The following is a 227,519-nucleotide window of genomic DNA, read 5'->3' as shown; positions in this document are numbered from 1 at the left end:
GTGGACGGCGCGGTCGGCATGGTGGAGGCGGCGCTCCAGCGGATCGCCGAGCAGGACATCGTGGAACTCGACGAGGAGCGCAAGGCGGCGATGGTGTCCAACCTGATGGTGGTGCTCTGCGGGGACCGGGCGCCCCAGCCCGTGCTCAACACCGGGACGCTCTACCAGTGACCTCGCCGGAAGAGGGGACACCCCCTCGGCGTCGGCCGCAGCAGCGCAAGCAGGTGCTGCTGCGGCTGGACCCGCTGGTGTACGACGCCCTGGCCCGGTGGGCCGGGGACGAACTGCGGTCCGCCAACGCGCAGATCGAGTTCCTGCTGCGCCGCGCCCTCGCCGAGGCCGGGAGGCTGCCGCGCGACACCGGGCCGATCCCGCGCCGCGGACGGCCGCCCGGGGGCCCGCCCCCCGGCCCTCCACCGACCTGAACGACCCGGGGCGCACCCGCGGCGGCGGCGCTGTAGCAAAACGGTGACAACCCCTTCCCACCTGCGCACTCGCACACCGCGCCACCACCTCCGCACACCGTGTATACATCGCGGGTATACACCGCATGTACAGTCCTGACCATGTCCATCGGTCACACGCTCCTCGGACTCCTGGAGTCCGGGCCCCGCCACGGCTACGACCTGAAGCGGGCCTTCGACGAGAAGTTCGGTCACGACCGGCCGCTGCACTACGGCCAGGTCTACTCGACGATGTCCCGGCTGCTGAAGAACGGCCTCGTGGAGGTCGACGGCATCGAGGCGGGCGGCGGCCCCGAGCGCAAGCGCTACGCCATCACCGACGCCGGCATCACCGACGTGCAGCGGTGGCTGGCGACCCCGGAGAAGCCGGAGGAATACCTCCAGTCGACCCTCTACACCAAGGTCGTCCTGGCCCTGCTCACCCGGCGCGACGCCACCGGGATCCTCGACGCCCAACGCTCCGAGCATCTGCGCAGCATGCGGATCCTCACCGACCGCAAACGCAAGGGCGACCTCGCCGACCAGTTGATCTGCGACCACGCCCTGTTCCACCTGGAAGCCGATCTGCGCTGGCTGGAGCTCACCGCCGCGCGCCTCGACAAGCTCCGAGAGGCGGTGACCGCGTGAACGCTCCCGCGGGCTCCCTGCTGGCCGCGCACGACCTGCGCAAAGCGTACGGGCCGACCCTGGCGCTGGACGGCGCCGAGTTCTCCATCCACCCCGGCGAGGTCGTCGCCGTGATGGGCCCCTCCGGGTCCGGCAAGTCCACCCTGCTGCACTGCCTCGCCGGGATCGTCACGCCCGACTCGGGCTCGATCCTCTACGACGGGCAGGAGCTGGCGACGATGAACGACACCCGGCGCAGCGCCCTCAGGCGCTCGGAGTTCGGGTTCGTGTTCCAGTTCGGCCAGCTGGTGCCGGAGCTGACCTGCGTGGAGAACGTGGCGCTGCCGCTCAGGCTGAACGGCACCTCCCGCAAGCAGGCCGAGCGCGCTGCGCTGGCCTGGATGGAGCGGCTGGAGGTCGACGACCTCGCCGGGAAGCGGCCCGGCGAGGTGTCCGGCGGCCAGGGGCAGCGCGTCGCCGTGGCCCGCTCGCTGGTGACCGGCCCGCGGGTGGTGTTCGCCGACGAGCCGACCGGCGCGCTGGACTCCCTCAACGGCGAACGCGTGATGGAACTGCTCACCGAGGCGGCCCGGTCGACCAACGCCGCCGTGGTGCTGGTGACGCACGAGGCCCGGGTGGCGGCCTACTCCGACCGCGAGATCGTCGTGAGGGACGGGAAGTCGCGGGACATGGAGCGGGCGATATGAGACGTCGCCTGTGGGTGTCGGACCTGGGCATGGGGGCCAGGTTCGCCTTCGCCGGCGGGCGGGAGGGGTGGGCGCGGATGCTGCTCACCGCCGTCGGCGTGGGACTCGGAGTGGCGCTGCTGCTGCTCACCACCGCGATCCCCAACGCTCTGGCCGTACGGCAGGAGCGGGAGGAGGCGCGCACCGACGTCACGTTCAACAACCCGAAGATACCGAGGTCGGACGCCACGCTGCTGGTCGCCGACGTCCCCACGACCTTCCGCGAGAAGGAGGTGCGCGGGCGTGAGGTGCAGCCGGAGGGACCGCGGGCGCCGGTGCCGCCGGGGCTCTCGCGGCTGCCGGGTGTGGGCGAGATGGTGGTCTCCCCGGCGCTGAAGCGGCTGCTGGAGTCGGACGACGGGAAGCTGCTGCGGGAGCGGCTGCCGGACCGGATCGTCGGCACCATCGGCGAGCCCGGACTGATCGGCTCGCAGGAGTTCGCGTACTTCCGGGGCGTGGACCACCTCGTGATCACCGAGGAGACCTACCGGATCGCCCGCATCGACCGGTTCGGCGACCCGGATCCGACCCCGCAGAGCATGGACCCCATCCTGGTCCTGCTGACCCTCGTGGTGTTCCTGGTGCTGCTGATGCCGGTCGCCGTCTTCATCGCCGCTGCCGTGCGGTTCGGCGGCGAGCGCCGCGACCGGCGGCTCGCGGCCCTGCGGCTGGTGGGCTCCGACAGCGGCATGACCCGGCGGGTCGCCGCGGGCGAGGCGATGGCCGGCGCCGTGGTGGGTCTCGTCTTCGGCACGGTGTTCTTCCTGATCGGACGGCAGGCCGCCGGGTCCATGGAACTGCTCGACGTGAGCGTGTTCCCCAGCTATCTGGACCCCTCCCCCATGCTGGCCCTGTTGGTCGCGGTCGCGGTCCCGGCCGCCGCCGTGCTGGTCACCCTGTTCGCGCTGCGGGGCGTGGTGATCGAGCCGCTCGGCGTGGTGCGCACGGCGAAGCCGCCGCGCCGCCGGCTGTGGTGGCGGCTGCTGGTGCCGCTGGCCGGGCTCGGGCTGCTCTACCCGATGATCGGAAAGGGCCGCGACAACGGGGACTTCAACCAGTACCTGGTCTCCGCTGGGGTGCTGCTGCTGCTCGTCGGCGTGACCGCGCTACTGCCGTGGGTCGTGGAGGCGGTCGTCGCCCGGCTCGGCGCGGGCGGCCTCGCCTGGCAACTGGCCATCCGACGGCTTCAGTTGAGCAGCGGGACGGCCGCCCGCATGGTGAACGGCATCGCGGTCGCCGTGGCGGGCGCCATCGCCCTTCAGATGCTGTTCACCGGAGTGGAGGGCCAGTACACCGAGGAGACCGGGAACGACCTCTCCCGGGCGCAGATGCAGGTGTGGCTGCCGAAGGGGACGGCCCTGGCCGGGACGGCGGCCGCGTTCGAGGCGACCGAGGGGGTGCGGAAGGTCCACGTCTTCGGTGAGGCCTACGTCAACGACCGGCGCAAGGACGCCGAGGAACTCACCCAGATCACCGTCGCCGACTGCGCCACCCTGCGCTCGGTGGCCTCGATCCCCTCCTGCCGCGACGGCGACTCCTTCCTCGTCGAGGGCGGCGACTACGGCTCCGTCACGCCCGCGGTGTCGAAGCCCGGCACGCGCCTGTGGTTCGACGACGGCCAGGAGAGCCCGTACCGCTGGACGGTGCCGGCGGGCATCGAGCGGGTGCGTCCGGTCACCGACCCGACGGGGCAGCTGCGCGGCGGCTTCCTGCTGACTCCCGCCGCGCTGCCCGCGGGGTCCGAGCGTGCGGTGTCCGTGCAGGTCTACGTCTCGCTCGACGACCAGGTGGCCGACGCGGCCGAGTACGTGCGGAACACGACCGGGCGGATCGACCCGATCGGCGAGGCCTCGATGTGGACGGCCGAGGAGCGGTCGGAGACCTTCGACAAGATCCGTACCGGCCTCTTGGTGGGCGCCGCCTGTGTGCTGGCGCTGATCGGGGCGAGCCTGCTGGTGTCGCAGCTGGAGCAGTTGCGGGAGCGGCGCAAGCTGCTGTCCTCGCTGGTCGCCTTCGGCACCCGGCGGCGCACGCTGAGCCTGTCGGTGCTGTGGCAGACGGCGATCCCGATCGGGCTGGGCCTGCTGCTGGCCTCGCTGGTGGGGATCACGCTGGGCACGGTGCTGCTGATGATGACGGACACGCCGGTGAGCGTGGACTGGGCGAGCGTGCTGTCCATGACCGGCATCGGCGCGGCCGTCGTGCTGGCGGTGACGCTGCTCAGCCTGCCGCCGCTGGTGCGGCTGATGCGGCCGGAGGGCCTTCGCACGGAGTGAGCGCCGACCCGTGGGCGCCGGCGACGGCCCCTTCCCCGCCCGGGGAGGGGCCGTCGCCCCTCTCAGAGGCTGTACGCCTTCACCACGCGCCGTACCTGGGCGAACAGCATCCCCACGTTGACCGACTTGCGGCAGACGACCACCGCGACGACGTCCTGCTGCTCGTTCATCCTCACGAACAGGTGGGTGAGGTTCTCGCTGTTGACGAGGATCTCCTGGAAGAAGTGGTTGTCGCTGCTGCTCCCGCGGCGCTCCTTGAAGACGTCCTCGATCATCACCACCGTCCGTCCCTGGAACAGGTCGAGGGTCGCGCCCGCGAGCAGGTCGAGGACCTCCGGCGGGTGGTTGTCGACGGTCTCGTAGGACAGCAGCATGCCGGTCGACATGTCGACGACGCCCGAGGCGACGCAGTCGGGGGCATCCGTGCGCAACGACTTGACCAGGCCCATCACCTGGTCGGAGAAACCGGGGGTCATACGCTTAGTCGCCATCCTTTCAGACCCCTTCGGCTGCCTTGCGGGGCTGCGCGAACGGGGTGGGCTCCGGGGCCCGGTCGGTGAGGATCAGGTCGATGCGGCGCAGGGCCGGCTGGGTCGCCCGGTGCAGGCGCTCCACGTCCATGCCCTCGTCGCCGAGGACGACCATGAGCGCGGTCTCGCCGACCGCGTAGAACGCGGCGCAGCCGTGGCTGCCGTAGGCCACCGTGCGGTCGAGGGAGCCGCGGGAGGTGGCCTCGGCGGTGCGGCGGGCGAGGCCGAGGCCGGCCGCGGCGAGGGCGGCGAGGCCGTCGGGGTCGATCGAGTCCGCGGTGTCGGCGGCGATGAGCAGGCCGTCGGCCGCCGCGACCGCGGTGTCGGTGATGCCGCTCACCTGCTCGCGCAGGCCGCGCATCTCCCGCGCGAGGGCTTGGTGGTCCATGGGTGGAACTCCCTTGTGTCTGTTCGCATATGACCGTCTGTCGTCTGTCGCGTACCTGCGGGGGCCTATTTCGTCGTCGGGTTGCGCAGCCGGAAGAACTCCTTCCAGCCCGTCCCGCCGCGTTCGCCGCCGATCGCCTCGGTGATGCCGCTCGCGCCGGGACGGCGGCGGGGCAGCGCGACCGGTTCGGGAGGACGGGCCTGAGCGGGTGCGGGCGGGGGCGGGGCGGGTTCGCGGGGGCGGACGGGCTGTCCGCCGGGTGGGAGCCGGACCGGGATCGGCGCGGGTGTGCGAGGGCACTCAAGGAGTCCCTCCCCGAGCATCCGGGCCACCTCCACGGTGACGGTGTACACCCCGCGCCCGGTGAGGAAGGCCAGGTCACGGGAGGTGCGGCGGCCGTCGGCGTGCAGGAGCAGCTCGCGTTGCAGCGGGCCGAGCCGGGTGGCGTCGTACGACGGCAGGGCGGGCGCGGGCCGTTCCCGCTCGGGGCGTACGGGACACGGGAGCGCGAGCAGCGCGTTGACCTTGCGTGCCGCGTCCTGGAGCAGCCGGGTGGGCGGTTCGCCGACGGCGATGGCGGCGGGCGGGCTGCCGTCGCCGGGGCCGCGCTCGCAGTCGTCGACGATGCCCGCGACGAGCGCGAACACGGCGTCCTGGAGGGCCATCACGCAGACGACGCGGAGCTGGGCGGCGCCGGTGCGGCCCTGGGCGATGAGCTGGGCGGCCGGCCAGCGCGATCCGCCGGACTCGCGGACCAGGTCGGCCCATTCCTCGCCGCCGATGCGGCCGGAGCGCAGCAGCAGGGCGTCCGGTCCCGGAGCGCCCGGCGACTCGACGGCGACGACCAGTCCGCCGCGCAGGTGGACCGTGCCGCCGGGTGAGCCGGACACCCGCACCTCGCCGGTGAAGCCGTCACGCCCGCACGCGGCCAGTTCGCGTGCCAGCAGCTCGTAGCCCGACATCACTCCCCTTGGCATGTCGCACATACGCCTGACGCGTAGCACTGAGGAGGGAAGGTGTATCAGGGCGGGCGGATGATCCAGTGGCGGATTCCCCAGCTGCCCCCAGGGTGAGAGAAGTTGCCCGTTCGTATTCTCGTGGGGCGCTCAATTCACCGGATCGGGTGCTCTGTCGACCGGGTGTGAGCGGTCAGCCGCCGGCCCCGAGAACCCGTACGGGCAGCGGCCGCAACGCCTCGCGCAGGGCGTCGGCCAACTCCGTGTACTCGGCCCGGCGGGCGGCGCCCGCGCGCATGGCGAGGGCGACGCGCCGGGTGGGGGCGGGGTCGGCGAAGCGGCCGGTGCGCAACTGGGTGCTGCGGCTGGTCTCGACGGTGACGGCGGTGCGCGGCAGCAGGGTGCAGCCCAGGCCGCCGGCGACGAGCTGGACGAGCGTGGAGAGCCCGGCGGCGGTGGTGGTGACCGGCGCTCCCTCCTGGCCGGCCTCACGGCAGACCTCCAGGGCCTGGTCCCGCAGGCAGTGCCCCTCGTCCAGGAGCAGCAGGTTCAGCTCCTTGAGCGCCTCGCGGGCGATGCCGTCCCGGCCGCCGAGCGGATGCCCCAGGGGCGTGACGAGCACGAAGTCCTCGTCGAACAGGGGCAGTTCGACCGTGCCGGGAACCCCCAGGGGCACGGCGAGGAGCAGCAGGTCGAGCCGGCCGGTGTGCAGGCCGTCGACGAGGCTCGCGGTCTGCTCCTCGTGGACCTGGAGGTCGAGGCGCGGATAGCGGTCGTGGACCAGGCGCAGGACGGTGGGCAGGAGGTACGGCGCCACGGTGGGGATGACACCGAGGCGCAGCGCCCCGGTGAAGGGCGCCCGTACCGCCTCGGCCTCCTCCATCAGCGCGCCGACCTCCGCCAGCACCGCCCTGGCCCGTACGGCGAGGCGCTCGCCGGCCGGGGAGAGCAGCACCTTGCGCGTCGTACGCTCCAGGAGGGTCACACCGAGCGCCTCCTCCAGCGCGGAGACGGCGCCGGACAGGGCGGGCTGGCTCATGCCGATGGCGGCTGCCGCGTCCCGGAAGTGCAGATGGTCGGCGACGGCCGCGAAGGCGCGCAGCTGGGCGAGGCTGGGGAGCCGCCGCTTGGCTCCGACGCCCACGCCGACGCCGGCGCTCTTGGGGTTCGGGTCACCCACGGTCACTGATAGCCACCTCCGATCAACCCGACCGAGTGTAGCGATTTCTCTAATCAATGCACCCTGTGCCAGAGTCGCACTCGTCCAACCCATGGGAAGCGTCCGCGATCCGGACGCTTCTTCGCTGCAAGGAGAGCGTGTGCTCACTGTTGGTGACAAGTTCCCCGAGTTCGAACTGACGGCCTGTGTCTCGCTGGAGAAGGGCAAGGAGTTCGAGCAGATCCACCACAAGTCCTACGAGGGCAAGTGGCTGGTGGTCTTCGCATGGCCCAAGGACTTCACCTTCGTCTGCCCGACCGAGATCGCCGCGTTCGGCAAGCTGAACGACGAGTTCGCCGACCGCGACGCGCAGATCCTCGGCTTCTCCGGTGACTCCGAGTTCGTCCACCACGCCTGGCGCAAGGACCACCCGGACCTGACGGACCTGCCGTTCCCGATGATGGCCGACTCCAAGCACGAGCTGATGCGGGACCTGGGCATCGAGGGCGAGGACGGCTTCGCGCAGCGCGCCGTGTTCGTCGTGGACCCCAACCGCGAGATCCAGTTCACGATGGTCACCGCGGGCTCCGTCGGCCGTAACCCCAAGGAGGTCCTGCGGGTCCTGGACGCCCTGCAGACCGACGAGCTGTGCCCCTGCAACTGGTCCAAGGGCGAGGACACCCTCGACCCGGTCGCGCTGCTGTCCGGGGAGTGATCTGACATGTCCCTCGACACCCTGAAGTCGCGCGTCCCGGACTACGCCAAGGACCTCAAGCTCAACCTGGGCTCGGTCATCGGCAACTCCGACCTTCCCGCGCAGCAGCTGTGGGGCACGGTGCTGGCGACGGCCATCGCCTCCCGCTCCCCCATCGTCCTGCGCGAGCTGGAGCCGGAGGCCAAGGCGAACCTGTCGCCGGAGGCGTACACGGCCGCCAAGTCCGCCGCCGCGGTGATGGCGATGAACAACGTCTTCTACCGCACCCGGCACCTGCTGTCCGACCACGAGTACGGCAACCTGCGGGCCGGTCTGCGGATGAACGTCATCGGCAACCCCGGGGTCGACAAGGTCGACTTCGAGCTGTGGTCGTTCGCCGTGTCCGCCATCAACGGCTGCGGGATGTGCCTGGACTCGCACGAGCAGGTGCTGCGCAAGGCCGGCGTCGAGCGTGAGGTCATCCAGGAGGCGTTCAAGATCGCCTCGGTGATCCAGGCGGTCGGCGTGACGCTGGACGCGGAGTCGATTCTCTCCGAGTGACCGCGCCACGCGCCTCGGGCCCCGTTCACCTGGTGGTGGGCGGGGCCCGTCGCCGTACCCGGGGGCTCCGCCCCAGACCGAGTCGCCGTTACGACGACGGGTTATCCGAGGAGGGCGGGCTCACCGGCGCCGCGTCCAGCGCCGTCGCCCCCCGTGGCTGCGGAGCCGTCCGCACCGCCGCCTCCCGCGAGTACGCGTGCAGATACGACACCACCGTGTTCGACACGGCCACCAGCGGCACCGCCACCACCGCTCCGCCGATCCCCGCCACCATCCCGCCGGAGGCCACCGCGAGGACCACCGCCAGCGGATGCACCCGCACCGCCCGCCCGAGGATGAACGGCTGCAGGATGTGCCCCTCGATCTGCTGCACCGCCAGCACCACCACCAGCGTCATCACCGCGGTGAACACACCCTGCGTCACCAGCGCCACCACCACCGCCAGCGCGCCGGAGGCGACCGCGCCGACGAGCGGGATGAAGGAGAACAGGAAGATGAAGACGGCGAGCGGGACCGCCATGGGCACGTCGAGGAAGTAGATGCCGAGGCCGATGAAGATGGCGTCGATCAACGCGACGACCACCGTGCCGCGCACGTACGCCGTCAGCGTCGCCCACGCGCGCGGACCCGCGCCGGCCACGCCCGGCCGCGCCGCCGCGGGCACCAGCTTCAGCGTCCACTCCCAGATGCGCTTGCCGTCGTAGAGCAGGAACAGCGTCGAGAAGAACGCCAGCAGGATGCCGGTGAGCGCCTCGACGACGACGGTGACGCCCTCCAGGCCCGCCGAGGTGATCTGCTCGGTGTTGGCGCCGATGGCGTCCCGCAGGTTCTGGGCGATGCCGTTGATCTGCTTGTCGGTGACGTGGAAGGGGCTGTTGAGCAGCCAGCGGCGCAGGTCGTCGATGCCGTCCTGGACCTGGTCGGAGAGGTTGTCGATGTTCTCCATGACCTGCCAGGTCACGAACCAGCCCATCAGGCCGATGATGACGAACCCGAGGATGGCGGTCAGCGCGGTGGCGAGCCCCTGCGGGACGCCCTTCCGCCGCAGCCGGGCGACCGTCGGCTGGAGCAGCGCCGTCAGCAGCAGCGCCACCACGAAGGCCAGCACGACGAGTTGGACGGCGCTGATCACCTTCATCAGCACCCAGACGGTGCCCGCCAGTACCAGCAGCCGCCAGCCGGCCTCGGCCGCGACCCGCACGCCCCACGGCACGACGTGCGCGGGGTCGGGGCGTTGGACGTGCGGCGGCAGTTCCTCGGGGAGCGTCCGGACGATGTCCGGCAGCGGCGGCTCGATGCCGTCGTCCTTACGCTCGGCCTCGGCGCGGCGCTGGTCGAGCCTTTCGCCCATCTCGCTCAGACCCGTGCCCAGTCGGCCAAGCCACCCTGGCAGTCGCGACATGTCCGTCCTCTTCCCCCGTCTCTCCCTCACCGGTTCCCCCCTCCGGGTGACCTGATGTCGCCCTGGAGTCGTCGGCTTCGACCGTACAGGGCGACAGCCCCTCACCCGGGGACGGGGAGGGGCTGTCGAAGGAGTCGCGGCCGGGCGCGGGACGGGCTCAGTAGGAGCCGTTGGCCTGCCAGAACGCCCAGGCGTCACAGGGACTGCCGTAGCGGTCGTTCATGTAGTTCAGGCCCCACTTGATCTGCGTGGCCGGATTGGTCCGCCAGTCGGCGCCCACCGACGACATCTTGGAGCCGGGGTAGGCCTGGACGAGGCCGTAGGCGCCCGAAGAGGGGTTGACGGCCCGGTAGTTCCAGGTGGACTCGTGGTCCACGATGTTGCTGAAGCACTGGAACTGGCCGCTGGGCACGATCTGCCGGGCGATGGCCTGCACTTCGGAGACCGAGTACGACGACTGCTGCGGGAAGCTCGCGCTGCTGCCGCCCGTGACGGCGCTCTCGGTCGTGGCCTGGGCCGACTTGGCCTGGAGCTCCGCGCGCTCCTTGGCCTCCTGCGCGGCCTTGTCGGCCTTCGCCTTGTCCGCGGCGGCCTTCTGCTTGGCCACCGCGTCCTCGGCGGCCTGCTTGCGGGCCGCCTCCTCCGCCGACTTGCGGGCGGTGGAGTCCGCGGCGATGGCCTGGGCGTCCGCCTGCTCGGTCAGCGAGGCGGTCTGCACCTGGGCCTGTGCGCCTACAGGTAAGTCGGCGAGGAGAGCGGACCCGCTCGCCTTGGTCTCGGCCTCGTCGCCGGGCTGTCCGGTGTTGGCCTGGGCCACGCCCATGACCGCGCCGACAGTGGTGACCGCGGTGGCCGACACCACGGCGAATCCTCTGGCCGGTATCCGGCTCACACGTTTTCCTTAACTCTGGGCGTCAGATGGAAGTGGTGCGCGCGGCCGGGGCCGCCGGTGCTCAGTACCAGTGGTTCGCCTGCCAGAACGACCAGGCCTCGCACGGGCTGCCGTAGCGGTCGTTCATGTAGTTCAGGCCCCACTTGATCTGCGTGGCCGGGTTGGTGCGCCAGTCGGCTCCCGCAGACGAGTACTTGGACGCCGGCAGGGCCTGGAACAGGCCGTAGGAGCCGGAGGAGGGGTTGACCGCGTCGATCTTCCAGTCGGACTCGTGGTCCACGATGTTGCTGAAGCACTGGAACTGGCCGCTGGGGACCATCTGCCGTGCCATCGCCTGGATCTGCTCGACGCTGTAGTGGCTGAGGACGGGGAAGTCGGAGGCGCTGCGGCTGGCCGCGGCCTTGAGCTCCGCGCGCTTCTTGGCGTCCTTGGCCGCCTTCTCGGCGGCTTCCTTCTTCGCGACGGCGGTCTTGGCGGCGGCCTTGCGAGCGGCTTCCTCGGCGCCCTTCTTGGCGCTCTCGTCCGCGGCGATCGCCTGGACGCTGGCCTGCTCCGTCAGGGACGTCGTCTGGACGGTGGCCTGGAGGCCGACCGGCACGTCCGCGAGGAGCGTGGCGTCGCTCGCCGTCGCCTCTGCGTCGTTGGCCTGCGCGGTGCTGCCCGAGGCAACGCCGACGACGCTTCCGACAGCGGTGACCGCCGTGGCCGAGGCCACTGCGAATCCCCGGACCGAGATCCGGCTCACACGGTTTTCCTTCCAGCAGCGCCCGCCGCGGTGACCCTGGCGGACGCAATCGTGCCCCTGGCGCTGGCCTCCCAACTGCGGGGTCACGGAGGCGCGGGCCCGGTGGGCGACTCCCTTGCGGGAGAGCCGTGTGATGCTCGGGCGGCATACGACGCGGATATGGAGTTGAAGGTGGTGCTTCGGTGCTGTGGACCGCTGGGGGTACACGTGTGTCGTATGCGGGGCCTGACAGGAATGAGACTTTGCCGTAACCGGACGCCGCGAGGCAATTCCGAGTTGCGTGTGAAAGCTCACACCCCGTTTGGCCCCGGGAATTTCAGGGTTCGGCCACACATGGAGGCGCCGCCCGGCTAGGCTCACGGCCTTTGCCGGACGGCGCCAACTGCCGTACGGGCCCCGCGTAACGGGGCGAGCGGGTCAGATCTGCACGTCCTCCAGCATTTCGGTCACGAGTGCCGCGATCTGGGACCTCTCGGACCGGCTCAGGGTGACGTGCGCGAAGAGCGGATGCCCCTTCAGTTTCTCCACCACGGCGACGACACCGTCGTAGCGCCCGACTCGCAGGTTGTCCCGCTGCGCCACGTCATGGGTCAGAACGACCCGCGAGTTGGCGCCGATCCGCGACAGAACGGTCAACAGCACGTTCCGTTCGAGGGATTGGGCCTCGTCCACGATCACGAACGCGTCGTGGAGCGAGCGGCCGCGAATGTGGGTCAGCGGGAGCACCTCCAGCATGCCGCGGGCGGTGACCTCCTCGATGACCTCGCGGGAGGCGACGGCCGACAGTGTGTCGAACACCGCCTGCGCCCAGGGGCCCATCTTCTCGGCCTCGGTGCCCGGCAGGTAGCCCAGGTCCTGCCCGCCCACCGCGTACAGCGGACGGAAGACCATCACCTTCTGGTGCTGACGGCGCTCCAGCACCGCCTCGAGACCCGCGCACAGCGCCAGCGCCGACTTGCCGGTGCCGGCCCGGCCGCCCATCGACAGGATGCCGACGTCCGGGTCGAGCAGCAGGTCCAGCGCGATCCGCTGTTCGGCGCTGCGGCCCTTGATGCCGAACGCCTCCCGGTCGCCGCGCACGAGGCGGACGTTGCCGTCGGGCGTGACCCGGCCCAGTGCCTTGCCGCGTTCGGACTGGATGGTCAGACCGGTGTGCACGGGCAGGTCGGCGGCCTCCGGGACGTACACGCGGCCTTCCTCGAAGAGGATGTCCACCTGCTCGCCCGACAGGCTCAGTTCGGACATCCCGGTCCAGCCGGAGGCGTCCGTGATGGCGAGTTCGGCGCGGTACTCCTCCGCCAGCAGGCCGACCGAGGACGCCTTGATCCTCAGGGGGAGGTCCTTCGACACGACGGTGACGTCGAACCCCTCGGCCTGCAGGTTGCGCGCGACCGCGAGGATGCGTGAGTCGTTGTCCCCCAGGCGGTAGCCGGTGGGCAGCACGCTGGGGTCCGAGTGGTTGAGCTCGACACGGATGGTCCCGCCCAGGTCCCCGATGGGGATGGGGGCGTCGAGGCGTCCATGCTGCACCCGGTAGTCGTCCAGCAGGCGCAGGGCCTGCCGGGCGAAGTAGCCGAGTTCGGGATGGTGCCGCTTGGCCTCCAGCTCCGTGACCACGACGATGGGGAGCACGACCTCGTGCTCGTCGAATCGGGTCAGGGCGTTCGGGTCGGCCAGCAGGACGCTGGTGTCGAGAACGTAGGTGCGCCGGTCGGGCTTGTGGCGCTTTGTGCTGGTCACCACGGAAGGACGTACCCCCTCGGATGAGGTCGGGGAGCGACGGAGTGGAACTGGGCCGGAAGTCGGCCGTCTGCACGGGCCGAGAACCGGCCCTCCGCTGCGTCCGTGCGGACCGCACGGTCGGGCTGGTGCAAGGGGCCTCCCGGGCGGACGGCCCCGTGCCGTCCGCTGAGATCCGACACCCGTGGTTCGGGCGTCGACCTGCTTGGCTTATTCCCTCGAACACACGCCGCCATGCCACGGCATATGACGGCGCACCGGTGAACTCCGCGTTACTTCTGCCCCGAACGGGGTACTCGAACGGCCCATTGGGCCGCGTGTGACCGCTCCACAGTGCTGAAACGCGCCCCGGCCCGTGGCCGGTTGTCAGCCGCCGTAGCGGCGGTGGCGCGCGGCGTAGTCACGCATGGCGCGCAGGAAGTCGACCTTGCGGAAGGCCGGCCAGAAGACCTCGCAGAAGAAGTACTCCGAGTGGGCCGTCTGCCACAGCATGAACCCGGACAGCCGCTGCTCGCCGCTGGTGCGGATCACCAGGTCGGGGTCGGGCTGGGCCTTGGTGTAGAGGTGGCGGCCGATCATGTCGACGGTGACGGAGTCGGCTAGCTCCTCCATCGGGACGCCCTTGTCGTGGGCGTCGAGGATCATCGAGCGCACGGCGTCGGCGATCTCCTGGCGGCCGCCGTAGCCGATGGCGACGTTGACCAGTATCCCGTCCTTGTCGGCGGTGCTCTCCTCGGCTTCCTTCAGGGTGCGCTGCATGCCGGCCGGGAGGAGGTCCAGGGTGCCCACGTGGTGGACGCGCCAGCGGCCGTCGGCGGCGAGGGTGCGCACGACGTCCTCGATGATGCCGAGGAGCGGTACGAGCTCCTCCTTGGCGCGGTCGAAGTTGTCCGTGGACAGCAGCCAGAGGGTGACCACCTCGACGTCGGTCTCGGAACACCAGCCGAGGAACTCCTCGATCTTCTCGGCGCCCGCCCGGTGGCCGTGCACGGTGGTGGAGCCGGCGGCCTTCGCCCAGCGGCGGTTGCCGTCCATGATGACGCCGATGTGCTTGGGCACCTGAGCGTGGTCCAGGTGACCTTCCACCCGGCGCGCGTACAGCCTCACCAACAGGCCGCGCAGCTTGTCGCGCAGGTTCACGTGATTGTCAGCCCCTCCGTGCGGTGGCGGTCCCCGCGAGGCGCAGCCTACCTCTCCGGGAGCGGTCGGGTGCGAGCGGGGTGGGGTGCTCGGGCGGTTGCTCCGGTCGAGTCACCCGGATGCGGACAGAAAAACGGGCCGGTCCGTGGGGGGGGAGACGGACCGGCCCGAGGGGGGGTTCCCACCATAACCCTTCGTGAGGGATGCCGCGTGCATCGGCGCACCACAATTACTCTCCGAAACCGCGCGGCGACGGGCCGGTGGTCGCCCGGAGGCAGGCATTCGGGTGATTCATGGCCGGAAAACGGCGGATTCGCAGGCGAATCAGGTGGCGCACGGTGGAAGTGGAGGTGTTGAGGCCACTTCACCTCGCGGCGGGTCGCCGCACCCGGGGTCCCTCCGACGGGCTACCCCGGGCACGTGCGTCCCCTTGACGCCGACGGCACCGCGCGGCCCCCTCCTCCGCGCGGTGACGCCCGCGCAGCTTTGCTCACGCGAATTGCCTGAAACTGAACTTACGTGAGGCGGGGAGCAGATGCGAGCCGTTCGCGATAACAATGTGGAAACCGCGTGGAGATGAGGGTCACTCTGCTGCGGAGTGACCTGGAATGTCCGATTCCGTGCCGGGGTGCGGGGCTTGCGGGCCACCCTCTTCGCGGCGTTGCAGCGGCAGGGAGCCTTGAAGGTCGCGGAGGCTGCGGATGGCGCGCGGACAGCCGGGCGGTGGGTGCGCGGCGAGCGGGCAGGCGGTTTCGGCAGCGGTTCCCGGCCGCACCGGCCGGGGCGCGGACACGAACCCGCTTCCCGATCGTGAACCGCCCCGTGGCGATGGACTGTTGACGTCCAGTCAGCCAGGGCCGGGAGGGCGGCGGGCCGCCTGCCCTCCCGGTCAGCGGGACGGCTTGCGCGCCTCGACGAGGTGACGGGTGCTGTGGGCGACGAACGGGCCCTCGGACTCGATCCGTTCGTGCAGCGCGCGCAGCCGGGACTCGTGGCCCGCCACGGTGAAGCCCGGCACCATCCACACCACCTTGCGCAGGAAGTGGACGACGGCGGCGATGTCGTGGAACTCGACACGCAGCCGCTCCGCCCGCAGGTCGACGATCTCCAGGCCGGCGGCCTCGGCGTCGGCGCGCTCGCGGTCGGGGTGGCGGGCGGAGCTGACCTCGTCCGGCAGGGGGCCGAGGAAGTGCTCGACGAGTTCGAAGACGCTGCGCGGGCCCACGTGCTGCGCGAAGTAGGTGCCGCCCGGCTGGAGGACCCGGGTGATCTCCGCCCACGGCGGCCGTACCGGATGTCGGCTGGAGACCAGGTCGAAGGCGTCGTCGGCGAAGGGCAGGGGCGCGTCCTCGGGGACGGCGACGACCGCGACGCCGCGCGGCCGGAGCAGGGCGGTGGCCTTGGTCACGTTCGCCGGCCAGCCCTCGGTGGCGACGGTGAGGACCGGGGCCCTGGGGGCGGCGCGGCCGAGGGCGAAGTCCAGGACCTCCCCTCCGCCCGTGTCCAGGTCGAGCGCCGCGCTCGCGAGGGCCAGCCGTCCCGCCAGCGACACGGCGTACCCCCAGGAAGGCCGCGCCTCGGTGGCCCGCCCCTCGAACCAGGAGAAGTCCCACCCCTCGGTGGGCACGGCGGCGCCCTCGGCGACGAGGTCCTCGAAGGTGCGCCCGGCGGCGCCCCCCTCCTCGTGAGTGTGCGTCATGTCACTTCACCAGCGGTCGTACGGCGTCCCCGGCGAACCGGACGAAACCCTCGGGGTCGGGTTCGTCGGCCGTCGGGAGGAGGACGACGGTGTCGGCGCCGGCGTCGGCGAACCGCTGGACGGTCTCCGCGACCGTGGCCGCGTCACCGGCGACGCCCAGCCCGGGGGTGCCGGTGAGGCCGGTCGCGGCCAGTTCGCGGTCCAGGCGGGCGGCGGCGCCGGGGCCGGTGGCGGTGGTGAGGTAGACGACGATCCGGTGGTGTCCGTCGTCCCGGCCGGCCGCCGACCTGCCCTCCTCGATGATCCGGCGGGCCTCGCGCACGCCGTCCGGCGAGAAGGACTCGTTGAGGACGGTGCCGTCGGCGACCTCGCCGGACAGCCGCAGGGTGTGCGGGCCGATGCCGCCCACCAGCACCTCGGCGCCGCTCTGCGGGGGCCAGTCCAGGGCGACGTCGTCCAGCGTCACGTAACGCCCCCCGCTCGTGAGGCGCTCGCCGTTCAGCAGACCGCGCAGGGCGAGGGTGTACTCGCGCAGCAGCGTCAGCGGGGACGCGGCACGGACGCCGACCTGGCCCATCCAGTCCTGGACGCCGTGGCCGACGCCGAGGACGACGCGGCCCGGGAACATCCGGTGCAGGGTGGCCGCCTCCATCGCGGTGAGCGCGACGTTGCGCAGCGGGGCCGGCAGCAGTCCGACGCCGACGCGGACCCGCTCGGTCCAGGCGAGCGCGGCCGCCGCCGAGGAGATCCCCGCCTCCCGGAAGCAGTCCTCCCACAGCCAGAGTTCGTCCAGCCCGGTACCGTCGGCGAGACGGGCGATCTCGCGCAGCCGTTCAGGCGGCAGTTGGGGTCGGAAGAGGGCGCCGAGTGCGGTCATGATCCTTTCCTATCCGCCGTCCGCCGCGACGACAAGTGCTTTACGGATCAGATCCGGTGAGGGGAGCGCCATGGCGCGCTGGCGTGACGGACGGGGTCATCTGGTCGTGCGGGGGGAGGCGGGGGCGGTCACCGTCCCGCTGGAGATCGCGTCCTCCTACCGCGCCCGCACACGGGGGCTGCTGGGGCGGACGTCCCTGGACGGGGCGCTGCTCCTGTCCCCCGCCAACAGCGTCCACACCTTCCGCATGCGCATCCCCATCGACGTGGCCTACCTGGACCGCGACCTGCGTGTCCTCACGGTACGCACCATGCCCCCGAACCGCCTGGGCCTGCCCCGCCCACGAGCCCGGCACGTCCTGGAGGCGGAGGCCGGTGCGATGGCGGGGTGGGGGATGGGGGCCGGGGTGCGGGTGGAGGTCGTCAGTTCGTCGTGCGGGGGAAGGTGACCTCCACCCGGCGGTTCTTCTTGCGGCCCTCCTCGGTGGAGTTGTCGGAGATGGGGTACTGCTCGCCGTAGCCGCGCACCTCGAAGGTGATGCCCGGGTTGTTCAGGTCGCCGGCGAGTTCCGCCTGTACGGCGTCGGCGCGCTGTTTCGACAGGACGTCGCCGTGGGCGGAGGAGCCCAGGTTGTCGGTGAAGCCGAAGACGCGGACCAGGGTGGTGTTCTGCTTCTTGATCTCGGCGGCGATCGCCGCGACCCGTGCCTTCGCCGCCGCGCCGAGCCGCGCGCTGTCCTTGCCGAACAGGACCTCCGCCTGGAGGGCGAACGTCACGTCCGCGTTGGTGTCCTCGCGCCGCTCGTCACCCGACTCGTCCTCGACGACCTCCTTGATGTCCAGCACCTTGGGCTCGGCGAGGGTGCCGCCCTCGGGCAGCTTGAGGTCCGGGTCGTTGGCGTCGACCTTCACGGGGGCGGCGGCGGTGGGTTCGGTGCCCGGGGGGACGCTGGGCGAGGTGTCGGCGTGCGCGGTGGGGGCCGTGCCGACGATCACCAAGGTGGCCGTGACGACCGCGAGGGTGAGGCGTGGGGTCATGGCGGCCTCACCCGGAGATCTTGACTACCGCGCTGGGGAACAGCGGGAGTTGGAAGGAGACGTCGGTGGTGCCGGCGGGCGGGGCCGGGAACTGGAGGAAGACGTCGATCGATTCGCCGGCCTTGAGGGTGGAGAAGCCTGTGGTGGTGAGGGGGCGCCCTTCGGTGTCGCGGAGGACGTAGTAGCGCTTCTTGCTCTTCGAGTCGACGAGGGTGGCTCCGCCGAGGGACCTGCCGTTGTTCATGATCTCGGTTTCGTTGCCGCTCAACGCCGACGGGATAGTGGCGACCGTCCCACTGTCGTTCTTCAGGGAGCCGTTCACAGTAACGAAGCCACCGGAATCACGTACCGCAGCAGTGATCCGGAGGAGAAGTCCGCTCGGGCCCTTCAACTCGGCGATGGGCGCCTCGGCCTGCCCTTCTTGGGGGTTGGGCTGCGATCCTCCGGTCTTGGAAGCGGGCGACGAGCTCTGAGGCTTCTTTCCGTCGCCGTCACCTCCACCTCCACCGCCACACGCGGCCGAGCCCAGGGTGAGCCCCGCGACGACCGCCAGCGCGACCATCCCCCTTCGGGCCTTCGCCGTGCATCGCATGTTCATCACTCCGCTTTCTTCGTCAGCCGTCGGCCAGGTGGACGTCGAACAGGTCCTCGGGCGCGGGCAGGTCGGTCAGGTCCGCCGGGTCCAGCACCCAGTCGACGTCGTCGTCGCAGTTGAGCGTGGGCAGTCCATTGCCCGGCGGGATCTGGCCGGGAGGGTCGCACAGCGGCTCGATCACCGCGACGGCCTCGGCGTGCGCGAGCCTGCCCGCCGTGCCGGGCACGACCGACTCGCCGATGGGCTTGTTCGTGGCCACCTCGACTCTGTAACTCAGTGGGCCGTCAGGGGAGCATTGGGCCGTCGCGTCGTTCATCGCGGCCAACTCCACCGCCCGCTCGCACCGGTTGCTTCCGCCGTCGCCGTCGAAGATGTCCTGCCACTTCGTCGGGTCGAGAACGGCCAGCACCCACAGGTCGGCGAGCTCGTCCCTGGTCTCCTGGGCCGCCGCCAGCGCCGCGGCGTCCGCGGCGGTCTGCGCCTCGTTGCGCTTCACCGCCGCCTGACCGACCGCGAAGAACGCGAACGCGACAAAGAGCAGGCCCGCCACCACCGTGATGTAGATGGGGAAGACCTGCCCTGCGTCGCTCCGAAGGCGAGGTTGGCTCAGGGAGCTACCTTGCCGATCTGAGTGGTGAGCTTGTCCACGATCGTCTGCCCCAGATTCGTGTTCGCGATCAGCACTACGATCGCCACCACCACCGCGATGATGCCCAGGTACTCGACCGCCGTCTGCCCCCGGTCGCCGCGCCGGCGCATCGCCCGGACCGTCGTGTCGGCCCAGCCGCTCACCCGGGTCCTGGCCGCGACGGTGGTCTTCAGCATCAGGTCGCTCATGGCGTTCCTCTCCGTATGAGGCGTTACCGGCACGAGGAACGTAGGGCGCGAGGCGGGATGAGGGGGAGGGTCCCAGGGCCCAAGCCCGGGCCCAAGTCGTCGGTGTGCGGCGCGTCATGTCGTCACCGCCGTGCCCAGCCACTTGGCCGCCGCTTCGGCGCGGCTGCTGCTGTGCAGCTTGGCGAAGATGCGGTTGATGTGGTTCTTGACCGTCTTCTCGCTGATGAAGCAGGCGGCGGCGATCTGCTGGTTGTTCATGCCCGAGGCGATCAGGTCCATGATCTCCGCCTCCCTCCCGCTGAGCCGGAACCCTGTGCGTGACTGTCCCACAGGCGATTGCAGTTGCGAAAGCGGTTCCGTAAAAGTTCCTGAGAATGGGGGGAGTGAGCCTACGTCAGCATGTGCAGTCGCACCGGCGCGGAGGTGGGCGAGGGCCGCGGTGGCCGCCGTCGGGGTGAAGTGGGCGCGGCCCCGGCGGGCGTCCCGTACGGCGGAGAGCAGCTCGTCCACGGTGAACTCCCCGTGGACCAGGTAGCCGCCGGCCCCCCGCAGCAGGGCCTCCTGGACGATCCTGTGCTCGTCGCTGTAGGTGAGCATCAGCACCGGGGCGATCGGCGCCAGGTGGGGCAGGACGGAGAGGCCGTCCACGCCGGGCATGCGGACGTCGAGGAGGACGACGTCGGGCCGGTGCCGCAGGGCGGCCTCGTAGGCCTGGCGGCCGTCCGCGGCCTCCGCGACGACGTCGATGTCCTCCCGGCAGTGGAGCAGTGCGGTCAGGCCCGCGCGGACCACCGGGTTGTCGTCCGCCACGATCACGCGCACGGGCGTGGGGGCGGGTTCCCGGCCGGGCGGCGGCTGGTTCGGCATCGGGCGGCCTCCTCTCATGAGGTGAGCGGGTGGTCGGTCACGGCGTCGAGCGGGAGTTCCAGGAGGACTTCGGTGCCGCGGGCGTCCGGGCGGGGTCCGATGGTGAGGCGGGCGCCGACGGAGGCTGCCCGCTCGGTCATGCCGACGATCCCGAAGTGCCCTTCTTTCCGCAGCCGTTGCAGGTCGGTGTCGGCCGGCAGGCCGCGGCCGTCGTCGAGGACGCCGACGCGGAGGAGGTGGTCGTCCACACCCGCCCGCACCTGGACCTGGGAGGAGTCCGCGTGGCGGTGGGCGTTCTCCAGGGCTTCCGAGGCGATCGTCAGGAGCTGGCGGGCGACGGCGGGCGGGACGGGGAGGGAGGCGTGGTCGCCCGTGGCGTGGTACGTGGCCGGCAGGTCCGTGCGGGACGCGAAGTCGTATGTGAGGGCGGCGAGTTCGGCGAGGACGTCGACACCGTGGGCCGGGTCGGATTCCCGGCGCAGGTCGGTGAGGAGTTCGCGGGACTCGGCGGCGGCCCGGCGGGCGGCACGGGCGACGAGTTCGGCCTGTCGCCGTACCCGCTCGGGGTCGGGGTGCGGCGATGTCGCGGAGTGGGCCAGGCCGTCCGCCGCGAGGGCGACACCGTGCAGGGTCTTGGCGACGGAGTCGTGCATCTCGCGGGCGAGCCGGGCCCGTTCGGCGGCGACCGCCTCGGTGACGGCGAGCCGGGCCCGGACGGCGGTCAGGGCCTGGGTGGCGGTGCCGAAGCGCAGCATGAGTCCGCGCAGGGTGGACCCCACGGCCCCGGTGATGAGGCAGAAGCCGGGCAGTACGAGTCTCTCGGCGAGGCCCGTGCCCGACTCCCGCTCCAGGGTGGCGTGGACCAGCAGGAGGATCAGTGACTGGAGGGAGGCGAAGCAGGCGGCGCCGCGCCAGCCGTAGACGATGCCGGCGAGCAGCGGGGTGCAGACGCTGACGTAGGCGAGCGTGGTGTCGGGGCCGGCGGAGACCAGCAGCAGGGTGCCGAAGAGGGTGTCGACGGCCAGGAGGCTGGGGTGGCGCAGGAGGAGGGGGCCGAAGCGCTCCCAGTCGCGGAAGAGGGCGTAGGAGCCCATGAAGGTGATGACGACGGCCGCGCCCACCAGGCGGACGCCCAGGCCGGGGGTGGCGTTGAGGAGCGCCGCCGGGGCGGCCAGGGCGATCATGGCGAGGCGGAAGCCGAAGACCTGCCGGCACATCGCCTGGAGGGCGTTGATCTGAAGGGTGAGCGGCGGGCCGGTGACGGGTTCCCGGGGCGCTGTCCGGCGTCCTAACAGCGCTCTGAGTCCTCTGGCTTCCCGGCGCGCCGTCGCCGTCATGGCCATCCCCCTCCCCCCTACTCGCCCGTGATCGAGCTGAAGTCGGTGCCGGAGCCGAGCAGCATGCCCGCGCCGAGGAGGAGCATCGTGGCCGGGACCATGAACGTGGTGATCATCAAGGTGGCCTTGGGGACGGCGCGGGCGGCCTTGCGGCGGGCGTTCTGGGCGTCCGTGCGGCGCATGTCCTTGGCGATGGAGACGAGGGTGTCGACGATCGGCGCGCCCAGTTCCTCGCCCTGCTGGAGCGCGGTGACGAACATGGCGACCTGTTCGGAGTCGTTGCGGCGGCGCAGTTCCTGGAAGGCCTCGCGGCGGCTGACGCCGAGGTCCATCTGACGCAGGGTGATGCGGATCTCGTCCGCCCACGGGCCCTGGTAGCGGGACGCGACGCGGTCCAGGGCCTGGCGGAAGCCGAGGCCCGCGCTGACGACGACGGCCAGCACGTCGAGGAAGTCGGGCAGGGTGCGTTCGATGGCGTCCTTGCGGACGCGGATCGCGGACCAGATGCCGACCTCGGACCAGAACGCGGCGAAGGCGAACATCAGCAGGGCGATGAGGAAGCTGCCCTGGAGGAGCGCGGCGAGGACGCCGAGAGCGCCGATCGCGCCGTAGACCGCGCGGCGGGCCGCGTAGCGGTCGACGGTGAGTCCGCCGGGGTTGCCGGCGAGGTCGATGCGCCGCCGGTAGCGGGCGACCTGCCGGGGGCCCATGAGCCGCAGGACGGCGGGCGCGTACCGCATGCCCAGGCGGTCGACGAGCGAGCCCACCGCTCCGGTGCGGGTGGAGCCGACCTCCAGGGCGAGGGCGAGGTCGCCGGGGAGTTCCACCTCGGCGCGGTACATGCGGATGCCGGTGAAGACGCCCCAGACGGCGACGCCCATGAGGAGTGCGAGCAGGAGATCCATGCCGTGGTTTCCTCCTCAGACGTCGATGCGGGACATGCGGCGGATGAGGACGAAGCCGACGGCGTAGAGGGCGAAGGCGACGATCACGCAGGCCTGGCCGACGGCGGAGCCGGTCATGCGGTCCAGGGTGCCGTCCTCGACGCTGTCCATGAGGAACAGCGCCCCGACGCCCAGCGCCGGCACCGCGTAGGACGTCATGTTCACCTGGGAAAGCTGCGTGCGTACCTCGCGTCGGGTCTCCTTGCGTTCCTCCAGGGTCTCCGTCAGGTTGCGCAGGGCGGCGACGACCTGGCCGCCGGCGCGGTTGGAGAGGACCAGCGTGGTGACGAGCACGACCAGTTCGCGGGAGGGGAGGCGGTCGGCGAGTTCGCCGAGTGCGTCGTCGAGAGAATGGCCGACGGCCAACTGGTTCGCCACTTTGGCGAGTTCCTCTCCAGCGGGAGCTTCGAGTTCTTCCGCCGCCATGCCGATCGCGGTGCGCAGGGCGAGTCCTGCGTTGGTCGCGTTGGCCAGGATGCGCGCGAGTTCGGGGAGTTGGTTGATGAAGCGCTCGATGCGTTTCTGGCGTTGCCAGTTGAGGAACTGCCAGGCCGCCCAGAGGCCAAGGAGTCCGGCCAGTGGGCCGAAGAAGGGGGCCAGGGTGGCCTGGCCGATCAGCCACAGTCCGGCCACCGCCGCCAGCATGCAGACGGCGAACTCCCCGGGTGTGACGTCGAGTCCCGTCGCCGCCAGTTTCCGTTCCAGCCTGCGGCCCGCCGCCGTGCGGCGCAGCCGCCGGTCCAGGGTGCGGAAGCGGCGCCGGCGTCCGCTCGCCGCGGTCTGTCCGGTGTACGACAGCCGCTCCACGAGCGCCGCGCGCTGCGCGCGGCCCCTGGCGTAGACGTGCACGCCGGTGACGGCCAGGGCGCAGGTCAGCAGGGCGGCGCCGGTGGTGAGGCTGATGAGGGTGTCGAGGTCCATGCGGCTACCGGGCTTCCCTGGTCGTCAGTTCGTCGAGGGTGCGGGCCACGCCGAAGGCCTGCGGGACGGGCTGGCTCGCCATGTGGAGGCGGTCGGCGGTGCGGCGCGGGAGGGGGAAGTACTCGAAGACGCCGTGGACGCGGCCGTCGGCGGTCATCGGCCGGGCGTTGAAGCGGGCGATCGTCGCCAGCCGGTACGGCTCTCCGCCGTGGCTCTCCAGCAGGGCGATCTCGGTGATGCGGCGGGCGCCGTCGGCGAAGCGGGTGAGCTGGATGACGACGTCGACGGCGCTGTTGATCTGGTCGTGCAGGGCGACGAAGGGGATCTCGACGTCGCTCATGGAGGCCAGGGTCTGCAACCGCATCAGCGCGTCCTCGGCGCTGTTGGCGTGGACGGTGGCGAGGGAGCCGTCGTGGCCGGTGGACATGGCCTGGAGCATGTCGAGCGACTCCCCGCCGCGGACCTCGCCGACCACGATCCGGTCGGGCCGCATCCGCAGAGAGTTGCGGACCAGGTCGCGGATGGTGATGCGGCCCTTGCCCTCGACGTTCGGCGGGCGGGACTCCAGCCGGATCACGTGGGACTGCTGGAGCTGGAGTTCCGCCGAGTCCTCGATGGTGATGATGCGTTCGCCGTCGGGGATGAGCCCGGACAGGGCGTTCAGCAGGGTGGTCTTGCCGGTGCCGGTGGCGCCGGACACGATCACGTTGAACCTGGCCTGCACCAGGCCGGCCAGCAGATGGACCATGGACTCGTCGAGGGAGCCGAAGCCGATCAGCTCGTTGAGGGTGAAGGAGCGCGGGAAGCGGCGGATGGTGAGGGTCGGGCCGGTCAGCGACAGCGGCGGGATGATGACGTTGACGCGTTCGCCGGACGGCAGCCGGGCGTCGACCATGGGGTTCGTCTCGTCCACGCGCCGGTTGACCGTGGAGACGATGCGTTCGATGGTCTGCATCAGCTGGTCGTCGGAGGCGAAGCGGAGGGGGAGCTGCTCCACCCGGCCGGCCCGCTCGACGAAGATCGCGTCGGGGCCGTTGACCATGATCTCGGTGATGGAGGCGTCCTCCAGGAGCGGTTCCAGGATGCCGAGGCCGAGGGCCTCGTCGACGACGCGGCGGATCAGCTGCGAGCGTTCGACGGTGGACAGCACCGGGCCCTCGCGGCTGATGATGTGCCCGAGGACGCGCTCCAGGCGTGCCCGGCGCTCGGCCGCCGCGAGCGAGCTCATCTCGGCGAGGTCGATCTCCTCCAGCAGTTTCGCCCGGTACGAGGAGATCAGGTGGCCGTCCTCGCCCCGGCCGCCGTTCTCCTCGGGGGAGGTGATGCGGGCCCTCAGGCTCATCTCCGGTTCCTCCTCATGGGCTTCGGTGGTCGACCGGCATGGTGGCCGTCTTGTGGGCCTGGCCGAAGTCGGCGATGCCGGGGATGACGGACGGGATGTCGACGGTGGAGGTGACCTGGACCTCGTCGCCCAGGAACACGGGGCCGCCGCAGCGGGCGTTGAGCCGGCCGCTCACCGCCCGTGCGCAGTCCCCCTGCGCGTCGCCGGCGAGGGACGCGCTTCGGGCGCCCGCGCGGGCCGCGGTGCCGGCCTGCTGGGCGGCGTACGCGATCAGGCCCAACTGGACGGCGGCCAGCGCCACCAAGAGGAGGAGCGGGAGGAAACCCAGGTACTCCAGGGCCACCTGGCCCCGGTCCCGTCCCCGGCGTGCGGGTGCGTGCCGCATGTCAGTCGCCGTCCTCTTCCTCTACGGCGCCGGCGTGGCCGTGCACAGGGAACGGGAAGTCGATCAGGCCCGGGAAGAGGACGGGGACGTGCAGGGTGACCTGGGCCGTCACATAGCCCTCGCCGCCGCACGTCACCTCCGCGTTCCCCTTCCACGCCGGCGGCAGGTTCTTCAGTCCCGCCTGTTCGCACACCGCGGACCGCTCCCCCCGTGGCGCCGCCGTGCCCGCCCGTACCGCCTCGTCGGCGGCGTGCCCCGCGAGCGAGAACGTGTATCCCACCAGTACGAACTGCCAGACCACCGCCAGGGTCACGATGATCAGCGGGGTCATGCCGAGGAACTCGATCGTGACCTGGCCCCGGTCCCGCGCGAGCCGTCCGGCTCTCATCGCCTTCGCGGTCCCCCTCATCCCCCTCACTCCTTCCGCCGCCGCAGGCCGCCCGCGCCCCGCTCCCGGGCGCGTCCCCCGCGGCGCGCCGGCTCGGCCCCGGGCGCCCGGACCAGCCCCAGCTCCCCGGCGAGCGCCCACATCGCCTGCCGTACGGCGCCCTTGGCGTCGAGGTCGTGGACGCGGCCGGCGTCTACGGCCGCCTGGAGTTCCTTGAAGTTCGCGGGGACCGTGGTGGCCGCGACGGCGGTGCCGGTGATGCGCTGGATCAGCGCGGGCTGGATCTCCGTACCGCGGCCGTGGCGGTTGACGACGACGGTGGTCTCCTCCGCCTTGCGGATCTGGAGCCTGTCCCACATGCGGACGGCGCGTTTGGCGCCGCGTACCGCGACCACGTCGGGGGTGGTGACCAGCAGGGCCCGGTCGGCCATCTCCACGGCGGCGGCCCCGGCGCCGGCGAGCTGGGCGCCGCAGTCGACGACGACGACCTCGTAGCGGGAGCGCAGCGCGCCGACGATCTGGCGGGCGGCGCGGTCGGTGACCTCCTCGCCGCGTTCGCCCTCGCCGGGGGCGAGGAGCAGGGCGACGCCGCTGTCGTGGCGGAAGACGGCCTCGGCGAGGATGCGGGGCGAGATGTCGGCGATGGCGGCGAGGTCGACCACGGAGCGGCGGAACTGCACGTCCAGGTAGGAGGCGACGTCGCCGGTCTGGAGGTCCATGTCGACGAGGGCCGTGGGCCGGCCGGAGGCCTGGGCGGCCAGGGCGAGCTGGACGGCGAGCAGGGTCGCGCCGACGCCGCCCTTCGCGCCGCTGACGGTGACGACGGTGCCGCCGACGCCGGTGAAGACGTCGCCGCCGTGGCCGAGATGGCGTCGGACGCCGACCGACCACTGGGCGACGGACTGGACGCGGCTGGCGAGTTCCTCGTAGCTCAGCGGCAGGGTGACCAGGCCGCGGGCCCCGGCGTCCATGGCGGCCTGGAAGAGGCCGGGGCTCGCGTCGGTGGTGACGAGGACGACGCCGACGGCGGGGAAGCGCAGGGCGACCTCGCGCACGAGCTCCAACGCCGGAACGGGGCCGATCCGTTCGTGGACGACGACGACCTCGGGGAGTTCGTCGACGGACTCCGCGGCGAGGCGGGCGAGGGCGTCGACGAACTGGGTGGAGTCGGTGACGGGGGCGAGGGGCTCGGCGTCCGGGAGCTGGCTGAGCAGGGTGGTGAGGGAGCGGACCGCGTCCGCGTCGCCGACGGCCGGGAGGATCCTCGTGGGCATGGCGGCGGCCTCTCACTTGTCCGTGGCGAGTTCGTACGTCCGGTCCTGGTCGGGGACCGTGGTGGGGGTGCCGGGCGCCACCAGGGCGAGCCGGACGCGCTTGGCGAACGACTCGGCGTACGTGATGCGCTGGGCGTCGCGGGTGGACAGCGCGAAGGTGATGGGGACCGCGTCGGTGGGCCGGCGGGTGCGGTCGTCGGCGTCGGGCTTGAGCGCGGTGAGCTCGCCGACGTCGAGGACGCGGGCGTTGGTGACGATGATCTTCGACTGGTCTGGGTCGCTCTGCTTGGCGCCCTCGAAGGTGGCGTAGACGTTGACGGAGGAGCCCGGGGTGATCTTGCCGGCGACGCCGGTGGCCGCGTCGATCATGATGGCGACCTCCTGCTCGCCGGCCTGGAGGGCGGGCTGGTCGACGATCATGTCGGTCTGGAGCAGGGAGCCCTTCTTCAGGGTCGTCACGGCGATCTTGCCGCGGATGGCGGCGAGGTCGGTGACGGCGTTGTCGGACAGCCAGCGCTCGGGCATCTCGATCTTCTCGAACTGGGCCGTGGTGAGCGGCGTGTAGGGCGCGATGTTCGCCCTGAGCCGGTACGCGGCGACCTCCGGGCCGACCTTGGAGCGCACGTCGTCGATGACGGAGAGGACACCGGCGAAGGCGCCGAGGGCGCACAGGACCGACAGGAGCAGGAGGATCACGCCGCGGCGCTGACGGGAGTTCATTTCCGTGCAACCTCGTTGGGGTCGGGTCGAGCGGGACGGACGCGCTGGGTTCCTGGGCTGTTCAGCCGCCCGCGGTGAGCGCGCGGGCGGGGCGGGCGGTGATCTCTGCGGGGGGCGGCGGGGTGGCGCAGCAGAAGACGCAGCGGTCGCCGATGACGTCGATGCCGCACCAGTGGCACACGGTCTGCCGTACGGAGGCGACCAGTTGGTAGAGGACCGGCAGGTCGGGCAGGTAGGCGCAGAACTCGATCACCCGGCCGGTGCCCCACCAGTGGGCGGACTCGGCGGGCAGTCCGGTCTCGCGCAGTCCCTGCGCCTGCCACGCGGGGGCGAGGACGCCGGTGACCCAGTCGGACTGGAGCTGGCCGCGGGCGACCAGCATCCAGGTGGCGAACTCCGGCCCGGGCAGGACGTTTTCGGGGCTCGCCTTGACCAACCGGGGCTGAGGGTGGGCGAGGACGCCGAACTGGCTGCCCGGCATCCAGGAGCGGGCGTGCGACTTCAGGCCGACGGGGACGCGGTCGAGGCGGGCGACGGAGGCGAGGAGGGCGCCGGCGTGGATGTAGTGGGTGAGCAGCCGGCCCGCGGAGGCGAGGACGCCGGGGCCGAGGTCGCAGGAGGCCAACTGGCGTAACTGACGGGCCAGTACGGCGACGGACAGCGGGGGCAGTTCGGGCCGGAACAGTGCGACGCGGTCGCTCTCCAGGAGGGAGCGCACGGTGTGCAGCCGCTGCACGACGGCCGGCGGTGTGGCCCGCGAGTACAGGACGATCACATGGCCGTGCTGGTCGACGAGGGTCTGCACGGCGGCGACGGCCTCGTCGAGGGGGCGGCGGTCCAGGCCGTCGAGGACGGCCGCGGGCAGTGTCCGTTCGTCCTGCGGCGGCAGCGCCAGATCGGCGCCGGTCACGGCAATGGCAGTTGGCACGCGCAGCTCCCCGACTTCCCGCGGTCCGGTGCGCCGGTGTTACTCCGGTGCACCGGGGTGACTTCATTGCGTGACTACAGCAGCACTGTAACCACGTGGTTGTGGGCGGAGAACCGCTTTCGACGGCCTCTCGGAGACTGCCTTCGGCGCAAGTGGCGGCAAACCGGGGCAGGTTGCGCACACCGGCCCCCGGGAGAAAAAGTTTCCACCGGCCCTGAAACATTTCCCCGGGGCCGGCGCATCGGTGAGGTTGAGGACGGTACGGACGGACAGAGCGAAGAGGGAGAGCCGATGAGACAGGCCCGCGCGGACGAGTACGCGGAGTTCGCCGCGGCCCGGACGGGGCAGCTGTACCGGTCCGCCTGTCTGCTCACCGCGGGGGACACGCACCTCGCCGAGGATCTGGTTCAGGAGACCCTCGGCAGGCTGTACGTCCGCTGGGGGCGCGTCGCGCGCGCCGACAACCCCGCCGCGTACGCCCAGACCGTCCTCACCCGAGCCTTCCTCGCGCACCAGCGCCGGCGCAGCAGCGGCGAGCGCGCCGTGGACGTCGTCCCCGAACGCGCCGCCGGCGCGGGAGCCGACGTGACGCTGCGGCTGACGCTGCTGCAGGCCCTCGGCCGGCTGCCCGCCAAGGACCGGGCCGTCCTCGTCCTGCGGTACTGGGAGGACCGGTCCGTGGAGGAGACGGCCGGGGCCATGAACGCCAGTTCCGCCGCCGTGCGCACCCGGTGCGTGCGGGCTCTCGGCCGGCTGCGGGAGCTGCTGGGCGAGGACATCGGCGAGTACGCGCGGCCGTAGGACGCGCTGCCCCGTTCGCCTCGCGCCCGCACACGACCCCCACGACTTCTCTCATCACTTCGAGCCACGGAAACCGGTGGTGTGCCATGTCCGTCGACCAGTTCCCCGACCCCTTCGAGGAGCAGCTCTCCGTCGCCCTGCGCGACGCGGGCGGCTCCTTCGACACCGACCGGGCGGCGCTCGCCGCCGCGGGCCAGGCGCGTGGTCGCCGGCTGCGGCTGCGGCGGCGGGCCGCCGTCGCGGGGGGTGCGGCAGGGCTCGCCCTCGTGGGGGTGGGCGGGGCCCTGCTCGTACCGTCCGGCAGCGACCCCGGGCCGGCCGAGTCCTCCGTCGCGGCGAACGGGAAGGCCAAGCCTGCGGCGGGCGGGTTCTCGGCCCGCGAGGTGGTCAAGACGTTGGAGAAGCTGCTGCCGGGGGGCACGTTCAGCGGCCAGGAGGGCCGGGGGACGGCCGACGAGGCCGGGCCGCTCGCCTACGTCGTGTACGACGACGGCAAGGGCCCGGCGGCCGTTTCCGTGGGGCTGAGCCGGATCTCGACGGGGCGGGGCTTCGACCCGGCCCACGAGGTGCTGCCGTGCCCCGAGACGGGTGAGGGCGCGCCGTCCGGGCTGGACAGCTGCGAGTCGGGCAAGCTGTCCGACGGGTCCGCGATCACCGTGTTCAAGGGGTGGGAGTATCCCGACCGGCGCGCGGACACCAAGGCGTGGGGGGCGGAGCTGATCACGCCGTCCGGGCAGCGGGTGAACGTGTCCGAGTGGAACTCCCCCGCCGAGAAGGGCAAGCCGGTCAGCCGTCCCGAACCGCCGCTGGACACGGCGGAGTTGAAGCGGCTCGCCGCGGCGAAGGAGTGGCGCCGGATCATCGACGCCCTGCCCCAGCCGTCCCCGGCGCCGACCGCTTCGCCGAGCGCAGGACGGAGCGTGGGGCTCCAGCGGATCCTCGGCATCCTCACCGCGAGGCTGCCGAAGGACGTGAAGGTCGTCTCGCGCGGCGGGCAGGAGACGGAGTACGGCTATGTCGTCGTCGACGACGGCAAGGGCCGCGGCTACGTCGAGATCAACGTGCAGCCGAACATGCTGGACGTCGCCGACGCGCTGTACCAGGGGGCCGAGACCCTCCCCGACGGCACCCGGGTGAAGACCCGTCAGCAGCCGGACGAGAAGGGGCGCGCGGGGGTCGTCATGTGGACCGTCGACACCATGCGCAAGGACGGCAAGCGGGTCGTGGTCAGCGCCTACAACGCGGCCGGCCTGAAGACGGGGGCGACCCGGCCGGAACCGGTGCTCAGCATGCGGGAGTTGAGGGACATCGCCCTCGCGCCGCACTGGGAGTCGGTCGGCCGCTGATCAGCCACGTCCCACCGGCCGGCCTCTGCCCTCGGTCGGCCGGCGGGGCGGGGCGCCCCGACTCCCGCGCGCGCCCGCCGGCTCCCCCGGCCCGGCCGGGCAGCAGACCAGGGTGGTGACCTGGTCGCCTGCGCGCAGGGCCAGGTCGAGGAGTGGCGGATCACCAGGGCATTGCACCGTGACGGTCGCGGAAGGTTCCGGTCGGTCCGTCCGCCCCGAGGGTGGCGAGTTCGACGATCGCGTCGGTTCCCTCGGTCACCGTCTGCGGGCCGCTGTGCCCGTTGAAGTCGGTCGCGGTGTAGCCCGGGTCGGCCGCGTTCACCTTCACGTCCGGCCAGGACTTCGCGTACTGCGTGGTCAGCATGGTCACAGCGGCCTTCGACGCCGTGTAGAGCGGCGCGACGGCTCGGCCCTCGGCGCGCCCCGGGTCATGGGTGGCCGCGAACGACCCCATGCCGCTGGACACATTGACGATGACCGGGTTCGCGGACTTGCGCAGCAGAGGCAGGAACGCGTGCGTCACCCGGACGATCCCCACGACGTTGACCTCGAACACCTCGCCGGCGTCTGCGGCCGTGATCTCTTCGGCGGGGCGGTGTGTTCCCGACACGCCGGCGTTGTTGATCAGGACGTCGACGCGGCCCTCGCGAGCCTCGACGTCGGCGGCGGCCGCAGCCACCGACGCCTCGTCCGTCACATCGATCTGCACGAACCGGGCGCCGAGTGCGTCGGCGGCCGCCCGGCCACGCTCCGGATCACGAGCGCCGACGAGGACGGTGTGACCGGCCTCGATCAGGCGGCGGGCAGTCTCGTAGCCGAGGGACTTGTTGGCTCCTGTGATGAATGTCGTCGTCATGCGTTCACTCTCGGCCCGTGACGAGAGGACAACCAGTGCCCCGGGCGACGGTAGGACCGCCAGTACCAGGCACATCGGCTGTCCGGCGGACACAATGGCCGAGTGGACGAAACCCTTGGCACGGCATTGCGCCGCTGGCGCGACCGGCTTTCTCCCCTCGACGTCGGGCGGACTTCGCGGCCCGGACGCCGTGCGGTGGGGTTGCGTCGCGAGGAGTTGGCCGAGCTCGCGGGGCTGTCGGTCGACTACGTGGTGCGGCTGGAGCAGGGGCGCGCCACGAGCCCTTCGTCGCAGGTCGTCGCGAGCCTGGCCAGGGCCCTGCAGCTGCAACCCGTGGAGCGCGATCACGCCTACCGGTTGGCCGGCCTCCTCCCTCCCCAGGAGGGGACGATCTCCACGCATGTGCCGGCGGGGGTCCAACGGATGCTGGCCCGCCTGGGCGAGTTCCCCGTGGGCGTGTTCAGTGCCGACTGGACCTTGCTGTCCTGGACCCCCGCATGGGCAGCGCTGCTGGGTGACCCCAGCACACGGACACACGCCGAGCGCAACCTGGTGCGGGCGGTCTTCGCCACAGGGCCCTCGGGGCTCGCGGCCTGGCCCGTGCTCCCGGACGGCGACGCCCTCGGCCCCGCCCTCGTGGCCGATCTGCGCACGGCGCTCGTCGACTACCCCCGCGACCGTGGGCTGACGGACCTTGTCGAGGAACTGAACTCCACCAGTGCGGAGTTCGCCCGGCTGTGGGACGAGGGTGCGGTCGGTCCGCACGTCTCGGCCCGCAAGACCGTCGTGCACCCCCAGGTCGGCGAGGTGACTTGCGACTGCGACGTGCTCACCGTCCCGGGCTGCGACGTCCGCCTCGTCGTCTACACGGTGCCCGCGGGTTCCGCCGACGCGGAAAAGCTGGAGTTCCTGCGCGTCACGAACGGCGTCCGCGCCGACGGCTCCTCGCCTCCGGGGCCCGGTCTGTTGCACAGGCCGTGACGTGATCGGGCCGACCAGATCTCGTCCGGCGAAGGCGGTGGGCAGCGCCAGCGCCAACCCGTACAGCGTCCCGGTCGGTGCCCTTGCGTTCGTCGAGGGACCGTGTGGGTGCTCGTCCATCTACTTCGGCTGATCGCGAACGTAGGTGTTCCATCGCCGGGTCGGTTGGCAGGGTGACGGCCATGAGGATCACCAAGTTCGGTCACGCATGCGTTCGACTGGAGAGGAACGGCCGGGCGATCGTCATCGACCCGGGCGTCATGACGTCCGATCCTGACGCGTTGACGGGGGCCGAGGCGGTCCTCATCACCCATGAACACTTCGACCACTTCGATCCAGGGCGCCTGCGCGAAGTCCCGTCGGCCATCTACACCTGCGCCGGGGTCGCCCGGCACCTGAACGGGTTCAGCGAGCGCGTGCACGTGGTCCACGGAGGCGACAGCTTCTCCGTCGCAGGCTTCGAGGTGTCGGTGGCGGGCGACAAGCATCACTTCAGCCACCCGGATGCGGCTCCCGTCGACAACGTCGGGTTCCTGATGGACGGAGAGGTGTTCCATCCGGGTGACGCGTTGACCGTGGTCGACGCACCGACGTTGTTGGTGCCCGGCCAGGCGCCATGGCTGACGGTGCCCGACATGATCGGCTACCTGCGCCGGATGTCACCGCGCCGTGCGTACGCCATCCATGACGGGCTCCTGAACGAGTGGGGCCTGAAGGTCCTGGACGACGTCCTCGCCATGGAGGCCGAGCGGGCGGGCGCCGACATCCGGCGGCTCCACCCTGGCGAGAGCGTCGAACTGTAGACGGCGCAGGCCGGCTGTCGGGCAGTACCGGGTGCCGGGCTTCGCTCCAGTCGGCATGCCTCACATCCGAGTTGCGGCTTGTCGCTGGTAACGGCTGGTGTGCGATCGCTGCTGACGGCGGCGGCGCCAGTCGCAAACGGCCCCGGACTGGAAGTCCGAGGCCGGACAGGACCTCTCAGGGGAGAAGCCCCAGGTCAGAGCAGTAACGCAGTGTGCCCCGGCAGGGCTCGAACCTGCGGCACCCGCTTGAGGTGAACGAGGTTCAGAAGAAATCGGCCCACGGCTGGTCCCAGACCTGCTTCACGCACAGCACCAGGAACAGCAGACCCGCCGCCGCGAGCATCACGTTGCTCAGCGGGCCGTTGCGCCATTCCCGGGGCGTGCGGGGCGAGTTGAGCAGCCAGATCAGCGTCACGGCGAGGAACGGCAGGAAGGCCGCGCCCAGCACCCCGTACAGGATGATCAGCCGGAACGGCTGGCCCTGGAAGAGGAGCACGATCGGCGGGAACGTCAGCCACAGCAGGTACAGCCGGAACGGCCACGAGCGCTCCCGCTCCCCGGAGGCGACCTCCGCGCCCGTGGCGCTGTCGCCCCGGCGGTAGCGGGCCACGAAGTCGGCGAACATCAGGCTCACGCCGTGCCAGACGCCGATGAGGGAGGTGAAGGAGGTGGCGAAGAAGCCGATGAGGAAGAACGTGGCGGTGGCCGAACCGTACTCCTCCTCCAGGATGTCGCCGAGCTGGATCAGCCCCTTGTCGCCGCTCGCGATGGCCACGTTCGCCGAGTGCAGCAGCTCCGCCCCGACGAAGAGCATCGCGATGACGAAGACCCCGGTGGTGGCGTACGCGACCCGGTTGTCCAGGCGCATCACCTTCATCCACCCGGTGTCGGTCCAGCCCTTGGCGTTGACCCAGTAGCCGTACGCGGCGAGCGTGATGGTGCCGCCCACGCCGCCGATCAGGCCGAGGGTGTTGAGGACGGAGTCCTTCTCGTCGGGCAGGACCGGCAGCAGGCCGGCGAGGGCGTCCGGGAGGTTGGGCGTGACACGGACGGCCAGGTAGACCGTCACCGCGAACATGACGCCGACCAGGACCGTCATGACCTTCTCGAAGACGGCGTACTTGTTGAACCAGACGAAGACCAGGCCGACCAGTCCGCAGGCGACGGCCCACCATCGCAGGTCCATCACGCCGGGGAACAGCGCCTGCAGCGGCAGCGCGCTGGACGACATCGCCGCCGCCCCGTACACGAAGCCCCAGACGACGACGTAGACGACGAAGAACCACGTCGTCCAGCGGCCGAGGCTCGCCCAGCCGTCGAAGAGGGTGCGCCCGGTTGCGAGGTGCCAGCGGCCGGCCGCCTCCGCGAGGGAGATCTTCACCAGACAGCCGGCGACGGCCGCCCACAGCAGGGTGTAGCCGAAGTTGCTGCCCGCGATGAGGGTGGCGACCAGGTCGCCGGCGCCGACGCCGGTCGCGGCGACGACGATGCCGGGGCCGATGTGGCGCCAACTGGACTTGCGGGGGGAGGTGGTGCGGTCGGTGCCGGATGATGCCTCGGAGTGCGTGGGGTTTCCCGTGGTGTCCGCCATGAGGGTCAAGGAACAGCAAAGCCGGCCCGGTCGCAAGAGGGCACGCTATTGACCTGACCATGACATGCATCGACGATGAGCGACACCCCCGCACGCCCTTCACGGCAAACGCACAGCAAGCGCACAGCAGCAGCACGTCGCACGCAGGACCACCCCCGCTCCACTCCCCACACGTCCGGCGACCCCGGACTCCCGGAGAACCGAGGAGACTTCATGCGACTTCGCACACGCGGCTCAGGCGCACGACACGCGGACGGCCCGCCCGGCGCACCGGGCGGCCGGAGTTCCCGCGGCGGACGGACCGCCGCCCTCGCCGCCCTGCTGGCCCTCGCCCTCGCCGCGCCCCTCTCGGCGACCGCCACCGACGCCGCCGCGCGCAGCGCCCCCAGGACCGCGCCCGCTCCCGACGACGTCCGCCAGTACGAGATCCACGTCCCCCACAGCACCCCGCAGACCCGCACCGCGATCGCCGCCTCCGGCGTGAGCGTGGACGAGGCCGACGAGGAGACCGTCGTCGTATCCGGCCGCGCCGACCAGATCCGCAAGCTGCGCGCCCAGGGCTACGAGGTCGCGCTCCTGGGCTCCGCGCCGGACCGCGCCGCCGGGGGCGGGGCGCGGCTGTACGACTTCCCCTCCGCCGACTCCCGCTACCACAACTACGCCGAGATGAACGCGGAGATCGACCAGCGGATCGCGGCTCACCCGGGCATCATCAGCAAGCGGGTGATCGGGAGGTCGTACCAGGGCCGGGACATCGTCGCCGTCAAGATCAGCGACAACGTCGGCACCGACGAGGCCGAGCCGGAGGTGCTGTTCACCCACCACCAGCACGCCCGTGAGCACCTCACCGTCGAGATGGCGCTCTACCTGATCCGCGAGCTGGGCGCCGGCTACGGCACCGACGCGCGCATCACGAACATGGTGAACAGCCGGGAGATCTGGATCGTCCCGGACGTCAACCCGGACGGCGGCGAGTACGACGTCGCCACCGGCTCCTACCGCTCCTGGCGCAAGAACCGCCAGCCCAACTCCGGCTCCTCGAACGTCGGTACCGACCTCAACCGCAACTGGGCCTTCCGCTGGGGCTGCTGCGGCGGCTCCTCCGGCTCGACGTCCTCCGAGACCTACCGGGGCCCGGCGGCCGAGTCGGCGCCCGAGGTGAAGGTGGTCTCCGACTTCGTGCGCGGCCGGGTAGTCGGCGGCGTGCAGCAGATCAAGGCCGGCATCGACTTCCACACCTACAGCGAACTGGTGCTGTGGCCCTTCGGCTTCACCTACTCGGACACCACCACCGGGATGACGGCGGACGACCGCAACGCCTTCGCCACGGTGGGCCGTTCGATGGCCGCGAGCAACGGCTACACGCCCGAGCAGTCGAGCGACCTGTACATCACGGACGGCTCGATCGACGACTACCTCTGGGGCGCCCACAAGATCTTCGGGTACACCTTCGAGATGTACCCGGGCTCGGCGATCGGCGGCGGCTTCTACCCGCCCGACGAGGTCATCGAGCGGGAGACCGCGCGGAACAGGGACGCGGTGCTGCAACTGCTGGAGAACGCGGACTGCATGTACCGGTCCATCGGCAAGGCGGCGCAGTACTGCGCCTAGCGCCGCGGCGGACGCAGGTGCGCGGGTTCCCGCGCACCTGTCGGCTCACTTGTCGGCGGCTGCCGGCTCTGACGCTTCCGCCGGTTCCGCCGGGTCGTCGGAGGCTGCCGGCTCCGCGGGGGTCTCGTCCTCGAAGTAGGCGTCCAGCACCTCGTCGAGGCGGTCGTCCCACTCCTTGAAGCGGTCCCTGGCCGTCGCCTCGATCTCGATCGGGTACCAGCGGCGGTCAGGGGTGTGGACCGTGACGGTGTACCGCTTGCCGAAGCGGGGCGTCTCCGTCTCCACGGCGCCGATCTCGTCCCAGCGGAACTCGCACTCCTCCTCGTCGAGGCGGAGACGGACGCCCCTGGCGTCGGCGACGATCCGCGCCCGCCGGTCGGAGGCCTCGAAGACGGGGCCGTCGGGCGCGCCCTGCTCCTCGGCGGACTCGTCTCCGGTCTCGTCGGCGCTCTTGCCGGCGTCGGCCTTCTCGGCCTCGGGCGCCTCGGACCTCGCCGCCTTCGCGTCCCCCGGCTTCCGGTCCTCCGGCTCGACGGTCGCGGGCGACGTGAGCCCGGGGATGAATGCCGGGTCGAATCCGGCGCCCTCCAGGGGCTGGCTGCTCGAACCTATGCGCTGCTCCACACCGGGCAGTATGGTCGACGATCCTGTGCCGGACACAGCCCGCCCCGAACTTCGTTATCAGACGCCTACTTCAGACGGTCGGGGCTCCAAGCGGTCAGACGGGGGCGACCCGTCGGCCCGGGGAGGACCTCGCGCGGCCCGGATGCCGGACAGGAGCGGACCACATGAGCGACTAACGTGAGGAAGTCGCGACAAGGCATATCAGGAGGCCCTCGATGAGCAGTGAAGCGCTCGCCCGTCTAGCCGGGGAACGAGTCGACCACCGCTTCAAGGGCCTTCCTCCGGACGCCGACGGACTCACCTTCGGCGAACTCGCAGCCCAGCGCCGCAACCTCTTCACCGACGGCTTCACCACCCCCGTCCTGGTCCTGTCCGCCGAGCGCCTGGAGCACAACCTGCGCCTGATGGAGACCTACGCGACCCGTCACGGCCTCGCCTTCGCCCCGCACGGCAAGACCACGATGGCGCCCCGGCTCTTCCAGCGGCAGCTCGACCACGGGGCCTGGGGCCTCACCCTCGCCCTCCCCCACCAGGTTCGTGTGGCACGGGAGTTCGGCTTCCAGCGGGTGTTCCTCGCCAACGAGGTCGTGGACACGGCGGCGCTGCGCTGGCTCTCCGCCCAGCTCGACGCGGACGACGCCTTCCGCCTCGTCTGCTACGTCGACTCCGTGCGCGGCGTCGAGCTGATGGACGCGGCGCTGCGCGGTGCGCGGCGCCCCCTGGACGTCGTGGTCGAACTGGCCGCCGGGGAAGGCGCCCGCACCGGTGTGCGGACGGAGGCGGAGTGCGCGGCGGTCGCGGACGCGGTCGCGGCCACGACGACCCTGCGGCTGGTCGGTGTCGCCGGCTACGAGGCCTCGGTGCCGGACGCCTCCCCGGAGCGCGTGCGGGCCTGGCTGCGGCGACTGGTCGCCCTCGCCGTGGGTTTCGACGAGGCGGGACGCTTCCCGGGCCTGGACGAGATCGTGATCAGCGCGGGCGGCAGCGAGTGGTTCGACGTGGTCGCCGAGGTCTTCGCGGAGATCCCCCGACTCTCCGCTCCGGTGCTGAAGTTGCTGCGTTCGGGCGCGTACGTCTCGCACGACGACGGTCACTACCGCGAGCTCAGCCCGTTCAACCGGGTCCCCGAGGAGGGCTCGCTGGAACCGGCGTTCCTGCTGTGGACGCAGGTGGTCTCCCGGCCCTCTCCGGAGCAGGCGTTCGTGAACGGCGGCAAGCGGGACGCCGCCCACGACATGGACCTCCCCGTCGCCCGGGTGATCCGCCGGGACGGCGTGGAACGCCCCGCGACCGGCGTCCGTGTCACCGCGCTGTCCGACCAGCACGCCTGGCTGCACACCCGGCCCGAGGCGGACGTCGAGGTCGGCGACTGGGTGGGCCTCGGCCTGTCCCACCCGTGCACGACCTTCGACAAGTGGCCGGTGATCCCGCTGGCCGAGGCTGACGGCACGGTCGTCGACTACGTCCGCACCTTCTTCTGAGGAGCGCCGGGATGCAGGACCTCGTCATCCGGGACGCGGACGTCGTCGACGGCTCCGGCGGACCGTCGTACCGGGCGGACGTGGTGGTCGACGACGGCAGGATCGTCGCGATCGTCCAGGAAGCCGCGGCTGCGGGCTGTCAACGCCCGAACGCGATGCGCGAGTTGGACGCGGAGGGCCTGGTCCTCTCCCCCGGCTTCATCGACATGCACGCCCACAGCGATCTGGCGCTGCTGCGCGACCCCGACCACAGCGCCAAGGCCGCGCAGGGCGTGACCCTGGAAGTCCTGGGCCAGGACGGCCTGTCGTACGCCCCGGTCGACGATCGGACCCTGGCCGGGGTGCGCCGCGCGGTCGCCGGGTGGAACGGCCACGGCGACGACGTCGACTTCGACTGGCGTTCGGTGGGCGAGTACCTGGACCGGCTGGACCGCGGCGTCGACGGCCGGGGCATCGCGGTCAACGCCGCCTACCTGGTCCCGCAGGGGACGGTCCGGGCGCTCGCCGTCGGCTGGGAGGACCGGGCGGCGACGCCCCGGGAGCTGGAGCGGATGCGGCGGCTGGTCGCGGAGGGCATGGAACAGGGCGCCGTCGGCATGTCCTCCGGGCTGACGTACCCGCCCGGCATGTACGCCGGGGACGCCGAACTGACCGAGCTGTGCCGGGTGGTCGCGTCGTACGGCGGCTACTTCTGCCCGCACCACCGCTCCTACGGCGCGGGCGCGCTCGACGCGTACGCGGACATGGTGGAGGTGGCCCGGAACTCCGGCTGCCCACTCCATCTCGCGCACGCCACACTGAACTTCGGCGTGAACGAGGGTTGTGCGCCGCGGCTGCTGTCCCTGCTGGACGGGGCGTCGGCGGCCGGCGTCGACCTCACCCTCGACACCTACCCGTACACCTCCGGCTGCACGACGCTGGCCGCCCTGCTGCCGAGCTGGGCGGCCGACGGCGGCCCCGACGCGCTCCTCGCCCGACTGACGGACGACACGACCGCCGCCCGGATCCGCCACGAGCTGGAGGCCGTGGGCTCCGACGGTTGCCACGGCGTGCCCGTCGACTGGGACGCGGTCGAGATCTCCGGCGTGACGGCCGCGCACCTCGCCGACCACGTCGGCCGCACGGTCCGGGAGTCGGCGGACCTGCGCGGCGAGGCGCCCTGGACGACGGCCCGCCGGCTCCTCGTCGAGGACCGGCTGGCCCCGACGATCCTCCAGCACGTGGGGCACGAGGAGAACGTCCGCGCGATCATGCGGCACCGCGCCCACACCGGCGGATCCGACGGCATCCTGCACGGCGCGAAACCGCACCCCCGCGCGTACGGCACGTTCCCGCACTACCTCGGTCACTACGTGCGGGAGGCGGGCGCGCTGTCGCTGGAGGAGTGCGTCGCCCATCTCACCTCGCGCCCGGCGGCCCGGCTGCGCCTGCCGGACCGCGGCCTGGTCCGCGAGGGACACCGAGCCGACCTGGTCCTCTTCGACCCGCGCACCGTCGCGGCCGGCTCCACCTACGCCGCCCCGCGCACCCTGCCCACCGGCATCCCGCACGTCCTGATCGACGGCCGTTTCGTCATCGAGGACGGCCGTCGCACGGACATCCTCGCGGGCCGGGCGATCCGTCGCAGTCCCGTGTGACGGATCGCCCCCCGGCGTGGCCTACGGATGTGGCTTCGCCTACGGCAACGGCTACGGCTACGGCTTGGGCACGGTGCAGCCGGCCGCGCTCAGGTTGAGCTGGTTGCCGCTGGTGAAGCAGGCGGCGAACAGGTAGGTCTCCTGGGCGTAGTTGATGCCCTTGCGGACGGTCACATTGCCGTTCGCGTCGACCTCACAGGGGTTGTTCTCGGTGCAGCGCCCGCCGTCCTCGTTGCCGGTGTTGTTCACCGCGACGACCTTGCCGGTGGCCTGGTCGATCACCGGGGAGCCGGAGGTGCCGCCGATCGTCTGGCAGGCGGAGGTGTAGCGGACCGAGTCCTTCCAGGTCCAGTCGCCCTCCTTCATCCGGTACACGAACCCGTCGATGTTGCAGCTGTAGAGCCGCTTCCAGTAGCCGGAGGCGACGGTGATGGCGGTGCCGGCCGTCGGGTGGGTGTCCTGGACGGTGAGCGCGCTGATGCCGTACGTGTTGCGGATCGTCGCGTAGGTGCTGGTCAGCTGGTAGATCGCGGCGTCGGTGTCGGTCATCGTGCCGTAGGCGATCTTGCTGGCGCGCAGGGTGGCGACGCGGGTGCCGGCGGAGTTGAGCAGGCCGAAGGAGCGGGTGGACGTCCGGTTGACGAGCACCTCGCCGGGCTCCGGGAAGCCGGTCTCCAGGCAGTGGCCGTTGGTGAGGACCAGCGCGGGGGCCGTGTCCAGGGAGTTGGGGAAGCGCACGACGGAACCGGAGCAGTTGCTGAGCGCGACGGTCCCGGCGAAGTTGACGGCCTTCAGGGTCGGCGAGGCGGCGGCCGGCTTCGCCGCGGTGCTCACCGGGGTCTGCACCGCGCTCGCGGCGGCCGCGGCGGGGGCGGTGGCCGTGGAGGCGGGCGCCGCGGTCGCGGGCGCCGCGCCGGCCCCGGCGATCGCCAGGGCGAAGAACGCGGCGACGAGAGGCTTTCTCATGTGGGGGGTCCCCTCTGCATGACAGAGCGACCGGAGATCTTCCGGCCGCCCACTGGTTTGTCATGCGCATTGTCAACGTGAGGGAGGGAGAGAACAAGCAGTGGCTTTCAGCCACGGGGGCCCCGGTCGGTCGGCCCGTGCCCCTGTCCGGCCCAGGGCGTGCCCGAAAGTCCCGCCCGGTTCCCGGCGGACGACTCCGCTTTCGGACCACGCCCTACCGGTGACCCTTGGTCGCCCCCTGGCCGCGCCCTTTCCCCTTCGTCCGCTCGGAGGGCGTCACCGACGCGGACGCCGAGGCGACGGGCGCCGGGCTCGTGGCGGTCGCGGCCGAGGACGCGACCGCGGAGGCCTCCGGGACGGCGGCCGAGACAGAGGGAGTGTCCCGGGAAACAGGAGCCTGCGCACCGGGAGCGCCGGGAGCGCTCACCGCCGTGAAAGGGGAAGCGGGCTTCACCGGACCGGCGGAGCCGTCCGTCGCCGAGCGGGTGCCCTCCGGGCCCGTCCGCCGCCCGTCCTCAGAGCTTGAGGACAAGCCCAGCGCCGCGACCACGGCCCCCGCGGACACCAGCCCCGCGGCGCCGGCCGCGAGCGCCACTCGGCGCGAGCGCCCCCCTCCGGCCCGGCGGGCCTCGCGCCGCCGGCCGGCCCGTCCGCCCGGCGGGCGGACGACACCGGCCGGCGGGCCGACGCGGGGCAGCTCGGCCGTCTCGTCGTACGCGTTCTGCCAGCCGTGGGCGGCGGCCGGATCCGCGTACGCGTCGTACGCCGGCGCGTCCGCCCCGCTCGGGAGGTACACGTTCGGCGGAACCCGGGTTCCTTTTTCACCACGCCTGGACATGGCCGCGCATTCTAGAGACCAGTGGGGCCCTTGGGACAGCCGACGGCGATACCCGCCCAAAACACTCGTCCCACGTGGCGGAAAACACCCCCCGAGAGCCGTTACCGAGCCGTAAGCTCCCAGACATGCAGGTGATCCAGTCGACCAAACTCGCCAACGTCTGTTACGAGATCCGGGGGCCGGTTCTCGAAGAGGCGATGCGCCTGGAAGCGGCCGGGCACCGCATCCTGAAGCTGAACACCGGCAACCCGGCCGCCTTCGGCTTCGACTGCCCGCCGGAGATCCTGGAGGACATCCTCCGCAACGTCTCCTCGGCGCACGGCTACGGCGACGCCAAGGGCCTGCTGGCCGCCCGCCGCGCGGTCGTCATGCACAACCAGACCCTCGGCATAGAGACGGACGTCGAGCACGTCTTCATCGGCAACGGCGTCTCCGAGCTGATCGTGATGGCGATGCAGGGCCTGCTGGACGACGGCGACGAGGTGCTCGTCCCCGCGCCGGACTACCCGCTGTGGACCGCCGCCGTCTCCCTCTCGGGCGGCACGGCCGTGCACTACCGCTGCGACGAGCAGTCCGACTGGATGCCGGACCTCGCCGACATCGAGCGCAAGGTGACCGACCGCACCAAGGCGATCGTCATCATCAACCCGAACAACCCCACGGGCGCGGTGTACGACGAGGCGATGATCCGCGGGCTCACGGACATCGCCCGCCGCCACAACCTCCTCGTCTGCTCGGACGAGATCTACGACAAGATCCTCTACGACGGCGCCACGCACACCCCGACCGCCGCGATCGCCCCCGACCTGCTCACCCTCACCTTCAACGGCATGTCGAAGGCGTACCGGGTGGCCGGCTACCGGGTGGGCTGGATGTCGATCTCCGGCCCGCGCGCCCACGCCGACTCCTACATCGAGGGCCTGACGATCCTGGCGAACATGCGGTTGTGCGCGAACATGCCGGGACAGCACGGCGTGGTGGCCGCCCTCAGCGGTCGCCAGACCATCGACGACCTGGTGCTGCCCGGCGGGCGGCTGCGGGAGCAGATGGACACCGCCTACGAGCTGCTGACGCAGATCCCGGGCGTGACGTGCGTGCGCCCGAAGGGCGCGCTGTACCTCTTCCCGCGCCTGGACCCGACGGTGTTCAAGATCAAGGACGACCGGCGGATGGTGCTGGACCTGCTGCGCCGCGAGAAGATCATGGTGGTCCAGGGCACGGGCTTCAACTGGCCCGAACCGGACCACTTCCGGGTGGTGACCCTGCCGACGGTGACGGACCTGCGGGACGCGGTCGGCCGGATCGGCCGCTTCCTGGACGGCTACAGCCAGCACTGACGCCGGACACGGCCGGCGGCGAACCGAACCAATTTCACGCTCGACTCAACTTTAGACGCAATCCAAGCTAGGATGGCTTCCTGGAAACGCTCAGGAGGCCCTCCCATGTACGAACCGATCCGCACCAAGTCGGTCCACAGCACGGCGGACGGGCCCAACCCCAGCTTTCCGCACCGGTCCCGCGAGGAGGAGCTGGACATCCAGCTCGCTGGCCATCTCGCGGCCCTGCTCGCCGTCACCGACGAACTGCGCGCGCTGACGCCGTCCGCCGATCTGGACACGGCGGCGGACCGGCTCGCCCAGCAGGTGACCCGACTGCGCGGCGGCAGGGCTCCGGCCCGCTCCACGACGTCCGGAGCGGGCGCGCCCCAGGCGGCGGCCCTGCACCGGCGGGCGCACACCCTCGCGGGGCGCGCCCTCGTCGTCGCCGCCTCACGGGCCGACACGGCGGCCGCGATCCTCACGGCGGAGCGCATGGACGCCCACTCCGCCGCGCTGGCTGACGGACGACTGGCCACCGCCGGCTGACCGACCCCGCCCAGGGGTCCCCTCATCGGCCCCGGTCCGCGTGCACCCGCAGCGACGCGCGGACCGGGCGCCATCAGCGCACCCGGCCTTCTGCGTACATTCGGGTGGATCGCGCGCCGCAGAGCCCGCCGGACGACGGCGGCGCCTACGCGGCCTCGTAACGTCAGCGGACGAATACGCCGAGCGGTCGCGGCCGGTCCCCCCTGCCGTTCCCAGCACCGGAAGTGCCCGGAATCCCGCTCCGACCGCCTGGCTCCCCCCTGATCGAGACCAGCAGGGAGCATCAGATGACGTCGACCGCGACACCCAGGTTCTCCGTCTTCACCCCCAGCCACCGGCCCCGGTTCCTCGACGAGTGCCTGGCGACCCTGCAGGCGCAGACCTGCCCGGACTGGGAATGGATCGTCCTGCTCAACAACGGGGCCCGCTGGCGGCCGGAACACCCCGACGACAGGGTTCGGGTGGAGATCGCCGACGATGCCCTCGGCGTCGGAGCGGCCAAGCGCAGGGCCTGTGAACTGGCCCGGGGCGAGATCCTCGTGGAACTCGACCACGACGACCTGCTGGCGAAGGCGTGCCTGGCGGAACTCGGCGAGGCCTTCGACGCGCATCCCGACGTCGTTTTCGTCTACAGCAACACCGCGCAGATCACCGAGGACGGCAAGCGGGACGACAGCCGCTTCAACGAGACGCACGGCTGGCACTACGAGGACGTACGCGTCGACGGCCGCAAGCTGCTGCAGGTCCGTTCCATGGCGCCGACCCCGCACAACGTCGCCTACATCTGGTACGCGCCCAACCACGTCCGCGCGTTCCGCAAGGAGGCCTACGACAAGGCCGGCGGCTACGACGCCACCCGCACGGTGCTGGACGACCAGGACCTGATGTGCCGTCTGTTCCATGTGGGGGACTTCCACCACATCCCCCGCTGTCTGTACCTCCAGCGGATGCACCCCGCGAACACCCAGCGCGACCCGGAGATCAACGCGTTCATCCAGCGGGAGACGGTCGCTCTGTACGACAAGTACATCGAGGCCAACGCCCTCGCCTGGACGTACCGCAAGGGGCTCCTCGCGCTGGACCTGGGCGCGGCCCGCCGAAAGCCCCCCGGTTACACGGGAGTCGACAGACATCCGGGCGAGGGGGTCGACATCGTCGCCGCCCTGCCCGACAGGCTGGACCTGCCCGACGACTCCGTCGGTCTGGTGCGGGCGGTGAACTTCCTCGAACACGTGCCCGCGAAGGTGCCGTTGATCAACGAGCTGTACCGTCTGCTGGCCCCCGGCGGCATGCTCCTCACCACGACGCCCAGCTCCGACGGCCGCGGCGCGCACCAGGACCCCAGTCATGTCGCGTACTACAACGAGAACTCGTTCTGGTACTACACGGACGACCAGTACCGCGCCTACGTGCCCGATCTCGAGGCCCGCTTCCAGAGTTCGCGGCTGGCCACCTGCTTCCCGTCCGAGTGGCACTCCGAGAAGAACATCCCGTACGTGATCGCCAACCTCATCGCGGTGAAGGACGGCGCCGAGCGGTGCGGCGGGCCGCTGCTGGTCTAGGATCCTCGCCCCTCGACCCGTTCGGTCGATGCGCGTGTCACCACTCGAACGGCGCCCCCGCGGCCTGAGCCTCGGGGGCGCCGCGCAGAGGGGTTACGGCACCAGGGCACACACCACATAGGTGGTGACGGTGGCTCCCTCTCCGGAGACCGTGCCCTGCCACCCGGTGGGCGGCGTGACGGCGGTACCGCCGGTCGGGACGCTCCCCATGAGGACGCCCGTGGTCGTCAGAGCCCCGCCGCCCGTGGCGACGTCGTTGTCAAGGCAGTCGGCGGTCGCGATACCCGTACCGGTGCCGGTGATCACGTAGGAACTGCCGATCGTGCCCTGAGCACCCTGAGCACCCTGAGCTCCCTGGGCTCCCTGGGCTCCCTGGGCTCCCTGCGCACCCTGGGCTCCCTGAGCACCCTGCGCGCCCTGAGCACCCTGAGCGCCCTGCGCGCCCTGGGCTCCCTGGGCTCCCTGGGCTCCCTGAGCACCCTGAGCGCCGTCGGCACCGGCAGCACCCTGGGCTCCCTGAGCTCCCTGAGCACCCTGCGCTCCCTGGGCTCCTTGCGCGCCCTGAGCACCCTGCGCACCCTGAGCTCCCTGAGCACCCTGAGCACCCTGCGCTCCCTGGGCTCCTTGCGCGCCCTGAGCACCCTGGGCTCCCTGCGCACCCTGCGGGCCCTGGGGGCCCGGCTTTCCGGGCTTGCCCTGGGGGCCGCGCGGGCCCTGGGGACCACGGTCGTGACCGCCGTGTCCACGGCCGTCGTTGCCGTAGTCCAGGGCGCGCACCGGGGCCTTGCCGGCCGCGCCGGCCCGGCGGATCGCGTCGGCGATGGCGCCGGTGGGGGCGTTGTTCGCGCGCAGGTGGGTCGCGGCTCGGCCGCCACCGGACCCGTGCATCGCGTCGGCGACGGCCACCGTGCTCGGGACGACGCTGAGGGCCACGGCGACCGCGCCCACCGACACCATCGTGGCGGACCTCAGGCGCGCGATTCGAATCGTTCTACGGTTCAAGAGAACCTTCCTCACGGAAGAGGGATCAGACCGCCGGCGCGCGTTTCGCGCACTTCGTCTCACTTGCGTGCCTCATCCCCTTGCGGACACAGACAAGGCAGCTCTTCCCTTTTCCATTAAGAATGATTATGTGTTCGCCCTCCTCGTGGACAAGGATCACCCGAGCGGCGCGGACACCTTTGGCGACCGCCCGCCACACCCCCAAAAGGATGGAATCGGACACCCTGAGCCGACTCCCGCGAAGGCCCGGCGCCGGCAAGGGCGCCGACACACGGACGAGGTCCCGCACGCCGTTGTGCGGGACCTCGTTCACTTGGTGCTCTCACCGCGGCCGACCGTGACGATGTTGCTGGTCAGGGCACGATCGGAGCCGGCCGCGGCGTCTTGGGGGGCTTGGCTCAGCCCAGGCGCTCCACCAGCGCGCGGTATTCGTCCCACAGCTCCTTGGGCGTGTGGTCGCCGAAGGTGTTGAGGTGCTCGGGGACCAGGGCGGCCTCCTCGCGCCAGACCTCCTTGTCGACGGTGAGCAGGAAGTCGAGGTCGGACTCGGCCAGTTCGAGGCCGTCGGTGTCCAGCGCGCCCTTGGCCGGCAGCACGCCGATGGGGGTCTCGACGCCCTCGGCCTTGCCGTCGAGGCGCTCGACGATCCACTTCAGCACGCGGCTGTTCTCACCGAAGCCGGGCCAGACGAACTTGCCCGCGTCGTTCTTGCGGAACCAGTTGACGTAGTAGATCTTCGGCAGCTTGGCCTGGTCCTTGCCCTTGGCGACGTCGATCCAGTGGCCCATGTAGTCGCCCATGTTGTAGCCGCAGAACGGCAGCATCGCGAAGGGGTCGCGGCGCAGCTCGCCGACCTTGCCCTCGGCCGCGGCGGTCTTCTCGGAGGCCACGTTGGCGCCGAGGAAGACGCCGTGGTTCCAGTCGAAGGACTCCGTGACCAGAGGTACGGCGGTGGCGCGCCGACCGCCGAAGAGGATCGCGGAGATCGGCACGCCCTTGGGGTCCTCCCACTCGGGCGCGATGATCGGGCACTGGGCGGCGGGGACGGTGAAGCGGGCGTTGGGGTGGGCGGCCGGGACGCCCGACTGCGGCGTCCAGTCGTTGCCCTTCCAGTCGGTGAGGTGGGCCGGGGTCTCCTCCGTCATGCCCTCCCACCAGATGTCGTCGTCGTCCGTGAGCGCCACGTTGGTGAAGACCGCGTTGCCCCAGAGCGTCTTCATCGCGTTGGCGTTGGTGTGCTCACCGGTGCCGGGGGCGACGCCGAAGAAGCCGGCCTCGGGGTTGATGGCGTACAGGCGGCCGTCCTCGCCGAAGCGCATCCAGGCGATGTCGTCGCCGATGGTCTCCACGGTCCAGCCGGAGATGGTGGGCTCCAGCATGGCGAGGTTGGTCTTGCCGCAGGCGCTCGGGAAGGCGGCGGCGACGTACTTGGCCTCGCCCTGCGGCGGGGTCAGCTTGAGCACGAGCATGTGCTCGGCGAGCCATCCCTCGTCGCGGGCCATGACGGAGGCGATGCGCAGGGCGTAGCACTTCTTGCCGAGCAGGGCGTTGCCGCCGTAGCCGGAGCCGTAGGACCAGATCTCGCGGCTCTCGGGGAAGTGCGAGATGTACTTGGTGCTGTTGCACGGCCAGGGCACGTCCTGCTCGCCCTCCGCGAGCGGCGCTCCGAGCGTGTGCACGGCACGCACGAAGAAGCCGTCGGAGCCGAGCTCGTCGAGGACGGGCTGTCCCATGCGGGTCATGGTGCGCATGGAGACGGCGACGTAGGCGGAGTCGGTGATCTCGACGCCGATGGCGGAGAGGTCCGAGCCGAGAGGGCCCATGCAGAACGGGACGACGTACATCGTCCGGCCGCGCATCGAGCCGCGGAATATGCCCTTCTCGCCGCTGAAGATCTCCCGCATCTCGGCGGGGGCCTTCCAGTGGTTGGTCGGGCCCGCGTCCTCCTCCTTCTCGGAGCAGATGTAGGTACGGTCCTCCACACGCGCGACGTCGGTCGGGTCGGAGGCCGCGTAGTAGGAATGCGGGCGCTTGACCGGGTCGAGTTTCTTGAAGGTGCCCTTCGCGACCAGCTCCTCGCAGAGCCGCTCGTACTCGGCCTCGGATCCGTCACACCAGACCACGTTGTCCGGCTGCGTCAGTTCGGCGATCTCGTTGACCCACGAGATCAGTTCCTGGTGCTGGGTGGGGATGACGGGGGGAGTCGCGATGTCGCGCGCCACGATCGCTCCTAGGTGAGGGATTTTGTCCTTGTCTGCCCCGTGGGGGCCGCGGCCCGGATGCTTCGCAGCTGCCTGCTGAGCGCTCATCCGGTGCCGACTGCACTCATTTGATCATCCGCCGTATGAGCGCATCTGTCCAGGGGACGTCACAGATGAGCAGCGTGAGGCTCGCCACGTGTACCGGCCGATCCCCTCCCCCACCTGCGATTAGGCGTGAGATGACGGCCTCAGGCGGCCCCCCTCTCGTCGCGCGGATCCGCAACTTACGGCTCCGTAGATACGATGCCGGGTATGACTGCGTCCGCCCCCGACGCGCCCACGGACCAGCCGGCCGCCGGCCGCGGTCCCGTGGCGCTCTCCCTGCCGCACCCGGTCAAGCCCAAGCTGCGCGGCTGGCTGCACCTCGGCATGTTCCCGGCCGTGCTCATCGCCGGGCTCGTGCTCACCGCCCTGGCCGACTCCACCAGAGGCCGCATCTCCTGCGGCATCTACGCACTGACCGCCTGCCTGCTGTTCGGCGTGAGCGCCCTGTACCACCGGGGCGACTGGTCTCCGCGCATGGACGGCATCCTGCGCCGCCTCGACCACGCGAACATCTTCCTGATCATCGCGGGCACCTACACCCCGCTGACGATGCTGCTCCTGCCCGGCGCCAAGGGGCAGTGGCTGCTGTGGGGCATCTGGGCCGCCGCCGCCGCGGGAATCGTGTTCAGGGTGTTCTGGGTCGGCGCCCCGCGCTGGCTCTACACCCCCTGCTACATCGCGATGGGCTGGGCGGCCGTGTTCTTCCTCCCGGACTTCATGCGCACCGGCGGCATCGCCGTCCTGGTCCTGGTGGTCGTCGGCGGCCTGCTCTACAGCGCCGGCGGCGTGATCTACGGCATCAAGCGCCCCAACCCGTCACCCCGCTGGTTCGGGTTCCACGAGGTCTTCCACTCCCTGACACTGGCCGCGTTCGTCGTCCACTACGTGGGCATCTCCCTGGTGGCGTACAAGCACACGTAGAACACGGGAAGAGCACTCCAACCCCGGAACGAAGAGGGCCACGGCTTGCGGAGCCGTGGCCCTTCCGCGTTGCCCGACCCGACACCGACACACTCGCTATTGACAGCCCCTACATTTTGAAAGCTACTCTCATTTCATGGATGCTGTCACATTACCGGCCGGGCCTGCCCGCCCGGACCCCCGACGCTGGTGGGCCCTCGGGGCCCTGGTCGCGAGCATGCTCACGCTCGGCTTCGACATCACGATCCTCAACGTGGCGCTGCCGACCATGGCCGCCGACCTGGGCGCGAGCACCGGGGAACAGCAGTGGACGGCGGACGCCTACGTCGTCGTCTTCGCGGCGCTGATGCTCCCCGCCGGGCTGCTCGGCGACCGGTTCGGCCGGCGGCGGATGCTGATCACCGGACTCGGCGTCTTCCTGGCCGGCTCGCTGGCGGGAGCGCTCACCGAGAACGTGAGCGCGGTCATCGCCGCCCGCGCGGTGATGGGCGTCGGGGCGGCGCTGGTCACCCCGCTCGCCCTGTCGGTCCTGCCCTCGCTGTTCGCACCCGAGGAGCGCGCCAAGGCCGTCGGCATCGTCTCCGCCGGTTCGACGCTCGGCCTGCCGCTCGGCCCGATCGTCGGCGGCTGGCTGCTCGACCACTTCTGGTGGGGCTCGGTCTTCCTCGTCAACGTCCCGATGGCCGCGCTCGGCATCGCCTCATGCCTCCTGCTGCTGCCGGAGACCCGCGACCCGTCCTCCCCCAAGGTCGACGCCGTCTCCACCGCGCTCACCGCCGCCGGGCTCGGTGCGCTCGTCTACGCCATCATCGAGGCGCCCGGCCGCGGCTGGGCCGATCCGCTCGTCCTCGCCATGTCGGGCGCGGCCGTCGCCCTGATCGCCGCCCTGGTGCTGCGCGAGCGCCGGATGCCCCGGCCCCTGCTCGACCTGACACTGCTCGCCCGCCGCGGGTTCCTGTTCAACACGCTCGCGGCGACCCTGGTGGTCTTCGTTCTGTCCGGGCTGCTGTTCGTGCTGCCGCCCTACCTCCAGTCAGTTCTTGGCCACGACGCCCTCGGCACCGGGGTGCGTCTGCTGCCGATGATGGGCGGGCTGGTCGTGGCCGCCCGGGCCGCGCAGCCGTTCGTCGCCCGCTTCGGGGCGCGGACCGTGGTGAGCGCCGGTCTGGCGGTGCTGGCCTTCGCCGCGCTCTTGGGCAGCCGTACGACGGTGGAATCCGGCTACGGCTTCACCGCGCTGTGGCTGTCGGTCGCCGGGTTCGGCTTCGGCTTCTCCCTCGTGCCCGCGATGTCGGGCGCCCTCGGCACCCTGCCGTCGGATCGGGCCGGCAGCGGCTCCGGGCTGCTGATGACGCTGCGCCAGGTGGGCGGCGCGATCGGCATCGCCCTGCTCGGCAGCCTCCTGGCGAGCGCCTACCGCGGCCGCCTCGACGTCACCGGACTGCCCACGGAGGCCGCCGACGCCGCCGGGGGATCCGTGGTCGCCGCCCACCTGCTCGCCGAGCGCACGGGCCTCGATGAGCTGACCGCCTCCGCGAACAGCGCCTACGTCCACGGCATGGACGTCGCCCTCGCGGTGTGCGGGATCGCGGCGATCGTCGCCGCCCTGCTCGCCGCCGTGCTGCTGCCGAGCGCGCCCCGCCCCGCGGCGCGGGATGCCGACGAGTCGTCCGGGCCCTCGGGCGTGGTCCTGGCGCCGGGTGATGTTCGACAATGACCTGCATGACGGCCGTACAGACCACCTCCCCCGGCGACCGGCCCCGGCCGGGGCTCCGTGAGCGTAAGAAGATCAAGACCCGTGAGGCGATCCGCGCCGCGACCTACGCCCTCGTCGAGGAGCAGGGGTACGACGCCACCACGATCGAGCAGATCGCCGAGCGGGCGGAGGTGTCGCCGTCGACCGTCTTCCGCTACTTCCCGGCCAAGGAGGACATCGTCCTCACCGACGAGTACGACGCCGTCCTGCTGGAGGAGCTCCGCGGCCGGCCCGCCGACGAGCCGTGGGCGGACAGCATCCGGCACATGCTGCGGGAGGCCGTCCGCACCGGCGTCGTGGAGGACCCCGAGGTGGCACGGCTGCGCACCCGGCTGATGGTCGAGGTCCCCGCCGTGCGCTCCCGGATGATGGAGAGCATGTCGGCCACCGGCCGCCTGCTCTGCACCGCGATCGCCGAACGCACCGGCCGCGCCCCCGACAGCCTGGAGGTGCGGGTCTACGCGATGTCCCTCCTCGGCGGCCTGATGGAGACCTCGCTGTACTGGGCGGAGAACGGTCACCGGGACGACTTCGCCGACCTCGTCGACCGCTCCCTGCGGGTCCTCCAGCAGGGCCTGCCCCGGGAGAGCCCCTGAGAAAGGCCTCCGGGAGGGGGCCGGGGCAAGGCCCGGGAAAACCCCGGCGAGCCCCGGCCCTCCCCGTGCCATCCTGACCGGGTGAGCACATCCGAGATCCACGTCGAAGTCGCCCCCGAACTGGCCCTGTTCGTCCCGCACGCCCGGCGGACCGGCGTCCACCCCCTCGCCGTCGACGGCGTCTCCACCCTCGGCCACGTCGTGGAGTCCCTCGGCGTCCCGCTGACCGAGGTCGGCGCCCTCGTCGTCGACGGCCGTGAGGCGCCGTTCTCGCACATCCCGGCGCACGGCGAGTCGGTGAGCGTCCGCCCCGTCGCCCGGCCCCAGCGGGTGCCCGGCGCGCCCCTGCGCTTCCTCCTCGACGTCCACCTCGGCACCCTCGCCCGCCGGATGCGCCTGCTCGGCGTGGACACCGCGTACGAGTCGACGGACATCGGCGACCCGGCGCTCGCCGCCCGCTCCGCCGCCGAGCGCCGGGTCATGCTCAGCCGCGACCGGGGCCTGCTGCGCCGCCGCGAACTGTGGGCCGGCGGATACGTCTACAGCACCCGCCCCGACGACCAGCTCCGGGACGTCCTGGCCCGGTTCGCCCCCGAGCTGCGCCCCTGGACGCGCTGCACCGCCTGCAACGGTCTGCTGAGACAGGCCACCAAGGACGAGGTCGCCGACCAGCTGGAGCACGGCACGCACCGCTCCTACGACGTGTTCGCCCAGTGCCGTGAATGCGGCCGCGCCTACTGGAAGGGCGCCCACCACGAACAGCTGGAGACCATCGTGGAACGAGCGATGGCGGAGTTCGCCTCCACCGACTGAGCGCGGACGCCGGTCACGACACCGCTCACGGCGTGAGCCTGTCCCGCAGGGCGTCCGCGTCCGTCGTCGGCAGCTCGCACACGAACCCCCGGCAGACGTACGCCGTCGCCGCGCCCTCGACGAGCACCCGGTCCGCGAGCAGCGGGAACTCCTCGCTGTCCAGCGCGCCCCGGGCGACCACCGCGCCGGGCGCGGTGCCGAGCAGCGCGGTCCGGTGCAGCTCGTCGGCGGCGGGATCGCTCCCGGCCCGGCCGACCACGGCCACCTCACGCGGCCCGTCGAGCAGCGCCTCCGCCACGGCCAGCCCCCACCCGATGAACCGCGGCACCCGCGGCCCGAGCGCCTTCACGACCCCCAACGCCCGCTCGGCGGCGGTGCGATGGGGCTCGGAGCCGGTGTGCGCCGCGTACGACAGCAGCGCGCCCGCGGCCGCCGACCAGCCGGAGGGCACCGCGTTGTCGGTCGGGTCCTGCGGCCGCCGGATGAGCCGCTCGGCGTCCGCGGCGGTGTCGTACAGCGCCCCCGACTCGGGGTCCACGAAACGGACCAGTACCTGGTCGAGCAGGAAGCCCGCGAACTCCAGCCACACGCCCTCCCCCGTCACGGAGGCCAGTGCGAGGAAGCCCTCCGCCACGTCGGCGTAGTCCTCCAGCACGCCCGCGTTCGCGCCGACGTGCCCGTCCTTGCTGGTGCGGGCCAGCCGGGCCCGGTCGTCGAGGTGCAGCCGTACGAGGAGGTCGGCGGCGGAGACGGCCGCGTCGACGAGGTCGGGGCGGTCGAAGTACGCGCCGGTCTCGGCCAGCGCGGCGATCGCGAGCCCGTTCCAGGCGGCGACGACCTTGTCGTCCCGGCCGGGAGCGGTCCGCGCCGCCCGCGCGGCCGCCAGCCGCTCCTTGACAGAGGCGATCTTCTCGGCGTCGAACACACCGTCCTGCTGCGGGAGTTGCAGGACGGAGGCGCCCTCCTCGAAGGTGCCCGCCTCGGTGACGCCGAAGTACTGTGCGGCCGTCTGCGCGTCCTCGGCGCCGAGGACCTCCGTGAGCTGCTCGGGCGTCCAGACGTAGTACGCGCCCTCGACGTGCCGGCCGGTCCCGTCGTCGCTGTCGGCGTCCAGCGCGGAGGCGAACCCGCCCTCGGCGGTGCGCAGTTCGCGCACCATGAAGTCGGCGGTCTCCAGCGCGACCCGGCGCGCGAGCTCCGAGCCGGTGGCCCGCCACAGGTGCGCGTACACCCGGCACAGCAGCGCGTTGTCGTACAGCATCTTCTCGAAGTGCGGCACGGTCCAGTCCCGGTCGACGGAGTAGCGGGCGAAACCGCCGCCGAGCTGGTCGTAGATCCCGCCGCGGGCCATGCGTTCGCAGGTGTCCCGGGCCATCTGGAGCGCGCCCTCGGCGCCGGTGCGGGCGTGGTGGCGCAGCAGGAACTCGATCACCATGGACGGCGGGAACTTGGGCGCCCCGCCGAACCCGCCGCGCTGCGGGTCGTACTCACGGGTCAGGCCGAGCAGCGCCTGCGACAGCTCCTGTTCACCCGGGGCGACGTCGTCGCCGTAGGCGATCTCCCGGCCCGCCAGGTCCCGCACGATCTTCCCGGCGACCTCGGCGACCTCCTCGCGCCGGTCGGTCCAGGCGTGCCGCACCCCTTCCAGCACCTGCCGGAAGGACGGCATCCCGTGCCGGGGCGCGGGCGGGAAGTAGGTGCCGAAGTAGAAGGGCTCGGCGTCCGGCGTGAGGAACACGGTCATCGGCCAGCCGCCCTGCCCGGTGGCGGCCTGCACGGCCTCCATGTACACGGCGTCGACGTCGGGGCGCTCCTCGCGGTCGACCTTGACGCTGATGAAGTGCTCGTTGAGGTAGTCGGCGGTCGCCTGGTCCTCGAACGACTCGTGCGCCATCACATGGCACCAGTGGCAGCTGGAGTACCCCACGCTGAGCAGCACCGGCACACCCCGCCTGCGCGCCTCCTCGAACGCCTCCGCCGACCAGGGCCACCAGTGGACCGGGTTGTCGGCGTGCTGGAGGAGATAGGGGGAGGTCTCGTGGGCCAGTCGGTTCGCCATGACGTCCATCCTGCCGCAGTACCCCGCCCCCCGTGCGTCAGGCGTTCGTCCGGGGCGGCCGTGGCACGGCGCGGGGGCGTGCCGGGGGCCGCCCCATGGGGCACGGTGTGCGGTGGGGCGGCTCTCAGGGGTCCTCGCGCCCTTGCGGGCGGGTCAGCTGTTCGCCGGGGACGCCTTGCCCTGGGGGCCGTCGCCGGAGGAGGCCGCCCGGCTCGTCCGGGTCGGACTTCTCCTCGAAGGCGCTGTCCAGCCTTTCCCGGCGTTCCCCTGGGCCGGGCGGCTCGACACCTCGAAACAGTAGGCTGGACGCAGCGCTGGACCTGCCGAGGCTCCTCGAAGGAGGTACACCATGACCGCCGAGATGGTGGCGCCCGCGTGGATGCATTCACAGATCAGCGCCGAACAGTACGACTCCTGGTCCGAGGAGCAGTGTGCCGGTATCGAGATCGTGGACGGGATGGTCGTGGTGAGCCCGAGCGCCCCCAAACGGCACAACCGGCTGGCTCGGATCCTGGCCAATGCCCTGGACGCCGCCGCGGGCCCGGACTGGAACGCTGACACGGACTTCGACGTGCGTCTGCAGGACGTTCCGCTCACCAACCGCCGTCCCGACGTCATCGTCTACCGGGCGGAGACCATCGACCTCACGCCTACCCGCCCCGAGCACGTGCTCTTGGTCGTCGAGGTCGTGTCGCCCGGTTCGGAGACCACTGACCGGATCGTGAAGGTGGACCAGTACGCCAAGGTCGGCATCCCCTTCTACTGGCGGGTCGAGCAGGCCGCCACCGGTGTCCCGATCGTCTACACCTACGTCCTCGATCCCGCCACCAAGGCTTACAGGGACGGCGAGATGTTCACAGGCACGGTGAAGGCCACCGCACCTTTCTCCATCACGGTCGATCTTGGGGTCCTGTAAGGACGAAGAGGTCTCGCTCGCGCCATCCGACCGGTAGCGCTCGGACAATCGTTGTTCGCGGGCGGTCGGAACACTCCCCACATACTCCAGCTGCCACCTGTGCCGGCGTCAGGCGTCCGTCGGGGCGGCCGTGGCACGGCGCGGGGGCGTGCCGGGGGCCGCCCCACGGGGCACGGTGTGCGTGTGGGGCGGCTGTCAGGGGTCCTCGCGCCCTTGCGGGCGGGTCAGCTGTTCGCCGGGGACGCCTTGCCCTTGGGGCCGTCGCCGGAGGAGGCCGACGTCCGGTCCTCGGTCTTCTCCTCGAAGTCGACCTTGCCCATGTGCTTGCTCATGGACTTCATCAGGCCCCACACGGCCACGGCCATCACCGCGAAGACGATGAAACCGAGGACGCCGGGGGTGACCTTGTCCTTGTCCACCTCCTTGGCGAGGGTGGCGAACTGCGTCACTGCCAGGCTCACGCTTGCGCTCATGTCAGGCATTGTCGCGGATGCCCGCAAACAGGTCGTCCTCGGGGAGGGAGGTGTCCACCCGCGACTTCGCGAGCTCGTACTCCTCCGTGGGCCAGACCTCCCTCTGGATCTCCATCGGCACCCGGAACCAGCCGCCGTCGGGGTCGATCTGCGTGGCGTGCGCGATCAGCGCCTTGTCGCGGATCTCAAAGAAGTCGGCGCACGGGACATGCGTGGTGAGGGTGCGCTCCTTCCGCCCGAACTCGTCCCAGCGCTTGAGCCACTCCCCGTAGGGGGACTCCAGCCCGCGGTCGAGCATCGCGTGGTGCAGCGCCTCGGTGCGCGGGCGGTTGAAGCCCTGGTTGTAGTAGAGCTTCAGCGGGCGGTACGCCGGGCCGTACTCGTCCTCCGGGTACTTCACGGTGTCCTCGGCGCCCTCGAAGGCGACCATCGAGATCTTGTGGGTCATGATGTGGTCGGGGTGCGGGTAGCCGCCGTTCTCGTCGTAGGTGGTGATCACCTGCGGACGGAAGGAGCGGATCTGCCGCACCAGCTCGCCGGCCGCCCGGTCCACGTCCTCCAGGGCGAAGCAGCCCTCGGGCAGCGGGGGCAGCGGGTCGCCCTCGGGCAGGCCGGAGTCGACGAAGCCGAGCCACTCCTGCTTGACCCCGAGGATCTCGCGGGCCTCGTCCATCTCCTTCTTGCGCACCTCGTGGATGTGCTCCTCGATGTACGTGTCGCCCTGGAGCTTGGGGTTGAGGATGGAGCCGCGCTCCCCTCCCGTGCAGGTCACGACCAGCACGTCCACCCCCTCGGACACGTACTTCGCCATGGTGGCCGCGCCCTTGCTCGACTCGTCGTCGGGGTGCGCGTGGACGGCCATCAGTCGCAGCTGGTCAGTCAAGACTCAATCCTCGAAAAGTCGGCGCCCCCATGGGCCGGGGTGCGGTCAGCGGCTTCTATAGTGACCGAATCGGGAGCTCGATAATTCCGGAGCGGGGCTCCGGTGCCGTTTTCGGGACGTTCGTCCCGCCCCGGCGGAGAGGACGATCATGAGTACGGCGACCACGCGACCGCCCCAGGGTCGTTACGGCCGCTCCTCCGACGAGCGCGCCGACCGCACCCTCAAGCTCGTCGGCGCCGTCCTGGGCGCGGCGCTGCTCGCCCTGCTCGGCTACTTCGCCTACCACTACGTGGGCCAGAACAAGATCAGCGCCGAGGTAATCAGCTTCAAGGCCACCGCGAACTCGGTGCAGGCGCATCTGGAGGTCCGCAAGGACGCGGGCACGAGCGGCTACTGCACGGTCCGCTCGCAGGCCGAGAACGGCGCCGAGGTGGGCCGCGCGGACTTCCGGTTCTCCGGCTCGGACACCCGTATCGACCGCGTGGTCACGCTGCGTACGACGGCGCAGGGCACGACGGCGGAGCTGCTCGGCTGTCACGCGGACTGACCTCACGGTCCCGGCGGCGGCCCTCCGCCCGCCGGGGCGCATGTCTTTCCTCCGCAATACGTACACGGTGACCTGCGCCGACGTAATTCTGGTGGCTTATGTCCTCCCCCTTCGGCCCCTGAATTGTTAGGCTCGTGGTTTCGCCCATCCCTGGAGGAACATGCTTCCGGGCAGGGCGAGCTTTGTATTTCCCAGTACCGACGAGGAGCACCCTGTGACCCAGACCAGCGAGAACGTCACCTGGCTGACCCAGGAGGCGTACAACAAGCTCAAGGACGAGCTTGAGTACCTTACTGGTCCTGCGCGCACGGAGATCGCCGCCAAGATCGCCGCCGCGCGCGAGGAGGGCGACCTGCGCGAGAACGGCGGGTACCACGCGGCCAAGGAGGAGCAGGGCAAGCAGGAGCTCCGAGTGCGCCAGCTGACCCAGCTCCTGGAGAACGCGAAGGTCGGCGAGGCTCCGGCGTCCGCGGACGGCGCGGTGGCCCCCGGCATGGTCGTGACGATCGCCTTCGACGGTGACGAGGACGACACCCTGGACTTCCTGCTGGCCTCGCGCGAGTACGCGAGCGCCGACATCGAGACCTACTCGCCGCAGTCCCCGCTGGGGGCCGGCGTCATCGGTCACAAGGTCGGCGAGGACGCGGAGTACGAGCTGCCGAACGGCAAGACCGCCTCCGTGCGCATCCTCAAGGCCGTGCCCTACAACGGCTGACACATCCCTGATCTCTGCCCGATGCCCCCCGGCGCCCCTGTGGCGCCGGGGGGCATCGCTCATGCGGTGGCCGAGCGGTACTTGCGCACCGCCAGTGTGCGGAACACGAGGACGATCAGGACCGAGTAGATCAGCGAGGCCCAGACCGGGTGCTGCATGGGCCAGGCGTCGGACGGTGACTGGCCAGGGTTGGCGAAGAGGACCCGGCAGGCCTGGACGGTGGCGCTGAAGGGGTTCCACTCGGCGATATGGCGCAGCCAGGGCGTCATGTTGCTGGTGTCCACGAACGCGTTGGAGATGAAGGTGACCGGGAAGAGCCAGATCAGCCCTCCGGAGGTGGCCGCCTCGGGGGTGCGCACACTGAGGCCGATCAGGGCGCCGATCCAGGTGAACGCGTAACCGAGCAGGAGCAGCAGCCCGAAGGCGGCCAGGATCCGGCCGGCGTTCGTGCTGCCGTCGGAGCCGGGGCGCCAGCCGACCAGGAGGGCGACGACGGCGAGGACGAGCAGGGTGAGCGCCGTCTGCACCAGGTCGGCGAGGGTGCGGCCGGTGAGGACCGCGCCGCGCGCCATGGGCAGGGAGCGGAAGCGGTCGATGAGGCCCTTGTGCATGTCGTCGGCGATGCCCGCGCCGGCTCCGGCGGTGGCGAAGGTGACGGTCTGGGCGAAGATCCCCGCCATGAGGAAGTTCTTGTAGTCGGTGGCGCTGGTGCTGCCGCCGATCTGCATGGACCCGCCGAAGACGTAAGTGAACAGCACCACGAACATGATGGGCTGAATGAGCCCGAAAATGACCATCTCCGGAATTCTGGACATTCTGATCAAGTTGCGTTTTGCAACGACCAGCGAGTCCCGGACGGCCTGCCCTCGCGGGCGGTTCGGCGCCGCGGCGGGGGCGGCCTGGACGGCGGCGCTCATTTCGCTTCCTCCTTGGCGTGGTGGCCCGTCTCGCCGTTCTTCGACTCGGCGACATGTCCGGTCAGGGACAGGAACACGTCGTCGAGGGTGGGGCGGCGCAGGCCGACGTCGTCCATCTCGATGCCGCGGGCGTCCAGTTCGCGGATCACCTCGGCGAGGAGCTTCGCGCCGCCGGTGACGGGCACGGTGAGCTTGCGGGTGTGCTCCTCGACGGCGGTCTCGCCCTTGCCGAAGCCGGCCAGCACCTCGGCGGCGGCGGGGATGTGCTCGCGGTCGTGGACCACGACCTCCACGCGCTCGCCCCCGGTGCGGGCCTTGAGCTCGTCGGAGGTGCCGCGGGCGATCACCTTGCCGTGGTCGACGACCGCGATGTCGTGCGCGAGGTGGTCGGCCTCCTCCAGGTACTGCGTGGTCAGCAGCAGTGTGGTGCCGTCGGAGACGAGACGCTTGATCACGTCCCACAGGAGCTGGCGGTTGCGCGGGTCCAGGCCGGTCGTCGGCTCGTCCATGAACATCACGGGCGGTGAGACGACCAGCGCGGCGGCCAGGTCGAGGCGGCGGCGCATGCCTCCGGAGTAGGTCTTGGTGGTGCGGTCGGCGGCGTCGGCCAGGTCGAACTGGTCGAGCAGCTCCGCGGCCCGGGCCTTCGCGTCCGCGGTCCGCATCTGGTAGAGCTGGCCGACCATCTGGAGGTTCTCGCGGCCGGTGAGGTATTCGTCGACCGCGGCGAACTGGCCGGACAGGCCGATCGAGCGCCGGACCGCGTCGGGGTGCTTCAGCACGTCCAGCCCGGCGACCACGGCGCGGCCGCTGTCCGGGCGCAGGAGTGTGGTCAGGCAGCGGACCGTGGTGGTCTTTCCCGCACCGTTCGGCCCGAGCAGGCCGAGGACCGTGCCCTCCGGGACGTCGAGATCGACGCCGTCCAGAGCCTTGACGTCACCGAAGGTCTTCACCAGTCCTTCGGCATGGATGGCGCCTGGCATATGAGTCTCCTGAGTCTCCGCGTCGTCGGGGATCGTCGTAGGGATGTCGTCGGGGGCGATCGGTCGGTCGGGCCATGTGACACACACCATAACGCGATGTATCGCGTCTCTCAATGGACTTACCCGAACGAGTGAAGGAGCGGTGATCAACTCGTCGGCGACCGGTCAGTCGATGACCGTGTAGCCGGCTTCGCGCAAAGCCCGGCCGACCTCGACGCAGTGCGCCGGCCCCTTCGTCTCCAGATGCAGCTCGACCTCCGCCTCCGAGAGCCCGAGCCGGGGATCGGTCCGCACATGGCTCACATCCAGGACGTTAGCGTCCACCACTGACAACGCCCCCAGCAGTGTGGCCAGAGCCCCCGGCCGGTCCGTCAGACGCAGGCGAACGGCCAGGTAGCGGCCCTGCGCGGCCATGCCGTGCCGCAGGACGCGCTGCATCAGCACCGGGTCGACGTTGCCCCCGGACAGCACCGCGACGACCGGGCCCTCGAACGCGCCGGGCTCGCTCAGCAGCGCCGCGACCGGGCTCGCCCCGGCCGGTTCGACGACCAGCTTCGCCCGCTCCAGACAGAGCAGCAGCGCCGTGGACAGCTCGCCCTCCGAGACGGTGCGCACCTCGTCCACGAGATCGCCGACGATCCCGAACGGCACGTCACCGGGGCGGCCCACCTTGATGCCGTCGGCCATCGTCGCCGGATTGCTCAGCGACACCGGACGCCCGGCCGCCAGCGAGGGCGGATACGCCGCCGCGCCCTCCGCCTGCACGCCCACCAGCCGCACGTCCGGCCGCATCGCCTTCACCGCGACCGCGATGCCCGCCGCCAGCCCCCCGCCGCCGATCCCGACGACGATCGTGCGGACCTGCGGGCACTGCTCCAGGATCTCCAGGCCGACCGTGCCCTGACCGGCGATGACGTCCGCGTGGTCGAAGGGGTGGATGAACACCGCGCCGGTCTCGGCCGCGTACTCCTGCGCCGCCGCCAGCGTCTCGTCGACGACCTGGCCGTGCAGCCGCACCTCGGCGCCGTACTCCCGCGTCGCGCTGACCTTCGGCAGCGGGGCGCCCTGCGGCATGAACACCGTCGACCGCACGCCCAGCAGCGACGACGCCAGGGCCACACCCTGCGCGTGGTTGCCGGCGCTCGCGGCGACCACCCCGGCCGCGCGCTCCTCCGGCAGCAGACCCGCTATGCGCACATACGCGCCGCGCAGCTTGAACGACCCCGTCCGCTGGAGGTTCTCGCACTTCAGGTGCACCGGCGCACCGACGAGCTGGGACAGGTGCCGGCTGCCCTCCATCGCGGTCGTCCGCGCCACGCCCGAGAGCATCTTCTGCGCGCCGCGCACATCGTCGAGGGTGACGGGCCGCGAGGAGTCAGCCGTGCCGTAGCTCATGACTCCAGCATCGCAGTTCACAAGCGGGAACAACCGCTGTGACCAACCACCGAGACCGGTTTCCTCAGCGCCGGTACGGCCCCCCTTCCGGCCGCGTACCCTGTCCCCCAACCCAGCACCCCTTTTCATGAAGCGAGCCCCCGGCCATGCCCACAACACCTGAAATGTCGATGGACATGACGACCGTCGGTGACACCGGTCTTCTCGACACGCTGCAGCACGAGGTCGCGGTGTTCGCGCGCCGTGCCGAACAGACCCGGCTCGGCGGCGCGGGGCAGGTGCGCAACTCCATGGACCGCGCCGCGTACCTGCTGCTGAACCGTCTCGACAACGAAGGCCCGATGGGCGTCAAGGCGCTCGCGGCGAGCATGGGCATCGACTCCTCGACCGTCACCCGGCAGGTGGCTCCCCTCGTCGACACCGGGCTGGTCAAGCGGACCTCGCACCCGGAGGACGGCCGGGCCGTGGTGCTGCAGCTGTCCCCGCGCGGGATGTCGCGGCTGGAGGAAGTGCGCTCCTCCAGACGCAGGTTGATGGCGGAACTGACCCAGGACTGGGAGCCGGAGGAGCGCGAGTCCTTCTGCACGCTCCTGACGCGCTTCAACGGCGCGCTCTCCGCGCGCATGGCCGCTCAGGGGCTCCCCGGCGCGGAGCCGGCGCCCGCCTCCTGAGCCTCCTGCGAGGTCCCCTCGAGGGGATCCCGCGCGTGCGTGGCTCTTGACCGAAACCCCGCCCCTGGCCCTATATGAGACCGGGTCCCCGTACGCACACCGCCGGGGCCCGTTCCCAGGGGGTCGCCGACGGGCCGGAGGGCGCGGTGAGAGCACGTGACGAGGCGCGGGCGGCCCGCCGGGCCAGTGAGTTCCAGGCGTTCGTCGCCGGCGCGGGCGGACGGCTGCTGCACACCGCCACCCTGCTCACGGCGGAGGCGCCGGACGACAACCCGCGCGCGCGGCGTCTGCTGACGCTGGCCCTCGCGCACACGTACGCGTGCTGGGACCGGCTGCGCGGCGAGGACCCGTACGACCGGGCCCGCCAGTACCTGGCCACCCGCTTCGCCCGCAGCGCCTGGCATCGCCACGGCGGCCCGCCCCCCACCGGAGCGCTGGCCCTGCTCACGCCCCAGGAGCGCCTGATCCTGGTGCTGCGGCTGTACGAGGGCGTCGGGGAGGAGCAGGTCGCGGCTCTCCTCGGCCTTCCCCAGGAGCGCGTCCACGCCCTGTGCGACCGGGCGACGGCGACCCTGCTGCACCCCCCGCGCCCGCCCGCCGCGAACCCGGCGGCGTCCGGCACGGCGGCCAGGACGGCGACGCCGTGAGGACGCCGGACGCGGACGCCGACGGGCCGGGGAGGCTCGTGTGAACCGGCCGGAACGGGAGGCCGCCGTACGGCGGATCATGGAGCGGACGGTGACGCGCGTGCCCCCGGGACTCCACGAGGACGTCGTACGCCGCGGCGACCGCCTGCTGCGCCGCCGTGCGCTCGCCCGGCGGCTGCTGTGGCTGACGCTGCTGGCCGTGGCCCTGGCGTTCACCGTCTGGGCGGTCACGGTCCAGCCCTGGGTGGAGCCGCCGTCGGAGACGACCCCACCCCTGACGGACTGGTAAGGCTGCGGCAGCCCTTAGGGCGTGTTGCGAAAGTATCGCCTGCCCTGCGACGCCTGGCACGCGCGCTCGCTGCGTCGTCGGGGTCGCCCTCGTACACCCAGTACGAGGGCGACCCTCCGCCTTGCGATCGCACGCACCAGACGCCGCTGGGCCCGCCCTCCGGGCGGACGACGCTACTTTCGCAACACGCCCTAGCCGAGGGCCTGCTGGAGGTCGTCCAGGAGGTCGTCGACGTTCTCGATGCCCACGGACAGGCGCACCAGGTCGGCCGGGACCTCCAGGGCCGAGCCGGCCGCGGACGCGTGCGTCATGCGCCCGGGGTGCTCGATCAGGGACTCCACGCCGCCGAGGGACTCGCCGAGCGTGAACACCTTGGCGCGGTTGCAGACCTCGACGGCCGCCTCCTCGCCGCCCTCGACCTGGAACGACACCATGCCGCCGAAGGCCCGCATCTGCTTGGCGGCGACCTCGTGGCCCGGGTGGTCCGGCAGGCCCGGATAGAGGACGCGCGTCACGCGCGCGTGCCGGGTCAGCATGTCGGCGATCTTGGTGGCGTTCTCGCTGTGCCGGTCCATGCGCACCGACAGCGTCTTGGTGCCGCGCAGCACCAGCCAGGAGTCGAAGGGCCCGGCGACCGCGCCCATCGCGTTCTGGTGGAACGCCAGTTCCTCGCCGAGCTCCCGGTCGCTCACGATCAGCGCGCCGCCCACCACGTCGGAGTGCCCGCCCATGTACTTGGTGAGCGAGTGCACGACGACGTCCGCGCCGAGCGCCAGCGGCTGCTGGAGGTAGGGGGTGGCGAAGGTGTTGTCGACGACGAGCCGCGCGCCCGCGTCCCGCGCGACCTGCGCGAGGGCGGCGATGTCGGTGATGCCGAGCAGCGGGTTGGAGGGGGTCTCCACCCACACGGCCTTCGTCTTCGGGGTGATCGCGGCGCGCACGGCGGCCGGGTCGCTGGTGTCGGCCACCGACCACTCCACGCCCCACCGGGAGACGACCTTCGCGAACAGCCGGAACGTGCCGCCGTATGCGTCGTTGGGGATGACCACGTGGTCGCCGGGCCGCAGCAGCGTACGCAACAGGCAGTCCTCGGCCGCCAGTCCGGAAGCGAACGCGAGACCCCGGACGCCGCCCTCCAGGGCGGCGAGGTTCTCCTCGAGGGCGGTCCTGGTCGGGTTGGCGCTGCGGCTGTACTCGTAGCCGCCGCGCAGACCGCCGACGCCGTCCTGCTTGTAGGTCGAGACCTGGTAGATCGGCGGGACGACCGCGCCGGTCAGGGGATCGGCGGTGTTGCCCGCGTGGATCGCGAGGGTCTCGAAATGCTGACTGATGTGCCTGTCGCTCATGGGTCCCGAGAGTAATGCGCCGAAGCGGCGGGCGCTCGACCCGACCGGGTTGGCCAATTGTCAGAGGCTTCTGGAACCCTTGAGCCATGGAGATTCTCTGGGTCCTGATGGCGCTGGTCGTGCTCGGCTTCGTCCTGCTCCCGTTCCTGCGGCGCCGGCGGGGCGGGATAGAGCTGGTCCCGGCGGGCCACCCGGACGCCGCGGACCCGGCGAACTACGGCTTCGTCCGCGAGGAGGAGCTCGACATCCGCATGCCCGGCCCCGACCAGGACCTGCTGGACGTCCTGGCCGTGGTGCAGCGCACGCAGGACTACCGGGCGGCACAGCAGTTGCTGGCGGGGACCGAGACGGAGGGCGAGCTGCGCTGGCAGCGCGTGCAGGCCTTCGCGGGCGCCGCGGCGCTGGAGCTGCAGCAGCGGCCGGGCGGCGTCTCGGAGACCCCGGGCGGGCAGTGGCTGCGGGTGTGGCGGACCGAGGAGCCCAAGGACGCGGGCGGCGCGGCGGTGCACGCCGAGTTCCTGGTGCAGCAGGCGTGGCGGACGTCGACGCCGGGCACGGACGACTTCCGGATCATCATGGAGGAGGCCCATGACGCCTGCGGTCAGGCGGCGTTGCTGGCCCCCGGAGACCCGATCCCGTACATCGTCGAGCTGTCGGTGGCGCGCGGGCTGGACTACTCGCAGCCGGAGTTCGAGCGGCTCTGGCTGAAGATCCTGGACCGCGCGCCCGCGCACATGGGGGCGCATCTGGCGGCCCTGCACTACTGGTGCGAGAAGTGGCACGGTTCGCGCGAGGAGGCGACGTCCTTCGCGGAGGCGGCCGCGGCCCGCGCGCCCGGGGGTTCGCTGCTCGCCGCGATGCCCTTGTTCGCGGTGTTCGAGCACCTGCCCGAGGTGAACCTGGTGAGCGGCTTCTACCAGAGCGAGGTGGTGCGCAAGGCGGTCCACGGCGCGCTGTTCGCCGTCCAGTCGGCCCGCCCCGACGATCCGATGGCGGCGCATGTGCGCCATCTGCTGGTGTTCTTCCTGGTGCGTTCCGAGCGCTGGTCGGAGGCCATGAACCAGCTGATACACGTCGACGGCCATGTGGGCGCGCTGCCGTGGACGCTGTCCGCGGACCCGGCGGCGGAGTTCGCCGTGTACCGGGCCCTGGCGGTGGCGGGTTACGAGGCGAACGGCGGCAGCCCGGCGTCGCTGCCGCACTGAGCGGGCGCCGGCCGGGCGGCCCCGCGGTCGCGCCTCACGGTCGCGCCTCGCGGCCGGACCCGGCGGTCCGGCCCCGGGGTCAGCCCTCCGTGCGGGCGGGGAGCCGCCATCCCGGGCGCGGGAAGTGGCAGGTGTACCCGTCGGGGTAGCGCTGGAGGTAGTCCTGGTGCTCGGGTTCGGCCTCCCAGAACGGGCCGACCGGCTCCACCTCGGTGACGACCTTGCCGGGCCACAGTCCAGAGGCGTCGACGTCCGCGATGGTGTCCTCGGCGATCCGCTTCTGCTCGTCGTCGACGTAGTAGATCGCCGAGCGGTAGCTGAGGCCGATGTCGTTGCCCTGGCGGTTCTTCGTGCTCGGGTCGTGGATCTGGAAGAAGAACTCCAGGAGCGCCCGGTAGTCGGTCTTCTCGGGGTCGAAGAGGATCTCGATGGCCTCCGCGTGCGTGCCGTGATTGCGGTACGTCGCGTTCGGCACGTCGCCTCCGGTGTAGCCGACCCGCGTGGCCGTCACCCCCGGGAGCCGGCGGATCAGTTCCTCCATGCCCCAGAAGCATCCGCCCGCAAGCACGGCCCTCTGCGTCTGCACAGCCATCACGGCTCCTCCCACGTCGGTCGGCCCGGTTCTCCGGGCTCACCGTGGACAACACACGCGGCCTCCCGGCGATTCCGTGGTCCGGGCGCACACGCCGAGCCCCGGCGCGGGGCCGGGGCTCGGTGCGGTTCGCGGGCGGGGCCGGATCAGATGGTGGCCGTGTCGATGACGAAGCGGTAGCGGACGTCGCTGGCGAGGACGCGCTCGTAGGCGTCGTTGATCTCGGAGGCGCTGATCAGCTCGATCTCCGCGCCGAAGCCGTGCTCGGCGCAGAAGTCGAGCATCTCCTGGGTCTCCTGGATGCCGCCGATGCCCGATCCGGCGAGGGTCTTGCGACCGCCGATCACCGAGAACAGGTTGAGCGCGACGGGCTCCTCGGGGGCGCCGACGTTCACGAAGGCGCCGTCGGTCCGCAGCAGGGACAGGTAGGCGTCCAGGTTCAGCGGGGCGGAGACGGTGGAGAGGATGACGTCGAAGGTGCCGGCCAGCTTCTTGAAGGTCTCCGGGTCGCTGGTGGCGTAGTAGTGGTCGGCGCCGAGCCGCAGGCCGTCGTCCTTCTTGCGCAGCGACTGGGAGAGCACCGTCACCTCGGCGCCGAGCGCGTGCGCGATCTTGACGCCCATGTGGCCGAGGCCGCCCATGCCGAGCACGGCGACCTTCTTGCCTGGTCCGGCGTTCCAGTGCTTGAGCGGCGAGTACGTGGTGATGCCGGCGCAGAGCAGCGGGGCGGCCACGTCGAGCGCGAGGCCGTCGGGGACGCGGACGACGTAGTTCTCGTCGACGACGATCTTCTGCGAGTAGCCGCCGTAGGTGGGCTCGCCGTCCTTGCCGACGGCGTTGTACGTGCCGACCATGCCGCCGCCGGTGCAGTACTGCTCCAGGCCGGCCTTGCAGTTCTCGCACTCGCGGCAGGAGTCGACCATGCAGCCCACGCCCACCCGGTCGCCGACGGCGAACTTCGTCACGCCGGGGCCGACCTCGGAGACCACGCCGGCTATCTCGTGGCCGGGGACCATCGGGAAGATGGCCTCGCCCCAGCCTTCCCGGGCCTGGTGGATGTCGGAGTGGCAGATGCCGGCGAACTTGATGTCGATCAGGACGTCGAACTCGCCGACCTCGCGGCGCTCGATCGTCGTGCGCTCCAGCGGAGCCTTGGCGGAGGGGGCCGCGTAGGCGGCGACGGTGGTCATGCCGGGGATCTCCTAGCAGTGGTTCGGGACACGGCGTCCGGCCTGTCGTTCGGGCCGGGCACGGCGTCCAGCCTGCCCGAAGGCGCGCGGCTCACCCAGGCCTCACCTGTGCCTACGTTCGGTGTGCGTACCACTGGCGGGGTCAGGATCGGGGGCGTACGACCGTGAATACTGGGTGTATGGACGAACAGAGCGAAGCCGCCGCACAGGAGTCCGGCGGGCGGCTGGACCGGCGGGCCGAGCTCAGCGAGTTCCTGCGCACCCGGCGCGCCCGGCTGAAGCCCGAGGACGTCGGGCTGCCCGACTTCGGACGCCGCCGGGTGCCGGGGTTGCGGCGCGAGGAGCTGGCGCAGCTGGCCGGGATGTCGGTGGCGTACTACACGCGGCTGGAGCAGGGCAACGGGCGGAACGTGTCCGCGGAGGTGCTGGGCTCCATCGCCCGCGCGCTGCGGCTGTCCGACGCTGAGCACGCCCACCTCACGCATCTCGCCAAGCCCAAGCAGCACAAGAAGAAGCCGGCGGCGCGCAGCCAGCAGGTGCGGGCGTCGCTGTGGCAGTTGCTGGACCGGATGGACGGGGTGCCCGCGTACGTGGTGGGGCGGAACACGCAGATCCTCGCGTGGAACCGGATGGCGGCGGCCGTCTTCGGCGACTGGGGTGAACTCCCGGCCGGGGAGCGGAACTGGGCCCGGCTGGTGTTCCTGCGGCCCGCCTACCGGGAGCTGTTCGTCGACTGGGAGCAGAAGGCGATCGACATCGTGTGCGCCTTGCGCATGGACGCCGGGTGCCACCCGGACGATCCCCGACTGTCGGCGCTGGTGGGCGAGTTGTCGGTGAAGAGCGAGGACTTCCGGCGGCTGTGGGCGACGCACGACGTGAAGGACAAGAGCTTCGGCGTGAAGCGGTTCCGGCATCCGCTGGTGGGCGAACTGTCCCTGAACTTCGAGGGGTTCCGGCTGATGGGGGACGGGGAGCAGTCGCTGGTGACGTATCACGCGGAGCCCGGCTCGCCCTCGGCGGACGGGCTGCGGCTGCTGGCCAGCTGGGGCGCTGACGCGGCTGCTCCGCGGGCCGGGACCGGGGCCTGAGGGGCCGCCCTGAGCGAGGCGCCCCGCGCCGGCGGGGTCCCGGGCCCAGGCGCGTCAGCCCTGGTACGGCGGGGCCGCGCCCCAGCCCCACTTCGGCACCGGCTGCTCGGCCGGCGGTTTGGCGTCCGGCCCCGAGAAGTACACGGCCAGGCGCGTGCCCCACTCGACGTACGCCAGGAACGCCGAGCGGAACTCCGCGTCCGTGGGGAGGCCCGCCTCGTCCGCCGCGTCCTGGATCAGGTTCACCCAGCGGCGCCGCTGGGGCTCGGTGATGTCACGGCCGAAGTGCTTGGCGACCATGTGGCTGTGGCCGCCCTGCGTCGCGGAGTAGGTCTGCGGGCCGCCGAAGACCTCCGCCAGCCAGAGGGCGACGTGCTCGGCGTGCTCGGGGGCCAGGCCCGCGAAGACGGGGGCGAGGAGGTCGTCGTCGAGCACCTTGGCGTAGAAGGCCTCCGTCAGGCGGGTGAAGGCCTCCGCGCCGCCCGCCCACGCGTACAGGGTGGGTTCGGCGGAGCCCCGGCCGCGCACCGAGGTGGGCTTGTAGTGCCGCATCTCCTCGATGTGCCCGACGTACGGGCGGATCTCGGCGAGGAAGGCGGGGAACAGATCCGAGGTGCGGAAGCCTTCGAGGTGGTCCGCCGTGGACGTCCAGGTGATGCGCAGCACGAAGTGAGCGAAGTCCTCCTCGCAGCGCGCGAGTTCGTAGTCGACGCAGTGGGGGGAGGCAGCGAGGAGGGGGGCGGCGCGGTGGTAGGCGGCGAGGAAGTCGGCGGAGCGTTCCTCGGGAATGCGGTACCGGATGTACTCGATGACCTTGCTGGCTGTCTCTGCTGCCGTCATGGGCCTACGCAAGCACGAACGGCCGCTGGAGGCTCGTCTTCCGGCGGGGCGTTCGCTCAGCGCTCAGCGAACGCGGCGGGCGGAGCGCTCGGGGGCTGCGGAGGCGGCCGCGCATACACCGATGCCGCCCCCGGGAAGGGGGCGGCATCGGGGGAGGCGTGGCTCAGCGCGGGCGGCTCAGGCGGCCGAACCCGCCTTCCACTGGGCCCAGTCCATGTTCCAGCCGTTGAGGCCGTTGTCCGGGGAGACCGTCTTGTCGCCGGTGTTCTGGACCACGACGACGTCGCCGACCATGGAGTTGTTGTAGAACCAGGCGCCGGGCGTGCTGCTGTCGTTGGCGCCCTTGGCGTCGGAGAGGCCGACGCAGCCGTGGCTCGTGTTCACCGAGCCGAAGATGGACTTCGCGCCCCAGTAGTTGCCGTGCACGAAGGTGCCCGAGGTGGTCAGGCGCATGGCGTGCGGCACGTCCTTGATGTCGTACTCGCCCTTGCCGTCGTCGTCGGTGAAGCCGACCGACGCGCCGTTCATCCGGGTCTCCTTGAACTTCTCGGAGATCACCATCTGGCCCTCGTACGTCTTGTTCTCGGGCGAGCCGGCGGAGATCGGGATGGTGCGCACGGTCTTGCCGTTCCGCGTGACCTTCATCTGCTTGGTCTTCGCGTCGACGTAGGTGACCTGGTTGCGGCCGATCTTGAAGGTGACCGTCTTCTGCTGGACGCCGTAGACGCCCTTGGCGCCCTGGACGCCGTCGAGCGCGAGCTTCAGCGTGACGGTGGAGTTCTCCTTCCAGTACTCGTCCGGCCGGCAGTCCATGCGGGTGGTGCTGAACCAGTGGCAGGCGATCTCCTGGCCGCCGGTGGAGTTGACCGTGATGCCCTTCTGGACGGCGGCCTTGTCGGTGATCTCCTTGTTGAAGTTGATCGACACCGGCATGCCCACGCCGACGGTGGAGCCGTCCTCCGGCGTGAAGTTGGCTATGAAGCTGTTGGCCGGGGAGACCGTGGTGAAGGACGCGTTCTCGTGGGCCTCGCGGCCGTCGGAGTCCTTCGCGGTCGCCGCGAGCTTGTACGTGGTCGAACGCTCCAGCTGCCCGCTCGGCTTCCAGCTGGTCTTGTCGGCGGACAGTTCGCCCTTCACGGCGGTGCCGTCGGCGGCGGTCATCGTCACCGTGGTGAGCGTGCCCTTGCTCACCGTGACGGTCGCCGACTTGTTGATGGAGGCGTTGTTGGAGCCGTCCGCAGGCGTGATCTTGATCTGGGCCTCGGATGCCTTCTCGGCCGCCGCCTCGTCGGCTTTCGCCTGCGAGGAACTGCCCTTGTCGTCCGAGGCGCTGCTGTCGCCGCTCGAACACGCAGAGAGCACCAGAACACCGCCGAGCAGTGCGGACGCGGTCGCCAGACCCCTGCGCCGCCTACTGTTCGTCATCACACGCTTCTCCATCGTTGCCGATTCCCGTTAACCCCGTGAGTCCCCGTCGAGAGTCCTCGTCAAGGGCTTCAACGCTACGACCGGTTCCCCCCGTTCCACTTCCGTGGAATGTGTGGGCCACACCACGTCCACTCGGTGGTGCGGGCCGCCTCGCGGCGGAAGGTCCGCCGGCATTCGTGGTGCGGATGTCGGTCAGCGCGCCCCTTGAGACGAGGAAACCCCGGGCGGCGGTTGCCGCCCGGGGCCACGAGTTTCCCAAGACGCTCAGCCGATGCGCGAATCGCCGCCGCCATCGCCGCCGTCGCCCTCGCCGTCGGGGCCGTCGCCGAACTCGTCGTCGAGGTCCCAGTCGGGCGCGTCGGGGTCGTGGGCGACGGGTTCGCTGGACCAGGAGGCCTGTTGGAGTTCCACTCCGGGGACGTCGCCGACCAGGTCGAAGGGGTCGACGAGGTAGGCGAGGGCCTCGGCGGTGTCCTCCCGCACGGTGCTCTCGGCGTGCGCGCGCTCGCTCTGCGGCATCTCGGGATCCTCGGCGACCCGTCGCAGTGCGGCCTCCGTCACCGCGTCCGCATCGTCGATTTCCAGCACAAGTTCCACACGAAGCCGGACATATCGTGACGTCTCTTCAGTGTTCATGCACCGGAGCGTACGGCTCCGCCCTCCCGCAACTTTCCCGCGACCCGCGCCTTTCACTAGCATCGGCCCACACGGCCAATTCGCCAGCGCCACAAGGGGATCGATATTCCGTGTCATCCGCTCGCCGTCCGTTGCTGACCGCCACCGCCGCGGGGACCCTGTTGGGCGCCCTGTGGTTCGTCCCGAACGCCAACGCGACGCCGGACGACCAGGCGAGAACGGCAGTGACGACACACGCCATCACGCAGGCACGGGCCGTCTCGGCGACGTCCCACACGTCGGCCGCGTCTCACGCCTCCAACGCGTCCGACACGACCGCCGGCAACGCCGCCGCCGCATCCGACACGACCTCGGACGTCGCCACGACCGCCGACGGCGCCCGCCTCGCCGACACCGGCAGCTTCGACACCACGCCCTACGTGATCGGCGGGACCGCCCTGCTCGCCCTGGGGGCGGCTTTCGTGGCGTACTCGGTGCGGCGGGAGCGGCTCGGCTTCTGAGTCGCTTTTGGATCGACTTGACGCTTACATGACCCAACGTTCATAGTCCGCCCATGAAGAGATCATCGGGGGCGCGGCTGTGCGCCGTGACCGTCGCGGGCGCGCTGTCGCTCGCCCTCATCACGGGCTGTTCTGACGACGGTTCGAAGAAGGACGACGCGAAGGGGGCCGCGGGGTCCGCCGCGAGCACTCCCGCGTCGTCGGCGCCGGCCGCGAAGGGCCTGGCCAAGGCCGAGCTGGAGAAGCTGCTGCTGACGCAGGGTGAGGTCAAGGGCTACAAGGTGGATTCGGGGGACGCCACCCTGCCCAAGTCCAAGAGCGTCGTGAAGGTCGACAAGGCGGAGTGCGCGCCGCTGGCCTATGCCATGGCCGCGCTGCCGCCGGGTGAGACGAACGCCGGTGCGAGCAACACGGTGGCAGAGGACAAGGCGCAGAGCCCCTCCGCCTCGAAGGACGCTCTCAGCAGCCTCGAGGACGCGTTCGACATCGCCACGACCTTCGTGGGTCTCTCCTCCTACGACGGCGACGGCGCGCAGAAGGCGTTCAGGGCGGTGTCCGACGGCATCGCCGCCTGCTCCGGCGGGTTCGGCATCACCGCCGACGGCGAGAAGCAGAAGATCACCAAGGTCACCGTCGGGAAGGCGTCCGCCACCGCCGACGAGTCCACGGCGTTCACCGCCGTGGCCGACATGGACGGTGAGGGCACGGCGAAGTTCAACGTGGAGGTGGCGCGCAAGGGCGGCGTCGTCGCCACGTTCTACGCGATCAACTTCAGCGCGATGTCGAAGGGCGGGGAGTCCAAGGTCCCGGCCCCGGTGATCCAGGCGCAGGTCGCCAAGCTGAAGTAGTTCCTCTCACGCATCGGGGCCCTGCCGGCGGACGCACCCGGCAGGGCCCCAGTCGTTTCCGCGCCGGCTACCGCAGCGGCCCCGTGACCGTCTCCACCGCCGCGACGAGCCGTCCGCCGCGCACGAAGGCGTCCGCAGCCGCGAGGTCGGGGGCGAGGAACCGGTCCGGGCCCGGGCCCTGGACGCCCGCCGCGCGCACCGCGTCGACGACCGCCCGCGTGGCCGGCGCGGGGGTGAGTCCCTCGCGCAGTTCGACGGCGCGGGTGGCGGCGTAGAGCTCGACGGCGATGACGCGCGCGAGGTTGTCGACGGCCGTGCGCAGTTTGCGGGCGGCCGACCAGCCCATGGAGACGTGGTCCTCCTGCATCGCGGAGGACGGGATGGAGTCGGCGGACGCCGGTACGGCGAGCCGCTTCATCTCGCTGACCAGGGCGGCCTGCGTGTACTGGGCGATCATCAGCCCGGAGTCGACGCCTGCGTCGTCGGCGAGGAACGGCGGCAGGCCGTGGCTGCGGTTCTTGTCCAGCAGCCGGTCGGTACGGCGCTCGGCGATGGAGGCGAGGTCGGCGGCGGCGATGGCGAGGAAGTCGAGGACGTAGGCCACGGGCGCGCCGTGGAAGTTGCCGTTGGACTCCACGCGCCCGTCCGGGAGCACGACGGGGTTGTCGACGGCCGAGGCGAGTTCCCGCTCGGCGACCAGGCGGGCGTGCGCCATGGTGTCGCGTCCGGCGCCGGCGACCTGGGGCGCGCAGCGCACCGAGTAGGCGTCCTGGACGCGGGGCGCGTCGTCCTGGTGGTGCCCGGTGAGCTCCGAACCCTTCAGGACGGCCAGCATGTTGGCGGCGCTGGCGCCCTGGCCCGGGTGCGGGCGGATGGCGTGCAGCTCGGGCGCGAGGACCTTGTCGGTGCCGAGCAGGGCCTCGAGGCTGAGCGCGGCGGTGACGTCGGCGGACTTGTAGAGGGTGTCCAGGTCGTCCAGGGCCATGATCAGCATGCCGAGCATGCCGTCGGTGCCGTTGAGGAGGGCGAGCCCCTCCTTCTCGCGCAGTTCGACGGGGGCGATGCCGTGCGCGGCGAGGAGTTCGCCGGCGGGGCGGACGACGCCGTCCGCGTCCTCGGCGTCGCCCTCGCCCATGAGCGTCAGGGCGCAGTGCGAGAGCGGGGCGAGGTCGCCGGAGCAGCCGAGGGAGCCGTACTCGTGGACGACGGGGGTGATGCCGGCGTTCAGCAGGTCGGCCATGGCCTGCGCGACCTCGGGCCGTACGCCGGTGTGCCCGGAGCAGACGGTCTTGAGTCGCAGGAACATCAGGGCCCGCACCACCTCGCGCTCCACGCGCGGCCCCATGCCGGCGGCGTGCGAGCGGACGATGTTGCGCTGGAGCTGTGCGCGCAGCTCCTGGCTGATGTGCCGGGTGGCGAGGGCGCCGAAACCGGTGGAGACGCCGTAGACGGGCTCGGGCTTGGCCGCCAGGGCGTCCACGATCCCGCGTGCCGCGGCGAGGGCGGCGACCGCCTCCTCGGACAGCTCGACCCGCGCGCCGCCCCGCGCCACGGCGAGCACGTCGGACGCGGTGACGCCGGACGTCCCCACCACCACAGTATGCATATCCATATTCAGGAGCGTACGCAGTGAAGACGAGGATGTCACCAGGCGGTCGCCGTGCTCCTCGCCGCCGGTCGCAGCGACCGGCGGCGGCGACCGACCGCGTCACGGCCGCCCGCGGAAGCTGCGGCGTTCGGCGGCCGGGCCGCGCGGCGGCTCGTCGGCGAGGCGTACGACGGGATCGTCGGGCCCCTCCCGGCCCGCGACGACCGGGCGGGAGGCACGGACGGCCTTCGCCCGGTACTGGGCGGCGTCCGCGAGCCGGAACAGGCGGCGGGCGGAGCGCACGGGGCCGATCGGGTCGCCGGTGGAGGCGACGCCGCAGGCCACGCCCTCCCCCAGCTCCAGTTCGGCGGCCCGCCGGCACAGCTCGCCCGCGACCTTCACCACGTCGTCGGCGGACGGACCGACCGCCAGCAGGCAGAACTCGTCCCCGCCGAGCCGTGCGGCGATCGCCCCGGGCAGCATCGCCCCGCACAGCGACAGCACCGAGCCGAACCGCTCCAGCAGTCGGTCGCCGGCGGCGTGCCCGAGGGTGTCGTTGACCCGCTTGAGCCCGTTGAGGTCGCAGACCGCGAGGCTGACGACGTCCCCGCCGGCCCGGTGCCGCTCGACGGCCTCCTCCAGCCGTACGTCGACCGCGCGGCGGTTGGCCAGGCCGGTGAGGGCGTCGGTGAAGGCGAGCCGGCGGGCCTCCTCCAGCCGCTCGGTCTGCGCGATCCCGGCGGCGACCACGGCGGCCAGGACGGTGGCGAAGTCGGCGTCCGCACGCTCGAAGGCGGGAGCCCCGGCAGGCCGGGCCACGTACAGCTCGCCCCAGGCGAGGCCGTGCAGCACGATCGGCGCGACGACGCACGAGCCCCGGCCCCGGCGGCGCAGGGCGGCGACCCGCTGGTGGCAGTACCCGGGCCGGCCGGCGGCGGCGCCCTCGGCCGTCTCCACCCAGGCGTTGGGCTCGCCGCCGGACACCCAGCGTTCGTGCAGGAACTCGGTGATCTCCGGGAACTGGTGCACCGGGTAGGCCTCGCCCTCCGGGAACTCCTCCTCGTCCGGGGCCAGCTCCCCCACGTTCACGAGGACGCGCAGCCGTCCGAGGTCCCGCTCCCACACCGACAGGGCGGCGAACCCGCCGGACAGCGCCCGGCACGCGCCGAGCGCCGCCGCCCGCCACGACTGCCTGGGCGACCGTGCGGCGGCCATCCCCTGAGCGAGCGCCACCACAGCCGCGAGCCGTCCGTCATCACCCATCACCCCAGGCTAGGGACATTCCCCACCAAACGCCGCACCCAGCCCCGGCGGCCAGGGCCTGCCCGGCGGATCGTGCCGCCGACGCGGGGCTCGGCACCGGCAGCGGCCCCCGCTTCCCTGTGGCCTGCCGGTGCCGGACAGGCCCTACTCCCCCGGCCACCGCGGCGTGCGCTTCTCGTTGAACGCCGCCACCCCCTCCGCGCGGTCACCGGAGAACGCCACCGCGCGCCACGCCGCGTCCTCCACCTCCAGCCCAGCCCGCAGATCCAGCCCCTGCCCCAGCCGCAACGCCCGCTTGGCCGCCCGCAGCCCCACCGGCGAGTTCGCCCCGATCCGGGCCGCCAGCGCCAGCGCCTCCTCGCGGTCCCGCCCCGCCTCCACCAGGACGTCCACCAGCCCGAGCTCACTCGCCTCGGCCGCCTCCACCCGCCGCGCCGTGAAGATCAGCTCGGCCGCCCGGGCCGCCCCCACCCGCCGGGGCAGCAACTGCGTCCCCCCGCCTCCCGGGATCACCCCGACCGACACCTCCGGCAGCCCCACCACGGCCGTACGGTCGGCCACGATCACGTCGCACGCCAACGCCAGCTCGAACCCGCCCCCCAGCGCGAACCCGTGCACCGCCGCCACCGTCGGCACGGGCAGCTCCAGCACTCCGGTGTACGCGCCCCGCGCCACCGGCCGCTGCCGGACCAGCTCCGCGTCGGTCAGCGAGTTCCGCTCCTTCAGGTCGGCCCCGACGCAGAAGGCCCGCTCGTGCGTCGAGGTCACCACGACCACCCGTACGTCCCGGTCCCCGCCCAGCGCCGCGCAGGCCGCGCCGATGGAGCGGGCCATCTCGCTCGACACTGCGTTCATGGCCTTCGGCCGGTCGAGGGCCAGCTCCGCGACGTGCCCGTCCTCGTGCCGCCGCACCAGCACGAACTCCCCGAACCGTTCCTCGCTCATGACACCCTCCGGTTAACGCGGGTTAACAACTCCAGCTCGCCCGATCATCGCAGCCGCGCCCCGCCGGGGAAAGGGCCGGCCGCGTCCGACGCCGCCCGTCACCCCGCTCTCGTCGACGGCCGGTTACCCGTTCGGGTGACATCCCGCCCGACTCTCCCCACACCGCCCACGGGAGCGCATAACGTGCGTGCGCCACGGCGCATCGGGGGCGCACAGACGGGGGAGGCAACGCGATGGCGACGACACCGGTGAAGACGCACACCGGAACGTACGGAAGACCGTACGAACGGCGGACGGCGACCGGGACCGGCACCGGCACCGGCACCGGCACCACAACCGGAACGGCGGAGAGGACGGCTGAGCCGGTGGAGCACGTCCGCCTCTGGCCCCCGCGGGGCCGGGGCCGGCACCGCCGCCCCAGGCCCCGCAAGGTCCTGCTCGTCGCCGGCGGTCTCGCTCTCGCCGCCGGCGCGCTGAGCCTCGTCCGGCTGACGCCCGACTCGCCCGTGCCCGGCATCGGCACGGCGGAGGCCGAACCGCGCCTGGAGCCCACCGCGGAGTCGACGGACGCGCCGCCCACGGCGACCCCCTCCGTCCCGCAGGCGCACCCGACGGCCCCGGCGCCCATGGGCGGCGGACCCTCCGCGACCCCGGCCCCCGGCACGAGCCCCGCCGCCACCGGGTCCGCCGCCCCGGCCCTCACCCGGGGCGCCCCCTACGCGTCCTCGCTTCCGACGACGGCCCCGATGCGCCCCGGACCGACCGGGGCCGCAGCGGACACCGCCCCGGAGACGCCGGAGACACCCGAAGCGCCAGAGGCGCAGGAGCCCGCGGAACGGCCGGAGCCACCCCGGTCGACGGCCGACCCGGAGCCGCCCACGCCCGCACCCGCGCCCGGCACGGCGGCCCCCGTGCCGCAGCGGCCGGACCGCCACGGGCTGTGCGTACCGGTCATCGGCCTCTGCGTGGACCCGCTCCAGGGCCGGTAGCCGCGTTCACTCCCCGAGGGCGCGCCGGGTGAGCAGCCAGGGCTCGACCACGCCGAGCCCTCGCACCGGCCGCTGCCACATCGGCTGGAGGGCGAACCGGTAGACGGGCGGCTCCTCGCCCTCCTTCTCGGCGGTCGCCGCCTCCTCGGCCGCCTGCGCCTCGGAGGCGGGCGCGTCCCCGGTGCGGATCAGCTCCTCGGCGAAGGCGCTGTCGACCAGTACGGCGTCCCGCGGCGCTATCGAGGTCAGCCGCGAGGCCAGGTTGACGGTCGTCCCGAACACATCGCCCATCCGGGTGGTCACCGTGCCGAACGCCATGCCGACCCGCAGCTCGGGCATCGTCTCGTCGTTGCTCATGGTCTCCACCAGCAGCAACGCGATGTCGGCGGCGGTGCCCGCGTCGTCGGCGGCGTACAGGACCTCGTCGCCGAGGGTCTTGATGAGCCGGCCGCCGCGAGCGGCCACCAGGTCGGCGGCGGTCGTCTCGAAGGCCTCGACGAGCTCGCCGAGCTCCTCCTCCTCCATGCGCCGCGTCAGCCGCGTGAACCCGACGAGGTCGGCGAAGCCGACGGCGAGCCGCCGGTCGACCATCTCATCGTCGTCGGCGGCCTGCACGACCCGGCCCGCCGAGGCGGCGAGCTGGCGGCGCCAGACGTAGACGAGGAACTCCTCCAGCTCGGGCAGGAGCAGCTCGACGATGGGATACGTGACCTCGGTGCGGGTCATCCCCGGCTCGGGCGGCTCGGTGAGCCCCTCCAGGAAGGAGTCGATCTGCCACTCCGCCAGACGGGCGGTGGTCTGGCCCGTGGACCGCGCGACCTGCACCGCCATGGCCTCGCTCAGCAGGCCCGCCTCCACGAGACCGGCGAGGCGGCGCAGGGCCAGGACGTCGGCCTCGGTGAGCGCCTTGGCCTGCCCTATGTCGGCGAAGCCCATCGCCCGCCAGAAACGGGACGCCAGCTCCATGGAGACGCCGGCGCTGCGGGCCGCCTGGAACGGGGTGTAGCGGCGCTCCGCGCCCAGGATGAGCTGCTCCAGGCGCAGGGCGAGCGGGTCGTCGCCCGGCTCGGGGGCCAGGGGGTCCCCCCGCTCGGACGAATCCGAGAGTGGAGGAGGGTCAACCCGGCCGTCCACGCCCTCGCCCTCGCCGGAGCCCGTGTCGTCGACGGTCACGCGCGCTGCCCTTCCGATCTACCGCGGTCAGGTATCGACCGGCCTCAACTCTACGGCAGCTGTGCGCTGGGTCACTCCGTTGGGTTGCGCCGGGGTTCAGGTGAGGTGCCTTTCCTTGGTGTACGGAGTTGGTGTGGTCCTTGTTCGGCCACTGGGGTGGGGGGGGTCTCTTGGTTGCCGGGTGCGGGTTGTGGGGGTTGATCGCGCAGTTCCCCGCGCCCCTTGGTGGGCGCAGTCACCCTGCGACCGATCGCGCCCACGCGGCGGAGCCGCACATGTCACAGCCCCGCGCCCCTTGATGGGTGCAGTCACCCCGGGACCGATCGCGCCCACGCGGCGGAGCCGCACATGTCACAGCCCCGCGCCCCTTGATGGGTGCAGTCACCCTGCGACCCATCGCGCCCACGCGGCGGAGCCGCACATGCCACAGCCCCGCGCCCCTTGGTGGGCGCAGTCACCCTGCGACCCGCCGCGCCCACGCGGCGGAGGCGCCCCGCGGGCCTTGGGTGGGGGTGGTCAGCCCGGTGCCATGTGGGGTGGGCTGCTCTCACGCCGGCCTCAGGTGGACGATGTCTCCTGCTCCTACCGGTTCGCGGGTGCCTGTGTTCGTGGTGATCACCAGTCTGCCGTCGGCGTCGATCGCCGTCGCCTCGCCGGTGAGCGCGCGGTCGCCGGGGAGTTCCGCGCGGACCGTGCGGCCCAGCGTGGCGCAGCCCGCCGCGTACGCCTCCTGGAGGCCGCTGACGGCCGGGTCGCCGTCGGCCGCGCGCCAGCGGGTGTACCAGTCCTCCAGGGTGCGCAGCACGGACCGCAGCAGGGTGTCACGGTCGGTGCTCACCGCGTCGGCGAGGACCAGGGAGCCCGCCTGCGGCACGGGCAGTTCGCCGGCCCGGAGCGTGACGTTGATGCCCACACCGACGACGACGCCGTCCTCACCCGCGCGCTCGGCGAGGATGCCGCCGGCCTTGCGTTCCTCGCCGCCGACCGTCACCAACAGGTCGTTCGGCCACTTGAGTGCCGTGTCCACGCCGGCCGCGCGGGACAGTCCGGTGGCGACCGCGACGCCCGTCAGCAAGGGCAGCCAGCCCCAGCGGCCGACCGGGATCCGCGCCGGGCGCAGCAGCACGGAGAAGAACAGGCCCGAGCGGGGCGGCGCGGACCACTGGCGGTCCAGGCGGCCGCGGCCGGCGGTCTGCTCCTCGGCGAGGAGCACGCTCCCCTCGTCCGCCTTCCCGGCGGCCGCGAGCGCGACGAGGTCGGAGTTGGTGGAGCCGGTGCGCGGCACGACGTCCACGGCGGTCCACAGGCCCCCCTCCCGGACGAGCCCGCGCCGCAGCGCGGCGGCGTTGAGCGGCGGGCGGTCGAGGTCGGACCAGCGGCTGGCGTCTGCTGCATCTCGCGGCGTCATGCAAGCCACCCTAGGTGTGTGAAACGCCGCACTGCCGATCGGTTGACCCAGCACTACTCTACGGATGAGTAACCGTCCCCCCTTTTGAGCAGGCAGGGAGCCGCATCCCGATGTCCGAGCCGGAAGAGCGCCAAGAGATCCACGGGAACCCGGGGATCGACATCCACACGACCGCGGGCAAGCTCGCCGACCTGCAGCGCCGCGTCCAGGAAGCGACGCACGCCGGCTCCGAGCGCGCCGTCGAGAAGCAGCACGCCAAGGGCAAGCTGACGGCCCGTGAGCGCATCGAACTCCTCCTGGACGAGGGGTCGTTCATCGAGCTGGACGAGTTCGCCCGGCACCGCTCCACCAACTTCGGGCTGGATCAGAACCGCCCCTACGGGGACGGCGTCGTCACCGGTTACGGCACCGTCGACGGCCGCCCGGTGGCCGTGTTCTCCCAGGACTTCACCGTCTTCGGCGGCGCCCTGGGCGAGGTCTACGGCCAGAAGATCGTCAAGGTCATGGACTTCGCGCTGAAGACCGGCTGCCCGGTCATCGGCATCAACGACTCCGGCGGCGCCCGCATCCAGGAGGGCGTGGCCTCGCTCGGCGCGTACGGCGAGATCTTCCGCCGCAACACCCACGCGAGCGGCGTCATCCCGCAGATCAGCCTGGTGGTCGGGCCGTGCGCGGGCGGCGCGGTGTACTCGCCCGCGATCACCGACTTCACGGTGATGGTCGACCAGACCTCGCACATGTTCATCACCGGGCCGGACGTCATCAAGACGGTCACCGGCGAGGACGTCGGCTTCGAGGAGCTGGGCGGCGCCCGCACCCACAACTCCACGTCGGGCGTGGCCCACCACATGGCGGGCGACGAGAAGGACGCCGTCGAGTACGTCAAGCAGCTGCTGTCGTACCTGCCGTCGAACAACCTGAGTGAGGCCCCGGCGTTCCCGGAGGAGGCGGACCTCTCCGTCAACGACGAGGACCTGGAGCTGGATTCGCTGGTCCCGGACAGCGCCAACCAGCCGTACGACATGCACACGGTGATCGAACACGTCCTGGACGACGCCGAGTTCTTCGAGACGCAGCCGCTGTTCGCGCCGAACATCCTCACCGGTTTCGGGCGGGTGGAGGGCCACCCGGTCGGCATCGTCGCCAACCAGCCGATGCAGTTCGCGGGTTGCCTGGACATCAAGGCGAGCGAGAAGGCCGCGCGTTTCGTGCGCACCTGCGACGCCTTCAACATCCCGGTGCTCACCTTCGTCGACGTGCCGGGCTTCCTGCCGGGCGTCGACCAGGAGCACGACGGCATCATCCGCCGCGGCGCCAAGCTGATCTACGCGTACGCGGAGGCGACCGTCCCGCTGATCACCGTCATCACCCGCAAGGCCTTCGGCGGGGCGTACGACGTCATGGGCTCCAAGCACCTCGGCGCCGACCTCAACCTGGCCTGGCCGACCGCCCAGATCGCCGTGATGGGCGCGCAGGGCGCGGTCAACATCCTGCACCGCCGCACCATCGCGGAGGCGGAGACCGCCGGGGACGGCGACGCGACGCGGGCCCGGCTGATCCAGGAGTACGAGGACGCCCTCCTCAACCCCTACGTCGCGGCCGAACGCGGTTACGTCGACGCGGTGATCATGCCGTCGGACACCCGCCGGCACGTCGTGCGCGGGCTGCGTCAACTGCGTACCAAGCGGGAATCCCTGCCTCCGAAGAAGCACGGCAACATCCCCCTGTAAGGAGCCGCTGTGATCAAGGTCGTTCGAGGCAATCCGACCCCGGAGGAGCTGGCCGCCGCCCTGGCGGTGGTCCGTGCCCGCGCCGCGGCGGCAGCGGCCGAGCCGTCCGGCGCGGACCTCGCCCCCAGGGACGCGTGGTCCGACCCGTCCCGGATAGCGGCCCGTCGGGTGCCACAACCGGGCCAGGCGTCCTGGGCCCGCACCTACTGGCCGAGCTGAGAGCAGATTTTTCAGGGGCGTGGGGGACCGCGCACGGGAGGGTCCCCGGGGCGCCGATTTGAGTACCCGTACTCAGGCACCCTCCACTGGCCAAGCCCCACGCTAATGGAATGCTGTGGTCCGATCCGAAGAACGAGCCGCCCGACGAGCTCCGCGCCATGCAGGAGACGCTGAGGCGGCTCGGTCTCTTCCTCGCGGTGGCCATGCTGGTGGCGCTGCTGGTGCTCGCCCTCGGGTGAGGCGGCCGGGGGCCCGACGCCGGCCGATACGCTTGACCGCATGACCGATCAGCCGCGCCGCCGCCTCGTCCTCGCCTCCCAGTCCCCCGCCCGGCTGGGCCTGTTGCGGCAGGCGGGACTCGCTCCCGAGGTGATCGTGAGCGGGGTGGACGAGGACGCCGTCACCGCCCCCACCCCGGCCGAGCTGGCGCTCGCCCTGGCCGAGGCGAAGGCCTCCGTGGTGGCGGCGAAGCCCGAGGTCAAGGGCGCGCTGGTGATCGGCTGCGACTCGGTCCTCGACCTGGACGGCCAGGCGCTGGGCAAGCCCGCGGACGCCGAGGAGGCCACCGCCCGCTGGAAGGCGATGCGCGGCCGTGCGGGCACGCTCCAGACCGGTCACTGCGTCTACGACACCGCCGCCGGGCGGTACACCTCGGCTGTGGCCTCCACGGTGGTCCACTTCGGCGAGCCGACGGACGAGGAGGTCGCCGCCTACGTCGCCTCGGGCGAGCCGCTGCACGTCGCCGGCGCCTTCACCCTCGACGGCCGCTCGGCGCCCTTCATCAACGGCATCGACGGCGACCACGGCAATGTGATCGGCATCAGCCTGCCCCTCGTCCGGCGGCTGCTGGCCGAACTGGGCGTGGGCATCACGGAGCTGTGGTCACCAGCGCGGTGACCGCGGGGCCGCCGCCGGAGGGCCCGGTACCCGAGGAACCTTGCGCCGGGTGACCGGCGCCCTTGGGTCCGTCATCCGGCGAACCGGCGTTCGACGGACCGCGCCCCGACGGAGGGACGTCCGTCGGGCCGTCCCCCGGCGGGCCGCCGTCCGAGGGCGCGGTGGGCGCCGGTTCGGCGGCGGACGGGCCCTCCTGGCGGTCGTAGCCCATCAGGAGCAGGACGATCAGCCCGAGCACGACCATCATGAAGGCGAACGCCGACCGGCCCACCAGGCCCCAGCTGAAGGCGCCCAGCAGGCCGTGCACCACGGCGGCGCTGATCAGCAGGACGCGGCCGAGGCCGGCCGGCGGGCGGTCGCGGACCAGCACCAGCAGGGCGACCACCCCGCACAGCACGAAGTACAGACCGAAGACGATCCCGCCGATCTTCGACGAGGTCGACATCACGTCAGGGTCCAGCCCCGCGAGGGACATCTGCTGACGGTCGACGACGATGCCGAGGAACCAGTTCAGGGCCGCCACGCCGAACGCCTCGGCGAACAGCACCAGCGTCACCACCGCAGCCACCGGCCTGCGCACCACCGGCCCCACCCACTTTCGCCCCGGCCCCGAGCGGGGCCCTCGTTACTCCAAGTACGTGCGTTCGTGACATCGCGAACGCTACTAACGGGTAAACCGCGGGACAAGGGTTCCGCGGGCGGCAAAGAATCGTTGGGCCATTCGTAGGGACTCCACAAAGAAACGGAGTGGGCCGCAGCACGTGCTCACAGAGACCTTGGCCACAATGGAGGGCTAGGGTTTCCGGGAGGAGTGCTGCGTACGGCGGTACTACAAGGGATTTCGCGGTCGAGTGAGCCTCGCATCACGCTCCGTGTGGGCAAGCTCACCTCTGGGGACGGGTCGAAGAGGCGTGTCGGCTGTCCCTAAACTCGGCTTGTTTCAAGGAGGGAGCCTCAATCGTGCGCAAGGTGCTCATCGCCAACCGTGGCGAAATCGCTGTCCGCGTGGCCCGGGCGTGCCGGGATGCCGGTATCGCGAGCGTGGCCGTCTACGCGGACCCGGACCGGGACGCTCTGCATGTCCGCGCCGCGGATGAGGCGTTCGCCCTGGGCGGTGACACACCGGCGGGTAGCTATCTGGACATCGGCAAGGTGTTGAACGCCGCCCGGGAGTCCGGTGCGGACGCCGTCCATCCGGGGTACGGCTTCCTCTCGGAGAACGCCGACTTCGCGCAGGCGGTCCTGGACGCGGGTCTGATCTGGATCGGTCCGCCGCCGCAGGCCATCCGGGATCTGGGGGACAAGGTGGCCGCCCGGCACATCGCGCAGCGGGCCGGGGCGCCGCTGGTGGCCGGCACGCCGGATCCGGTCTCCGGCGCCGACGAGGTCGTCGCGTTCGCCGAGGAGCACGGCCTGCCGATCGCGATCAAGGCCGCTTTCGGCGGCGGCGGGCGGGGTCTGAAGGTCGCCCGGACGCTGGAGGAAGTCCCCGAGCTGTATGAGTCGGCGGTGCGTGAGGCGGTCGCCGCGTTCGGCCGGGGCGAGTGCTTCGTCGAGCGCTACCTCGACAAGCCGCGGCACGTGGAGACGCAGTGCCTGGCCGACCGGCACGGCAACGTGGTCGTGGTGTCCACCCGGGACTGCTCGCTGCAGCGCCGCCACCAGAAGCTGGTCGAGGAGGCGCCGGCGCCGTTCTTGTCCGAGGCGCAGCTCGCCGAGCTGTACTCCTCCTCCAAGGCCATCTTGAAGGAGGCCGGCTACGTCGGCGCCGGCACGGTGGAGTTCCTCGTCGGCCTGGACGGCACGATCTCCTTCCTGGAGGTCAACACCCGTCTGCAGGTGGAGCACCCGGTCACCGAGGAGGTCGCCGGCATCGACCTGGTGCGGGAGATGTTCCGGATCGCCGACGGCGAGGAGCTCGGCTACGGCGACCCGGTGCTGCGCGGTCACTCCTTCGAGTTCCGTATCAACGGTGAGGACCCGGGCCGGGGCTTTCTGCCGGCTCCGGGCACGGTCACCCTCTTCGACGCGCCGTCGGGTCCGGGGGTGCGGCTGGACGCGGGCGTGGAGTCGGGCAGTGTGATCGGCCCGGCGTGGGACTCGCTGCTGGCGAAGCTGATCGTGACCGGCCGCACCCGCAAGGAGGCGCTGGAGCGGGCCTCGCGTGCGCTGGAGGAGTTCCGCGTCGAGGGCATGGCGACGGCGATCCCCTTCCACCGCGCGGTGGTCCAGGACCCGGCGTTCGCGCCGGAGCTGACCGGCTCGACCGGCCCGTTCACGGTCCACACCCGGTGGATCGAGACGGAGTTCGTCAACGACATCAAGCCCTTCACCGCACCCGCGGACGCGGAGACGGACGAGGAGCCCGGCCGCGAGACGGTCGTCGTCGAGGTCGGCGGCAAGCGTCTGGAGGTCTCGCTGCCCTCCTCGCTGGGCATGTCCCTGGCCCGCACCGGCCTGGCCGCCGGCGCCAAGCCCAAACGGCGCGCGGCCAAGAAGTCCGGCCCCGTCGCCTCCGGCGACACCCTCGCCTCCCCGATGCAGGGCACCATCGTCAAGATCGCCGTCGAGGAAGGCCAGGAAGTCCAGGAAGGCGACCTGATCGTCGTCCTCGAAGCCATGAAGATGGAGCAGCCGCTGAACGCGCACCGCTCCGGCACGGTCAAGGGCCTGACCGCGGAGGTGGGCGCGTCGATCACCTCGGGCGCCGCGATCTGCGAGATCAAGGACTGACGCAGAGGCACACGCGCCGAGGCGCCCGCGGGATCCAAGGGATCCGGCGGGCGCCTCGCCGTACATCGGGAGCGGACTCCCGGCCCGGCGGCCCCTTCGAGAGGTCCTCGCGGGGACGGCTCAGCGGCGGCGGAGATCCGCGACGCGGGCCGCCCGCTCACCCCCCGGGGCCTGCTCCCCGCCCAGCACCGCGGCCGTGCGCAGGCCGTTCGCGCCGGCCGCGCCGGGGACCTGGCCCCGGCGGGGGGCCGGCAGGGGGACGTCCCGGCGCTGCTGCTGGCGGCGCGCCGGGACCGCGTCACCCCCCGGGCTTCCCGACGCCCCGGCCACGGCGATCTGCACCCCCTGGTCGGCGAGGGCCTGGAGTTCGGTGGCGGCGCGGTCGTCATGGGCGGGCGGTTCGTCGGTCACCAGGCGGGTGATGACGTCCGTCGGCACGGTCTGGAACATGGTGTCGGTGCCGAGCTTGGTGTGGTCGGCGAGGACGACGACCTCGGCGGCGGCCTGCACCAGCGCCCGGTCCACGGACGCGGACAGCATGTTGGACGTGGACAGTCCGCGCTCGGCGGTGAGGCCGCTCCCGGAGAGGAAGGCCCGCGAGACCCGCAGCCCCTGGAGGGACTGCTCGGCCCCGCTGCCGACGAGGGCGTAGTTGGACCCTCTGAGCGTGCCGCCGGTCATCACGACCTCCACCCGGTTCGCGTGGGCCAACGCCTGTGCCACCAGCAGGGAGTTGGTGACGACGGTCAGGCCTGGCACCCGGGCGAGGCGGCGCGCGAGCTCCTGGGTGGTGGTACCCGCCCCGACCACGATGGCCTCGCCCTCTTCCACGAAGTTGGCGGCGAGGTCGGCGATGGCGGTCTTCTCGGCGGTCGCGAGATGGGACTTCTGCGGAAAGCCGGACTCCCGCGTGAAACCGCCCGGCAATACCGCACCGCCGTGCCGGCGGTCGAGGAGTCCTTCTGCCTCCAGTGCGCGCACGTCCCGCCGTACGGTCACTTCGGAGGTCTGGACGACGCGGGCGAGCTCACGGAGCGACACGGCTCCGTTGGCTCGCACCATTTCGAGGATCAATTGGCGACGTTCTGCAGCGAACACGAAACTGACAGTAACGCGGGCGACCGTCTGCTTTCAGCTCTTTGCGCCGAATAACAGAAGTTGTTCGCACAGTAGGGACAGAGGTGGTATAGGGGTCTAGTTGCCCCGCCTATGCCATCCGCACGGGCCACAACTCCCCGTGGCCAGCGGGGAATCGGTTCCGGCCGCGCCCCTCATGCCCCGGTGGGCGCCGTCGCGCGCCCCGGTCAGCCCTCGCCGCCCGCCTTGCTCGTCTGCAACTGCCGCGCCACCTCGGCGATCGACCCCGACAGCGACGGGTACACCGTGAAGGCGTTCGCGATCTGTTCGACCGTCAGATTGTTGTCGACGGCGATCGAGATGGGGTGGATCAGCTCCGAGGCGCGCGGCGCCACGACCACACCGCCGACGACGATCCCCGTGCCCGGCCGGCAGAAGATCTTGACGAAGCCGTCCCGGATGCCCTGCATCTTCGCGCGCGGGTTGCGCAGCAGCGGCAGCTTGACGACCCGGGCGTCGATCTTGCCCGAGTCCACGTCCGCCTGCGTGTAGCCGACGGTGGCGATCTCGGGGTCGGTGAAGACGTTGGAGGAGACCGTCTTGAGGTTGAGCGGGGCCACCGCGTCGCCGAGGAAGTGGTACATGGCGATGCGGCCCTGCATGGCGGCGACGGAGGCGAGCGCGAAGACGCCGGTCACGTCACCGGCGGCGTACACGCCGGGGGCGGTCGTACGGGAGACCTTGTCGGTCCAGATGTGCCCGGAGTCGCGGACCCTGACGCCCGCCTCCTCGAGGCCCAGCCCCTCGCTGTTGGGGATCGCGCCGACGGCCATCAGACAGTGCGAGCCGGTGATGACCCGGCCGTCGGCGAGCGTCACCTCGACCCGGTCGCCGACGCGCTTGGCGGACTGCGCACGGGAGCGGGCCATCACGTTCATGCCGCGGCGGCGGAAGACGTCCTCCAGGACGGCGGCGGCGTCCGGGTCCTCACCCGGCAGCACCCGGTCCCGGGACGACACCAGCGTCACCTTGGAGCCCAGGGCCTGGTAGGCGCCGGCGAACTCGGCGCCGGTCACGCCGGAGCCGACCACGATGAGCTCCTCGGGCAGCTCCCGCAGGTCGTAGACCTGGGTCCAGTTGAGGATGCGCTCGCCGTCGGGCTGGGCGTCGGGCAGCTCGCGCGGATGACCGCCGGTGGCGATGAGGACGGCGTCGGCGGTGAGGGTCTCCTCGGTGCCGTCGGCGGCGGTGACCACGACCTTGCGGGAGCCGTCGAGGGACTGCATCCCCTCCAGCCGGCCGCGCCCGCGCAGCACACGCGCGCCGGCGCGGGTCACGGAGGCGGTGATGTCGTGCGACTGCGCGAGCGCGAGCCGCTTCACACGCCGGTTGACCTTGTGCAGGTCCACCCCGACCACCCGGGCCGCCTGCTCCAGCGGCGGGGTGTCGTCGGCGACGATGATGCCCAGCTCCTCGTAGGAGGAGTCGAAGGTGGTCATCACCTCCGCCGTGGCGATGAGCGTCTTCGACGGCACGCAGTCGGTCAGCACCGACGCCCCGCCCAGACCGTCGGCGTCGACGACGGTCACCTCCGCGCCGAGCTGCGCGGCCACCAGGGCCGCTTCGTAGCCGCCGGGTCCGCCACCGATGATCACGATCCGAGTCACGTACCCCATTGTCCCGCACACGTCGACGGGGCACTTCCCCGGGGGGCGGGCGGTGCCCGAGTGGCGGCGGACACCTCGGTGACCTCGCCCTGGCTGCCGTACTCTCGACCCATGTCGCTCTACGCCGCGTACGCCGGCAACCTCGACGCGCGGCTGATGACCCGCCGCGCCCCGCACTCCCCGCTGCGCGCGACGGGCTGGCTGAACGGCTGGCGGCTGACCTTCGGCGGCGAGCACATGGGCTGGGAGGGCGCGCTCGCGACGATCGTGGAGGACCCCTTCTCACAGGTCTTCGTCGCGCTGTACGACATCGCCCCCATGGACGAGGAGTCCCTGGACCGCTGGGAGGGCGTCGGCAGCCTCGACGTCTACCGGCGCACCCGGATCCGCGTCCACACCCTCGACGGCGAGGAGCAGGGCTGGACGTACGTCCTCAACGGCTACGAGGGCGGCCTGCCGTCGGCCCGCTACCTCGGCGAGATCGCCGACGCGGCCGAGTCCGCGGGGGCGCCCCACGACTATGTGATGGAGCTGCGCAAGCGGCCCTGCTGAGGCGGCCGCCCACCGACCGTGAGCGGTCGTCCGGGCCGCTGGTTGGAAACGACAAGGCAACGATCGGCATCCCGTCGGGTTCCTCATCTACGCGCGTAGGCCGATCCGGGCTACCCTCATCGCGTGAACGCATCTCTTCTCCCGGACGACATCCAGGGCGACCCCTACGGGGCCGCCGACGCCGCCGCGGCGCGGCTGCGCGAACTCACCGGCGCCGACACCCACGACGTCGCCCTCGTGATGGGCTCCGGCTGGGCGCCGGCCGTGGACGCGCTGGGCGCGCCGGACGCCGAGTTCCCGGTCACCGAGCTGCCCGGCTTCCCGCCGCCGGCGGTCGAGGGCCACGGCGGCAAGATCCGCTCGTACCGGATCGGCGAGAAGCGCGCCCTGGTCTTCCTGGGCCGCACCCACTACTACGAGGGCCGCGGCGTGGCCGCCGTCGCCCACGGTGTGCGGACCGCGGTGGCGGCCGGCAGCAAGACGATCGTCCTGACCAACGGCTGTGGCGGCCTGCGCGAGGGCATGCGCCCCGGCCAGCCGGTCCTGATCAGCGACCACCTGAACCTGACGGCGACCTCCCCGATCGTCGGCGCGAACTTCGTCGACCTCACTGACCTGTACTCGCCGCGGCTGCGGACGCTGTGCAAGGAGATCGACTCCTCGCTGGAGGAGGGCGTCTACGCCCAGTTCCCCGGCCCGCACTACGAGACGCCGGCGGAGATCCGGATGGCGCGCACGATCGGCGCCGACCTGGTGGGCATGTCCACGGTCCTCGAGGCCATCGCCGCGCGGGAGGCGGGCGCGGAGGTGCTGGGCATCTCCCTCGTCACCAACCTCGCCGCCGGCATGACGGGCGAGCCGCTGAACCACGAGGAGGTCCTGCAGGCGGGGCGGGACAGCGCGACGCGGATGGGCGCGCTGCTGGCGCAGGTGCTGGGCCGGCTGTAGGACCAGCGCGGCACTCAGGGGCGCTGCCCCTGATCCACCGGGGGCTCCGCCCCCGGGCTCGCCCGCTCCCCATCAGGGTGAGGCCGTCCAGCCCGTCCGGCGTTTGAGGACGAGGCCCGTTCAGGGCCTTAGCGGGGGCCCGGGGGCGGCAGCCCCCGAGAACGGGAAGGGAAGGGGCGGCGGGGGCGAGGAAACCCACGACCACACGAGAGGCTGACCCAACCGTGCATGACGACCTGACCGCCCGCGCCCAGGCGTGGCTCGCCGAGGACCCCGACCCGGAGACCCGGGAGGAACTCGCGAAGCTCCTCGACGCGGGAGACGTCACCGAGCTGGCCGCCCGTTTCTCCGGCACCCTCCAGTTCGGCACCGCCGGCCTGCGGGGCGAACTCGGCGCCGGCCCGATGCGCATGAACCGCGCCGTCGTCATCCGCGCCGCCGCCGGCCTGGCCGCGTACCTCAAGGCCAAGGGCCAGGGCGACGGCCTCGTCGTCATCGGCTACGACGCCCGCCACAAGTCGGCCGACTTCGCCCGCGACACGGCGGCCGTCATGACCGGCGCCGGCCTGCGCGCGGCCGTCCTCCCCCGCCCCCTCCCCACCCCCGTCCTGGCATACGCCATCAGGCACCTGGGCGCGGTCGCCGGCGTCGAGGTCACCGCCAGCCACAACCCGCCCCGGGACAACGGCTACAAGGTCTACCTGGGCGACGGCTCCCAGATCGTCCCGCCGGCCGACGCGGAGATCGCCGCCGAGATCGCCGCCGTCCGCTCGCTGGACGACGTACCTCGCCCGGAGTCCGGCTGGGAGACCCTGGACGACTCCGTCCTGGACGCGTACCTGGCCCGTACGGACGCGGTCCTCGACCCCGCCTCCCCGCGTACGGCCCGCACGGTCTACACGGCGATGCACGGCGTCGGCAAGGACGTCCTCCTCGCCGCGTTCGCCCGCGCCGGCTTCCCCGAGCCGGTCCTCGTCGCCGAACAGGCCGAACCCGACCCGGACTTCCCGACGGTCGCCTTCCCCAACCCGGAGGAGCCCGGCGCGATGGACCTCGCCTTCGCGAAGGCCCGTGAGAGCGACCCGGACCTGGTCATCGCCAACGACCCCGACGCCGACCGTTGCGCGGTGGCGGTCAAGGACGGCGGCGACTGGCGCATGCTGCGCGGCGACGAGGTCGGCGCGCTGCTCGCGGCCCACCTGGTCTCGCGCGGCGCGCGGGGCACGTTCGCCGAGTCGATCGTCTCCTCGTCGCTGCTGGGCCGTATCGCCGAGAAGGCGGGTCTGCCCTACGAGGAGACCCTCACCGGCTTCAAGTGGATCGCCCGCGTCGACGGTCTGCGCTACGGCTACGAGGAGGCGCTCGGCTACTGCGTCGACCCCGAGGGCGTTCGCGACAAGGACGGCATCACGGCGGCCCTGCTCATCACGGAGCTGGCGTCACAGCTCAAGTCGGAGAACCGCACGCTGCTGGGCCTCCTGGACGACCTGGCCGTCGAGCACGGCCTGCACGCGACCGACCAGCTGTCGGTCCGTGTGGAGGACCTGACGATCATCGTGAACGCGATGAGCCGCCTGCGCGAGCACCCGCCGACCACGCTCGCCGGTCTCCGGGTCACCCGAGCCGAGGACCTCACCCGGGGCACGGACACCCTCCCCCCGACCGACGGCCTGCGCTACACCCTCGACGGCGCCCGAGTGATCGTCCGCCCGAGCGGCACGGAACCGAAGCTGAAGTGCTACCTGGAGGTAGTGGTCCCGGCCGCGACCCACGCGGACCTCCCGACGGCGCGCGCGAAGGCGACGGCCCTCCTGACAGCGATCAAGCACGACCTGTCGACGGCAGCCGGCATCTGAGCTGACCCCAGGCAGTCTCCGGCACACAGCAAATGACAGGCGCCCTGCGAAACCGCAGGGCGCCTGTCACGGGTAGGAACGCGTTCCTACCGAGCGCTGTCGTGGAGCCATGACCCACGGAAGCTGTCGGTCTCGGTGCCGCCCGAGGTCGAGGAGACGATCAAGGTAGCGGCAGCCGAAGAGGGCAAGCCGGTCTCCGCATGGCTGGCCGAGGCTGCCATCGAGAAGGCCCGCGTCGCCGCTCTGCACGCGGCTGGCCGTGCCGCCGCCCGCGAGCTGGTGGCCGAGTACGAGAGCGGGCACGGAAAGCTGCCCGAGGAGTCCCGGCAGCGCGCCCGCGAGTTCCTGCTGGAAGCCGGGCTGCTCGACGACGAACCGTGGCGGGCGGCCGGTTAGTGCGCGCGATCGTCTACGACACCGGCGCCCTGCTGGCCGCCGAACGGCGCAACCCGGACTTCCTCGCTCTGCACGACGAGTCGACCGCTGCCCGCATTCGGCGACCGTTCCGGTGGTCGTTCTCGCTCAGGCATGGCGCGGCGGAACGCAGCACCAGATCTCGCGCGTGCTCAAGGGCTGCGACATCCGCCCCGACGACGAGCGGACCGGTCGCGCCGCCGGTATCACCTGCACCGCCTCCGGGACCGCGGACGTCGTCGACGCGATCGTCGTCGCCACCGCCGTCCAGTACCAGGCCGCAGTGGTCACCAGCGATCCCGACGACCTGAACCACCTCGCCGAGTCCATCGGCGTCAAACTGCGGCGCTTCGCAATCTGACAGCCCACACCTCGGCGAGCACTCCCCGATCCAGCTCACCGGCCCCCTCATCCAATGCTTTCGACACAGGCGAAATCCGGTATTCCGGAACGGATCGTAGACCTATCTCATTCCAGAGGAGAAGGTCACGATGGGGCCATCCTCGGAATCAACGATTCGAACATCGAAAGCCCGACCAGGAAATTCGGCACACAGAGCAGCGCTCCAAGCTTTCGCAATGCATTCTGCAGAAAATTCCAGCGCCTGCCGATCCTCGTCCACGTCTTCCGATTCGACGACCTCCCAAACCCTCAGCTGATTCAGCATCGCCTCGATCTTCCGGGTGTCGCCAGCGAGTTTTTCGCGCCAGGCTTCAAAAGTTGACTCCTCATATGCCCGGTCCCAGAGCACACAGTTCCCCACCTCGACAAAACGAGGCCAGAAGATCCGAGAGAACGCCACCAAAGTTGCCAGATCGGCACTATGTTTCACGTAATCCACATAGTCGACGGCACCTCCCCAGTCATCCACCCAGGACTTGATTTTGGGATACTCCATCGGATCACCCATAGACTAATTCCTTTCACTGCTCGCTCAGCGGCCTGGCCTCCCGGCAACCCGCGCAGATACGGAATCTGCGCGGGTTGAATACTTTAGGCATCCGCCATGGTGGTGTCGGCGCCCGGTTCGGGCTCAGCCAATATTCGATCACCCCAGGACCACTCGACGGTCCCGTTCACGTCAAATTCTGCGCCTACCGGCAGCCGCATAGTTCCTCTTCCGGACGCAGGGGCCGCGGCAGCTTTGCCCAGTTACGGAAAGCCTGCCCTGTCTTCGGATTGACATGCTTCAACATGTCGAGAATGTGTGGAGCCGGTATGCCGGCATGCGGGGCAGAGTCGGGGTCGATATCCGCACGTTGAGCAATCGCACCCTCGTCGTCATATCTTGCGTAAGCGGTGACCGTCCCATCCTCCTTCTGACGGTAAAGAACTTCACCGGGTTTGGCGGTCTTGGGGAAGCGTCCGCTCACGTGCCGCGCGCCCGAGAGGCTCAGCCCACCGGTATCACAATTGTGAACAAGTACGGGGGTGGCGCCTGCGAGCACATGGTACGTGTGCAGGCTCTCGACACTCAGGTCGTACGTGACCCTCTGCGCCGTGTACGACTTGATCTCGACGATCGGGGTCGCCGCCCCGTCGGCGTTCTGGAGGGTCTGGCCCGCCTTGAGGTCGCCCGCCTGGGTCCAGCTGTTGCGGCTCACCTCGTAGAACTGGTGGTGCTTGGTGGTCTGGATCGTCTTCTTGCCGGCCTTGGTGGCTACGACGACGTCGACGTAGTCACGGTCGGTCTTGGTGACGATGACCGCCTTGACCCGGTGCTTCTCCTTCTTCTTCTTGCCGGGTTCCGCCGTGAGGACGTAGTCGCCGGCCTTGACCTGCGAGATCTGCTTGACCGTGCCGTCGGCCATCAGCACACCGGTCAGACCGGTGAAGCTGTGCTTCGCGGGGACGCGGCAGCTTGCCCCCGGCGTCTCGTCGTCGGCCTTGGACGACTTGCCCTTGCCGCCGTACTTGCTCGCCGCCGCTCCGAAGATGCCGCCGACGACCGCGCCCGTCGCCGTCGCCTTGGCCGCGCCGCTCGCACTGCAGCCTTCCTCGCTCGCCGCGCAGCTGATGCCGTAGCCGACCGCGCCCTCGGCGGCGCCGCCCGCGGAGCCCATGGCCGCGCCCTGCGCCACCTTGCCGCCGACGCCCGCCAGCAGGCGACCGACCGCGCCAGAGGCCGCGCCGCCCACAGCGCCGCCGACGGCCCCGGTCAGGCCGCCGATCGCCATCGAACCGAGGAGCCCGCCGACCGACTTGGGGCCGTCGCTCATCATGTAGCCGACGCCGTTGGCCGCCGCGCCCGCCAGGGCCGCGCAGGCCAGGGCGCCACCGCCCAGAGTGGCTCCCGTGCAGCCGGCGAAGACCACCACACCCACAGCAACCGAGACGATGGTCGCCGCGTGCTGCTTGACGTAGTTCGCTGAGGCCTTCGCTGCCTTCTTCAGGCCCCGGCCGATCTTCTTGGCCGCCTTCTTTCCGGCCGCGACCGCCTTCTTGGCGACGTGTTTGACGGTTTTGGCGACCGCTCGAACTGTCCGCTTGGCCTTCTGGACCACGCGGTGGACCTGGCGTTTGGCGTACTTGTAGGTCCGCTTGGCGTATCTCTTGACCTTCTTGACGCTGTCCTGGACGTACCGCACCGCCTTGCGCACCGCACGGTGCGCCTTGCGTGCCACCTTCTTGACCGCGCGCTTGACGGCCTTCGCGACCTTGCGGACCTTCTTCGCGGCCTTCTTGACCGCTGCCTTGCCCTTCTTCCACGTCGACTTGACGGCCGACTTGGCCTTCTTCGTGGCCTTCTTGACGGTCTTCTTGAAGCTCTTCACCAGGCCGCCGATGGACCAGTGGCCCGTCGGGTCCATCTCCGTCATCGGGTTCTGGTTGGCGAAGGAGTAGCGGTTGGCGTTCACCGACGCCGGCAGCGGGCTGTTGGACACCGTGTCCCGGCTGTTGAACTGCCCGGTCTCCGGCGAGTACCAGCGCGCGGCCATGTTGACCTTGGCCGTCTGCGGGTCGGTCCAGCCCGACTGGTAACCGAGGTTGCCCAGCATGCCGGTGGTGGCGGTGACCTTGCCGAACGGCGCGTACGTCGTCGAGCCGGACAGCGTCTCGGCGGCGTCGGTGAACTGGGCCACCACGTCGTCGTGGAGGTCGGTCCACACCAGCACCGACGACAGCGCCGTCTTCACACCCGCGAGCGAACCGTCCGCCCCGCGGCTGTAGACGGCGTGACCGTCGGAGGCCACGTCGTTGCCGAGACCGCTGTAGCGGAAGGAGAAGGCCTCGGCGCCGGTCCCGTCCTTGGCGCTGAGCACCCGGTCGAGGCCGTCGTAGGCGTACGTGCGGTCGCCCTCGCTGATCACGCGGTTGAAGGCGTCCGCCTTGACCGACGTCTGCACGCCGCCCTCGTCCGTCGTGGTCTTCATCGTGCCGCGCGCGGTGTACGCGTACGTGGAGTGCCCGTCCGATGTGAGGCGGTTGCGGGCGTCGTAGGTGTAGGTGTCGCCGCCGACGCGGGTGCGGTTGCCCGAGGCGTCGTAGCCGTAGACCTCCGTTGACGTCCCGTTGTTCCACGACGTCAGGCGGTTCGCCCAGTCGTAGGTGTAGGTGTTCGTGGACGCGCCGGCGACTCCCGTCGTCGTCTTCGACGTCAGGTTGTCGTTCTCGTCCCAGCCGTACGCGAGGGACGCCACCGTCTTGCCGGTGGGCGAGGTCAGCTTCTCCGACGTCGGCCGTTGCAGCGCGTCGTAGGAGAACTCCCGCTTGGCCTTTCCGTCGCCCAGGTCGATCTGCTTGACCTTGTTGTCGACGTCGTAGACGTACGTCATCGTCGAGCCGGTGGCGCCGTCGACCTGCGTCCTGAGGCGGCCGGCCGTGTCGTAGGCGTACGTCGAGGTGCCCGAGGCGTCCGTCCGGGACGTCATCGCGCCGTCGCCGTCATAGGCGAAGGACGAGGAGCCGGACGGCCCCGACGTCGACAGGAGCAGGCCCCGGTCGTCGTACGTGAACGTGTCCCTGCCGGTGTCGGAGTCCGTGCCCGTCACCGAGGTGACGCGGTCGTCGGCGTCGTAGGCGTAGGTGTGGTCGACCGTCTCGGCCTCCGCACCCGTGCCCGACTGCTTCACCAGCCGGCTCTTGGCGTCGTACTCCTGGGTGACGACCACTCCGCCCGGGGAGCGCTGCTCCCTGGCCCGGCCGGCCGCGTCGTACACCGTGGTGAAGGTGCGGTCGGCGAGGTCGGGGTGGGCCGGGGTGGACGGTTCGATCACCGACTCGGGCAGCCCCCACGTGTTGTAGGTCGTGATGAACGGGTTGCCGCGGCCGTCGGTGAAGCGCGTGGGGTTGCCCGCCACGTCGTAGCCGTAGGTCGTGGTGATGGAGTCGGTGGCCGAGACGGGTTCGACCGCCTTGGTGACCAGGCCCGTCGGGTCGTAGGTGTACGTGGTGCTGTGCCCGCGGGGATCGGTCACCGACACCGCGTTGCCCGCACGGTCGTAGGCGGTGCTGCTGGTGCGCAGGACCGCGCCCGCGGTGTCCAGGTCGCTGGTCGCGGTCAACTGACCGTAGCCGTTGTAGGTGTTGCGGGTGCTGGTGCCGTCGGGGTTCGTCGCGGTGAGGACGTCGCCGTCCATGGTGTAGGTGAACTTGGAGGTGTTGCCGGCGCCGTCGGTCACCTCCGTGACCTCGCCGAGCGCGTTGTACTTGTAGGACTCGGCAACCCCTGCCGCGCTCACGGTCCGGGACAGGTCGCCGCCCGGCGCGTCGTACTCGTTGATCGACGTGTACGCCCGCTGCGTCGGCTGCCGCACGACGTCCGTGCTGGTCAGCTCACGGCCGAGGTAGTCCCACGTCGACTCCTCGCGCGCCCCGCCGGGCCGGGTGGCCGACAGCAGGTCGCCGTTGGTGGAGTAGACGAACGTGGACTTGCCGCCGCCGGGTTCGGTGACCGAGGCCACGTCGCCGAGCTGGGTGTAGGTGTACGTCGTGCGGTTGCCCAGCGGGTCGACCTCCGCGGTGACCTGGCCGAGCTTGTTGTACTCGTTCCAGGAGGTCGCGGTGACCGGGGCGCCGGCCCCCGGCGCGGTGTAGCCCGGGGACGTGGTGGAGGTCTCCTGACCCTCCGCGTCGTAGGCGACGGTCGTGACGTTGCCGAGCGGGTCGGAGGTCTCCGTCGTCTCGCCGAAGGTGTTGTAGCCCGTCATCGAGATGGGGCGGACGGAGGTGGCCGCGCCGCCTCCGGTCTCCGCGTCGACGGCGGGTTCGGTGACCGTGGTCTGCTGGGCCGCCTCGTCGTAGCCGTAGTCGGTGGTGTTGCCGGCCGGGTCGGTCATCGACGTGGGCAGGCCGCGCTGGTCCAGCTTCCACGTCGTGGTGCGGACCGAACTGCCCGCCGCGGGAAGCGTGCCGCCGTACACCGCGGACACCTGGGAGGCGGTCAGCGCCTCGCCGTAGACCTGGACGTCGGCGATGGCGGCCTGCGTGTTCTCGGCGTAGACGCCGTTGTACAGACGCCGTCCGAGCTGGAGCGGCCCGGTTGCCTCCCAGGGGGTGGTGAAGGCGGTCGTCGTCCCGGACTGGGCGCCGTTGACGTACAGCTTCAGCGACGCGGAGGCCTGGTCGTACACACCGGTGAGGTGGGTCCAGACGCCCGACGTCACCGCCGAGGTGCCCGAGGCGGCGCGAATGGTCGCCGCGTCGGTCGCGTCGGCCGCGTGCCGGTTGAAGGTCCAGCCGTACGCCGTGGAGTAGTACAGCTGGAAGCCGCTGGCGGTCTTGCCGTCCTGGGCGACGACGTCGCTGTTGGCGCTGGTCGAGTTGAGCTTGACCCACGCCGACACGGTGAAGCTGCCACCGGTGTTGACGGCCGGGCCGCTCGACTGGGCGTAGGAGCCCGCGCCCTTGATGACGACCGCTCCGCCCTTCTCGGTGGAGCGGCTCACGGCGCTCGTCAGCGTCAGCTTGTTGTTGCCGCCCGAGGAGTCCTGGGCGGTGAGGCCGCTGGTCTCGGACAGCTTCCAGCGGGCCACCGGGGCGGTGGTGCCGTCGTGGACGGTGGTGCCGGTGATGTTGCCGAGGTTGTCGTAGCGGGTGTCGACGCGGTCGGTGTCGCCGGTCGCCGGGTCGGTCTCGGACTCGGTCACGGCGTTGTCGTCCGGGTCGTAGGAGACCTTCGTGGTGCGGTTGACGCCGGTCGGGTCGAGCACCGACGAGGTGACGCGGTCGGCGGCGTCCACCGCGAACGTGGTGGTGGTGCGGCCGTCGTTGGTGACCTGCTTGATCAGGTTGCCGGCCAGGTCGTAGGTGTTGTCCTGCTCGACGAACTGCTTGCCGGTCGCCGGATCCTTGCGCACGACGGACGCCGCGAGGCCGTCGTCGGTGTAGGTGTACGCCGTCACCCAGCCCATGGCGTCGGTCAGGGAGGCGAGGCGTCCCGCCGGGTCGTAGGCCCGGGACTCCTGGACCAGGGTGCTCGGCGACTTCGGGTCGTTCGGGTCGCCGGTGTGGTTCAGCAGGCTGGTGGTCAGCGGCCGGCTCTCGGCGTCGAAGGTGTAGACGTTGACGTTGCCCTCGGGGTCGGTCTCCTTCACCTTGTTGCCGTAGACGTCGTACTCGAAGGACGTGGTGTCGCCGCCCGGGTCGGTCCGCGAGGCGAGCCGGTTGTAGGCGTCGTACGTCATCGACGTGGTGCGCGAGGCGTCTCCGCCGGTCAGGTCGGCGACGGTCTGCGACAGGATGTTGCCGTCGTCGTCGAAGACCGTGGTCGACTTCGCCTGGTGCCTGGCGCCGGTGACGCGGTTGGTGACCTGGGGGCTGGTCTCGGTGACGACCTGGTCGTTCTTGTCGTACGTCCAGGAGGTGGTGAGGCCGCTCGGCTGGGCGTCGGAGATCTCCGTCTTGCTGCTCTGCCTGCCGATGTCGTCGTAGGTGTACCTGACCTTCGCGCCGTTGGCGTCGACGGCCTCGGCGAGGTCTCCGTTGGCGAAGTAGACGTACTTGGTCCGCTTGCCGCCGGGAGTGGTCACCGTGTCCATCAGGCCGGCCGGCGCGAGGGCCGTGCCGCCCTCGGCGGCCGGCGTCGACGACGTGGTGTAGGTCGTGGACGCCGTACGGCCGCCCGGGTGACCGGGCACGGGCGGGCCGGTGACGGTGAGCAGGTTGCCGCCGGCGTCGTAGGTGTAGCTGGTCAGGTACGTGTTGTCGGCGGCGGACGCGGAGCGCGCGTCCCGCTCGGTGAGGAGCAGGTCGTTGCGCGGGTCCATCGCCGGGAAGGCGGTGGTGGCGTCGGGGTAGTACGTGTAGTACTCGGTGGCGCACTTGCCGGCGGCCGTGTCCTGGCAGTCGGTCTGCGAGACCGTGTTGCCGCGGACGTCGTGACCGGTGATGCTCCGGTTGCCGTTGGCGTCGGTCACCGTGTGCAGGAAGCCGGAGGTGTCGTAACCGTACGTGGTCCGCTTGCCGTTGGTGTCGATCGCGGCCAGCGGACGGTTGCCCATCTCCGCGTCGTACACGTAGGTCAGGGTCTTGTCGGTCGGGTCGGTGAGCGTGACCGTGCGCACCGGTGCGACGCCGGACGACGCCTTGTAGGCGGACCAGTGCTGCTCGACCTGGTCCTCGGTGAGGGCGTGGTCGTAGGCCGCGACCTCGGCGATGGAGCCGTTGAAGAAGCTCACGTCGCCGGGCGAGCTGAACCACCTGTTGAAGCCCGCGCCGACGAACGTGCGGGTGTTGGACTGGTCGTTCACCCCGCTCGCGAGTTCGCCCTGCTTGACGCCGTCGACGTACAGGGTCTGCTTGGCGCCGTCGGCGGTCAGGACCGCGTGGTGCCAGACGTTGTCGGTGACCGCCTTCGTGGACCCGAAGTCGGCGTTCGCGGTGCCCGAACTCCACCAGTGGCCGCGCAGCTTGCCGTCCGCGCCGACGTACAGCGTGGGGGTCCAGGTGCCCGACGGGGCCGACAGGGTCGGCGGCTGCGACTGGTCGGACAGGAGTGTGCCGGGCTTGGCGGTCTTGAACCACAGCTCGACGGCGCGGGCCGAGGAGCCGTGCCAGGGGGTGTACGGGATCTCGGCGTAGGAGGAGGTGCCGTTGAAGGAGGCTGCGGTCACGTCACCGGCGCCGAACGGGCCGGCCACGCCCTGCGTGACGGTGCTGTTGGTGCCGAAGCCCGTGTGCACCTCGTTCGCGGCCTGCGGCGCGCCGAGGGTGTCGGCGAGGCGCCAGTACCCGGTCGGCGCGGAGCCCATGACCGCGGAGCGGTACACCTGCGAGGAGCCGGTGACGGTGGACGGGTTGAGCTTCCAGACGCCGCCGTCGCCGTCCGTGACCTGCTGGACGAGGTCGTCGGTCGTCCCGTACGCGACCTTCGCCCGGACCTTGCCGCCGGGCGTGGTGATCTTGTCGAGCAGTCCGGTGGACCGCTTGGCGGCCTGGTACTGCGCGGTGATCGCCGACGGGTCGAGGGGCTCCGAGTAGATCGCCGCCTCGGCCATCTGGCCGGTGTAGTGCCCGAGCTTGTCGTCCGGGTTCATCGCCGGCCAGCCGTGGGTGTTCACACCCGCGCCGAGCGAGATCCAGGGCTGCTCCCAGTCGTTGATCGTGCCGGTCAGCGAGCCCTGGGAGACGCCGTCCAGGTACAGGGTCTGGCTGCTGGCCTGACCCGTGAGGACCGCGTTGTGCCACTGGCCGTCGGTGACCGTGGCGGTGGAGACGGCGGTGGGGCTGCAGCTCGGCGACATGGCGAGGCAGCCGCGCAGCTTGCCGTCGGTGCCGACGTAGACCGCCGGGGTGTTCTTGGTCGTGTTGGCGACCGGGTCCGAGTCGCTGAGCGGCTTGTCGCCGTAGTAGAAGAGGACGCCTCCGGGCGTGGTGGTCTTGAACCACAGGGAGACCGTCATGTACGACGGCGTCGCGCCGGGCGCGGACGGCATCTCGACGTAGGACGTGGTGCCGTTGAAGGTGGCCGTCTTCTGGGTCGAGCCCGCCAGCAGGGAGGATCCGCCCAGGGTCACGTCGTGGTAAGTGCCGTTGTAGCGGCCCTGGTTGGTGTCTACCGTGTCCTTGGCGACGGTCGTGCCGCTCGTCTCGCCGAGCCGCCAGTAGGCGTAGGGGTCGGCGTCGAGGACGGTGGTGCGGTAGTGGTTGCCGGTGGCGTAGCCGTACGTGGTGCACCTGGCCGGGCTCGCGGGCGGGCAGACCGAGGTGAGCTGGTCGCCGGAGTAGCCGTACTTCCACGTCTGGACGGTGGTCGCGTCGCTCTTGACCGAGGGGTCGGTGGCGACCGAGTCGACGTGCGCGGCGCTCGCGCCGGCGGGGGTCGTCCAGGTCAGCGTCAGGGACCGCTTGGCCGTGCTGTTGGTGATCTTCGTCAGCTGCTTGGAGGCGTTGTAGGTGAACGTCTCGGCGCGGCCGGCGTAGTCCTTGATGCCGGAGATGGCGTACGTGCCCGCCTTGGCCGTGGCCTGCTTGAAGGCGTACTCGGTGAACTCCTTGTCCGTCAGCGTGTATCCGCCGGTCACCGCGAGCAGCCGGGCGTAGCGGCCGAGCGGGGGCTGGAACGTGCCGTCGGTGTTGCGGCCGAAGGCGACCTGCTCACCGCCGGGGTAGGTGACGGTCACGCTGGTGACGGTGCCGGAGGGGTCCTTGACCTCGGCGGCCTTCATGTCGGCGACCGTCGACCAGCCGGCGCCGAAGGCCTGGTCGGTGCGCGGGTCGAGGCTGTTGTAGGAGCGGTCGATCTGGAGCGAGGGGCCGACGACCTCGACGTCCGCGTCGGTGTCGTCGGTGGTGTAGTTGCCGTCCGAGGGGTCGAAGTCGTGCCCGTCGGTGTTCTGGGCGAGGCCCGAGGTGACCGGCGGCTGCGGCACGGCGGTGGTGAAGCGGCTGGAGTAGGTCACTTCCTGGTAGCCGTCGGTCACGCCGACGTACCAGGCGTAGTTCTTGGACCACTTGAGCTTGCCTGCGGGGATCTTCCAGCTGCCCTTGGCCAGGGCGCCGGACGTGACGACGGGGGTGGTGCTGCCGGAGTCGGCGTCGTACACCTCGAAGGTGTAGGTCAGCGTGGGGTTGGGCCACTTGTCGGCGTCGCTGGCGTAGACCAGCAGTTCCGGCTGGAGGGTGTTGGCCTGGAAGTTCTCCGGGGGGTACTGGGCGTTGACCTGCGGCTGGGTGTTGGCCGCGTAGGTCAGGTCGAGCGAGGGGCGCATGGCGGCGTTCGCCGAGTCGTCGGAGTGGAACCGCTTCCAGTGCAGTCCGTCGGACGTCGGCGCGGCCAGCGCCAGGCCGTAGTTGGCGCCGCCGGTGGCGACCTGCGTGAACCAGGGCGTCGACAGCGTGACGGGCATCTTCACACCGACGTCGGTGCTGCCGTCGCTGTTGCTGCACGAGGCGCCGGGGGCGACGGTCGCCGTGCCGATGGCGGCGGCGTAGGCGGGGCCGGGGTAGGCGGTGGTCGTCGAAGGCGACCAGGACTGCGTCACCGGGTACACCGAGAACGGCTTCGCGGTGCACGACGAGGACCACAGCGCGTACACGTTGAGGGTCGCGGCGGAGACCTTCTGTCCGGCGATCTTGGAGCTCAGCGTGGAGAACTGCAGGAACGAGTTGGCCTTGTTGGCGCCCGAGTCGTACGAACCGACCTTGATCTGGGACTCGTTGGAGCGGTTGATGCTCGCGTCGGACTGCACGTACGTCGCCTCGCTGGAGGCGACGACCGTCGTGGGGTCGACGGTGACGGGGTAGACCCGCTCGGGGTCGTCCAGCCAGGCCCGGTCGGCGGTCATCCGCAGCGCCGGCTCGCCGTCCACGGTGGTGAGTTCGTAGGAGACCTGCTGCGAACGCGTGCCCTCGCCCGAGCGGGGGTCGACACGGGAGTCGACCATGAAGGCGTGCGGGATGCTCGCGGTCACCTTGCCGTCGGCGCCGGTGAACTCCACGTCACCGTTGGCGGCGAGGCGCGGGGTCAGTCCCTTGGCGTCCAGCCGGAACACCCAGGAGTCGGCCGCGTCCTTGGAGTGCAGGACGACGTTCTCCTTGAACCCGTCGGCGGTGGGGACGAGTTCCACGTCGGTGCCGGGCAGGACGCCGGCGTAGACGAGGGTGCCGTCGCGCTTCTCGGCCGCCGTGACCTCGCGGGCGCCCTGGAGGGTGTACGACAGCGCGCGGCCGTCGCCGAGTTCGACGGAGGCCAGTTGCTCGTCGCCTGTGTCCGGGGCGAACTCGACGTCGAGGGAGTTGGCTTCCTGCGAGAACCGCCCGTCCGCGTCCTTGACCAGGGCGGTGTCGATGGGCTGCCAGGTGCCGTCGGTGTCCTTGAAGTTGGCCCGGCCGGTGTAGTGGCGGACCGTGGTGGAGCCGTCGGCGTTGACGAAGTAGTCCGAGGTGGCAGTGGACTTGGCCGCGTCGCGCTCGCTGGTGGCGGGGTCGAAGCTCTTCGCCGTGGCGGTCGCGGAGCCGGTCGTGACCTTGTCGGTCTGATCCACGGGCCGTTCGTACGCGTCGAGTTCCCCCTTGCCCTCGCCGGGCGCGTGGCCCACCCCGTCGTCGGCGCTGGTGGCGGCGGTGGAGGCGGTGTGGCTCTTGCCCTCGGCGGTGCCGCCCTGCTGGTCGGGCGTGTCGAGCGGCGACTCGCCGGCCCACTCCCACAGACCGGACAACGACAGCTTCGGCATGCTCACTGCGGGCAGCGTGGCACCGGTCGCCGCCGCCGTCTCGGTGGTGAGCGTGAAGGAGAAGAACACGAGAACAGATAGCGCCGTGGTCCTCATCCTGCCCCTGCCGGTACGACCCGGCGGAAACAGGCGAGCACCACGCCCCCGTTGCTTGCGCATGGACAGCCTTTACGTGGTCCTTACAGAACCTCGCAAGGTTTGCCTATTCGCGAACAAAATTTCTACACAGGATCCCCATGTTTATATGATCTTTACTGACTGGTGATCAGTTTGCGGCTGTTCACGGCCTCTTGTCCGACGCGGCGTCACGGATCTCCCGCACCACCGCGGCCTCGAGCCCGTCACCCGGCGGTACGGCGGTGACGTTGCTCTTCGCCGTCGCCACTGCCTCGCCGACCACGACGAAGGGCAGCGAAGGATGCTGTCCCGCGACGGCTCGGACGGCCTGCGCCTGCGGTACGCCGACCGTCAGGACGATCTCGCACTGCCGCTGCACGAGCCCGTTGAGGAACGGCCGGGCGTTGGCCGCCGACTGCTCCCCCGTGACCGGCACATAGCTCACCCTGGCCCGGGTCTCCTCGGACGCCTGCTGCATCCCCTCCCACACCGAGGCGGCGACCGTCCCCTGGGCTATGCCGTCCGCACCGGTCAACAGGCAGGCGTCGACGTCCCGGTACTGCCGCGCCCTCGGATCGGGGGGCCGGTTCGCGCCGTCGTCCCCGCCGAAGAGCAGCCACAGGCCACCCGCCAGGGCGAGCAGCGCGACGGCCACACCGCCCACCAGCCGGCCGCGGCGGCCCCGCACCAGGCCGGCCACCCGGTTCACCAGGGCCGGGGCCCACGCCCCGGGCGCGGAGTTCTGCTTGCTGTTGCTGCGCCAATTGCGCCGGGTCTTCATAGGAAGGCCCCCTCGATTCTCAAAACGGTGCGCCTGAGCACCGGTGACTGACTGGACGGCGGGCCTCGCGAGCCCGATCGGGCGGCGCGGGGTCCGCGCCGGCGATAGCACCCGCAACGGCGCGCCCGCGGCAGGCTCACCCCGGACGGGCACGTTCGCGGGCGCACAGCCCACGCGGCAAGCTGACGCGTACGGATCACGCGGCACGCCGACCGCGGGGCCGGGCGCGGCAGACGTCAGCCGATCGCGCCAGGGCGTCGCCCCCAGGGCCCTCGCCGGGCGCGGGGGTGTCGCGTCGCGGACCCTCGGCGGTGGGAGGCGTGTCGCGTCGTGGTTCAGCCCAGGCCGAACAGGATGCCCAGGAGCACCGCGCCCGCCGCCGCGGGGCCCATGATCTCCCAAGCCCAGCGGATCGTCACCTCGCCCTGCGCGCCGGCCGCCTTCTCGCGCACCTCGCGCAGGAGCCGCAGCTCGTGGATGATCTTGTCGCCCTCGGCTCTCACCGGGCCCTCGGGAACGCCCGTACCGGTGCGCGCGTTCGCGCCGCGCGCTGTCGGTTCGCCGGCGCCGAACCCGCCAAGGCCGCCGGTTCGACGGCCGCCGCCGCGTCCCTCGCGGTCCGCCTCCGCCTTGGCCTCCTGCCGGTGCGCCTTCTTGCGGGCGCGCAGGGAGACCGGGATCGCCCACAGCTGGAACTTCGCCCCGGCGTGGGTGACGACCTCGTTGGAGTAGCCGGACCGGAGGGAGTCGACCTCGCCCCAGGGCAGTGCGATCACCCGGAACGGGTTGCGCACGCGCAGCCGGTCGTCGTTGGCGTACACCGCGGGGCGGAGCGTGAACGCGACGATCAGGGGCACCAGAAGGAGCAGCGTCGCCAGTGCCAGCCACGGCGTGCGGCCCTTGCCGACGAGGATCGCGTCGAGGCCGAGCCAGCCGACGAGCCCGAGCAGCAGCACTCCGGCCGCGATGCCGGCGGGGGACCGGTAGATGCGGTCCTTGGACTCGGGCGCCGGGGGCCGCGGTGCTGGTGACTGGTCTTCCGGGGTCGTCATGCTCCCGATTCTGCCGCAGGGCCCCTCGGCGGGCCGACCCGCCCGGACGGCGGGCGCCGGAGCGGCGGCTGAGCGGCCGAAACCGTCCGTGAGCGGGAACGCCGGTTTCCTCGACCTCGCGGCCCGGCTCCCTCGCACCCTCCGGCTCGTCCCACTCTCCGACGGGCCCCCTCTTCCACATCCGCGCGGGGATGAAACTCCCGCCCCGCCGTGAACAAGGGCGCACACGGGCGCATCGGAAGGCCATTACGGGCCGTACGGCGTCGGCGCAGGTCGCACGCCCCGCCATACGGGTGATGTTCCGTCAGCTCTCTTGTCACTCCCTCACCCGCATGGATCAATGGACATACCGGTGGGCGGCCCATCCCATTCGGGGTAGCGCGTATCCCTGATGCCCGCGACCTGTCTCATGTGCGTCCGTCGCACATGCATCTGCGCCGCAGCCCATGCCCGAGAGCTGGACGACAGGTCTTCGGCGGCTCGTCGAAGGCCGTCACAGCGCCCAGATCGTGGCCTCTGACCCCGGCACCCTGATCGTCCGACGTCCCGACTCGGGCCGTCCCCCCTGCCCGTGCAGCCGTGCCGACCCGGCCCGGAACCACGCCGGCACCCGCGGGGCGCGAGCGACGCACCTCGCACACACCACAACCTCGTCCAGGAGGACAGCCATGTCTGCATCCCTGCTCCCCATCGTGTCGACGCCGACGCTGATCGCCGCCGTGCCCGGCTTCGGGCCGACCGCCGGCGGCAACAGCGTCCTGCTCATCGGCACCAACCTCGGCGGCGCCACCTCGGTCACCTTCGGGGGCACGCCCGCGACCATCGTCTCCCAGGACCTCTTCGGCTTCCTGATCACCGTGGTCGCGCCGCCGCACGCCGCCGGCAACGTGCCCGTCGTGGTGACCACCCCGGCCGGCGCCAGCACGCCCGCGAACTACACCTACGTGGGACCGGTCGTGCCGTCGCCCCCGACGGTCCTCGTCTTCACCCCGCCGACCGGCCCGACGACCGGCGGCACGCCGTTCACGATCGTGGGGACGAACCTCACCGGCGCGAGCGTCACCTTCGGCGGCGTCCCCGCCGTCGGAGTGAACGTCATCGCGGGCGTCCTGCTCACCGGCGTCACCCCGCCGCACGCCGCCGGGAACGTCCCCGTCGTCGTGACCACGCCCGCGGGCAGCACCACCGTCGCCGGCGGGTTCACCTACGTCGGTCTGCCGCTGCCCACGGCGGTCTCCATCACCCCGTCGGTGGGCGCCACCGTCGGCGGCACGCCGATCGCCATCATCGGCACCAACCTCGCCGGGGCCAGCGTGACCATCGGCGGCGTCCCGGCGACCAACGTGGTCGTCGACGTCACCGGCACGGTGCTGGCGGCCATCACGCCGGCCGGAGTGGCCGGTAACGCGGCGGTCGTCGTGACGACCCCGGCCGGGAGTGTGACCGTCTCCGGCGGGTTCACCTACGTGTGACAGACGCGCGTGCGGGCCGGACGGCGATCGACGTCCGGCCCGCACGCGTGCGTGGGGCCCGACACGGTGACCGACGGACCGCCGAACGGATTCCGCTGCTGCAAAATCGATCCTTCCCGGGAGCGTCAAGCTCGGCGGGGCCACCTTCTCCATTAGCGATCGATGACGCGTACACCGGACAATATTGCCGGTAATGGATTAGTGAACCATGCCCGCCCATGGAATGCGCTCCTGAATACGCCCCTCCGATCGGGTGACGGGGACACATATCCCTTGCGGCATATTCCGCATTCTGCGTCACTGGAGGCATCCAACCGGTGGGCAGCCCAACCTCTCCGGGGGGCGCGGTGTCCGGTCCGGCCGCTGTCTGCCTTGCGCGTAGGGCAGCCCAGCATCGGGCTCGACGCCGCGATGGGCACCCCCCGAGAGGAATGGATCCCCCAGCCGGCGTCATTTCCTTGGCGCCGGCTGGGCGGTTGGTCGTCCGTACCGCGAAAGTCCGCGAAACGGCCCCCGGCGGCAGTGAGGGCAATTACCCTCGGTCAAGGCGCGGTAATTCAGGATATCCGCCGGCGTTCGAAACTTCGGCGATGACCTCACCCCTGGTGGCGCTCCCCCTTTATCCGCCATTCCGGCCGGTTCTCGACGGAAGGCCACCGCAGCGCCGGTTCGGCGACGGAAGGACACCGCGGCGCCGGTTCTCAGCGGAAGGACACCGCGGCACCCGTTCCCGACGGGAGGCCACCGCGGTGCCGGTTCTCCGTGACGGCCGCCGCAGCGCCGATTCTTGACGGGAGGCGGCCACCCCGGCACCGGTTCTCAGCGGGAGCCCGCCGAGGCGCCGATCCGACGGGAGGTCGCCGCGGCACCCGATCCCGACGGGAGGTCGCCGCGGCACCCGTTCCCGACGGGAGGTCGCTGCGCACCCGTTCCCACGGAGGCCGCCGCGACACCGACCCTCCACCGGACCCGCCGCACGCCACCCGGGAACCGCCCCGGATCCCCCGCCGGGGTGTACACCCGCTACGCGCGTAGATATGCTCGTCTGGTGACCATGCCCACCAACGCACCCACCGCAGCTCACGCACTCGCGGACGTCACGACGTCCGACAGCTCGCTGCGCCGCTTCCTCCACGGGCTGCCCGGCGTCGACGCGGTCGGCCTGGAGGCGCGCGCCGCATCCCTCGGCACCCGATCCATCAAGACGACCGCGAAGGCGTACGCCATCGACCTGGCCATTTCCATGGTCGACCTGACGACGCTGGAAGGCGCGGACACCCCGGGCAAGGTCCGGGCGCTCGGCGCGAAGGCGGTCCACCCCGACCCCACCGACCGCACCACGCCCGCCACGGCCGCGGTCTGCGTGTATCCGGACATGGTGGCCGCCGCCAAGGCCGCCGTCGCCGGCTCCGGTGTGAAGGTGGCCTCCGTAGCCACCGCCTTCCCGGCCGGCCGCGCCGCGCTCGACGTCAAGCTGGCCGACGTCCGGGACGCCGTCGCCGCGGGCGCCGACGAGATCGACATGGTCATCGACCGCGGGGCGTTCCTCGCGGGCAAGTTCGGCAAGGTGTACGACGAGATCGTCGCCGTCAAGGAGGCCTGCGGCGACTCCGCCCGGCTCAAGGTCATCTTCGAGACGGGCGAGCTGTCGACGTACGACAACATCCGCCGCGCCAGCTGGATCGGCATGCTCGCCGGCGCCGACTTCATCAAGACGTCCACCGGCAAGGTGGCCGTCAACGCGACGCCCGCGAACACCCTCCTCATGCTGGAGGCCGTCCGCGACTTCCGCGACCGGACCGGCGTCCAGGTCGGCGTGAAGCCCGCCGGCGGCATCCGCACCACCAAGGACGCGGTCAAGTTCCTCGTCCTGGTCAACGAGACCGTGGGCGAGGACTGGCTGGACAACCACTGGTTCCGCTTCGGCGCCTCCTCGCTGCTGAACGACCTGCTGATGCAGCGTCAGAAGCTGGCCACCGGCCGCTACTCCGGCCCCGACTACGTGACGGTGGACTGATCACCATGGCATCCGCATTCGAGTACGCCCCGGCTCCCGAGTCCCGCTCGGTCGTCGACATCGCGCCGTCCTACGGCCTGTTCATCGACGGCGAGTTCGCCGACGCGGCGGACGGCAAGGTCTTCAAGACCGTCTCCCCGTCCACCGAGGAGGTCCTCTCCGAGGTGGCCCAGGCCGGCGCCGAGGACGTGGACCGGGCTGTACGGGCCGCCCGCAAGGCGTTCGGGAAGTGGTCGGCACTGCCGGGCTCCGAGCGCGCGAAGTACCTGTTCCGCATCGCCCGCATCATCCAGGAGCGCAGCCGTGAGCTCGCCGTCCTGGAGACGCTGGACAACGGCAAGCCGATCAAGGAGACCCGCGACGCCGACCTGCCGCTGGTCGCCGCGCACTTCTTCTACTACGCCGGCTGGGCCGACAAGCTCGACCACGCCGGTTTCGGGCCCTCGCCCCGGCCGCTGGGCGTCGCCGGCCAGGTCATCCCCTGGAACTTCCCGCTGCTGATGCTGGCCTGGAAGATCGCCCCGGCGCTCGCCACCGGCAACACGGTCGTCCTCAAGCCGGCCGAGACCACTCCCCTGTCCGCGCTGTTCTTCGCGGACATCTGCCGCCAGGCGGGTCTGCCCCGGGGCGTCGTCAACATCCTGCCCGGCTACGGCGACGCGGGCGCCGCGCTCGTCGCCCACCCGGACGTGGACAAGGTCGCCTTCACCGGCTCCACCGCCGTCGGCAAGGAGATCGCCCGCACGGTCGCCGGCAGCCACAAGAAGCTCACGCTGGAACTGGGCGGCAAGGGCGCCAACATCGTCTTCGACGACGCGCCGATCGACCAGGCCGTCGAGGGCATCGTCAGCGGCATCTTCTTCAACCAGGGCCAGGTCTGCTGCGCCGGCTCGCGGCTGCTCGTCCAGGAGTCGATCCACGACGAACTGCTGGAGTCGCTGAAGCGGCGGCTGTCCACCCTGCGCCTCGGCGACCCGCTGGACAAGAACACCGACATCGGCGCGATCAACTCCGCCGAGCAGCTGGCCCGGATCACCGCACTCGCCGACCAGGGCGAGGCCGAGGGCGCCGAGCGCTGGTCGCCGGCCTGTGAACTGCCCACGTCCGGCTTCTGGTTCGCGCCGACGCTGTTCACCAACGTCACCCAGGCGCACACCGTCGCCCGCGACGAGATCTTCGGCCCGGTCCTGTCCGTCCTCACCTTCCGCACGCCGGACGAGGCCGTCGCCAAGGCCAACAACACGCCGTACGGCCTGTCGGCGGGCATCTGGACGGAGAAGGGCTCGCGCATCCTCGCGGTGGCGGGCAAGCTGCGGGCCGGCGTCGTCTGGTCCAACACGTTCAACAAGTTCGACCCCACCTCGCCGTTCGGCGGTTACAAGGAGTCGGGCTTCGGCCGCGAGGGCGGCCGGCACGGCCTGGAGGCGTACCTCGCCCCGTCGAGCCCGGAGGGCGAGCGATAAATGAGCACAGTCGATAAGTCCGAGCAGCAGCGTCTCAGCGTCTTCAAGACCTACAAGCTGTACGTCGGCGGGAAGTTCCCGCGTTCCGAGAGCGGCCGGGTGTACGAGGTGAGCGACTCGAAGGGCAAGTGGCTGGCGAACGCGCCCCTGTCCTCCCGCAAGGACGCCCGGGACGCGGTCGTGGCCGCGCGCAAGGCGTTCGGCGGCTGGGCGGGCGCGACGGCGTACAACCGGGGCCAGGTCCTCTACCGGGTCGCCGAGATGCTCGAGGGCCGCAAGGGCCAGTTCACGCACGAGGTCGCCGACGCGGAGGGCCTGTCGAAGTCGAAGGCCGCCGAGCAGGTGGAGGCGACGATCGACCGCTGGGTCTGGTACGCGGGCTGGACCGACAAGATCGCCCAGGTGCTGGGCGGCGGCAACCCGGTCGCGGGGCCGTACTTCAACCTGTCCTCCCCCGAGCCGACGGGCGTGGTGGCCGTCCTGGCCCCGCAGCAGTCGTCGTTCCTGGGCCTGGTGAGCGTGCTGGCCCCGGTGATCGCGACGGGCAGCACGGCGGTCGTGGTCGCCTCCGAGAAGGCGCCGCTGCCCGCCCTCTCCCTCGGCGAGGTCCTGGCCACCTCCGACGTCCCCGGCGGAGTGGTCAACGTCCTCTCCGGCCGTACGGCGGAGCTCGCGGCGCCCCTCGCCGCACACCAGGACGTCAACGCGATCGACCTCGCGGGCGCGGACGAGGCGCTGGCGAAGGAGCTGGAGATCGCCGCCGCGGACAACCTGAAGCGCGTCCTGCGTCCACAGCCTGTGGACGACTGGTCCGCCACCCCGGGCATCGATCGCATGACGGCGTTCCTGGAGACGAAGACGGTCTGGCACCCGACGGGATCGCTGGGCGCGTCGGGCTCGTCGTACTGACACCCGCGTCGCACGCCGTACAGCGCAGGCCGGGTCTCTCCGCGGAGAGACCCGGCCTGTTCGGGCTGTGTGCCCCGCGGGAGGCGGTCAGGCGCCCAGCAGGCCCGCCGCCTGGCCGACCACCGGCATGCTCCCGAACGACTCCGCCTGGGCCACCGGGCCCGTCAGCATCTGGGACGTCAGGGGCTGGAAGTCGGCGACCTGGGTGCCCACGCCGTTGTCGAGGGGGTCCACCCCGGTGCCGGCGAGGGGGTTGGGCTTGAGGTCCGTGACGGGGCCGGTGGCGTAGCCGACCGCGCCGGTCAGGGCCGCCAGGGCCGCCTGCGGGTCGACCTCGCCCAGGGAGGTGGGGCGGGTCTGCGCCAGGTCCAGGACCGGTGCGGTGTCGGCGGCGGCGGTTCCCGCGCCCACGCCCAGCGCCGCCCCCGCCGTGGCGAGGGCGACCAGGGTGCGCCGGCCGGCGGGGTTCTTGGGGGAAGCGTGTCGTGCCATCGGGGCGCCCGCTTTCTGGTGCGTTCGGTGATCGGGTCGACACGAAGGGTAGTTGGGGTGTGACGCGCGCTGCAAAGCCGACCCGCGGGGTCGTGGCGGGGCCGGTCGATGCCTCACACTGGTGTCCCGTGAGTTCCCATCCGCCCATACCCGCGCGCGTCGTGCTGCTCTGCGGCCCTTCCGGCTCCGGCAAGTCCCTTCTCGCGGCCCGCTCCGGCCTTCCGGTGCTGCGGCTCGACGACTTCTACAAGGAGGGTGACGACCCGACCCTGCCGCTGGTGGCGGGGAGCTCCGACATCGACTGGGACGATCCCGGCTCCTGGGACGCGGACACCGCGATCGCCGCGATCACCGAGCTGTGCCGCACGGGCCGTACGGGCGTCCCCGTCTACGACATCTCCCTCAGCGCCCGCACCGGCGTGGAGTCGGTCGACATCGGGCGGACCCCGCTGTTCATCGCGGAGGGCATCTTCGCCGCCGAGATCATCGGCCGCTGCCGTGAACTGGGCGTCCTGGCCGACGCGTTGTGCCTGAGCCGCGGTCCGGTGACGACGTTCAGGCGGCGCTTCCTGCGGGACTTGAAGGAGGGCCGCAAGTCGGTTCCCTTCCTGCTGCGGCGCGGCTGGCGTCTGATGCGTACCGAACGCTCCATCGTGGCCCGGCAGTCGGCGCTCGGCGCGTACGCCTGCGACCGTGACGAGGCCATGGGCCGCCTGGCCTCGGCGGCGGCGGGCCGGCGCGCGCCGACGACGCGTACGGCGGCCTAGCGGGCGTACGGCGGCCCGCTCCCGACAGCACGGAAGCGGGGCTGGACGGACCCCCCGGCCCTCCAGCCCCGCTTCTTCGTGCTCCCCCGTGTTCCCCCGGTGTTTCCCCCTGTTCCCCCGTGTTTCCCCCGTCCCTGCGCCCGCGTGTCCCCCCGCGGGCGTTGACGGCGTGGTGCGCGGTACCGCTCTCCCGAGCTTCCCCCGTCGGGTCCCCCCGGTACCGCTCCCCCGTGATTCCCTCGTGTTCCCCCGTGCACCGGCTTCCCTGAACGGAGCCGGCTCCCCCGTTCACCTCAGGCGACGAGCTCGCCGAAGGCGTCCTCCTCGTCACGGCCGAAGCTGAGGACCTCGTCCTCGCGCAGCCGGCGGAGCGACCGCCAGATGCTGGACTTCACCGTGCCGACACTGATGCCGAGGATCTCCGCGATCTCCGGGTCGGTGCGGCCCTCGTAGTACCGCAGGACCAGCATCGTGCGCTGGAGTTCGGGCAGCCGGGCCAGCGCCTGCCACAGGACCGCGCGCAGTTCGGTGCCGCGCATCGCGTCCGTGTCGCCGACCGTCTCCGGCAGCTCCTCGGTCGGGTACTCGTTCAGCTTGCGGCGGCGCCACGCGCTGATGTGCAGGTTGGTCATGGTCCGGCGGAGGTAGCCGCCGACCGCGGCCTTGTCGCTGATCCGGTCCCACGCCCGGTAGGTCGAGAACAGCGCGCTCTGCAGCAGGTCCTCGGCCTCGAACCGGTCCCCGGTGAGGTGGAACGCGGTCGCGTACAGGGAGGCGCGGCGCTCCTGGACGTAGGCGGTGAACGCCGCTTCGGCGTCCGCTGCCTCCGCCAGGGAGCGGCGCTCCCCCTGGTCCTCCCCGTACGCGACTCCCCCGTCGGCCGCCCCGGCGCTCTCCCCCGAGCGCCCGTCGACCACGGACATGAAGGTCGTGTGCTGACGTCCGGTGTTGCGAGCGCACCCCCGCACGCTCGTCACACCGGTCTTCTCGGAAACCCGGTGCACGTCGTGCAGACGCGTGACCACTGCGCTGTTGCTCAGCCCGTGCAGCGTGTTCATCTCGCGCCCCCCGTCGTGGACTTCCGGTGTTTCGGTCTCTTGTTCCGTGCGGTTCGCCGCCGGCGTTCCGCTCCCGGTCTCTCGCCTTCCGGCTCGCTTCCGGTCCTGCTTCCTTGCCTGTGCCGAAAAGCTTGCCGGGGTCACTTCATCGCCGTGTCCGCCGACTGTCACAGACCTGTCACAGGGGTCGCTCACGGCGACACCACAGATCGTTCACACGAGCCGGTGCCACAACCGTCGTGCCCCACAGGTCGAACGACGGGCCGCCATGGGCCAGAATGAGCCCGTGCCTTCCCTGTTGCTGATCGAGGACGACGACGCCATCCGTACGGCCCTGGAGCTCTCACTGACGCGCCAGGGACACCGGGTGGCGACCGCTGCGAGCGGTGAGGACGGTCTGAAGCTGCTGCGCGAGCAGCGGCCGGATCTGATCGTGCTGGACGTCATGCTGCCCGGCATCGACGGCTTCGAGGTGTGCCGCCGCATCCGGCGCACCGACCAGCTGCCGATCATCCTGCTGACCGCGCGCAGCGACGACATCGACGTGGTGGTCGGGCTGGAGTCCGGCGCCGACGACTACGTGGTCAAGCCCGTCCAGGGGCGGGTGCTCGACGCCCGGATCCGGGCCGTGCTGCGCCGCGGGGAGCGGGAGTCGAACGACTCGGCGGCCTTCGGCAGCCTCGTCATCGACCGCGCGGCGATGACGGTGACGAAGAACGGCGAGGACCTCCAGCTGACCCCCACCGAACTGCGGCTGCTCCTCGAACTGAGCCGGCGGCCCGGCCAGGCGCTGTCGAGGCAGCAGTTGCTGCGGCTGGTGTGGGAGCACGACTACCTCGGCGACTCCCGGCTGGTGGACGCCTGCGTCCAGCGGCTGCGCGCCAAGGTCGAGGACGTGCCGTCCTCCCCGACCCTGATCCGTACCGTGCGCGGAGTCGGCTACCGCCTGGACAACCCTCAGTGATCCGACGGCAAGGGGGGATCCGCGGCTGGTCCGCGGCGCGCAAGGGACACATCGCACGGTTGCGTTTCACGAGCCTGCGGCTGCGGCTCGTGGTGGTCTTCGGTCTGGTGGCGCTGACCGCCGCCGTGTCCGCGTCCGGCATCGCGTACTGGCTCAACCGCGAGGCGGTGCTGACGCGTACGCAGGGCGCGGTGCTGCGGGACTTCGAGCAGGAGATGCAGAACCGGGCGGGCGCGCTGCCCACCGATCCCTCGCGGGACGAACTGCAGCAGACGGCCGGGCAGATGGCCAACAGCAGCCAGCGTTTCAGCGTGCTGCTCGTCGCCGAGGACGCGGACGGCAGGGCGATGTACGGCAGCTCCGGGGGCCTGAACGGCTTCTCGCTGCAGGACGTGCCCGAGTCGCTGCGCGCCGCTGTGAACCGCGAGCAGGACACCGGCGCGGGCAACAAGTCGCCGTACCACCTGTACTGGCAGCGGGTCGTCGACCACGGGACGCCGTATCTGGTGGCGGGGACGAAGGTGCTCGGCGGGGGACCGACCGGATACATGCGCAAGTCCCTCGAACCGGAGGCCAAGGACCTCAACTCGCTGGCCTGGTCGCTGGGGATCGCCACCGGGCTGGCGCTGGTCGGCGCCGCGCTGCTGGCGCAGGCGGCCGCGACGACCGTGCTGAAGCCGGTGCACCGGCTGGGCGTCGCCGCGCGCCGGCTGGGCGAGGGCCAGCTGGACACCCGGCTGAGGGTCTCCGGGACGGACGAACTGGCCGATCTGTCGCGGACGTTCAACCGGACGGCGGAGGCGCTGGAGAAGCGGGTCGCCGACATGGCCGCCCGGGACGAGGCCTCGCGCCGCTTCGTGGCGGACATGAGCCATGAGCTGCGCACGCCGCTCACCGCGATCACCGCCGTCACGGAGGTGCTGGAGGAGGAGCTGGACGCCGAGTCCGGCGGCATCGACCCGATGATCGAGCCGGCGGTGCGGCTCGTGGTGTCCGAGACGCGACGGCTCAACGACCTGGTGGAGAACCTGATGGAGGTGACCCGCTTCGACGCCGGCACGGCACGGCTCGTGCTGGACGACGTGGACGTCGCCGACCAGATCACGCACTGCATCGACGCGCGGGCCTGGCTGGACGCGGTCGAACTGGACGCCGAGCGCGGCCTCCACGCGCGGATCGATCCCCGCCGCCTGGACGTGATCCTCGCCAACCTCATCGGCAACGCGCTCAAGCACGGCGGTTCGCCGGTGCGGGTGTCGGTGACGGCGGCGGACGACGAGATGGTCATCGCGGTGCGCGACCACGGCCCCGGCATCCCCGAGGACGTCCTGCCGCACGTGTTCGACCGGTTCTACAAGGCCAGCGCCTCCCGGCCGCGCTCCGAGGGCAGCGGTCTGGGGCTGTCCATCGCCCTGGAGAACGCCCATATCCACGGCGGCGGGATCACGGCCGCCAACTCCCCCGACGGGGGCGCGGTGTTCACGCTGCGGCTGCCGAGGGGCGTCTCGGAGCCGGCGGAGGAGCCGGACGGGGACGACGAGGACCGGCAGAAGGACGTGCGGGGCGACGCGCGCGCGGAGGCGCAGCGGGACATGCGGGGGGACGCAGGATGAACGTACGCGGGAACGCTCGCCGGCTGCTCGCCCTGCCGCTGCTCGCGGGGCTGTCGGGCGTGCTGCTCGCCGGCTGTGGGATCCGGGCGACCGAGGTGCCGACCGACTTCGGCCCCGCGCCCTCCAGGGTGCGCTGCTCCCTCACCGGGCCGGATGCGGCGGCGCAGAGCGCGCGGGGCGTGCCGGTGCGGGTGTTCCTGCTGTGCGGCTCTTCGCTGGTCGCGGTGGACCGGAGCCTGCCGGTGCCGGACGGCGCGGTGGACTCCGCGCGGCGCGTCCTGGTCGCCCAGGGCCTGCTGGACGAGCTGGCCGGGTCGCCGTCGGCGGCCGAGAAGGGGGCCGGCTACACGACGGACGTGAGCGGCGGCATAAGGGTGGCGGGGCCGCGCCCCGGGGATCCCGACGACGCGCTGCGGCTGAGCGTCTCCCCCGGCGACCTGACCTCGTACGCCCTCGCCCAACTGGTGTGCACGTTCTCCGACTCGGCGGCGGCCGAGGGGGACGGCTCGGTGGTGCTGGGCGGTCCGGGCGCCGAGCGGCCGCGCCGGTACGCGTGCACGGACGAGGTGCGTTCACGGCCGGGCGCCAGGAAGCCGCCGTCCACGGCGATCGCCTGAGGACCCTCAAGACTCTTCGCGCGTCCCCTAAGGGTCTGCCGTGATGCCCGGCGGGTGCGCGTCGGGGGCCGTCCCGGGCGGGCCGGGGAGTGACAGGGGGCACACCTGTCCCGGGCCGGAACCGATCGTGCCGGGGGGCGCGTCTAGGGGTTCGTGCAGCGTCAAGGCTCCATCGGCGGCAGCGCCGTGATCCGCATCCGTGCGACCGGGATCGTCCTCCTGGCCGCACATCTTCTGTTCGTCGCCTGGTGCACGCTGCGCCCGCTCGACGTCCCGTGGGTGATGCCCACCAACCTGCGTCCCTTCGCCGGGATCCGCGCCGATCTGCGGCTGGGCTGGCCGGAGGCGGCGCGTCGCATCGGCGAGGGCCTCGCGCTGTTCGCCCCGCTGGGCGTGCTGCTGCCGCTGGCCCACGGCCGGCTGCGGGTCTCCCCGGTCGCCTCCTTCGTCCGTACGGTCGCCGCCGGCGCCCTGATGTCGCTGGCCGTCGAGCTGTTGCAGACGGGGGTGCCCGGTCGCGTCGTGGACGTCGACTCGCTGCTGCTGAACACCACGGGTGTGGCGCTGGCGCACGTCGCGGTGGTGCCGGCGGCCCGTGGCCGGCTGCGGCGTCACAGTGAGCGCCTGAGGCGGCGGGCGGCCTGGGCGGACGAGGCGGCTCAGGGGCGGACCCCGACGATTCCCAGGGTCGGGATCGCCCCGTAGAGCGACGCTTCGTCCGGTTCGTCTCCTTAGCGTGGAAGGCAGTCGGGGCAGCCGCACAGGGCCGCCCCGGACCGACGCTCGCCAAGGAGCCGCAGATGTCCAGCCTCGCCCGCCCCACGAACGACCGCGTGATCGCCGGAGTGTGCGCCGCGCTGGCTCGCCGGTTCGGCACCTCCTCGACCACGATGCGCGTGCTGTTCCTGCTGTCCTGTCTGCTGCCGGGCCCGCAGTTCCTGCTCTACATCGCCCTGTGGATCTTCCTGCCCGCGGAGGGCAAGGGCCGGCCGGCCTGGTGAGGCCGCGGAATCCGTCGGCGACGCCGGTCGCCGGTACGCCGTCGGGGCGCGCCCGGGGTTCCGGGTGCGCCCCGACGACGGGTGAGTCCGGTCAGCCCAGGGGGATGCCGTTCACCGGGAGGCCGTGGGTCGGCAGACCCTGCACCGGCAGCCCGCCCAGGAGCCCCGCGACGGGCGCGGTGGGGCCCTGCGCGAGCACGTTCTCGGCGACCGGCTGCACGGCGGCCAGTCCCGCGCCGAGGGACGGCTGGGCCTGCTCCAGCGCCCCGTCGGCGCCCGGCAGCGCCTGGGCGACGTTCTCCGCCGGCAGCGTCCTGGTGACGCCGTCCAGCGCCTGGGCGGCGTCCGGGACGGCCGGGGCGGCGTTGGCGGCGCCCGCGCCGGCGGCGGCGAAGGCGGCGCCGAGGGCGGCGACGCCGAGGGTCTTGGCAGCAGACTGCTTCATGATGAATGCGTCCTCGAAGACAGGGGAACTGAGCGGTCCAAGACCGTAAACACGGAAAGGCGCCCACCGCAAACACCGAAATGCGGACGGACCGTGAAGGCCCGCCCGCATTCCGCGCCCCAAATTTTCGGGGTTCAGCTCTCCGAGGCCACGGAACCGCTGGTGGAAGCGGCCTGCTGGAACAGCCATTCGGACTTCAGCTCGGCATATCCGGGCTTGATCACGTCATTGATCATGGCCAGCCGTTCATCGAAAGGAATGAAAGCTGACTTCATAGCATTGACAGAGAACCATGCGAGGTCGTCGAGCGTATAACCGAATGCGTCGACAAGGTGCTCGAATTCCCGGCTCATGCTGGTACCGGACATCAGACGGTTGTCCGTGTTGACCGTGGCGCGGAAGTGGAGCCGGCGCAGCAGCCCGATCGGGTGCTCGGCGTAGGAGTCGGCGGCCCCGGTCTGGAGGTTGGAGCTGGGGCACAGTTCCAGCGGGATCCGCTTGTCGCGCACGTAGGAGGCGAGCCGGCCGAGCTTCACCGAGCCGTCGTCGGCGACCTCGATGTCGTCGATGATGCGCACCCCGTGCCCGAGCCGGTCGGCGCCGCACCACTGGAGGGCCTGCCAGATGGACGGCAGCCCGAAGGCCTCGCCGGCGTGGATGGTGAAGTGGTTGTTCTCGCGCTTGAGGTACTCGAAGGCGTCGAGGTGCCGGGTGGGCGGGTAGCCCGCCTCGGCGCCGGCGATGTCGAAGCCGACGACGCCCAGGTCCCGGTAGCGGTTGGCGAGTTCGGCGATCTCCAGGGCGCGGGCCGCGTGCCGCATCGCGGTGAGGAGGGCGCCGACGCGGATGCGGCGGCCGTTGTCGCGGGCGAGCCGTTCGCCCTGCCGAAAGCCCTCGTTGACGGCTTCGACGACCTGCTCCAGGCTCAGTCCGCCTTCGAGGTGCTGTTCGGGGGCGTAGCGCACCTCGGCGTAGACGACGCCGTCCTCGGCGAGGTCCTCGGCGCACTCGCGGGCGACCCGGACGAGCGCGTCCCGGGTCTGCATCACGCCGACGGTGTGCGAGAAGGTCTCCAGGTACCGTTCGAGGGAACCGGAGTCGGCGGCCTCACGGAACCAGACGCCGAGCTTGTCGGGATCGCTCTCGGGGAGACGGTCGTAGGCCGCCTCGCGGGCCAGGTCGACGACGGTGCCGGGGCGCAGCCCGCCGTCGAGGTGGTCGTGCAGCAGAACCTTGGGCGCGCGGCGGATCTGGTCCGAACTCGGTGCGGCGCCCCTCTGGATGCTCTGGCTCGTCATCTGTGAACTCTAACTCCTACGCGCGTAGACGGCGCGGTGCGCACTCCGGCCGATATGCAACGGTGACCGCGAGGACAGGTCGCGTACGCCCGCGCTTCTGACACTGTTCTGCCATGGGACAGCAAGCGACGCCGGTGCGAACGGCCGGGCTGGGGAAGGCGATCGGGCCGGAGCCGGAGGCGGTGAGCGGTGTGGTTCTGCTGCTCCCCGACGGGACGGAGGTCTCCGAGCGCGGACCCTCGGCGCTGTCCTGGGCGGCCCGGGCGACCTCGCCGGTCCGTGCCCTCGGCCGCAGGCTCGCCCGCGCGGGGCGGCGCGACGGGCTGGCCGTGCACCCGGTGCAGTACCGCTACCGCGGCTGGAACGGCAGCGAGGCCCGGCTCGTCGCCGACGCCTCGTGGGCCGCCGACGAGGCGGTACGACGCTACGGAGACGTCCCCGTGTGCCTGGCCGGCGTCGGGATGGGCGGGCGGGCCGCCCTGCACGCGGGCGGGCACGACGCCGTCAACTCGGTGCTGGCGATCGCTCCTTGGCTGCCGGAAGAAGACGTGGCGGCCGCGCCCGAACCGGTGAAGCAGCTGGTGGGCCGGCGGGTGCTGATCGTGCACGGCACGCACGACGAACGCACCGACCCCGAGCTGTCGTTCCGGCTGGCGGCCCGGGCGAAGAAGGTGAACCGGGAGGTGTGCCGGTTCGAAGTCCACGCCGACGGGCACCGGTTGCACCAGTACCGGAGCGAAGTGCTGTCCCTGGGTGAGGACTTCGTGATGGGGGTGCTGTTCGGGCGGGGCTTCTCCCGGCCGGTCGAGGACGCGATGCTCGCTCCGCCGCCGCTGGGGTTGCGGATGCCGTTGGCCGCGGGGTTCGGCAAGTCGCTGCGACGGTAGCGGGCTCGCCTCGTCAGGGCAGCAGATGCCCCCTTCTCGACAGCAGGAACTTCTTGAAGGCGGCCACCGGGGGTGTGTCCGGGTGGCCGTCCAGCCAGGCGACGCCGATCTCCCGGACCGCCCTCGGCGCCGTGACCGTCAGTTCCACCACGCCGGGCCGGGGGACGGCCGGGGGCGGGAGGAGGGCGACGCCCAGGCCCGCCGCCACCAGACCCCTCAGGGTTTCCGCCTCCTCGCCCTCGAAGGCGACCTTCGGGCGGAAGCCGGCCTCCGAGCAGAGGGCGTCGGTGATGCGGCGCAGACCGTAGCCGGGTTCCAGCGTCACGAAGCTCTCGTCGGCGGCCTCCGCGAGGCGGACGCGCCGGCGGGCGGCGAGGCGGTGGTCGGCGGGGACGACCAGGCGGAGCTTCTGCTCGTCCAGCCGGCGGGCGACCAGGTCGGGGGCGTCGGGGATCGGCGAGGTCAGACAGAGGTCGAGTTCGCCGGCCCGCAGGCCTTCGAGCATCGCCTCGCCGTAGTTCTGGACGAGGCTGAAGCGGACGCGGGGGTGGTCCGCGCGGAAGGCGTGGATCAGGGCGGGGACGGTCTCGGCGCCCATGGTGTGCAGGAAGCCGAAGGCGACCTTGCCGGTCGCGGCGTCGGCGTCCGCCCGCACCTCGTCGGCGGCCCGCTCGATCTCGGCGAGGGCCCGTTCGACGGAGGTGAGGAAGGTGCGGCCGGCGGGGGTGAGGGAGACCGTGCGGCCGTGGCGGGCGAACAGGTCGACGCCGAGGTCCTGTTCCAGGCGGGCCATGGCCCGGGACAGGGTGGACTGCGGGACCTGCATCTCGTGCGCCGCCCGGGTGACGTGCTCGGTGCGCGCTACGCCCGCGAAGTACGCGAGCCGCGGGGCGAGGAGCGTGACGATGTCGTCATTCATGTCTGTTGTGTCACTGTACGGTGACAGGCGGCTCTGTGACCTCTTCTGATGCACCATGGGAACGATTATGGGGATTCCGTGCATTGGACGGATGAGCGGGGTCGTCCGTAGTTTCGAGGCATGTCTCCCGCCAGTACCGGGGCGTCCACCGCTGTGGGCGCCGTCGCGACCGTTCCCTCCTCCGCCTCCGCCGTCCCCGGTGTGTCCCGGGCGGATTCCGACTCCCGTATGGCCCCGGGCGGCCCCGGCTACCGCCGGATGAGCTTCGCCCTCTTCCTCGCCGGTGTGGCGACCTTCGCCCTGCTGTACTCCACGCAGGCGCTGCTGCCGTTGATCTCCGGCGAGTTCGGGGTCGCGGCGAGCGAGGCGAGCTGGACGGTGGCGGCGGCGACCGGCGGTCTGGCGCTGTTCGTCCTGCCGATGAGCGCCCTGTCGGAGCGCTACGGCCGCCGCGCGGTGATGACGGCCTCGCTGGCCGTCGCCGTGGGCGTCGCACTGCTGGTGCCCTTCGCCCCCTCGCTGGGCTGGCTGGTCGTGCTGCGGGGCGTGCAGGGCGCGGCCCTGGCCGGACTGCCCGCCTCGGCCACCGCCTACCTCGCGGAGGAGGTCCGACCGCGCGCTCTGGTCACCGCGATCGGCCTGTTCGTCGCGGGCAACAGCGTCGGCGGGATGAGCGGCCGGGTCATCACCGGCTGGGTCGCCCAGGAGTGGGGCTGGCGGGTCGCCGTCGGCGCGATCGGCGTGCTCGCGGTGGCCTGCGCCGTCGCCTTCCGGCTGCTGCTGCCGACGCCGCGGCACTTCACCCCGGGCTCGCTGCGCCCGCGCGTCCTGGCCCGTACGGTCCGCGACCACCTGTCGAACCCGCTGCTGTGCCGGCTGTACGCGATCGGCGCGCTGTTCATGACCGTCTTCGGCGGCGTGTACACGGTCATCGGCTACCGCCTCACCGAGGCGCCGTTCTCGCTGCCGCAGGGCATCGTCGGCTCGATCTTCCTGGTGTACCTGGTGGGAACGGTGTCGGCGTCGACGGCGGGTCGACTGGTCGGCACGCTCGGCCGGCGCGGGGCGCTGTACCTGGCGGGCGGCACCACGGCGACGGGCCTGCTGTTCTCCCTGGCGGACACGCTGCCTCTGGTGCTGCTGGGCCTGGTCCTGATCACGGCGGGCTTCTTCGCGGGCCACGCGGTGGCCTCCTCGGCGGTCAGCAAGACGGCGACGACGGGCCGCGCCCAGGCCTCGGCGCTCTACCAGTCGGCGTACTACATCGGCTCCAGCGCGGGCAGCACGGTCGGCGCGATCGCCTTCCACGCGGGCGGCTGGGCCGGCACGGTCGGCGTGGGCGTCCTCGCGGTGCTCGGCGTCGTGACGATCACCGTGTTCGGCACCCGGGCGGCCCGCCGTCAGACGCTGCTCGCCGCCGGCTGACAGACCCGTCGGGCACCACCACCGACTTCTGACGAACGGCCCCCCACCTGCGGTTTCCGCTGCTCGGGGGGCCGTTGTCAGTGGCGTGCGATAGCTTCCGGAGTACTGGGCGCACTGGCGCGTGACAGACGGGCCACAGGGGTGGGTGGACGACGATGAGTGACGGTACGGCGGGCACGGCGACGGCCGACGATCTCGACGCGAGGCTGGAGAAGCACCGGGTCGAGCTGACCGGCTACTGCTACCGGATGCTCGGTTCCTCCTTCGAGGCCGAGGACGCGGTGCAGGACACCCTGGTGCGGGCATGGCGGAGCTACGACAGGTTCGAGGGCCGCTCCAGCCTGCGGTCGTGGCTGTACCGGATCGCGACGAACGTGTGCCTCGACATGCTCTCGGCCGGCAACAAGCGGGCCCGCCCGATGGACCTCACCGAGTCCACGCCGCTCGCCCAGGCGGCCCTGTCGCCCAGCCCCGACAACACCTGGCTGGAGCCGATGCCCGACGGGCGGGTGCTGCCGGCGGTGCAGGACCCGGCGGAGGCGGCCGTGGCCAAGGAGTCGGTGCGGCTGGCGTTCATGGCGGCGTTGCAGCAACTGCCGCCCAAGCAGCGGGCGGTGCTGATCCTGCGCGAGGTGCTGGCGTGGCGGGCGAGCGAGGTCGCCGAGCTGCTCGGCACGTCGGTGGCCTCGGTGAACAGCGCCCTGCAGCGGGCCCGCGCGACGCTCGCAGAGCGGGCGGACTCCGGCGCGGACGCGGCGGTCTCCGACCCTCTGGACGAGGGGCAGCGCGAACTCCTGGAGCGCTACGTGGCCGCGTTCGAGGGGTACGACATGACGGCGCTGACGGCCCTGCTGCACGAGGACGCCGTGATGTCGATGCCGCCGTTCGACCTGTGGCTGACCGGTCACGACGACATCGCGGGCTTCATGACGACGTTCGGCGCGGCCTGCGCGGGCTCACGGCTGCTGCCCGTCGAGGTCAACGGCCTGCCGGGGTTCGCGCAGTACAAGCCCGACCCCGAGGCGGGCGGGTTCGCGCCGTGGGCGATCCAGGTGCTGGAGATCTCAGAAGGCCGCCTCACCGGGTTCCACTTCTTCCTCGACACCGAGCGCTGGTTCCCCCTCTTCGGTCTCCCCCTCCACCTCGAAGCGGAGCCCGACCAGGTCCAGCAGGGCGCGTAGCGAGGGATCGGGGTCGCGCAGCCGGACGCCCCCGCCGGCCCGGCGGGCGGCCAGTTGCAGCCGGGCCAGCAGGTCCACGGTCTGCAGCCCCGGCGGTCCGAGGCGTGTGACGTCGCAGACGACGGCACGGGCACCGGTGCGTTCCAGCAGTCTGCCCACGTCGTCGCAGAGTTCGGGCACCCGGGCGCGGGGTATGGGTCCGGGCAGGGTGAGTACGGGCGGTGTCGTCGCGTCCACGTGCGGTAGACCGGGCGTGGGCTCGTAACTCATCGTCAGTTCGCTCCTAAGAGGTGCCGAGTCTCCGGCAGGGAGCATCTTGTTTGCCTAACACCTTTAGGCAATTGCATAATCGGCCTCATGGTGCGTGCAGGTCTCACCCCGGAACGCCTCGCCCGAGCCGGCGCGGAACTGGCCGACGAGGTCGGCTTCGACCAGGTGACCGTCTCGGCGCTGGCCAGGCGCTTCGACGTCAAGGTCGCGAGCCTCTACTCGCATGTGCGCAACTCCCAGGACCTCCGCACGCGGATCGCCCTGGTCGCCCTTGAGGAGCTGGCCGACCGGGGTGCGGCCGCGCTGGCCGGGCGGGCCGGCAAGGACGCGCTGGCCGCCCTGGGAGGCGTGTACCGCGACTACGCCCGCGAACACCCCGGCCGGTGGGCCGCCGCCCAGCTCCGGCTCGACGCGGCCACGGCCGCCGCGAGCGCCGGCGTCCGGCACGCCGGGATGACCCGGGCGATCCTGCGCGGCTACGACCTGGCCGAGCCGGACCAGACCCATGCCGTGCGGCTGCTGGGCAGCGTCTTCAACGGGTACGTGGGCCTGGAGCTGGGCGGCGGCTTCGATCACAGCGCCCCCGACAGTCAGGAGAGCTGGAACCGGATCGTGGACGCCCTCGACGCGCTGCTGCGGAACTGGCCTGCGTCTTCCGAACGACAAGGATGAGGTCATGCCCACCGACGACCGCTCCAGCGACCGCTGGACCACCACGCCCGTCACCGCCGCGCTGCTGCGCGGCGCCCTGGACGTCGAGCGGACCGAGCACGGCGTGCTGCCGCACCGGCTGCCCGCCCGGGCCCGCGCCCAGTGCGCCGACGAGCAGCTCGCCATGGCCGAGTCCCAGCCGTCGGGCGTGCGGCTGGCGTTCCGCACCCGGGCCACTGTCGTCGAGCTCGACGCGCTGCCCACCAAGCGTCTCTACATCGGCGCGCCGCCCCGTCCCGACGGCGTCTACGAGCTGCTCGTCGACGGTCGTCCCGCCGGCCGGGGCAGCATCTCCGGCGGCAACACGGTGACCATGGACATGCGGGACGGAAGCGTCGAGCGCCGGGCCGGCCGGCCCGGGACCGTCCGCTTCTCCGGTCTGCCCGAGGGCGGCAAGGACGTCGAGATCTGGCTGCCGCACAACGAGACCACCGAGCTCGTCGCCCTGCGGACGGACGCGGCGGTCGAGCCGGCGCGCCCGTCCGGGCGGAGGGTGTGGCTGCATCACGGCAGTTCGATCAGCCACGGTTCCGACGGGGCGGGGCCCACCGGTATCTGGCCCGCGGTCGCCGCGTCGATCGGCGGGGTGGAGCTGGTCAATCTCGGGTTGGGCGGGAGCGCGCTGCTCGATCCGTTCACCGCGCGGGCGATACGGGACGCGGAGGCCGATCTGATCAGCCTCAAGATCGGGATCAATCTGGTCAACATGGACCTGATGCGGCTGCGGGCGTTCGGGCCCGCGGTGCACGGGTTCCTCGACACCGTGCGGGAGGGGCATCCGCGGACGCCGCTGCTGGTCGTGTCTCCGATTCTGTGCCCGATGCACGAGGAGACGCCCGGGCCCACCGCGCCGGACTTCGGCGGGCTGGGGGAAGGGCGGTTGACGTTCGTGCCGATGGGAGAGGCGGCGGAGGTGGCGGGGGGCAAGTTGACGTTGCGGGTGATTCGGGAGGAGTTGGCGCGGATCGTTTCCGAGCGGGCGGGGGAGGATCCGTTGCTGTGGTATCTCGACGGGCGCGAGCTGTACGGGGAGCGGGATTCCGAGGAGCTGTCGTTGCCAGATCAGCTGCATCCTGATGCCGCCACGCATCGGCGGATCGGGGAGCGGTTCGGCGCGCTGGTCTTCGGGGAGGGGGGCGTGTTCGCCTGACGGCGATTCTCGCCCCCGCCGCCCCTGCCCTCCCCCACCGTTCCCGGGGGCTGCCGCCCCCGGACGGGCTGGTTCAGGCGATGCGCTCCAACACCACCGGGGTCGCCTCGTGTCGCGTTCCCGGGGTGGCGATGTCGTAGGAGCCCTCGATCGACTGGAGTGCGTAGTCGAAGCGTTCCGGGGTGTCCGTGTGAAGAGTGAGGAGGGGCTGGCCCTCGGTCACGGTGTCGCCGGGCTTGGCGTGGAGTTCCACGCCGGCGCCCGCCTGCACCGGGTCCTCCTTGCGGGCGCGGCCCGCGCCGAGGCGCCAGGCGGCGACGCCGATGTCGTAGGCGTCCAGGCGGGTGAGGACACCGGAGGAGGGGGCCTTGATCACGTGCTGCTCGCGGGCCACCGGCAGCTTCGCGTCGGGGTCGCCGCCCTGGGCCGCGATCATGCGACGCCAGACGTCCATCGCCGAGCCGTCGGCCAGGGCCTTCGCCGGGTCGGCGTCCTTCACGCCGGCCGCGTCGAGCATCTCGCGGGCCAGGGCGACGGTGAGTTCCACGACGTCGGAGGGGCCGCCGCCGGCGAGGACCTCGACGGACTCGCGGACCTCCAGGGCGTTGCCGGCGGTGAGACCGAGCGGGGTGGACATGTCCGTGAGGAGGGCGACGGTCTTCACGCCGTGGTCGGTGCCGAGGCCCACCATCGTGGAGGCGAGTTCGCGGGCGTCCTCGATCGTCTTCATGAAGGCGCCGGTGCCGACCTTGACGTCCAGGACCAGCGAGCCGGTGCCCTCGGCGATCTTCTTGGACATGATCGAGGAGGCGATCAGCGGGATCGCCTCGACGGTGCCGGTGACGTCCCGCAGGGCGTAGAGCTTCTTGTCGGCGGGGGCGAGGCCGTCGCCGGCCGCGCAGATCACCGCGCCCGTGCCGTCCAGGACCGACAGCATCTCCTCGTTGGAGAGCAGCGCGCGCCAGCCGGGGATCGACTCCAGCTTGTCGAGGGTGCCGCCGGTGTGGCCGAGGCCCCGGCCGGAGAGCTGGGGGACCGCCGCCCCGCAGGCCGCGACGAGGGGGGCGAGGGGAAGCGTGATCTTGTCGCCGACGCCGCCCGTCGAGTGCTTGTCGGCGGTCGGGCGGGACAGGGACGAGAAGTCCATGCGCTCGCCCGAGGCGATCATCGCGGCCGTCCAGCGGGCGATCTCACGGCGGTTCATGCCGTTGAGGAGGATCGCCATGGCGAGCGACGACATCTGCTCGTCGGCGACCTCGCCGCGGGTGTACGCGTCGATGACCCAGTCGATCTGCTCGTCGCTGAGCTCACCGCGGTCCCGCTTGGTGCGGATGACGGAGATGGCGTCCATGGCCATGGCGTTCCTTTCGGGAAATCAGAACCGTGCGGCCCCTGTGCTCGAGGCGAGCGGGCTCAGGGGCCGCACGGGGGTTACTCGGTGTGGCCCGGCTGCCTGAGGTGGTCGGGGCCGAAGGCCTGCGGGAGCATGTCGGCCAGCGGGAGGATGCCGGCCGGGGTCTCCAGCAGCAGCTCCGGACCGCCGAACTCGAACAGCAGCTGGCGGCAGCGGCCGCACGGGACGAGGATCTCGCCCCGCCCGTCCACGCAGGTGAAGTGGGTGAGCCGGCCGCCGCCGGTCCGCTGCAGCTCGGAGACGAGCCCGCACTCGGCGCACAGGCCGAGCCCGTAGGAGGCGTTCTCCACGTTGCAGCCGGTGACGGTGCGGCCGTCGTCGACGAGGGCCGCGACCCCGACCGGGTAGCCGGAGTAGGGGGCGTACGCGTGGCTCATGGCCTCCCGGGCCAGCTCCCGCAGCGCGTCCCAGTCGACGGCGGCCGGGGTCACTTGCCCTGTCCCTTCCGGTACGGCAGACCGTCCGCCTTGGGCATGCGCAGGCGTTGGGCGGACAGCGACAGCACCAGCAGGGTGACGATGTACGGGGCGGCGGAGACGACCTGGCGCGGGACCTCGTCCACGCTGACGTACCAGACGAACATCAGGGCCGAGACCAGCAGGGTGCTCAGCGCGCTGACGTACTTCTTCTGCCAGGCCAGGTAGGCCGCGCCGATCACCAGCAGGATGGCCAGCAGCAGGATCAGCGCGTGCACGTTGGTCGTGCCGCCGCGCAGGTTGAGGCTGTCGGTGTAGCCGAACAGGCCCGCGCCGAGGGCGAGGCCGCCCGGCATCCAGTTGCCGAAGATCATCGCGGCGAGGCCGATGTAGCCGCGGCCCGCGGTCTGGCCGTCCAGGTAGACGTTCGAGGCCACGATGGACAGGAACGCGCCGCCGAGGCCGGCGAAACCGCCGGAGATGATCACGGCGATGTACTTGTACTTGTAGACGTTGACGCCGAGGGACTCGGCGGCGACCGGGTTCTCGCCGCAGGAGCGCAGACGCAGGCCGAAGGCGGTGCGCCACAGCACCCACCAGGTGGCCGGGACGAGCGCGACGGCGACGACGGTGAGCGGCGACAGGTTGGTGACCAGACCGCCGATCAGACCGGCGAGGTCGGAGACCAGGAACCAGTGCTTGCCGTTCAGCGTCTGCAGCCAGTCCGAGAGCCCCGGGATGTCGAAGGTGCCGAGCGAGTCGATCGGCGGGGACTGCTTGGAGGAGCCCTGCGGGGCCTCCTCGAAGGTGAACTTCGACAGGTAGCGGGTGGTGCCGAGGGCCAGGATGTTCAGCGCCACACCGGAGACGATGTGGTTGACGTTGAAGGTGACGGTGGCGACGGCGTGCAGCACGGCGCCGAGCGCGCCGCCGATGATGCCGAAGGCCACGCCGGTCCACGGGCCCCACTGGTAGCCGGCCCAGGCGCCGAACCAGGTGCCGAGGATCATCATGCCCTCGAGGCCGATGTTGACGACGCCCGCGCGCTCGGCCCACAGGCCGCCGAGGCCGGCCAGGCCGATCGGGACGGCCAGCCGCAGCGCGGTGGACATCTGCCCGGTCGAGGTGATGCCGTCCGCGCCGCTGATCAGGCGGACGATCGAGGTGAGGACCAGCACGCCCGCGATGACCAGCAGGAGTACCGGGAGAGACATGCGGCGGCCGCCCTTGCCGGGCTTCTTCGCCTGCGGCTCGGCGATGGTCGCGGTGGACATCAGGCCGCCACCTCCTTCTTGGCGTTGTTGTTGGCGGCCTGGGCGGCGAGCTCGGCGCCGACCCGCTTCTGCTGGCGGCGCAGACCCCACTGGCGGACGAACTCGTAGGAGATGACGACCGCGAAGACGATGAGGCCCTGCATGATCGTGGCGATCTCCTTCTCGTACGCGACCGGGGTGGCGTAGTCGAGAGCGGGAGAGGTCTTCTCCAGGAAGGCCCACAGCAGCGCGGCGAGCGCGATGCCGCCGGGGTTGTTGCGGCCGAGGAGGGCGATGCCGATGGCGGTGAAGCCGAGGCCGGTCGGGAAGCTCAGGCTGTAGGTGTGGGCGTCGCCGAGGAGCAGCGGCAGGCCGGACAGGCCGGCGACCGCGCCGGAGATCAGCATGGCGGTGAGGACCATGCGCTTGGCGTTGACGCCGGAGGCCGCGGCGGCGGTCTCCGACTCGCCGGTGGCGCGCAGGTCGAAGCCGAAGCGGGTGCGGTTGAGCACCACCCAGTAGCCGATGCCGAGCGCCGCGGCGAGGAAGACCAGGCCGTAGATCTCGCCGACGTCCGCGCCGAGGTTGATGCCGGGGACCCAGCCGGACTCCTTCATCTCACCCGTGGTGACGTTGTCGCCGACCAGGACGCCGAAGTTCTCGCGGAGGGTGAGGTAGCCGATGACGCTGGTGGCGATCGCGTTCAGCATGATCGTCGCGACGACCTCGCTGACGCCGCGGGTGACCTTCAGGACACCCGCGATGCCCGCCCAGAACGCGCCGGTGAGCGAGCCGACCAGCAGCAGCAGCGGGATCTGGAGGAAGGACGGCAGCGCCACGTGCGCGCCGACCACCGCGACCATCATGGCGGCGAGGCGGTACTGGCCGTCGACACCGATGTTGAACAGGTTCATGCGGAAGCCGAGGGCGACCGCGAGGGCGGCGATGTAGTACAGCGACGCCTGGTTGAGGATCAGGACCTGGACGTCGGAGAACGGGATCTGCTCCAGCATCAGCCCGTACGGCTCGAACGGGTTCTTGCCGGAGGCGATCAGCACGACCGAGGTCAGCAGGATCGCCGCGACGAGCGCCATGACCGGGCCGGCCACCGCGAGGAGCAGGCGCTCCTTGTCGAACTTCTTCATCGGGCCTCGTCCTCCGGGCCGGCAGCTTCGTCGTCTGCCATGGGCGTCTCAACGTGTTCCAGATGACCGGACGCGGCGCCCGTCATGGCCGAGCCCAGCTCCTCGGGGGTGATGGTGGCGGGATCGGCGTCGGCGACCAGCCTGCCGTCGTAGATCACCCGCAGGGTGTCCGACAGGCCGATCAGCTCGTCCAGGTCGGCGGAGATCAGCAGCACGGCCAGGCCCTCGCGGCGGGCCTCGCGGATGCGGTCCCAGATCTGGGCCTGCGCGCCGACGTCCACACCACGGGTGGGGTGGGCGGCGATCAGGAACTTGGGGTTGTGGCTCATCTCACGGCCGACGATCAGCTTCTGCTGGTTGCCGCCGGAGAGGGAGGCGGCGGTGACGTCGATGCCGGGGGTGCGGACGTCGTACTCCTCGACGATCCGGCGGGTGTCGGCCTGGGCGCCCTTGGGGTTCAGCCAGAAGCCCTTGGCGTTGGGGGCCTCGGTGACATGGCCGAGGATGCGGTTCTCCCAGAGGGGGGCCTCCAGAAGCAGGCCCTGGCGGTGGCGGTCCTCGGGGATGTAGCCGACGCCGGACTCGCGGCGCTTGCGGGTCGGCCAGGGGGTGATGTCCTCGCCGAGGAAGCGGATGACGCCGGAGTGGGCGTGCTTGGTGCCGATCAGCGCGTCGATCAGCTCGGTCTGGCCGTTGCCCTCGACACCGGCGATGCCCATGACCTCGCCGGCGTGGATGGTGAAGGTGACGTCGTCGAGGACCTTCTTGACCTCGCCGCCCTCCGGGGCGAGGGTCGTGCCGCCGCTGGGCTCCGCCTCGATGCCGAGGGAGGTGCCGCCGCTGGCGTAGACGGTGAGGGCGCTGACCTCGATGACGGGCTTGTCGGTGACCGTGGACTCCGCGGTCTCCGGCGTGGGCAGCTCGCTGCCGACCATCATCTCGGCGAGCTGGCGCGGGGTCGTCTCGGCGGGGACGGCCGTGCCGACGGTGGTGCCGCGCCGGATGACGGTGATGTCGTCGGCGACGGACAGCACCTCGCCCAGCTTGTGGGAGATGAAGATGACGGAGAGGCCCTCGGACTTCAGTTCGCGCAGGTTGTCGAAGAGCGCGTCGACCTCCTGCGGGACGAGGACGGCGGTCGGCTCGTCGAGGATGAGGGTGCGGGCGCCGCGGAAGAGGACCTTGAGGATCTCCACGCGCTGCCGTTCGGCGACGCCGAGGTCCTCGACCAGAGCGTCGGGGCGCACCCCGAGGCCGTAGCGGTCGGAGATCTCCTTGATCTTCTTGCGGGCGCCGCCGCCGATTCCGTACAGCTTCTCGCTGCCGAGGACGACGTTCTCCAGGACGGTCAGGTTGTCCGCGAGCATGAAGTGCTGGTGGACCATGCCGATGCCGCGGGCGATGGCGTCGGCGGGGCTGGAGAAGCTCACCTGGTCGCCGTCGATCTCGATGGTGCCCTCGTCCGGCTTCTGCATGCCGTAGAGGATCTTCATCAGGGTCGACTTGCCGGCGCCGTTCTCGCCGACCAGGGCGTGCACGGTGCCCTTGCGGACGGTCAGGTGGATGTCGTGGTTGGCGACGACACCGGGGAATCGCTTGGTGATGCCCGCGAGCTCTACCGCGACTGTCGACCGGGCGGTGAGCGGAGGGCTGCTGGACGCGTCGATGGCGCACTCTCCTCGGGAAAGGGGCCACTCTACGCGCGTAGCGCCCCTGCTTTAAATAGTGCTCGGACTTGACCGGCTTGATCAACTTGATCGACTTCTACGATCGAGTCCCGATCCGTTCCGAGCATTCTGCCGCGCGAACGGGGCGCGGGCCGAGCCTTCGTCCCGTGCCCCGTCGCGTGGGCGTAACGCTGTCATCACAGCGCCCGTTCGGCCATGTCCTGGACCGGCCTATGAGAGACCTTCAGCAGGCCTCGACACTGCGGTCAGGAGGTCTTCACCTTGATCGTGCCGGCCTTGATCGCCTCGGCGGCCTTGTTGACCGCGTCCTGGATCTCCTTGTTCGACGCGAAGGCCGGGTTGGAGGCCGACAGGCTCACGCCGCCGTTGGAGAGGCTGCCGCGGATGACGCCGGTCTGCGGCTTGCCGTCCTTGACGGACTTGGCCAGCTCGTAGACCGCGCCCTCGACGTTCTTCATGGCCGAGGTCAGGATCGAGGCCTTGTACGCCTTCAGCGCGTCCTGCTTGTACTGGTCGGAGTCGACGCCGATCGCCCAGACCTTGGCGGCCGCGGCGGCCTTGATGACGCCCTGGCCGGACAGACCGGCGGCGGCGTAGACCACGTCGGCCTTCGCGTCGATCTGGCCCTCGGCGGCGCTCTCACCCTTGTCGGGGCTGGAGAAGCCGCCCTCGGCGGGGGTCTCGGTCAGGTACTGCTCCTTGACCGTGACGCCCTTCTTGGTGTCCTGGACGCCCTGCTTGAAGCCGGCGCCGAACTTGTGGATCAGCGGGATGTCGACACCGCCGATGAAGCCGACCACGTTGGTCTTGGTGGCCTTGGCGGCGGCGACACCGGCCAGGTAGGAGGCCTGCTCCTCGTGGAAGACCAGGTCGGCGACGTTCGCGGCCTTGATGGTCTCGTCGTCGACTATGCCGAAGGTGGTCTTCGGGAACTTGGCGGAGACCTCCTTGACGGCCGGCGCGTAGGCGAAGCCGACGCCGATCACCGGGTTGTAGCCCTGCTTGGCGAGGCTCTCCAGGCGCTGCACCTTGTCGGCCTCGGACTCGCCGTCCTGCGGCTCCACGGCGGAGGACTTGTAACCGAACTCCGTGTTGGCCTTCTCCATGCCCGCGGTGGCGGCATCATTGAAGGACTGGTCGCCCTTGCCGCCGATGTCGTACGCGAGCGCGAGGCCCAGGTTCTTGTCTTCGCCGGCAGAGGAGGACGACGACTTGGACGAGCTTCCGCAAGCGGAAACGGTGACGGCGAGGGCAGCGGTCGCAACACCCGCAACCGCGATACGGGACACCCGGCGCATGGAACGTGACTCCTTTGTGCAAGCGCCCAAACCAGGCGCTGGTTCCGCCGCAGCGTAACGCGCGTAGACCTGGCGGAAAAAGGCTTCTGTCCGGTCCGTTATCGAGCTGTGGCCGCAGTCGGTTCGAGCGCTACGGACAGCACAGCGCCCCTCGCGCAAGGCGAGGGGCGCTGTGGTCTGCGGGGATGCCGGTGCGGGTTCGGCTTCGGTTCGGGGACGGGCGGGCCGCGGCCGTTCCCGGGTGTGCCGAAGCGTTACTTCGTGTCGACCTTGACCTTGCCGTCGACGATGTCCTTCTTGGCCTTGTCGACCGCGGCGACCACGTCGGTCAGGGCCTTGTACTTGGGGTTGGTGTCGGCGAAGCCCACGCCGTCGTTGGAGAGGCTGCCGCGGACCACGCCGGACAGGGGCTTGCCCTCGTACACCGACTTGGCGAGGTCGTAGACCGCGCCGCCGACGTTCTTCAGGGCCGAGCCGAGGATGTGGTCCTTGTAGGCGGCCAGCGAGCTCTGGTTGTACTGGTCGGAGTCGACGCCGATGGCCCACACCTTCTTGGCGGCGGCCTCGGAGATCACGCCCTGACCGGAGAGACCGGCCGCGTGGTAGATGACGTCGGCGCCGGCCTCGATCTGGCCGCTCGCGCCCGCCTTGCCCTTGTCGGGGCTGGAGAAGCCGCCCTCCTGGGGGGTCTCCGTCAGGTACTGCGACTCGATCTTGATGTTGGGGTTGACCGACTTGGCGCCCTGGACGTAACCGGCCTCGAACTTGTGGATCAGCGGGATGTCCACGCCGCCGATGAAGCCGATGTGGGCCTTTTTGGTCGCCTTGGCGGCGGCGACGCCGGCGAGGTAGGAGGCCTGCTCCTCGTGGAAGACCAGGTCGGCGACGTTCTTGGCCTGCACGGTCTCGTCGTCGATGATCCCGAAGGTGGTGTTCGGGAACTTCGCGGAGACCTCCTTGACGGCCGGCGCGTAGATGTAGCCGACGCCGATGACCGGGTTGTAGCCCTCCTTGGCCAGCTGGGTCAGACGCTGGACCTTGTCCGCCTCGGACTCGCCGTCCTGGGGCTCGACGTCCCGGCCGCCGATGCCGAACTCCTTGTCGGCCTTCTGGAAGCCGGCGAAGGCGGCGTCGTTGAACGACTGGTCGCCCTTGCCGCCGATGTCGTACGCGAGGCCGACGCCCTTGCCCGAGTACTTGCCGGACGACTGCTTGTCACCGTCGCTCTTCGCGCCGGTGCTGGACTCGCCGCAGCCGGAGGCCGCGAGTGCGACGACCGCGACGGCCACCGCGGCCTGGGAGATTCTGGTCTTCCGAGAGATCGAACGCACAGCAAGCACCCTTCATCCCCACGGCGCCGCCGAACGGCCCGCGTGTCCCCATGTGGCGCCTCCGGCGCGGCTCCCCCAACTGTCCGATCCGGCTGGCGATTTCGGCGCACAGTAACGCGCGTAGAAGGCGAGCGGAACGGGATTCCCACCGGCCGTTACCGATTCGTGCCGCCACCGCGCCCCAGGCGGCCCCGCCCGGTTACACCCACATGACCCCACCGAACAAAGCCCGCCATTCCGGACACTCCACGGCACCGACCACTGCGGCAGAGGGGCGGTGGGGGGCTGCTCCCGGGCAGGCCGCCCGGGTGTCCGCCGCCCAGACTGTCCGCTCGCGTCAGATCACGCTGTTCGGGTTTTCGCGTCCAGGAGAGCTGCCGCTGTGAAGAGTTCCACTCCTACCTTGATCGCGGACTCGTCGGCGTCGAAGTCGCCCTGGTGGAGGTCCCGGACGGTGCGCTCGCCGGGGTGGCGGACTCCGAGGCGGGCCATGGCGCCGGGGACGCGCTCCAGGTACCAGGAGAAGTCCTCGCCGCCGAGGCTCTGCTCGGTGCTCTCCACGGTGCCCTCGCCATGGCGGGCGATCATCGCGTCGTTGAGCAGGGTGGCGACGTCGGCGTCGTTGACGACCGGCGGGACGCCTCGGACGTAGTTGATCTCCGACTTGGCGCGGTGCAGGTTGGCGACCTCGTCGATCGCGGCGACCACCAGGTCGGGGGCCTGCCGCCAGGCGTCGATGTCGAGGCAGCGCACGGTGCCGGAGAGCTCGGCGTGCTGCGGGATGACGTTCGGCGCGTGACCGCAGTCGATCCGGCCCCAGGTCACCGCGAGGCCGGCGCGGGTGTCGACGCGGCGGCCGACGAGCGCGGGCACGTCGGTGACGACGCGGGCGGCGGCGGTGACGAGGTCGGTGGTCAGGTGCGGGCGGGCGGTGTGTCCGCCGGGGCCTTCGAGGGCGATCTCCAGGCGGTCGCAGGCGGAGGTGATGGGGCCCGCGCGCAGCCCGATCAGCCCCGCGTCCACGCGCGGGTCGCAGTGCACGGCGATGATCCGGCCGACGCCCTCCAGCACGCCGTCCTGGATGGCGTCGGCGGCGCCGCCGGGCAGCACCTCCTCGGCGGGCTGGAACACCAGCCGCACCGGGCGCGGCAGCAGGCCCTGCCTGTGCAGGTCGGCGAGGACGAGGCCGGCGCCGAGGACGACGGTGGTGTGCACGTCGTGGCCGCAGGCGTGGGCGCGGTCGGGCACCGTCGAGCGGTAGGAGCACTCGGTCTTGGTGTCCGGGATGGGCAGCGCGTCGATGTCGGCGCGCATGGCGAGGACCGGCGTGCCGTCGCTCGCGTCGCCGATGTCACACACGAGGCCGGTCCCCGCGGCGAGGACGCGCGGCTTGAGGCCGGCCCGCTCCAGGCGCTCCTTGATGGCGGCGGTCGTGCGGAACTCCTGGTTGCCGAGCTCTGGGTGCATGTGCATGTCGCGGCGGAAGGCGACGAGCTCTGCGCGCAGGACCTCCGGCAGGACGCCGGGGAGCAGCGCGTCCCCTGAAGGATCGGCCTCGGACTCTCGGGACATCAGTTGCTTCACCCTCTGAAGGGTAGGACGCCGGGGCGGTCGACTGACCCACGATCAACAAAAATTCAGCCCGTAGAGGCAGAAAAGCCGGTCGCACGGCGCATGGCTGTCTTTCGGGATGGGTACACTCGGCCGACTTCGCCCGAGTGGATCATGAATCCTGATCCATCCCGTTTTTTGCTCTCTCACTTCCACGCATACCACGCCCCGAGCGGATCACGCCGGGCCTGTCCACGTACCGGAACGTCCGAGGGCGCCGATCCGGGCCCGAGGGCGCCGATTCCGGGCCCGCGCGCCCGGGACCAGCGGGCGGATCCGCCGGTTCGGCCTCCCGGCGGGGGCCGCGTCGGTAGAGTCCGGCCCGTGAGCGCACCGAACACACGCTCCTGTCCGGTGATCGCGGAGCCCGGTTTCGTGCGGGACGCACGGACCTCGTACGACGCGATCGCCGAGGAGTACGCCCGGCAGATCCCCGACTGGCTGGAGCGCCGGCCCCTGGACCGGGCGCTGCTGTGCGCCTTCGCGGAGCTGGTCAGATCCAGGGGGCGCGAGCCGGTCGCGGACGTGGGCAGCGGGCCGGGGCACGTCACGGCGCGGCTCGCCCGGCTCGGCGTCCCGGTGTTCGGCGTCGACGTCTCACCGAGGATGACGGCGCTGGCCCGGCGGACCCATCCCGGGGTGCGGTTCCACGTGGGGTCGATGGAGTCCCTGGACCTGCCCGACGGGACGCTGGGCGGAGTGCTCGCCCTGTTCTCGCTCATCCATGTGCCGGACGCCCATCTGCCGGGCGTGCTCGCGGAGTTCCGGCGGGTCCTCGCCCCGGGCGGTTACGTCCTGCTGTGCTTCCAGACCGGCGGCGGGGAGGAGCAGCGGCTCACCGAGCGGTTCGGGCGGGAGGTCGCCCTCTCGTACCACTGGCGCTCGCCGTCAGCGGTCACCGCCCACCTCGAACAGGCCGGCCTCTCCCTGCTGGCCAGCACCGTCCTGGAGCCCGAGGCCGAGACCAGTCGCCCGGTGTCCTTCCTGCTGGCCCACAAGCGGGACAGCTGAGGGATCTCGCGGTGTCGCCTCGGCGAGGTCGTGGGCGGCACGGGCCGTGGCGGTCACCGCGGTGAGGAAGCCCTGGGCGCGGGGGGAGGCGTGGCCGGTCAGCCAGTCGGGATCGATGTCGCAGACGGCCACGCGGACCCCGGTGCCGGTCAGGGCCAGGGGCAGGGTGTGGACGACGGTGGAGGGGAAGCTGAGCACGGTGCGGCCGACGGGGCCGCGGCGGGCGATCAGTTCGAGGGGCAGGTCGGGGCGGACGATCTCCAGGCCGGTCTCGGCGGCGAGGCGGCGGAGTTTGTCGGTGCTCTCCCGGCGGTGCGCGAAGTAGCGGGCCGCGCCATGGGTCCGGGCGAGGAGGCCGACGGCGTGGAGGTAGCGGTCGCCGTCGACGACGCCCGTCTCGACGAGGGACGTGCCGACCAGGTCGGCGCCCTTCGTCACACGGGGCGGGCCGAAGCGGGCCCGGGTCCAGGCGAAGGCGTTGGCGGTGACCGTCACGCCGGCCGGGGTCTGCGGCACCGGCATGGCGGAGAAGACCTCCACCCGCCGGTCCTGGCCGGGCGTCAGACGGCGGCGGGCGGCGGCCGACACCGGCGCGAGGAGCAGATCGCGGGGGCCGGGCCGGCCGCCCGTGCGGTGCCAGCGCACGAGCCTCTCACCGCGCGCCAGTTGGCCGACGAACTCCATGGTGGCCGTGCCGTCGTCGACGACGACGAGGTCGGCGGGGCGGGCGATCGTCAGCAGGAGCTGGACGTAGCGGGAGAACGGGTCGCCGACGACGATCCGGCTCGCCGCGCGCAGCAGCGGGGTCAGACCGCGGAGGGTGTGCAGGGGCGCGCCCGCGCCGTCGCGGGCGTCCTCCCAGCGGACCGTGTGGCCTTCGTCGCGGGCCAGTTCGGCCATGCGGCGCAGCTGGCCGCGGGTCATCGGGTCGACCGGGGACAGGACGACGACGGTGAGCCCCGCGCCGGAGCGCTCCTCGCCGCCGAGGCCTCGGGCGTGCGCCCATTCCAGGACGTTCAGCAGCTGCACGGGGCTCTCGACGAAGGCGAGGGTGTGGGGGGTGGTGCCGGCGGTACCGGCGCGAAGGCTCATCGGTGTCGTCAGACCGCGACGGGCTCGCCCGCCGCCGCGGCGATCTCCGCCTCGGCGACGACGCCGGTGACGCGGCGCAGCTTCCTCATCGGGCCGAGTTCGGAGTCGTAGACCTTCTTGACGCCGTCGCCGAGGGACGCCTCGATGGTGCGGATGTCGCGGACGAGACGCTGAAGGCCCTGCGGCTCGACGGAGGCGGCCTGGTCGGAGCCCCACATCGCGCGGTCGAGGGTGATGTGACGCTCGACGAACGCGGCGCCGAGGGCGACGGCGGCCAGGGTGGTCTGCAGGCCGGTCTCGTGGCCGGAGTAGCCGATCGGGACGTTCGGGTACTCGGCCTGGAGGCTGTTGATGACGCGGAGGTTGAGCTCCTCGGCCTTCGCCGGGTAGGTCGAGGTCGCGTGGCAGAGCAGGATGTTCTCGCTGCCGAGGACCTCGACCGCGTGCCGGATCTGCTTCGGGGTGGACATGCCGGTGGAGAGGATGACGGTGCGGCCGGTGGCGCGCAGGGCGCGCAGCAGTTCGTCGTCGGTGAGGGAGGCGGAGGCGACCTTGTGGGCGGGGACGTCGAACTTCTCCAGGAAGGCGACGGCCTCGGTGTCCCACGGGGAGGCGAACCAGGCGATGCCCTTGGTCCTGCAGTAGTCGTCGATGGCGCGGTACTCGTCCTCGCCGAACTCGACGCGGTGCCGGTAGTCGATGTAGGTCATGCGGCCCCAGGGCGTGTCGCGCTCGATGTCCCACTGGTCGCGCGGGGTGCAGATCTCCGGGGTGCGCTTCTGGAACTTCACGGCGTCGCAGCCGGCCTCGGCGGCCACGTCGATCAGCTTGAGGGCGTTCTCCAGCTCGCCGTTGTGGTTGATGCCGATCTCGCCGCAGACGTAGACGGGGCGGCCGGGTCCGGCGGTGCGCGAACCGAAGCGGCGGAGGCGGGAGTTGGTGCTCATCTGTGGGTTCCTTACCGGGAGAGGGGGGTGAGGGGAGGGAGAGGGTCGAGGGGGGTGAGCGGGTCGAGGCAGGGGCCGAGGAGCCAGCCGGCGATCTCGCGGATCGCGCCGTCGCCGCCGGGGAGGGCGGTGACCGCGCGCGCGGCGCCGCGTACGACGTCGTGGGCGCTCGCGACCGCCACGGGCCAGCCGACGAGGGCGAAGCAGGGGAGGTCGTTGACGTCGTTGCCGACGTAGAGCACGCGCTCCGGCGCGACGCCCTGTTCGTCGCACCACTGCTTGAGCGCGAGGTCCTTGCGGTCGACGCCGTGCAGCACCGGCAGTTGAAGCTTGCGGGCGCGGGCGGCGACGACCGGGTTGCGTTCCGTGGACAGGATCAGCATCTTCAGCCCGCTGCGGCGCAGGGCGGCGATGCCGAGTCCGTCACCGCGGTGGACGGAGACGAACTCCCGGCCTTCGGAGTCGATCAGCACCCGGTCGTCGGTCTGGGTGCCGTCGAAGTCGAGGACGACGGCGTCGACGTCGCCGGCGGCCGGGAGGGCGCCGGGGCTGTTCGCGTCGAGGAGGGGGGCCAGTGCCCGGGCGCGGGCGAGGTCGTGCGGGTCGTCGATCTCCAGGACGCGGGCGGGGTCGGTCCGTACGAGTTCGGTGTGCCCGAAGAAGCGGTGGCGGTGCTCGCGGAAGCCGGCCGCGTCCATGGCGTAGGCGGCGCCGGTCTCCAGCAGGTCCTGGGGGCGGTCCTGGCGGCGGGGGCGGAAGGACTTGTCGTGGTTGACGCCGTGGCCGCCGGCGGTCCGGGCGTCGCCGGTCCCGGTGTGCGCGGCGGGGTCGTCGGCCGCGTCGCGCCAGACGAACCCGTGGAAGGGCGCGACGGTCAGGGCGGTGTCCGCGCCGCCCTCCACCACCGCGGCCGCCACCGCGTCGATGTCCTGCCGGACGAGGAACGGGCTGGTGCACTGGACCAGGAGCACCACGTCGGCGGGTGTGCCGCTCAGGGCCGCGTGGGCGTCCATGGCGTGCAGGACCGCGGCCTCCGAGGTCGCGGTGTCGCCGGCGATGGCGGCGGGCCGCGGCACGACCTGCGCGCCGGCCTGCCGGGCCGCGGCGGCGATGGCCTCGTCGTCGGTGGAGACCACGACGTCCGTCACCAGGCGGGTGGCGCGGCACTCGCGGACCGCCCGCGCCACCAGCGGCACTCCGCCGACGGGTGCGAGGTTCTTCGCGGGCACTCCCTTGGAGCCGCCGCGCGCGGGGATGACGGCGAGGACGCGGTGCGCGCCGGGCCGGGGGTCGGTCATGGGTGTCTCTCCTTGACGGGTCACAGCTCCCCCATCCGCCGGATGACGGGCGCCACCCGCTGCACTCCGTGCCGGTAGGCGCCGCGCGCCGCCCGGCGGACGATCCTCCGGACGGCTCCGGGCTCCTCGTCGGCGGCGGGCGCGCCGGGCAGCGGACTGCCGTCCGGTCCCAGGTGGTGGCGGGCGAGGATGCCGGGCAGGTAGCCGGGCGCGGTCGCGGGTGTGTAGTACGGGGTCAGCGGCGGCAGGCCGCCGGGCCGGTCGAGCAGCGCGCCGATCCGCTCGCGCGCCGCGTCGAAGGCGGTGGCGTAGGAGCCTCCAGCCGGGGCGGCTCCACCGGAGGCGCCGGCGGCCACGCCCTGCCGGGCGACCCACCGCGGGTCGGGCTCAGGCCGGTGTCCGGCGTCGAGCTGGTCCCAGGAGGCGAGGCAGCCGGAGCCGATGAAGTGGTGGTTGCCGAGCGTCTCCCGGACGCCGAGGTCGGTGAGGACGACGGTGGGGACGCGGCGGTGCAGGGACTCCAGGGCGGCCGTGGAGCTGACCGTGACCATGAGGTCGGCACGGTCGAGGATCTCGCCCATGTTGCCGTAGACCAGGCGTAGGTTGGGCGGCGCGTCGAGGTCGCGCACCAGCTTCTGGTAGGGCAACTCCTCGACGTGGGTGGTGTGTTCGCCGGGCCGGGAGCGGAGCTTGAGCAGCACCTCCCGGTCGGGGTGCAGCCGCGCGTGCCTCACCAGCCTTTCCAGCAGGTAGGTGCGGTCCGCCCGGTTGTCCGGCACGGAGGGCTGCGCCGCGAACACCACGGTGTAGGGGCTGTGTTCGCCCTGGTAGGGGTCGCCGCCGAGGAACGGCAGGGCCACCTCCGTCACCGCAGAGGCGTCGGCGCCCACCCCTTCGTACACCGCGCGGAAACGCTCCGCGTCCTGACGGGAGTTGGCGAGGACGAGGTCCGCGCCGTGCCGCAGCAGCAGACCGTCGGCCAGCTTCTCGTAGACGACGCCGACATAGCCGGTGACGACGACGGGCCGCTCGCTCCGCCCTTCCCAGGCCCGCCCGAGGCCGTGCAGCACGGCCTGGACGCCGCCGCCCACGAGGGCGAGGACCAGCACGTCGTACGACTCACGCGCCATGACGCGCAGGAACTCCACGGCCGTCACCTCGCGCAGCGAGTCGGCGCGGACGCCGACCTCGCTCAGCTGGCGGGGGGTGGGGGTGGCCCGGCCGCGCAGCAGGAAACCGTCCAGCACCGGGGCGGGGCCGGCGGGCAGGACGCGTCCCGCGGTCAGGGCGCCCCATTTCCAGCGGGTGTCGGAGTCGGCGAGGACGGCGACCCGCAGGGGCTTCGGAGTACGAAGTGGCACGGCTCGAACCTAGGAAGCGAAATCCAGGACGGGCCGAACCGTGATTCAACGAATGGTTAACGGAGTAAGGCCGAAGTAATAACCGGCAGGCCGACGGCCGTTGCGTATCCTCGATGCACCGTTCCGACACATCGAGTTCACCAGCCATATTCCGGGCGTCAAGAGGAGCCGCAATAAGGCCTCTTAGGGTTTCGGCGTGCCCAAGCTCTCGGTGATCGTGCCGTTCTACAACGTGCAGCAATTCGCGTCCGACACTCTGAAGAGTTTGCGTGCGAATGCGCGCGCTGACTTCGAGTTCATTCTGGTCGACGACTGTTCGACCGACGCGACCCCCGGCATCCTCGCCCGCGGGACACGCGAACTGCCGGGCGCGGTGCTGGTCTCGCACGAGCGGAACGCGGGGCTGGCGAGCGCGAGGAACTCCGGCATCGACAGGGCGCGCGGCGAGTATCTGACCTTCCTGGACGGCGACGACTGGCTCGCGCCCGGGTACCTTGCCCGACTCCTCGACGCGATCGAGGAGCTGGGCTGCGACTTCGTGCGCACCGACCATGTGCAGTGCACCGGGCGGGCCCGCGCCGTCCACCGCGTCCCGCACGGACGCCGTTCGACGGTGCTGGACCCGCGGGCGGCGATCCTGCCCGCGGACCGGTCCACCCCCGTGGACTACGCCTACGCGTGGGCGGGCGTCTACCACCGCCGGCTGGTCGACCGCGGGCTGCTGCACTTCACCGACGGGCTGCGCACCGCCGAGGACCGGCCGTGGATCTGGAAGCTGCACCGGGAGGCGGAGACCTTCGCGGTCGTGGGGCTGCTGGGCGTCTTCTACCGGCGCGGGGTGGCCTCTTCGCTCACCCAGATCGCGGACGTGCGGCAACTGGACTTCGTGCGCGCCTTCGACCAGGTCGTCGAGGAGACGGCACGCGACCCCGAGGCGGGGGCGCTGCTGCCGAAGGCGGTGCGCACGTACTGCGCGGTCATGGCCCACCATCTCGGCTCCATCGAGCGGTTCGAGCCGGCCGTGGCCCGCAGGCTGCGCTCGCTGTGCGCCGCAGCGCTGCGCAGGATGCCGCAGGACGTGCTCGCGGAGGTCATGGAGTCGATGGACGCCCGGCGGGCGGGCACGCTGCGCAGGGTACGGCGCCGGCCGGTGACGGCGGGGGCGGTGGCCCTCTGATGCCGCGCACCGCCCGGATCTTCTGCGTCTCCACCGCGCGCGGTGCGGCGATGCTGGCCGCCGCTCTCGACGCCGGCCTGTTCGAGCCGTCCGACCGCCGGCTGCTGCTGATCGCCGACACCGCGGCCAACCCGGAGACCGCCCCTTCCGTCGCCGCCGTGCCGGGCTTCGCCCGTGTCCGGGAGCGCTTCGACGAGGTGCGCTCCTGGAACGAGACCGTCTCCCCCTTCCACCCGGCCGGCTGGACGCCGCGCCCGGACGACGTCCCGCTGTGGGAGCGGCACCTGCGGCTGCTGTGGGAGCTCGGCGACGACGAGGTCCACCTCGTCGTGGAGTCCGTCCACACCGACCCGTCGTCGGCGCTGTGCCAGGTGTTCACCGGGGCTCCCGTGGACGTCTACGCCGACGGTCTGCTGAGCTACGGCCCCAGCCCCGACAAGCTCGACCCGCTGATCGGCACCCGTGTCGGCCGGCTGCTGCACCTGGACCTGGTGCCGGGTCTCACCCCGCTGCTGCTTTCCGAGTTCGGCGTGCCGGCGGTGCCGGTGCCGTCCGGGGCGTTCCTCAAGGTGATCGGCGAACTCGCCGACGCGGAGCAGGAGTTGCCGGAGCCGTCCGAGCGGCCCGTGCTGCTGCTCGGGCAGTGCGGCTCCGACGCGGAACAGGAGCCGCATCTGCGCATGGTGCGCGGCGCGGTGGCGCTCGGGCACCGGACCCTCGTCCTCGCACCGCACCCGGCCGCGTCCGCACGCCGGTTCGGGGCCCTGGAGGACGAGGCGAGCCGGCTGGGCGCCGAACTCACCGTCCTGGAACGGCCCGTGCTCGCGGAGGTCGCCGTCCGGCGGCTGCGGCCCGCCCTGGTCGTCGGCTGCTCCTCCCCCGCGCTGCTGACCGCCGCCGTGCCGTACGGCCTGCCGGTCGCGCGGGCCGGGACGGGTGACGCGCTGGCCGGGCTCACGCCGTACGGGAACGCCGAGCGGGTGCCGCTCACCGTCGTCGACGTGCTGCTGCCGGACCTGGAGGACCCCGCGGAGGTGGCCGGGTGGACACCTCCGTCGCGGGAGCGGGTGCGGGAACTGGCCGCGCTCCTGCGGGCGGTGGGCTTCGCCATGCGGCCCCGGGTCCATCCGGAGCTGCGGGGCGAGGCGGAGCGGTACCTGTCCGCGCACGCCGGCCGGCACACCTCGCGCTACTTCACCCGCCGCCGGCTGGCGTCACTGGCCCTGCCGGGGGGCCTCCCGACGGGACTGGCGTTCCTCCCCCGCAACCGGGCCGTACGCAGGCTGGCGCGCCGGGCCAGGGCGCTGCGCGGTCGACCCGTCTCCCGCATCCGCACACGAACCCGAATGCCCCTCCAAGGAAGGCCTCCAGGATGAGCGCGACCGACCAGGCCCCGGGGCCGGCGACGAGACCGGCTCCCCGGCTGACCCTCTCCCTCCCCGACCGCTCGACCGTGCGGCCCCGGGCGGAAGGCCGGCTGCGCGCCCTGGACGGCCTGCGCCTGCTGGCGGCCCTGATGGTGTGCTTCTACCACTACGCCGGCAAGAACGGCGAGGTCGCGCAGTCCTGGCGCCAGTCCCCCGGCGTGAAGTTCCCGACGCTGTCGCAGTTCGCCACGTACGGCAGCCTGGGCGTGCAGTTCTTCTTCGTGATCAGCGGCTTCGTGATCTGCATGAGCATCTGGGGCCGGACCCCGGGCGACTTCTTCCGCTCCCGGGTGGCCCGGCTGTACCCCGCGTACTGGGCGGCGATCGTGCTGGTCACCGCCGCGGGACTGATCCTTCCGGTGGTTTCCGCGCCGCTGCGCTCGGACGAGCTCCTCGTCAATCTCACCATGCTGCAGCAGCCGATGGGCGCCCACCGGGTGCTGGGCGTGGACTGGACGCTCTGGGTGGAGGTCCGCTTCTACGCCCTGTTCGCGCTGTGCGTGGTCTGGCGGGGTGTCACCTACCGGCGGGTGGTGGTGTTCTGCGTCCTGTGGACGCTGGCCGGGGTGTTCGCCCGGGTCGCCGACCATCCGCTGACCGACGAGCTGGTGATGCGCGACCACGCGCCCTACTTCATCGGCGGTCTCGCCCTGTACCTGATCCACCGTTTCGGCGGCGACCTGCTGCTGTGGGGGATCGTCGGCGTGAGCTTCCTGCTCGGCCAGCGCTACTCGGTGACCGCCCTGTGGCACCCGGGCATGCACGGCGACTTCCACCGCAACCCCTACGTCGTCCAGGCGATCGCCTTCCTCGCCTTCGCCGCCGTCGCCGCGGTGGCGGTGGGCTGGACGAGCCGGGCGAACTGGCGCTGGCTGACCGTGGCGGGCGCGCTGACCTACCCGTTCTACCTGGTCCACGAGCACCTGGGCTGGTTCTTCATCCGCGTGCTGTACCGCGGCCTGCACCTGGACCCGTACGCCACGCTCGCCGCGACGGTCCTGTCGATGCTGGCCATCGCCTGGCTGCTGCACCGCTTCGTGGAGAAACCGTTCGGCCCCCGCCTGAAGAAGTCACTGAAAGTCCGCCGGGACTAGGGCGGCAGGGGCGGAGGCGCGCAGCGCCCCGCCCCTGCCAGGGCACGCGGCGCCCCCTAACGCGCCGCTGTGGCCCGCAGCCTGCGTACCGCCCGCCGCACGGCGGGATGCCGCCGCAGCGCGGCTCCCCGCACGGGGGCCCCACCGGGCAACCGCAGGTTGGTCAACCGCCGCCGCTTGAAGTACCGCTCGTGGTCGGCGAGACGGACGGCGAGCCAGGCGACCACCTCGGGCCGCAGAGCGTGATGCCTGCGGGACTGCATGCAGTAGGCCACCGCCCGCACCAGGGGCGTCAACTCGTCCGCGAGACCCGCGAGTTCGACCGGTTCGCCCAGCGGGGCGCGTTCCGCGTCGGGCAGGGCCGCGTCGATGATCGTGAGCGGGATCCGGTTGCTGTTCTCGTACGGTGTGATGCGCTCCAGGAGCAGTTCGGTGCCGACGCGGGCGACGGGGACGCCGTAGAACGCGGCGGCGGTCGTCAGCGCCGTGGAGAAGCAGCCGACGACGAGCTTCGGCTTCAGGTACGCGAAGACGGTCTCGGCGAGGACGGGTTCGGTCAGGACGGTGAGCCGTACGCCGAGTTCGGCGGCGGCCGTCCGAAGGGCGTCGCCGTAGCCGGCGGGCGCGCTCGGATGCGGCTTGAACAGCACGTCCTCGTGGCCCGCTCGGGCGGCGGCCCGCAGCATGCGGACGTGCAGCCGCTCCTCCTCGTCCTGGCTGATCAGGTCGATCGCGGAGAGGTACTGGCCGAGGAGCACGGCGGTGGGCGGGCGGTCGGCGGGGAGCCGCTCGGCGAGGAGGCGGGCGTTCGACTCCCCGAGCCGGGCGAGGACGTCGACGATCGCCGCGTCTGGCACGGCCACGGAGGGGACGCCGTACTCGGACAGCAGCATGGGCCGCAGCCCGGGGACGAGGTCGAGGTGGAGCACGCGCGCGATGCGGCTGCTCACGCCGTGCGGGATGCGGTTGCGGGTGGGGCCGTAGCTCATCAGGCCGTCCGCGTACACGTGGAGGGCGCTGTCCGCGAAGATGTCGGCGATCGCGCGGGAGGGGTTGGCCTGAAGGGACTCGCAGGCGATCTCGACGGGTTCGTCGCCGAGGTCCCAGGCGAGGCGTACGGCCTTCTCCCAGAGCCGGGCGTCCTGGGCGCGCGGCGACCAGCCGGCCGGGTGGTGCGGGGAGACGAACGCGTTCCAGGAGCGCACCTCGTCGAACTCGCCGCGCAGCGCGTCGAAGCCGGGCATCCGGTCCAGCGGGGTGCCGACCTCCGGCACGGCGGAGGTGTCGCTGACGACGAGGACGCGGCGCACGCCCTCGCGCGGGCCGAACAGGCCGGCGCGGATCGCGGCGGTGACCGTCGCGGCCGCGTACTGGGTGGCGGAGCAGAAGATCTGGATCACGCGGCCACTCCCTTCATGCCGCCGCGCACCCGGCGCAGCACCCGGACGCGTTCCTCGCCCATCCCCACCACGGCCTCCCCCAGTTCCTCCTCGCTCATCGCGCCGAGCGCCTCGGCGGCCAGCCGCCTCAGCCGCGCGGCCACGCCGCGTTCGAAGCGTCGCCGGTCGAGGAGCTGGTGGGCGATGACGACGCAGTAGTCGCGCAGCGCCTTGCGGCGCAGCCGGCCGGCCTCGGGGTCGTCGGCGAGTTCGGCGAGGACGAGGTCGAAGGCGCGGAAGAAGTCCAGCTGGCGCACATCGCCGATCTGGGTGAGCGAACCGGTGAGCCCTCGGCGGTAGAAGACGCCGTGCAGACTCGCGACGACGTAGGAGTCCGCCCTGCGGTGCAGGTCCCAGATCCACGGCCGGTCCTCGGCGGTGCGCAGCCCGTCGTGGAAGCGGAGCAGGCCCCTGTCGAGGAGGCGGCGGTGGTAGACGCCGGCCCAGGCGTAGGGGTAGTCGACCATGGTGGTGTCGTCGACGGGGAGGATGGAGTCGCGCGGGTCGAGTGGGGTGTGGCGGCGGCCCTCGGGCGCGCGGTGGACGGCCCGTTCGACGCCGGTGACCTGGACGTGGTCGGTGCGGACGAAGTCGACGTCGAACCGTTCGGCGACGTCGACGACCCGGGCGAGGTGGCCCGGGGCCAGCCAGTCGTCGCCGTCGAGGAAGGTGAGGTAGCGGCCTTCGGCCGCGTCGACGCCGGTGTTGCGCGCGGTCGCCAGTCCGCCGTTGCGCTCGTGCCGGATCACCCTGCTGCGGGGGAGCTTCCCGGTCAGGTCGAGGAGGGCCTCGTAGGTCCTGTCCTTGGTGGAGCGGTCCTCGACGAAGAGGAACTCGAAGTCGTCCCGGGCGTTGTTGACCAGGCTGGTCACGGTCTCGGCGACGTACGGCTCGATGTTGTAGCAGGGGACGACGACGGACAGGGTGATTCTGTTGGCCACGTGTGCGCACCTGAATTCTGAGCGGGAGGTCGCACGATCGTAGGAAGGGCAGGCTTGAGCGGCGGGTAACTGCGCGCCTGGGCGAGGGGAAACCCGGATGAAGAGCCGGTGAACCGGCCACGCGGGGCCCTCGGGTTCAGTCGTCCGGGCCGTGCGGGCGCGCATACCGCGCCTCGATGCCCGCCAGGAGGAGTTCGAGTCCTTCCGCGAAGCCCCGGTCGTAGTGGCCGAAGATCTCCGCGCCGGCCGCGGCCGACAGCGGGAAGTCGGCCATCAGCCGGGCGCGTTCGTCGACGTCGAAGCCCTCGCGCCGTTCGCCGGGCAGGGGCTGGACGCCCTGTTCCTCGGTGACGAAGCCGAGCGTGTAGAGGTACGTGGTCGTGATCGCGCGGACGGCCTGGGCGAGGGTGAAGCCGGCGGCCGTGAAGAGGCGCAGGTTGTCCTCCATCTGCCCGGCGTGCTCGATGCCGGTGAAGCGGGAGCCGCTGAACACCTTCGCGCCGTCGCGGTAGCCGAGCAGCGCCGTGCGCAGGCCGTGGTTGGCCTTGAGCATCCGTTCGCGCCAGGTGTCGTCCGGACCGAGGGGGGCGGCGGCGACCATCCGGCGGTACATCTCGGTCGCCATCTCGTCGAGCAGGGCCTGCTTGTCCTTGAAGTGCCAGTACAGGGCGGGCGCTTTGACGTCCAGCTCCTTGGCGATGGCCCGCAGGGTGAGGCCGTCGAGGCCGACCTCGTTGAGGAGCCGCAGCGCTGTGTCGGCCACCCGTTTCCGGTCGAGGGGCGCACGTCGTTCCGTGTTCACGCTTGACAGCTTAACGGCGTTAAGGCCAGTCTTCGTGACAGGCAGGACTTAACAGCGTTAAGGAGACTGGGAATGATCACGACGGACGTACTGGTCGTCGGCGCGGGCCCCTGCGGGCTGACCCTGGGCGTCGACCTCGCCCGGCGCGGGGTGGACGCGCTCGTGGCGGAACGGGGCGACGCGCTGTTCCCGGGTTCGCGCGGCAAGGGCCTCCAGCCCCGCACGCTGGAGGTCTTCGACGACCTCGGCGTACTGGACGCTATCCGCGCGGCCGGGGGCGGCTACCCGGCCGGGATGATCTGGCAGGACGGACGGCGGACGGGCGAGCACCGGATGTTCGACCCGGCGGAGGCGACCGAGGACTCGCCGTACGCCGAGCCGCTGCTGGTGCCGCAGTGGCGGACGCAGGAGATCCTGCGGGCGCGGCTGGAGGAACTGGGCGGGACGGTCGCCTTCGGGCGGGAGGTCATCGGGATCGCCGAGGACGAGGAGGGCGTGACGGCGCACTTCACGTCCGGGCCCAACGTCCGCGCGCGGTACCTCGTCGCGGCGGACGGCGGCCGCTCCGGCGTGCGCCGTGCGCTCGGCGTCGGGATGACCGGGGAGAGCGTCGACCCGCGGCCGACGCTGGTGGCTGACCTGCGGATCACCGGGCTGGACCGCGACAACTGGCACATCTTCCCCGCACGCGGGGAGGACGACGGCTTCCTGGTCATCTGCCCGCTCACGGGCACGGAGGACTTCCAGGCGGTGGCGCAGTTCCCCGAGGGGGCCGAGGTGGACCTCTCCCTCGACGGCGTCCGCAAGCTCGTCGCCGCCCGCTCGCACCTCGCGCCCGAGGACGTGACCGAAGTGCGCTGGGCGTCCGACTTCCGCCCGCGGGCGGCCCTCGCGGACCGGTTCCGCTCCGGCCGGGTGTTCCTGGCCGGGGACGCGGCGCACGTCCACTCGCCGGCCGGCGGCCAGGGCCTCAACACCAGCGTGCAGGACGCCTACAACCTGGGCTGGAAGCTGGGCGCGGTGCTGCGGGACGGGGCGGACGCCACCCTGCTCGACACCTACGAGGAGGAACGGCGGCCCGTCGCGGCCGAGATGCTGGGCCTGTCGACGCGCGTGCACCGCGGGGAGGCCCGGCGGGGAGCGGCGACCCGTCAACTGGGCATCGGCTACCGGGAGTCCAGCCTGACGGAGGAGACGCGCGAGACGCCGGGAGCGGTACGGGCCGGGGACCGCGCGCCGGACGGCACGGTCGGCGGCGTCCGTCTCTTCGACGCCTTCCGGGGACCGCACTGGACTCTGGTCGCGGTGGGCGCGCAGGCGCCGGACGCGGTTCCGGCCGCCGTGCGGGTGGTCCAAGGCGAGGGCGTGCGGGGGACGTACGGCTCCGGGCTGTTCCTCGTCCGGCCGGACGGCCATGTCGGCTGGGCCGGGGACCGGGCGGCCGGGGTCGTGGACTACCTCAGCCGGTTCGGGCAGCGCTAGTGCCGGGGCGCCAGTCGTCGCCGTCGAGGAGGGCACCCTCTGCGCGCCTGACCGGGAATGCGCCTCTTCCGCCCTGGATCACCCGTTCGGCGGAATCCCCCGGTTCAGAACGCCTCCGCCGGCACATGGCTCCCCCAGACCCCCCGGAGGGCGCCGCACACCTCGCCCACCGTCGCCCGCGCCCTGAGCGCCTCCTTCATCGGGTACAGGACGTTGTCCTCACCCTCGGCGGCCTTGCGCAGGGCCGCCAGCGCCACGTCCACCGCCGGCCGGTCGCGCTCCGCGCGCAGCCGGGCCAGCCGCTCCTTCTGCCGGGCCTCGATGGCCGGGTCCACGCGGAGCGGCTCGTACGGCTCCTCCTCGTCGAGGCGGAAGCGGTTGACGCCGACGACGACCCGCTCCCCCGAGTCGGTCTCCTGGGCGATGCGGTAGGCGTTGCGCTCGATCTCCCGCTTCTGGAAGCCGCGCTCGATGGCCGCCACCGCCCCTCCCAGGTCCTCGACCTTCCGCATCAGCTCCAGCGCCGCCGCCTCCACGTCGTCGGTCATCCGCTCCACGGCGTACGACCCGGCGAAGGGGTCGACCGTCGCGGTCACGTCCGTCTCGTGGGCGAGCACCTGCTGCGTACGCAGGGCCAGGCGCGCGCTCTTGTCGGTGGGCAGCGCGATCGCCTCGTCGAAGGAGTTGGTGTGCAGGGACTGGGTGCCGCCGAGGACCGCCCCGAGCGCCTGGACGGCCACCCGGACGAGGTTCACCTCGGGCTGCTGGGCCGTCAGCTGCACGCCGGCCGTCTGCGTGTGGAAGCGCAGCATCAGCGACCTGGGGTCGCGCGCGCCGAACTCGTCCCGCATCAGCCGCGCCCACATGCGGCGCGCGGCACGGAACTTGGCGACCTCCTCCAGCAGCGTCGTACGGGCCACGAAGAAGAAGGAGAGCCTGGGCGCGAAGTCGTCGACGTCCATGCCGGCCGCGACCGCCGTGCGGACGTACTCGACGCCGTCGGCGAGGGTGAAGGCGATCTCCTGCGCGGGCGAGGCCCCCGCCTCGGCCATGTGGTAGCCGGAGATGGAGATGGTGTTCCACCGGGGGATCTCGGCCCGGCAGTACCTGAACGTGTCGGCGACCAAGCGCAGCGAGGGCCCCGGCGGGAAGATGTACGTGCCGCGCGCGATGTACTCCTTGAGCACGTCGTTCTGGATCGTGCCGGTGAGCCGGTCGCCGCCCACGCCCTGTTCCTCGGCGACCAGTTGGTAGAGCAGGAGCAGCAGGGCGGCCGGGGCGTTGATCGTCATCGACGTGGAGACCCGGTCCAGCGGGATCCCGTCGAACAGCACCCGCATGTCGTCGAGGGAGTCGACGGCGACCCCGACCTTGCCGACCTCGCCGTGCGCGAGCGGGGCGTCGGAGTCGTGGCCCATCTGGGTGGGCAGGTCGAAGGCGACGGACAGGCCGGTCGTGCCGTGCGCGATGAGCTGCTTGTAGCGGGCGTTGGACTCGGCGGCCGTGCCGAAGCCGGCGTACTGGCGCATCGTCCAGGGCCGCCCGGTGTACATCGTCGGGTACACACCCCGCGTGTAGGGGTACGAGCCCGGCTCGCCCAGTCTCTCCGCCGGGTCCCAGCCGCTCGTGAGGCCGTCCGGTCCGTACACCGGCTCGATGGGAAGCCCTGATTCCGACTCGCGTGCCATGGGGTGACACCTTCCGCCGCACCGTCACGCCTTCGGTCCCAACAATGCCGGGCCGTTCGCGCGTCGTCATCCGCGGGGAACAACTCCGTGGACCATTCAGGGACCGAGGACGTACGACGGTGAGACGACGGGGGTCGCGAGTGCGTAGTACGGGCATGACGGCAATGACGGACGCCGCGGGCTCCAGGGGCTTCACGGGCAGGCGCGGCAGGGTGAGAGCGGTCGTCGCCGCGGTGGGTGCGGCGGCTCTGGTGACCGTGTGCGGCTGCACGGTGCAGCCCGCCCCCGGCGACCCCAAGGGACGGGCGCCGGTCCACGTGCGCGTCAGCCCGGAGGCGGGCGACCTCTCGGGCGCTCCCGGTCCGACGGCTTCCGCGGCCGACGAGGGCCCCGGGACGTCGTCGCCCACGCAGAGCCCCACGCCCTCGGCCTCGGCGGCGGCCACGCCCCCCGCCGTCCTGTGGTCGCGCGGGGCCTACGGGCGGGACGTGCGCGAACTCCAGGCGCGGCTGCGGCAGGTCGACTGGCTGCACGACGGGCCGACGGGCACGTACGACGGCGCGACCGCGGAGGCGGTGAAGGGGTTCCAGGGCAAGCGCGGGCTGCCGCGCACGGGGCAGACGGACACCGTGACCTGGCAGCGGCTGCTGGCCATGACCCACGAGCCGGGCCGCTGGGAGCTGTATCTGCTGGGCGGCCAGCCCGCCGCCGCGCCCGACCCCCGGTGCCTGACCGGGCGGGTGATCTGCGTGGACAAGACCAGCCGGACGCTGCGCTGGATGATCGACGGGCGGACCGTGTCGACGATGTCGGTGCGGTTCGGCTCGCAGTACACGCCCACCCGTGAAGGTGTGTTCCAGGTCTACTGGAAGTCCCGCCACCATGTGTCCACGCTCTACGACTCGCCGATGCCGTACGCGATGTTCTTCAGCGGCGGCCAGGCGGTGCACTACTCGTCCGACTTTGCGATGCGGGGGTACGCGGGCGCGTCGCACGGCTGTGTGAACGTCCGGGACGAGGGGGCGATCGCGAAGCTGTTCGCGCAGGTGAGGAACGGCGACAAGGTCGTCGTCTCGTGGTGAGGCGAGGGTGAGACGTCCGGGGCCGAAAGGGGGGCGCGGGCGGGACCGGGGGAACGTGTCCCACCCGCGCCGGGTGCACGAAGCCGTAGGTACGGGGGGAACCCCGGCTCCATGCGAGGGCCGATGACCAGTCGGCTCACTTCTAACTGCGCCGGGCCCGGCAAAAACGTCACACCTGCGCCGGAGAAATTTCGACGGCGGGAGAAACCCCAGGTCAGAGGGGGTTGCTAGTCGCCGTCGCCGCTCGTGCCGCCGTCGCCGTCCTCGTCGCCGCGGCCGTCGTCCGCGCCCTTGTCGCCCTTCTGGCCCCAGCCCCGGTCGTGGCCGTGGCCGTGATCAGGGCCGTGGCCGTGGCCGTCGCCCAGGCCGGGCTTGCCGCCGCCCCAGCCTGTTCCCTCGCCGCCCCCGGGGCCGCCGTACTGCCCGCCCCAGCCGTTCTGGCCGTGGCCGCCCGTCCAGCCCTGGCCGCCGGGCTTCCCCGTGCCGGCGCCCGCGCCGGTTCCCGTGCCGGACGGGCCGTCGGGCGCGGTGAGCACGCGGGCGCAGTACACCGGAACGCGCCGGACGCCGCCCGCGGCGCTCTCCAGGGAACGGCGGCGCTGCTGGTTCAGGGTCTTGCCGTCGCGCAGGTCCCGGCAGGCCGCGGGCACGCCGCTCGGCCAGGCGCGGCGGTTCCCGACGTCGGGGCCGCCGCCGTCGTCGTCCTTGGCCTTGCCGCCGGCGTTCGGGGAGGCCGGGCCGCCGCTCGCCGTGCCGCCCGGGGTGCCCGCGCCGGCCTGGCCGCCGTGGCCCGCGCCCGGCGCGGGTGAGGGGGACGACGGACGCGACGGGGAGGCGAGCGGGCTGGGAGGTCCGGGGGTGGCGGCGGCGGAGACGGAGGTGACGGGGGCGGGCCCGGAGGCGTCGAAGGGGGCGGGGAACCCGCCGACACCGGTCGCGGCCGCCACCCCGCCCGCCATGCCGACGGCCAGGGCGGCCGCCGCGCCCAGGCGCACGGACCGGCCCCGGCGCGACGGCGTCCGCTCGGGCCGCCCCGCGCCGATCCGCACCACTTGGGCGTCCGCCCCGTCGTCAGGCGCGGGCGCGCCCTGCGCCACGGAGGCGTCGCCCCGGTCGGCCCGGGCCGCGCGGAACGCGAGCACCGCCGGGTCGGCGGCGGGGTCACGGGAGTCGACGTAGGCGGTGGTGGGTGTCGTGCGGTCCGCGTGGATCTTCCGGAAGGCCGCCAGGGCCGACGCCTCGCCGGGGAGTTCCTCGTCCGGCGGGACCGGCGGGTCGGCGAGGGCGGCCAGGGCGTTCAGGGTGCGGGCGAGGCGTTCGGCCTTGTCACGGTGGGCGGGGGCGACAGCGTTGTCCGGCGCGTCCCCGTCCAGCAGCCGTTCCGCCGTACGGCCGTCCAGCCACCGGCCGGGACGCCGGCCTGCGGCGGGGTCGCCGGAGGGCTCGTCGTCCCCCGGGTGGGCACAGCGCTCGTCGGCCATCACATGTCCTTCTGCGTCCGTGCGTACGCATGCGTCACACCGGCGGACGTCGTCATCGCGCGGGAGCGCGTCGCGCGTTGGGGCGGCAGCGCGTCGAGGACCCCGGCCGTCTCGGGGTCGTCGCCGAGCAGCTCGGCGAGCTTCTTCAGCCCCCGGTGGGCGGCGGTGCGCACCGCGCCGGGCCGTTTGCCCAGGGTCTCGGCGGCGGTCTTGGCGTCGAGACCCACGACGACCCGCAGGACGACGGCCTCGGCCTGGTCCTGCGGCAGCCTGGCGATGAGGTCGAGCGTGCGGCCGGTGGCGAGGGCCTCGATGGCCTCGCCGGCGGTGTCGGACTCGGCGGGCCGGCCGGTGAGCTCCGCCTCGTCGCCGCCGACGGCGGGCCGCCGGCCGCGCATGCGGATGTGGTCGAGGGCGCGGTTGCGGGCTATCCGGGCGGCCCAGCCGCGGAACCGGTCGGCGTCCCCGCTGAAGCGTTCGAGGTCGCGGGCGATCTGGAGCCAGGCCTCGGAGGTGACGTCCTCCGCTTCGAGGTCGCCGACGAGTGTGCGGACATAGCCGAGGAGCCGAGGGTGCACCGCGCGGTACACAGCACGGAACCCGGTCTCGTCCCCGCGCTGTGCCGCGAGCACCGCGGCGGTCAGCTCCGCGTCGTCCCCCACGTCGTGGTTCCTCGATTGATGATGGCGGTCTCACCGATCCACGGATGGTCCGCGACTGGTCCGCGGGTGATCGCGGTGTTCCGGCCGCTCCGCCGTCCGGCGCGAAAGGCACGTTACGACCTGAAACCGCCGGTCGTCCATGTCAGTACAAAATGCAACCGAGTCGTGACGCGGGGGCTCGCCTGGCGGTGTGACAAAAAACGCACTCCCGGCGCTGAGGAGAATACGGGCCGCCGCGCGGCCCGTGCCGCGCGACGGTCGGGGCCTCTCCTGTGGGGGGTGGCGGCCCCGGCCGTCGTCGCTTCTTCAGGAGCTCATTCGGCTCTGATGTCGTCCACGTGGACGACTCCCCTGGTCGCCGCGTCCTCTCCGTGGCCGAGGTACAGGTTGAACGCGGTCACCTTGGCGAGACGGGCCGCGTCGAGCACCGCGCCGGCGTGCTCGGTGTCCCAGGGGGCGGGCTCGAACGCGCTGAACGGCACCCTGACCTGCTTCCCGCTCGTGTCGCTCAGCGAGACCCTGTACTCGAAGCAGGCGCCGCCGGCGACGATCTGGAGCGCGGCCCCGTTCCCGGAACCGTCCCCCTGCAGCCACAGGGCCATGGTGGTGAAGGCCGACCAGTCGGCGTCGACCGGCTTGCCGATGCCGGTGTACTCGGCGCCGGTGAAGTCGTAGGCGTAGGCCAGCCCGTGGGAGCCCGAGGACTTGTGGTCGGTTGTCAGGGTGGTGGTGTTGGCGTTGACATGGCTGTACGCCTCGCTCAGGCTGACGTCGTCACCGGCGTACCCCTCGAAGTCGTCGACCCATCCGGCCGGCAGGGGCACGGCCTCGCCGAGGAAGACCAGGGACGAGTCGGTGAACGTCCTGCCTCCCACCCGCGCGCTCACTTTCACGGTCACCGAGCGGTCGGCCGGCCACGCCGGGGAGATCGGCCAGACGCCCGACCAGAAGCCGTCGGCGTCGAGGCGCAGCGGCCGGGCGGGGCCGTCGTTCACGGAGTAGGTGACCCGGCTCGCCTTCCCGGAGGTGACCCGCACCCGGACGGTCGTCCGGGGAACCGTCACGCGCTGCCGGTCCGTGGGGGTCACGAGGTGCAGGACCGGGGCGTTCCTGGTGGCCGTGGTCCGCAGGGAGAACACAGCGCCCAGGTCGGCGGCGAACACCGTGTACGGGTCCTTGTGGTACTCGACGAAGTCGGGCAGCAGGGGCCGGCCCGGGTAGGGGACGTAAGCGCGGTTGGCGCCGCCGAAGTTGGCCCAGGTGAGCATGAAGGTCGCCTGCCGGGCGTGCGGGTCCGCCTTGACGGCCGCCAGGAGCCGGGTGAACCAGTCCGGGTCGCGGTTCTCGGTGCCGCTCTCCCCGAACTCGGAGTAGGCGGGCACCTTGCCCCGTTCGCCGGCCAGCCGGACCACCGTCGCCAGGTCCCTCACCAGACCGTCGAGCCAGGCAGTCGAGCCCGCTGATTCGTCGTAGGCGTCGTAGCCGAGGACGTCGACGAACGCGTCGCCAGGGTAGGTCTTGAGGTAGCCCGCCGGGTCGCCTCCGAAGCCGGAGTTGGGCGAGTAGGCGTAGAGCAGGTTGCGGACGCACCGGGTGTCGCGCAGGTACTCGACGGTGTAGCGGTACACCTCGATGAACTCGGCGGACGAGGTGTGGCCCGCCCCCCACCAGAACCAGCCGCCGTTGTTCTCGTGGAAGGGACGGAAGATCACCGGGATCAGGGTGCCGTCCGGCCGCCGCGCGCCCTTGACCGCCGCCGCGACGCGGTCGAGGAAGGCGTTGAACTCGGCGTGCTTCGCACCCCCGGGGAGGATCTGGGCGACCACCCGGCCCGAGGTGTCGTAGAAGTCCCCGCCGGTGACGAAGTTCGGCATGTGGGCGCTGAGGGTGTTGATCCCGCCCCGTGCGTCGCCCTGCTGGATGCACCGGCTGAGCGCGGCGACGTTCTCGGCCTCGGTCGCGTCCTCGCTGCCGGGGCGTTCGCGGCCGTCGAGGATGAGGGTGTCCCAGCCGAAGACCGCGGGGTGGTCGCCCACCGCCGCCAGGGTGTCGGACGCCTTGCCGTCGGGGGTGGTGAAGGTGAAGCCGTAGGTGAGGTCGTGCTGGTGACCGAACAGGATGCCCTTGCCCTGCTGCCTCTTCAGGTACGCGAAGAGTGAACGGGTGGCGGGGGTCGCCTTGTCGTCGACGATCCGGACCGGCGTCGCGGTGCGGGCAGGCGCCGCCGAGGGGGCGGCGGCCGCCGGCGACCGGGTGCCGGCCGTCATGGCGACCGCGGTGCCGATGACGAGGAACGTGCGGCGGTTCAGCGGCGAGTCGGTCATGTACGTCTCCTTCGACGGGGCGATTCCTCGTGCGGGAAGGGCGGCGTGCGGGAAGGGCGGCTCGTTTCGAGCCGTGAGCCGGCCGAGCGGGGTCACGCGGGCAAGTGGCCGGTCGCCGGCCTCACTTGCCGGCGCCGCGTGCGAACCCGTTGTAGATGTAGCGCTGGAGGAAGAGGAAGACGACGAGCGTCGGCACGATGACGAGGATCGCGCCGGCCGAGATGGCCTCCCAGTGGGCGCCGAAGGGGCCCTTGAAGCGGAACAGGGCGGTGGACATCGTGCCGAGGTCCTCGGAGGGCATGTAGAGGAACGGGATGTAGAAGTCGTTGTAGACCGTGATGCCCTTGATGATGACGACGGTGGCGATCGCCGGCTTGAGCAGCGGGAAGATGATCCGCCAGTAGACGGTGAGCGCGTTGGCGCCGTCGAGCCGGGCGGCCTCGTCGAGGGAGACGGGGATGGAGCGGATGAACTGCAGGAAGATGTAGATGGACACGATGTCGGTGCCCATGTACAGCAGGATCGGCGCCCACCGGGTGTCGAAGAGGCCGAAGCTGTTGACCACCTGGAAGGTGGCCACCTGCGTGGTCACACCCGGTACCAGGGTGGCGACCAGGAACAGCCCCATGACCGGCTTCCTGCCCCGGAAGCGGAAGCGGTCGACGGCGTACGCGGTCATCGAGCCGATGATCACGGTGCCGGTGATGGAGAACAGCAGGATGAAGGCGGTGTTCCCGAACGCCGACAGCATCTGGCCGTCCCGGAAGGCCGTGGCGTAGTTGGAGAAGTTCAGCCAGTCGCCCGGCGGCTGGAAGGCGCCGCCGCCGTCCGTCGCCTCCTTCTCCGTCTTCAGCGAGGTGAGGAAGACGACGGCCAGGGGGACCAGGACCACCAGTGAGGCCAGGACCAGGGACAGATGGATGAGGACCGAGGCGATGCCCCGGGGACGGCGGCCGTCCACGGCGTCGGTGGTCATACGAGGTCGACCCTCTCGTCGGGCACGAGGCGGCGCTGGATCCAGGTGATCAGCAGGACGATCAGGAGCAGGACGACGGCGGCGGCGGAGGCCAGGCCCGTCTTGTTGAACTGGAACGCGAGCTTCACCGTCTGCATGACGAAGGTCATGGTGCCGGTGGCGCCGCCGGTCATGATGTAGGGGATCTCGAACACCGACAGCGAGCCGGACACGGCGAGGATCACGCTCAGGCTGACCACGGGCCGGATGCTCGGCAGGATCAGGTACCTGAACTGGTGCCACCGGGTGGCGCCGTCGAGCTGGGCCGCCTCGTACAGCTCACCCGGGACGGACTGGATCGCCCCCAGGAAGAGCACGAAGTTCAGGCCGGTGAAACGCCAGACGGACACACCCGCCAGGGAGACGTTCGCGGACGTCGGTGTGCCGAGCCAGGCGCGGTCGGCGCCCACGCCGAACCAGGACAGCACCGAGTCGAGGGTGCCGCCGTCCTGGAAGAAGTACAGGAAGACGAACCCGATGGCGACGCCGTTGATGAGGTACGGGAAGAACAGGATGCCCTTGAAGAGGTTGCGCAGGCGCACGTCGAAGCTGAGGACGGTCGCGAAGTACAGGGCGACGACGATCTGCACGGCGGACGCTGCCAGGTAGTACAGGCTGACGAGGAACACCCGGAACAGCTCGGGCCGGGTGAACAGCTCGACGTAGTTGTCGGTCCCGGTGAGGTGGATCTCGGGGCTGACGCCGTCCCAGTCGGTGAAGCTGTAGTAGACCATGTTCGCCACGGGCACGTAGGTGAACGTGATCAGCAGGGCCAGCGGCGCCAGCAGGAACAGCCACGGGGTCGCCCGGCGCAGCACTCCCCGGCCGGAGGGGGAACCGCTCGCCGCCGTACGGGCGCCGGCGCCCTCCTTGTCCACGCGCGCGGTGGACGTGTGAACGGTGTGGGTCATGTCGGCCTTTCGGTCGTCCACTGGACGCGGTCGGCGGCCGGGGCCGGCCGGAAGGCACACGGCCCCGGACCCGGGTGTCTCCCCGTCAGCTGCCCGCGGACTTCGCTGCCCGGCTCCACTTCTCGTCGAGGCCGGCGAAGTAGTCCTTCAGGCTTCCGCCCTGGACGCCTCGTGCCATGTCGACGAGCTTCTGCCGGTAGTCGGGCTTGGCCAGACCGATCTCGGCCGCGTTGTCGATGGCGTTGACCTGGCTGCTCCTGGCCTCGGAGCGCTCCAGCATGCTGACACCGTTGTCCTGGAACGGCTTCAGGGTGGCCGGCAGGGCACCGGACCTGAGCGTCGGGATCGAGCCCTCGTTCTGCGCGAAGCCGGACTTGTCGGTGAACCAGTCGACCCACGCCCGGGCCGCGGGCTTGTTCTTCGAGTGGATGCTCACCGCGTCCTGGTAGTCGGAGGAGAGCATGCTGCAGAACTTGCCGTTCGTCTGCGCGGGGAACGGCATGAAGCCGATGTCGTCGGGGTTCGTCCCGGCCGTCCTCGCCGCGTTCTGCATCTGGCTGATGGCCCAGGAGCCGAGCTGCATGGTGGCGATCTCACCGCGGGCGATCATGCCCTTGGAGTTCTCCCAGTTGGTGGTGGTGGGGTCCTTCTCGATGAGCTTCTCGTGGACGACGTCGTAGAGCAGGGTGTCGATGACGTTGAGGTCGCCGCCCGCGGCCCAGGGGGCGGTGGAGGTCGCCAGCTTGTCGTTGGCTTGCGCGTCGCAGGTGACCGAGCCGATGCTCGCGGTGCCGGCGGTCACCGGCCACTGGTCCTTGAAGTTCGTGTAGTACGGCACCGCGCCGGTCTTGGCCTTGACGGCCCTGAGGCCGGCCAGGAACTGCTCGGGGCTGGTGGGCCAGGAGGTGATGCCGGCCTTCTTCCAGACGGCCTTGTTGTAGACGAAGCCGTCGGAGTTGCCCACGGTGGCGAGGCCGTAGACCTTGCCGTCGACGTTCGCCTTGTCGGTGAAGCGGTACTTCCTGCTCAGCTCGGTGGCGCTGCCGAGGGAGGCGAAGAACGAGGGGTAGTCCTTCTTCGCTATCGCGTTGGGGATCATCAGCACGTCACCGTAGTTGGCGGTGTTCATGCGGATCTTGACTTCGCCCTCGTAGTCGGTGAGGGCGTCGAACTTCACCGTCACCTCGGGATAGACCTTGTTGAACTCGGCGGCGTACTTCTTCAGGGTCCCGTTCTGCACCAGGTCCGTACGGTGCGTCAGGACGGTGATGGCGCCGGACACGCTGCCCGGGTCCGAGGCCGCGGCGGCCGACTCGCCCTTCGGCGCCGCCGCTCCCGTGCATCCCGTCGCGGTGACCGCCGTGACGGCGATCAGCGCGGCGACGGTTAACGCTTTCCTCCCCATACGCCCAGCTCCCTCCAGTGTGCGGCTCTGACCCTCCTTCGGGCTGTCGGCACTATGACACCGCTGAATTGAACCGGTAAAGCTCCAGGGACGAATTCGTTACCCCTCCTCCTGGGGTCGACGATTACGCGGGGCTATATCAAGGTAAAACTCGCCATAAGCCGCACACAGGGCGGAGCTATACCGGTTTATGGACATCGCTTGCCCGGACGGTTAGGTTGGCCTGCGCCGCGACCGAGACCGACCTCCGTGAGGGGAGCCGCACATGAAGGACGTCACCCTGCTCAGCGACGGGTGGGGGCTGTGTCACGGGGACGAGGTGTTGCCCGCCCGGGTGCCGGGCTGCGTGCACGCCGATCTCCTGGACGCGGGGCTCATCCCGGACCCCTTCATCGGCGCCGACGAGCACGAGGTGGCCTGGGTCGGCGACCGCGCCTGGACCTACACCGCCCGGCTCACCGCCGAGAGCGCCCACGAGCGGACGGACCTGGTCTTCGACGGCCTCGACACCGCGGCCGAGATCACCCTGGACGGCGAGGTGCTCGGCCGGACCCGCAACATGCACCGCTCGTACCGGTTCGACGTCACCGGCCGCGGCGGCGAGCTCCGGGTGCTCTTCGCCCCGGCCCGCGAGGAGGCGGAGGCGGTGCGCAAGGCGGTCGGCGACCGGCCCAACGTCTATCCCGAACCGTCCCAGTACATCCGCAAGATGGCCTGCGCCTTCGGCTGGGACTGGGGCCCCACCGTCGTCACCGCCGGAATGTGGCGGCCGGTCCGCCTGGAGCACTGGTCGACCGCGCGGATCTCCCAGGTCCGGCCCGCGGTCACGGTCGCCGGGACAAGCGGACGGGTGGAGGTCCACCTCACCGTGGAGCGCACCGCCACCGGAGCCGGGCGCCCGCTGACCGCGCGGGCCTCGGTGGCCGGCGTCGACACCGAAGTCACCGTCGAGGGCACGGATGCGACCCTCGTCCTGGACGTTCCCGAGCCGGAGCTGTGGTGGCCGCGCGGCCAGGGCGAACAGCCGCTCCACGACCTGACGGTCACGCTCGCCGACGGCGACAGCACGCTGGACACCTGGCGGCGCCGGATCGGCTTCCGCACGATCGAACTCGATCGCACCGCCGACGAGCACGGCACCGGCTTCACCCTCGTCGTCAACGGCGTGCGCCTCTTCACCCGCGGCGTGAACTGGATCCCCGACGACGTCCTGCCCTCCCGCGTCACCCCCGAGCGCTACCTCCACCGCCTCACCCAGGCCGCTGACGCGAACGTCGACCTCGTCCGCGTCTGGGGCGGCGGCATCTACGAGGACGAGGCCTTCTACGACGCCTGCGACGAACTCGGCCTGATGGTGTGGCAGGACTTCCTGTTCGCCTGCTCGGCCTACCCCGAGGAGCAGCCGCTGCGCGGCGAGGTGGAGGCCGAGGCGCGGGAGAACGTCGTGCGTCTCATGCCGCACCCCTCGCTGGTGGTGTGGAACGGCAACAACGAGAACCTGTGGGGCTTCCGGGACTGGGGGTGGGAGCCCGAACTCGCCGGGGACTCCTGGGGCGAGGGGTACTACCTGGGCCTGCTGCCGCGGGTCGTGGCCGAGCTCGACCCGACCCGGCCGTACACGGCGGGCAGCCCCTGGTCCGGCTCCTGGGACCACCACCCCAACGACCCGGCGCACGGCACCCACCACTCCTGGGAGGTGTGGAACCGCCGCGACTTCGCCGAGTACCGCGACAGCGTCCCCCGGTTCGTCGCCGAGTTCGGCTGGCAGGCGCCGCCCGCCCTGGCCACCCTGCGCCGCGCCCTGCCGGGCGAGGACCTGGCGCCCGACTCGCCCGGCATGCTGCACCACCAGAAGGCCGAGGACGGCAACGGCAAGCTGAACCGCGGGGTGGCACGCCACTTCGCGCTCCCCGAGGGCGACTTCGACCGCTGGCACTACCTGACCCAGGTGGTCCAGGCACGGGCGATCGCCGCGGGCGTCGAGCACTGGCGCTCCCACTGGCCCCGCTGCGCGGGCACGATCGTGTGGCAGCTCAACGACTGCTGGCCGGTCAGTTCCTGGTCCGCCGTCGACGGGGACGGCCGGCTCAAGCCGCTCCACCACGAGTTGCGGCGCCTGTACGCCGACCGGCTGCTCACCCTCCAGCCCGCCCCGGAGGGGGTCGTGCTCGGGCTGGTCAACCAGTCGGCCGCCCCGTGGCGGGCGGAGGTCACCGTCCGCCGGATCACCGCCGACGGGAGCGTGCCGGCCCGGGTGCCGCTCACCGTGGAGGTGGCCGCGCGTGACGCCGTCCGGACACCGCTGCCCGTGGCCGCGCCGGGCGTCACCGGGGAGGGAGAGTTCCTGGTCGCGGACGTGGACGGGCTGCGCGCCGTGCACTTCCCCGTGCCGGACCGCGCGTTCCCCTACCCGCGCCCCCGGTTCGACGTGCGCGTGGAACCGGTCGCCGGCGCTGCGGATACAGTCGACGTCGTGGTCACAGCGCACACCCTCGTACGGGACCTCCTCCTGCAACCCGACCGCCTCGCCCCCGACGCGACGGCCGACACAGGTCTCGTCACCCTGCTTCCCGGCGAGCGGGCCAGGATCCGGGTGGGCGGCTGGCCCGAGCCCGACGCCTCGGCGGCCCGGGCGGCCCTCTTCTGCGTGGAACCGACGTGAGCGCGGCACCTCCCCGGCGCGTCACCATCAAGGACGTGGCGGCCCGGGCCGGCGTGTCGAAGGGAGCGGTGTCGCTCGCCTTCAACGACAGGCCCGGCGTGTCCGACGCCACCCGTGACCGCATCTTCCAGGCGGCCCGGGACCTGGGCTGGGCCCCCAACGTCCGGGCCCGCGGCCTGTCCTCCGGGACCAGGGTCGACACCGTCGGCCTCGCCATCTGCCGGCCGGCCCGGCTGCTCGGCCTCGAGCCGTTCTACATGGAGTTCATCTCCGGGGTGGAGAGCGTGCTGGCCGAGCGGTCCTGCTCGCTCCTGCTGCACCTGGTGCGGGACGTGGAAGAGGAGATCGCGCTCCAGCAGAGGTGGTGGCAGGGCCGGCAGGTGGGCGGGTCGATCCTGGTCGACTTCCGTGAGAACGACCCCCGCGTGCCCGCGCTGCGGGCCATCGGGCTCCCCGCGGTGGCGGTCGGCCACCCGTCGCTGACGGGCGGCTTCACCTCGGTGTGGACGGACGACGCCACCGCCGCCACGGAGGCCGTGCGCTATCTCGCGGCGCTCGGCCATCGCCGTATCGCCCGGGTCGGCGGGCCCGCCGGACTCGGGCACAGCGCCATCCGCGCGAAGGCGTTCACCGAGGCCACGCGCGAACTGGGCCTCGCCGACGACCTTCAGATCGCCACCGGCTACGAGGGCGAGGAGGGGGCCCGCGCCACCCGTTCCCTGCTGCTCATGGCCGAGCGGCCCACGGCCGTCCTCTACGACAACGACATCATGGCGGTCGCCGGGACCGCCGTCGCCGCGGAACTGGGCCTGTCGGTGCCGCGTGACCTCTCCCTGCTCGCCTGGGACGACTCCCAGCTGTGCCGGCTGACCCACCCGCCGCTGTCCGCGATGAGCCACGACGTGCACGGGTTCGGCGCGGACGTCGCCCGGACCCTGTTCGCGGTCATCGACGACGGGGAAGCCCGGTCCCACCAGGTCGCCACCCCTTCGCTCACCCCCCGCGGCTCGACGGCGCCGCCACAGGGCCAGGGCGTGTCCCGAAAGTAGCGCCGCCCGAGTCCGACCCGGCCCCGGGCGGCCTGGAAGCACTCCTCGACGCTCCAGCGGACAACACGTACGACCGCTGGCCATAGCAGCGGTCGGCCCACCCCGTCCATGGGGCCGGCTCCCGGCTCGCCGCTCGGGCCGGCGGCACCTCGCAAGCACCTGCCTGCCGGAGTGATCATGCGGCGGCCCATGCCTACCGTGAGGTGGCATGCCAACCTTCTCACCGATCACGAAGACCGGCCGGCGTGCCGGTCTCGCGGCACTCGTGGCCGCCGTCGTCCTGGCCACCGGCCCGACGGCGACCGCGCAGGCGCCGGACTCACGCCCCGCCCGGAACTGCGGCACGCACGACGGGACCCGGCAGGCACTGCGTGTCCTCACCGACCACGACGGCATCACCGGGGCAGCGGTCCTGGTGACCGACCCCGACGCCCGCGGATCCTGCGGGCGTTGGAGCGAGGCCGCCGGAACCGCCGATGTGCGCACCGGGCGCCCGATGAACGCCGCCGACCGGCTGCGGGCCGGCAGTGTGACCAAGACGTTCACCGCGGCCGTCGTCCTGCAACTCGTCGCCGAACACCGCCTCGCCCTGGACGCCCCCGTCGACCGCTATCTGCCCGGCCTGCTCCCGGTCGGCGGCCCCGACGGCCGGCCGATCACCGTGCGGCAACTCCTCAGGCACACCAGCGGATTGCCCGACTTCCTCGACGCCCCCGAGTGGGAGCGTCTCGAACAGCGGCGGTACCGGCACTTCGAGCCGCGCGACCTCGTCGCCCGTGCGCTCGAACTGCCCCGCCCCCAGGGCACGTGGCACTACGCCACCACCAACTACCTGGTCCTCGGCATGATCGTCCGCGAGGTCACCGGCCGTTCCGCCGAGACGGAGATCACTCGCCGGATCATCGAGCCGCTCGGGCTCCGCGACACCCGTTGGCCCGGTGACGACGTCCACCTGCGAGGACCGCACTCCCGCAGCTACTTCACCGACGGCGACGGCCGACGCGTCGACGGCACCGCCTGGAACATGACCTTCGGCGGGGTCGGCGGCGCCCTCGTCTCGTCACCGGGCGACCTGACACGGTTCGCCACCGCCCTGTTCGACGGCCGCCTGCTGCCCGCGGCCCAACTCGCGGAGATGCGGCGGACGGTGGAGGCCGACGCCGACCGGCTCTGGCCGGGCGCCCGCTACGGGCTGGGCCTGATCTCGACGCCGCTGTCCTGCGGCGGGACGTGGTGGGGGCACGCGGGCACGGTGCCCGGCGGTCACCGGGCACTGGTCGCCGTCGGTCCGGGCGGCCGCAGCGCCGCCGTCGCCCTCAACGAGGTGCCCGCCTCGCTCCGCGCCGAGTCCGACTTCCTCGACCTCGTCGACCGGTCCCTCTGCGAGGGCACGCCTTCCGAAAGGACCTACGCATGACCGGCTCCCCCTCTCCCCTGCCCGGCGGCCGACCGGGAGCGGCCGCGTCCGCCACCGGCCCCTCGTCAACCACCGGCCGCGGACGCGGGCTCGCGAGCAGCGGCCAGCGCCGGCTCGTGTCGCGCGCCGCGGCGGGGGCAGCGCTCCTGCTGGCCGGGACCCTCACGTTCGTCACATCGCCCATCGCCGCGTCGCCCGCCGTCGCCTCGCCCGCCGCGGCGGAACCCTCCCGCGCGACCGGCGACCCCCTCGCCCGCTACCACCGCCAGCACCTCGACTGGAGGAGCTGTGTCCTCGGGCCCGACGACGAGACCGGCAGGGAGTTGGCGAAGGCCGGCGCCCGGTGCGCCGACGTCACGGTCCCGTTGAACTACGACAAGCCGAACGGCCGTACGATCACCGTCGCCGTCTCGCGCATCCGGGCCACCGACATGGACCGGCGTGTGGGCGCGCTGCTGCTCAACGGCGGGGGCCCGGGCGGTCAGACGATCGGGGACCCGCCGTGGGTACGCGCCTCGATGAAGCAGGTCGGTGAGCGCTACGACGTGGTGGGCGTCGACCCCCGTTTCGTCGGGCGCAGCACGCCGCTGGACTGCCGGTGGCCCACCGGCTCCTTCATCCGCGGCGCGGGGAAGGACCGTGCCGGGTTCGACCGCACGGTGGCGCTGGCCAAGGACCTCGCCGACCGCTGCCGGGCGTCCCAGGGCGACGTCCTGCCGTACGCCACCACCCGGAACACCGCCCGCGACCTGGACGTCGTCCGCGCCGCGCTCGGCGAACGCCGGATCTCCTACCTCGGCTACTCCTACGGCACCTACCTCGGTCAGGTGTACGCGACGATGTTCCCCGGCCGCACCGACCGGGTCGTCCTGGACGGCGTCGTCGACCCCGACCGCTACAGCCCCCGGTTGCTGCGCGGCACGGAGTCGGCCAACAGGCACGCCCTGGAGGGCTGGGCCACCTGGGCGGCCGCCCGTGACTCGGCGTACGGTCTGGGCCGCACCCGGGACGAGGTGCTGGCGGTCGTGGACGGCGTGCAGGACGCGGCCGGGCGGGCCCCGCTGGTGATCGGCCACCACCGGGTGGACGAGCACGTGCTGCCCGTCGTCGTCTTCAGCGGCCTCTCCCAGGACAACGACGACGCCTACGCCGATCTCGCCGGAGCCGTACGGGACATGCGGCGCGCCGCCGAAGGCCGTCCGGTCACCCCCTCACCGGGATTCGCGGCGACGCTCTCCTTCCTGCTGGACGGATCGGCGTCCGCGTACGGCAGCGTCCAGGCGGCCATCCTGTGCGGGGACGTGCCGGCGCCACGTTCACCGGAGGTGTACTGGCGTGACGTCGAACGCGCCCGCGCCCAGGACCCGTTGTTCGGCCCCGTCACCCACTCCGTCGGGCCGTGCGCCTTCTGGGACCGACCGCGCGAGCGCCCGACCGCGATCCGCGGCGACCTGCCGGCCCTGCTGGTCAGCGCCACGGGCGACCCGCGCACCGTCCACCGGAACGCGCAGGCCGTGCGCCGCATGTGGCCCTCCTCGCGCCTGGTGACCCTCCGCGACGCGGACCAGCACGCCGTGTACGGCGTGTTCGGCAGCGACTGCGTCGACACGACGGTCAACACCTATCTGGCCACCGGCCGCCTGCCGTCCACCGACGTCACCTGCGCCCGGTCCGCCGGCGGAGTGGCGCGGACCCGCGTCGACGGCGAGCACAGGGGTGGGTGAGCCAAGGGCAGCCCCCAGGTGACGTCACCTCGTCGAGGCGGGGCCGCCGGTGGCCGCGTCCCGGCACAGCAGGCGCAGCGAGCCGTGGCCGGCGAAGCAGCGGTGGGCCTCGTCGATCGGGTCCCAGAGGCGGCCGTCGGGCGTGCGGACCCAGTGGTCGCCGCCCGTCGCCCACCACTCCCCGCCGGTCTCACGGGCGAGCACCTCGCCCGCGTACGAGCCGAGGCCGCGCAGCACGCCGTCCACGGCGGCGTACGGCGTGCCCTCGCGCCGCAGGTCCTCGATGAGCCGGTCGACGCGCCACAGGCTCCGCGCCGAGTAGTCGAGCCGCAGCCGCGCGCCCTCGCGCAGGGTGGCCACGGCGTCGGACGCCCACCGCACGGGTTTCGCGGCGGCGTGGGGGCGTCCCTCGGGGGCTTGCGGGGTCTGCGGGAAGGCTGTCGTCGCGCTGGTCATACCAGCGATCATGTGCGGAAGGGGCCGCGTTCGTCACCGGGTCGAGCGCCCGGACGCGGGTGTTTTCCCGGACCGGTGCAGGACCACCCCGCCTCCCCCGCAGCACGCCCACACGACGCCCATAGGCCGCGCGTGCCTCGGGAGACCTCAGCCCGCGGCGCGGGCCCGGCGGGAGACGGCGGCGCGCAGGACGCGGCGGCCCTCCGTGGTGAGGCCCAGGGCCTGCCGCAGGCCGCCCGCGCCGTGTGCGGCGAGGACCTCCAGGACGGTGAGCTGGCGGCGCAGCTCGGCGGCGGCGAGCGGGGGCATGCCCACGGTGTCGCCGGCGCGGCGCGCGTCGAGCGGGGCCGGGTCGTCGGCCGGGTCGAGGAGCCGGTGGACGCCGAGGGAGGCGACCGAGCAGGCCTCGGCCCACTCCCGCAGCTCGGCGGCGGAGCGCCCGGCGGGAGCCGTGTCGAGCATGCGCCGCGCCAGCCGCACGGACTCGTCGCCGGCGTCCGCGTCGGAGCCGGCGTCCAGTTTCGCCCGCGCCTGCTCGACCAGCGCGCCCCAGCCCGCCGGGTCGGAGTCGTCGGTGAGGTTCGCCCACAGCGGGCGCAGGATCTCGTCGTCGCCGCCCAGCAGCGGCACGCACCGATCCAAACAAGCCAGTCCGCTCGCCGCCAGGCCGCGATCGTCCGCCGTGGCGATGAGGTCCACCACGCTCATGCACGCCTCCCTCCCCCGGGCTCATCCTTACGGAGCCCGCAGTTCCCCTCACTGCGTGCGACAGTCAGGGAGGTCAAAGGGTGCACGGCAAAACGGATCAACGCAAGGATTCAGCCACGATCACCCCGCGCCGATCCGTCTGAGGACCCGTCAGCCCAGCCGGTCGGCCAGCGCCTTGAACTGGGTCCAGGGCAGCTTCGGCGCGCCCGGGTCCCACAGCTTCTGGACGGTCGCCCGCAGCGGCATCCGGACGCCGGCCGCGACCTGGTCCTGCGTCTGGGAGTTCGCGAGGTCGCACCAGACGGCGAAGGTCCCGCCGAGTATCTGGCCGTCGTACTTCGCGGGCACCGCCGTGCTGCCGCGCAGCACCCGCGGGGTCCACTGCTCGTAGATCCGCTGCCCCGTGGGGTAGACGAAGGTCTGGGGCTCGCCGAGGACGTAGTACAGGTACTCGTCGTTGTAGTTGATCACCTTGCGGCCGGCGCTCAGGTAGGCGAGCGGCTGCCGGGCGCCGATCTCCTTGCCGGTCCAGTAGGCGGCCTCCAGGTCGCCGGCGGCCTTCACCGTCGTCTGCCGGAAGAAGCCGTCGTTCCACACCCGCATGGTCCGGTCGTGGGCGCGGACGGTGTCGGCGCGGGCGTTCAGCCAGCCGGTGGCGAGGTCGGCGACCCCCGCGCCGGGGCCGTAGGCCTTGCGGGCGGCGGCGGCGAGCTGCGGGTAGGAGGCCTCGGGGTCGGAGACGGTCAGCGCCTGGTACTCGTCGCCGCCGAGGTGCCACTGCGCTCCCGGGAACAGCCCCGCGAACTCGTTCAGCAGGTCGTCCAGGAGGGCGGCGGAGGCGGGCTTGGAGATGTCGATCGCCCCGCGGGTGGCCGTGCCCCGCACGTTGCGCAGTTGCAGCTCGGGGTGGGCGGCCAGGACCGCGCCCAGATGGCCGGGCGAGTCGATCTCGGGGACGACGGTGATGTGCCGGCTCGCCGCGAGGTCGACGATCCGCTTGACCTGCGCCTTGGTGAGGTGCTTGGCGGAGACGATCTCGGGGTGGGTGTCGGACTGGATCCGGAAGGCCTGGTCGTCGGAGAAGTGCAGCCCGATCTCGTTGTACTTCAGGTCGCCCAGCTCGCGTACCCGGTCCTCGATCCAGTCCGGCGTGAAGTTCTTGCGGGCGATGTCGAGCATGAACCCGCGCCGCGGCTTGGCCGGCTCGTCGCGGACGACGCCCTCGGGGGCCGTGCCGCCGCCGTGCACCTCCTGCTTCAGCGTGCGCGTCCCGTAGAACACCCCGGCGTCGGACGGCCCGCTGACGGTCACCTGCCCGCCCCGCACGGTCATGGTGTACGACTCCGGGTTCGCGCCCGCGCCCTTGTTCCGCGTCAGCCGCAGGTCCCCCGCGCGGGTGTCGCCCCGTACGCCCGCGTACGTCATCTTCAGCTCGCCGGCTATCAGCTTCCCCTCGTCGGCGAGGCCCGCGTCGCCCACCACCACCCGGTGTCCCGCGGCCGGACGCCAGCCGGGGCCGCGCTCGGCGGTGTGCGAGCGGACCGCGGGTATGGTCCGCGGCGGCTGCGAGAGCGGGTACGAGCGGCTGGGCGACGGGCTCGCGGCCGCCGCGGGGCCGCCCGCCGACCTGCCGCCGGCCGCCTTGCCGCCGCCCGGGGCCGGACCGCCGCCGCCGGTCTGCCGCGCCGCCGCTCCGGCCGGTGCTCCGCCGTCCCCGTCGCCGGAGGCCCACACGCCCACCCCGGCTCCCAGGACGACGACGAGACCGCCGGCCAGCAGGGCCCGCCGCGTCACTTTCTGCGGGTTCTTCTCCGGCGCCCTGCGCCGGTGCCTGTGCCTGCTCACTCCGCCAACCTACGACCCGAGCGCGAGTCAAGCGCGCCGAAGGGGTCTACTCCCGATTCCGAAACTCTCCCGTGCGGGTGAAATTCGGGCATCTCTCGGACAGGTCATGACCACTCTCGATAACGTGGTCACACCATTCACAAGATCCCCTGACACCTCACATGTGACGCGAGGACCCACGCTGTCTGCGCACCGTATCTCCCGCCTCCCGGGCGGCGTCGCCATACCGGCGCTCCCCGAGCAGACCCGTATGCCCTCGCCCGCCCTGGACAGGTTCAACGGCGCACCGGACGACGAGGCCAGCCGCACCCTCCTGACCTGCCTGCACAGCCCCCGCTGGGCCCGCAGCGTCGCGGACCACCGCCCCTACCCCACGTCGGACGCCCTGCTGGCCGCGTCCGACGAGGCGGCGTACGACCTGACCCCGGCCGACCTGGCGGAAGCCCTGGCCGCGGAGGCCCTCCCCGCCCTCCCGGCCGACGCCTACGGAGCCGCCCACACGGCCCTCAGCGCGGCCCACGCCGCCTACGAGTCCCGCTTCGGCCACGCCTTCGTCCTCTACCTCGGCGACACACCGCCCGAGGAATCCCTGGACCGCACCCTCGAAGCATTCCGGTCACGATTGACGAACGATCCGGAGACGGAGCGGGAGGTGGCGGCCGAGGAACTCCGCCGCCTGGCGAGAAGGCGGTTGATGACCCACCTGAGGGGCGCGGGGCTGTGATCGATGTGCGGCTACCGCCGCGTGCGCGTAACCAGCCGGAACACCCCCGCAGTCGGCGGATAACCGAACAAACCACCCCCGCCGCCGTCGACGGTTCACCCGAACGCGTGCCACTTTGATCACACCGGTAGGCCCCCCGTAAGCCCGGCGACAGCACGTCGCTACGATGCTGGGGGCCGGTGGACCGTACCCGGCCGGGCCCGTCCGACGCCGAAGCCGGCAGGCCCCAGTCCCCGCTCCCGGAGGGTTCTTCCGTGCCGGCTGGAACGCTGTACCGCGGCCGGGAAGGAATGTGGTCCTGGGTGGCTCATCGAGTCACCGGCGTCCTCATCTTCTTCTTCCTGTTCGTACACGTGCTGGACACCGCACTCGTGCGTGTCTCCCCCGAGGACTACGACAAGGTCGTAGCCACGTACAAGACGCCGATCGTGGCCGTGCTGGAGTACGGCCTCGTCGCCGCCATCCTCTTCCACGCGCTGAACGGCCTGCGTGTCATCGCCGTCGACTTCTGGTCGAAGGGCCCGCGCTACCAGAAGCAGATGCTCTGGACCGTCGTGGGCATCTGGGTCGTGCTGATGCTCGGGGCGATCTACCCCGTCCTCGGCCACGCCGCTCGTGAAGTCCTCGGGAGCTGAGACAGATGGCGACCACTGAAACCACCGCTTCCGGTATCGGCCCCGTCGAGGGCGGTTCCGGCTACAGCGTCGACAACCCGGCCCCGCTGATCGAGGCCCCGCGCAAGCGCACCAAGAAGTCCCCGAAGTCGACCCGGGGCAACTTCGAGATGGCCGCATGGCTGTTCATGCGCCTGTCCGGCGTGGTGCTCGTCGTGCTGGTCATCGGCCACCTGCTCATCCAGCTGGTGCTGGACGGCGGCGTCTCGAAGATCGGCTTCGCCTTCGTGGCCGGCCGCTGGGCGTCCCCGTTCTGGCAGGTCTGGGACCTGCTGATGCTGTGGCTGGCCATGCTGCACGGGGCGAACGGTCTGCGCACGGTCATCAACGACTACGCGGAGCGCGCGAACACCCGGCTGTGGCTCAAGGGCCTGCTCTACACCGCCACGGTGTTCACCATCCTGCTGGGCACGCTGGTGATCTTCACCTTCGACCCGAACATCCGCTAGGCACGGGGCTGCGAGAATCATGAAGATCCACAAGTACGACACCGTCATCGTCGGCGCCGGCGGCGCGGGCATGCGCGCGGCCATCGAGTCGACGAAGCGCAGCCGCACCGCGGTCCTGACGAAGCTCTACCCCACCCGCTCCCACACGGGCGCCGCGCAGGGCGGCATGGCCGCCGCGCTGGCCAACGTGGAGGAGGACAACTGGGAGTGGCACACCTTCGACACGGTCAAGGGCGGTGACTACCTGGTCGACCAGGACGCCGCCGAGATCCTGGCGAAGGAGGCCATCGACTCCGTCCTCGACCTGGAGAAGATGGGCCTGCCGTTCAACCGGACCCCGAACGGCACCATCGACCAGCGCCGCTTCGGCGGCCACAGCCGCAACCACGGCGAGGCCCCGGTCCGCCGCTCCTGCTACGCGGCCGACCGCACCGGTCACATGATCCTCCAGACGCTGTACCAGAACTGCGTCAAGGAGGGCGTGGAGTTCTTCAACGAGTTCTACGTCCTGGACCAGCTGATCACCGAGGTCGACGGCGTCAAGAAGTCGGCCGGTGTCGTGGCGTACGAGCTGGCGACCGGCGAGATCCACGTCTTCCAGGCGAAGGCCGTGATCTACGCCTCCGGCGGCACCGGCAAGTTCTTCAAGGTGACGTCGAACGCGCACACCCTGACCGGCGACGGTCAGGCGGCCGTGTACCGGCGCGGGCTGCCGCTGGAGGACATGGAGTTCTTCCAGTTCCACCCGACCGGCATCTGGCGCATGGGCATCCTGCTGACGGAGGGCGCCCGCGGTGAGGGCGGCATCCTGCGCAACAAGGACGGCGAGCGCTTCATGGAGAAGTACGCGCCGGTCATGAAGGACCTCGCGTCCCGTGACGTCGTCTCCCGCTCGATCTACACCGAGATCCGCGAGGGCCGCGGCTGCGGTCCCGAGGGCGACCACGTCTACCTCGACCTCACGCACCTCCCGCCGGAGCAGCTGGACGCCAAGCTGCCGGACATCACCGAGTTCGCGCGGACCTACCTGGGCATCGAGCCGTACACCGACCCGATCCCGATCCAGCCGACCGCGCACTACGCGATGGGCGGCATCCCGACGAACGTCGAGGGCGAGGTGCTGGCGGACAACACCACCGTCGTGCCCGGCCTGTACGCCGCCGGCGAGGTCGCCTGCGTGTCCGTGCACGGCGCCAACCGTCTGGGCACCAACTCGCTGCTGGACATCAACGTCTTCGGGCGCCGCGCCGGCATCGCCGCCGCGGAGTACTCCCAGAAGGCGGAGTTCGTCGAGCTGCCGGAGAACCCGGAGTCCCTGGTCGTCGAGCAGATCGAGCGGCTGCGCAACTCGACCGGCACCGAGCGGGTGGCGGAGCTGCGCCGCGAGCTCCAGGAGACCATGGACGCCAACGTCATGGTGTTCCGCACCGAGCAGACGATCAAGACGGCCGTCGAGAAGATCGGCGAGCTGCGCGAGCGCTACCGGAACGTGGCGATCCAGGACAAGGGCAAGCGGTTCAACACGGACCTGCTGGAGGCCGTCGAGCTGGGCAACCTGCTGGACCTGGCCGAGGTCATGGCGGTGTCGGCGCTGGCCCGCAAGGAGTCCCGCGGCGGTCACTACCGCGAGGACTACCCCAACCGCGACGACGTCAACTTCATGCGTCACACCATGGCGTACCGCGAGGTCGGCGACGACGGCACCGAGACCGTCCGCCTCGACTACAAGCCGGTCGTCCAGACCCGCTACCAGCCGATGGAGCGTAAGTACTGATGGCAACTCCCGTTCTGGACAAGGCCGAGACCCCCGATTCGGCGTCCGCGGCCTCCCCGTACATCACCGTCACCTTCCGGGTCCGCCGGTTCAACCCGGAGGTCTCGGCGGAGGCGACCTGGGAAGACTTCCAGCTGGAGATCGACCCCAAGGAACGCGTCCTCGACGGTCTGCACAAGATCAAGTGGGACGTCGACGGCACGCTGACCTTCCGCCGCTCCTGCGCCCACGGCATCTGCGGCTCGGACGCGATGCGGATCAACGGCAAGAACCGTCTGGCGTGCAAGACGCTGATCAAGGACATCAACCCGGAGAAGCCGATCACGGTCGAGCCCATCAAGGGCCTGACGGTCCTGAAGGACCTCGTGGTCGACATGGAGCCGTTCTTCCAGGCGTACCGCGACGTGATGCCCTTCCTCATCACGAAGGACACCAACGAGCCGACGCGCGAACGCCTTCAGACGGCGGAGGACCGCGAGCGCTTCGACGACACGACGAAGTGCATCCTCTGCGCGGCCTGCACGTCGTCGTGCCCGGTGTTCTGGAACGACGGGCAGTACTTCGGCCCGGCGGCCATCGTCAACGCGCACCGGTTCATCTTCGACTCGCGTGACGAGGCCGGCGAGCAGCGCCTGGAGATCCTCAACGACCGTGACGGCGTGTGGCGTTGCCGCACGACCTTCAACTGCACGGACGCCTGCCCGCGTGGCATCGAGGTCACCAAGGCGATCCAGGAGGTGAAGCGGGCGCTGATCACGCGCCGCTTCTGAGGCTCCCCGCCCCTGGCAACGCCGACGGCCCCGCTCCCGGAACGGAGCGGGGCCGTCGGCGTGTACGGCGGCGGGGCTCAGCCGCGCAGGACGCGACCCTGCTTGTCGGTGCGGTCGTTGCTGGTGAGGAACAGGATGCCGTCGATCAGCGACCAGAGGCCGAGGCCACCGCACGTGAGGAGCTGGGCGACGCCCACGCCGACGGAGCCGACGTAGAAGCGGCCGACGCCGAAACCGCCCAGGAAGATCTGGAGGATGCCCGCGACGATCTTCGACTTGTCGGAGTACGGACGGCCCAGCGGGTCGACACCGTAGGGGGCGTCAGGGGTGGGGACGGTCATGGAGAAGCTGCTCCTGGATTCACTGTGAACGGGGACGCCAGGAGGAATGCGACGCGACGTGCGGTCGCGTCGGCCGCGCAAGACATGCGAGAACGCCCCCCTGTGAAACCTGAGCCTAGAGATGCCTGTGAGGCCGAAGGGAGGGGCGAGGGCCGATCGTTCCTGTTCCGTGATCAAAATCGGCCACGCGCGAGCTGAACCGGTCAGAAAGCGTTGCGTACGACGGTCCAGGTCACGGCCAGGCCGAGCACGACGGCCTGGGCGGGGCGGCCGAGCCGGAGCTGCCGGCGCCGGCCGTGCAGGCCTTCCCACATCCACCGCCCCAGCAGCGCGAGGGCGAACGGCGAGGCGAGCAGCAGGGCCCGGTTGTCCAGCCAGGCCCGGGCGAGGTCGCCGTGCATCAGGTCGTAGACCATGCGGGTGCCGCCGCAGGCCGGGCAGAGCAGCCCGGTGACGAACCGGAAGGGGCACCGGGGCAGCAGGTGCCCGCCTTCGTGCGGGTCGGTGACGTACAGATAGGCGGAACCGGCCGCCCCGGCGGCGAGCACCGCGAGGGGCGCCGCCGCCGGGTGCCGCAGGAGGGAGCCGCGCGCCCGGCCCGCCCGCGCCGCGGCAGGCGACGTTCGCGACGGGGCGGACGTCGTCTGCCGCGGCACTGGGTCAGCCACGCAGGATCCGGCCGTCGGAGTCTGTCTTGTCGTTGCTGGTCAGCAGGATGATGCCGTCGACCAGCGCCCAGATGCCGAGCCCGCCGCAGGTGAACAGCTGGGCGAGGCCGAGGCCGACGTGGCCGATGTAGAACCGGCCGACGCCGAAGCTGCCCAGGAACAGCTGGAGGATGCCGGCGACGATCTTCGACTTGTCGGAGTAGGGCCGCCCGTAGGGGTCGTAGCCGTAGGGGGCGTTGGGGTCGCCGGGGTAGCCGCCTCCGGGGGGCGGGTAGCCGCCCGCGCCGGGGTGTCCGCCGGGCGGGGGGTAGCCGGGCGGCTGCTGGCCCTGCTGCGGGTACCCGTAGGGGCCGCCGCCCTGCGGATAGCCGTACCCGGGCTGCTGGGGCGGCTGCTGGGGGTACTGCGGCTGTTCGGACAAGGTGATGTCTCCCGGGACCAGATGATCGGATGTACGGCGCAACAGGTGAGTGCAGGTCATCTTGCAGCAGAGAGGGCGACGGTGAGAAGCCGGGCCCGGAGCACCCTCGGGCAATGACCGGTTCGTGACCACTGCGACCCTATGGTGACGGTATGTCAGATGATGAGTCGTACGAGCTGCTCGGGTTCGACAACGTACTGCTGCCCGTAGGGGATCTCGGCGAGGCCGTGGACTTCTACGAGCGGGCAGGGTTCGCGGTGACGTACCGGTTCGACGAGGCCGGCATCGCCCTGCTGAGGGTCGGCGGCGAGACGCCCGGCGTCCTGCTGCGCCAGGAGGACGCCCTGGGGCACCGCCCGCCGCCGTGGGCCTGCCCGCGCCTGTGGCTGGAGGTGCCGGACGCCCGCGCGGCCGCCCTGCGGCTGGCGTCCGCCGGCATCACCCCGCTGGAGGGGCCGGCCTCCGCGGCCACCGGCTGGACCGTCGAGATCGCCGATCCATGGGGCAACGTCCTGGGCTTCACGGACTACTCCAAGCGCCCCGAGCTGGGCCGGGCCTGAGCTCCGGGGCGGCGCGTCCGCCCGTTCGCGCGGCGGCGCGCCCGGCATCACCCGCCCTGCGGTTGAACGTGTTCAGAAAGAGGTCTACAGTCACCTCGCGACAGCGTTTTGAACGCGTTCAGAAAAGGTGGGGAACATGGATCGCACAGTCATCGCGTACGTCATCTACCTGGTGGTCAGCATCGGTCTGACCATCTGGGTGGCCCGGACCCTCAGCCGCAACGGACGGATCTTCCTCGCCGACGTGCTGCACGGGAACGAGAAGCTCGCCGACGCCGTCAACCACCTCCTGGTGGTCGGCTTCTACCTCGTCAACCTCGGCTTCGTCGCCCTGTACCTGAGCGGGGACGAGACCATCGAGGACACCCGCGGCATCTTCGAGGCCCTGTCGACCAAGCTCGGCGTGGTGCTGCTGGTGCTCGGCGTCATGCACCTGGGCAACGTGTACGTGCTCAACCGGATCCGGCGGCGCGGGGTCATGGAGCGCGAGCAGGTCCCGCCGGTCGCCCCGCAGGGCTGGGCCCCCTCGGCCGGGGCGTGAGCGCGGTGACGGCCCACCGCGCCGCCGACGACCGGGACGCCGCCCGCGTCCCGGTCCGCCGGCTCACCGTGCTCTACGACGCCCACTGCGCCCTGTGCTCCTTCGTGCGCGACTGGCTGGCCCGGCAGCCGCAACTGGTCCCGCTGGACCTGGTCCCGGCCGCCTCCGCGGAGGCCGGCGCCCGCTTCCCCTGGCTCGACCACCGGGCCACCCTGGAGGAGATCACCGTCGTGGGCGACGGCGGCCAGGTCTACCGGGGTTCCGCCGCCTGGATCGTCACCCTGTGGGCGCTGCGCGAGCACCGTCCGCTCGCCCACCGCCTGAGCACCCCCGCCGGGGCGAAGCTCGCCAAGGGCGCGGTCCTGGCCGCCGCCAAGTGGCGTGGGGCCCGGCGGACGGACACCGGCTGGGGCGGTGGCGTGTACTACTCGGCCGACGGCTGGTCCTTCGACCCCCGCGACGGCTGGTCCTACACCCCGCCCTCCTGTGCCGACGGCGCGTGCGCCACTGACTAGGCTTTCCTTCCGTGTCCGCGAAGAACGAAGGCCCCGCTGAGGGCGCCGCCCCGTCCGAGCCCGCCGAGCCCTCCGAGTCCGCCGAGGGGGCGGAGGGGGCCGAGGGCGCCGCACGGTCCAAGTCCGAGCAGACCCGCGCGCTGATCCTGGAGACCGCGATGCGGCTGTTCCAGGAGCGCGGCTACGACAAGACGACGATGCGGGCCATCGCCCAGGAGGCCGGTGTCTCCGTGGGGAACGCCTACTACTACTTCGCGGGCAAGGAGCACCTGATCCAGGGCTTCTACGACCGGCTCGCCGCCGAGCACCGGGTGGCGATCCAGGACGTGCTGGCCCGGGAGACGAGCCTGGAGGCGCGGCTCGCGGGCGTGCTGCGGGTCTGGCTGGACGTGGCCACGCCGTACCACGAGTTCGCCGTGCAGTTCTTCAAGAACGCCGCCGACCCGGACAGCCCGCTCAGCCCCTTCTCCCCGGAGTCCGAGCACGCGCGCCTGGAAGCGATCTCCGTCCACCGGCAGGTGCTCGCCGGGTCCAAGGCGAAGGTGCCGGAGGAACTGCGGGAGGTGCTGCCCGAGTTGATGTGGCTCTCCCAGATGGGGCTCGTCCTGTACTGGATCTTCGACCGTACGGAGGGGCGTGAGCGCAGCTACCGGCTCGTGGAGCGGGGCGCGCGCCTCACCGCGCGCGGGGTGACGCTGTCCCGGTTCCGGGTGCTGCGGCCGCTCGTCCACGAGGTGCACGAGCTGTTCACGGACTTCCTGCCGGGGATGACGAGGGCCCTGCCGGACCCGGCGAAGAAGCGGGACGAGTCGTAGGCGGCGCGGGCCCGCCGGCGTCGCGGGCTCTCCGTCAGGCCTCGTCGGCGGTGAGCACCAGCGCCCACACCGTCTTGCCGTGCCGGCCCCGGCCCCACACCCCCCAGGCCGCCGCGACGTGCTCCACCAGGCGCAGCCCGCGGCCGTGCTCGTCCCACTCGGAGACCGTGCGGGGGCGCGGCTCGTGACGGCCCTCGTCCGAGACCTCGATGAGGCAGGAGCCGTCGGCGAGGGCCGTCACGGCCACCTCGAACTCCCGCTCCCGCAGCAGCCCGTGGCGTACGACGTTGGTCGCCAGCTCGGACACCAGCAGCAGGGCGTCACCGAGGGCGGGGTCGTCCGGGCCGTGGCCCCACTGGGCCAGATGGTCCCGCACCCGGCGCCGGGCGAGGCCGACGGACGCCGGGTGCCGGGGCAGCCGGAAGGAGTTGCGTCTCAGCACGTCTGCTCCTCACACACCTCCGCCACCGGGACCCGCGTCGGGTGACTGCCCGGTGTGCGGCGGACGCATGCGGACGCACGCTGCCGGAGTCAGATCCAGTTCAGCTTCCACAGCCGGAACACGCCGTCGCCGTCCGCCAGATACTGGCCGCCGCCGACGTCGGCACTGGTCAGGACGTACGCCTTGCGCTGCCACAGCGGGACGACCGGCACGTCCTCGGCGATGAACTTCTGCAGTTCGCGGAAGTCGTCGAGGACACGGCTCCGGTCGGCGTAGCGGCGGCTGTCCTTGATGAAGCCGTCGACCGGCTTGCTGCTGTAGCCCGTGTTCATGGTGGAGCCGGTGCCGACGAGCGGGGCGGCGAAGGTGTCCGGGTCGGGATAGTCGGCGACCCAGCCGACGGCGTACGCGTCGAGCTTGCCGGTCGCCCACCGCTCCTGGAAGTCGGTCCACTCGTAACCCTTGACGGTCACCTTGAACAGGCCGGAGGCCTCCAGCTGCCGCTTGATCTCCCTGGCCTCCTGCTCGGCCGCGCCGCTGCCGAGCCCGTAGCCGTAGGTGAAGGCGACGGGGACGCCGACGCCGGCCTGCTGGAGCAGCTTGCGCGCCTTCTGGGGGTTCTGGTCCGGGTAGGCGTCGAAGAAGGAGGTGGTGTGGCCGGTGATGCCGGTCGGGATCAGTGAGAACAGCGGGTCGACGGTGCCGTGGTACACGGAGTTCGCCAGTTGCTCGCGGTCGATCAGCCAGGCCGCCGCCTTGCGGACGGCCGCCTGGTGCAGGGGGGAGCCGGCGCGGGTGTTGAAGTACAGGTTGCGGGTCTCGGAGCTGCCCGCCTCGGTGACGCGCTGGTCCGGGTCGCTGCTGTTCAGGGCGGCCAGGACGTTCGGCGGCAGCTGGCGGGTGGCGGCGTCGACCTCCTTGGCCTTCCACGCCTGGTCGAGGGCCTCGGGGTCGGCGTAGTACCGCAGGTGCACGGGTCGTCCGGTGCTGACCGCGCCGTGGTAGCGGGAGTTGGGGGTGAGCTCGGCGCGCTTGCCCTTGGTGTAGCCGGTGAGTGTGTACGGTCCGGTGCCGTCGACCTGGTCGCCGGTGCGCAGGGCGTCCGCCGGGTAGCGCTCGCGGTCGACGATCGAGCCGGCGCCGGTGGCCACCTTGAACGGGAACGTGGCGTCCGGGGCGGAGAGGTGGAAGGTGACGGTGTCGCCCTGGGCGTCCACCGACCTCAGGGTGGACAGCAGGCTCGCGGGGCCGACCTCGGCGTCGATCTTCTTCACCCGGTCGAAGGAGTACTTCACGTCCTCGGCGGTCAGCTCGCGGCCGCTGGGGAAGGTGAGGTCGTCGCGGAGGCGGCACCGGTAGGTGGTGAGGCCGCCGGCGCTGAACGCGCAGCTCTCGGCCGCGTCGGGGACCGGTGTCGTGCCGCCCGGTTCGTACGTCAGCAGCGACTGGAAGACGTTGCTGAACAGGGCCCAGGAAGCGGCGTCGTAGGCGCCGGCCGGGTCGAGCGAGGTGACGGTGTCCGTCGTGCCGACCCTGATCGCCTTGCCCGGGCCGCCCCGGGCGGGCAGTAACTGCCAGCCGCCCACCGCGACCACCGCGAGCACCGACGACGTGACCAGGATGCGCATGCGAACCGAGCGCATGGGTGTGCCCTGCCCTCCCCGGGCCGTACGCCCGGCACATGAAAAGTGCCGCTCCCCTTGGCGGCGGGCTCACCTAACCACACGGGTTTCGGCCGGGGGAAGGGGATCGGGCGGAGATGAGAAAGTACTTGCCGACCGGTTGTCTCAGCCGGGTTCCACAGGTCCTCCCTCCCCGAGGGGGCGCGGTCACCCGCGGCTGTCCGCGGCTGGGGAGGCCGGTGGGGCGGGTGGTCAGGCGTCGGGGGACGCCAGTTGGAGGAGGGTGATGTCCGAGGGGGCGCCCACTCGGGTGGGCGGGCCCCAGGCGCCGGCGCCTCGGGAGACGTAGAGCTGGGTGTCGCCGTAGCGTTCCAGGCCCGCCACCGTGGGGTTCGCGGCGGCGGCGATGATGCTGCCGGGCCAGAGCTGGCCGCCGTGGGTGTGGCCGGAGAGCTGGAGGTCGACACCGTGCTCGACGGCGTCGTGGATCTGCACGGGCTGGTGGGCGAGGAGCACGCACGCGCGTGCGGTGTCCCGGTCGCCGAGCGCCTTGCCGAAGTCGGGGCCGTGGCCCTCGCTCTCGCCCGCCACGTCGTTGACGCCGGCCAGGTCGAACCACGGCAGTTCCGTGCGCGCGTTCTCCAGCGGCAGCAGGCCGAGGCGGCGCACCTCCTCCACCCACTGCTCGGCGCCGGAGAAGTACTCGTGGTTGCCGGTGACGAAGAAGCTTCCGTGACGGGCCTTCAGCCCGGCGAGCGGCGCGGCGGCCGGGCCGAGGTCCTTGACGCTGCCGTCGACCAGGTCGCCGACGACGGCGATCAGGTCCGGCTGGGCGCCGTTGATCGTGTCGACGACCTTCCGGGCGAAGTCCCGGCCGAGGACCGGCCCCAGGTGGATGTCGCTGACGACGGCGATCCGGTAACCGTGCGCCGCACGCGGCAGCTTGGCCAGCGGGACGGTGACCCGCTTCACCCTCGGCCCCCGCAGCACGCCGTACGTGCCGTAGCCGACGGTCCCGACGGCGGCTGCCGCCGCGGCCCCGCCGACGACCCGGGAGACGAACAGACGCCTGGAGGGCGCGGGAGGCTCAGGGGACGCGGGCGGCGCGGGAGGGACCGGGTCCTCGGGGGGCGCGAGTGCGGGCGCCGTCACGACCGCAGGGGTTGCGGCGGCGGCCGTCCGCTCGGACGTGCGGTCGCGTCGTTCCAGGTGACGGCGCAGCAGGGGGCGTACCGCCTCGCCGGCGAGGACGCCCAGCAGCAGGTACACGGACAGCGCCAGCCACAGGAAGCCCGGCCAGGCCAGGGCCTGCTGGAGCGGGAAGGGGGCGCCGGTGCGCTCGGCGACGAGAGCGCCGACGGCCATGGCCCAGCCGCCCGCGATGAGGGCCGCGCCGCCGCGGCGGCCCCAGCCGGGAGCACGGGTGGTGTCCCGGAACAGCCGCCGCCACACGTACCAGTTGGCCGTCACGACGACGGCCAGGACGGCCAGGGCGAGCAGCACGAAAAGGATGGCCACGGTGTCTTGGTCCCCGCTGTCTGCTGTGGTCGGTGGTGACTATGACGTTCGACGCAGTGCGCGCAGTCCGCGCAACCCGATGACGCCGATGACCGTCCCCAATACGAAGGAGACGACGGCCAGCAGCAGATGCACCCAGAAGTACGCCGTCGGGTCGCCGTCCTCGAACGCCAGCCCGCTGCCGTCCTTGATGAGGTTCTTGACGAAAGTGATCCAGATGACCCAGCTCCACACCCCGAAGGCGAGCAGGAACCAGGACACGGGGCGGCTGAGCTTCATGCCTTCAGTATCGCCGCCCGGTGTCCGGTTCCGTGCCCGGGGTGGGGAGGGCCGCGGGACTTCGCCCCGTCGGGCAGGTACGTTCTGCGTCGTGCCCGCACCCTTGATGCAGACCGTCAGGCGATCCCTGCTGGTCACCTCAGCGACCCTCGCGTCCCTCGCGCTGACCGCGCCGGTGTCCCTGGCGGCCCCGCCGATCCCGTCGCCGTCCGCGCCCGCCTCCCCGTCCACGGGGGCTTCGCCGTCAGCGGGAGTCTCCCCGTCGGCGGGGGCCTCGCCGTCGAAGAGTGCGACGGCCACTCCCCCGGCGGGCATGTCGACCGTGGGCGGCGTGCGGCTCGGGCAGGCCGGGACGCAGGTCGACCTGGCGGGCGGCGCCCCGGTGCTGCCGAAGGACGTGACCGCACGGTCGTGGATCGTCGCGGACGCCGAGTCCGGCGAGGTGCTCGCCGCGCACAACGCGCACTGGCGGCTGGCCCCGGCGAGCACGCTGAAGATGCTGTTCGCGGACACCGTGCTGCCGCGCTTCCCCGGGACCGCGCGGCACAAGGTCACCCCGAAGGACCTGGAAGGCCTCGGCCCCGGCTCCAGCCTGGTCGGGATAAAGGAGAACGAGACCTACTCGGTCCACGACCTCTGGCTGGGCGTGTTCCTGAAGTCCGGCAACGACGCCGTGCGCGTCCTGTCGGCGATGAACGGCGGCGTCGGCCCGACGGTGGCGGCCATGAACGAGCACGCCGAGGAGCTCCAGGCCCTCGACACGCATGTGGTCTCCCCCGACGGCTACGACGCCTCGGGCCAGGTGTCCTCGGCCTACGACCTGACGCTGATCGCCCGCTCCGGTCTGCAGAAGAAGGACTTCCGGGAGTACTGCTCGACCGTGCGGGCCGCGTTCCCGGGCGAGACGAAGAAGGACAAGACGGGCAAGATCACCCGTCGCACCTTCGAGATCCAGAACACCAACCGGCTGCTGCGCGGCGACTACGACATCTCCCAGTACCCGGGCATCGCCGGCGTCAAGAACGGCAACACCACCAACGCGGGCGCCACCTTCACCGGGGTCGCCGAGCGGGGTGGCCGGGTGCTGCTGGTCACCGTCATGAACCCGGAGAAGAGCGCCCACAACGAGGTCTACAAGGAGACAGCCGCCCTGTTCGACTGGGGTTTCCAGGCGGCCGGCAAGGTGCGGCCGGTCGGCGAGCTGGTCCCGCCGAAGGGCGCCGCGCAGTCCGGCGCCCAGCCCTCGAAGGGGACCGGTGAGGACTCCGCGGCGACCGGAGGGGCCGGCGGCTCGGGCGACGGGTCCGCGAAGCCGGTGGCCGGCGCGGTGACCGGGAAGGGCGCCGGGGGCGTCGGCGTCGCGATGGCGATCACCGGCGGGGTGCTGGTGCTCCTCGCGGGCGCCGCGTACCTGGTCAACCGCCGGTGGCCGCTGCCGGACCTGGTGCGCCGCCGCCGCTGACCCCGCCGCTGCCGGCGCTTGCGTCGTCGTGCGCGCCCTCCTGGCGCTCCCCGTCCGCCTCCTTGGCGGGCGTCGCCGTCCACGAGGCGCTGAACAGGACGAGTTTCGCGGTGAAGTTGATCCACAGCAGCAGGGCGATGGGCACGCCGAACGCGCCGTACATGCTCTTCGTGGCGACGCCCTGCATATAGCCGCTGAGCAGCAGCTTCAGCAGTTCGAAGCCGACCGCGCCGGTCAGCGCGGCCACGAACAGGCGGTGGCGGCTCGGTTCGACGCCGGGCAGCAGGGTGAGGACGTACAGGAGCAGCAGGAAGTCCGCGAGGACGGCGACGAGGAACGCGACGACGTGCAGCAGCACGCCGCCCCAGCCGCCCTCGTCGATGCCGAGCTGCCGGGTGATCCACCCGACCATGCCGGAGGCGACGGTGGAGGCGGCGAGGGTGAGGAGGACCGCGCCGCCGAGGCCGAGGAGGATGCCGAGGTCCTTGGCCTTGCGCAGGACGGGGTTCTCCTCCTCGTCCGGCAGCTCCCAGACGGCGCGCAGGCATTCGCGCGTCGAGCCGGCCCAGCCGACGCCGGTGAACAGCAGCGCGGCGGCGGCGATGAGGCCGACCGTGCCGGCGTTCTGCACCAGGCCGTCGATGTCCAGCTGGTCGGAGATGCCGGGCACCTGCTCGGCGAGCTTGTCCTGGAGCTCGCCCTGCCGCTCGGCGCCCAGTGTGGCGGCGGCGATGGTGGCGGCCAGGGTCAGCAGCGGGAAGAGCGCGACGAAGCTGGTGAACGTCATCGCGGCGGCCAGCCGGGTCCACTTCACCCGGTCGAGCCGTTCGTAGGACCGCCACGCGTGCGTGAGCATCGCGCGCGTGACGAGCGGCCCGATCCCGGGGAGCTTTTTCAGCCAGTCCATACTCCGACTCTGCCCTCGCGGATACGGCCGATGCTCCCCGATCGGCAGCGATACGCCTGGAGTGACCCGCGGGGTCAGGACGCGCCGCACACGGAACGACATCCCACTAATCACCCGTTTCGGGTATCACGGGATGTCTCTCCATGAACCGCCTCGCGGAGGGGCGGTACGGTCGCCGACATGTCCGTCGGCCCTCGACCTCCTGGAGCTGTCGTGAAGGACGCCCCCGGCCTCCCCCGGTCCCTCCTCGTCCTCGGCGGGACGTCGGAGATCGCGCTGGCCACCGCGCGCCGTCTGATCGCCCGCCGCACCCGCACGGTGTGGCTGGCGGGGCGTCCGTCGCCGGCCCTGGAGTCGGCCGCCGCCGGGCTGCGCGCCCTGGGGGCGCTGGTGCACACGGTCGCCTTCGACGCGCTCGACCCCGGGTCCCACGAGAGCGTCCTCGGCAAGGTGTTCGCGGAGGGCGATGTCGACATGGTGCTGCTCGCCTTCGGCGTGCTCGGCGACCAGGCGCACGACGAGCGCGATCCGGCGGCGGCCGTGCGCGTCGCGCAGACCAACTACACGGGCGCGGTGTCGGCGGGCCTGGTCGCCGCGTGCGCGCTCCAGTCTCAGGGCCACGGCTCGCTGGTCGTGCTGTCCTCCGTCGCCGGCGAGCGGGCCCGCCGCGCCGACTTCATCTACGGCTCCAGCAAGGCGGGCCTGGACGCCTTCACCCAGGGGCTGGGCGACGCGCTGTACGGCACGGGCGTGCACGTCATGGTCGTACGCCCGGGTTTCGTGCGGACGAGGAGCACCGCCGGCCTTCCCGAAGGACCCCTGGCCACCACCCCGGAGGCGGTCGCCACGGCGATCGAGCTGGGCCTGCGCCGCCGCTCGGAGACGGTGTGGGCGCCGGGCCTGCTGCGCGTGCGGATGTCGGCGCTGCGGCACCTGCCGCGGGGGCTCTTCCGCAGACTGCCGCTGTAGCTACCGGGTGGGCAGGGTGTCGCGGTCGACGTGAGGGGTCTGCGGGGGCACCGTCGGGCCGCCGAAGGGGTACTCGCGCAGCTTGCGCCAGACGGCGTCGGCGCCCTGTTCGTAGAGCGCGAAGCCGGTGCAGGACCACCGCGCCTCGTAGTCGGCGAGCTCCTCGAAGGCGCGGTCCATGGCCGCCTCGTCGATGCCGTGCGCCACGGTGACGTGCGGGTGGTACGGGAACTGCAGTTCGCGGGCGATGGGGCCGGCGGGGTCGCGGACCTGCTGCTGGAGTCGGGTGCAGTCGGTCCGGCCCTCGGCGATCCGCACGTACACCACCGGCGACAGGGGCCGGAAGGTGCCCGTGCCGGACAGGCGCATCGGGAACGGCCGGCCCGCCGAGGCGACCCGCAGCAGATGCGCCTCGACGGCCGGCAGGCTCGCGGAGTCGACCTCGGTCGGCGGAAGCAGGGTGACGTGCGTGGGGATGCCGTGCGCGGCGGCGTCGCCGAAGCCCGCGCGCCGCTCCTGGAGCAGGCTGCCGTGAGGCTCCGGGACCGCGATCGACACGCCGATCGTTACGGTCCCCACGTCGTCTCCTGTCGTCGTGTCAAACGTGCTGTCGCACGCGTGCTCAGTCGTACGTCTATCGACTGTACGGCCACCGCTGTGCGCTGGGCAGGCGCAGCCGAAGTGATGTGCAGCGCTCTGCCCGGCGGACGGTGTGTGCGGTGGTGCGCCCTCGGCGCGGCCGCGTTCAGTGCTTCGCGGGCAGGAAGCCCACCCTCTCGTACGCCTGGGACAGCGTCTCCGCGGCGACGGCCCGTGCCTTCTCCGCGCCCTTGGCCAGGAGCGAGTCGAGGGTCTCGGGGTCGTCGAGGTACTGCTGGGTGCGCTCCCTGAACGGGGTCACGAAGTCGACGACGACCTCGGCGAGGTCGGTCTTGAGCGCGCCGTACAGCTTGCCCTCGTAGCGCTGCTCCAGCTCGGGGATGCTCACGCCGGTCAGCGTCGAGTAGATGCTGAGCAGGTTGCTGACGCCCGGCTTGTTCTCGGCGTCGTAGCGCACGACCGTGTCGGTGTCGGTGACCGCGCTCTTGACCTTCTTCGCGGTGGCCTTGGGGTCGTCGAGCAGGTTGATGAGGCCCTTCGGCGTGGACGCCGACTTGCTCATCTTGATCGACGGCTCCTGGAGGTCGTAGATCTTCGCCGTCTCCCGCAGGATGTACGGCTTCGGGATCGTGAAGGTCTCCCCGAAGCGGCCGTTGAAGCGGTCGGCGAGGTCACGGGTGAGCTCGATGTGCTGGCGCTGGTCCTCGCCGACGGGGACCTCGTCGGCCTGGTAGAGCAGGATGTCGGCGACCTGGAGGATCGGGTACGTGAACAGGCCGACGGAGGCTCGGTCGGCGCCCTGCTTGGCGGACTTGTCCTTGAACTGAGTCATCCGGGAGGCCTCGCCGAAGCCGGTCAGGCAGTTCATCACCCAGGCGAGCTGCGCGTGCTCGGGGACGTGGCTCTGCACGAACAGCGTGCAGCGGTCCGGGTCGAGGCCCGCCGCGAGGAGCTGAGCGGCGGCCAGCCGCGTGTTGGCGACCAGTTCCTTCGGGTACTGCGGGACCGTGATCGCGTGCAGGTCGACGACCATGTAGAAGGCGTCGTGGGACTCCTGCAGAGCCACCCACTGGCGCACGGCGCCGAGGTAGTTGCCGAGGTGGAACGAGCCGGCGGTGGGCTGGATGCCGGAGAGCACGCGGGGTCGGTCATTGGCCATGTCCACCATTGTCTCAGGTGTCGGGGGCCGCTCCTGAATCCGCCGGAAAACAGATGCGCCGCGGGTGGGAACCGATCGGCGCCGGGCGGTGTAGCAAGGGTGTGAAAGCGCGGGAGGGGGGCCGCATCGCCGATGAGGCCGCGGTGATCGCACGCGTACGCGCCGGGGAGCCGGAGGCGTACGCGGACCTGGTGCGCGCCCATACGGGGATCGCGCTGAGGGCGGCCCGCGCGCTGGGCGCGGGCGCGGACGCGGAGGACGTGGTGCAGCAGGCCTTCTTCAAGGCGTACTGCTCGCTGGGGCGCTTCCGGGACGGCGAGTCCTTCCGGCCGTGGCTGCTGTCGATCGTCGCCAACGAGACGCGGAACACCGTGCGGGCGGCGGGTCGGCGGCTGACGCTGGCGGGCCGGGAGGCGGCGATGGCGGGGGCGGAGCCGCTGATACCGGAATCGGTCGATCCGGCGGTCGCGGCCGTGGCGGGCGAGCGACGCCTCGCACTGCTGTCCGCGCTGGAACGGCTCAGTGAGGAGCACCGGCTGGTCGTCACGTATCGCTACCTGCTGGAGATGGACGAGCCCGAGACGGCCCAGGCGCTGGGCTGGCCGAGGGGGACGGTGAAGTCCCGGCTGAATCGGGCCCTGCGCAAACTGGGGCGGCTGCTGCCGGAGGGCGGGGTGCGGGGAGGAGGTGACGACGATGGGTGAGGACCGGGACGCCGGGCTGCCGGAGGAACTGCGGGCGCGGGAGCGGGACGCCGGGCTGCCGGAGGAACTGCGGGCGCTCGGGCGGGCGCTGGACCGGCCGGGGGACGACGGGGGCGAGACCGTGGTCGAGCAGGTGCTCCGGCGGATACTCGCCGAGCAGGTGCCCGTGCCGGTGGCCGAGCCGCGGGGGCCCGCCGAGTGGCTGAGATCGGCGCGCCGCCGGGCGAGGGCGCGGTGGCGGGCGGTGACGGCCGGGGTGTGCGGGCTGGTCGCCGTCCTCGTGCTCACTCCTCCTGTGCGGGCGTCGGTGGCGGACTGGTTCGGCTTCGGCGGGGTCGAGGTGCGGGTGGATCCGTCCGCGGTGCCGTCGGCGCGGGATTCGGCGCCGGGCTGCGAGGGGTCCGTCACGCTCGGGGAGGCCGCGCGGCGGGCGGGATTCCGGCCCGTGGTGCCGCGTGCGTTCGGTGAGCCGGACGCGGTGACGGTGGTGCCCTTGCCGGGGGGCCGGTCCCTGGTCGGCCTGTGCCGGCGGGAGGGCGGGCGCATGATCCGGGTCGACGAGTTCCGGGCGGGTCTGGACTTCGCGTTCGTCAAGACCGTCGAGGAGCAGCCCGAGTACCTGCCCCTGGGCGAGGGCGGGGAGGGCGCGGAGACCGGCCAGGTCGTGCCGGAGCAGGCCCTGTGGTTCCCGAGGCCGCATGTGCTGACGTTCTGGCTGGTGGGCGCGGACGGCGGGCGTTTCACCCGGTCGGAGCGCACGGCCGGACCGACGCTGCTGTGGACCCACCGGGGCGCCGACGGCGTCGAGTTGACGTTCCGTCTGGAGGGCGTCGGTTCCAGGGAACGGGCTCTGGAGATCGCCCGGTCGGTGACCTGACGCTCGGCCTCGGAGGCGGCCGGGAACGGCCCGGAAAGGCGGGAACCCCGGCGGGCCGAGCGGTGTACCAGAAGTGACACAGCGAGTGCGGGCGGGCCGCACCGGTTCGGACATGGGGGTTTCGGATGCGCTGGTTGCGTGAACTGGTCGCTCTTGCGGGGGCGTTGGCGATGGCCTTCGCGGCTGTGGTGCTCGGCGCCACGGCCTCGGTGGCGGGCGGGCCGACGAGTGTGCTGCTGGCCTCGCCCACGAGCCGGGAGACGGCCTCGCTGTACAGCACCGACAACGACTACAGCCGGTTGGACGGGCTGCTGCACGACTCGGGCGGGGCGCGCGCGGGCGGGGCGGGGCCCACGAAGCTGGAGGAGATGACGGGCCGCCTGATCAACATCACGTGGCTCGCGCATGACGTGCACCCTTGGCGGGTGGACCGGGTGTACTGGCTGACGCCCGACGACCGGGGGATCTGGATATCGACGTCCCTGGAGGCCTCGTCGACGGGGGCCTGGCACCAGCCGAAGGATCCCGCTCGGTTGCGGACGCTCTTCACCGAGCTGGGGCTCATGGACGAGTCGGCGGGCACTGGGTCCGGCGGCCGGTCCGACGCGGCGGAGGGGCCCGCGGCCGGGGCGGCGAAGGCCTCCTCGGAGCCGTCCGCCGCTGCGGGCGAGCCGGTCACGAGGTCGGCCGACACCGTGAGCCCGGCCCTCGGCGCCGGCTGGTGGTGGGCGATACCCGGGCTCGCTCTGGGCCTGGCCCTGGGCTTCGGCCGCACGCTTCTGGCCCGCCGTGCGGCAGCGCCGGAGGGGTCCGGGCCGCCGCACGAGCCGCGTCAGAAGCTCACCGATCTCTGACGGGAGACGGAGCTCTCAGGCTTCGGTCAGCCGAGGTCGATGTCCGGGTACAGGGGGAATCCGGCGACGAGGTCGGTGGCCCGGTGGGAGATCTCGTCCGCGATCTTCTGGTCGAGGACGTGGGAGGCCTTGCTGGGGGCGCCGGACTTCGTCGTGCCGGGCTGCGTCGTGGTGAGGACGCGGTCGATCAGGCCCGCGACCTCGTCCATCTCCGCGGTGCCCAGGCCGCGGGTGGTGAGCGCCGGGGTGCCGACGCGGATGCCGGAGGTGTACCAGGCGCCGTTGGGGTCGGCGGGGATGGCGTTGCGGTTGGTGACGATGCCGGAGTCCAGCAGGGCGGCCTCGGCCTGGCGGCCGGTGAGGCCGTAGGAGGTGGCGACGTCGATCAGGTTGAGGTGGTTGTCGGTGCCGCCGGTGACGAGGGTCGCGCCCCGGCGCTTGAGGCCCTCGGCGAGAGCGCGGGAGTTGTCGACGATGCGCTGGGCGTAGTCCTGGAAGGACGGCTGCCGGGCCTCGGCGAGGGCGACGGCCTTGGCGGCCATCACGTGCGGGAGGGGGCCGCCGAGGACCATCGGGCAGCCGCGGTCCACCTGGTCCTTGAGGGAGTCGTCGCACAGGACCATGCCTCCGCGCGGGCCGCGCAGCGACTTGTGGGTGGTGGTGGTGACGATCTGGGCGTGCGGCACCGGGTCGAAGTCGCCGGTGAGGACCTTGCCGGCGACGAGGCCCGCGAAGTGGGCCATGTCGACCATCAGCGTCGCGCCGACCTCGTCGGCGATCTCGCGCATGATCCGGAAGTTCACCAGGCGGGGGTAGGCCGAGTAGCCGGCGACGATGATCAGCGGCTCGAACTCGCGGGCGGAGGCGCGCAGGGCGTCGTAGTCGATCAGGCCGGTGGCCGGGTCGGTGCCGTAGGAGCGCTGGTCGAACATCTTGCCGGAGATGTTGGGGCGGAAGCCGTGGGTGAGGTGCCCGCCGGCGTCGAGGGACATGCCGAGCATGCGCTGGTTGCCGAAGGCCTGGCGCAGTTCGGCCCAGTCGGCCTCGGAGAGGTCGTTGACCTGGCGGGCGCCGGTCTTCTCCAGGAAGGGCGCCTCGACGCGGTCGGCGAGGACGGCCCAGAAGGCGACGAGGTTGGCGTCGATGCCGGAGTGCGGCTGGACGTAGGCGTGGCGGGCGCCGAAGAGTTCGCGGGCGTGCTCGGCGGCGAGGGACTCGACGGTGTCGACGTTGCGGCAGCCGGCGTAGAAGCGGCGGCCCACGGTGCCCTCGGCGTACTTGTCGCTGAACCAGTTGCCCATCGCGAGGAGCGTGGCCGGGGAGGCGTAGTTCTCCGAGGCGATCAGTTTGAGCATCTCGCGCTGGTCGGTGACTTCCTGGCCGATGGCGTCGGCGACGCGCGGCTCCACGGCGCGGACGACGTCGAGGGCGGCGCGGAAGGCGGTGGACTGGGTGGAGAGGGGCTGCTGCTCTGACATCTCGTCGGCCTCCGGGTGGCGTGGGTGCTGAGAAGCGGTCACGGGTTCACGGCTCGGCCCAGGCGCACGGCACTCGTCTCACTCCGGGCCGCTCCCCGATGGTCCGTCCCATCCCAGCGCGCCAGTCACGGCCCGTCGGCCAGCCTACCGGCCGGGCCTCGACGGCAAGGGCGCGCGTCCACCATGCGAGCGACGCCTCTCTGGGCTCTTTCCCGGCCCTTTTCGTGGGCGCGCGGGGAATGATGCGCTATTCCATCCACTTGCACAAGCGCTTTCCGTAATTCCGTCGAAAGTTACCCCGAGTATCGGCAGACATACTCAAGGAGCCCGCCCCAAAACGTTACAAGTTCGACATTCGCGGCGGCCAAAAAAGTTCATTGAAGCTTGAACACAGCTGTTCTTCCGGCCGTACTCGAAAGCGTGACCAGTAATCCCGTCACCGTCACCGTGGCCTACCACGTGGTGCCGGGCCACGAGTCGGACTTCCACTCCTGGGGCTGGGCCATGCTGGCCGCGAGCGCGCGGCAACCGGGCTTTCTTGGAGGTGGCGTCCTTGTCGACGGAGAGGCGGAATGGCATGTGGTCTACCGCTTCGCCGGCGAGCGCGACCTTGCCGCCTGGGAGGAGTCGAGCGCTCGCCGGCAGTGGGACGTCGAGGCCGTCGGGTTCTCCCGGCAGACGGGCCGCAAGAGTGTTCGCGGCGGCAAGGCCTGGTTCGACTCCCAGGCCCCACAGCCCGCCCCACCGGCTCCGCCGTCGAAATGGAAGCTCTGGTTCGTGAATATGAGCGCCGTTTTTCCACCGGTGCTCATATTCAATGTGGCCGTGCTTCCCTATCTCGGCGCGCTCAATCCGCTCATTCGTACGCTGTTGCTGTGCCTCTGCGTGACGGCACTCGTCACCTGGATTCTCATGCCGCGCCTCCAGCGATTCTTCAAGAAATGGCTGTATCCACCGCTTCAGGCGCTGCGCGGACGGCACAAACGCACCGCGTAGGACGGGAACGACCAGAGGGAGGTGGGCTGGTGAAGACCCTGCTCATCGACAATTACGACTCGTACACGTACAACCTGTTCCAGCTGATCGCCGAGGTCAACGGCGAGGAGCCGGTGGTGGTCCTGAACGACACCCCGGCGGAAGCGGTTCCCGACCTCGCCGAGTTCGACAACGTGGTGGTGTCGCCCGGACCGGGGCACCCGGCGAACGCGCGTGACTTCGGCATCGCGGCCCGCGTGATCGCGGGCTCCCCGCTGCCCCTGCTCGGTGTCTGCCTGGGGCACCAGGGGATCGCGCTCGGGGAGCGCGGCGAGGTGGCGGCCGCGCCGGAGCCCCGGCACGGCTTCCTGACCACGGTGCGGCACGACGGCGGTGACCTGTTCCAGGGCCTGCCGCAGGATTTCACCGCGGTCCGCTACCACTCGCTGGCCGTGCGCGAGCCGTTGCCGGACGCCCTGGAGGCCGCCGCCTGGGCGGAGGACGGCGTGCTGATGGGCCTGCGGCACCGTACGCGGCCGTTGTGGGGCGTGCAGTTCCACCCGGAGTCGGTGCTCACCGAGTACGGCCACCGCATGCTGGTGAACTTCCGCAACCTGACGGCCGAGCGGGCGCGCAAGCTGCGCGCGAAGAACACGGCGGTCCCCCTGACGGCGACCGCCCGCCCCGCGGGCGCCTCCCGGACGGCGGGAGTTCTGCGCACCCCCGCCCCGCCCGGACCGACGCCGGTGACCTCGACGGCGACGGTGCTCCCGCTGGCCACCCTGGCCCACCCGCCGAACCCCGCGCCCACGGAGAATCCCGCGGAGAGCACCACGGCCACGGCGGCGGATCACACCGCCCCCGCGGCGACCGGCGCCGGCACCCCGGCCGCCCCCCTCCTCCCCCGCCCCCGGCGGGCCGAAGGGATCGGGTACCGGGTGCAGTGGCGGCGGGTCGAGGGCGCCGTCGACGCCGAGGCGGCGTTCGGGCGGATGTGCGCGGGCGCCGAGCGGGCGTTCTGGCTGGACAGTTCACTCGTCGAACCGGGGCGGTCGAGGTTCTCCTTCTTCGGGGACGGCAGCGGCCCCCTCTCGGAGTTCGTGCGCTACGACGTCGACGCCGGGCGCTGTGAGATCGAGCGGCCGGGGCGGCCCCCGCGCAAGGTCCGCGCGAGCGTCTTCGACTACCTGAAACGGCAGTTGGCGAGCCGCAAGGTCGATCCCGCCGGGCTGCCGTTCGGCTTCACCGGCGGCTACGTCGGCTACTTCGGTTACGAGACCAAGGCCGACTGCGGCTCCCCCAACCGGCACAGCTCCGACGTCCCCGACGCCTGCTGGCTCTTCGTCGACCGGCTGATCGCCGTGGACCACGAGGAGGGCGTCACGTACGCCGTGTGCTTCGCGGAGGACACCGCGCAGGGCGCGCGGGAGGCCGCCGACTGGCTGGACTCGGCGCAGGCCCGGCTGACCCGCCTGCTCGCGGACCCGGGCCCCGCTGTGCCCGCGCCGGCCGTGCCGACGGCGGAGCCGGACCCCGCCGCGGCCGAACCCTGGCTGGTCCGCGACCGGAAGACGTACCTCGCCGACATCGCCGCCTGCCACCGGGAACTGCAGGCCGGCACCAGCTACGAGGTGTGCCTGACGGACGCCGCCCGGCTGCCCGCGCCGCCCGACGCCTTCGACTTCTACCGCGTGCTGCGCCGCAGCGACCCGGCGCCCTACGGGGCCTTCCTGCGGTTCGGGGACCTCGACGTGGCCGGATCCTCCCCCGAGCGGTTCCTGCGCGTCACCCGGGACGGCGTGGCCGAGGCCAGGCCCATCAAGGGCACCGCGCGCCGCGCCGAGGACCCCGTGGAGGACGCCCGGCTGCGGGACGGGCTCGGCGCGGACGCCAAGACCCGCGCCGAGAACCTGATGATCGTCGACCTGCTGCGCAACGACCTCGGCCGGCTCTGCCGGACCGGGACGGTCCGGGTGACCGGGCTCATGGAGACCGAGACGTACACGACGGTGCACCAGCTCGTCTCCACCGTCGAGGGCCGGCTGCGCGAGGACAGGGACGCGGTGGACTGCGTCCGCGCCTGCTTCCCGGGCGGCTCGATGACCGGCGCGCCCAAGCTCCGCACGATGGAGATCATCGACGGCCTGGAGACCGAGGCCCGCGGGGTCTACTCCGGCGCCCTCGGCTACCTGGGCTGCGGCGGCGACGCCGATCTGAGCATCGTCATCCGCACGGCCGTGATCGCCGACGGGCTGATGCGCGTCGGGGCCGGCGGGGCGATCGTCCTCGACTCCGACCCGGTCGCGGAGTACGACGAGATGCTGCTGAAGACGGCCGGGCAGATGCGGGCGCACGCCGCCGCCCTGGCCCGGGCTCCCCGGCCCGCCGGCCGGCCGTCCCCGAGAGCGGCCGCCCGGTCGGCGGCCCCGCCGTCGGCGCTGCCTCCCGTACGGCAGTCCGCCGAGCGTCCGCCGGCCCGGCAGCGCCGGGAGCCGGTCGCCGCCGCCTCCCGCGGTCCCCAGCTGCGCCCGTCCACGGTTCGCGCCGACCCCCGGGCCGCGCAGACCTCCCAGATCGTCACCCCGGAGCCGGCCCCATGACGTCACCGCAGTCCACGCTGTCCCCGGCCGACCTCCACGTCCCCGGCAACCTCGCGGCGCACCTCGCCGTGCTCGCCGGGCAGCGCGGCTGGCACGGGCGGGCCGCCTTCCACCAGGGGCACCGGACCTGGACCCACGGCGAGGTGCACGCGCTCGCGGCCGGCGCGGCCACCGTGCTCGCCGAGCACGGCGTGCGTCCCGGCGACCGGGTGCTGCTCGCCCTGCCGGACGGCATCGCCTGGATCGTCGCCTTCCTCGGCGCCGCCCGAGCGGGCGCCACCGCGGTCCTGGTGAACCCCGAACTCCCCGCCCGCGAACACGCGTTCATGGCCGAGGACACCGACGCCGTCCTGTGCGTCACCGGCCCGGGCCTGGAGAGCCGGTTCGCCGGCCGGGCCCAGCTCGGCGCCGACCAGCTCCTCGCGCTCGCACCCTTCGCCGAGCCGGCCGCCGCCCACCCCGTCGACGAGCGCAGCGCGCTGTACGTCCAGTACACGTCGGGCACCACGGGCAGCCCGAAAGGGGTCGTGCACCGGCACGGCGACCCGCGTCTCTACCACGAGCTGGTGGGCAGACGGCTGCTGAGAATCACCGAGGACGACGTCACGCTGTCGGTGTCCCGGCTGTACTTCGCCTACGGCTTCGGCAACGCCTTCGTCTTCCCGCTCTTCTCCGGTTCCTCCGCGGTGCTCACCGACCGGCGCCCCACTCCAGCGGCCGTGGACGAGCTGGTCGCCCGGCACCGGGTGACGCTGCTGTACTCCGTGCCGTCCGCGTACGCCTCGCTGGCCGCCGACCGCGGCAACGGGCACGAGGCCTGCTTCGCCTCCGTACGGGCCGCGGTGTCGGCCGGGGAGGGCATGCCGGCCGTACTGGAGAGACAGGTCGCCGCTCTGCTCGGCGCGCCGGTGCTGGAGCAGATCGGCTCGACCGAGGCCGGGCACGCCTTCTGCGCCAACAGCGTGGCTCACAACCGCCCCGGCACCGTAGGCCGTCCCGTGCCCGGCTTCGAGGTGGAGGTCCGCGACCGTGACGGGCGTCCGCTGCCGGAGGGCGCGGAGGGCGAGCTGTGGGTGCGCGGGCCGACGGTGACGTCCGGCTATCTGAACCGTCCCGAGGAGACCGAACGAACCCTGGTCGGCGGCTGGTTGGCCACCCGTGACCGGGCGCGCCGCGAACCGGACGGTACGTACCGGCACCTGGGCCGCGTCGACGACATGGAGATGGTCGGCGGGATCACCGTCTCGCCGTTGGAGGTGGAGGAGGTGCTGCGCGGTCATCCGTCGGTGCGGGAGGTCGCGGTCGTGGCCGTGCGCGACGGCGACGGCGCCAGCCGGCTGCGGGCGTTCGTCGTCCCCCGCACCGCGGCGCCTGCCGGTCTGGAGGACGACCTGATCGCGCTGGCGCGCCGGCGGCTGGCCGCCTTCAAGGTGCCGCGCAGCGTCAGCCTCGTCCCGTCGCTGCCCCGCACCCCCACCGGCAAGCTCCGCCGCCACCTGGTCCGCAAGGGCGCGTGGTGACCCGGCACGGGCCGGACGCGCCTCCCTGGCAGCCGCACGACCGAAGTGAAAGGACCAGCCGCATGTCCCAGCAGTCCCTGCTCGCCGACCGCGGGTTCTATCTCGGCCCGTTGTTCCGTCGGGCGGCCGACCGGCACGGGGCCGTCTTCGTCACCCTGGACCGGCCGCTGGACGTCGACCCGGCCCGCGGGGTGGACCTGAGCTACGCGGTGCTGGCCGATGTCGTCGAGGAGTTGTCGGCCCGGCTGTGGGAGGCGGGGGTGCGGCCCTCGGAACAGGTGGCCGTCCACAAGAGCGACAACGTGGACATCGTGCTGCTGACCTGCGCGATCTCCCGTATCGGCGCGGTGCCCGCACTGCTGTCGCCCGGGCTGTCCGGCCCGGTCGTGGGGCAGTTGCTGGCGCGGCTGCGCCGGCCGTGGCTGATCACCGACCGGGCGAAGCTGGCGGGTCCGCTCGCCGACGTCGACGTGCCCTCCCTGGTGCGGCGGACGCTGACCGTGGACGACATGCCCACCGCCGGGGAACCGGACCGGTCCGGCGCGCCCTCGGAGCGGCCCGCGGCGCTCTCCGCGCCGTACGCCGAGCCCCTCGGGAACCACGCCGGGGCCGAGCCGCCCCCGCCGGTCCGGCTCCACCCGCGGGAGCCCGCGCTGATCACGCACAGCTCGGGCACCACCGGCATCCCCAAGCTGGCCGTGCACTGCGCGAACACCATGTGGAACCGGCTCGTGCCCCAGCAGGCGATGGGCTGGCCCACCCGCGGGGAGACCGCGGCCCTGCACATGTCGTTCGTGCACTCGCGCTTCTACCACCTGCTCGGCGTCCTGCTGCGCTTCGGCAGCCCGCTGGTGCTGATCACCGACCCCGAGCCGACGAGCGTGGGACCGCTGCTGTCGCGGCACCGCCCCGGGATCGTCGAGACCCACCCCAACACCTTCGTGCTGTGGGAGGAGTTGGCCGACGCGCCCGGGGCCCCGCTGTCCCGGGTCCGGTCGTACGGCTCGACGTTCGACGCGATCCATCCGCGCACGGTGCGACGGCTGCTGGGGGCGTCGAAGCGGCGTGCGCCCTGGCTGATCCAGTTGTACGGGCAGAGCGAGACGGGTCCGGTGGCGTTCCAGTGGTTCACCCGGCGCAGCGCCGCCCGCGCCGACGGCCGCCGGGTGGGCAGCGGCATCCCGGGCTTCACCCGGGTCCGTGTGACCGATGACCACGGCAGGCCGATCGCGCCGGGTGTGGCGGGCCGCATCGAGGCGCGCACGCGGGGCCGCATCCTCACCTACCTGGGCGCCCGGGAGACCTACGAACGCCAACTGGACGGCGAGTGGTGGCAGATGGGCGACATGGGCTACCGGAGCCGGTTCGGGGTGCTGCACCTGATCGACCGTGAGGTGGACCGGATCGACTCGGTGCACAGCAACCTGGAGGTGGAGGACGTCCTGATGTCGCGTCTGGAGGAGCTGCGTGAGGTGGTCATCGTGCCCGGTGTGGACCGGGAGCCGGTGCCGGTGGTGTGCGTGCGGGGCGAACGGCCGCTGGACGCGGAGCGCTGGCGGGAGGCGACGGCGGACCTGCCTGCGATGGCGGAGCCCCGGCAGTGGCGGTTCGAGGAGCTGCCGATGACCGCGACGTGGAAGGTGAAGCGGGTGGAGATCACCCGCATGCTGGCCGAGGGCGCGCGCGCATGACGCCGGTCGTGGTGGTCGGCGCCGGCCCGGTCGGGCTGTCGGCGGCGCTCGCGCTGCGCGGGCGCGGACTGCCCGTGGTGCTGCTGGAGGCCGATCCGAAGGACCGTGAACGGCCGGGCAGCCGGGCCCTGTTCGTGCACCGGGAGACGCTGCGGCTGCTGGACGGGATGTGCCCGGGGCTGGCCGCCGAGATCACCGGGTACGGCCGGACCTGGCACACCCGGCGCACCCTGTACCGGGGCCGCGAGGTGTACGCGCGCACGTTCCCGCCCCCGTCGGGGCTGCCGCCGTTCACCAGCCTGCGCCAGGTGGACACCGAGCGCTTCCTGCGCGCCGCGTGCGAGCGGGAGGGCGTGGAGTTCGTCTGGGGCACGCGGGTCGCGGGCGTGGAGGCCGGCGCGGCCGGTGTCTCGCTGACCGCCGAGGACGGCCGGGAGTGGAGCGCCGGGTTCGTGGTCGCGGCGGACGGGGCGCGCTCGGCGGTCCGTGAGGCGCTGGGCATCGCGCTGGAGGGGACGCGGGGCGAGGGCTTCCACGTGGTGGCGGACGTCGCGGACGTGCCGGGCGGCGAGCTGCCGCTGGAGCGGGTGTTCCACTACGAGCATCCGGGCGTCGGCGGCCGCAGTGTGATGCGGGTGCCGTTCACCGGCGGCTTCCAGGTGGATTTGCAGTGCCACGACGACGACGCGGAGGAGGACTGGGGCGGCGAGGGGGCGGTACGGCGCTGGCTCCCGGGTGTGGTGGGCGACGGGTACGCCGAGCGGATCCTGTGGGTGTCGACGTACCGTTTTCTGCGCAAGGTGGCGGCCTCCTTCACCGATCCGCACCGGCGGGTGCTGCTGGCCGGGGAGGCGGCGCATCTGTTCCCGCCGTTCGGCGCGCGAGGCATGAACAGCGGGATCGCGGACGCGGCGGCGGCGGCCGGAGCGGTCGCGGCCGGCACGGCCGATGCCGTGGAGGAGTTCGCGGCCGTACGGCGTGCGGCGGGCCTGTTCAACAGCGAGGCCGCGGGGATCGCCCTGGACCATCTGCGGCCGCGGCGGAGCGTACGGCTCCGCCAGCGGGCGGCGGCGGCTCTCGCGCCGGTGCTGCCGTCGTGCGGGTCGTGGCTGGAGCACGCGCCGTACGGTCCCCGGCACGGGGCGCCGGCGGTGGCGGGCGGTAAGTACTGAGCGGGAGGCAGAGGTGACTGCACGACTGGCCGCGCGAGAGGGGCTGCTGACCTGGACGCCGGACGGGAGCCTGAGGCCGTGGACGGAGACGGCGGCCGAGGGGACGTCGGGCCGGGCGTCGGGGGAGCCTCTGCTGGTCGCGGACTCATGGCTGCTGGCCGAGGGCCGGGTGCGCGGGTTCGGGCGGCACCGGGAGCGGTTCCTGCGGGCGTGCGCGGAGTCAGGGGCGTGCGGGGAGCCCGGCGGGCCGGGGCCGCGCCGGCTGGTGGGGTTCTGGCACGACATGACGGCGGTGCTGCCGCGCATGGGTGAGTGGTTCCCCCGGGTGGAGCTGGCCGCCGGCTCCCTGGAGCTGCGGCTGCGGTTGCGCAAGGCGCCGCCGCTCGGCACGCGGGTGCGGCTGTGGTCGGCCGGACAGCCCGACCCCCGGAGCGTGCCCCGGCACAAGGGCCCGGACCTGGACGCCCTGGCCGGGGTGCGGGCGCGGGCCGTCGCCGAGGGGGCCCAGGAGGCGCTGCTGGTGGACGCGTCGGGGACGGTGCTGGAGTCGGCGACCGCGAGCGTGCTGTGGTGGGAGGGCGACACCCTCTGCCTGCCCCCGGACGGGGCGCCCGTGCTGCCCGGGGTGACGGCCGGCCTGATCCAGGAGCGGGCCGCCCGCTCGGCGGTCCCCGTCGCCCACCGCAGGCGCACGGTGGCCGAGCTGGCGGGCCGGGAGGTGTGGCTCGTGAACGCGCTGCACGGCATCCGCCCGGTGACGAGCTGGACGGACGACACCATGAAGGCGGGCCCCGCGGAAAAGGCGGCGGAATGGCGGCACTGGCTGGAGAACCTCACGGAGCCGCTGCCGGACTGATTGCGGGAAAAACATCGAAGAAATACCGACGGGCATCGACGGAAAGCCGATGCCCGAATTCGTATTGCATTACTTGGCGGCAGGCTGATAACCCCCGGGAACCATCCGGGTCGCGACGGCGATCCGGTTGTAGGCGTTGATGACGGTGGCCGCCCAGATCAGCGCCGCGATCTGTTCCTCGTCGAAGACCTCGGCCGCCTCGGCGTACACGTCGTCCGGCACGTGGCCGTCGTGCACCAGGGTCACCGCCTCGGTCAACGCCAGTGCGGCACGCTCCCGCCCGCTGAAGAACGGGGTCTCGCGCCAGGCGTTCAGGGCGTAGATCCGCTGCTCGGTCTCCCCCTGGGAGCGGGCGTCCTTGGTGTGCATGTCGAGGCAGAACGCGCACCCGTTGATCTGCGAGGCGCGGATCCTGACCAGTTCCAGGATCTCCGGTTCGACCTTCGCGTCCCGGGCGGCGGAAACGGCGGCGCCGTGCAGGGCGCCCATCGCGGCGGACACATCGGGGGTGATTTTCTTGAGGGCCACGCGCGATATGGGGTCACTAGTGCTCATGCGCCGACTCTAACCGACGTTTTCACTTCCGGTGAGAAGAACTTCGACGCCCGCACTTTTCATTCGGCATTACCGGGCACCGGAAGACCCGGCCGGGGGCCGCCCGCGGTGGGGCGGCCCCGTCCGGGTCAGCTCAGCCAGGAGCGCCAGGTCGACTCGTGGGTCTTCACCCACTTCTTCGCCGCGTCCTCGGGGGTGAGCTTCTGGTCGGCGATCATCAGGGAGACCGCGTTCTGGTCCTCGGTGGTCCACTTGAACTTCTTGAGGAAGGCCGCCGCCTTGCCGCCCTTCCTCGCGAAGTCCGCGTTGAGGTACTTCTCCAGCGGGGTGTGCGGGTAGCCGCAGGCCACCTTGTCGGGCACCGCGTCGCAGCCCTCCTTGTACGGGGGCAGCTGGACCTCCGTCATGGGGACCTTCTCGAACAGCCACTGGGGGGCGTACCAGTAGGTCAGGAAGGGCTTCTTCTCCTTGGCGAACTGCCTCATCTGGGTGATCTGGGCTGCCTCGGAGCCGGCGAAGACCACCTGGTAGTCCAGGTTCAGGTTCTTCACCAGCGCCTTGTCGTTGGTGACGTAGGACGGGGAGCCGTCCATCAGCTGGCCCTTGCCGCCGCTCTCGGGCGTGCGGAACTGCTCGGCGTACTTGTCGAGGTTCTTCCAGTTCGTGACGTCGGGGTGCTGCTTGGCGAAGTACGTCGGCACGAACCAGCCGATGTGCCCGGTGACGCCGAGTTCGCCGCCGCGCGCGATGGTCTTCTTGTCGTCGACGTAGCGCTTCTCCTGCTCGGGGTGGCCCCAGTCCTCCAGGATCGCGTCGACGCGGCCCTGGCTGAGGGCGTCCCAGGCGGGGACCTCGTCGACCTGCACGGTGTCGACGCGATACCCGAGCTCGTGCTCCAGGATGTACTGGGCGACGGCGACGTTGGCCTGCGCGCCCACCCAGGACTGCACCGACAGGGTGACGGACTTGGAGCCCTGGGCGTTGGCGAACGGCGAGGCCTGCTTGGTCATGTCGGCGGCGTCGCACCCGGTCAGCAGCGCGAGCGCGCAGGCGCCGCTCACCGCGGCGGTCGTGATACGGAGTCGCATGTCACGCTCCCTTCTGGGCGCGCCGGTCGGCCGGCTGGGTCACCCGGTCGAGCATCAGGCCGAGGCAGACGATCGCGGCGCCGGCCACCAGACCGGTCGCCAGGTCGCCCTGGGCGAGGCCGAAGACGACGTCGTAGCCGAGCGCGCCGCCGCCGACCAGGCCGCCGATGATGACGACGGCGAGGACCAGGACGACGCCCTGGTTCACGGCGAGCAGCAGCGCCGGGCGGGCCAGCGGCAGCTGCACCCCCCGCAGCTGCTGGCTGCCGGTGGCGCCGAGGGAGCGGGCGGACTCCATGGCGGCCGGGTCGACCTGGCGCAGCCCCTGGGCGGTGATGCGGACGACGGCCGGCAGGGCGTAGACGACGGCCGCGGCGACCGCCGGGGCGCGGCCCACGCCGAACAGCGCGACCACCGGGATGAGGTACACGAACTGCGGCATCGTCTGGAAGACGTCCATGACGGGCCGCAGCAGCCGCTCCACGCGGTCGCTGCGGGCGGCGGCGATCGCGGTCCCGAAGCCGAGGACGAGGGTGACGGCGACCGCGGCGAGGACCTGGGACAGCGTGTCAAGGGAGGGTTCCCACACGCCGAGCACGCCGATCGCGGCCATGGCGAGGACGGCGGTGAGCGCGGTGCGCCAGGTGCCGATCACCCAGGCCAGCGCGGCGACCAGGAGCAGCACCGACCACCAGGGCAGCGCCTGCAGGCCGTCCCGGAGCGGGTCGAGGAGCCAGGTGGTGAAGTGGCCCGCCCAGTCGGCGGTGCCGCCGATGACGGGGACGCCGGAGTAGAGGTGCGCCGTCATCCAGTCCACGACGCGGTTGACCGGCTCGGCGATGGAGAACGTCCAGGCGTCGGGCCAGTCGAGGCGGCCGATCAGCCGGCCGCCGACCGCGACCGCCACGGCGACGGCGAGCAGCGCGTAGACGCCCCGGGTGCGGTGGTTCTCGCCGGTGCCCTGCCCGGCGGCGGCCGTCACCCGGTCCAGGACGACGGCGAGCAGCACGATCGGGATGCCGGCCGCGAGGGCCGCGCCCACGTCGACCGAGGCGAGCGCCTGGTAGACGCGGTCACCGAGACCGCCGCCGCCGATCACGGAGGCGATGACGGCCATGGACAGCGCCATCATGATCGTCTGGTTGAGGCCGAGAAGGAGTTCCTTGCGGGCGAGCGGGATCCGCGCGGTCAGCAGCCGCTGGCGGGCGGTCGCGCCGAGCGACTCCACCGCTTCCAGGACGCCCTTGTCGGCGCAGCGCAGGCCGAGCGCGGTGAGCCGGGCCATGGGCGGGGCGGCGTAGACGACGGTGGCCAGGACGGCCGCCGGGACGCCGATGCCGAAGATGAGGACGACGGGCAGCAGGTAGGCGAAGGCGGGGAGCACCTGCATGGTGTCCAGGACCGGCCGCAGGATCCGTTCCATGCGGTCGGAGAGCCCCGCGGCGAGGCCGAGCAGGGCGCCGACGACGACGGAGGCCAGGACGGCGACCACCATGAGCGCGAGCGTCTGCATGGTGGGGACCCACATGCCGAGGGCCCCGCAGGCGAGGAACGCGGCGGCGGTGCCCAGCGCCAGCCGGGCTCCGGCGACCCGCCAGGCGACGAGCGCGCCCAGCGCGGTGACGCCGGCCCAGCCGACGCCCAGCAGCACCAGGTAGACGGCGCGCACGGACAGCACGACGGCATTGCTGATGTGGCCGAAGAAGTACAGGAACAGCGGGTGGCTGTCCCGGTTGTCGATGATCCAGTCGCTGACGCCGGTCAGCGGTTTGGTGAGGTCGACGGTCAGCGCCTGCGGCCAGCTGCCGCTCGCCCAGCGGGCGTCGGCGAGCGGCACGAGGATCGCGGCGGCGACCGCGAGGGCGAGCAGCTTGTGCACGGCCCGGTGCTTGAGGAAGGCGGGGACGCCGGGGCGGAAGACGGGTGCGGTGACCGTCGCCATCACACGGCCTCCTTACGCGGCTCGGGGGCGGCCTCCTTACGAGGCTCCGGCGCGGCGGCGTGCCGCCCCGTGCCGTCGGTGCCGGTCGCGCCGGTCGCGTCAGTCGTGCCTGTCGTGCCTGTCGTGCCTGTCGTGCCGGCGACGACACCGAGCAGCGCCTCGGAGTCGACCACGCCGACGCAGCGCCCGTGGTCGACGACCCGGGCCGGGGCCTTGGCGCGGGCGACCGCCTCGATCGCCTCGGACACGGTGGCGTCGGGGGCGACGGCGGGGCCGCTGCCGGCCTCGTCGGCGGAGGCCCGGCGCATGGCGGAGCGGACGGTGAGGACCTGCTCGCGGGGCACGTCGCGGACGAACTCGCGGACGTACTCGTCGGCGGGCGAGCCGACGATCTCCTCGGGGGTGCCGAGCTGGACGACGCGGCCGTCGCGCATCAGGGCGATGCGGTCGCCGAGCTTGAGCGCCTCGTTGAGGTCGTGGGTGATGAAGACCATCGTGCGGCCCTCCTCGCGGTGGAGGCGGACCACCTCCTCCTGCATGTCCCGCCGGATGAGCGGGTCGAGCGCGCTGAACGGCTCGTCGAACAGCAGGACCTCGGGGTCGACGGCGAGCGCGCGGGCCAGTCCGACGCGCTGCTGCTGGCCGCCGGAGAGCTGGCCGGGCCGGCGCTGTTCCATGCCGTCCAGGCCGACCTTGGCGACGATCTCGCGGGCCCGTTCGCGGCGCTCGGCCTTGCCGACGCCCTGGATCTCCAGGCCGTAGGCCACGTTGTCGAGGACCGTGCGGTGCGGGAGGAGACCGAAGTGCTGGAAGACCATGGCGGCCCGGTGGCGCCGCAGTTCGCGCAGGCGGGCGCGGTCCATGGCGCGGACGTCCTCGCCGTCGACGACGATGCTGCCGGCGGTCGGCTCGATCAGCCGGGTCAGGCAGCGCACCAGGGTGGACTTGCCGGAGCCGGACAGGCCCATGACGACGAAGACCTCGCCCTTGCGCACGTCGAAGGAGACGTCGCGGACGGCGGCCGTGCAGCCGGTGCGCGAGCGCAGCTCGGCGGCCGGGAGGGCGGCGAGCTCGGGGTCCACCGGGACGCGTTCGGGCTTGGGGCCGAAGACCTTCCACAGGCCCTCGACGCGGAACACCGGGGAGTTGGAGACCTCGGTCATCGCACACCACCGCCGATCCGCTCGGCGGTACGCGCTCCGACCTGGCCACCGGCGTCCTCGCCGAGCAGTTCAGCGGCCTTCTCCCCCACCATCAGTACTCCGATCATCGGGTTCACAGCGGTCATCGTCGGGAAGACCGACGCGTCGGCGATACGCAGCCCCTCAAGGCCGCGCACGCGCAACTTCGGGTCGACGACCGCGAGTTCGTCGTCGGCGGCGCCCATGCGGCAGGTGCCCGCCGGGTGGTACACGGTGTGGGCGACCTTGCGGGCGTACTCGCTGAGCTCCTCGTCGCTCGTGACGTGGGGGCCGGGGGCCACCTCGCGCTTGAGCCAGGAGGCCAGCGGCTCGGTCGCGGCGATCTCGCGGGCGATGCGGATGCCGTCGACGAGGGTGCGGGCGTCGTAGTCGTCCTCGTCGGTGAAGTAGCGGAAGTCCAGGGCGGGCTTGACCGACGGGTCGGCGCTGGTCAGGTAGAGCCTGCCGCGGCTCTTGGGCTTGGGGATGTTCGGGGTCATGGAGACGCCGAACTCCGGCCGCTCGTAGCCCAGTCGCTCCGGGTTGTCGGTGAAGGGGATCTGGTAGAAGTGGAACATCAGGTCCGGGCCCGCGTGTTGGGCGTCGCGGCGCACGAAGAGGCCGGCGTCGGAGTCCATCGCGGAGTTCTCCGGGATCGGGCCGTCGGTCTCCCAGACGATCACCGACTCGGGGTGGTCGAGGAGGTTCTCGCCGACGCCGGGCAGGTCGTGGACGACGGGGATGCCGAGCGCGTCCAGGTCGGCCTTGGGGCCGATGCCGGAGTGCATGAGCAGGCGCGGGGAGTCGACGGCGCCGGCGCACAGCAGGACCTCGCCCCGGGCCCGTACGACGAACTCCTCGCCGTCCTTCGCGCGCACGTGGACGCCCCGCACGCGGGTGCCGTCCAGGTCCAGCCGGTAGGCCCAGGTCTCCAGCAGGATCGTCAGGTTGGGGCGCTCGTCCATCACCGGGTGCAGGTAGGCCACCGAGGCGCTGGAGCGCTTGTTGTTCTCGGGGTGGTAGGCGAGGTCGAAGAAGCCGACGCCGTCGTCGAACGGCTTCTTGTTGAAGCCCTCGACACGGGGCACGCCGAGCGCCGACTGCGCCGCGTCGACGAAGTCGCGGGCGATCGCGTTGCGGTCCTTCTCGTCCACCGGGACGATGTTGTTCTTCAGGCGGGCGTAGTAGGCCTCCATCGGCACCGCGCCCCAGCCCTCGGCGCCGGCCTGCTCCCACTCGTCCCAGTCGGAGGGCAGCGGCTTGAAGGCGATGAGGGTGTTGTGGGAGGAACAACCGCCGAGGACGCGGGCCCGGCTGTGCCGGATGTGGGAGTTGCCGCGCGGCTGCTCGGTGGTCGGGTAGTCGTAGTCCAGCTCGCCGCCGAGCAGACCCATCCAGCGGCGCAGGGTCAGCACGTCGTCACGGCCGACGTCACTGGGGCCGCCCTCGATGACGGCGACGGTCACGTCGGGGTTCTCGGTGAGACGGGAGGCGATGACCGACCCGGCCGTGCCGCCGCCTATGACGACATAGTCGTATTCATCGAACGCGTGGGTGTGATCGGACATGAGAGTGGTACTCCAGGGGTGCGATGGGGGAGGAGCTGGAGATCTGGCGGGGTCCTGAGGGGAGGAGGGGTGGGATGGGAGGGGTGAGGGAAGACCAGAGGACGCCCGTGGCGGGCGCGTCGGAGGGGTGCGTCGGCTCAGCCGGCGAACCAGCGGACGGGCTTGGGCGCGAGGTTCTGGTAGACGTGCTTGGTCTCGCGGTACTCGGCGAGTCCGGCGGGGCCGAGTTCGCGGCCGACGCCGCTCTTGCCGAAGCCGCCCCATTCCGCCTGCGGCAGGTAGGGGTGGAAGTCGTTGATCCAGACGGTGCCGTGGCGCAGCCGGGCGGCGACGCGGCGGGCGCGGCCGGCGTCGGCGGTCCACACGCCGCCCGCGAGGCCGTACTCGGTGTCGTTGGCGAGGGCGACGGCCTCGTCCTCGGTGCGGAAGGTCTCCACGGTGACGACGGGTCCGAAGACCTCCTCGCGGACGACCCTCATCTCGCGGTGGCAGTGGTCGAGGACGGTCGGCTCGTAGAAGTAGCCGTTCTCGGGCCGCTCGGGCGCGGGGTCGGGGCGCCGGCCGCCGGAGCGCAGCACCGCGCCCTCCTTGAGGGCGGACTCGACGTAGTCCTCGACCTTGGCGCGCTGCTGCTCGGAGACGAGGGGGCCGCACTCGACGCCGTCCTCGGTGCCGCGGCCGAGGCGGATCTTCCCGGCGCGGCGGGCGAGTTCGTCGACGAAGCGGTCGCGGACGGACTCCTCGACGATGAGCCGGGCGCCGGCCGAGCAGACCTGGCCGCTGTGGATGAAGGCCGCGTTCAGTGCCTGGTCGACGGCCGTGTCGAAGCCCTCCTCCGTGGCGCAGGCGTCGGCGAAGACGACGTTCGGGTTCTTGCCGCCGAGTTCGAGGGCGACCTTCTTGACGGTGGGGGCGGCGGCCTGCGCGACCTTGGTGCCGCTGACCAGACCGCCGGTGAAGGAGACCAGGTCGACGTCGGGGTGTTCGGAGAGCCGGGCGCCGACGGTGTGGCCGGGACCGGTGACGATGTTGGCGACGCCGGCGGGCAGTCCGGCCTCGGCGAGCAGCTCGATGAGCGCGACGGTGGTCAGCGGCGTGATCTCGCTCGGCTTGACCACGAAGGTGTCGCCGGCGGCCAGAGCCGGCGCGATCTTCCAACTGGCCTGCAGCAGCGGGTAGTTCCAGGGAGTGATCAGCGCGCAGACGCCTATCGGCTCGTGGACGACGACGCTGTGGATGTCGGGCGAGCCCGCGTCGACGACCCGTCCGGGGGCCTCGGCGGCGACGAGGTCGGCGAAGTAGCGGAAGGCGTCGGCGACGCAGTCGATGTCGACACGGCCTTCCTCGACGGTCTTGCCCGCGTCACGGCTCTCCATCAGGCCGAGCCGCTCGCGGTCCCGTACGAGGAGGTCGGCGACGCGACGCAGCAGGGCCGCGCGCTCGGCGGCCGGGGTGTGCGGCCAGGGGCCGTGGTCGAAGGCCTTGCGGGCGGCGGCGACCGCGAGATCGGTGTCCTTCTCGTCACCCTCCGCGATCACGGCGAAGGGCAGGGCGTCCGCGGGGTCGAGGATCTCGCGCGTGGCGCCGGAGACGGCTTCACGCCACTCCCCGTCCACGTGGATGGTCTTCCGCGCCTGGAGTTCTGTGTTGTCCGCCATGATCGGGATAGCCTTCCGTTCCTGTTCACTGCCCGTGCGTCACACACGTGTCACTCACTGGGACCGTGACCGCATGCCCCGGCCCTGCGATTGCATGCGCAATCCATGGCCGAAAGTGGGCCGTGTCACTGAAGATGCACAGGAAACGGGACAAATCGTGCACATGAACGCGACGATCCCCGGGTGGAAGGGCTCCACCCGGGGATCGTCGGAACAGTCGAGGCTCAGAAAGCTCAGATGAGGCCGAGGGCGCGGACCGCCTCGCGCTCCTCCTCCAGCTCCTTGACGGAGGCGTCGATGCGGGCGCGGGAGAACTCGTTGATCTCCAGGCCCTGGACGATCTCGTACTTGCCGTCCTTGACGGTGACCGGGAAGGAGGAGATGAGGCCCTGCGGGACGCCGTAGGAGCCGTCCGACGGGATGCCCATGGAGGCCCAGTCGCCGTCCGCGGTGCCGTTGACCCACGTGTACACGTGGTCGATGGCGGCGTTGGCCGCGGAGGCGGCCGACGAGGCGCCACGGGCCTCGATGATGGCGGCGCCGCGCTTGGCGACGGTCGGGATGAAGTCCTCGGCCAGCCACTTCTCGTCGTCCACGACCTCGGCGGCGTTCTTGCCGGCGACCGTGGCGTGGAAGATGTCCGGGTACTGCGTGGCGGAGTGGTTGCCCCAGATGGTCAGGCGCTTGATGTCGGCGACCGTGGAGCCCGTCTTCTTCGCGAGCTGCGTGAGCGCGCGGTTGTGGTCGAGGCGGGTCATCGCGGTGAAGCGCTCGGCCGGTACGTCCGGCGCGGCGGCCTGGGCGATCAGCGCGTTGGTGTTCGCCGGGTTGCCGACGACGAGGACCTTGACGTCGTCCGCGGCGTGGTCGTTGATGGCCTTGCCCTGCGGCTTGAAGATGCCGCCGTTGGCCTCGAGCAGGTCGCCGCGCTCCATGCCCTTGGTGCGGGGGCGGGCGCCGACGAGGAGGGCGACGTTGGCGCCGTCGAAGGCGACGTTCGGGTCGTCCGTGATCTCGATGCCCTGGAGCAGCGGGAACGCGCAGTCGTCCAGCTCCATGGCCGTGCCCTCGGCGGCCTTGAGCGCCGGGGTGATCTCCAGCAGGCGCAGCTTGACCGGCACGTCCGCGCCGAGCAGCTGGCCGGAGGCGATGCGGAAGAGCAGGGCGTAACCGATCTGGCCGGCCGCGCCGGTGACGGTGACGTTCACGGGAGTGCGGGTCATGGCGTTCTCCGTATGACAGCTGGCGGTGGGGCGTCCCTGCCCCGGGTGGGACGTACAGATGATCGATCTCTTGATACCAAGAGATCGACCAGCGGTCAGGCTATCGCGCCTCCAGGATCCCAGGCCGCCGGGGCGGTGTGGCCCAGGCCACAGCTCGGTGGTGGGCGGCCGGATCCGCCCGGGCCGCTTGGGGGTTGGCCGGGACCTGCCCGGGGAGACCGGGCCGGGGCCTGCACCATGGCGGCGCTGACCACGGCCGAACAGGCCGCGAACGCGGGGATCTGCGCGAGGGCGTTTGGGGGCGCGAAGCGGCGGCCGCCGGTTCGGGAGAGGGAACGGGCGGCCGCCGGAGGGGGTGCCGGGGGGCCGGACTCCCGTGGGGGTACGGTTCGCGTGCCCAGCGGCGGGCCGGATATTCCTTCGGCGGGCGGGTTTTTCGCCGGCTTCACTCGGGTGGAGTACGGGGCCGCGGTCACTGCGGCGTGCAGCCCTCGTGGCCCGAGGCGAGTACGGCACACGCACGGCTCTCGGCCGGGTTCCTCACGGCGACCATAGGGGTGTACGCGACGGTCTCGCCGGCCGCCGTGACGCGCCCGGCGTACCGGATCGCGCCGGCGGTCACCCTCACCTCGTCGCCCGCGACCGCCGGTGTGATCCTCCCCCAGGCCGCCCCGCAGGTCCGGCTGTAGCGGACCTCCAGCAGCACGGCGCCCACGGTGACGCTCCTCGCCGTGGCGGCCGACTCCCCGCCGCAGCCCGCCTTCTCCGCGTCCCTGCCCGTGCAGCCGGCTCCGAAGCACAGCACGCCGGGCGGGAGGGGCGCGCCGGGCGCGGGGGACGGCGAAGGGGAGGCGGCGACGGTCCGGCCGTTCGCCGGGGAGTCCGCGTCGGCGTGGGTGAGCAGGAACGCCCCCACCGCGACGCCCACGACGCCGACCGCGCCGGCGAGGAACACGACCGTGCCTGGCCGCCTCTGGGGCGGCGCGGAAGCAGCGGGCGGGCGCTCCGGGACGGGGTGGTGGGTGATCGTGGGGGTCCGCGCCCGGGACAGGCGGACGGCCTCCGAGGCGGCGTCGTCCCGCAGCTCCGCCCGGCTCCAGGCCCGCTCGGCCGACTCCCACAGCGGTATCAGCGCGGCCGGGTCCGCGCCGGTGGCCTCCGCCAGGGCGATGACCGCGCCCTTGGGCGCGAGGAGCCGCCCGTCCAGATACCGCTCCCAGGCCGCCACGCCGTAGCCGGTGCGGTCGGCGAGGGTGGCGACGCCGAGGCCGGCGTGGTCCACGAGCCGCCGTAGCCGACGGGCCAACTCCTCGACCCGCGGATCGAGTTCGTCCGGGAGGTCCCTCCAGCGAGGCATCGGCCCCCCTCCCTCCGCCGTGAACCCTTATCCGCTTATCGACCGTTTCGGCCGTTCGACCACGGTAGCGCTCGGACGGGCTAGTGCCCCGGCACTAGTTGCTCACGGTGAAGTGCAAGGTGTCGCCCAGGAAAGGGATCTGGAGCCACGGGCGCGGCTGCGCCATCAGCGCCAGCAGGACGATCGTCACGCCCAGCACGCCGTACGTCGCGACGTCGGTGAAGCGCGAACGGACGGCCAGCATGCCGACGTTGAGCCTGAGCCAGCGCAGCACCGCGCCGGTGAGCAGCCCCGCGCCGATCAGGATGGTGCCGATCCTGAACACGTCGAACGCGGTGAGCAGCAGGCCGAGTGCGACCAGGCCCAGGACCACGAGCATCGGCCACTGCCGCGCCGGTGCCGGGGCGTCACGGGGCGCGGCCCGGCCGCCGCCCTCGGGGCGCGCGGTGTCCCGGGTGAACAGCGGGAAGCGGCGCGTGCTGCGGCGCGGGACGCCCTCGGCGTCGGGCGCGCTGACGGGGTCGCGGGCGATGGGTTCCTCGAACGCCTCGTCGTGGGAGCTCGGGACGTTCGCCGTGTTCGCCGTGTTCGCCGTGTGTTCCTCGACGTTCCCGGCGGGGTCGGGGGGCTCGGGCTTCCGCGCGCTGTCAGCCGGCACTGCGCTCGGCCGCCTCGACCACGTTGACGAGCAGTTGCGCGCGGGTCATCGGGCCCACCCCTCCCGGGTTGGGGGAGATCCAGCCGGCGACCTCGCGGACGTCCGGGTGGACGTCGCCCACGATCCGCCCCTCGGCGTTTCGGGAGACGCCGACGTCGAGGACGGCCGCGCCCGGCTTGACGTCCTCGGGCCGGACCAGGTGGGCGGAACCGGCGGCGGCGACGATGATGTCCGCGCGCTTGAGGTGCGCCGACAGGTCCCGCGTGCCCGTGTGGCACTGCGTGACCGTGGCGTTCTCGCTGCGCCGGGTCAGCAGCAGCGGCATGGGACGGCCGATGGTGACCCCACGGCCGACGATCACGACCTCGGCGCCCTTGATCTCGACGCCGTGCCGGCGCAGCAGCGTGAGGATGCCGTTGGGCGTGCAGGGCAGCGGGGCGGGCTCGTTGAGGACGAGACGGCCGAGGTTCATCGGGTGCAGGCCGTCGGCGTCCTTGGCCGGGTCCATGAGTTCGAGGATGCGGTTCTCGTCGATGCCCCGGGGCAGCGGAAGCTGCACGATGTAACCGGTGCAGGCGGGGTCCTCGTTCAGCTCGCGGACGACCGCCTCGATCTCCTCCTGCGTGGCCGTGCCGGGCAGCTCACGCTGGATGGAGGCGATGCCGACCTCGGCGCAGTCGCGGTGCTTGCCGGCGACGTACTTCTGGCTGCCGGGGTCGTCCCCGACGAGGATCGTGCCGAGGCCGGGCGTGACGCCCTTGCCCTTCAGCGCCGCCACGCGGGCGGTCAGATCCGACTTGATCTCGGCTGCGGTGGCCTTGCCATCGAGAAGCTGGGCGGTCATACGCCCATCCTCCCGGATGACCGGACCCCGGTTCCAATCAGGGTCGCCAGGGCCGCTCACTCGGCCCCGTCCTGACCACTGAGGTTGCACTTGCACAACAGCCGTATATCCGACTGGACAATCACTCGTCCGGCACATGACGATGAACGGCGCATCACCGCGGTCCGGCAGGGGGACGAACCGCTCAAGCTCACACGTTCCTCCGCGGCATCGCCACGTCCCCGCAAACGCAACGGAGGAACACGGTCATGAGCTTCGGTCAGCCCGGGGGCAACCCCTACGGGGACCAGCCGCCGAGCTTCGGTCAGCCCGGCGCCAACCCTTACGGGGAGCAGCAGCCCCCGCAGCAGCCCGGCTACCCGGCCTACCCCCAGGCCCCCCAGGGCGTCCCGCCGCAGCAGGGCTACGGCTACCCCCAGCAGCCGGGTTATCCGCAGCAGGGCTACAACTACCCGCAGCAGCCGGGCTACGGCTACGGCACCGGGCCCCAACTCGCCCACTGGGGCCTGCGGCTCGGGGCGACGCTGCTCGACGGCCTGATCATCATGGGGCCGATGTACCTGCTGATCGGCATCGGGGGCGCCATGGGCTCCGACTCGGCGGCGGCGGGCATCCTGTCCCTGGTCGGTGCTCTGTACGCCTTGGGCATGGGCATCTACCAGATCTACCAGGAGGGCACGACCGGCCAGACCATCGGCAAGAAGGCCGTCGGCACGCGCCTGCTGCGCGAGGCGGACGGCAACACGGTCGGCTTCGGCATGGCCTTCGTCCGCCGCCTGGCGCACATCCTCGACGGCCTGCCCTGCTACCTCGGCTACCTGTGGCCGCTGTGGGACGACAAGAAGCAGACGTTCGCCGACAAGGTGTGCTCGACCCTGGTGGTCCGCGCCCGGTAGTCGATGCCGGCACTCCTGCCGAGACGCCTGTGAGAGGGCCCGCCGACCGTCACTCCGGTCGGCGGGCCCTCTCATCGCGTCAGCAGCGGCTCAGTGGAAGAAGTGCCGCGTCCCGGTGAAGTACATCGTCACGCCGGCCTTGCGCGCGGCCTCGACGACCTGCTCGTCGCGGACCGAACCGCCGGGCTGCACCACGGCCTTCACCCCGGCCTCGGTGAGGATCTCCAGCCCGTCCGGGAAGGGGAAGAACGCGTCGGAGGCGGCGTACGCCCCCCGCGCGCGCTCCGCGCCGGCCCGCTCGACCGCGAGCTTCGCGGAGTCGACCCGGTTGACCTGGCCCATGCCGACGCCGACGGAGGCGCCGTCCTTGGCGAGCAGGATGGCGTTGGACTTCACGGCCCGGCAGGCCCGCCAGGCGAAGGCGAGCTCCTGGAGCTCCTGCTCGCCGAGCGCCTCGCCGGTCGCCAGCGTCCACCGGGCCGGGTCGTCGCCGTCGGCCTGGAGCCGGTCCGTCACCTGGAGCAGCGCGCCGCCGTCGACGGGCTTGACCTCGACGGGGGCCAAGGGCGCGCCGGGAGCCTTCAGCACCCGGATGTTCTTCTTCTTCGCGAGAGCCTCCAGCGCGCCGTCCTCGTAGTCCGGCGCGACGATGACCTCGGTGAAGATCTCGGCGACCTGCTCCGCCATCTCCTTGCTGACGGGCCGGTTGACGGCGATGACCCCGCCGAAGGCCGACAGCGGGTCGCACGCGTGCGCCTTGCGGTGCGCCTCGGCGACGTCCGCGCCGACCGCGATGCCGCACGGGTTGGCGTGCTTGATGATCGCGACGGCGGGCTCGTCGTGGTCGTACGCGGCACGGCGCGCGGCGTCCGTGTCCGTGTAGTTGTTGTACGACATCTCCTTGCCGTGCAGCTGCTCGGCCTCGGCGAGGCCGCCGCCGGCGCCGTCGACGTAGAGGGCGGCGGGCTGGTGCGGGTTCTCGCCGTAGCGCAGGGTGTTCTTGCGCTCCCAGGTCGCGCCGAGGAAGTCGGGGAATTGCGACTCGTCCACGGGCGCGTACGACGACGCGAACCAGGAGGCGACCGCCACGTCGTAGGCGGCGGTGTGCTGGAAGGCCTCGGCGGCGAGCCGCTTGCGGGTGGCGAGGTCGAAGCCGCCCGAGCCGACCGCGGCGAGGACGTCGCCGTAGCGCTCCGGGCTGGTGACGACGGCCACGGAGGGGTGGTTCTTCGCGGCGGCGCGCACCATGGACGGCCCGCCGATGTCGATCTGCTCCACGCACTCGTCGGGCGAGGCGCCGGAGGCGACGGTCTCGCGGAACGGGTAGAGGTTCACGACGACGAGGTCGAACGGCTCGACGCCGAGCTTCTCCAGCTGCGCCCGGTGCTCGGGGAGCCGCAGGTCGGCGAGGATGCCGGCGTGGACCTTCGGGTGGAGGGTCTTGACGCGGCCGTCGAGGCACTCAGGGAAGCCGGTGAGCTCCTCGACCTTGGTGACGGGCACGCCTGCGGCGGCGATACGGGCGGCGGTGGAGCCGGTGGAGACGAGCGCGACGCCGGCCTCGTGCAGGCCGAGGGCGAGCTCCTCGAGCCCGGTCTTGTCGTAGACGCTGACGAGCGCGCGACGGATGCCCCGCTTGCCGCTCTCGGCCGTGACAGTGCTGTCGGCGGTCACTGGATAACTACCTTTCGTCCCTCAATGCGATAGCCGTTGCGGGCGAGCCGCCCCACGACCTCGACGAGCAGCCTTCGCTCGACTTCCTTGATGCGCTCGTGCAGCGCGCTCTCGTCGTCCTCGTCCCGGACCTCGACCACGCCCTGGGCGATGATCGGGCCGGTGTCGACGCCGTCGTCGACGAAGTGGACGGTGCAGCCGGTGACCCTGGCGCCGTACGCGAGCGCGTCACGGACGCCGTGGGCGCCGGGAAAACTGGGCAGGAGGGCCGGGTGGGTGTTGACGAACCGCCCCCCGAACCGCGCCAGGAACTCCTTGCCCACGATCTTCATGAACCCGGCCGAGACGACGAGGTCGGGCTCGTGTGCGGCGACGGCCTCGGCGAGGGCGGCGTCCCACTCCTCGCGCGTGCCGTAGTCCTTCACCTTCCGCACGAAGGTGGGGATCCCGGCCCGCTCGGCCCGCGCGAGCCCTTCGACGCCCTCACGGTCGGCGCCGACGGCCACGATCTCGGCCCCGTAGGCCTCCGCGCCGGCGGCGGCGATCTCGTCGAGCAGCGCCTGAAGGTTCGTTCCGGATCCGGAGACCAGCACGACGAGGCGCTTGGCCGGCTCGGCCACGGGCTTGGCGGCCACGGCGGGGCCCTTTCTCGGGAGAGCTTTTGTAGGGTCGTACGAATGCTTCGCGCCCCGGTATACGGGGAAGTCTACGAAGCGGCCGACCGCCAGCAACGATACCGGCACCCCGCACGGCCCCCTCGGGACGGGGGCGGGGCCGACAGGTAGCGTCAGGGGCGAGCGGGCTCGGGAACGCGACCGCCGTGCGGCACGTTCTCGAAGTGACCGTGGACAGCGGCGGTCGATCCCACAGACATCCGTACGCATCCGCACACAGTCGAAACACAGTCGAATCCGAGACCGAATGCGAGACCGACTCGATCTCGGTCCTGATCACCTAGGGGAAGACGCTCACTTGATGCCGGACCGCAGTCTGCGACTCCTCACGCTCCCCCCGCAGTCACCGCAGAGAGGGGAGCGCGGCGCCGTGCTGCTGCGAGAGCGCCCCACGACCCCGCCCGACGCGCCGTCCGGCACCGGCGGCGCGCCCCAGGACGACAACCCCTTCGCCCCGCCGCCGGAGGGCGCCCCCGACCGCCCCTGGCAGCCCCGTCACCCCGCCCCGGGCGACGACTCCGACGGCTCCCGCGGTTCGTCGGGCTCCCCCTGGGGCAGCCAGTGGAGCGACCGCCAGCCCGGCCGCGCCCCCGGCGGCTTCGGCGAGCGCCCAGGCGGCGGCGAGGGCGGCCCCGGCGGCCAGCAGCAGCCCGGCCCGCGCTGGGATCCGGCGGATCCCTCCCAGCGCCGCGCGCGGTACGCGCTGCTGTGCGGGATGTGGGCCTTCTTCTTCGCCCTCTTCGGCTGGCCGTACGTCGCCCTGCTGCTCGGCGCGCTCGCCCTGCACTGGGGCATCAGCGCCCTGCGCGCCAAGCCCCGCACCCCCGACCCGACGGCCCCCCAGCCCACCGAGCCCACCGGCCGCCCCCAGCGGACCGCCGCGATCAGCGGCCTGGTCACAGCGGGCCTGGCCCTGTCCCTGGTGGCCGTCACCTTCACCGCGCAACTGGTCTACCGCGACTACTACACCTGCACGAACGACGCCTTGACGAACGAGGCGAAGCAGACATGCAGCAAGCTGCTGCCGGAACAGCTGCGAGAGGTACTGGGGGCGAACGCGTAGCGGGTTATTCAGCGGCCCGTCCGAGGCCGAAGCGGGAGCCGGGGGCGGCGGCTGGTTTTTCAGCCCGTCTGGGGGTGCCCCCTCTGAGGGAGTTTGAGGACGAGGCCCGTCCAGGGCCGAAGCGGGGGTCCGGGGGCGGCAGCCCCCGGGGCCGGGACGGGAAGGGGCGGCGGGGGCGAACCCCCTCGACGGTCACAACCCCACCCCACCCTCCTCCTCCACGAAGTCATAGAGATCGTCATCCGCGACGCTCTCCCCCACCTCCTCCACCACGGCCTCCGCCCCCCGCCGCACGCCCCGCACCAACACCCCCACAGGCACCCCCACCCCCACAACCCAGAGAACCACCGCGCCCCCCACCTGCCACCACACCGGCCCGAACCGAGCCAACGTCCCCACCCCCAACGGCCCCCCGGCCAAACCCGCCAGCAAGGCCAACCCCGCCCCACACACCACCCCGGACCACACCACCACCCCCACAGTCCTCCGGAAACCCCAGCGCTCAGCACCACCGTCGCCCACCTCCCCCCGAGCCGCCCGCCCCACAACCCACCCCACCAATCCCGCAGCCACCCCGGGCACCACCCCGGCAACCCAGTTCACCCAACTCCCCGCCCCCGGCGAGGGCACCGCCGCCAGCAACGGAAACGGCGGCAGCAAGGGCGCCGGCGCCGACCCCAGCGGCCCCACCACGTGCCCCGCCCCCAACACGAACCCGGGCCCCAGCGCATACCCCGCCCCCCACACCGCCGCGTTGGGCACCAGCGCCACACACAGCAACAACACCGCGAACCGCCCGGACCACCCCTCCGTGAGCTGCACGAACGCCCCCCGCGCAGCCCCGAGATGCCACAGCGACGACACCACCACCAACACGGCCCCACCCCCCACCAGCACGGCCGCCCCGAGCCCCGCCGCCCGCAGCGCGACGCGCCCCCCACCGGCCCCGGCCGCCCCGTCCTGGTCCCCGCGGAACAACCACCGCACCCCCACGACCTCCCGCAGCACCCGCTCCACCGGCGCCCACGGCCGGCCGTACCCGGCCCACACCCCCACCCCCGCCGCCCCCGCCACCGACGCCGGCAGGCACACCGCCGTCCACACCCACGACGGCCGCAGCACCCCGCCCGCCGCATACACCACGGCGCACACGCCCACCGCGAGATACCCGGCGACGACCCCCGCCCACGCCGTCCGCGCACTCACCAGCGGCACGCTCCCGGTCAGCCCCGCCCCGCCTCCGCCCCCACCGCCGCCGTCCACCGCGTCCCGCGCCGCCCGGTGCACCAGCCACACCGGCAGCGCCAGCAGCAGCAGCGGCGTGACCCCCATCGGCGCCGGCACCCCGGACAACGTCTCGGTGCGCACCAGCTCGGCCCCGTGGGCCAGCACCCACAGCGAGGCCGCGACGCGCAACGCGCTCCCCGGCCCGCTGTCGGGATACGGCGAACTGATCCACAGCATCGTCACGAGCACGGCCAGCGCGCCGAGCCCAAGCCCGGCGGCCAGAGCTCCGCCCAGCAGCCCGGCGCCGAGGCCCGCGGGCGAACGGTCGAGCAGCCAAGTACGCAGAAGCGACGGCGACGGCAACGGTCGGCGAAGGGGCTTTCGGATCACGCCCGTCATGGTCCCAACGACACGCGCCTTCCCGTCGTAATAGGCGAACTGCCGTTGTGTCGCTCAATATACGTTTATGTACTTTTTTGGACGGAGGGGCGACCGGTGACGACACAGAGCCCTGGCACCCCGCTCCCCCCGCCCAAGGAACGCCGACGCCTGCGCGAGCACGCCTCGCTGACACAGGCTCAGCTCGCCGCCCGACTGGGCGTCAGCCGGGAGACGGTGCGCGCATGGGAGGCCGGCCGTACGACCCCCCAAGGCCGCAGAGGAGAGGCTTACGCGAAACTCCTCGCCACGCTCGCCGACCCGCCGACTCCCACCCCGGAACCCGCCCGTGGACCACGGCCGAACGCACGGACGACGAGACCGCGCCCGGAAGACCGGACGCCCACGAACTCCGCCGCGGCCCGCTCTCCCGGCGTCGGCTCCTCCGCCGACTCGTCCGCCGTGGACTCCCCCGCCGCCGCCCAGACCCCCGCTCAGGCCTTCGACGCCCTCTACGCCCACTGCGCCCCCTCCCTCATCCGGCAGGCCTACCTCCTCACCGGCCGCCGCGAACTCGCCCGCGAGTCGGTCGAACAGGCTTTCCAGATCGCCTGGCACCGCTGGCCCGAGGTGGCCGTCGACCCCGACCCCGCGGGCTGGGTGCGGGCGACGGCCCACGAGTACGCCCTCTCCCCCTGGCACCAGTTCCGCCCCCGGTTCCGCAACCCCGAGCCCCCGCCCGCCGTCCCGGCCGACCGCGCGCTGATGGACGTCCTGTTGTCCCTCCCGCCGTCCTACCGCCGCACCCTGCTGCTGTACGACGGGATCGGCCTCGGGCTGCCGGAGACCGCGGCGGAGACGGAGGCCAGCACGCCCGCCACCGCGAGCCGTCTGCTGCACGCCCGCGAGGCGGTCGTCGCGCGCCTGCCCGACCTGGCGGCCCCCGGACTGCTGCGCCGGCGGCTGGCGGAGGTGGCGTCAGCGGAGCGCCTGCGCGCCGCCAGACCCGCCGTCGTCCGCATGGGCGGCGAACGCCGGGCCCGGCTGTGGACGAGGGCGGCGATCACCTTCACGGTCGCCCTGATCGGCGTGACCGTCCTGGCCCTGTACACGGCCCCGACCCGCTACCAGCCTCCGGTTCCCCCAGGCCGGACGGTTCCCGGAGTCCCCCCGAGAGCGGCGCCCGGCCCGCTGTCCGACACGGAGCTGGCCCTGAGGGCCAAACTCAGAGCACTGCCACACGGCCCCCAGAGACTGACCCCGGAACTGCGGTAGCTTCCCCGGCGCCCGGCGCCCTCCCGAGCGAGCCGCCGGCGCCGAGAACGCCGACGGGCCCGCCCCACAGGGGAACGGGCCCGCTCACGCTGGACTCTCGCGGTTCAGCTCGGCAACCGGTCGCAACCGGTCTCAGCCGGCGAGGATCTCCCGCGCCAGCTTCGCCGTCTCGGTGGGCGTCTTGCCCACCTTGACGCCGGCGGCCTCGAGGGCCTCCTTCTTCGCCTGGGCGGTGCCGGAGGAGCCGGAGACAATGGCGCCGGCGTGGCCCATCGTCTTGCCCTCGGGCGCGGTGAAGCCCGCGACGTAGCCGACGACCGGCTTCTTCACGTTCTCCGCGATGTAGGCCGCGGCACGCTCCTCGGCGTCGCCGCCGATCTCGCCGATCATCACGATCAGGTCGGTGTCGGGGTCGGCCTCGAACGCGGCGAGCGCGTCGATGTGGGTCGTGCCGATGACCGGGTCGCCACCGATGCCGACGGCCGACGAGAAGCCGATGTCCCGCAGCTCGTACATCATCTGGTACGTCAGCGTGCCGGACTTCGACACCAGGCCGATACGGCCCGGCTTGGTGATGTCGCCCGGGATGATGCCGGCGTTCGACTGACCAGGGGTGATCAGACCGGGGCAGTTCGGACCGATGATGCGGGTCTTGTTGCCCTTCTCGACCGCGTAGGCGTAGAACGCGGCGGAGTCGTGCACCGCGATGCCCTCGGTGATGACGACCGCGAGGGGGATCTCCGCGTCGATCGCCTCGACGACGGCGGCCTTGGCGAAGGCCGGCGGGACGAAGAGCACGGACACGTTCGCGCCCGTCTTCTCGATCGCCTCGGCGACCGTGCCGAAGACCGGGATCTCGGTGCCGTCGATGTCGACCGACTGGCCCGCCTTGCGCGGGTTCACGCCACCGACGATGTTGGTGCCGTCGGCCAGCATGAGCTTGGTGTGCTTCATGCCCGTGGCACCGGTCATGCCCTGGACGATGACCTTGCTGTCCTTGTTGAGGAAGATAGCCATGGCTGTGTGTCCTCGTCCCTTACTTCGCAGCCGCGAGCTCGGCGGCCTTGTCGGCCGCGCCGTCCATGGTGTCCACACGCTGAACCAGCGGGTGGTTGGCGTCGGAGAGGATCTTGCGACCCAGCTCGGCGTTGTTGCCGTCGAGACGGACGACCAGCGGCTTGGTGACGTCCTCGCCCTTGTCCTTGAGCAGCTGCAGCGCCTGGACGATGCCGTTGGCGACCTCGTCGCAGGCGGTGATGCCGCCGAAGACGTTGACGAAGACCGACTTGACGTCCGGGTCGCCCAGGATGATCTCCAGGCCGTTCGCCATGACGGCGGCGGAGGCGCCGCCACCGATGTCGAGGAAGTTGGCCGGCTTCACGCCGCCGTGCTTCTCACCGGCGTACGCGACGACGTCCAGGGTGCTCATGACGAGACCCGCGCCGTTGCCGATGATGCCGACCTCGCCGTCGAGCTTGACGTAGTTGAGGTTCTTCTCCTTGGCCGCGGCCTCGAGCGGGTTCGCCGACGCCTTGTCGTGGAGCTCCTCGAAGTCGGGGTGACGGAACTCGGCGTTCTCGTCGAGCGTCACCTTGCCGTCGAGGGCGATGACGTCACCGGAGGCGACCTTGGCCAGCGGGTTGACCTCGACGAGGAGCGCGTCCTCGGCGACGAAGGTCTTCCACAGGGTGACCAGCACGTCGGCGACCTTGTCGGCGACCTCGGCCGGGAAGTTCGCCGCCTCGACGATCTCGCGGGCCTTCGCCTCGGTCACGCCCTCGTTGGCGTCGATCGGCGTCTTGGCGACGGCCTCCGGACGGGTGGCCGCCACCTCCTCGATCTCCATGCCGCCCTCGACGGACGCGATGGAGAGGAAGGTGCGGTTGGCACGGTCGAGGAGGAAGGAGACGTAGTACTCCTCCACGATCTCCGGAGCCGTCTCGGCGATCATCACCTTGTGGACCGTGTGGCCCTTGATGTCCATGCCGAGGATGTCCGTCGCGCGGGCGACGGCCTCGTCCGGGGATGCGGCCAGCTTGACGCCGCCGGCCTTGCCACGACCACCGACCTTCACCTGCGCCTTGACGACGGACTTGCCGCCCAGACGCTCCGTGATCTCGCGCGCCGCCTCAGGCGTGTCGATGACTTCACCGGCCAGCACCGGTACATCGTGCTTGGCGAAGAGGTCCCTCGCCTGGTACTCGAACAGGTCCACGCGCTTCCGTCCCTATCAGTGATCGCGGTTCGTTGGATGCGTGGGCGTGCCGCGAAGGGCAACGTGACGACGTCCGCTGTGTCACAAGGGAAGCGCACACGGTGTCCGAGCGCGCGGCATGTCCGTCTCGCAGGTTATCTCTGCTTCCGGGGGGCCTCTAAATCGCGGGTCACACCTGAGCGGTGATACCTGTCACATGATGCCGGGCTCACTGGCACGCCGTGCCGGAACGGAGGGGCCTCACCGGGCCGGGGCGGCTCCGGTGAGACCCCTCGAGGGCCCCGCGATGCCTCCGAGGCAGGTCAGCCGCGCGGCGCCGCCGTGCCCTCCGGGTCCGGCACCGGCAGCGGGCGTCTCTCGATCGCCGCCGCCATCACCTCGGGGAACAGGTCGGGCGTGCAGGCGAACGCCGGCGCGCCCAGTGCCGCGAGCGCTGCCGCGTGCTCCCGGTCGTAGGCCGGCGCCCCCTCGTCCGACAGCGCGAGCAGCGCGACGACCTGCACGCCCGACGCCTTCATGGCCGCGACCCGCTTCAGCATCTCGTCCCGTATGCCGCCCTCGTACAGGTCGCTGACGAGCACCACCACGGTGTCCGCCGGACGGGTGATCCGGGCCTGGCAGTGGGCGAGCGCGCGGTTGATGTCCGTGCCCCCGCCGAGCCGGGTGCCGAACAGGACGTCCACGGGGTCGGCGAGCTGGTCGGTGAGGTCGACGACCGCCGTGTCGAAGACGACGAGCCGGGTGCTGATCGACCGCATCGACGCCAGCACCGCCCCGAACACCGAGGCGTACACCACCGAGGCCGCCATGGAACCGGACTGGTCGACGCAGAGGATCACCTCCTTCTTCACCGACCGCGACGCCCGCCCGTAACCGACGAGCCGCTCCGGCACGAGCGTGCGCCGCTCGGGCAGGTAGTGCTTCAGGTTGGCGGCGATCGTGCGGTTCCAGTCGATGTCGCGGTGGCGGGGCCGGGCGACCCGCGCGCTGCGGTCGAGAGCGCCGGTGATCGTGGCCCTGGTGCGGGTGGCGAGCCGCCTCTCCAGTTCATCGACCACCTTGCGGACGACGGCCCGCGCCGTCTCCCTCGTCGTCTCCGGCATCGCCTTGTTCAGCGAGAGCAGCGTGCCGACGAGGTGCACGTCCGGCTCCACCGCCTCCAGCATCTCCGGCTCCAGCAGCAGCGCGGACAGTCCGAGCCGGTCGACGGCGTCCCGCTGCATCACCTGGACGACGGAGGAGGGGAAGTATGCGCGGATGTCCCCGAGCCAGCGCGCCACGGCCGGCGCCGACGCCCCGAGCCCCGCCGAACGGTCCCGCCCCGACCGCTGCGACTCCCCCTTCCTCACCTTCCTTTCCTGGTCCCCGTAGAGCGCGTCGAGCGCGCCGTCCATGGCCGCGTCCCGCCCGGACAGCGCGTGACCGGTGCCGTCCGCCTCGTCGCCGCCCAGCACGAGCCGCCAGCGCCGCAGCCGCTCCGCCGTGGCGTCCCGCTCCGCCATGGCGTCCCCCGCCGCCCTCTCCCGATCGGCCCCCGTCGGTTCCGGCGTCCGTGCCGGTCCGATCGTCATACGCCCACCTCCACAAGGTCGTCGTCGCCCAGCAGCAGCCGGACCACCGGCAGCACGGCGTCCGCCCGTACCCTGTCGGCTTCGGAGGCGAAGCCCGGCGTTCCGGACGCCGCCCCCACCACGTCCGCCCGCTGCCCGGGCCCGCGCCGCACCAGCTCCCCGAGCGTTCTGCGCACTCCCGTCCCATACGCCGCGAACGTCCGCCGCAGCAGCGGCAGCACGTCCGTGAACGCCTCGGCGGAGACTCCCGTCAGCCACGCGTCGACCAGCGCGAGCAGCCGTTCGTCGTGCACGAGGAGCAGCCCGCCGCCCGCGCCGCCTCCCACGAAGCCCTCGATCCAGGCGGCCGCGTCCGCAGGCGGCGTGCCCGGCGACAGCGCGAGCCCCATCAGCCGGGCCGCCTCCCCGCCGGCCACCTCACCCTCGTCCAGCAGCAGCCGGACGGCCCGCCCCCGGACCATTCCGGCCACAGCGTCCCGCGCGGACAGTGTGCGCAGTACCCGCAGCCACCGTGGGCGCAGCCCGCCCCGACTGGCGTCGGCGACGTCGCCCCGGCTCTCTCCCGGCCCGGCCGTCTCCGCCAGCAGAGCGACCGCCCCGTGCACCGCGTCGACGTGGCGCCGCATCTCCTCGGCCGCCTCGGCGTCCAGCGCGGCGCACGCGGGGGGCAGGCCGACGAAGACCCGCTCGGCGAGCCCGGCGGCGATGCCGGCCAGCGCACCGGTGTCGGTGCCGCGCACATCGCCGTAGCGCTGGGCACGGACCAGGGCGGGCAGGGCCTGGGCGAGGTGGCCGACGTCGGCGTCGAGCGCTGCGCGGTCGGCGAGGACCCGCATCACGGTCGGCAGTGCGTCCGGCAGGCCGGCCAGGAGGCAGCGCTCGGCGAGCGCGGTCACGTCGGCGAGGCTCCGCGCGGCGACGGCGTCGGCCTGCGCCTTGGCGGTCGCTGCGGCGAGGACGGTCGTCCCCCACACGCCGGCCTCGGCGACCCGCACCGACAGCTCCGGCTCCCAGCGCAGCCGCCACGTCTCCCGGAACGTGCCCGTGCTTCCCCGGGAGGCGGCCGGCCGGCCCCAGGGGACGTGCAGCAGCCCGAGCCGGTGCAGCAGCCTGCTGCGCTCGGCGTCGTTCTCCTTGCGCAGGTCGAGCTCCGCCTCCCGCTCACGCGCCTCAGGTTTCAGCCGCAGCCGCCGCTGCGTCCTCTCCAGGTCGCGCTGCAACGGCACGGCCGGCGCCCCGGCGGGCACCTCCCCCAGCGCGTCCCCGACGACCAGCCGGTGGTGCACCAGCGCCAGCGGCACGTCGGAGCCCTCGCAGAGCACCGCCCGCACGGCGTCCGTCGTCTCGCCCAGGCCCGGCAGGGGACGGCCGCGCAGCGCGGCCAGCGCCTCGGCGAGCCGCACCGCCTCGATGACGTGCGCCGGGGACACGATCCGGTCCTCCTCCCGCAGCAGGCCCGCGACCTTCGTCAGCCACCGCTCCACCGGCCGGTCCGGCGCGGCGAACAGGTGCCCGTACCAGCCCGGCGAGTCGACGCCCGCGCCGTACCCGCCGACCCGCGCCAGTCTGCGGTGCGTCCACGGCACCCAGGTCAGGTCGGCCTTCACCCTGGGCAGCCCCTTCAGCAGCGCCCGGTCGGCCGCGACAGTGGTCCGCCGCCGCAGCGCGGGCACATGCCAGGCCCCGCACACCACGGCCACCCCGCCGGCCCCGTGCTCCCGCAGCGCCGCACGCAACCGGAGCCGCATGTACGCCTCGCGCAGGCCGTCCCTGTCGTCGTCGACGCCGGTGCCGTCGTACGTGTCCCGCAACGCCGTCATGGCCTCCTCCAGCGCGGCGAAGGGCGCGAACGGGTCCCCCTCCCCCGCCGAGCGGTGTTCGACCACGTCCTCCCACCAGCGCTCGGGATCGTCGTGACCGGCGGCGCCGGCGAGCGCCGCGAGGGGGTCTACGCGCAGGCCCCCGGCTCCCCCGTCCTCCGTCTCCTCCTCCTTGTCCCAGGCCAGCGAGTGGGCGGCGGGCAGGTCGATGAACCGGGCCGGCACCCCGTGTTCCAGGGCCCAGCGCAGGGCGACCCACTCCGGGGAGAACTCGGCCATCGGCCAGAACGCCGACCGTCCGGGTTCGTCCACGGCGTGCCCGAGGAGCGCGACCGGCGGGCGCATGTCCTCGTGGGCGGCCAGCTCGATCAACGCGTCGGCCTCCGGCGGACCCTCGATCAGCACCGTCCGGGGCCGGGCCGCCTCCAGGGCGGCCCGCACCCCCCGGGCCGAACCGGGCCCGTGGTGCCGCACACCGAGCAGCAGCGGCCGCTCCGCGACGTCCGTCATCCCGGCCTCCCCCGCCCGCGCGCCCACGCCGGGCCGCCGCCCTCGGACGCACCCCGTCGTCGGTCGCACGCGCGCGTGTGCGGGCCTCGGACGCCGTGGGCGCGGCGGCTCGCGTTCATGCGCTCACCTCCCGGCAGGCGCGGTAGAAGTCGGTCCAGCCGTCCCGCTCGCGGACCACCGCCTCCAGGTACTCCCGCCACACCACCCGGTCGGCGGCCGGGTCGCGGACGACGGCCCCGAGGACGCCCGCGGCGACGTCGGCCGGGCGCAGGACGCCGTCGCCGAAGTGGGCGGCCAGGGCGAGCCCGCCGGTGACGACGGAGATGGCCTCCGCGGTCGACAGCGTGCCGCTCGGCGACTTGACCTTCGTCCGGCCGTCGGCGGTGATCCCGTCGCGCAGTTCACGGAAGACGGTGACGACCCTGCGGATCTCGTCGATGCCGTCGGTCCCGGCGGGCAGGTCGAGGGAGCGGCCGATCTGGTCGACGCGCCGCGTGACGATGTCGACCTCGGCCTCGACGCTCGCGGGCAGCGGCAGCACCACCGTGTTGAAGCGGCGGCGCAGGGCGCTGGAAAGCTCGTTGACCCCGCGGTCGCGGTCGTTGGCGGTCGCGATCAGGTTGAAGCCGGGGACCGCCTGCACCTCCTGTCCCAGCTCCGGTATCGGCAGCGTCTTCTCCGACAGGATCGTGATCAGCGTGTCCTGCACGTCGGCCGGGACGCGGGTGAGCTCCTCGACGCGCGCCGTCCTCCCCTCTGCCATCGCCCGCATGACGGGGCTGGGGACGAGGGCGTCCCGGCTCGGGCCGTGCGCGAGGAGCCGCGCGTAGTTCCAGCCGTAGCGGATGGCCTCCTCCGGCGTCCCCGCCGTGCCCTGCACGAGCAGCGTCGA

The 227,519-nt window shown here is 71.9% G+C and carries 206 protein-coding genes and 1 pseudogene (2 of these 207 running past the window's edge); 91 read left to right on the top strand and 116 right to left on the bottom strand.

From position 1 onward, the window contains the following. The 5 genes from EV567_RS19030 to EV567_RS19010 all read left to right on the top strand — a co-directional run. Positions 1-171: the end of an SPFH domain-containing protein gene (locus EV567_RS19030; RefSeq protein WP_130441562.1), read on the top strand. It extends 795 nt beyond the left edge of the window; the window shows 171 of its 966 coding nt (coding positions 796-966); the start codon falls outside the window, past its left edge; it ends in the stop codon at positions 169-171. After that, complete coding sequence (locus EV567_RS19025) at positions 168-425, top strand: hypothetical protein (protein WP_165430419.1); 258 nt, start codon at positions 168-170, stop codon at positions 423-425. Before EV567_RS19030 ends, EV567_RS19025 begins: the two co-directional genes overlap by 4 nt. 141 nt (positions 426-566) lie before the next feature. Further along, positions 567-1,091 (top strand): PadR family transcriptional regulator, encoded by a 525-nt coding sequence (locus tag EV567_RS19020; protein ID WP_130441558.1) that lies wholly within the window; start codon positions 567-569, stop codon positions 1,089-1,091. Next, positions 1,088-1,777 carry an ABC transporter ATP-binding protein gene (locus EV567_RS19015; protein ID WP_130441556.1) on the top strand — a complete coding sequence of 230 codons (690 nt, stop codon included), beginning with the start codon at positions 1,088-1,090 and terminating at the stop codon, positions 1,775-1,777. Before EV567_RS19020 ends, EV567_RS19015 begins: the two co-directional genes overlap by 4 nt. Further along, entirely contained in the window at positions 1,774-4,092 is a 2,319-nt protein-coding gene (locus EV567_RS19010) for an FtsX-like permease family protein (RefSeq protein ID WP_130441554.1), read from the top strand. The genes EV567_RS19015 and EV567_RS19010 overlap by 4 nt, the downstream gene beginning before the upstream one ends. Positions 4,093-4,154: 62 nt before the next feature. On the opposite strand, the gene EV567_RS19005 is transcribed toward EV567_RS19010, so the two are convergent. The 4 genes from EV567_RS19005 to EV567_RS18990 all read right to left on the bottom strand — a co-directional run bounded on the left by EV567_RS19005 (position 4,155) and on the right by EV567_RS18990 (position 7,152). Continuing rightward, the gene (locus tag EV567_RS19005; RefSeq protein WP_130441552.1) at positions 4,155-4,583 is read right to left on the bottom strand and encodes a hypothetical protein; all 429 of its coding nucleotides are present in this window, start codon (positions 4,581-4,583) and stop codon (positions 4,155-4,157) included. A 4-nt stretch (positions 4,584-4,587) separates the two neighbouring features. After that, a complete protein-coding gene (locus tag EV567_RS19000) occupies positions 4,588-5,010 on the bottom strand; it encodes a roadblock/LC7 domain-containing protein (RefSeq protein ID WP_207228804.1) in 423 nt (140 codons plus the stop codon). A 65-nt stretch (positions 5,011-5,075) separates the two neighbouring features. Beyond that, positions 5,076-5,972 carry a MarR family transcriptional regulator gene (locus EV567_RS18995; protein WP_130441550.1) on the bottom strand — a complete coding sequence of 299 codons (897 nt, stop codon included), beginning with the start codon at positions 5,970-5,972 and terminating at the stop codon, positions 5,076-5,078. 187 nt (positions 5,973-6,159) lie between these two features. Next, positions 6,160-7,152: a LysR substrate-binding domain-containing protein gene (locus tag EV567_RS18990; RefSeq protein WP_242620891.1), complete on the bottom strand. Its 993-nt coding sequence runs from the start codon at positions 7,150-7,152 to the stop codon at positions 6,160-6,162. Between the two features lie 133 nt (positions 7,153-7,285). Between EV567_RS18990 and EV567_RS18985 the strand changes: the two genes are divergently transcribed. Together EV567_RS18985 and EV567_RS18980 are read left to right on the top strand one after the other, a co-directional pair. Next, on the top strand, positions 7,286-7,840 hold the full coding sequence (locus tag EV567_RS18985; protein WP_130441546.1) for a peroxiredoxin: 555 nt from the start codon (positions 7,286-7,288) through the stop codon (positions 7,838-7,840). Positions 7,841-7,846: 6 nt separating this feature from the next. Then, positions 7,847-8,380, top strand: a complete 534-nt coding sequence (locus EV567_RS18980) for an alkyl hydroperoxide reductase (protein ID WP_130441544.1) — start codon at positions 7,847-7,849, stop codon at positions 8,378-8,380. A gap of 88 nt (positions 8,381-8,468) precedes the next feature. On the opposite strand, the gene EV567_RS18975 is transcribed toward EV567_RS18980, so the two are convergent. The 7 genes from EV567_RS18975 to EV567_RS18940 form a co-directional block, all read right to left on the bottom strand. After that, positions 8,469-9,782 carry an AI-2E family transporter gene (locus EV567_RS18975; RefSeq protein ID WP_130441542.1) on the bottom strand — a complete coding sequence of 438 codons (1,314 nt, stop codon included), beginning with the start codon at positions 9,780-9,782 and terminating at the stop codon, positions 8,469-8,471. 157 nt (positions 9,783-9,939) lie between these two features. Beyond that, positions 9,940-10,674, bottom strand: a complete 735-nt coding sequence (locus tag EV567_RS18970) for a transglycosylase SLT domain-containing protein (protein WP_130441540.1) — start codon at positions 10,672-10,674, stop codon at positions 9,940-9,942. Positions 10,675-10,735: 61 nt separating this feature from the next. Beyond that, a complete protein-coding gene (locus tag EV567_RS18965) occupies positions 10,736-11,419 on the bottom strand; it encodes a transglycosylase SLT domain-containing protein (RefSeq protein WP_130441538.1) in 684 nt (227 codons plus the stop codon). 417 nt (positions 11,420-11,836) lie between these two features. After that, on the bottom strand, positions 11,837-13,162 hold the full coding sequence (locus EV567_RS18960) for a PhoH family protein (RefSeq protein WP_130441536.1): 1,326 nt from the start codon (positions 13,160-13,162) through the stop codon (positions 11,837-11,839). A gap of 363 nt (positions 13,163-13,525) precedes the next feature. Beyond that, positions 13,526-14,299 (bottom strand): isoprenyl transferase, encoded by a 774-nt coding sequence (locus EV567_RS18950; RefSeq protein WP_130441532.1) that lies wholly within the window; start codon positions 14,297-14,299, stop codon positions 13,526-13,528. 889 nt (positions 14,300-15,188) lie between these two features. After that, on the bottom strand, positions 15,189-15,998 hold the full coding sequence (locus EV567_RS18945; protein ID WP_130441530.1) for a methyltransferase domain-containing protein: 810 nt from the start codon (positions 15,996-15,998) through the stop codon (positions 15,189-15,191). Position 15,999: 1 nt separating this feature from the next. Then, a complete protein-coding gene (locus EV567_RS18940) occupies positions 16,000-16,875 on the bottom strand; it encodes an LLM class flavin-dependent oxidoreductase (protein WP_130441527.1) in 876 nt (291 codons plus the stop codon). A gap of 70 nt (positions 16,876-16,945) precedes the next feature. Here EV567_RS18940 and EV567_RS18935 point away from each other — a divergent pair, with 70 nt between their 5' ends. Continuing rightward, the gene (locus EV567_RS18935) at positions 16,946-17,323 is read left to right on the top strand and encodes a DUF192 domain-containing protein (RefSeq protein WP_130441525.1); all 378 of its coding nucleotides are present in this window, start codon (positions 16,946-16,948) and stop codon (positions 17,321-17,323) included. Here EV567_RS18935 and EV567_RS18930 read toward each other — a convergent pair. From EV567_RS18930 to EV567_RS18865, 14 genes are all read right to left on the bottom strand, one after another. Beyond that, a complete protein-coding gene (locus EV567_RS18930; RefSeq protein ID WP_130441523.1) occupies positions 17,298-17,912 on the bottom strand; it encodes an OmpA family protein in 615 nt (204 codons plus the stop codon). The two genes, EV567_RS18935 and EV567_RS18930, sit on opposite strands and share 26 nt — an antisense overlap. A gap of 7 nt (positions 17,913-17,919) precedes the next feature. Continuing rightward, complete coding sequence (locus tag EV567_RS18925; RefSeq protein WP_130441521.1) at positions 17,920-18,510, bottom strand: hypothetical protein; 591 nt, start codon at positions 18,508-18,510, stop codon at positions 17,920-17,922. Between the two features lie 16 nt (positions 18,511-18,526). Beyond that, positions 18,527-19,117, bottom strand: coding sequence for a pilus assembly protein TadG-related protein (locus EV567_RS18920; protein ID WP_130441727.1), 591 nt, complete (start codon positions 19,115-19,117; stop codon positions 18,527-18,529). Continuing rightward, entirely contained in the window at positions 19,114-19,344 is a 231-nt protein-coding gene (locus tag EV567_RS18915; protein WP_130441724.1) for a Flp family type IVb pilin, read from the bottom strand. The genes EV567_RS18920 and EV567_RS18915 overlap by 4 nt, the downstream gene beginning before the upstream one ends. Before the next feature lie 114 nt (positions 19,345-19,458). Continuing rightward, entirely contained in the window at positions 19,459-20,211 is a 753-nt protein-coding gene (locus EV567_RS18910; protein ID WP_242620890.1) for a response regulator transcription factor, read from the bottom strand. Between the two features lie 14 nt (positions 20,212-20,225). Then, complete coding sequence (locus tag EV567_RS18905) at positions 20,226-21,554, bottom strand: sensor histidine kinase (protein ID WP_407071601.1); 1,329 nt, start codon at positions 21,552-21,554, stop codon at positions 20,226-20,228. Between the two features lie 11 nt (positions 21,555-21,565). Beyond that, positions 21,566-22,453 (bottom strand): DUF5936 domain-containing protein, encoded by an 888-nt coding sequence (locus EV567_RS18900; RefSeq protein WP_130441517.1) that lies wholly within the window; start codon positions 22,451-22,453, stop codon positions 21,566-21,568. A gap of 15 nt (positions 22,454-22,468) precedes the next feature. Beyond that, complete coding sequence (locus EV567_RS18895) at positions 22,469-23,413, bottom strand: type II secretion system F family protein (protein WP_130441515.1); 945 nt, start codon at positions 23,411-23,413, stop codon at positions 22,469-22,471. 4 nt (positions 23,414-23,417) lie between these two features. Next, positions 23,418-24,755: a CpaF family protein gene (locus EV567_RS18890; protein ID WP_130441513.1), complete on the bottom strand. Its 1,338-nt coding sequence runs from the start codon at positions 24,753-24,755 to the stop codon at positions 23,418-23,420. Between the two features lie 13 nt (positions 24,756-24,768). After that, positions 24,769-25,140, bottom strand: a complete 372-nt coding sequence (locus tag EV567_RS18885; protein ID WP_130441511.1) for a TadE/TadG family type IV pilus assembly protein — start codon at positions 25,138-25,140, stop codon at positions 24,769-24,771. Between the two features lies 1 nt (position 25,141). Then, a complete protein-coding gene (locus EV567_RS18880; protein ID WP_242620889.1) occupies positions 25,142-25,549 on the bottom strand; it encodes a TadE/TadG family type IV pilus assembly protein in 408 nt (135 codons plus the stop codon). Between the two features lie 5 nt (positions 25,550-25,554). After that, entirely contained in the window at positions 25,555-26,802 is a 1,248-nt protein-coding gene (locus EV567_RS18875) for an AAA family ATPase (RefSeq protein WP_130441509.1), read from the bottom strand. A 12-nt stretch (positions 26,803-26,814) separates the two neighbouring features. Beyond that, entirely contained in the window at positions 26,815-27,522 is a 708-nt protein-coding gene (cpaB, locus tag EV567_RS18870; RefSeq protein WP_130441507.1) for a Flp pilus assembly protein CpaB, read from the bottom strand. Positions 27,523-27,583: 61 nt separating this feature from the next. After that, positions 27,584-28,450 carry a hypothetical protein gene (locus EV567_RS18865; RefSeq protein WP_165430418.1) on the bottom strand — a complete coding sequence of 289 codons (867 nt, stop codon included), beginning with the start codon at positions 28,448-28,450 and terminating at the stop codon, positions 27,584-27,586. A 291-nt stretch (positions 28,451-28,741) separates the two neighbouring features. Here EV567_RS18865 and EV567_RS18860 point away from each other — a divergent pair, with 291 nt between their 5' ends. After that, a complete protein-coding gene (locus EV567_RS18860; RefSeq protein WP_130441503.1) occupies positions 28,742-29,251 on the top strand; it encodes a SigE family RNA polymerase sigma factor in 510 nt (169 codons plus the stop codon). An 86-nt stretch (positions 29,252-29,337) separates the two neighbouring features. Then, positions 29,338-30,597, top strand: a complete 1,260-nt coding sequence (locus tag EV567_RS18855; RefSeq protein ID WP_130441501.1) for a hypothetical protein — start codon at positions 29,338-29,340, stop codon at positions 30,595-30,597. 160 nt (positions 30,598-30,757) lie between these two features. Here the strand turns inward: EV567_RS18855 and EV567_RS18850 are convergent, their stop codons facing one another. Further along, positions 30,758-31,453 carry an SDR family NAD(P)-dependent oxidoreductase gene (locus tag EV567_RS18850; protein ID WP_130441499.1) on the bottom strand — a complete coding sequence of 232 codons (696 nt, stop codon included), beginning with the start codon at positions 31,451-31,453 and terminating at the stop codon, positions 30,758-30,760. Positions 31,454-31,555: 102 nt separating this feature from the next. Between EV567_RS18850 and EV567_RS18845 the strand changes: the two genes are divergently transcribed. Together EV567_RS18845 and EV567_RS18840 are read left to right on the top strand one after the other, a co-directional pair. Beyond that, on the top strand, positions 31,556-32,434 hold the full coding sequence (locus EV567_RS18845) for a helix-turn-helix transcriptional regulator (RefSeq protein WP_130441497.1): 879 nt from the start codon (positions 31,556-31,558) through the stop codon (positions 32,432-32,434). A 182-nt stretch (positions 32,435-32,616) separates the two neighbouring features. Continuing rightward, positions 32,617-33,237 (top strand): MBL fold metallo-hydrolase, encoded by a 621-nt coding sequence (locus EV567_RS18840; protein ID WP_130441495.1) that lies wholly within the window; start codon positions 32,617-32,619, stop codon positions 33,235-33,237. 262 nt (positions 33,238-33,499) lie between these two features. Here the strand turns inward: EV567_RS18840 and EV567_RS18835 are convergent, their stop codons facing one another. Further along, positions 33,500-34,828: an Nramp family divalent metal transporter gene (locus EV567_RS18835; RefSeq protein WP_130441493.1), complete on the bottom strand. Its 1,329-nt coding sequence runs from the start codon at positions 34,826-34,828 to the stop codon at positions 33,500-33,502. 213 nt (positions 34,829-35,041) lie between these two features. Here EV567_RS18835 and EV567_RS18830 point away from each other — a divergent pair, with 213 nt between their 5' ends. Continuing rightward, positions 35,042-36,439 carry a M14 family metallopeptidase gene (locus EV567_RS18830; protein WP_130441491.1) on the top strand — a complete coding sequence of 466 codons (1,398 nt, stop codon included), beginning with the start codon at positions 35,042-35,044 and terminating at the stop codon, positions 36,437-36,439. A 45-nt stretch (positions 36,440-36,484) separates the two neighbouring features. Here EV567_RS18830 and EV567_RS18825 read toward each other — a convergent pair whose 3' ends face one another. After that, a complete protein-coding gene (locus EV567_RS18825; protein ID WP_130441489.1) occupies positions 36,485-37,063 on the bottom strand; it encodes a hypothetical protein in 579 nt (192 codons plus the stop codon). A gap of 215 nt (positions 37,064-37,278) precedes the next feature. Between EV567_RS18825 and EV567_RS18820 the strand changes: the two genes are divergently transcribed. Both EV567_RS18820 and EV567_RS18815 read left to right on the top strand, forming a co-directional pair. Then, positions 37,279-38,544 carry an amino acid deaminase gene (locus EV567_RS18820; RefSeq protein ID WP_130441487.1) on the top strand — a complete coding sequence of 422 codons (1,266 nt, stop codon included), beginning with the start codon at positions 37,279-37,281 and terminating at the stop codon, positions 38,542-38,544. A gap of 11 nt (positions 38,545-38,555) precedes the next feature. After that, positions 38,556-40,181 carry an amidohydrolase family protein gene (locus tag EV567_RS18815; protein ID WP_130441485.1) on the top strand — a complete coding sequence of 542 codons (1,626 nt, stop codon included), beginning with the start codon at positions 38,556-38,558 and terminating at the stop codon, positions 40,179-40,181. A gap of 57 nt (positions 40,182-40,238) precedes the next feature. On the opposite strand, the gene EV567_RS18810 is transcribed toward EV567_RS18815, so the two are convergent. Beyond that, positions 40,239-41,147 (bottom strand): serine protease, encoded by a 909-nt coding sequence (locus tag EV567_RS18810; RefSeq protein ID WP_130441483.1) that lies wholly within the window; start codon positions 41,145-41,147, stop codon positions 40,239-40,241. A 214-nt stretch (positions 41,148-41,361) separates the two neighbouring features. Beyond that, on the bottom strand, positions 41,362-41,985 hold the full coding sequence (locus EV567_RS27880; protein ID WP_165430417.1) for a hypothetical protein: 624 nt from the start codon (positions 41,983-41,985) through the stop codon (positions 41,362-41,364). 125 nt (positions 41,986-42,110) lie between these two features. On the opposite strand from EV567_RS27880, the gene EV567_RS18805 reads away from it, so the two are divergent. From EV567_RS18805 to EV567_RS18795, 3 genes are all read left to right on the top strand, one after another. After that, positions 42,111-43,322 (top strand): pyridoxal phosphate-dependent aminotransferase, encoded by a 1,212-nt coding sequence (locus tag EV567_RS18805; RefSeq protein WP_130441481.1) that lies wholly within the window; start codon positions 42,111-42,113, stop codon positions 43,320-43,322. Between the two features lie 105 nt (positions 43,323-43,427). Continuing rightward, positions 43,428-43,850, top strand: a complete 423-nt coding sequence (locus EV567_RS18800; RefSeq protein WP_130441479.1) for a hypothetical protein — start codon at positions 43,428-43,430, stop codon at positions 43,848-43,850. Positions 43,851-44,137: 287 nt separating this feature from the next. Beyond that, entirely contained in the window at positions 44,138-45,412 is a 1,275-nt protein-coding gene (locus tag EV567_RS18795) for a glycosyltransferase (protein WP_130441477.1), read from the top strand. Between the two features lie 93 nt (positions 45,413-45,505). Here EV567_RS18795 and EV567_RS27970 read toward each other — a convergent pair whose 3' ends face one another. Beyond that, positions 45,506-46,414 (bottom strand): hypothetical protein, encoded by a 909-nt coding sequence (locus EV567_RS27970; RefSeq protein ID WP_242620888.1) that lies wholly within the window; start codon positions 46,412-46,414, stop codon positions 45,506-45,508. A gap of 398 nt (positions 46,415-46,812) precedes the next feature. Continuing rightward, entirely contained in the window at positions 46,813-48,636 is a 1,824-nt protein-coding gene (locus EV567_RS18785) for a phosphoenolpyruvate carboxykinase (GTP) (protein ID WP_130441475.1), read from the bottom strand. 291 nt (positions 48,637-48,927) lie between these two features. Here EV567_RS18785 and EV567_RS18780 point away from each other — a divergent pair, with 291 nt between their 5' ends. The 4 genes from EV567_RS18780 (at position 48,928) to EV567_RS18765 (ending at position 52,806) form a co-directional block, all read left to right on the top strand. After that, positions 48,928-49,641 (top strand): hemolysin III family protein, encoded by a 714-nt coding sequence (locus EV567_RS18780; RefSeq protein WP_130441473.1) that lies wholly within the window; start codon positions 48,928-48,930, stop codon positions 49,639-49,641. A gap of 136 nt (positions 49,642-49,777) precedes the next feature. Then, entirely contained in the window at positions 49,778-51,358 is a 1,581-nt protein-coding gene (locus EV567_RS18775) for an MFS transporter (protein ID WP_130441471.1), read from the top strand. Beyond that, complete coding sequence (locus EV567_RS18770; RefSeq protein WP_130441469.1) at positions 51,355-51,993, top strand: TetR/AcrR family transcriptional regulator; 639 nt, start codon at positions 51,355-51,357, stop codon at positions 51,991-51,993. Before EV567_RS18775 ends, EV567_RS18770 begins: the two co-directional genes overlap by 4 nt. 81 nt (positions 51,994-52,074) lie before the next feature. Next, complete coding sequence (locus EV567_RS18765; RefSeq protein ID WP_130441467.1) at positions 52,075-52,806, top strand: Mut7-C RNAse domain-containing protein; 732 nt, start codon at positions 52,075-52,077, stop codon at positions 52,804-52,806. A gap of 25 nt (positions 52,807-52,831) precedes the next feature. Here the strand turns inward: EV567_RS18765 and EV567_RS18760 are convergent, their stop codons facing one another. Further along, on the bottom strand, positions 52,832-54,865 hold the full coding sequence (locus tag EV567_RS18760; RefSeq protein ID WP_130441465.1) for a thioredoxin domain-containing protein: 2,034 nt from the start codon (positions 54,863-54,865) through the stop codon (positions 52,832-52,834). 349 nt (positions 54,866-55,214) lie between these two features. Between EV567_RS18760 and EV567_RS18755 the strand changes: the two genes are divergently transcribed. Beyond that, a complete protein-coding gene (locus EV567_RS18755) occupies positions 55,215-55,781 on the top strand; it encodes a Uma2 family endonuclease (protein WP_130441463.1) in 567 nt (188 codons plus the stop codon). Positions 55,782-56,005: 224 nt separating this feature from the next. On the opposite strand, the gene EV567_RS18750 is transcribed toward EV567_RS18755, so the two are convergent. Both EV567_RS18750 and mca read right to left on the bottom strand, forming a co-directional pair. Further along, the gene (locus EV567_RS18750) at positions 56,006-56,263 is read right to left on the bottom strand and encodes a hypothetical protein (RefSeq protein WP_165430416.1); all 258 of its coding nucleotides are present in this window, start codon (positions 56,261-56,263) and stop codon (positions 56,006-56,008) included. Continuing rightward, complete coding sequence (gene mca / locus EV567_RS18745) at positions 56,256-57,116, bottom strand: mycothiol conjugate amidase Mca (protein ID WP_165430426.1); 861 nt, start codon at positions 57,114-57,116, stop codon at positions 56,256-56,258. Before mca ends, EV567_RS18750 begins: the two co-directional genes overlap by 8 nt. 169 nt (positions 57,117-57,285) lie before the next feature. Here mca and EV567_RS18740 point away from each other — a divergent pair, with 169 nt between their 5' ends. After that, positions 57,286-57,684, top strand: coding sequence for a DUF4307 domain-containing protein (locus tag EV567_RS18740; RefSeq protein ID WP_130441457.1), 399 nt, complete (start codon positions 57,286-57,288; stop codon positions 57,682-57,684). A 214-nt stretch (positions 57,685-57,898) separates the two neighbouring features. Then, positions 57,899-58,399, top strand: a complete 501-nt coding sequence (gene greA, locus EV567_RS18735; protein ID WP_130441455.1) for a transcription elongation factor GreA — start codon at positions 57,899-57,901, stop codon at positions 58,397-58,399. Between the two features lie 59 nt (positions 58,400-58,458). On the opposite strand, the gene EV567_RS18730 is transcribed toward greA, so the two are convergent. The 3 genes from EV567_RS18730 to ilvA all read right to left on the bottom strand — a co-directional run bounded on the left by EV567_RS18730 (position 58,459) and on the right by ilvA (position 61,694). Next, positions 58,459-59,316 (bottom strand): ABC transporter permease, encoded by an 858-nt coding sequence (locus EV567_RS18730; RefSeq protein ID WP_130441453.1) that lies wholly within the window; start codon positions 59,314-59,316, stop codon positions 58,459-58,461. Next, positions 59,313-60,299, bottom strand: coding sequence for an ATP-binding cassette domain-containing protein (locus tag EV567_RS18725; RefSeq protein WP_130441451.1), 987 nt, complete (start codon positions 60,297-60,299; stop codon positions 59,313-59,315). Before EV567_RS18725 ends, EV567_RS18730 begins: the two co-directional genes overlap by 4 nt. Positions 60,300-60,464: 165 nt before the next feature. Next, the gene (gene ilvA, locus EV567_RS18720; RefSeq protein ID WP_130441449.1) at positions 60,465-61,694 is read right to left on the bottom strand and encodes a threonine ammonia-lyase; all 1,230 of its coding nucleotides are present in this window, start codon (positions 61,692-61,694) and stop codon (positions 60,465-60,467) included. A gap of 170 nt (positions 61,695-61,864) precedes the next feature. On the opposite strand from ilvA, the gene EV567_RS18715 reads away from it, so the two are divergent. From EV567_RS18715 to EV567_RS18705, 3 genes are all read left to right on the top strand, one after another. Next, complete coding sequence (locus EV567_RS18715; RefSeq protein WP_130441718.1) at positions 61,865-62,365, top strand: MarR family winged helix-turn-helix transcriptional regulator; 501 nt, start codon at positions 61,865-61,867, stop codon at positions 62,363-62,365. Between the two features lie 146 nt (positions 62,366-62,511). Beyond that, on the top strand, positions 62,512-63,012 hold the full coding sequence (locus EV567_RS18710) for a sigma factor-like helix-turn-helix DNA-binding protein (protein WP_207228803.1): 501 nt from the start codon (positions 62,512-62,514) through the stop codon (positions 63,010-63,012). 40 nt (positions 63,013-63,052) lie between these two features. Continuing rightward, the gene (locus EV567_RS18705) at positions 63,053-63,301 is read left to right on the top strand and encodes a hypothetical protein (RefSeq protein ID WP_130441447.1); all 249 of its coding nucleotides are present in this window, start codon (positions 63,053-63,055) and stop codon (positions 63,299-63,301) included. Positions 63,302-63,492: 191 nt separating this feature from the next. Here EV567_RS18705 and EV567_RS18700 read toward each other — a convergent pair whose 3' ends face one another. Continuing rightward, positions 63,493-64,647 (bottom strand): cystathionine gamma-synthase, encoded by a 1,155-nt coding sequence (locus EV567_RS18700; RefSeq protein WP_130441445.1) that lies wholly within the window; start codon positions 64,645-64,647, stop codon positions 63,493-63,495. An 86-nt stretch (positions 64,648-64,733) separates the two neighbouring features. Between EV567_RS18700 and EV567_RS18695 the strand changes: the two genes are divergently transcribed. Then, positions 64,734-65,852, top strand: coding sequence for a hypothetical protein (locus EV567_RS18695; RefSeq protein WP_130441443.1), 1,119 nt, complete (start codon positions 64,734-64,736; stop codon positions 65,850-65,852). A 79-nt stretch (positions 65,853-65,931) separates the two neighbouring features. On the opposite strand, the gene msrA is transcribed toward EV567_RS18695, so the two are convergent. Together msrA and EV567_RS18685 are read right to left on the bottom strand one after the other, a co-directional pair. Continuing rightward, entirely contained in the window at positions 65,932-66,444 is a 513-nt protein-coding gene (msrA, locus tag EV567_RS18690) for a peptide-methionine (S)-S-oxide reductase MsrA (RefSeq protein ID WP_130441441.1), read from the bottom strand. A gap of 146 nt (positions 66,445-66,590) precedes the next feature. Beyond that, on the bottom strand, positions 66,591-67,634 hold the full coding sequence (locus EV567_RS18685) for an NAD(P)-dependent alcohol dehydrogenase (protein ID WP_130441439.1): 1,044 nt from the start codon (positions 67,632-67,634) through the stop codon (positions 66,591-66,593). Between the two features lie 179 nt (positions 67,635-67,813). Here EV567_RS18685 and EV567_RS18680 point away from each other — a divergent pair, with 179 nt between their 5' ends. Continuing rightward, on the top strand, positions 67,814-68,722 hold the full coding sequence (locus EV567_RS18680; protein WP_130441437.1) for a helix-turn-helix domain-containing protein: 909 nt from the start codon (positions 67,814-67,816) through the stop codon (positions 68,720-68,722). Positions 68,723-68,776: 54 nt separating this feature from the next. On the opposite strand, the gene EV567_RS18675 is transcribed toward EV567_RS18680, so the two are convergent. The 3 genes from EV567_RS18675 to EV567_RS18665 all read right to left on the bottom strand — a co-directional run bounded on the left by EV567_RS18675 (position 68,777) and on the right by EV567_RS18665 (position 71,626). Then, a complete protein-coding gene (locus EV567_RS18675; RefSeq protein WP_130441435.1) occupies positions 68,777-69,562 on the bottom strand; it encodes a group II truncated hemoglobin in 786 nt (261 codons plus the stop codon). A gap of 177 nt (positions 69,563-69,739) precedes the next feature. Continuing rightward, positions 69,740-71,002: an Ig-like domain-containing protein gene (locus EV567_RS18670; protein ID WP_207228802.1), complete on the bottom strand. Its 1,263-nt coding sequence runs from the start codon at positions 71,000-71,002 to the stop codon at positions 69,740-69,742. A 252-nt stretch (positions 71,003-71,254) separates the two neighbouring features. Continuing rightward, complete coding sequence (locus EV567_RS18665) at positions 71,255-71,626, bottom strand: hypothetical protein (protein ID WP_130441432.1); 372 nt, start codon at positions 71,624-71,626, stop codon at positions 71,255-71,257. Between the two features lie 110 nt (positions 71,627-71,736). Between EV567_RS18665 and EV567_RS18660 the strand changes: the two genes are divergently transcribed. Further along, positions 71,737-72,126: an LPXTG cell wall anchor domain-containing protein gene (locus EV567_RS18660; RefSeq protein ID WP_165430415.1), complete on the top strand. Its 390-nt coding sequence runs from the start codon at positions 71,737-71,739 to the stop codon at positions 72,124-72,126. A gap of 53 nt (positions 72,127-72,179) precedes the next feature. Then, complete coding sequence (locus EV567_RS18655; protein ID WP_130441430.1) at positions 72,180-72,974, top strand: sensor domain-containing protein; 795 nt, start codon at positions 72,180-72,182, stop codon at positions 72,972-72,974. Between the two features lie 67 nt (positions 72,975-73,041). On the opposite strand, the gene hutH is transcribed toward EV567_RS18655, so the two are convergent. The 3 genes from hutH to EV567_RS18640 all read right to left on the bottom strand — a co-directional run bounded on the left by hutH (position 73,042) and on the right by EV567_RS18640 (position 76,770). Beyond that, positions 73,042-74,580, bottom strand: coding sequence for a histidine ammonia-lyase (gene hutH / locus EV567_RS18650; protein WP_130441714.1), 1,539 nt, complete (start codon positions 74,578-74,580; stop codon positions 73,042-73,044). A 102-nt stretch (positions 74,581-74,682) separates the two neighbouring features. Further along, a complete protein-coding gene (locus EV567_RS18645) occupies positions 74,683-75,825 on the bottom strand; it encodes a GGDEF domain-containing protein (RefSeq protein ID WP_130441428.1) in 1,143 nt (380 codons plus the stop codon). A 144-nt stretch (positions 75,826-75,969) separates the two neighbouring features. Further along, positions 75,970-76,770, bottom strand: coding sequence for an enoyl-CoA hydratase/isomerase family protein (locus tag EV567_RS18640; RefSeq protein WP_130441426.1), 801 nt, complete (start codon positions 76,768-76,770; stop codon positions 75,970-75,972). Positions 76,771-77,003: 233 nt separating this feature from the next. Between EV567_RS18640 and EV567_RS18635 the strand changes: the two genes are divergently transcribed. Then, on the top strand, positions 77,004-77,759 hold the full coding sequence (locus EV567_RS18635; protein ID WP_242620887.1) for a hypothetical protein: 756 nt from the start codon (positions 77,004-77,006) through the stop codon (positions 77,757-77,759). Between the two features lie 6 nt (positions 77,760-77,765). On the opposite strand, the gene EV567_RS18630 is transcribed toward EV567_RS18635, so the two are convergent. Together EV567_RS18630 and EV567_RS18625 are read right to left on the bottom strand one after the other, a co-directional pair. Next, positions 77,766-78,932, bottom strand: coding sequence for an adenylate/guanylate cyclase domain-containing protein (locus EV567_RS18630; RefSeq protein WP_130441424.1), 1,167 nt, complete (start codon positions 78,930-78,932; stop codon positions 77,766-77,768). Between the two features lie 547 nt (positions 78,933-79,479). Then, entirely contained in the window at positions 79,480-80,340 is an 861-nt protein-coding gene (locus EV567_RS18625; RefSeq protein WP_130441422.1) for a biotin--[acetyl-CoA-carboxylase] ligase, read from the bottom strand. A 110-nt stretch (positions 80,341-80,450) separates the two neighbouring features. Between EV567_RS18625 and EV567_RS18620 the strand changes: the two genes are divergently transcribed. From EV567_RS18620 to EV567_RS18610, 4 genes are all read left to right on the top strand, one after another. Then, a complete protein-coding gene (locus EV567_RS18620) occupies positions 80,451-82,070 on the top strand; it encodes an acyl-CoA carboxylase subunit beta (protein WP_130441420.1) in 1,620 nt (539 codons plus the stop codon). Positions 82,071-82,079: 9 nt separating this feature from the next. After that, complete coding sequence (locus EV567_RS18615; protein WP_130441418.1) at positions 82,080-82,289, top strand: acyl-CoA carboxylase epsilon subunit; 210 nt, start codon at positions 82,080-82,082, stop codon at positions 82,287-82,289. Positions 82,290-82,399: 110 nt separating this feature from the next. Next, complete coding sequence (mmpB, locus tag EV567_RS28405) at positions 82,400-82,528, top strand: morphogenic membrane protein MmpB (protein WP_278044759.1); 129 nt, start codon at positions 82,400-82,402, stop codon at positions 82,526-82,528. 40 nt (positions 82,529-82,568) lie between these two features. Continuing rightward, complete coding sequence (locus EV567_RS18610) at positions 82,569-83,186, top strand: nucleoside triphosphate pyrophosphatase (RefSeq protein WP_130441416.1); 618 nt, start codon at positions 82,569-82,571, stop codon at positions 83,184-83,186. Here EV567_RS18610 and EV567_RS18605 read toward each other — a convergent pair. Further along, on the bottom strand, positions 83,158-83,769 hold the full coding sequence (locus EV567_RS18605) for a hypothetical protein (protein WP_242620886.1): 612 nt from the start codon (positions 83,767-83,769) through the stop codon (positions 83,158-83,160). The two genes, EV567_RS18610 and EV567_RS18605, sit on opposite strands and share 29 nt — an antisense overlap. A gap of 377 nt (positions 83,770-84,146) precedes the next feature. Here EV567_RS18605 and EV567_RS18600 point away from each other — a divergent pair, with 377 nt between their 5' ends. Further along, positions 84,147-85,919 carry a biotin carboxylase N-terminal domain-containing protein gene (locus EV567_RS18600; protein ID WP_130441414.1) on the top strand — a complete coding sequence of 591 codons (1,773 nt, stop codon included), beginning with the start codon at positions 84,147-84,149 and terminating at the stop codon, positions 85,917-85,919. Between the two features lie 120 nt (positions 85,920-86,039). On the opposite strand, the gene EV567_RS18595 is transcribed toward EV567_RS18600, so the two are convergent. After that, a complete protein-coding gene (locus EV567_RS18595) occupies positions 86,040-87,017 on the bottom strand; it encodes a DeoR/GlpR family DNA-binding transcription regulator (protein WP_130441412.1) in 978 nt (325 codons plus the stop codon). A gap of 206 nt (positions 87,018-87,223) precedes the next feature. Next, positions 87,224-88,672, bottom strand: a complete 1,449-nt coding sequence (locus EV567_RS18590; protein WP_130441410.1) for an NAD(P)H-quinone dehydrogenase — start codon at positions 88,670-88,672, stop codon at positions 87,224-87,226. A gap of 102 nt (positions 88,673-88,774) precedes the next feature. Between EV567_RS18590 and EV567_RS18585 the strand changes: the two genes are divergently transcribed. From EV567_RS18585 to EV567_RS18565, 5 genes are all read left to right on the top strand, one after another. Next, positions 88,775-89,215: a gamma-glutamylcyclotransferase gene (locus EV567_RS18585; protein ID WP_130441408.1), complete on the top strand. Its 441-nt coding sequence runs from the start codon at positions 88,775-88,777 to the stop codon at positions 89,213-89,215. A 123-nt stretch (positions 89,216-89,338) separates the two neighbouring features. Further along, the gene (locus EV567_RS18580; protein ID WP_130441406.1) at positions 89,339-90,163 is read left to right on the top strand and encodes a purine-nucleoside phosphorylase; all 825 of its coding nucleotides are present in this window, start codon (positions 89,339-89,341) and stop codon (positions 90,161-90,163) included. Positions 90,164-90,387: 224 nt separating this feature from the next. After that, complete coding sequence (locus EV567_RS18575) at positions 90,388-92,019, top strand: phospho-sugar mutase (RefSeq protein ID WP_130441404.1); 1,632 nt, start codon at positions 90,388-90,390, stop codon at positions 92,017-92,019. A 135-nt stretch (positions 92,020-92,154) separates the two neighbouring features. Further along, complete coding sequence (locus tag EV567_RS18570; RefSeq protein ID WP_207228801.1) at positions 92,155-92,415, top strand: hypothetical protein; 261 nt, start codon at positions 92,155-92,157, stop codon at positions 92,413-92,415. A gap of 112 nt (positions 92,416-92,527) precedes the next feature. Beyond that, positions 92,528-92,794, top strand: coding sequence for a hypothetical protein (locus EV567_RS18565; RefSeq protein ID WP_207228800.1), 267 nt, complete (start codon positions 92,528-92,530; stop codon positions 92,792-92,794). 102 nt (positions 92,795-92,896) lie between these two features. Here EV567_RS18565 and EV567_RS18560 read toward each other — a convergent pair whose 3' ends face one another. The 4 genes from EV567_RS18560 to EV567_RS18545 form a co-directional block, all read right to left on the bottom strand. Then, positions 92,897-93,343, bottom strand: a complete 447-nt coding sequence (locus EV567_RS18560) for a hypothetical protein (protein WP_242620884.1) — start codon at positions 93,341-93,343, stop codon at positions 92,897-92,899. A 184-nt stretch (positions 93,344-93,527) separates the two neighbouring features. After that, the gene (locus tag EV567_RS18555; protein ID WP_242620883.1) at positions 93,528-104,144 is read right to left on the bottom strand and encodes a LamG-like jellyroll fold domain-containing protein; all 10,617 of its coding nucleotides are present in this window, start codon (positions 104,142-104,144) and stop codon (positions 93,528-93,530) included. A 184-nt stretch (positions 104,145-104,328) separates the two neighbouring features. Further along, the gene (locus tag EV567_RS18550) at positions 104,329-104,946 is read right to left on the bottom strand and encodes a BMP family ABC transporter substrate-binding protein (protein ID WP_242620882.1); all 618 of its coding nucleotides are present in this window, start codon (positions 104,944-104,946) and stop codon (positions 104,329-104,331) included. Positions 104,947-105,281: 335 nt separating this feature from the next. Further along, the gene (locus EV567_RS18545; RefSeq protein ID WP_130441400.1) at positions 105,282-105,998 is read right to left on the bottom strand and encodes a PH domain-containing protein; all 717 of its coding nucleotides are present in this window, start codon (positions 105,996-105,998) and stop codon (positions 105,282-105,284) included. A 668-nt stretch (positions 105,999-106,666) separates the two neighbouring features. On the opposite strand from EV567_RS18545, the gene EV567_RS18540 reads away from it, so the two are divergent. The 4 genes from EV567_RS18540 (at position 106,667) to EV567_RS18525 (ending at position 111,859) form a co-directional block, all read left to right on the top strand. Continuing rightward, positions 106,667-107,470: an IPT/TIG domain-containing protein gene (locus EV567_RS18540; protein WP_130441398.1), complete on the top strand. Its 804-nt coding sequence runs from the start codon at positions 106,667-106,669 to the stop codon at positions 107,468-107,470. 1,054 nt (positions 107,471-108,524) lie between these two features. Beyond that, positions 108,525-109,487, top strand: coding sequence for a deoxyribose-phosphate aldolase (deoC, locus tag EV567_RS18535; protein ID WP_130441707.1), 963 nt, complete (start codon positions 108,525-108,527; stop codon positions 109,485-109,487). Between the two features lie 5 nt (positions 109,488-109,492). Next, positions 109,493-110,950 carry an aldehyde dehydrogenase family protein gene (locus EV567_RS18530; RefSeq protein ID WP_130441396.1) on the top strand — a complete coding sequence of 486 codons (1,458 nt, stop codon included), beginning with the start codon at positions 109,493-109,495 and terminating at the stop codon, positions 110,948-110,950. Further along, positions 110,951-111,859, top strand: a complete 909-nt coding sequence (locus EV567_RS18525; RefSeq protein WP_130441394.1) for an aldehyde dehydrogenase family protein — start codon at positions 110,951-110,953, stop codon at positions 111,857-111,859. Between the two features lie 87 nt (positions 111,860-111,946). Here EV567_RS18525 and EV567_RS18520 read toward each other — a convergent pair whose 3' ends face one another. Further along, complete coding sequence (locus EV567_RS18520) at positions 111,947-112,351, bottom strand: hypothetical protein (RefSeq protein WP_130441392.1); 405 nt, start codon at positions 112,349-112,351, stop codon at positions 111,947-111,949. Between the two features lie 59 nt (positions 112,352-112,410). Here EV567_RS18520 and EV567_RS18515 point away from each other — a divergent pair, with 59 nt between their 5' ends. Continuing rightward, complete coding sequence (locus tag EV567_RS18515) at positions 112,411-113,118, top strand: uridine kinase (protein ID WP_130441390.1); 708 nt, start codon at positions 112,411-112,413, stop codon at positions 113,116-113,118. A 293-nt stretch (positions 113,119-113,411) separates the two neighbouring features. Here the strand turns inward: EV567_RS18515 and EV567_RS18510 are convergent, their stop codons facing one another. Beyond that, positions 113,412-114,176, bottom strand: coding sequence for a SigE family RNA polymerase sigma factor (locus EV567_RS18510; RefSeq protein WP_130441388.1), 765 nt, complete (start codon positions 114,174-114,176; stop codon positions 113,412-113,414). Between the two features lie 286 nt (positions 114,177-114,462). Here EV567_RS18510 and afsQ1 point away from each other — a divergent pair, with 286 nt between their 5' ends. The 5 genes from afsQ1 (at position 114,463) to EV567_RS18485 (ending at position 118,371) form a co-directional block, all read left to right on the top strand. Then, complete coding sequence (afsQ1, locus tag EV567_RS18505; protein ID WP_207228799.1) at positions 114,463-115,140, top strand: two-component system response regulator AfsQ1; 678 nt, start codon at positions 114,463-114,465, stop codon at positions 115,138-115,140. Then, the gene (locus EV567_RS18500; protein ID WP_130441384.1) at positions 115,137-116,753 is read left to right on the top strand and encodes a HAMP domain-containing sensor histidine kinase; all 1,617 of its coding nucleotides are present in this window, start codon (positions 115,137-115,139) and stop codon (positions 116,751-116,753) included. The genes afsQ1 and EV567_RS18500 overlap by 4 nt, the downstream gene beginning before the upstream one ends. Continuing rightward, complete coding sequence (locus EV567_RS18495) at positions 116,750-117,370, top strand: hypothetical protein (protein ID WP_130441382.1); 621 nt, start codon at positions 116,750-116,752, stop codon at positions 117,368-117,370. Before EV567_RS18500 ends, EV567_RS18495 begins: the two co-directional genes overlap by 4 nt. A gap of 153 nt (positions 117,371-117,523) precedes the next feature. After that, positions 117,524-118,075 (top strand): VanZ family protein, encoded by a 552-nt coding sequence (locus EV567_RS18490; protein ID WP_130441380.1) that lies wholly within the window; start codon positions 117,524-117,526, stop codon positions 118,073-118,075. A 95-nt stretch (positions 118,076-118,170) separates the two neighbouring features. Then, a complete protein-coding gene (locus EV567_RS18485; protein ID WP_130441378.1) occupies positions 118,171-118,371 on the top strand; it encodes a PspC domain-containing protein in 201 nt (66 codons plus the stop codon). A gap of 91 nt (positions 118,372-118,462) precedes the next feature. On the opposite strand, the gene EV567_RS18480 is transcribed toward EV567_RS18485, so the two are convergent. Together EV567_RS18480 and EV567_RS18475 are read right to left on the bottom strand one after the other, a co-directional pair. Further along, positions 118,463-118,816: an ATP-binding protein gene (locus EV567_RS18480; protein ID WP_130441376.1), complete on the bottom strand. Its 354-nt coding sequence runs from the start codon at positions 118,814-118,816 to the stop codon at positions 118,463-118,465. Between the two features lie 134 nt (positions 118,817-118,950). Next, entirely contained in the window at positions 118,951-120,114 is a 1,164-nt protein-coding gene (locus EV567_RS18475; protein ID WP_130441374.1) for an adenosine deaminase, read from the bottom strand. Between the two features lie 113 nt (positions 120,115-120,227). Between EV567_RS18475 and EV567_RS18470 the strand changes: the two genes are divergently transcribed. Beyond that, positions 120,228-121,001, top strand: a complete 774-nt coding sequence (locus EV567_RS18470) for an alpha/beta hydrolase (RefSeq protein WP_130441372.1) — start codon at positions 120,228-120,230, stop codon at positions 120,999-121,001. A 13-nt stretch (positions 121,002-121,014) separates the two neighbouring features. On the opposite strand, the gene EV567_RS18465 is transcribed toward EV567_RS18470, so the two are convergent. Next, positions 121,015-121,977, bottom strand: coding sequence for a LysR family transcriptional regulator (locus EV567_RS18465; RefSeq protein ID WP_130441370.1), 963 nt, complete (start codon positions 121,975-121,977; stop codon positions 121,015-121,017). 63 nt (positions 121,978-122,040) lie between these two features. Here EV567_RS18465 and EV567_RS18460 point away from each other — a divergent pair, with 63 nt between their 5' ends. After that, positions 122,041-123,345 carry an MFS transporter gene (locus tag EV567_RS18460; protein WP_130441368.1) on the top strand — a complete coding sequence of 435 codons (1,305 nt, stop codon included), beginning with the start codon at positions 122,041-122,043 and terminating at the stop codon, positions 123,343-123,345. Between the two features lie 155 nt (positions 123,346-123,500). Continuing rightward, positions 123,501-124,526 carry a sigma-70 family RNA polymerase sigma factor gene (locus EV567_RS18455; protein ID WP_130441366.1) on the top strand — a complete coding sequence of 342 codons (1,026 nt, stop codon included), beginning with the start codon at positions 123,501-123,503 and terminating at the stop codon, positions 124,524-124,526. Here EV567_RS18455 and EV567_RS18450 read toward each other — a convergent pair. Next, entirely contained in the window at positions 124,410-124,796 is a 387-nt protein-coding gene (locus EV567_RS18450) for an STAS domain-containing protein (RefSeq protein ID WP_130441364.1), read from the bottom strand. The two genes, EV567_RS18455 and EV567_RS18450, sit on opposite strands and share 117 nt — an antisense overlap. A gap of 87 nt (positions 124,797-124,883) precedes the next feature. Between EV567_RS18450 and EV567_RS18445 the strand changes: the two genes are divergently transcribed. Both EV567_RS18445 and EV567_RS18440 read left to right on the top strand, forming a co-directional pair. Then, a complete protein-coding gene (locus EV567_RS18445) occupies positions 124,884-125,468 on the top strand; it encodes a TetR/AcrR family transcriptional regulator (RefSeq protein ID WP_130441362.1) in 585 nt (194 codons plus the stop codon). Between the two features lie 4 nt (positions 125,469-125,472). Beyond that, positions 125,473-126,657, top strand: coding sequence for a GDSL-type esterase/lipase family protein (locus tag EV567_RS18440; protein WP_130441360.1), 1,185 nt, complete (start codon positions 125,473-125,475; stop codon positions 126,655-126,657). A 73-nt stretch (positions 126,658-126,730) separates the two neighbouring features. On the opposite strand, the gene EV567_RS18435 is transcribed toward EV567_RS18440, so the two are convergent. The 8 genes from EV567_RS18435 to EV567_RS18400 form a co-directional block, all read right to left on the bottom strand. Then, positions 126,731-128,008, bottom strand: coding sequence for a thymidine phosphorylase (locus tag EV567_RS18435; protein ID WP_207228798.1), 1,278 nt, complete (start codon positions 128,006-128,008; stop codon positions 126,731-126,733). An 80-nt stretch (positions 128,009-128,088) separates the two neighbouring features. Continuing rightward, positions 128,089-128,502 carry a cytidine deaminase gene (locus tag EV567_RS18430; RefSeq protein WP_130441356.1) on the bottom strand — a complete coding sequence of 138 codons (414 nt, stop codon included), beginning with the start codon at positions 128,500-128,502 and terminating at the stop codon, positions 128,089-128,091. Continuing rightward, positions 128,499-129,761, bottom strand: coding sequence for an ABC transporter permease (locus tag EV567_RS18425; RefSeq protein ID WP_130441354.1), 1,263 nt, complete (start codon positions 129,759-129,761; stop codon positions 128,499-128,501). The genes EV567_RS18430 and EV567_RS18425 overlap by 4 nt, the downstream gene beginning before the upstream one ends. Further along, on the bottom strand, positions 129,761-130,885 hold the full coding sequence (locus EV567_RS18420; RefSeq protein ID WP_130441352.1) for an ABC transporter permease: 1,125 nt from the start codon (positions 130,883-130,885) through the stop codon (positions 129,761-129,763). Before EV567_RS18420 ends, EV567_RS18425 begins: the two co-directional genes overlap by 1 nt. Continuing rightward, entirely contained in the window at positions 130,882-132,552 is a 1,671-nt protein-coding gene (locus EV567_RS18415) for an ABC transporter ATP-binding protein (RefSeq protein WP_130441350.1), read from the bottom strand. Before EV567_RS18415 ends, EV567_RS18420 begins: the two co-directional genes overlap by 4 nt. Positions 132,553-132,818: 266 nt before the next feature. Further along, positions 132,819-133,871, bottom strand: a complete 1,053-nt coding sequence (locus tag EV567_RS18410) for a BMP family protein (protein ID WP_130441348.1) — start codon at positions 133,869-133,871, stop codon at positions 132,819-132,821. Between the two features lie 254 nt (positions 133,872-134,125). Further along, positions 134,126-135,193, bottom strand: a complete 1,068-nt coding sequence (locus tag EV567_RS18405; RefSeq protein WP_130441705.1) for a BMP family protein — start codon at positions 135,191-135,193, stop codon at positions 134,126-134,128. A 351-nt stretch (positions 135,194-135,544) separates the two neighbouring features. Beyond that, positions 135,545-136,774 (bottom strand): amidohydrolase, encoded by a 1,230-nt coding sequence (locus EV567_RS18400; protein WP_130441703.1) that lies wholly within the window; start codon positions 136,772-136,774, stop codon positions 135,545-135,547. A 102-nt stretch (positions 136,775-136,876) separates the two neighbouring features. Between EV567_RS18400 and EV567_RS18395 the strand changes: the two are divergent. Further along, positions 136,877-137,686 (top strand): annotated as a pseudogene (locus EV567_RS18395) (methyltransferase domain-containing protein); the annotation flags it as partial. A gap of 15 nt (positions 137,687-137,701) precedes the next feature. Here the strand turns inward: EV567_RS18395 and EV567_RS18390 are convergent. Genes EV567_RS18390 through EV567_RS18375 form a run of 4 tightly spaced genes read right to left on the bottom strand, consistent with a single transcriptional unit; the run spans position 137,702 to position 142,522 of the window. After that, positions 137,702-138,916, bottom strand: coding sequence for a hypothetical protein (locus tag EV567_RS18390; protein WP_242620881.1), 1,215 nt, complete (start codon positions 138,914-138,916; stop codon positions 137,702-137,704). 8 nt (positions 138,917-138,924) lie between these two features. Then, positions 138,925-139,863, bottom strand: a complete 939-nt coding sequence (locus EV567_RS18385) for an N-acetylneuraminate synthase family protein (RefSeq protein ID WP_130441344.1) — start codon at positions 139,861-139,863, stop codon at positions 138,925-138,927. A gap of 11 nt (positions 139,864-139,874) precedes the next feature. Continuing rightward, a complete protein-coding gene (locus tag EV567_RS18380) occupies positions 139,875-141,161 on the bottom strand; it encodes an acylneuraminate cytidylyltransferase (protein ID WP_130441342.1) in 1,287 nt (428 codons plus the stop codon). Positions 141,162-141,181: 20 nt separating this feature from the next. Then, a complete protein-coding gene (locus tag EV567_RS18375) occupies positions 141,182-142,522 on the bottom strand; it encodes a DUF6716 putative glycosyltransferase (protein ID WP_130441340.1) in 1,341 nt (446 codons plus the stop codon). 196 nt (positions 142,523-142,718) lie between these two features. Between EV567_RS18375 and EV567_RS18370 the strand changes: the two genes are divergently transcribed. From EV567_RS18370 to EV567_RS18360, 3 genes are read left to right on the top strand one after another with little or no spacing between them, the layout of a single operon-like run. Beyond that, positions 142,719-143,699 (top strand): glycosyltransferase family 2 protein, encoded by a 981-nt coding sequence (locus tag EV567_RS18370; RefSeq protein ID WP_130441338.1) that lies wholly within the window; start codon positions 142,719-142,721, stop codon positions 143,697-143,699. Beyond that, positions 143,699-145,075 (top strand): polysialyltransferase family glycosyltransferase, encoded by a 1,377-nt coding sequence (locus tag EV567_RS18365; RefSeq protein ID WP_130441336.1) that lies wholly within the window; start codon positions 143,699-143,701, stop codon positions 145,073-145,075. Before EV567_RS18370 ends, EV567_RS18365 begins: the two co-directional genes overlap by 1 nt. Further along, positions 145,072-146,220, top strand: coding sequence for an acyltransferase (locus EV567_RS18360; protein ID WP_207228797.1), 1,149 nt, complete (start codon positions 145,072-145,074; stop codon positions 146,218-146,220). The genes EV567_RS18365 and EV567_RS18360 overlap by 4 nt, the downstream gene beginning before the upstream one ends. 56 nt (positions 146,221-146,276) lie before the next feature. On the opposite strand, the gene EV567_RS18355 is transcribed toward EV567_RS18360, so the two are convergent. From EV567_RS18355 to EV567_RS18345, 3 genes are all read right to left on the bottom strand, one after another. Then, on the bottom strand, positions 146,277-147,620 hold the full coding sequence (locus tag EV567_RS18355) for a polysialyltransferase family glycosyltransferase (protein WP_130441334.1): 1,344 nt from the start codon (positions 147,618-147,620) through the stop codon (positions 146,277-146,279). After that, the gene (locus EV567_RS18350) at positions 147,617-148,600 is read right to left on the bottom strand and encodes a glycosyltransferase family 2 protein (RefSeq protein ID WP_207228796.1); all 984 of its coding nucleotides are present in this window, start codon (positions 148,598-148,600) and stop codon (positions 147,617-147,619) included. Before EV567_RS18350 ends, EV567_RS18355 begins: the two co-directional genes overlap by 4 nt. A gap of 136 nt (positions 148,601-148,736) precedes the next feature. Beyond that, the gene (locus EV567_RS18345; protein ID WP_130441330.1) at positions 148,737-149,402 is read right to left on the bottom strand and encodes a TetR/AcrR family transcriptional regulator C-terminal domain-containing protein; all 666 of its coding nucleotides are present in this window, start codon (positions 149,400-149,402) and stop codon (positions 148,737-148,739) included. A gap of 72 nt (positions 149,403-149,474) precedes the next feature. Between EV567_RS18345 and EV567_RS18340 the strand changes: the two genes are divergently transcribed. Then, a complete protein-coding gene (locus EV567_RS18340) occupies positions 149,475-150,884 on the top strand; it encodes an FAD-dependent oxidoreductase (protein ID WP_130441328.1) in 1,410 nt (469 codons plus the stop codon). A gap of 104 nt (positions 150,885-150,988) precedes the next feature. Here the strand turns inward: EV567_RS18340 and EV567_RS18335 are convergent, their stop codons facing one another. Continuing rightward, a complete protein-coding gene (locus tag EV567_RS18335; RefSeq protein WP_130441326.1) occupies positions 150,989-152,572 on the bottom strand; it encodes a methylmalonyl-CoA mutase in 1,584 nt (527 codons plus the stop codon). A gap of 164 nt (positions 152,573-152,736) precedes the next feature. On the opposite strand from EV567_RS18335, the gene EV567_RS18330 reads away from it, so the two are divergent. Further along, positions 152,737-153,654 (top strand): L,D-transpeptidase family protein, encoded by a 918-nt coding sequence (locus EV567_RS18330; protein ID WP_242620901.1) that lies wholly within the window; start codon positions 152,737-152,739, stop codon positions 153,652-153,654. A gap of 227 nt (positions 153,655-153,881) precedes the next feature. Here the strand turns inward: EV567_RS18330 and EV567_RS18325 are convergent, their stop codons facing one another. From EV567_RS18325 to EV567_RS18300, 6 genes are all read right to left on the bottom strand, one after another. Beyond that, positions 153,882-155,135 (bottom strand): hypothetical protein, encoded by a 1,254-nt coding sequence (locus tag EV567_RS18325; protein ID WP_130441322.1) that lies wholly within the window; start codon positions 155,133-155,135, stop codon positions 153,882-153,884. Beyond that, on the bottom strand, positions 155,135-155,797 hold the full coding sequence (locus EV567_RS18320) for an RNA polymerase sigma factor (protein ID WP_130441320.1): 663 nt from the start codon (positions 155,795-155,797) through the stop codon (positions 155,135-155,137). Before EV567_RS18320 ends, EV567_RS18325 begins: the two co-directional genes overlap by 1 nt. A 314-nt stretch (positions 155,798-156,111) precedes the next feature. Then, positions 156,112-158,121: a glycosyl hydrolase gene (locus EV567_RS18315; RefSeq protein ID WP_130441318.1), complete on the bottom strand. Its 2,010-nt coding sequence runs from the start codon at positions 158,119-158,121 to the stop codon at positions 156,112-156,114. Between the two features lie 121 nt (positions 158,122-158,242). After that, positions 158,243-159,097 (bottom strand): carbohydrate ABC transporter permease, encoded by an 855-nt coding sequence (locus EV567_RS18310; protein WP_130441316.1) that lies wholly within the window; start codon positions 159,095-159,097, stop codon positions 158,243-158,245. Then, positions 159,094-160,047, bottom strand: a complete 954-nt coding sequence (locus EV567_RS18305; protein ID WP_130441314.1) for a carbohydrate ABC transporter permease — start codon at positions 160,045-160,047, stop codon at positions 159,094-159,096. The genes EV567_RS18310 and EV567_RS18305 overlap by 4 nt, the downstream gene beginning before the upstream one ends. A gap of 85 nt (positions 160,048-160,132) precedes the next feature. Next, a complete protein-coding gene (locus EV567_RS18300; RefSeq protein WP_130441312.1) occupies positions 160,133-161,452 on the bottom strand; it encodes an ABC transporter substrate-binding protein in 1,320 nt (439 codons plus the stop codon). A gap of 265 nt (positions 161,453-161,717) precedes the next feature. On the opposite strand from EV567_RS18300, the gene EV567_RS18295 reads away from it, so the two are divergent. From EV567_RS18295 to EV567_RS18280, 4 genes are all read left to right on the top strand, one after another. Further along, positions 161,718-164,114, top strand: a complete 2,397-nt coding sequence (locus EV567_RS18295; protein ID WP_130441310.1) for a glycoside hydrolase family 2 protein — start codon at positions 161,718-161,720, stop codon at positions 164,112-164,114. Further along, a complete protein-coding gene (locus EV567_RS18290) occupies positions 164,111-165,163 on the top strand; it encodes a LacI family DNA-binding transcriptional regulator (protein ID WP_130441308.1) in 1,053 nt (350 codons plus the stop codon). The genes EV567_RS18295 and EV567_RS18290 overlap by 4 nt, the downstream gene beginning before the upstream one ends. Positions 165,164-165,371: 208 nt before the next feature. Beyond that, entirely contained in the window at positions 165,372-166,580 is a 1,209-nt protein-coding gene (locus EV567_RS18285; protein ID WP_130441306.1) for a serine hydrolase, read from the top strand. Then, on the top strand, positions 166,577-168,304 hold the full coding sequence (locus EV567_RS18280) for an alpha/beta hydrolase (RefSeq protein ID WP_130441304.1): 1,728 nt from the start codon (positions 166,577-166,579) through the stop codon (positions 168,302-168,304). The genes EV567_RS18285 and EV567_RS18280 overlap by 4 nt, the downstream gene beginning before the upstream one ends. Before the next feature lie 24 nt (positions 168,305-168,328). Here the strand turns inward: EV567_RS18280 and EV567_RS18275 are convergent, their stop codons facing one another. The 3 genes from EV567_RS18275 to EV567_RS18265 form a co-directional block, all read right to left on the bottom strand. Next, a complete protein-coding gene (locus EV567_RS18275; protein ID WP_130441302.1) occupies positions 168,329-168,760 on the bottom strand; it encodes a hypothetical protein in 432 nt (143 codons plus the stop codon). 147 nt (positions 168,761-168,907) lie between these two features. After that, entirely contained in the window at positions 168,908-169,468 is a 561-nt protein-coding gene (locus EV567_RS18270) for a hypothetical protein (RefSeq protein WP_130441300.1), read from the bottom strand. A gap of 150 nt (positions 169,469-169,618) precedes the next feature. Beyond that, positions 169,619-171,262, bottom strand: a complete 1,644-nt coding sequence (locus tag EV567_RS18265) for a beta-N-acetylhexosaminidase (RefSeq protein WP_407071603.1) — start codon at positions 171,260-171,262, stop codon at positions 169,619-169,621. 214 nt (positions 171,263-171,476) lie between these two features. Between EV567_RS18265 and EV567_RS18260 the strand changes: the two genes are divergently transcribed. The 5 genes from EV567_RS18260 to EV567_RS18240 all read left to right on the top strand — a co-directional run bounded on the left by EV567_RS18260 (position 171,477) and on the right by EV567_RS18240 (position 175,704). Next, positions 171,477-172,037: a 2-oxo-4-hydroxy-4-carboxy-5-ureidoimidazoline decarboxylase gene (locus EV567_RS18260; RefSeq protein ID WP_130441298.1), complete on the top strand. Its 561-nt coding sequence runs from the start codon at positions 171,477-171,479 to the stop codon at positions 172,035-172,037. A gap of 254 nt (positions 172,038-172,291) precedes the next feature. Continuing rightward, positions 172,292-172,672 (top strand): succinate dehydrogenase, cytochrome b556 subunit, encoded by a 381-nt coding sequence (gene sdhC / locus EV567_RS18255; protein WP_130441295.1) that lies wholly within the window; start codon positions 172,292-172,294, stop codon positions 172,670-172,672. Between the two features lie 5 nt (positions 172,673-172,677). Continuing rightward, the gene (locus EV567_RS18250; RefSeq protein ID WP_130441293.1) at positions 172,678-173,160 is read left to right on the top strand and encodes a succinate dehydrogenase hydrophobic membrane anchor subunit; all 483 of its coding nucleotides are present in this window, start codon (positions 172,678-172,680) and stop codon (positions 173,158-173,160) included. Positions 173,161-173,179: 19 nt separating this feature from the next. Next, positions 173,180-174,934 carry a succinate dehydrogenase flavoprotein subunit gene (sdhA, locus tag EV567_RS18245; protein ID WP_130441291.1) on the top strand — a complete coding sequence of 585 codons (1,755 nt, stop codon included), beginning with the start codon at positions 173,180-173,182 and terminating at the stop codon, positions 174,932-174,934. Next, positions 174,934-175,704, top strand: a complete 771-nt coding sequence (locus EV567_RS18240; RefSeq protein ID WP_130441289.1) for a succinate dehydrogenase iron-sulfur subunit — start codon at positions 174,934-174,936, stop codon at positions 175,702-175,704. Before sdhA ends, EV567_RS18240 begins: the two co-directional genes overlap by 1 nt. Positions 175,705-175,781: 77 nt before the next feature. Here EV567_RS18240 and EV567_RS18235 read toward each other — a convergent pair whose 3' ends face one another. The 3 genes from EV567_RS18235 to EV567_RS18225 all read right to left on the bottom strand — a co-directional run bounded on the left by EV567_RS18235 (position 175,782) and on the right by EV567_RS18225 (position 177,134). Then, positions 175,782-176,045 carry a TM2 domain-containing protein gene (locus EV567_RS18235; RefSeq protein WP_130441287.1) on the bottom strand — a complete coding sequence of 88 codons (264 nt, stop codon included), beginning with the start codon at positions 176,043-176,045 and terminating at the stop codon, positions 175,782-175,784. Positions 176,046-176,248: 203 nt separating this feature from the next. Beyond that, positions 176,249-176,623: a DUF2752 domain-containing protein gene (locus tag EV567_RS18230; protein WP_207228808.1), complete on the bottom strand. Its 375-nt coding sequence runs from the start codon at positions 176,621-176,623 to the stop codon at positions 176,249-176,251. Positions 176,624-176,705: 82 nt separating this feature from the next. Beyond that, complete coding sequence (locus EV567_RS18225; protein WP_130441285.1) at positions 176,706-177,134, bottom strand: TM2 domain-containing protein; 429 nt, start codon at positions 177,132-177,134, stop codon at positions 176,706-176,708. 152 nt (positions 177,135-177,286) lie between these two features. Here EV567_RS18225 and EV567_RS18220 point away from each other — a divergent pair, with 152 nt between their 5' ends. The 4 genes from EV567_RS18220 to EV567_RS18205 all read left to right on the top strand — a co-directional run bounded on the left by EV567_RS18220 (position 177,287) and on the right by EV567_RS18205 (position 179,565). Continuing rightward, positions 177,287-177,694, top strand: a complete 408-nt coding sequence (locus EV567_RS18220; protein ID WP_130441283.1) for a VOC family protein — start codon at positions 177,287-177,289, stop codon at positions 177,692-177,694. A 136-nt stretch (positions 177,695-177,830) separates the two neighbouring features. Beyond that, a complete protein-coding gene (locus EV567_RS18215; RefSeq protein ID WP_130441281.1) occupies positions 177,831-178,235 on the top strand; it encodes a hypothetical protein in 405 nt (134 codons plus the stop codon). Then, the gene (locus tag EV567_RS18210; RefSeq protein ID WP_242620880.1) at positions 178,232-178,750 is read left to right on the top strand and encodes a thiol-disulfide oxidoreductase DCC family protein; all 519 of its coding nucleotides are present in this window, start codon (positions 178,232-178,234) and stop codon (positions 178,748-178,750) included. Before EV567_RS18215 ends, EV567_RS18210 begins: the two co-directional genes overlap by 4 nt. A gap of 11 nt (positions 178,751-178,761) precedes the next feature. Continuing rightward, positions 178,762-179,565: a TetR/AcrR family transcriptional regulator gene (locus EV567_RS18205; RefSeq protein ID WP_130441279.1), complete on the top strand. Its 804-nt coding sequence runs from the start codon at positions 178,762-178,764 to the stop codon at positions 179,563-179,565. 34 nt (positions 179,566-179,599) lie between these two features. Here EV567_RS18205 and EV567_RS18200 read toward each other — a convergent pair whose 3' ends face one another. From EV567_RS18200 to EV567_RS28235, 4 genes are all read right to left on the bottom strand, one after another. Next, entirely contained in the window at positions 179,600-180,007 is a 408-nt protein-coding gene (locus tag EV567_RS18200; RefSeq protein ID WP_130441277.1) for an ATP-binding protein, read from the bottom strand. A gap of 89 nt (positions 180,008-180,096) precedes the next feature. Further along, positions 180,097-181,650: an ABC transporter substrate-binding protein gene (locus EV567_RS18195; RefSeq protein ID WP_130441275.1), complete on the bottom strand. Its 1,554-nt coding sequence runs from the start codon at positions 181,648-181,650 to the stop codon at positions 180,097-180,099. Positions 181,651-181,881: 231 nt separating this feature from the next. Beyond that, positions 181,882-183,147, bottom strand: coding sequence for a metallophosphoesterase (locus EV567_RS18190; protein WP_130441273.1), 1,266 nt, complete (start codon positions 183,145-183,147; stop codon positions 181,882-181,884). A 39-nt stretch (positions 183,148-183,186) separates the two neighbouring features. Then, entirely contained in the window at positions 183,187-183,426 is a 240-nt protein-coding gene (locus tag EV567_RS28235; RefSeq protein WP_130441271.1) for an SCO4848 family membrane protein, read from the bottom strand. Between the two features lie 91 nt (positions 183,427-183,517). On the opposite strand from EV567_RS28235, the gene EV567_RS27875 reads away from it, so the two are divergent. Then, positions 183,518-184,888, top strand: a complete 1,371-nt coding sequence (locus tag EV567_RS27875) for a D-alanyl-D-alanine carboxypeptidase family protein (protein ID WP_242620878.1) — start codon at positions 183,518-183,520, stop codon at positions 184,886-184,888. Here EV567_RS27875 and EV567_RS27870 read toward each other — a convergent pair. Further along, positions 184,842-185,795 (bottom strand): YihY/virulence factor BrkB family protein, encoded by a 954-nt coding sequence (locus EV567_RS27870; RefSeq protein WP_165430411.1) that lies wholly within the window; start codon positions 185,793-185,795, stop codon positions 184,842-184,844. The two genes, EV567_RS27875 and EV567_RS27870, sit on opposite strands and share 47 nt — an antisense overlap. 213 nt (positions 185,796-186,008) lie before the next feature. On the opposite strand from EV567_RS27870, the gene EV567_RS18175 reads away from it, so the two are divergent. Continuing rightward, positions 186,009-186,764: a decaprenylphospho-beta-D-erythro-pentofuranosid-2-ulose 2-reductase gene (locus EV567_RS18175; protein ID WP_130441269.1), complete on the top strand. Its 756-nt coding sequence runs from the start codon at positions 186,009-186,011 to the stop codon at positions 186,762-186,764. On the opposite strand, the gene EV567_RS18170 is transcribed toward EV567_RS18175, so the two are convergent. Together EV567_RS18170 and trpS are read right to left on the bottom strand one after the other, a co-directional pair. After that, complete coding sequence (locus EV567_RS18170; protein WP_130441267.1) at positions 186,765-187,343, bottom strand: 2'-5' RNA ligase family protein; 579 nt, start codon at positions 187,341-187,343, stop codon at positions 186,765-186,767. A 166-nt stretch (positions 187,344-187,509) separates the two neighbouring features. Then, positions 187,510-188,523: a tryptophan--tRNA ligase gene (gene trpS, locus EV567_RS18165; RefSeq protein ID WP_130441265.1), complete on the bottom strand. Its 1,014-nt coding sequence runs from the start codon at positions 188,521-188,523 to the stop codon at positions 187,510-187,512. A gap of 143 nt (positions 188,524-188,666) precedes the next feature. Here trpS and EV567_RS18160 point away from each other — a divergent pair, with 143 nt between their 5' ends. The 3 genes from EV567_RS18160 to EV567_RS18150 all read left to right on the top strand — a co-directional run bounded on the left by EV567_RS18160 (position 188,667) and on the right by EV567_RS18150 (position 190,958). After that, positions 188,667-189,227: an RNA polymerase sigma factor gene (locus tag EV567_RS18160; RefSeq protein ID WP_130441263.1), complete on the top strand. Its 561-nt coding sequence runs from the start codon at positions 188,667-188,669 to the stop codon at positions 189,225-189,227. Beyond that, the gene (locus EV567_RS18155; RefSeq protein WP_130441261.1) at positions 189,220-190,104 is read left to right on the top strand and encodes a hypothetical protein; all 885 of its coding nucleotides are present in this window, start codon (positions 189,220-189,222) and stop codon (positions 190,102-190,104) included. The genes EV567_RS18160 and EV567_RS18155 overlap by 8 nt, the downstream gene beginning before the upstream one ends. 125 nt (positions 190,105-190,229) lie before the next feature. Continuing rightward, positions 190,230-190,958, top strand: coding sequence for a hypothetical protein (locus tag EV567_RS18150; RefSeq protein ID WP_130441259.1), 729 nt, complete (start codon positions 190,230-190,232; stop codon positions 190,956-190,958). A gap of 26 nt (positions 190,959-190,984) precedes the next feature. On the opposite strand, the gene EV567_RS18145 is transcribed toward EV567_RS18150, so the two are convergent. Then, the gene (locus EV567_RS18145; protein WP_130441257.1) at positions 190,985-192,436 is read right to left on the bottom strand and encodes a glycine hydroxymethyltransferase; all 1,452 of its coding nucleotides are present in this window, start codon (positions 192,434-192,436) and stop codon (positions 190,985-190,987) included. 420 nt (positions 192,437-192,856) lie between these two features. Between EV567_RS18145 and EV567_RS18140 the strand changes: the two genes are divergently transcribed. The 6 genes from EV567_RS18140 (at position 192,857) to EV567_RS18110 (ending at position 201,250) form a co-directional block, all read left to right on the top strand. Next, complete coding sequence (locus tag EV567_RS18140) at positions 192,857-193,432, top strand: hypothetical protein (RefSeq protein ID WP_130441255.1); 576 nt, start codon at positions 192,857-192,859, stop codon at positions 193,430-193,432. Between the two features lie 29 nt (positions 193,433-193,461). Further along, on the top strand, positions 193,462-196,011 hold the full coding sequence (pabB, locus tag EV567_RS27965) for an aminodeoxychorismate synthase component I (protein WP_242620877.1): 2,550 nt from the start codon (positions 193,462-193,464) through the stop codon (positions 196,009-196,011). Then, positions 196,008-197,531, top strand: a complete 1,524-nt coding sequence (locus tag EV567_RS18125; RefSeq protein ID WP_130441253.1) for an AMP-binding protein — start codon at positions 196,008-196,010, stop codon at positions 197,529-197,531. The genes pabB and EV567_RS18125 overlap by 4 nt, the downstream gene beginning before the upstream one ends. 62 nt (positions 197,532-197,593) lie before the next feature. Beyond that, positions 197,594-199,222, top strand: coding sequence for a class I adenylate-forming enzyme family protein (locus tag EV567_RS18120; RefSeq protein WP_130441251.1), 1,629 nt, complete (start codon positions 197,594-197,596; stop codon positions 199,220-199,222). Then, complete coding sequence (locus EV567_RS18115; RefSeq protein ID WP_130441249.1) at positions 199,219-200,394, top strand: FAD-dependent monooxygenase; 1,176 nt, start codon at positions 199,219-199,221, stop codon at positions 200,392-200,394. Before EV567_RS18120 ends, EV567_RS18115 begins: the two co-directional genes overlap by 4 nt. 13 nt (positions 200,395-200,407) lie before the next feature. Beyond that, a complete protein-coding gene (locus tag EV567_RS18110) occupies positions 200,408-201,250 on the top strand; it encodes an aminotransferase class IV (protein WP_407071600.1) in 843 nt (280 codons plus the stop codon). A 69-nt stretch (positions 201,251-201,319) separates the two neighbouring features. Here the strand turns inward: EV567_RS18110 and EV567_RS18105 are convergent, their stop codons facing one another. The 10 genes from EV567_RS18105 to EV567_RS18060 all read right to left on the bottom strand — a co-directional run bounded on the left by EV567_RS18105 (position 201,320) and on the right by EV567_RS18060 (position 213,324). After that, positions 201,320-201,805: a carboxymuconolactone decarboxylase family protein gene (locus tag EV567_RS18105; RefSeq protein ID WP_130441247.1), complete on the bottom strand. Its 486-nt coding sequence runs from the start codon at positions 201,803-201,805 to the stop codon at positions 201,320-201,322. A 128-nt stretch (positions 201,806-201,933) separates the two neighbouring features. After that, positions 201,934-202,893, bottom strand: coding sequence for an ABC transporter substrate-binding protein (locus tag EV567_RS18100; protein WP_130441245.1), 960 nt, complete (start codon positions 202,891-202,893; stop codon positions 201,934-201,936). A 1-nt stretch (position 202,894) separates the two neighbouring features. Beyond that, positions 202,895-204,835, bottom strand: a complete 1,941-nt coding sequence (locus EV567_RS18095) for a proline/glycine betaine ABC transporter permease (RefSeq protein WP_130441243.1) — start codon at positions 204,833-204,835, stop codon at positions 202,895-202,897. After that, positions 204,835-205,998, bottom strand: coding sequence for a glycine betaine/L-proline ABC transporter ATP-binding protein (locus tag EV567_RS18090; protein ID WP_130441241.1), 1,164 nt, complete (start codon positions 205,996-205,998; stop codon positions 204,835-204,837). The genes EV567_RS18095 and EV567_RS18090 overlap by 1 nt, the downstream gene beginning before the upstream one ends. Then, the gene (locus EV567_RS18085; protein ID WP_130441239.1) at positions 205,995-207,584 is read right to left on the bottom strand and encodes a GMC family oxidoreductase; all 1,590 of its coding nucleotides are present in this window, start codon (positions 207,582-207,584) and stop codon (positions 205,995-205,997) included. Before EV567_RS18085 ends, EV567_RS18090 begins: the two co-directional genes overlap by 4 nt. A gap of 137 nt (positions 207,585-207,721) precedes the next feature. After that, complete coding sequence (locus EV567_RS18080; protein WP_130441237.1) at positions 207,722-209,242, bottom strand: aldehyde dehydrogenase family protein; 1,521 nt, start codon at positions 209,240-209,242, stop codon at positions 207,722-207,724. A 233-nt stretch (positions 209,243-209,475) separates the two neighbouring features. Then, a complete protein-coding gene (locus EV567_RS18075; protein WP_130441235.1) occupies positions 209,476-210,465 on the bottom strand; it encodes a malate dehydrogenase in 990 nt (329 codons plus the stop codon). Between the two features lie 472 nt (positions 210,466-210,937). Next, complete coding sequence (locus tag EV567_RS18070) at positions 210,938-211,822, bottom strand: XRE family transcriptional regulator (RefSeq protein ID WP_130441233.1); 885 nt, start codon at positions 211,820-211,822, stop codon at positions 210,938-210,940. Positions 211,823-211,916: 94 nt separating this feature from the next. Next, entirely contained in the window at positions 211,917-212,354 is a 438-nt protein-coding gene (locus EV567_RS18065) for a DUF3017 domain-containing protein (RefSeq protein ID WP_130441690.1), read from the bottom strand. A 115-nt stretch (positions 212,355-212,469) separates the two neighbouring features. Beyond that, positions 212,470-213,324 (bottom strand): bifunctional methylenetetrahydrofolate dehydrogenase/methenyltetrahydrofolate cyclohydrolase, encoded by an 855-nt coding sequence (locus EV567_RS18060; RefSeq protein ID WP_130441231.1) that lies wholly within the window; start codon positions 213,322-213,324, stop codon positions 212,470-212,472. Between the two features lie 248 nt (positions 213,325-213,572). Between EV567_RS18060 and EV567_RS18055 the strand changes: the two genes are divergently transcribed. Continuing rightward, complete coding sequence (locus tag EV567_RS18055) at positions 213,573-214,220, top strand: RDD family protein (protein ID WP_130441229.1); 648 nt, start codon at positions 213,573-213,575, stop codon at positions 214,218-214,220. A gap of 90 nt (positions 214,221-214,310) precedes the next feature. On the opposite strand, the gene purH is transcribed toward EV567_RS18055, so the two are convergent. Together purH and purN are read right to left on the bottom strand one after the other, a co-directional pair. Then, positions 214,311-215,894, bottom strand: coding sequence for a bifunctional phosphoribosylaminoimidazolecarboxamide formyltransferase/IMP cyclohydrolase (purH, locus tag EV567_RS18050; protein WP_130441227.1), 1,584 nt, complete (start codon positions 215,892-215,894; stop codon positions 214,311-214,313). Beyond that, positions 215,891-216,529, bottom strand: a complete 639-nt coding sequence (purN, locus tag EV567_RS18045; RefSeq protein WP_130441225.1) for a phosphoribosylglycinamide formyltransferase — start codon at positions 216,527-216,529, stop codon at positions 215,891-215,893. Before purN ends, purH begins: the two co-directional genes overlap by 4 nt. 340 nt (positions 216,530-216,869) lie before the next feature. Here purN and EV567_RS18040 point away from each other — a divergent pair, with 340 nt between their 5' ends. After that, positions 216,870-217,631, top strand: coding sequence for a hypothetical protein (locus EV567_RS18040; RefSeq protein WP_130441223.1), 762 nt, complete (start codon positions 216,870-216,872; stop codon positions 217,629-217,631). Positions 217,632-217,823: 192 nt separating this feature from the next. Here the strand turns inward: EV567_RS18040 and EV567_RS27960 are convergent, their stop codons facing one another. Beyond that, entirely contained in the window at positions 217,824-219,257 is a 1,434-nt protein-coding gene (locus EV567_RS27960) for a DUF6350 family protein (protein ID WP_207228791.1), read from the bottom strand. 96 nt (positions 219,258-219,353) lie between these two features. Between EV567_RS27960 and EV567_RS18030 the strand changes: the two genes are divergently transcribed. Next, positions 219,354-220,511: a helix-turn-helix domain-containing protein gene (locus EV567_RS18030; RefSeq protein WP_242620876.1), complete on the top strand. Its 1,158-nt coding sequence runs from the start codon at positions 219,354-219,356 to the stop codon at positions 220,509-220,511. A gap of 132 nt (positions 220,512-220,643) precedes the next feature. On the opposite strand, the gene sucD is transcribed toward EV567_RS18030, so the two are convergent. The 5 genes from sucD to EV567_RS18005 all read right to left on the bottom strand — a co-directional run. Next, on the bottom strand, positions 220,644-221,528 hold the full coding sequence (gene sucD, locus EV567_RS18025) for a succinate--CoA ligase subunit alpha (RefSeq protein ID WP_130441219.1): 885 nt from the start codon (positions 221,526-221,528) through the stop codon (positions 220,644-220,646). Between the two features lie 19 nt (positions 221,529-221,547). Then, positions 221,548-222,726 carry an ADP-forming succinate--CoA ligase subunit beta gene (gene sucC, locus EV567_RS18020; protein WP_130441217.1) on the bottom strand — a complete coding sequence of 393 codons (1,179 nt, stop codon included), beginning with the start codon at positions 222,724-222,726 and terminating at the stop codon, positions 221,548-221,550. Positions 222,727-223,028: 302 nt separating this feature from the next. Then, complete coding sequence (locus EV567_RS18015; protein WP_130441688.1) at positions 223,029-224,228, bottom strand: VWA domain-containing protein; 1,200 nt, start codon at positions 224,226-224,228, stop codon at positions 223,029-223,031. 65 nt (positions 224,229-224,293) lie between these two features. Further along, positions 224,294-226,627, bottom strand: a complete 2,334-nt coding sequence (locus EV567_RS18010) for a DUF5682 family protein (protein ID WP_130441215.1) — start codon at positions 226,625-226,627, stop codon at positions 224,294-224,296. A gap of 115 nt (positions 226,628-226,742) precedes the next feature. Further along, on the bottom strand, positions 226,743-227,519 hold the 3' portion of the coding sequence (locus EV567_RS18005; protein ID WP_130441213.1) for an AAA family ATPase. The gene runs 333 nt beyond the window's last position; only the last 777 of its 1,110 coding nucleotides appear in the window; its start codon lies beyond the right edge, outside the window; its stop codon occupies positions 226,743-226,745.

Source organism: Streptomyces sp. BK239 (assembly GCF_004217285.1).
Classification (GTDB): domain Bacteria; phylum Actinomycetota; class Actinomycetes; order Streptomycetales; family Streptomycetaceae; genus Streptomyces.
Note: the sequence above shows the minus strand (reverse complement) of the source record. Positions and strands in the feature narration are given on the sequence as shown.

What these genes read in the sequence shown, in the direction of transcription:
- EV567_RS18010 (WP_130441215.1), bottom strand. Translation starts at nt 226,627, where the DNA reads ATGACGGACGTCGCGGAGCGGCCGCTGCTGCTCGGTGTGCGGCACCAC.
- EV567_RS18075 (WP_130441235.1), bottom strand. Translation starts at nt 210,465, where the DNA reads ATGACCCGCACTCCCGTGAACGTCACCGTCACCGGCGCGGCCGGCCAG.
- EV567_RS18215 (WP_130441281.1), top strand. Translation starts at nt 177,831, where the DNA reads ATGGATCGCACAGTCATCGCGTACGTCATCTACCTGGTGGTCAGCATC.
- EV567_RS18900 (WP_130441517.1), bottom strand. Translation starts at nt 22,453, where the DNA reads ATGGATCTCCTGCTCGCACTCCTCATGGGCGTCGCCGTCTGGGGCGTC.
- ilvA (WP_130441449.1), bottom strand. Translation starts at nt 61,694, where the DNA reads ATGAGCTACGGCACGGCTGACTCCTCGCGGCCCGTCACCCTCGACGAT.
- EV567_RS18795 (WP_130441477.1), top strand. Translation starts at nt 44,138, where the DNA reads ATGACGTCGACCGCGACACCCAGGTTCTCCGTCTTCACCCCCAGCCAC.
- EV567_RS18525 (WP_130441394.1), top strand. Translation starts at nt 110,951, where the DNA reads ATGAGCACAGTCGATAAGTCCGAGCAGCAGCGTCTCAGCGTCTTCAAG.
- EV567_RS18095 (WP_130441243.1), bottom strand. Translation starts at nt 204,835, where the DNA reads ATGGCGACGGTCACCGCACCCGTCTTCCGCCCCGGCGTCCCCGCCTTC.
- EV567_RS18195 (WP_130441275.1), bottom strand. Translation starts at nt 181,650, where the DNA reads ATGCGCTCGGTTCGCATGCGCATCCTGGTCACGTCGTCGGTGCTCGCG.
- EV567_RS18145 (WP_130441257.1), bottom strand. Translation starts at nt 192,436, where the DNA reads ATGTCAGAGCAGCAGCCCCTCTCCACCCAGTCCACCGCCTTCCGCGCC.
- EV567_RS18560 (WP_242620884.1), bottom strand. Translation starts at nt 93,343, where the DNA reads ATGGGTGATCCGATGGAGTATCCCAAAATCAAGTCCTGGGTGGATGAC.
- EV567_RS18995 (WP_130441550.1), bottom strand. Translation starts at nt 5,972, where the DNA reads ATGTCGGGCTACGAGCTGCTGGCACGCGAACTGGCCGCGTGCGGGCGT.
- EV567_RS18315 (WP_130441318.1), bottom strand. Translation starts at nt 158,121, where the DNA reads ATGACCGACTCGCCGCTGAACCGCCGCACGTTCCTCGTCATCGGCACC.
- EV567_RS18815 (WP_130441485.1), top strand. Translation starts at nt 38,556, where the DNA reads ATGCAGGACCTCGTCATCCGGGACGCGGACGTCGTCGACGGCTCCGGC.
- EV567_RS18460 (WP_130441368.1), top strand. Translation starts at nt 122,041, where the DNA reads ATGTCTCCCGCCAGTACCGGGGCGTCCACCGCTGTGGGCGCCGTCGCG.
- EV567_RS18625 (WP_130441422.1), bottom strand. Translation starts at nt 80,340, where the DNA reads ATGACGCCGCGAGATGCAGCAGACGCCAGCCGCTGGTCCGACCTCGAC.
- EV567_RS18080 (WP_130441237.1), bottom strand. Translation starts at nt 209,242, where the DNA reads ATGGCGGACAACACAGAACTCCAGGCGCGGAAGACCATCCACGTGGAC.
- EV567_RS18285 (WP_130441306.1), top strand. Translation starts at nt 165,372, where the DNA reads ATGCCAACCTTCTCACCGATCACGAAGACCGGCCGGCGTGCCGGTCTC.
- EV567_RS27960 (WP_207228791.1), bottom strand. Translation starts at nt 219,257, where the DNA reads ATGACGGGCGTGATCCGAAAGCCCCTTCGCCGACCGTTGCCGTCGCCG.
- EV567_RS18835 (WP_130441493.1), bottom strand. Translation starts at nt 34,828, where the DNA reads ATGGCGGACACCACGGGAAACCCCACGCACTCCGAGGCATCATCCGGC.
- EV567_RS18685 (WP_130441439.1), bottom strand. Translation starts at nt 67,634, where the DNA reads ATGACCACCGTCGCCGCCTACGCGGCCCCCTCCGCCAAGGCTCCGCTG.
- EV567_RS28235 (WP_130441271.1), bottom strand. Translation starts at nt 183,426, where the DNA reads ATGAAGCTCAGCCGCCCCGTGTCCTGGTTCCTGCTCGCCTTCGGGGTG.
- EV567_RS18120 (WP_130441251.1), top strand. Translation starts at nt 197,594, where the DNA reads ATGTCCCAGCAGTCCCTGCTCGCCGACCGCGGGTTCTATCTCGGCCCG.
- EV567_RS18365 (WP_130441336.1), top strand. Translation starts at nt 143,699, where the DNA reads ATGCCGCGCACCGCCCGGATCTTCTGCGTCTCCACCGCGCGCGGTGCG.
- EV567_RS18410 (WP_130441348.1), bottom strand. Translation starts at nt 133,871, where the DNA reads ATGCGCCGGGTGTCCCGTATCGCGGTTGCGGGTGTTGCGACCGCTGCC.
- EV567_RS18975 (WP_130441542.1), bottom strand. Translation starts at nt 9,782, where the DNA reads ATGTCGCGACTGCCAGGGTGGCTTGGCCGACTGGGCACGGGTCTGAGC.
- EV567_RS18465 (WP_130441370.1), bottom strand. Translation starts at nt 121,977, where the DNA reads ATGGTGCATCAGAAGAGGTCACAGAGCCGCCTGTCACCGTACAGTGAC.
- EV567_RS18530 (WP_130441396.1), top strand. Translation starts at nt 109,493, where the DNA reads ATGGCATCCGCATTCGAGTACGCCCCGGCTCCCGAGTCCCGCTCGGTC.
- EV567_RS18770 (WP_130441469.1), top strand. Translation starts at nt 51,355, where the DNA reads ATGACCTGCATGACGGCCGTACAGACCACCTCCCCCGGCGACCGGCCC.
- EV567_RS18850 (WP_130441499.1), bottom strand. Translation starts at nt 31,453, where the DNA reads ATGACGACGACATTCATCACAGGAGCCAACAAGTCCCTCGGCTACGAG.
- EV567_RS18800 (WP_130441479.1), top strand. Translation starts at nt 43,428, where the DNA reads ATGTACGAACCGATCCGCACCAAGTCGGTCCACAGCACGGCGGACGGG.
- EV567_RS18750 (WP_165430416.1), bottom strand. Translation starts at nt 56,263, where the DNA reads ATGCCTGACATGAGCGCAAGCGTGAGCCTGGCAGTGACGCAGTTCGCC.
- EV567_RS18635 (WP_242620887.1), top strand. Translation starts at nt 77,004, where the DNA reads ATGGCGACGACACCGGTGAAGACGCACACCGGAACGTACGGAAGACCG.
- EV567_RS18380 (WP_130441342.1), bottom strand. Translation starts at nt 141,161, where the DNA reads ATGACCGACCCCCGGCCCGGCGCGCACCGCGTCCTCGCCGTCATCCCC.
- EV567_RS18910 (WP_242620890.1), bottom strand. Translation starts at nt 20,211, where the DNA reads ATGCCGAACCAGCCGCCGCCCGGCCGGGAACCCGCCCCCACGCCCGTG.
- EV567_RS18915 (WP_130441724.1), bottom strand. Translation starts at nt 19,344, where the DNA reads ATGAGCGACCTGATGCTGAAGACCACCGTCGCGGCCAGGACCCGGGTG.
- EV567_RS18755 (WP_130441463.1), top strand. Translation starts at nt 55,215, where the DNA reads ATGACCGCCGAGATGGTGGCGCCCGCGTGGATGCATTCACAGATCAGC.
- EV567_RS18400 (WP_130441703.1), bottom strand. Translation starts at nt 136,774, where the DNA reads ATGTCCCGAGAGTCCGAGGCCGATCCTTCAGGGGACGCGCTGCTCCCC.
- EV567_RS18070 (WP_130441233.1), bottom strand. Translation starts at nt 211,822, where the DNA reads ATGCCTCGCTGGAGGGACCTCCCGGACGAACTCGATCCGCGGGTCGAG.
- EV567_RS18090 (WP_130441241.1), bottom strand. Translation starts at nt 205,998, where the DNA reads ATGACCGAGGTCTCCAACTCCCCGGTGTTCCGCGTCGAGGGCCTGTGG.
- EV567_RS18520 (WP_130441392.1), bottom strand. Translation starts at nt 112,351, where the DNA reads ATGGCACGACACGCTTCCCCCAAGAACCCCGCCGGCCGGCGCACCCTG.
- EV567_RS19010 (WP_130441554.1), top strand. Translation starts at nt 1,774, where the DNA reads ATGAGACGTCGCCTGTGGGTGTCGGACCTGGGCATGGGGGCCAGGTTC.
- EV567_RS27870 (WP_165430411.1), bottom strand. Translation starts at nt 185,795, where the DNA reads ATGGACTGGCTGAAAAAGCTCCCCGGGATCGGGCCGCTCGTCACGCGC.
- trpS (WP_130441265.1), bottom strand. Translation starts at nt 188,523, where the DNA reads ATGGCCAATGACCGACCCCGCGTGCTCTCCGGCATCCAGCCCACCGCC.
- EV567_RS18740 (WP_130441457.1), top strand. Translation starts at nt 57,286, where the DNA reads ATGAGTACGGCGACCACGCGACCGCCCCAGGGTCGTTACGGCCGCTCC.
- EV567_RS19020 (WP_130441558.1), top strand. Translation starts at nt 567, where the DNA reads ATGTCCATCGGTCACACGCTCCTCGGACTCCTGGAGTCCGGGCCCCGC.
- EV567_RS18980 (WP_130441544.1), top strand. Translation starts at nt 7,847, where the DNA reads ATGTCCCTCGACACCCTGAAGTCGCGCGTCCCGGACTACGCCAAGGAC.
- EV567_RS18340 (WP_130441328.1), top strand. Translation starts at nt 149,475, where the DNA reads ATGATCACGACGGACGTACTGGTCGTCGGCGCGGGCCCCTGCGGGCTG.
- EV567_RS18300 (WP_130441312.1), bottom strand. Translation starts at nt 161,452, where the DNA reads ATGGGGAGGAAAGCGTTAACCGTCGCCGCGCTGATCGCCGTCACGGCG.
- mmpB (WP_278044759.1), top strand. Translation starts at nt 82,400, where the DNA reads ATGCTGTGGTCCGATCCGAAGAACGAGCCGCCCGACGAGCTCCGCGCC.
- EV567_RS18445 (WP_130441362.1), top strand. Translation starts at nt 124,884, where the DNA reads ATGGTGCGTGCAGGTCTCACCCCGGAACGCCTCGCCCGAGCCGGCGCG.
- EV567_RS18420 (WP_130441352.1), bottom strand. Translation starts at nt 130,885, where the DNA reads ATGAAGAAGTTCGACAAGGAGCGCCTGCTCCTCGCGGTGGCCGGCCCG.
- EV567_RS18935 (WP_130441525.1), top strand. Translation starts at nt 16,946, where the DNA reads ATGGCGCGCTGGCGTGACGGACGGGGTCATCTGGTCGTGCGGGGGGAG.
- EV567_RS18810 (WP_130441483.1), bottom strand. Translation starts at nt 41,147, where the DNA reads ATGAGAAAGCCTCTCGTCGCCGCGTTCTTCGCCCTGGCGATCGCCGGG.
- EV567_RS18155 (WP_130441261.1), top strand. Translation starts at nt 189,220, where the DNA reads ATGGGTGAGGACCGGGACGCCGGGCTGCCGGAGGAACTGCGGGCGCGG.
- EV567_RS18830 (WP_130441491.1), top strand. Translation starts at nt 35,042, where the DNA reads ATGCGACTTCGCACACGCGGCTCAGGCGCACGACACGCGGACGGCCCG.
- EV567_RS27880 (WP_165430417.1), bottom strand. Translation starts at nt 41,985, where the DNA reads ATGTCCAGGCGTGGTGAAAAAGGAACCCGGGTTCCGCCGAACGTGTAC.
- EV567_RS18275 (WP_130441302.1), bottom strand. Translation starts at nt 168,760, where the DNA reads ATGACCAGCGCGACGACAGCCTTCCCGCAGACCCCGCAAGCCCCCGAG.
- EV567_RS18695 (WP_130441443.1), top strand. Translation starts at nt 64,734, where the DNA reads ATGGAGATTCTCTGGGTCCTGATGGCGCTGGTCGTGCTCGGCTTCGTC.
- EV567_RS18330 (WP_242620901.1), top strand. Translation starts at nt 152,737, where the DNA reads ATGACGGACGCCGCGGGCTCCAGGGGCTTCACGGGCAGGCGCGGCAGG.
- EV567_RS18780 (WP_130441473.1), top strand. Translation starts at nt 48,928, where the DNA reads ATGACTGCGTCCGCCCCCGACGCGCCCACGGACCAGCCGGCCGCCGGC.
- EV567_RS18805 (WP_130441481.1), top strand. Translation starts at nt 42,111, where the DNA reads ATGCAGGTGATCCAGTCGACCAAACTCGCCAACGTCTGTTACGAGATC.
- EV567_RS18840 (WP_130441495.1), top strand. Translation starts at nt 32,617, where the DNA reads ATGAGGATCACCAAGTTCGGTCACGCATGCGTTCGACTGGAGAGGAAC.
- hutH (WP_130441714.1), bottom strand. Translation starts at nt 74,580, where the DNA reads ATGCATACTGTGGTGGTGGGGACGTCCGGCGTCACCGCGTCCGACGTG.
- EV567_RS18890 (WP_130441513.1), bottom strand. Translation starts at nt 24,755, where the DNA reads ATGAGCCTGAGGGCCCGCATCACCTCCCCCGAGGAGAACGGCGGCCGG.
- EV567_RS18295 (WP_130441310.1), top strand. Translation starts at nt 161,718, where the DNA reads ATGAAGGACGTCACCCTGCTCAGCGACGGGTGGGGGCTGTGTCACGGG.
- EV567_RS18015 (WP_130441688.1), bottom strand. Translation starts at nt 224,228, where the DNA reads ATGGCGGAGCGGGACGCCACGGCGGAGCGGCTGCGGCGCTGGCGGCTC.
- EV567_RS18055 (WP_130441229.1), top strand. Translation starts at nt 213,573, where the DNA reads ATGAGCTTCGGTCAGCCCGGGGGCAACCCCTACGGGGACCAGCCGCCG.
- EV567_RS18550 (WP_242620882.1), bottom strand. Translation starts at nt 104,946, where the DNA reads ATGAAGACCCGGCGCAATTGGCGCAGCAACAGCAAGCAGAACTCCGCG.
- EV567_RS18715 (WP_130441718.1), top strand. Translation starts at nt 61,865, where the DNA reads ATGGACATGACGACCGTCGGTGACACCGGTCTTCTCGACACGCTGCAG.
- EV567_RS18450 (WP_130441364.1), bottom strand. Translation starts at nt 124,796, where the DNA reads ATGAGTTACGAGCCCACGCCCGGTCTACCGCACGTGGACGCGACGACA.
- EV567_RS18310 (WP_130441316.1), bottom strand. Translation starts at nt 159,097, where the DNA reads ATGACCACCGACGCCGTGGACGGCCGCCGTCCCCGGGGCATCGCCTCG.
- EV567_RS18555 (WP_242620883.1), bottom strand. Translation starts at nt 104,144, where the DNA reads ATGAGGACCACGGCGCTATCTGTTCTCGTGTTCTTCTCCTTCACGCTC.
- EV567_RS18115 (WP_130441249.1), top strand. Translation starts at nt 199,219, where the DNA reads ATGACGCCGGTCGTGGTGGTCGGCGCCGGCCCGGTCGGGCTGTCGGCG.
- msrA (WP_130441441.1), bottom strand. Translation starts at nt 66,444, where the DNA reads ATGGCTGTGCAGACGCAGAGGGCCGTGCTTGCGGGCGGATGCTTCTGG.
- EV567_RS18435 (WP_207228798.1), bottom strand. Translation starts at nt 128,008, where the DNA reads ATGGACGCCATCTCCGTCATCCGCACCAAGCGGGACCGCGGTGAGCTC.
- EV567_RS18335 (WP_130441326.1), bottom strand. Translation starts at nt 152,572, where the DNA reads ATGGCACGCGAGTCGGAATCAGGGCTTCCCATCGAGCCGGTGTACGGA.
- EV567_RS18880 (WP_242620889.1), bottom strand. Translation starts at nt 25,549, where the DNA reads ATGAGGGGGACCGCGAAGGCGATGAGAGCCGGACGGCTCGCGCGGGAC.
- EV567_RS18610 (WP_130441416.1), top strand. Translation starts at nt 82,569, where the DNA reads ATGACCGATCAGCCGCGCCGCCGCCTCGTCCTCGCCTCCCAGTCCCCC.
- EV567_RS18945 (WP_130441530.1), bottom strand. Translation starts at nt 15,998, where the DNA reads ATGACGCACACTCACGAGGAGGGGGGCGCCGCCGGGCGCACCTTCGAG.
- deoC (WP_130441707.1), top strand. Translation starts at nt 108,525, where the DNA reads ATGCCCACCAACGCACCCACCGCAGCTCACGCACTCGCGGACGTCACG.
- EV567_RS18725 (WP_130441451.1), bottom strand. Translation starts at nt 60,299, where the DNA reads ATGCCAGGCGCCATCCATGCCGAAGGACTGGTGAAGACCTTCGGTGAC.
- EV567_RS18670 (WP_207228802.1), bottom strand. Translation starts at nt 71,002, where the DNA reads ATGGAGAAGCGTGTGATGACGAACAGTAGGCGGCGCAGGGGTCTGGCG.
- EV567_RS18885 (WP_130441511.1), bottom strand. Translation starts at nt 25,140, where the DNA reads ATGCGGCACGCACCCGCACGCCGGGGACGGGACCGGGGCCAGGTGGCC.
- EV567_RS18905 (WP_407071601.1), bottom strand. Translation starts at nt 21,554, where the DNA reads ATGGCCATGACGGCGACGGCGCGCCGGGAAGCCAGAGGACTCAGAGCG.
- EV567_RS18100 (WP_130441245.1), bottom strand. Translation starts at nt 202,893, where the DNA reads ATGCGACTCCGTATCACGACCGCCGCGGTGAGCGGCGCCTGCGCGCTC.
- EV567_RS18645 (WP_130441428.1), bottom strand. Translation starts at nt 75,825, where the DNA reads ATGGGTGATGACGGACGGCTCGCGGCTGTGGTGGCGCTCGCTCAGGGG.
- cpaB (WP_130441507.1), bottom strand. Translation starts at nt 27,522, where the DNA reads ATGAACTCCCGTCAGCGCCGCGGCGTGATCCTCCTGCTCCTGTCGGTC.
- EV567_RS18855 (WP_130441501.1), top strand. Translation starts at nt 29,338, where the DNA reads ATGTCCGTCGACCAGTTCCCCGACCCCTTCGAGGAGCAGCTCTCCGTC.
- EV567_RS18425 (WP_130441354.1), bottom strand. Translation starts at nt 129,761, where the DNA reads ATGTCCACCGCGACCATCGCCGAGCCGCAGGCGAAGAAGCCCGGCAAG.
- EV567_RS18280 (WP_130441304.1), top strand. Translation starts at nt 166,577, where the DNA reads ATGACCGGCTCCCCCTCTCCCCTGCCCGGCGGCCGACCGGGAGCGGCC.
- EV567_RS18305 (WP_130441314.1), bottom strand. Translation starts at nt 160,047, where the DNA reads ATGACCCACACCGTTCACACGTCCACCGCGCGCGTGGACAAGGAGGGC.
- EV567_RS18925 (WP_130441521.1), bottom strand. Translation starts at nt 18,510, where the DNA reads ATGAACATGCGATGCACGGCGAAGGCCCGAAGGGGGATGGTCGCGCTG.
- EV567_RS18250 (WP_130441293.1), top strand. Translation starts at nt 172,678, where the DNA reads ATGGCGACCACTGAAACCACCGCTTCCGGTATCGGCCCCGTCGAGGGC.
- EV567_RS18585 (WP_130441408.1), top strand. Translation starts at nt 88,775, where the DNA reads ATGTCGCTCTACGCCGCGTACGCCGGCAACCTCGACGCGCGGCTGATG.
- EV567_RS18730 (WP_130441453.1), bottom strand. Translation starts at nt 59,316, where the DNA reads ATGAGCGCCGCCGTCCAGGCCGCCCCCGCCGCGGCGCCGAACCGCCCG.
- EV567_RS18485 (WP_130441378.1), top strand. Translation starts at nt 118,171, where the DNA reads ATGTCCAGCCTCGCCCGCCCCACGAACGACCGCGTGATCGCCGGAGTG.
- mca (WP_165430426.1), bottom strand. Translation starts at nt 57,116, where the DNA reads ATGGCCGTCCACGCGCACCCCGACGACGAGTCGAGCAAGGGCGCGGCC.
- EV567_RS18510 (WP_130441388.1), bottom strand. Translation starts at nt 114,176, where the DNA reads ATGAACACGCTGCACGGGCTGAGCAACAGCGCAGTGGTCACGCGTCTG.
- EV567_RS18325 (WP_130441322.1), bottom strand. Translation starts at nt 155,135, where the DNA reads ATGGCCGACGAGCGCTGTGCCCACCCGGGGGACGACGAGCCCTCCGGC.
- EV567_RS18680 (WP_130441437.1), top strand. Translation starts at nt 67,814, where the DNA reads ATGGACGAACAGAGCGAAGCCGCCGCACAGGAGTCCGGCGGGCGGCTG.
- EV567_RS18360 (WP_207228797.1), top strand. Translation starts at nt 145,072, where the DNA reads ATGAGCGCGACCGACCAGGCCCCGGGGCCGGCGACGAGACCGGCTCCC.
- EV567_RS18125 (WP_130441253.1), top strand. Translation starts at nt 196,008, where the DNA reads ATGACGTCACCGCAGTCCACGCTGTCCCCGGCCGACCTCCACGTCCCC.
- EV567_RS18385 (WP_130441344.1), bottom strand. Translation starts at nt 139,863, where the DNA reads ATGAGCACCAACTCCCGCCTCCGCCGCTTCGGTTCGCGCACCGCCGGA.
- EV567_RS18085 (WP_130441239.1), bottom strand. Translation starts at nt 207,584, where the DNA reads ATGTCCGATCACACCCACGCGTTCGATGAATACGACTATGTCGTCATA.
- sdhA (WP_130441291.1), top strand. Translation starts at nt 173,180, where the DNA reads ATGAAGATCCACAAGTACGACACCGTCATCGTCGGCGCCGGCGGCGCG.
- EV567_RS18240 (WP_130441289.1), top strand. Translation starts at nt 174,934, where the DNA reads ATGGCAACTCCCGTTCTGGACAAGGCCGAGACCCCCGATTCGGCGTCC.
- EV567_RS18105 (WP_130441247.1), bottom strand. Translation starts at nt 201,805, where the DNA reads ATGAGCACTAGTGACCCCATATCGCGCGTGGCCCTCAAGAAAATCACC.
- EV567_RS18150 (WP_130441259.1), top strand. Translation starts at nt 190,230, where the DNA reads ATGCGCTGGTTGCGTGAACTGGTCGCTCTTGCGGGGGCGTTGGCGATG.
- EV567_RS18775 (WP_130441471.1), top strand. Translation starts at nt 49,778, where the DNA reads ATGGATGCTGTCACATTACCGGCCGGGCCTGCCCGCCCGGACCCCCGA.
- EV567_RS18235 (WP_130441287.1), bottom strand. Translation starts at nt 176,045, where the DNA reads ATGACCGTCCCCACCCCTGACGCCCCCTACGGTGTCGACCCGCTGGGC.
- EV567_RS18540 (WP_130441398.1), top strand. Translation starts at nt 106,667, where the DNA reads ATGTCTGCATCCCTGCTCCCCATCGTGTCGACGCCGACGCTGATCGCC.
- EV567_RS18590 (WP_130441410.1), bottom strand. Translation starts at nt 88,672, where the DNA reads ATGGGGTACGTGACTCGGATCGTGATCATCGGTGGCGGACCCGGCGGC.
- EV567_RS18860 (WP_130441503.1), top strand. Translation starts at nt 28,742, where the DNA reads ATGAGACAGGCCCGCGCGGACGAGTACGCGGAGTTCGCCGCGGCCCGG.
- EV567_RS18930 (WP_130441523.1), bottom strand. Translation starts at nt 17,912, where the DNA reads ATGACCCCACGCCTCACCCTCGCGGTCGTCACGGCCACCTTGGTGATC.
- EV567_RS18040 (WP_130441223.1), top strand. Translation starts at nt 216,870, where the DNA reads ATGCCGGACCGCAGTCTGCGACTCCTCACGCTCCCCCCGCAGTCACCG.
- EV567_RS18270 (WP_130441300.1), bottom strand. Translation starts at nt 169,468, where the DNA reads ATGAGCGTGGTGGACCTCATCGCCACGGCGGACGATCGCGGCCTGGCG.
- EV567_RS19005 (WP_130441552.1), bottom strand. Translation starts at nt 4,583, where the DNA reads ATGGCGACTAAGCGTATGACCCCCGGTTTCTCCGACCAGGTGATGGGC.
- EV567_RS18545 (WP_130441400.1), bottom strand. Translation starts at nt 105,998, where the DNA reads ATGACGACCCCGGAAGACCAGTCACCAGCACCGCGGCCCCCGGCGCCC.
- EV567_RS18665 (WP_130441432.1), bottom strand. Translation starts at nt 71,626, where the DNA reads ATGAACACTGAAGAGACGTCACGATATGTCCGGCTTCGTGTGGAACTT.
- EV567_RS18875 (WP_130441509.1), bottom strand. Translation starts at nt 26,802, where the DNA reads ATGCCCACGAGGATCCTCCCGGCCGTCGGCGACGCGGACGCGGTCCGC.
- EV567_RS18440 (WP_130441360.1), top strand. Translation starts at nt 125,473, where the DNA reads ATGCCCACCGACGACCGCTCCAGCGACCGCTGGACCACCACGCCCGTC.
- EV567_RS18475 (WP_130441374.1), bottom strand. Translation starts at nt 120,114, where the DNA reads ATGACGAGCCAGAGCATCCAGAGGGGCGCCGCACCGAGTTCGGACCAG.
- EV567_RS18495 (WP_130441382.1), top strand. Translation starts at nt 116,750, where the DNA reads ATGAACGTACGCGGGAACGCTCGCCGGCTGCTCGCCCTGCCGCTGCTC.
- EV567_RS18675 (WP_130441435.1), bottom strand. Translation starts at nt 69,562, where the DNA reads ATGACGGCAGCAGAGACAGCCAGCAAGGTCATCGAGTACATCCGGTAC.
- EV567_RS18220 (WP_130441283.1), top strand. Translation starts at nt 177,287, where the DNA reads ATGTCAGATGATGAGTCGTACGAGCTGCTCGGGTTCGACAACGTACTG.
- EV567_RS18470 (WP_130441372.1), top strand. Translation starts at nt 120,228, where the DNA reads ATGGGACAGCAAGCGACGCCGGTGCGAACGGCCGGGCTGGGGAAGGCG.
- EV567_RS18820 (WP_130441487.1), top strand. Translation starts at nt 37,279, where the DNA reads ATGAGCAGTGAAGCGCTCGCCCGTCTAGCCGGGGAACGAGTCGACCAC.
- EV567_RS18760 (WP_130441465.1), bottom strand. Translation starts at nt 54,865, where the DNA reads ATGGCGAACCGACTGGCCCACGAGACCTCCCCCTATCTCCTCCAGCAC.
- EV567_RS19000 (WP_207228804.1), bottom strand. Translation starts at nt 5,010, where the DNA reads ATGGACCACCAAGCCCTCGCGCGGGAGATGCGCGGCCTGCGCGAGCAG.
- EV567_RS18060 (WP_130441231.1), bottom strand. Translation starts at nt 213,324, where the DNA reads ATGACCGCCCAGCTTCTCGATGGCAAGGCCACCGCAGCCGAGATCAAG.
- sucD (WP_130441219.1), bottom strand. Translation starts at nt 221,528, where the DNA reads ATGGCTATCTTCCTCAACAAGGACAGCAAGGTCATCGTCCAGGGCATG.
- EV567_RS18620 (WP_130441420.1), top strand. Translation starts at nt 80,451, where the DNA reads ATGTCCGAGCCGGAAGAGCGCCAAGAGATCCACGGGAACCCGGGGATC.
- EV567_RS18640 (WP_130441426.1), bottom strand. Translation starts at nt 76,770, where the DNA reads ATGAGCGAGGAACGGTTCGGGGAGTTCGTGCTGGTGCGGCGGCACGAG.
- EV567_RS18940 (WP_130441527.1), bottom strand. Translation starts at nt 16,875, where the DNA reads ATGACCGCACTCGGCGCCCTCTTCCGACCCCAACTGCCGCCTGAACGG.
- EV567_RS18455 (WP_130441366.1), top strand. Translation starts at nt 123,501, where the DNA reads ATGAGTGACGGTACGGCGGGCACGGCGACGGCCGACGATCTCGACGCG.
- EV567_RS18895 (WP_130441515.1), bottom strand. Translation starts at nt 23,413, where the DNA reads ATGGACCTCGACACCCTCATCAGCCTCACCACCGGCGCCGCCCTGCTG.
- EV567_RS18390 (WP_242620881.1), bottom strand. Translation starts at nt 138,916, where the DNA reads ATGAGCCTTCGCGCCGGTACCGCCGGCACCACCCCCCACACCCTCGCC.
- EV567_RS18700 (WP_130441445.1), bottom strand. Translation starts at nt 64,647, where the DNA reads ATGAGCGACAGGCACATCAGTCAGCATTTCGAGACCCTCGCGATCCAC.
- EV567_RS18480 (WP_130441376.1), bottom strand. Translation starts at nt 118,816, where the DNA reads ATGAAGCAGTCTGCTGCCAAGACCCTCGGCGTCGCCGCCCTCGGCGCC.
- EV567_RS18655 (WP_130441430.1), top strand. Translation starts at nt 72,180, where the DNA reads ATGAAGAGATCATCGGGGGCGCGGCTGTGCGCCGTGACCGTCGCGGGC.